Source organism: Hoeflea phototrophica DFL-43, from assembly GCF_000154705.2.
Lineage (GTDB): Bacteria > Pseudomonadota > Alphaproteobacteria > Rhizobiales > Rhizobiaceae > Hoeflea > Hoeflea phototrophica.
In genome coordinates this window covers 2,339,081-2,566,500 of the sequence record NZ_CM002917.1, presented here as the reverse complement: position 1 = coordinate 2,566,500, position 227,420 = coordinate 2,339,081, and the positions used below count along the sequence as shown (strand labels likewise).

211 protein-coding genes, 9 tRNA genes and 2 pseudogenes (2 of these 222 running past the window's edge) are annotated in these 227,420 nt (G+C 59.6%); 136 read left to right on the top strand and 86 right to left on the bottom strand.

What is annotated here, in order from left to right; all coding sequences use genetic code 11:
• The 3 genes from HPDFL43_RS12200 to HPDFL43_RS12190 all read right to left on the bottom strand — a co-directional run.
• Nucleotides 1–708, bottom strand: partial view of a M23 family metallopeptidase gene (locus HPDFL43_RS12200; protein ID WP_007197647.1) — the 5' portion only. Its footprint begins 597 nt before the window's first position; 708 of the gene's 1,305 nt are visible here — the first part of the coding sequence; the start codon lies at nt 706–708; its stop codon lies off the left edge, out of view.
• A 109-nt stretch (nt 709–817) separates the two neighbouring features.
• Nucleotides 818–1,645 (bottom strand): ferritin-like domain-containing protein, encoded by an 828-nt coding sequence (locus HPDFL43_RS12195; protein ID WP_007197646.1) that lies wholly within the window; start codon nt 1,643–1,645, stop codon nt 818–820.
• Nucleotides 1,646–1,680: 35 nt separating this feature from the next.
• Nucleotides 1,681–2,148 carry a peroxiredoxin gene (locus HPDFL43_RS12190; RefSeq protein ID WP_040450143.1) on the bottom strand — a complete coding sequence of 156 codons (468 nt, stop codon included), beginning with the start codon at nt 2,146–2,148 and terminating at the stop codon, nt 1,681–1,683.
• Between the two features lie 200 nt (nt 2,149–2,348).
• On the opposite strand from HPDFL43_RS12190, the gene HPDFL43_RS12185 reads away from it, so the two are divergent.
• A complete protein-coding gene (locus HPDFL43_RS12185; RefSeq protein WP_169743247.1) occupies nt 2,349–5,654 on the top strand; it encodes a YhdP family protein in 3,306 nt (1,101 codons plus the stop codon).
• Between the two features lie 59 nt (nt 5,655–5,713).
• Here HPDFL43_RS12185 and tyrS read toward each other — a convergent pair whose 3' ends face one another.
• Nucleotides 5,714–6,967: a tyrosine--tRNA ligase gene (tyrS, locus tag HPDFL43_RS12180; protein WP_007197643.1), complete on the bottom strand. Its 1,254-nt coding sequence runs from the start codon at nt 6,965–6,967 to the stop codon at nt 5,714–5,716.
• Between the two features lie 163 nt (nt 6,968–7,130).
• Here tyrS and HPDFL43_RS12175 point away from each other — a divergent pair, with 163 nt between their 5' ends.
• A complete protein-coding gene (locus HPDFL43_RS12175; protein WP_007197642.1) occupies nt 7,131–8,300 on the top strand; it encodes an anhydro-N-acetylmuramic acid kinase in 1,170 nt (389 codons plus the stop codon).
• Between the two features lie 67 nt (nt 8,301–8,367).
• Here the strand turns inward: HPDFL43_RS12175 and HPDFL43_RS12170 are convergent.
• Nucleotides 8,368–8,443 (bottom strand) — tRNA-Val (locus tag HPDFL43_RS12170).
• A gap of 248 nt (nt 8,444–8,691) precedes the next feature.
• Here HPDFL43_RS12170 and HPDFL43_RS12165 point away from each other — a divergent pair.
• The 25 genes from HPDFL43_RS12165 to HPDFL43_RS12045 all read left to right on the top strand — a co-directional run bounded on the left by HPDFL43_RS12165 (nt 8,692) and on the right by HPDFL43_RS12045 (nt 33,158).
• A tRNA-Asp gene (locus tag HPDFL43_RS12165) sits at nt 8,692–8,768 on the top strand.
• 485 nt (nt 8,769–9,253) lie between these two features.
• Entirely contained in the window at nt 9,254–9,619 is a 366-nt protein-coding gene (locus HPDFL43_RS12160; RefSeq protein ID WP_007197641.1) for an NADH-quinone oxidoreductase subunit A, read from the top strand.
• On the top strand, nt 9,610–10,185 hold the full coding sequence (locus tag HPDFL43_RS12155; protein ID WP_007197640.1) for a NuoB/complex I 20 kDa subunit family protein: 576 nt from the start codon (nt 9,610–9,612) through the stop codon (nt 10,183–10,185). Before HPDFL43_RS12160 ends, HPDFL43_RS12155 begins: the two co-directional genes overlap by 10 nt.
• 12 nt (nt 10,186–10,197) lie before the next feature.
• Nucleotides 10,198–10,800: an NADH-quinone oxidoreductase subunit C gene (locus HPDFL43_RS12150; protein ID WP_007197639.1), complete on the top strand. Its 603-nt coding sequence runs from the start codon at nt 10,198–10,200 to the stop codon at nt 10,798–10,800.
• A gap of 11 nt (nt 10,801–10,811) precedes the next feature.
• The gene (locus HPDFL43_RS12145) at nt 10,812–12,002 is read left to right on the top strand and encodes an NADH-quinone oxidoreductase subunit D (RefSeq protein WP_007197638.1); all 1,191 of its coding nucleotides are present in this window, start codon (nt 10,812–10,814) and stop codon (nt 12,000–12,002) included.
• Complete coding sequence (locus tag HPDFL43_RS12140; protein ID WP_007197637.1) at nt 11,999–12,241, top strand: hypothetical protein; 243 nt, start codon at nt 11,999–12,001, stop codon at nt 12,239–12,241. Before HPDFL43_RS12145 ends, HPDFL43_RS12140 begins: the two co-directional genes overlap by 4 nt.
• A gap of 27 nt (nt 12,242–12,268) precedes the next feature.
• Nucleotides 12,269–13,456, top strand: coding sequence for an NADH-quinone oxidoreductase subunit E (locus HPDFL43_RS12135; RefSeq protein WP_007197636.1), 1,188 nt, complete (start codon nt 12,269–12,271; stop codon nt 13,454–13,456).
• A 10-nt stretch (nt 13,457–13,466) separates the two neighbouring features.
• On the top strand, nt 13,467–13,700 hold the full coding sequence (locus HPDFL43_RS12130; RefSeq protein ID WP_007197635.1) for a hypothetical protein: 234 nt from the start codon (nt 13,467–13,469) through the stop codon (nt 13,698–13,700).
• A 5-nt stretch (nt 13,701–13,705) separates the two neighbouring features.
• A complete protein-coding gene (nuoF, locus tag HPDFL43_RS12125; protein WP_007197634.1) occupies nt 13,706–15,013 on the top strand; it encodes an NADH-quinone oxidoreductase subunit NuoF in 1,308 nt (435 codons plus the stop codon).
• An 80-nt stretch (nt 15,014–15,093) separates the two neighbouring features.
• The gene (locus HPDFL43_RS22170) at nt 15,094–15,969 is read left to right on the top strand and encodes an NADH-quinone oxidoreductase subunit E (RefSeq protein WP_210165591.1); all 876 of its coding nucleotides are present in this window, start codon (nt 15,094–15,096) and stop codon (nt 15,967–15,969) included.
• Nucleotides 15,970–16,082: 113 nt separating this feature from the next.
• Entirely contained in the window at nt 16,083–18,164 is a 2,082-nt protein-coding gene (nuoG, locus tag HPDFL43_RS12115) for an NADH-quinone oxidoreductase subunit NuoG (RefSeq protein ID WP_007197632.1), read from the top strand.
• Nucleotides 18,165–18,178: 14 nt separating this feature from the next.
• Nucleotides 18,179–19,225: an NADH-quinone oxidoreductase subunit NuoH gene (gene nuoH / locus HPDFL43_RS12110; protein ID WP_007197631.1), complete on the top strand. Its 1,047-nt coding sequence runs from the start codon at nt 18,179–18,181 to the stop codon at nt 19,223–19,225.
• A gap of 58 nt (nt 19,226–19,283) precedes the next feature.
• Nucleotides 19,284–19,772: an NADH-quinone oxidoreductase subunit NuoI gene (gene nuoI / locus HPDFL43_RS12105; RefSeq protein WP_007197630.1), complete on the top strand. Its 489-nt coding sequence runs from the start codon at nt 19,284–19,286 to the stop codon at nt 19,770–19,772.
• Between the two features lie 145 nt (nt 19,773–19,917).
• Nucleotides 19,918–20,532, top strand: coding sequence for an NADH-quinone oxidoreductase subunit J (locus HPDFL43_RS12100; RefSeq protein WP_007197629.1), 615 nt, complete (start codon nt 19,918–19,920; stop codon nt 20,530–20,532).
• Between the two features lie 26 nt (nt 20,533–20,558).
• Entirely contained in the window at nt 20,559–20,867 is a 309-nt protein-coding gene (nuoK, locus tag HPDFL43_RS12095; RefSeq protein WP_007197628.1) for an NADH-quinone oxidoreductase subunit NuoK, read from the top strand.
• Nucleotides 20,868–20,874: 7 nt separating this feature from the next.
• Nucleotides 20,875–22,863 carry an NADH-quinone oxidoreductase subunit L gene (nuoL, locus tag HPDFL43_RS12090; protein WP_007197627.1) on the top strand — a complete coding sequence of 663 codons (1,989 nt, stop codon included), beginning with the start codon at nt 20,875–20,877 and terminating at the stop codon, nt 22,861–22,863.
• Nucleotides 22,860–24,371: an NADH-quinone oxidoreductase subunit M gene (locus tag HPDFL43_RS12085; RefSeq protein WP_007197626.1), complete on the top strand. Its 1,512-nt coding sequence runs from the start codon at nt 22,860–22,862 to the stop codon at nt 24,369–24,371. The genes nuoL and HPDFL43_RS12085 overlap by 4 nt, the downstream gene beginning before the upstream one ends.
• Before the next feature lie 21 nt (nt 24,372–24,392).
• Nucleotides 24,393–25,835, top strand: coding sequence for an NADH-quinone oxidoreductase subunit NuoN (gene nuoN / locus HPDFL43_RS12080; protein WP_007197625.1), 1,443 nt, complete (start codon nt 24,393–24,395; stop codon nt 25,833–25,835).
• 18 nt (nt 25,836–25,853) lie between these two features.
• Entirely contained in the window at nt 25,854–26,618 is a 765-nt protein-coding gene (locus tag HPDFL43_RS12075; protein WP_007197624.1) for a biotin--[acetyl-CoA-carboxylase] ligase, read from the top strand.
• Nucleotides 26,619–26,621: 3 nt separating this feature from the next.
• Nucleotides 26,622–28,289, top strand: a complete 1,668-nt coding sequence (locus tag HPDFL43_RS12070; RefSeq protein ID WP_007197623.1) for a ribonuclease J — start codon at nt 26,622–26,624, stop codon at nt 28,287–28,289.
• Between the two features lie 26 nt (nt 28,290–28,315).
• The gene (mce, locus tag HPDFL43_RS12065; RefSeq protein WP_007197622.1) at nt 28,316–28,720 is read left to right on the top strand and encodes a methylmalonyl-CoA epimerase; all 405 of its coding nucleotides are present in this window, start codon (nt 28,316–28,318) and stop codon (nt 28,718–28,720) included.
• Between the two features lie 11 nt (nt 28,721–28,731).
• The gene (locus HPDFL43_RS12060) at nt 28,732–29,013 is read left to right on the top strand and encodes a DUF1467 family protein (protein ID WP_007197621.1); all 282 of its coding nucleotides are present in this window, start codon (nt 28,732–28,734) and stop codon (nt 29,011–29,013) included.
• 778 nt (nt 29,014–29,791) lie between these two features.
• Nucleotides 29,792–31,135: a proline--tRNA ligase gene (gene proS / locus HPDFL43_RS21980; protein WP_007197620.1), complete on the top strand. Its 1,344-nt coding sequence runs from the start codon at nt 29,792–29,794 to the stop codon at nt 31,133–31,135.
• Between the two features lie 27 nt (nt 31,136–31,162).
• Nucleotides 31,163–32,464, top strand: a complete 1,302-nt coding sequence (locus HPDFL43_RS21975; protein WP_007197619.1) for a lipoprotein-releasing ABC transporter permease subunit — start codon at nt 31,163–31,165, stop codon at nt 32,462–32,464.
• Nucleotides 32,457–33,158, top strand: coding sequence for an ABC transporter ATP-binding protein (locus tag HPDFL43_RS12045; RefSeq protein ID WP_007197618.1), 702 nt, complete (start codon nt 32,457–32,459; stop codon nt 33,156–33,158). The genes HPDFL43_RS21975 and HPDFL43_RS12045 overlap by 8 nt, the downstream gene beginning before the upstream one ends.
• A 145-nt stretch (nt 33,159–33,303) precedes the next feature.
• Here the strand turns inward: HPDFL43_RS12045 and HPDFL43_RS12040 are convergent, their stop codons facing one another.
• The 3 genes from HPDFL43_RS12040 to HPDFL43_RS12030 form a co-directional block, all read right to left on the bottom strand.
• Nucleotides 33,304–34,107 (bottom strand): hypothetical protein, encoded by an 804-nt coding sequence (locus HPDFL43_RS12040; RefSeq protein WP_007197617.1) that lies wholly within the window; start codon nt 34,105–34,107, stop codon nt 33,304–33,306.
• A gap of 35 nt (nt 34,108–34,142) precedes the next feature.
• Nucleotides 34,143–34,874: a hypothetical protein gene (locus HPDFL43_RS12035; RefSeq protein WP_007197616.1), complete on the bottom strand. Its 732-nt coding sequence runs from the start codon at nt 34,872–34,874 to the stop codon at nt 34,143–34,145.
• A 509-nt stretch (nt 34,875–35,383) separates the two neighbouring features.
• Nucleotides 35,384–36,061, bottom strand: coding sequence for an alpha/beta hydrolase (locus HPDFL43_RS12030; protein ID WP_007197615.1), 678 nt, complete (start codon nt 36,059–36,061; stop codon nt 35,384–35,386).
• 243 nt (nt 36,062–36,304) lie between these two features.
• On the opposite strand from HPDFL43_RS12030, the gene HPDFL43_RS12025 reads away from it, so the two are divergent.
• The 7 genes from HPDFL43_RS12025 to sufA all read left to right on the top strand — a co-directional run bounded on the left by HPDFL43_RS12025 (nt 36,305) and on the right by sufA (nt 43,538).
• Entirely contained in the window at nt 36,305–37,477 is a 1,173-nt protein-coding gene (locus HPDFL43_RS12025; protein ID WP_007197614.1) for a cysteine desulfurase family protein, read from the top strand.
• A 155-nt stretch (nt 37,478–37,632) separates the two neighbouring features.
• Nucleotides 37,633–39,102 (top strand): Fe-S cluster assembly protein SufB, encoded by a 1,470-nt coding sequence (gene sufB / locus HPDFL43_RS12020; RefSeq protein WP_007197613.1) that lies wholly within the window; start codon nt 37,633–37,635, stop codon nt 39,100–39,102.
• 119 nt (nt 39,103–39,221) lie between these two features.
• Entirely contained in the window at nt 39,222–39,977 is a 756-nt protein-coding gene (sufC, locus tag HPDFL43_RS12015; RefSeq protein ID WP_007197612.1) for a Fe-S cluster assembly ATPase SufC, read from the top strand.
• 50 nt (nt 39,978–40,027) lie between these two features.
• Nucleotides 40,028–41,302 (top strand): Fe-S cluster assembly protein SufD, encoded by a 1,275-nt coding sequence (gene sufD / locus HPDFL43_RS12010; RefSeq protein ID WP_007197611.1) that lies wholly within the window; start codon nt 40,028–40,030, stop codon nt 41,300–41,302.
• Nucleotides 41,295–42,533, top strand: a complete 1,239-nt coding sequence (locus HPDFL43_RS12005; RefSeq protein ID WP_007197610.1) for a cysteine desulfurase — start codon at nt 41,295–41,297, stop codon at nt 42,531–42,533. Before sufD ends, HPDFL43_RS12005 begins: the two co-directional genes overlap by 8 nt.
• 114 nt (nt 42,534–42,647) lie before the next feature.
• Nucleotides 42,648–43,043, top strand: a complete 396-nt coding sequence (locus HPDFL43_RS12000) for an SUF system Fe-S cluster assembly protein (RefSeq protein ID WP_007197609.1) — start codon at nt 42,648–42,650, stop codon at nt 43,041–43,043.
• Between the two features lie 105 nt (nt 43,044–43,148).
• Nucleotides 43,149–43,538, top strand: a complete 390-nt coding sequence (sufA, locus tag HPDFL43_RS11995; RefSeq protein ID WP_040450140.1) for a Fe-S cluster assembly scaffold SufA — start codon at nt 43,149–43,151, stop codon at nt 43,536–43,538.
• A 342-nt stretch (nt 43,539–43,880) separates the two neighbouring features.
• On the opposite strand, the gene HPDFL43_RS11990 is transcribed toward sufA, so the two are convergent.
• Nucleotides 43,881–46,436, bottom strand: a complete 2,556-nt coding sequence (locus tag HPDFL43_RS11990) for a GcvT family protein (protein ID WP_007197607.1) — start codon at nt 46,434–46,436, stop codon at nt 43,881–43,883.
• Nucleotides 46,437–46,648: 212 nt separating this feature from the next.
• Between HPDFL43_RS11990 and HPDFL43_RS11985 the strand changes: the two genes are divergently transcribed.
• From HPDFL43_RS11985 to HPDFL43_RS11965, 5 genes are all read left to right on the top strand, one after another.
• Nucleotides 46,649–48,586: an autotransporter assembly complex protein TamA gene (locus HPDFL43_RS11985; RefSeq protein ID WP_007197606.1), complete on the top strand. Its 1,938-nt coding sequence runs from the start codon at nt 46,649–46,651 to the stop codon at nt 48,584–48,586.
• A gap of 49 nt (nt 48,587–48,635) precedes the next feature.
• Nucleotides 48,636–52,781: a translocation/assembly module TamB domain-containing protein gene (locus HPDFL43_RS11980; RefSeq protein ID WP_169743246.1), complete on the top strand. Its 4,146-nt coding sequence runs from the start codon at nt 48,636–48,638 to the stop codon at nt 52,779–52,781.
• A gap of 141 nt (nt 52,782–52,922) precedes the next feature.
• Nucleotides 52,923–53,372 carry a peptide-methionine (R)-S-oxide reductase MsrB gene (msrB, locus tag HPDFL43_RS11975; RefSeq protein WP_245271047.1) on the top strand — a complete coding sequence of 150 codons (450 nt, stop codon included), beginning with the start codon at nt 52,923–52,925 and terminating at the stop codon, nt 53,370–53,372.
• Nucleotides 53,373–53,879, top strand: coding sequence for a peptide-methionine (S)-S-oxide reductase MsrA (gene msrA, locus HPDFL43_RS11970; RefSeq protein ID WP_007197603.1), 507 nt, complete (start codon nt 53,373–53,375; stop codon nt 53,877–53,879). It abuts the gene before it with no gap.
• Between the two features lie 105 nt (nt 53,880–53,984).
• The gene (locus tag HPDFL43_RS11965; protein WP_040450138.1) at nt 53,985–55,463 is read left to right on the top strand and encodes a protein adenylyltransferase SelO; all 1,479 of its coding nucleotides are present in this window, start codon (nt 53,985–53,987) and stop codon (nt 55,461–55,463) included.
• A 12-nt stretch (nt 55,464–55,475) separates the two neighbouring features.
• Here the strand turns inward: HPDFL43_RS11965 and HPDFL43_RS11960 are convergent, their stop codons facing one another.
• The gene (locus tag HPDFL43_RS11960) at nt 55,476–55,694 is read right to left on the bottom strand and encodes an alkylphosphonate utilization protein (protein ID WP_007197601.1); all 219 of its coding nucleotides are present in this window, start codon (nt 55,692–55,694) and stop codon (nt 55,476–55,478) included.
• A gap of 169 nt (nt 55,695–55,863) precedes the next feature.
• Between HPDFL43_RS11960 and HPDFL43_RS11955 the strand changes: the two genes are divergently transcribed.
• The gene (locus HPDFL43_RS11955) at nt 55,864–57,084 is read left to right on the top strand and encodes a glycerophosphodiester phosphodiesterase family protein (RefSeq protein WP_007197600.1); all 1,221 of its coding nucleotides are present in this window, start codon (nt 55,864–55,866) and stop codon (nt 57,082–57,084) included.
• 207 nt (nt 57,085–57,291) lie between these two features.
• Nucleotides 57,292–57,669 carry a DUF6481 family protein gene (locus HPDFL43_RS11950; RefSeq protein WP_040449213.1) on the top strand — a complete coding sequence of 126 codons (378 nt, stop codon included), beginning with the start codon at nt 57,292–57,294 and terminating at the stop codon, nt 57,667–57,669.
• Nucleotides 57,670–57,805: 136 nt separating this feature from the next.
• Here HPDFL43_RS11950 and HPDFL43_RS11945 read toward each other — a convergent pair.
• The 8 genes from HPDFL43_RS11945 to HPDFL43_RS11910 all read right to left on the bottom strand — a co-directional run bounded on the left by HPDFL43_RS11945 (nt 57,806) and on the right by HPDFL43_RS11910 (nt 68,265).
• A protein-coding gene (locus HPDFL43_RS11945; RefSeq protein ID WP_156970198.1) for an IS3 family transposase occupies nt 57,806–58,893 on the bottom strand; the annotation gives its coding sequence in 2 pieces (ribosomal slippage) (nt 57,806–58,638 and nt 58,638–58,893; 1,089 coding nt in all).
• A gap of 49 nt (nt 58,894–58,942) precedes the next feature.
• The gene (locus HPDFL43_RS21970; protein ID WP_156970265.1) at nt 58,943–59,359 is read right to left on the bottom strand and encodes a hypothetical protein; all 417 of its coding nucleotides are present in this window, start codon (nt 59,357–59,359) and stop codon (nt 58,943–58,945) included.
• 182 nt (nt 59,360–59,541) lie between these two features.
• Nucleotides 59,542–63,333, bottom strand: coding sequence for a vitamin B12-dependent ribonucleotide reductase (locus HPDFL43_RS11935; RefSeq protein WP_007197598.1), 3,792 nt, complete (start codon nt 63,331–63,333; stop codon nt 59,542–59,544).
• A gap of 555 nt (nt 63,334–63,888) precedes the next feature.
• Nucleotides 63,889–64,389 carry an NUDIX hydrolase gene (locus HPDFL43_RS11930; RefSeq protein ID WP_007197597.1) on the bottom strand — a complete coding sequence of 167 codons (501 nt, stop codon included), beginning with the start codon at nt 64,387–64,389 and terminating at the stop codon, nt 63,889–63,891.
• Between the two features lie 243 nt (nt 64,390–64,632).
• Nucleotides 64,633–65,820 carry an MFS transporter gene (locus HPDFL43_RS11925; protein WP_007197596.1) on the bottom strand — a complete coding sequence of 396 codons (1,188 nt, stop codon included), beginning with the start codon at nt 65,818–65,820 and terminating at the stop codon, nt 64,633–64,635.
• Between the two features lie 92 nt (nt 65,821–65,912).
• Nucleotides 65,913–66,410: a xanthine phosphoribosyltransferase gene (gpt, locus tag HPDFL43_RS11920; protein WP_007197595.1), complete on the bottom strand. Its 498-nt coding sequence runs from the start codon at nt 66,408–66,410 to the stop codon at nt 65,913–65,915.
• 167 nt (nt 66,411–66,577) lie between these two features.
• The gene (locus HPDFL43_RS11915) at nt 66,578–67,420 is read right to left on the bottom strand and encodes a universal stress protein (RefSeq protein WP_007197594.1); all 843 of its coding nucleotides are present in this window, start codon (nt 67,418–67,420) and stop codon (nt 66,578–66,580) included.
• 83 nt (nt 67,421–67,503) lie between these two features.
• Nucleotides 67,504–68,265 carry a competence/damage-inducible protein A gene (locus HPDFL43_RS11910; protein ID WP_245271144.1) on the bottom strand — a complete coding sequence of 254 codons (762 nt, stop codon included), beginning with the start codon at nt 68,263–68,265 and terminating at the stop codon, nt 67,504–67,506.
• A gap of 196 nt (nt 68,266–68,461) precedes the next feature.
• Here HPDFL43_RS11910 and wrbA point away from each other — a divergent pair, with 196 nt between their 5' ends.
• Nucleotides 68,462–69,061, top strand: coding sequence for an NAD(P)H:quinone oxidoreductase (gene wrbA / locus HPDFL43_RS11905; RefSeq protein WP_040449211.1), 600 nt, complete (start codon nt 68,462–68,464; stop codon nt 69,059–69,061).
• Between the two features lie 213 nt (nt 69,062–69,274).
• A tRNA-Leu gene (locus HPDFL43_RS11900) sits at nt 69,275–69,361 on the top strand.
• Between the two features lie 66 nt (nt 69,362–69,427).
• Here HPDFL43_RS11900 and HPDFL43_RS11895 read toward each other — a convergent pair.
• On the bottom strand, nt 69,428–70,936 hold the full coding sequence (locus HPDFL43_RS11895) for a methyl-accepting chemotaxis protein (protein WP_007197591.1): 1,509 nt from the start codon (nt 70,934–70,936) through the stop codon (nt 69,428–69,430).
• Nucleotides 70,937–71,024: 88 nt separating this feature from the next.
• Nucleotides 71,025–72,479, bottom strand: a complete 1,455-nt coding sequence (locus HPDFL43_RS11890) for a TrkH family potassium uptake protein (protein ID WP_040450136.1) — start codon at nt 72,477–72,479, stop codon at nt 71,025–71,027.
• A 75-nt stretch (nt 72,480–72,554) separates the two neighbouring features.
• Between HPDFL43_RS11890 and ilvA the strand changes: the two genes are divergently transcribed.
• Nucleotides 72,555–73,829, top strand: a complete 1,275-nt coding sequence (gene ilvA / locus HPDFL43_RS11885) for a threonine ammonia-lyase IlvA (RefSeq protein ID WP_007197589.1) — start codon at nt 72,555–72,557, stop codon at nt 73,827–73,829.
• Between the two features lie 46 nt (nt 73,830–73,875).
• Here ilvA and HPDFL43_RS11880 read toward each other — a convergent pair whose 3' ends face one another.
• The 3 genes from HPDFL43_RS11880 to HPDFL43_RS11870 all read right to left on the bottom strand — a co-directional run bounded on the left by HPDFL43_RS11880 (nt 73,876) and on the right by HPDFL43_RS11870 (nt 77,474).
• On the bottom strand, nt 73,876–74,862 hold the full coding sequence (locus HPDFL43_RS11880; protein WP_007197588.1) for an alpha/beta hydrolase: 987 nt from the start codon (nt 74,860–74,862) through the stop codon (nt 73,876–73,878).
• Between the two features lie 131 nt (nt 74,863–74,993).
• Nucleotides 74,994–75,296, bottom strand: a complete 303-nt coding sequence (locus HPDFL43_RS11875; RefSeq protein ID WP_156970263.1) for a PilZ domain-containing protein — start codon at nt 75,294–75,296, stop codon at nt 74,994–74,996.
• A gap of 186 nt (nt 75,297–75,482) precedes the next feature.
• Entirely contained in the window at nt 75,483–77,474 is a 1,992-nt protein-coding gene (locus tag HPDFL43_RS11870; protein ID WP_007197586.1) for a bifunctional 2',3'-cyclic-nucleotide 2'-phosphodiesterase/3'-nucleotidase, read from the bottom strand.
• Nucleotides 77,475–77,727: 253 nt separating this feature from the next.
• Here HPDFL43_RS11870 and HPDFL43_RS11865 point away from each other — a divergent pair, with 253 nt between their 5' ends.
• The gene (locus HPDFL43_RS11865; RefSeq protein ID WP_007197585.1) at nt 77,728–78,024 is read left to right on the top strand and encodes an HlyU family transcriptional regulator; all 297 of its coding nucleotides are present in this window, start codon (nt 77,728–77,730) and stop codon (nt 78,022–78,024) included.
• Between the two features lie 133 nt (nt 78,025–78,157).
• On the opposite strand, the gene HPDFL43_RS11860 is transcribed toward HPDFL43_RS11865, so the two are convergent.
• From HPDFL43_RS11860 to HPDFL43_RS11850, 3 genes are all read right to left on the bottom strand, one after another.
• Nucleotides 78,158–78,562, bottom strand: a complete 405-nt coding sequence (locus HPDFL43_RS11860) for a hypothetical protein (protein ID WP_245271046.1) — start codon at nt 78,560–78,562, stop codon at nt 78,158–78,160.
• A gap of 104 nt (nt 78,563–78,666) precedes the next feature.
• Complete coding sequence (locus HPDFL43_RS11855) at nt 78,667–79,413, bottom strand: siderophore-interacting protein (RefSeq protein ID WP_007197583.1); 747 nt, start codon at nt 79,411–79,413, stop codon at nt 78,667–78,669.
• 94 nt (nt 79,414–79,507) lie between these two features.
• Nucleotides 79,508–79,972 carry an Lrp/AsnC family transcriptional regulator gene (locus HPDFL43_RS11850; protein ID WP_007197582.1) on the bottom strand — a complete coding sequence of 155 codons (465 nt, stop codon included), beginning with the start codon at nt 79,970–79,972 and terminating at the stop codon, nt 79,508–79,510.
• A 166-nt stretch (nt 79,973–80,138) separates the two neighbouring features.
• On the opposite strand from HPDFL43_RS11850, the gene ald reads away from it, so the two are divergent.
• A complete protein-coding gene (gene ald, locus HPDFL43_RS11845) occupies nt 80,139–81,257 on the top strand; it encodes an alanine dehydrogenase (protein WP_007197581.1) in 1,119 nt (372 codons plus the stop codon).
• A 72-nt stretch (nt 81,258–81,329) separates the two neighbouring features.
• Here ald and HPDFL43_RS11840 read toward each other — a convergent pair whose 3' ends face one another.
• From HPDFL43_RS11840 to HPDFL43_RS11820, 5 genes are all read right to left on the bottom strand, one after another.
• The gene (locus tag HPDFL43_RS11840; protein WP_040449210.1) at nt 81,330–81,803 is read right to left on the bottom strand and encodes a DUF1203 domain-containing protein; all 474 of its coding nucleotides are present in this window, start codon (nt 81,801–81,803) and stop codon (nt 81,330–81,332) included.
• A gap of 86 nt (nt 81,804–81,889) precedes the next feature.
• On the bottom strand, nt 81,890–82,471 hold the full coding sequence (locus HPDFL43_RS11835) for a GNAT family N-acetyltransferase (protein ID WP_007197579.1): 582 nt from the start codon (nt 82,469–82,471) through the stop codon (nt 81,890–81,892).
• A 1-nt stretch (nt 82,472) separates the two neighbouring features.
• Nucleotides 82,473–83,333, bottom strand: a complete 861-nt coding sequence (gene sseA, locus HPDFL43_RS11830; RefSeq protein ID WP_007197578.1) for a 3-mercaptopyruvate sulfurtransferase — start codon at nt 83,331–83,333, stop codon at nt 82,473–82,475.
• A 77-nt stretch (nt 83,334–83,410) separates the two neighbouring features.
• Nucleotides 83,411–84,136 (bottom strand): alanyl-tRNA editing protein, encoded by a 726-nt coding sequence (locus tag HPDFL43_RS11825; RefSeq protein WP_040449209.1) that lies wholly within the window; start codon nt 84,134–84,136, stop codon nt 83,411–83,413.
• Complete coding sequence (locus HPDFL43_RS11820) at nt 84,136–85,179, bottom strand: cysteine synthase A (protein WP_040450131.1); 1,044 nt, start codon at nt 85,177–85,179, stop codon at nt 84,136–84,138. Before HPDFL43_RS11820 ends, HPDFL43_RS11825 begins: the two co-directional genes overlap by 1 nt.
• 267 nt (nt 85,180–85,446) lie before the next feature.
• Between HPDFL43_RS11820 and HPDFL43_RS11815 the strand changes: the two genes are divergently transcribed.
• Nucleotides 85,447–86,109 (top strand): ChrR family anti-sigma-E factor, encoded by a 663-nt coding sequence (locus tag HPDFL43_RS11815; protein WP_007197575.1) that lies wholly within the window; start codon nt 85,447–85,449, stop codon nt 86,107–86,109.
• 81 nt (nt 86,110–86,190) lie between these two features.
• Nucleotides 86,191–87,000, top strand: a complete 810-nt coding sequence (locus tag HPDFL43_RS11810; RefSeq protein ID WP_007197574.1) for an SDR family NAD(P)-dependent oxidoreductase — start codon at nt 86,191–86,193, stop codon at nt 86,998–87,000.
• Between the two features lie 30 nt (nt 87,001–87,030).
• On the opposite strand, the gene HPDFL43_RS11805 is transcribed toward HPDFL43_RS11810, so the two are convergent.
• From HPDFL43_RS11805 to HPDFL43_RS11780, 6 genes and pseudogenes are all read right to left on the bottom strand, one after another.
• Complete coding sequence (locus HPDFL43_RS11805; protein WP_007197573.1) at nt 87,031–88,407, bottom strand: MFS transporter; 1,377 nt, start codon at nt 88,405–88,407, stop codon at nt 87,031–87,033.
• Nucleotides 88,408–88,560: 153 nt separating this feature from the next.
• Nucleotides 88,561–89,812: pseudogene (locus tag HPDFL43_RS11800) on the bottom strand (class I SAM-dependent methyltransferase).
• Nucleotides 89,813–89,849: 37 nt separating this feature from the next.
• A complete protein-coding gene (locus tag HPDFL43_RS11795) occupies nt 89,850–90,704 on the bottom strand; it encodes a DUF1365 domain-containing protein (protein WP_007197571.1) in 855 nt (284 codons plus the stop codon).
• 2 nt (nt 90,705–90,706) lie between these two features.
• Entirely contained in the window at nt 90,707–92,047 is a 1,341-nt protein-coding gene (locus HPDFL43_RS11790; protein ID WP_052093192.1) for an NAD(P)/FAD-dependent oxidoreductase, read from the bottom strand.
• Nucleotides 92,044–93,498: a cryptochrome/photolyase family protein gene (locus HPDFL43_RS11785; RefSeq protein ID WP_007197569.1), complete on the bottom strand. Its 1,455-nt coding sequence runs from the start codon at nt 93,496–93,498 to the stop codon at nt 92,044–92,046. The genes HPDFL43_RS11790 and HPDFL43_RS11785 overlap by 4 nt, the downstream gene beginning before the upstream one ends.
• 183 nt (nt 93,499–93,681) lie before the next feature.
• Nucleotides 93,682–93,756, bottom strand: a tRNA-Asn gene (locus HPDFL43_RS11780).
• A 153-nt stretch (nt 93,757–93,909) separates the two neighbouring features.
• On the opposite strand from HPDFL43_RS11780, the gene HPDFL43_RS11775 reads away from it, so the two are divergent.
• The gene (locus HPDFL43_RS11775; protein WP_052093191.1) at nt 93,910–94,209 is read left to right on the top strand and encodes a hypothetical protein; all 300 of its coding nucleotides are present in this window, start codon (nt 93,910–93,912) and stop codon (nt 94,207–94,209) included.
• Between the two features lie 128 nt (nt 94,210–94,337).
• Here the strand turns inward: HPDFL43_RS11775 and HPDFL43_RS11770 are convergent.
• Nucleotides 94,338–94,411 (bottom strand) — tRNA-Cys (locus HPDFL43_RS11770).
• A 199-nt stretch (nt 94,412–94,610) separates the two neighbouring features.
• Between HPDFL43_RS11770 and HPDFL43_RS11765 the strand changes: the two genes are divergently transcribed.
• From HPDFL43_RS11765 to HPDFL43_RS11735, 7 genes are all read left to right on the top strand, one after another.
• Nucleotides 94,611–95,285 (top strand): protein-L-isoaspartate O-methyltransferase family protein, encoded by a 675-nt coding sequence (locus tag HPDFL43_RS11765; protein ID WP_007197567.1) that lies wholly within the window; start codon nt 94,611–94,613, stop codon nt 95,283–95,285.
• A gap of 184 nt (nt 95,286–95,469) precedes the next feature.
• The gene (locus tag HPDFL43_RS11760; RefSeq protein ID WP_040450127.1) at nt 95,470–96,822 is read left to right on the top strand and encodes a TolC family outer membrane protein; all 1,353 of its coding nucleotides are present in this window, start codon (nt 95,470–95,472) and stop codon (nt 96,820–96,822) included.
• A 170-nt stretch (nt 96,823–96,992) separates the two neighbouring features.
• Entirely contained in the window at nt 96,993–97,865 is an 873-nt protein-coding gene (locus HPDFL43_RS11755; RefSeq protein WP_007197565.1) for a PopZ family protein, read from the top strand.
• Between the two features lie 264 nt (nt 97,866–98,129).
• Nucleotides 98,130–100,973, top strand: a complete 2,844-nt coding sequence (locus HPDFL43_RS11750) for a valine--tRNA ligase (RefSeq protein ID WP_007197564.1) — start codon at nt 98,130–98,132, stop codon at nt 100,971–100,973.
• 460 nt (nt 100,974–101,433) lie between these two features.
• Nucleotides 101,434–102,702 (top strand): outer membrane protein transport protein, encoded by a 1,269-nt coding sequence (locus HPDFL43_RS11745; protein WP_007197563.1) that lies wholly within the window; start codon nt 101,434–101,436, stop codon nt 102,700–102,702.
• A gap of 294 nt (nt 102,703–102,996) precedes the next feature.
• Nucleotides 102,997–104,721, top strand: coding sequence for a dihydroxy-acid dehydratase (gene ilvD, locus HPDFL43_RS11740; RefSeq protein WP_007197562.1), 1,725 nt, complete (start codon nt 102,997–102,999; stop codon nt 104,719–104,721).
• Complete coding sequence (locus HPDFL43_RS11735; RefSeq protein ID WP_007197561.1) at nt 104,708–105,505, top strand: tetratricopeptide repeat protein; 798 nt, start codon at nt 104,708–104,710, stop codon at nt 105,503–105,505. The genes ilvD and HPDFL43_RS11735 overlap by 14 nt, the downstream gene beginning before the upstream one ends.
• A 97-nt stretch (nt 105,506–105,602) precedes the next feature.
• On the opposite strand, the gene HPDFL43_RS11730 is transcribed toward HPDFL43_RS11735, so the two are convergent.
• The 3 genes from HPDFL43_RS11730 to erpA all read right to left on the bottom strand — a co-directional run bounded on the left by HPDFL43_RS11730 (nt 105,603) and on the right by erpA (nt 107,152).
• On the bottom strand, nt 105,603–105,878 hold the full coding sequence (locus HPDFL43_RS11730) for a hypothetical protein (protein WP_052093190.1): 276 nt from the start codon (nt 105,876–105,878) through the stop codon (nt 105,603–105,605).
• A 114-nt stretch (nt 105,879–105,992) separates the two neighbouring features.
• Nucleotides 105,993–106,775 (bottom strand): exodeoxyribonuclease III, encoded by a 783-nt coding sequence (gene xth, locus HPDFL43_RS11725; RefSeq protein WP_007197558.1) that lies wholly within the window; start codon nt 106,773–106,775, stop codon nt 105,993–105,995.
• 41 nt (nt 106,776–106,816) lie between these two features.
• Nucleotides 106,817–107,152, bottom strand: a complete 336-nt coding sequence (gene erpA / locus HPDFL43_RS11720) for an iron-sulfur cluster insertion protein ErpA (protein WP_007197557.1) — start codon at nt 107,150–107,152, stop codon at nt 106,817–106,819.
• Nucleotides 107,153–107,359: 207 nt separating this feature from the next.
• Between erpA and HPDFL43_RS11715 the strand changes: the two genes are divergently transcribed.
• The 14 genes from HPDFL43_RS11715 to HPDFL43_RS11650 all read left to right on the top strand — a co-directional run bounded on the left by HPDFL43_RS11715 (nt 107,360) and on the right by HPDFL43_RS11650 (nt 124,484).
• Nucleotides 107,360–108,571, top strand: coding sequence for a deoxyguanosinetriphosphate triphosphohydrolase (locus HPDFL43_RS11715; protein WP_040450125.1), 1,212 nt, complete (start codon nt 107,360–107,362; stop codon nt 108,569–108,571).
• Between the two features lie 75 nt (nt 108,572–108,646).
• Nucleotides 108,647–110,407 carry an arginine--tRNA ligase gene (gene argS, locus HPDFL43_RS11710; RefSeq protein WP_007197555.1) on the top strand — a complete coding sequence of 587 codons (1,761 nt, stop codon included), beginning with the start codon at nt 108,647–108,649 and terminating at the stop codon, nt 110,405–110,407.
• 60 nt (nt 110,408–110,467) lie between these two features.
• Nucleotides 110,468–113,770 carry an SPOR domain-containing protein gene (locus HPDFL43_RS11705; protein WP_007197554.1) on the top strand — a complete coding sequence of 1,101 codons (3,303 nt, stop codon included), beginning with the start codon at nt 110,468–110,470 and terminating at the stop codon, nt 113,768–113,770.
• A gap of 204 nt (nt 113,771–113,974) precedes the next feature.
• Nucleotides 113,975–114,991, top strand: a complete 1,017-nt coding sequence (gene nagZ / locus HPDFL43_RS11700) for a beta-N-acetylhexosaminidase (RefSeq protein ID WP_007197553.1) — start codon at nt 113,975–113,977, stop codon at nt 114,989–114,991.
• An 82-nt stretch (nt 114,992–115,073) separates the two neighbouring features.
• Nucleotides 115,074–115,874 (top strand): segregation and condensation protein A, encoded by an 801-nt coding sequence (locus HPDFL43_RS11695; RefSeq protein ID WP_052093302.1) that lies wholly within the window; start codon nt 115,074–115,076, stop codon nt 115,872–115,874.
• Nucleotides 115,871–116,650, top strand: a complete 780-nt coding sequence (gene scpB, locus HPDFL43_RS11690; RefSeq protein ID WP_007197551.1) for an SMC-Scp complex subunit ScpB — start codon at nt 115,871–115,873, stop codon at nt 116,648–116,650. The genes HPDFL43_RS11695 and scpB overlap by 4 nt, the downstream gene beginning before the upstream one ends.
• A gap of 55 nt (nt 116,651–116,705) precedes the next feature.
• Nucleotides 116,706–117,803, top strand: a complete 1,098-nt coding sequence (locus HPDFL43_RS11685; protein ID WP_052093300.1) for an ABC transporter ATP-binding protein — start codon at nt 116,706–116,708, stop codon at nt 117,801–117,803.
• A gap of 39 nt (nt 117,804–117,842) precedes the next feature.
• The gene (locus tag HPDFL43_RS11680) at nt 117,843–118,043 is read left to right on the top strand and encodes a twin-arginine translocase TatA/TatE family subunit (RefSeq protein ID WP_007197549.1); all 201 of its coding nucleotides are present in this window, start codon (nt 117,843–117,845) and stop codon (nt 118,041–118,043) included.
• 44 nt (nt 118,044–118,087) lie between these two features.
• Complete coding sequence (tatB, locus tag HPDFL43_RS11675) at nt 118,088–118,825, top strand: Sec-independent protein translocase protein TatB (RefSeq protein WP_007197548.1); 738 nt, start codon at nt 118,088–118,090, stop codon at nt 118,823–118,825.
• On the top strand, nt 118,822–119,661 hold the full coding sequence (gene tatC, locus HPDFL43_RS11670; RefSeq protein WP_007197547.1) for a twin-arginine translocase subunit TatC: 840 nt from the start codon (nt 118,822–118,824) through the stop codon (nt 119,659–119,661). Before tatB ends, tatC begins: the two co-directional genes overlap by 4 nt.
• Before the next feature lie 82 nt (nt 119,662–119,743).
• A complete protein-coding gene (serS, locus tag HPDFL43_RS11665) occupies nt 119,744–121,027 on the top strand; it encodes a serine--tRNA ligase (protein WP_007197546.1) in 1,284 nt (427 codons plus the stop codon).
• 21 nt (nt 121,028–121,048) lie between these two features.
• Nucleotides 121,049–121,810: a 5'/3'-nucleotidase SurE gene (surE, locus tag HPDFL43_RS11660; RefSeq protein ID WP_007197545.1), complete on the top strand. Its 762-nt coding sequence runs from the start codon at nt 121,049–121,051 to the stop codon at nt 121,808–121,810.
• 3 nt (nt 121,811–121,813) lie between these two features.
• On the top strand, nt 121,814–122,470 hold the full coding sequence (locus HPDFL43_RS11655) for a protein-L-isoaspartate(D-aspartate) O-methyltransferase (protein ID WP_007197544.1): 657 nt from the start codon (nt 121,814–121,816) through the stop codon (nt 122,468–122,470).
• A gap of 202 nt (nt 122,471–122,672) precedes the next feature.
• Nucleotides 122,673–124,484 (top strand): peptidoglycan DD-metalloendopeptidase family protein, encoded by a 1,812-nt coding sequence (locus HPDFL43_RS11650; protein ID WP_156970262.1) that lies wholly within the window; start codon nt 122,673–122,675, stop codon nt 124,482–124,484.
• 123 nt (nt 124,485–124,607) lie between these two features.
• Here the strand turns inward: HPDFL43_RS11650 and HPDFL43_RS11645 are convergent, their stop codons facing one another.
• On the bottom strand, nt 124,608–125,477 hold the full coding sequence (locus HPDFL43_RS11645; RefSeq protein ID WP_040450122.1) for an ATP-binding protein: 870 nt from the start codon (nt 125,475–125,477) through the stop codon (nt 124,608–124,610).
• Nucleotides 125,478–125,681: 204 nt separating this feature from the next.
• On the opposite strand from HPDFL43_RS11645, the gene yajC reads away from it, so the two are divergent.
• The 6 genes from yajC to HPDFL43_RS11615 all read left to right on the top strand — a co-directional run bounded on the left by yajC (nt 125,682) and on the right by HPDFL43_RS11615 (nt 131,495).
• Nucleotides 125,682–126,005 (top strand): preprotein translocase subunit YajC, encoded by a 324-nt coding sequence (gene yajC / locus HPDFL43_RS11640; protein WP_007197541.1) that lies wholly within the window; start codon nt 125,682–125,684, stop codon nt 126,003–126,005.
• A gap of 91 nt (nt 126,006–126,096) precedes the next feature.
• A complete protein-coding gene (gene secDF, locus HPDFL43_RS11635; RefSeq protein WP_007197540.1) occupies nt 126,097–128,661 on the top strand; it encodes a protein translocase subunit SecDF in 2,565 nt (854 codons plus the stop codon).
• A 2-nt stretch (nt 128,662–128,663) separates the two neighbouring features.
• A complete protein-coding gene (locus HPDFL43_RS11630; protein ID WP_007197539.1) occupies nt 128,664–129,050 on the top strand; it encodes an Mth938-like domain-containing protein in 387 nt (128 codons plus the stop codon).
• A 3-nt stretch (nt 129,051–129,053) separates the two neighbouring features.
• The gene (locus HPDFL43_RS11625; protein WP_007197538.1) at nt 129,054–129,929 is read left to right on the top strand and encodes a phytoene/squalene synthase family protein; all 876 of its coding nucleotides are present in this window, start codon (nt 129,054–129,056) and stop codon (nt 129,927–129,929) included.
• Nucleotides 129,930–130,066: 137 nt separating this feature from the next.
• Nucleotides 130,067–130,528, top strand: a complete 462-nt coding sequence (locus tag HPDFL43_RS11620) for a hypothetical protein (protein ID WP_007197537.1) — start codon at nt 130,067–130,069, stop codon at nt 130,526–130,528.
• A complete protein-coding gene (locus tag HPDFL43_RS11615) occupies nt 130,521–131,495 on the top strand; it encodes a sterol desaturase family protein (protein ID WP_007197536.1) in 975 nt (324 codons plus the stop codon). Before HPDFL43_RS11620 ends, HPDFL43_RS11615 begins: the two co-directional genes overlap by 8 nt.
• Nucleotides 131,496–131,498: 3 nt before the next feature.
• Here the strand turns inward: HPDFL43_RS11615 and trmFO are convergent, their stop codons facing one another.
• From trmFO to HPDFL43_RS21675, 4 genes are all read right to left on the bottom strand, one after another.
• The gene (gene trmFO / locus HPDFL43_RS11610) at nt 131,499–132,935 is read right to left on the bottom strand and encodes a methylenetetrahydrofolate--tRNA-(uracil(54)-C(5))-methyltransferase (FADH(2)-oxidizing) TrmFO (RefSeq protein WP_007197535.1); all 1,437 of its coding nucleotides are present in this window, start codon (nt 132,933–132,935) and stop codon (nt 131,499–131,501) included.
• A gap of 162 nt (nt 132,936–133,097) precedes the next feature.
• The gene (locus HPDFL43_RS21685) at nt 133,098–133,241 is read right to left on the bottom strand and encodes a DUF1127 domain-containing protein (RefSeq protein ID WP_007197534.1); all 144 of its coding nucleotides are present in this window, start codon (nt 133,239–133,241) and stop codon (nt 133,098–133,100) included.
• A 315-nt stretch (nt 133,242–133,556) separates the two neighbouring features.
• Nucleotides 133,557–133,700: a DUF1127 domain-containing protein gene (locus HPDFL43_RS21680; RefSeq protein ID WP_007197532.1), complete on the bottom strand. Its 144-nt coding sequence runs from the start codon at nt 133,698–133,700 to the stop codon at nt 133,557–133,559.
• Between the two features lie 443 nt (nt 133,701–134,143).
• Nucleotides 134,144–134,284, bottom strand: a complete 141-nt coding sequence (locus tag HPDFL43_RS21675; RefSeq protein WP_007197531.1) for a DUF1127 domain-containing protein — start codon at nt 134,282–134,284, stop codon at nt 134,144–134,146.
• 264 nt (nt 134,285–134,548) lie between these two features.
• Here HPDFL43_RS21675 and HPDFL43_RS21390 point away from each other — a divergent pair, with 264 nt between their 5' ends.
• From HPDFL43_RS21390 to HPDFL43_RS22375, 6 genes are all read left to right on the top strand, one after another.
• Entirely contained in the window at nt 134,549–135,661 is a 1,113-nt protein-coding gene (locus HPDFL43_RS21390) for a DUF2157 domain-containing protein (RefSeq protein ID WP_007197530.1), read from the top strand.
• On the top strand, nt 135,661–136,269 hold the full coding sequence (locus HPDFL43_RS11590; protein ID WP_040449207.1) for a GDYXXLXY domain-containing protein: 609 nt from the start codon (nt 135,661–135,663) through the stop codon (nt 136,267–136,269). Before HPDFL43_RS21390 ends, HPDFL43_RS11590 begins: the two co-directional genes overlap by 1 nt.
• A 151-nt stretch (nt 136,270–136,420) precedes the next feature.
• Nucleotides 136,421–136,505, top strand: a tRNA-Leu gene (locus HPDFL43_RS11585).
• Nucleotides 136,506–137,099: 594 nt separating this feature from the next.
• Nucleotides 137,100–138,521: a trigger factor gene (gene tig / locus HPDFL43_RS11580; protein WP_007197528.1), complete on the top strand. Its 1,422-nt coding sequence runs from the start codon at nt 137,100–137,102 to the stop codon at nt 138,519–138,521.
• 200 nt (nt 138,522–138,721) lie between these two features.
• A complete protein-coding gene (locus HPDFL43_RS22380) occupies nt 138,722–139,432 on the top strand; it encodes a cryptochrome/photolyase family protein (protein ID WP_342586334.1) in 711 nt (236 codons plus the stop codon).
• Nucleotides 139,433–139,509: 77 nt separating this feature from the next.
• Nucleotides 139,510–140,280 (top strand): cryptochrome/photolyase family protein, encoded by a 771-nt coding sequence (locus HPDFL43_RS22375; protein ID WP_342586333.1) that lies wholly within the window; start codon nt 139,510–139,512, stop codon nt 140,278–140,280.
• A gap of 35 nt (nt 140,281–140,315) precedes the next feature.
• Here the strand turns inward: HPDFL43_RS22375 and radC are convergent, their stop codons facing one another.
• The 4 genes from radC to phaC form a co-directional block, all read right to left on the bottom strand.
• Nucleotides 140,316–141,113, bottom strand: a complete 798-nt coding sequence (gene radC / locus HPDFL43_RS11570; protein WP_156970412.1) for a RadC family protein — start codon at nt 141,111–141,113, stop codon at nt 140,316–140,318.
• Nucleotides 141,114–141,184: 71 nt separating this feature from the next.
• Entirely contained in the window at nt 141,185–142,012 is an 828-nt protein-coding gene (gene map, locus HPDFL43_RS11565; protein ID WP_007197525.1) for a type I methionyl aminopeptidase, read from the bottom strand.
• Nucleotides 142,013–142,058: 46 nt separating this feature from the next.
• Nucleotides 142,059–142,781, bottom strand: coding sequence for a DNA/RNA nuclease SfsA (sfsA, locus tag HPDFL43_RS11560; RefSeq protein WP_007197524.1), 723 nt, complete (start codon nt 142,779–142,781; stop codon nt 142,059–142,061).
• A gap of 98 nt (nt 142,782–142,879) precedes the next feature.
• Nucleotides 142,880–144,712, bottom strand: a complete 1,833-nt coding sequence (gene phaC / locus HPDFL43_RS11555; RefSeq protein WP_007197523.1) for a class I poly(R)-hydroxyalkanoic acid synthase — start codon at nt 144,710–144,712, stop codon at nt 142,880–142,882.
• Nucleotides 144,713–144,782: 70 nt separating this feature from the next.
• On the opposite strand from phaC, the gene HPDFL43_RS11550 reads away from it, so the two are divergent.
• From HPDFL43_RS11550 to recJ, 5 genes are all read left to right on the top strand, one after another.
• A complete protein-coding gene (locus HPDFL43_RS11550; RefSeq protein WP_156970261.1) occupies nt 144,783–145,373 on the top strand; it encodes a hypothetical protein in 591 nt (196 codons plus the stop codon).
• Between the two features lie 77 nt (nt 145,374–145,450).
• On the top strand, nt 145,451–146,665 hold the full coding sequence (locus HPDFL43_RS11545; protein ID WP_007197521.1) for an LL-diaminopimelate aminotransferase: 1,215 nt from the start codon (nt 145,451–145,453) through the stop codon (nt 146,663–146,665).
• A gap of 90 nt (nt 146,666–146,755) precedes the next feature.
• Nucleotides 146,756–148,075: a homoserine dehydrogenase gene (locus tag HPDFL43_RS11540; protein WP_007197520.1), complete on the top strand. Its 1,320-nt coding sequence runs from the start codon at nt 146,756–146,758 to the stop codon at nt 148,073–148,075.
• Nucleotides 148,076–148,271: 196 nt separating this feature from the next.
• Nucleotides 148,272–149,258 (top strand): class II fructose-bisphosphatase, encoded by a 987-nt coding sequence (gene glpX, locus HPDFL43_RS11535; protein ID WP_007197519.1) that lies wholly within the window; start codon nt 148,272–148,274, stop codon nt 149,256–149,258.
• Between the two features lie 157 nt (nt 149,259–149,415).
• Nucleotides 149,416–151,215, top strand: a complete 1,800-nt coding sequence (recJ, locus tag HPDFL43_RS11530) for a single-stranded-DNA-specific exonuclease RecJ (RefSeq protein WP_040450117.1) — start codon at nt 149,416–149,418, stop codon at nt 151,213–151,215.
• Nucleotides 151,216–151,420: 205 nt separating this feature from the next.
• Here the strand turns inward: recJ and HPDFL43_RS11525 are convergent.
• The 3 genes from HPDFL43_RS11525 to HPDFL43_RS11515 all read right to left on the bottom strand — a co-directional run bounded on the left by HPDFL43_RS11525 (nt 151,421) and on the right by HPDFL43_RS11515 (nt 153,574).
• Nucleotides 151,421–151,495 (bottom strand) — tRNA-Glu (locus HPDFL43_RS11525).
• Between the two features lie 159 nt (nt 151,496–151,654).
• Nucleotides 151,655–152,326 carry a YcbK family protein gene (locus HPDFL43_RS22275; protein WP_245271045.1) on the bottom strand — a complete coding sequence of 224 codons (672 nt, stop codon included), beginning with the start codon at nt 152,324–152,326 and terminating at the stop codon, nt 151,655–151,657.
• 807 nt (nt 152,327–153,133) lie between these two features.
• Complete coding sequence (locus HPDFL43_RS11515) at nt 153,134–153,574, bottom strand: VOC family protein (RefSeq protein WP_007197514.1); 441 nt, start codon at nt 153,572–153,574, stop codon at nt 153,134–153,136.
• Nucleotides 153,575–153,763: 189 nt separating this feature from the next.
• Between HPDFL43_RS11515 and HPDFL43_RS11510 the strand changes: the two genes are divergently transcribed.
• From HPDFL43_RS11510 to HPDFL43_RS11475, 8 genes are all read left to right on the top strand, one after another.
• Nucleotides 153,764–154,339, top strand: coding sequence for a cold-shock protein (locus tag HPDFL43_RS11510; protein WP_007197513.1), 576 nt, complete (start codon nt 153,764–153,766; stop codon nt 154,337–154,339).
• Complete coding sequence (locus HPDFL43_RS11505; RefSeq protein WP_007197512.1) at nt 154,314–154,829, top strand: DUF192 domain-containing protein; 516 nt, start codon at nt 154,314–154,316, stop codon at nt 154,827–154,829. Before HPDFL43_RS11510 ends, HPDFL43_RS11505 begins: the two co-directional genes overlap by 26 nt.
• A gap of 71 nt (nt 154,830–154,900) precedes the next feature.
• Nucleotides 154,901–154,977: transfer RNA gene (locus tag HPDFL43_RS11500), tRNA-Pro, on the top strand.
• 87 nt (nt 154,978–155,064) lie between these two features.
• Nucleotides 155,065–155,370, top strand: coding sequence for an ETC complex I subunit (locus tag HPDFL43_RS11495; protein ID WP_007197511.1), 306 nt, complete (start codon nt 155,065–155,067; stop codon nt 155,368–155,370).
• A gap of 39 nt (nt 155,371–155,409) precedes the next feature.
• A tRNA-Arg gene (locus HPDFL43_RS11490) sits at nt 155,410–155,486 on the top strand.
• Nucleotides 155,487–155,766: 280 nt separating this feature from the next.
• Nucleotides 155,767–156,453: a response regulator transcription factor gene (locus HPDFL43_RS22340; RefSeq protein WP_040449206.1), complete on the top strand. Its 687-nt coding sequence runs from the start codon at nt 155,767–155,769 to the stop codon at nt 156,451–156,453.
• 21 nt (nt 156,454–156,474) lie between these two features.
• Nucleotides 156,475–156,903 carry a response regulator gene (locus HPDFL43_RS11480; RefSeq protein WP_007197509.1) on the top strand — a complete coding sequence of 143 codons (429 nt, stop codon included), beginning with the start codon at nt 156,475–156,477 and terminating at the stop codon, nt 156,901–156,903.
• Nucleotides 156,904–157,079: 176 nt separating this feature from the next.
• A complete protein-coding gene (locus HPDFL43_RS11475; RefSeq protein WP_007197508.1) occupies nt 157,080–159,164 on the top strand; it encodes a PAS domain S-box protein in 2,085 nt (694 codons plus the stop codon).
• A 21-nt stretch (nt 159,165–159,185) separates the two neighbouring features.
• Here HPDFL43_RS11475 and HPDFL43_RS11470 read toward each other — a convergent pair whose 3' ends face one another.
• Nucleotides 159,186–160,373, bottom strand: a complete 1,188-nt coding sequence (locus HPDFL43_RS11470) for a cystathionine beta-lyase (RefSeq protein ID WP_007197507.1) — start codon at nt 160,371–160,373, stop codon at nt 159,186–159,188.
• Between the two features lie 336 nt (nt 160,374–160,709).
• On the opposite strand from HPDFL43_RS11470, the gene HPDFL43_RS11465 reads away from it, so the two are divergent.
• The 4 genes from HPDFL43_RS11465 to HPDFL43_RS11450 all read left to right on the top strand — a co-directional run bounded on the left by HPDFL43_RS11465 (nt 160,710) and on the right by HPDFL43_RS11450 (nt 165,041).
• Nucleotides 160,710–161,732, top strand: a complete 1,023-nt coding sequence (locus tag HPDFL43_RS11465) for an amino acid ABC transporter substrate-binding protein (protein ID WP_007197506.1) — start codon at nt 160,710–160,712, stop codon at nt 161,730–161,732.
• Nucleotides 161,733–161,879: 147 nt separating this feature from the next.
• On the top strand, nt 161,880–163,088 hold the full coding sequence (locus HPDFL43_RS11460) for an amino acid ABC transporter permease (RefSeq protein ID WP_007197505.1): 1,209 nt from the start codon (nt 161,880–161,882) through the stop codon (nt 163,086–163,088).
• 3 nt (nt 163,089–163,091) lie between these two features.
• Nucleotides 163,092–164,225 carry an amino acid ABC transporter permease gene (locus tag HPDFL43_RS11455; protein ID WP_007197504.1) on the top strand — a complete coding sequence of 378 codons (1,134 nt, stop codon included), beginning with the start codon at nt 163,092–163,094 and terminating at the stop codon, nt 164,223–164,225.
• A gap of 15 nt (nt 164,226–164,240) precedes the next feature.
• The gene (locus tag HPDFL43_RS11450) at nt 164,241–165,041 is read left to right on the top strand and encodes an amino acid ABC transporter ATP-binding protein (RefSeq protein ID WP_007197503.1); all 801 of its coding nucleotides are present in this window, start codon (nt 164,241–164,243) and stop codon (nt 165,039–165,041) included.
• Nucleotides 165,042–165,148: 107 nt separating this feature from the next.
• Here HPDFL43_RS11450 and HPDFL43_RS11445 read toward each other — a convergent pair whose 3' ends face one another.
• Both HPDFL43_RS11445 and HPDFL43_RS11440 read right to left on the bottom strand, forming a co-directional pair.
• A complete protein-coding gene (locus HPDFL43_RS11445) occupies nt 165,149–166,324 on the bottom strand; it encodes an FAD-dependent oxidoreductase (protein ID WP_007197502.1) in 1,176 nt (391 codons plus the stop codon).
• A 37-nt stretch (nt 166,325–166,361) separates the two neighbouring features.
• Complete coding sequence (locus HPDFL43_RS11440; protein WP_007197501.1) at nt 166,362–166,607, bottom strand: zinc-finger domain-containing protein; 246 nt, start codon at nt 166,605–166,607, stop codon at nt 166,362–166,364.
• 183 nt (nt 166,608–166,790) lie between these two features.
• Between HPDFL43_RS11440 and HPDFL43_RS11435 the strand changes: the two genes are divergently transcribed.
• Together HPDFL43_RS11435 and HPDFL43_RS11430 are read left to right on the top strand one after the other, a co-directional pair.
• Nucleotides 166,791–167,597 (top strand): alpha/beta fold hydrolase, encoded by an 807-nt coding sequence (locus tag HPDFL43_RS11435; RefSeq protein ID WP_007197500.1) that lies wholly within the window; start codon nt 166,791–166,793, stop codon nt 167,595–167,597.
• Complete coding sequence (locus HPDFL43_RS11430) at nt 167,594–168,484, top strand: alpha/beta fold hydrolase (RefSeq protein WP_007197499.1); 891 nt, start codon at nt 167,594–167,596, stop codon at nt 168,482–168,484. The genes HPDFL43_RS11435 and HPDFL43_RS11430 overlap by 4 nt, the downstream gene beginning before the upstream one ends.
• Before the next feature lie 14 nt (nt 168,485–168,498).
• Here the strand turns inward: HPDFL43_RS11430 and HPDFL43_RS11425 are convergent, their stop codons facing one another.
• Nucleotides 168,499–169,305, bottom strand: a complete 807-nt coding sequence (locus HPDFL43_RS11425) for an enoyl-CoA hydratase-related protein (protein ID WP_007197498.1) — start codon at nt 169,303–169,305, stop codon at nt 168,499–168,501.
• Between the two features lie 171 nt (nt 169,306–169,476).
• Between HPDFL43_RS11425 and cysE the strand changes: the two genes are divergently transcribed.
• Complete coding sequence (gene cysE, locus HPDFL43_RS11420) at nt 169,477–170,301, top strand: serine O-acetyltransferase (RefSeq protein WP_007197497.1); 825 nt, start codon at nt 169,477–169,479, stop codon at nt 170,299–170,301.
• Nucleotides 170,302–170,415: 114 nt separating this feature from the next.
• Complete coding sequence (locus HPDFL43_RS11415) at nt 170,416–170,625, top strand: DUF3126 family protein (protein WP_007197496.1); 210 nt, start codon at nt 170,416–170,418, stop codon at nt 170,623–170,625.
• 24 nt (nt 170,626–170,649) lie between these two features.
• Here the strand turns inward: HPDFL43_RS11415 and HPDFL43_RS11410 are convergent, their stop codons facing one another.
• Nucleotides 170,650–171,384, bottom strand: a complete 735-nt coding sequence (locus HPDFL43_RS11410; protein ID WP_007197495.1) for a hypothetical protein — start codon at nt 171,382–171,384, stop codon at nt 170,650–170,652.
• Nucleotides 171,385–171,502: 118 nt separating this feature from the next.
• Here HPDFL43_RS11410 and HPDFL43_RS11405 point away from each other — a divergent pair, with 118 nt between their 5' ends.
• Both HPDFL43_RS11405 and HPDFL43_RS11400 read left to right on the top strand, forming a co-directional pair.
• Nucleotides 171,503–171,838: a DUF6949 family protein gene (locus tag HPDFL43_RS11405; RefSeq protein ID WP_007197494.1), complete on the top strand. Its 336-nt coding sequence runs from the start codon at nt 171,503–171,505 to the stop codon at nt 171,836–171,838.
• A gap of 95 nt (nt 171,839–171,933) precedes the next feature.
• Complete coding sequence (locus tag HPDFL43_RS11400; RefSeq protein ID WP_007197493.1) at nt 171,934–172,461, top strand: gamma carbonic anhydrase family protein; 528 nt, start codon at nt 171,934–171,936, stop codon at nt 172,459–172,461.
• Between the two features lie 166 nt (nt 172,462–172,627).
• Here HPDFL43_RS11400 and HPDFL43_RS11395 read toward each other — a convergent pair whose 3' ends face one another.
• The 3 genes from HPDFL43_RS11395 to HPDFL43_RS11385 form a co-directional block, all read right to left on the bottom strand.
• Nucleotides 172,628–173,218 carry a transglutaminase-like cysteine peptidase gene (locus HPDFL43_RS11395; RefSeq protein WP_040450113.1) on the bottom strand — a complete coding sequence of 197 codons (591 nt, stop codon included), beginning with the start codon at nt 173,216–173,218 and terminating at the stop codon, nt 172,628–172,630.
• A gap of 395 nt (nt 173,219–173,613) precedes the next feature.
• On the bottom strand, nt 173,614–174,129 hold the full coding sequence (locus HPDFL43_RS11390) for a PilZ domain-containing protein (protein ID WP_007197491.1): 516 nt from the start codon (nt 174,127–174,129) through the stop codon (nt 173,614–173,616).
• A gap of 184 nt (nt 174,130–174,313) precedes the next feature.
• Nucleotides 174,314–174,943: a PAS domain-containing protein gene (locus HPDFL43_RS11385; protein WP_007197490.1), complete on the bottom strand. Its 630-nt coding sequence runs from the start codon at nt 174,941–174,943 to the stop codon at nt 174,314–174,316.
• A gap of 423 nt (nt 174,944–175,366) precedes the next feature.
• On the opposite strand from HPDFL43_RS11385, the gene HPDFL43_RS11380 reads away from it, so the two are divergent.
• Complete coding sequence (locus tag HPDFL43_RS11380) at nt 175,367–176,062, top strand: rhomboid family intramembrane serine protease (protein WP_007197489.1); 696 nt, start codon at nt 175,367–175,369, stop codon at nt 176,060–176,062.
• Nucleotides 176,063–176,266: 204 nt separating this feature from the next.
• Nucleotides 176,267–176,695, top strand: a complete 429-nt coding sequence (locus HPDFL43_RS11375) for a CBS domain-containing protein (RefSeq protein ID WP_007197488.1) — start codon at nt 176,267–176,269, stop codon at nt 176,693–176,695.
• 125 nt (nt 176,696–176,820) lie between these two features.
• Here HPDFL43_RS11375 and HPDFL43_RS11370 read toward each other — a convergent pair whose 3' ends face one another.
• From HPDFL43_RS11370 to folE, 3 genes are all read right to left on the bottom strand, one after another.
• A complete protein-coding gene (locus tag HPDFL43_RS11370) occupies nt 176,821–177,798 on the bottom strand; it encodes a patatin-like phospholipase family protein (RefSeq protein WP_007197487.1) in 978 nt (325 codons plus the stop codon).
• A 111-nt stretch (nt 177,799–177,909) separates the two neighbouring features.
• A complete protein-coding gene (gene hisI / locus HPDFL43_RS11365; protein ID WP_007197486.1) occupies nt 177,910–178,359 on the bottom strand; it encodes a phosphoribosyl-AMP cyclohydrolase in 450 nt (149 codons plus the stop codon).
• Nucleotides 178,360–178,483: 124 nt separating this feature from the next.
• Nucleotides 178,484–179,098 carry a GTP cyclohydrolase I FolE gene (gene folE, locus HPDFL43_RS11360; RefSeq protein WP_040450112.1) on the bottom strand — a complete coding sequence of 205 codons (615 nt, stop codon included), beginning with the start codon at nt 179,096–179,098 and terminating at the stop codon, nt 178,484–178,486.
• Nucleotides 179,099–179,373: 275 nt separating this feature from the next.
• Here folE and HPDFL43_RS11355 point away from each other — a divergent pair, with 275 nt between their 5' ends.
• From HPDFL43_RS11355 to HPDFL43_RS11340, 4 genes are all read left to right on the top strand, one after another.
• On the top strand, nt 179,374–179,823 hold the full coding sequence (locus HPDFL43_RS11355) for an iron-sulfur cluster assembly scaffold protein (RefSeq protein WP_007197484.1): 450 nt from the start codon (nt 179,374–179,376) through the stop codon (nt 179,821–179,823).
• Nucleotides 179,820–180,158, top strand: a complete 339-nt coding sequence (yidD, locus tag HPDFL43_RS11350; RefSeq protein WP_007197483.1) for a membrane protein insertion efficiency factor YidD — start codon at nt 179,820–179,822, stop codon at nt 180,156–180,158. The genes HPDFL43_RS11355 and yidD overlap by 4 nt, the downstream gene beginning before the upstream one ends.
• 202 nt (nt 180,159–180,360) lie before the next feature.
• Entirely contained in the window at nt 180,361–182,367 is a 2,007-nt protein-coding gene (gene thrS / locus HPDFL43_RS11345) for a threonine--tRNA ligase (protein WP_007197482.1), read from the top strand.
• A gap of 105 nt (nt 182,368–182,472) precedes the next feature.
• On the top strand, nt 182,473–183,375 hold the full coding sequence (locus HPDFL43_RS11340) for a lysophospholipid acyltransferase family protein (RefSeq protein ID WP_007197481.1): 903 nt from the start codon (nt 182,473–182,475) through the stop codon (nt 183,373–183,375).
• Here the strand turns inward: HPDFL43_RS11340 and HPDFL43_RS11335 are convergent.
• Entirely contained in the window at nt 183,315–184,244 is a 930-nt protein-coding gene (locus HPDFL43_RS11335; RefSeq protein ID WP_040449205.1) for a hypothetical protein, read from the bottom strand. The two genes, HPDFL43_RS11340 and HPDFL43_RS11335, sit on opposite strands and share 61 nt — an antisense overlap.
• A gap of 105 nt (nt 184,245–184,349) precedes the next feature.
• Here HPDFL43_RS11335 and HPDFL43_RS11330 point away from each other — a divergent pair, with 105 nt between their 5' ends.
• On the top strand, nt 184,350–184,928 hold the full coding sequence (locus tag HPDFL43_RS11330) for a nitroreductase family protein (RefSeq protein ID WP_040450109.1): 579 nt from the start codon (nt 184,350–184,352) through the stop codon (nt 184,926–184,928).
• 5 nt (nt 184,929–184,933) lie between these two features.
• Nucleotides 184,934–185,545 (top strand): flavin reductase family protein, encoded by a 612-nt coding sequence (locus HPDFL43_RS11325; RefSeq protein WP_007197478.1) that lies wholly within the window; start codon nt 184,934–184,936, stop codon nt 185,543–185,545.
• 56 nt (nt 185,546–185,601) lie between these two features.
• Here the strand turns inward: HPDFL43_RS11325 and HPDFL43_RS11320 are convergent, their stop codons facing one another.
• On the bottom strand, nt 185,602–186,507 hold the full coding sequence (locus HPDFL43_RS11320; RefSeq protein ID WP_052093298.1) for an HpcH/HpaI aldolase/citrate lyase family protein: 906 nt from the start codon (nt 186,505–186,507) through the stop codon (nt 185,602–185,604).
• A 2-nt stretch (nt 186,508–186,509) separates the two neighbouring features.
• Nucleotides 186,510–186,962 (bottom strand): MaoC family dehydratase, encoded by a 453-nt coding sequence (locus HPDFL43_RS11315; RefSeq protein WP_040449204.1) that lies wholly within the window; start codon nt 186,960–186,962, stop codon nt 186,510–186,512.
• Nucleotides 186,963–187,227: 265 nt separating this feature from the next.
• On the opposite strand from HPDFL43_RS11315, the gene HPDFL43_RS11310 reads away from it, so the two are divergent.
• Both HPDFL43_RS11310 and HPDFL43_RS11305 read left to right on the top strand, forming a co-directional pair.
• The gene (locus tag HPDFL43_RS11310; RefSeq protein WP_245271044.1) at nt 187,228–188,268 is read left to right on the top strand and encodes a DUF2336 domain-containing protein; all 1,041 of its coding nucleotides are present in this window, start codon (nt 187,228–187,230) and stop codon (nt 188,266–188,268) included.
• 136 nt (nt 188,269–188,404) lie between these two features.
• Nucleotides 188,405–188,833 carry a cupin domain-containing protein gene (locus HPDFL43_RS11305; RefSeq protein ID WP_007197474.1) on the top strand — a complete coding sequence of 143 codons (429 nt, stop codon included), beginning with the start codon at nt 188,405–188,407 and terminating at the stop codon, nt 188,831–188,833.
• A gap of 107 nt (nt 188,834–188,940) precedes the next feature.
• Here the strand turns inward: HPDFL43_RS11305 and parE are convergent.
• A pseudogene (gene parE / locus HPDFL43_RS11300) lies at nt 188,941–191,033 on the bottom strand (DNA topoisomerase IV subunit B).
• 82 nt (nt 191,034–191,115) lie between these two features.
• Between parE and HPDFL43_RS11295 the strand changes: the two are divergent.
• The 4 genes from HPDFL43_RS11295 (at nt 191,116) to HPDFL43_RS11280 (ending at nt 195,088) form a co-directional block, all read left to right on the top strand.
• Nucleotides 191,116–192,003, top strand: coding sequence for an alpha/beta hydrolase (locus HPDFL43_RS11295; protein ID WP_052093188.1), 888 nt, complete (start codon nt 191,116–191,118; stop codon nt 192,001–192,003).
• Between the two features lie 138 nt (nt 192,004–192,141).
• Nucleotides 192,142–192,576: an EamA family transporter gene (locus HPDFL43_RS11290; RefSeq protein WP_007197471.1), complete on the top strand. Its 435-nt coding sequence runs from the start codon at nt 192,142–192,144 to the stop codon at nt 192,574–192,576.
• Nucleotides 192,573–193,586, top strand: a complete 1,014-nt coding sequence (locus HPDFL43_RS11285; protein ID WP_007197470.1) for an NAD-dependent epimerase/dehydratase family protein — start codon at nt 192,573–192,575, stop codon at nt 193,584–193,586. The genes HPDFL43_RS11290 and HPDFL43_RS11285 overlap by 4 nt, the downstream gene beginning before the upstream one ends.
• Before the next feature lie 23 nt (nt 193,587–193,609).
• Nucleotides 193,610–195,088 (top strand): aspartate aminotransferase family protein, encoded by a 1,479-nt coding sequence (locus HPDFL43_RS11280; protein WP_007197469.1) that lies wholly within the window; start codon nt 193,610–193,612, stop codon nt 195,086–195,088.
• A gap of 87 nt (nt 195,089–195,175) precedes the next feature.
• Here HPDFL43_RS11280 and glnA read toward each other — a convergent pair whose 3' ends face one another.
• From glnA to HPDFL43_RS21965, 3 genes are read right to left on the bottom strand one after another with little or no spacing between them, the layout of a single operon-like run.
• On the bottom strand, nt 195,176–196,585 hold the full coding sequence (gene glnA / locus HPDFL43_RS11275; protein ID WP_007197468.1) for a type I glutamate--ammonia ligase: 1,410 nt from the start codon (nt 196,583–196,585) through the stop codon (nt 195,176–195,178).
• Nucleotides 196,586–196,643: 58 nt separating this feature from the next.
• Entirely contained in the window at nt 196,644–196,982 is a 339-nt protein-coding gene (locus tag HPDFL43_RS11270) for a P-II family nitrogen regulator (RefSeq protein ID WP_007197466.1), read from the bottom strand.
• Nucleotides 196,979–197,389, bottom strand: a complete 411-nt coding sequence (locus HPDFL43_RS21965; RefSeq protein ID WP_156970260.1) for a hypothetical protein — start codon at nt 197,387–197,389, stop codon at nt 196,979–196,981. Before HPDFL43_RS21965 ends, HPDFL43_RS11270 begins: the two co-directional genes overlap by 4 nt.
• Here HPDFL43_RS21965 and HPDFL43_RS11265 point away from each other — a divergent pair.
• Nucleotides 197,382–198,854: a bifunctional ADP-dependent NAD(P)H-hydrate dehydratase/NAD(P)H-hydrate epimerase gene (locus tag HPDFL43_RS11265; RefSeq protein WP_007197465.1), complete on the top strand. Its 1,473-nt coding sequence runs from the start codon at nt 197,382–197,384 to the stop codon at nt 198,852–198,854. The genes HPDFL43_RS21965 and HPDFL43_RS11265 overlap by 8 nt on opposite strands.
• 118 nt (nt 198,855–198,972) lie before the next feature.
• Here the strand turns inward: HPDFL43_RS11265 and HPDFL43_RS11260 are convergent, their stop codons facing one another.
• The 3 genes from HPDFL43_RS11260 to uvrA form a co-directional block, all read right to left on the bottom strand.
• Nucleotides 198,973–199,773, bottom strand: coding sequence for a DUF72 domain-containing protein (locus tag HPDFL43_RS11260; protein WP_007197464.1), 801 nt, complete (start codon nt 199,771–199,773; stop codon nt 198,973–198,975).
• 61 nt (nt 199,774–199,834) lie between these two features.
• On the bottom strand, nt 199,835–200,290 hold the full coding sequence (locus HPDFL43_RS11255; protein WP_007197463.1) for a VOC family protein: 456 nt from the start codon (nt 200,288–200,290) through the stop codon (nt 199,835–199,837).
• 25 nt (nt 200,291–200,315) lie between these two features.
• Nucleotides 200,316–203,237 carry an excinuclease ABC subunit UvrA gene (uvrA, locus tag HPDFL43_RS11250; RefSeq protein WP_007197462.1) on the bottom strand — a complete coding sequence of 974 codons (2,922 nt, stop codon included), beginning with the start codon at nt 203,235–203,237 and terminating at the stop codon, nt 200,316–200,318.
• 418 nt (nt 203,238–203,655) lie between these two features.
• Here uvrA and HPDFL43_RS11245 point away from each other — a divergent pair, with 418 nt between their 5' ends.
• The 3 genes from HPDFL43_RS11245 (at nt 203,656) to HPDFL43_RS11235 (ending at nt 205,227) form a co-directional block, all read left to right on the top strand.
• The gene (locus HPDFL43_RS11245; protein WP_007197461.1) at nt 203,656–204,174 is read left to right on the top strand and encodes a single-stranded DNA-binding protein; all 519 of its coding nucleotides are present in this window, start codon (nt 203,656–203,658) and stop codon (nt 204,172–204,174) included.
• A gap of 99 nt (nt 204,175–204,273) precedes the next feature.
• On the top strand, nt 204,274–204,687 hold the full coding sequence (locus HPDFL43_RS11240; protein ID WP_007197460.1) for a VOC family protein: 414 nt from the start codon (nt 204,274–204,276) through the stop codon (nt 204,685–204,687).
• Nucleotides 204,688–204,897: 210 nt separating this feature from the next.
• The gene (locus HPDFL43_RS11235) at nt 204,898–205,227 is read left to right on the top strand and encodes a hypothetical protein (protein WP_052093296.1); all 330 of its coding nucleotides are present in this window, start codon (nt 204,898–204,900) and stop codon (nt 205,225–205,227) included.
• On the opposite strand, the gene HPDFL43_RS11230 is transcribed toward HPDFL43_RS11235, so the two are convergent.
• Entirely contained in the window at nt 205,224–205,526 is a 303-nt protein-coding gene (locus HPDFL43_RS11230) for a DUF1905 domain-containing protein (RefSeq protein WP_007197458.1), read from the bottom strand. The two genes, HPDFL43_RS11235 and HPDFL43_RS11230, sit on opposite strands and share 4 nt — an antisense overlap.
• Before the next feature lie 25 nt (nt 205,527–205,551).
• The gene (locus HPDFL43_RS11225; RefSeq protein WP_007197457.1) at nt 205,552–206,181 is read right to left on the bottom strand and encodes a MarC family protein; all 630 of its coding nucleotides are present in this window, start codon (nt 206,179–206,181) and stop codon (nt 205,552–205,554) included.
• Between the two features lie 195 nt (nt 206,182–206,376).
• On the opposite strand from HPDFL43_RS11225, the gene gyrA reads away from it, so the two are divergent.
• Entirely contained in the window at nt 206,377–209,214 is a 2,838-nt protein-coding gene (gyrA, locus tag HPDFL43_RS11220) for a DNA gyrase subunit A (RefSeq protein WP_007197456.1), read from the top strand.
• 193 nt (nt 209,215–209,407) lie between these two features.
• Here the strand turns inward: gyrA and HPDFL43_RS11215 are convergent, their stop codons facing one another.
• Together HPDFL43_RS11215 and HPDFL43_RS11210 are read right to left on the bottom strand one after the other, a co-directional pair.
• The gene (locus tag HPDFL43_RS11215) at nt 209,408–210,202 is read right to left on the bottom strand and encodes a carbon-nitrogen hydrolase family protein (RefSeq protein ID WP_040449203.1); all 795 of its coding nucleotides are present in this window, start codon (nt 210,200–210,202) and stop codon (nt 209,408–209,410) included.
• A 2-nt stretch (nt 210,203–210,204) separates the two neighbouring features.
• Nucleotides 210,205–211,362, bottom strand: coding sequence for a M24 family metallopeptidase (locus tag HPDFL43_RS11210; protein WP_007197452.1), 1,158 nt, complete (start codon nt 211,360–211,362; stop codon nt 210,205–210,207).
• Between the two features lie 475 nt (nt 211,363–211,837).
• Here HPDFL43_RS11210 and HPDFL43_RS11205 point away from each other — a divergent pair, with 475 nt between their 5' ends.
• Together HPDFL43_RS11205 and HPDFL43_RS11200 are read left to right on the top strand one after the other, a co-directional pair.
• The gene (locus tag HPDFL43_RS11205) at nt 211,838–212,539 is read left to right on the top strand and encodes a helix-turn-helix transcriptional regulator (protein WP_040449202.1); all 702 of its coding nucleotides are present in this window, start codon (nt 211,838–211,840) and stop codon (nt 212,537–212,539) included.
• Nucleotides 212,540–212,636: 97 nt separating this feature from the next.
• On the top strand, nt 212,637–213,017 hold the full coding sequence (locus HPDFL43_RS11200; RefSeq protein ID WP_007197449.1) for a VOC family protein: 381 nt from the start codon (nt 212,637–212,639) through the stop codon (nt 213,015–213,017).
• 75 nt (nt 213,018–213,092) lie between these two features.
• Here the strand turns inward: HPDFL43_RS11200 and HPDFL43_RS11195 are convergent, their stop codons facing one another.
• Complete coding sequence (locus tag HPDFL43_RS11195) at nt 213,093–213,251, bottom strand: hypothetical protein (RefSeq protein ID WP_007197448.1); 159 nt, start codon at nt 213,249–213,251, stop codon at nt 213,093–213,095.
• A gap of 137 nt (nt 213,252–213,388) precedes the next feature.
• On the bottom strand, nt 213,389–214,300 hold the full coding sequence (locus tag HPDFL43_RS11190; protein ID WP_007197447.1) for a transglutaminase-like domain-containing protein: 912 nt from the start codon (nt 214,298–214,300) through the stop codon (nt 213,389–213,391).
• A gap of 410 nt (nt 214,301–214,710) precedes the next feature.
• On the opposite strand from HPDFL43_RS11190, the gene HPDFL43_RS11185 reads away from it, so the two are divergent.
• From HPDFL43_RS11185 to tgt, 8 genes are all read left to right on the top strand, one after another.
• Nucleotides 214,711–214,923, top strand: coding sequence for a hypothetical protein (locus HPDFL43_RS11185; protein ID WP_007197446.1), 213 nt, complete (start codon nt 214,711–214,713; stop codon nt 214,921–214,923).
• A 136-nt stretch (nt 214,924–215,059) separates the two neighbouring features.
• A complete protein-coding gene (locus tag HPDFL43_RS22120; RefSeq protein ID WP_007197445.1) occupies nt 215,060–215,200 on the top strand; it encodes a hypothetical protein in 141 nt (46 codons plus the stop codon).
• A gap of 34 nt (nt 215,201–215,234) precedes the next feature.
• A complete protein-coding gene (locus HPDFL43_RS11180) occupies nt 215,235–215,495 on the top strand; it encodes a DUF1488 family protein (RefSeq protein ID WP_007197444.1) in 261 nt (86 codons plus the stop codon).
• A 137-nt stretch (nt 215,496–215,632) separates the two neighbouring features.
• Entirely contained in the window at nt 215,633–216,130 is a 498-nt protein-coding gene (gene coaD, locus HPDFL43_RS11175) for a pantetheine-phosphate adenylyltransferase (protein ID WP_040450103.1), read from the top strand.
• Between the two features lie 178 nt (nt 216,131–216,308).
• A complete protein-coding gene (locus tag HPDFL43_RS11170; protein ID WP_007197442.1) occupies nt 216,309–216,875 on the top strand; it encodes a peptidylprolyl isomerase in 567 nt (188 codons plus the stop codon).
• 36 nt (nt 216,876–216,911) lie between these two features.
• The gene (locus HPDFL43_RS11165) at nt 216,912–217,427 is read left to right on the top strand and encodes a peptidylprolyl isomerase (protein WP_007197441.1); all 516 of its coding nucleotides are present in this window, start codon (nt 216,912–216,914) and stop codon (nt 217,425–217,427) included.
• A gap of 71 nt (nt 217,428–217,498) precedes the next feature.
• Entirely contained in the window at nt 217,499–218,578 is a 1,080-nt protein-coding gene (queA, locus tag HPDFL43_RS11160) for a tRNA preQ1(34) S-adenosylmethionine ribosyltransferase-isomerase QueA (RefSeq protein ID WP_007197440.1), read from the top strand.
• The gene (gene tgt, locus HPDFL43_RS11155) at nt 218,575–219,708 is read left to right on the top strand and encodes a tRNA guanosine(34) transglycosylase Tgt (RefSeq protein ID WP_007197439.1); all 1,134 of its coding nucleotides are present in this window, start codon (nt 218,575–218,577) and stop codon (nt 219,706–219,708) included. Before queA ends, tgt begins: the two co-directional genes overlap by 4 nt.
• Nucleotides 219,709–219,934: 226 nt before the next feature.
• Here the strand turns inward: tgt and HPDFL43_RS11150 are convergent, their stop codons facing one another.
• The 6 genes from HPDFL43_RS11150 to HPDFL43_RS11125 all read right to left on the bottom strand — a co-directional run bounded on the left by HPDFL43_RS11150 (nt 219,935) and on the right by HPDFL43_RS11125 (nt 226,190).
• A complete protein-coding gene (locus tag HPDFL43_RS11150; protein WP_040450102.1) occupies nt 219,935–220,267 on the bottom strand; it encodes a hypothetical protein in 333 nt (110 codons plus the stop codon).
• Between the two features lie 261 nt (nt 220,268–220,528).
• The gene (locus HPDFL43_RS11145) at nt 220,529–221,077 is read right to left on the bottom strand and encodes a hypothetical protein (RefSeq protein ID WP_007197437.1); all 549 of its coding nucleotides are present in this window, start codon (nt 221,075–221,077) and stop codon (nt 220,529–220,531) included.
• Nucleotides 221,078–222,313: 1,236 nt separating this feature from the next.
• Nucleotides 222,314–222,730 (bottom strand): DUF4864 domain-containing protein, encoded by a 417-nt coding sequence (locus HPDFL43_RS11140; RefSeq protein WP_052093295.1) that lies wholly within the window; start codon nt 222,728–222,730, stop codon nt 222,314–222,316.
• Between the two features lie 207 nt (nt 222,731–222,937).
• Entirely contained in the window at nt 222,938–223,978 is a 1,041-nt protein-coding gene (locus HPDFL43_RS11135) for an alcohol dehydrogenase catalytic domain-containing protein (RefSeq protein WP_007197435.1), read from the bottom strand.
• 9 nt (nt 223,979–223,987) lie between these two features.
• Nucleotides 223,988–224,956, bottom strand: a complete 969-nt coding sequence (locus HPDFL43_RS11130; RefSeq protein ID WP_007197434.1) for an NADPH:quinone oxidoreductase family protein — start codon at nt 224,954–224,956, stop codon at nt 223,988–223,990.
• A gap of 7 nt (nt 224,957–224,963) precedes the next feature.
• A complete protein-coding gene (locus HPDFL43_RS11125; RefSeq protein WP_007197433.1) occupies nt 224,964–226,190 on the bottom strand; it encodes an acyl-CoA dehydrogenase family protein in 1,227 nt (408 codons plus the stop codon).
• Between the two features lie 216 nt (nt 226,191–226,406).
• Here HPDFL43_RS11125 and HPDFL43_RS11120 point away from each other — a divergent pair, with 216 nt between their 5' ends.
• Entirely contained in the window at nt 226,407–227,225 is an 819-nt protein-coding gene (locus HPDFL43_RS11120) for an SDR family oxidoreductase (RefSeq protein ID WP_007197432.1), read from the top strand.
• Between the two features lie 39 nt (nt 227,226–227,264).
• Nucleotides 227,265–227,420 carry the start of a phosphotransferase gene (locus HPDFL43_RS11115; RefSeq protein WP_007197431.1) on the top strand. The gene runs 870 nt beyond the window's last position, so only the first 156 of its 1,026 coding nucleotides appear in the window; its start codon is at nt 227,265–227,267; its stop codon lies beyond the right edge, outside the window.

Here is a 227,420-nt window from a genome sequence, read left to right as displayed (position 1 = left end):
AGCGGTTTCATAGGCGTTGATCGCCAGACCCTGCATCTTCTCGATCTGCTCGCGCTCAATGGATTTAAGCGACAGGGTGACCGTCGAGAAGATCCGGTCCGCGCGTTCACTGACCGTTTCGCCAGAGGTTGACGCGGTTGGATTTGCTGCAAAGGCAAGCGGATTGAGACGCGCTGATTTCGGGTCGGTCAAGATTTCAGAACTGGTTGCCAGCCGGGCGAGGCGTGGCATCTTTGGGGCGACGCTTGTGGCTTCGGCCTGTTTTTTGGGTTTTGGTGCGGGAACCGGAATGGTGTCGGGTTTCGCTCCGGCCCGGTCAAGCAGCGGCCCGATTTTGACATGACGATTGCTCAATGCATCCTGACGGGCGATCAGTTCCGCGACCTTCTCCTCCATCAGTTGCTGATCGAGCAACTGACGGCTGGTCACGCGGTCAACCTGCGAACGAAGGGCTGCGATACGGTCCTCATAAGCGTGCTGCATGCGTGCCTGGCGGGCCATCGAGGCGCCGATCAGGTCGTCGCGAAGGACCAGATAGGTGGTCGCAGCAAGATATCCGATAGCGATCACCCCGATCAGCGACATGAAGAGGCCGGCCATCCAGGGGCGCACGGTAATGTGCCGAATGGTTTCGCCACTGGCGAAAATGATGGTGTGGGCCTGTTTGGGGCGCCTGCCGAAAACCTGGCTGTCCTGTCTTTGCGACACGAATTATCCTCGTCAGATTCGTTTGATGCGAAATCGTTGACGCGGATTACACCTTGTTAAGGTTAATAAACACTTGAGTTAGATAGGTCTTATATAAACCCTGGCGTTCTCAAGACATGTTCTGACTTGAAAGGGCGCGGTAGAAGGTCGGTGTAAGGCCTGCGGCAGCGCGTGCGAGGTCATTGAAGGGCGGCTTGAGTCCGCCTCGAAAATTGGCGCGCACGAGCAGCCGGAAGGTCTGGGCCGCATCCTTGCCTTCGCGAGCGCAGAGGAAGCGGAACCATTTGGCGCCGATCGCCACATGTTTCTTTTCATCCTCGTAGATAATCTCCAGAACAACGGCACTTTCGTGGTCGTCGGCCTCGCGCATCTTGGCCAGAAGAGATGGCGTAACATCCAGCCCCCGTGCTTCGAGGATGAGAGGGACCACAGCCAGTCGCGCCACCAGATCGTTGCGTGTGTCGTGCGCTGCCTGCCAGAGCCCGTCATGGGCCGGCATGTCTCCATAATCGGCCTCAAGTGCGCGAAGACGCCCACGTACCAGATTGAAATGCTTGGCTTCTTCAAAGGCGACTTGCATCCAGCCATCGAAAAAACTCTGCGGCATCGGAGCCGAGGCGAAGCGGGCAACAATGTCGAGGGCGAGATCAATCGCGTTGAGCTCGATATGGGCGATGGCGTGCAGCAGCGCGATCCGCCCGCGCCGTGAGTGCAGAGAGCGCCGGGTGACCTGGGTTGGCGGCACAAGTTCGGGCCTCTCCGGCCGCCCGGGGCGGTCTGTCGGCATCGTGTCAAGCGGCGAGCGCAGGGAGATGCGGCGCGCATGCCAACGTCTGGCCACATCCTGGGCAAGCGCGGTTTTCACATCCAGATCTGTTGCAAGGATGGCGCGCGCTGCGCCATCCCGAAGTGAATGCACCGGTATGTTTTGGGTCATGTTTGCGGGTGCGGTATCCGTTGCGAATGAGGTGCTCACAGCGCCTTGGCGGCGTCGAGCACCTCCTGCGCGTGGCCCTTGACCTTCACCTTGGGCCAGATCCTTGCAATCTTGCCATCGGAATCGATGAGGAATGTCGAACGTTCCACACCCATATAGGTGCGGCCATACATGCTCTTTTCCTTCCATGCGCCATAGGCTGCGAGGACAGATGTGTCCTCGTCCGACGCCAGAATGATGCCAAGATTGTGCTTGGCGATGAATTTGTCATGCTTTTTGACCGGGTCGGCGGACATGCCCACCACGACTGCGCCGGCGGCTGCGAAATCTTCGGATAGTGCTGTGAAATCAATAGCTTCAGTTGTGCAGCCTGGCGTATCGTCCTTGGGGTAGAAATACAGGACCACTTTCTTCCCGGCCAATCCGGCCAGCGACACGTTTCCGCCGCCATCGCGTGGCAGATCGAAACCTGGTGCCGGGCTGCCTACTTCAATATCGCTCATTGGAAAACCTTTCACTGTGTGGATCATATGAATTGCAGGTGACCCTGCCTTGAGGCGATATATAAACACAACCATCGCCGTCCAGCGGAATCAGCAAAAAACACAAGGAAGCAGTGTTCAACCCTATGCCTGAGCCTCCGGTTTCAAAGGTACGTTTCAAAAAGCGCGATATCGCTGCGCTTGAGGACATGCCCTCATCGATGGCAGACGACCGAATCGTGTTGCGGTCCCACCCGCTGCGGTCGAAGGGCCGCCGGGTTCTGGGTGGGATGCTTCTGGTTGCGGCCTTTCTCGCGGTTGCCCTCGGCGCTTTGTTTGCAGCTCTGGAAATTGGCCTTGCAGATGGTCAGATCCGGGATCGTGCCCATGCGGCGCTTGCCAAGGCCGTCGGGCCGGAGAATCGCAGCGAGCTCGCTTCCGCCGCGTTGAGGCTGACATGGCGCGGGCAGCTTGCGCTGGAGGCACGTGATGTCGTGGTCAAGCCGGTGTCCGGCAACGCGAAACCGCATCATGCTGACCGGGTGCTGATTTCGCTTGATCCGCTTGCGCTTTTGGCAGGGCGAATAGCCTTGGATTCGGCAGAGATATCGGGTCTCGGACTGACTGCCCCGCAGGGCGCGGGGTTCGATCTCGGTGATCTCGCCGATTTGCGTGTCGATGCAACGGATGACGTGATCGAAGGGCTCTTTGTCTCTCTCAATCGGATGGCGCGCAGAGTGGAGAGCGCGGAGATCAGCGTCTTCCGCGTTTCCGATGTCGCCATTTCGGGTTCAGGCTCGCCATGGTTGGTTCAGAAGGCGGTGTTCGAGCGGCTCGAAAATGGTGATTTCCGGATCACTGCGGACATGAGCCGGGATGACCAGGACATTACCTTTGAGGGCAGAGCCACTTCAGAAGGACGTGCGGCGGGCCTTTCCAAGATCAGTGGATCGATAGCGGGACTGGCGATCGACCTGAGCAACAATGCGATCATTGATCGTCGCAACGGCTTGAAGACAAGTGTCGGTGTCAAATTCGAGGCGGCACGCGCTGATGATGATGACGGGCCCGGGCTGCGTGCAACCATATCAGCCGCAGGCGGGGCCTTGATGATGGGCGGGGTCGAGGCGCAGATCGCCGATGTGCGAGTCAATCTCGTCTATATGCCATCGGAGGACAAAATCGAGATTACGCGCTCACTCATTCGCCTGGGTGAGACCGTCATGCCCTTCACAGGCGGACTGATCGATGCAGACAGGGTCGATCGCATCGAGGGAGAGGGCGTGGCTTTCGATTTCATCATCAACAACGGCCTTGCCGCCCCCGGGGATTCCAATGAGGCACCCATTGCCTTTGATGGCAAGGCTTTCGGATGGTTTGATCCGGCGCAACGCCTTCTGATCGCCGAGGAATTGACGGTCGCGTCGGCCAGTGGCGGAATGTTCGGATCTGCATCGTGGCGTTTTGTGACGGGAGTGTCGCCCGAACTCAATCTGATTGCGCAATCGCCAAGCATGTCCACCTCGACGGTCAAGCAGCTATGGCCCTATTGGATCGGCAAGGGCGCGCGGCAATGGGTCCTCAACAACCTCTATGGAGGCCGGGTGACAAATGGCCGGATCCAGATTTCCGTTCCGGCGGGACATTTTCCGCTCAACAGTCCCGCGACGTTCAACGAGGATCAGCTGCAGATTGATTTTGACATTGAACGCGCCCGCATGAATGTGGCCGGCGACATTCCGCCGCTGCGTGATACGCTTGGCCACATGCGGCTGCGCGGCTCCAGGGTTGATGTCTCGGTCAGTTCGGCCACCGGGTTTTTCCCAACCGGCCGCAGGGTTGAGGTCAGCGATGCGTCGTTCTCTATACCTGCAGTCAACGAAAGGCCGCTGATGGCAGAGCTCGCCATGTCGGTGAGCGGCGATGCCGACGCGGTGGCTGAACTGATTACATATCACCCGATCAAGGCGCTGGACCGGATCGGGCTCGAGCCGGAAGACCTCGATGGCCGTATCTCCTCGCAGGTGACAGCGCGTTTCGGGTTGATCGCCACCCAGTCACCGCCTCCGCCTGACTGGACGGTGGAGCTTGAGATGGCCGGGGTTGATATCGCCAAACCGGTGGAAGGCCGCTCACTGAAACGGATGGATGGTACTCTGTCCGTCACTCCGGTCCGGGCAGAATTGAAGACAGATGCCGATATCGACGGCACCCGCATGACGCTTGATGTGGTGCAGCCGGTGGGCAATTCCGGCGTCGAGGGCAAACGAAAGCTGTCGGGCATGCTCGACCCCGAAGTGCGTGAAGCCATTGCGCCGGGCAGCGGAGCGCTGATTTCCGGACCGGTCGGGTTTACGATGGAAACATCCGCCAAGGCAGAATCCATGGTCACGCTTGATCTCAAACCGGCCACGTTGACCGTGCCGGGCATCGGTTGGACCAAGGGGGCGGGTGTGGCGGCCGAGCTCAAATTTGCCATGACCACGGAGAACGGAACGACACGGCTGTCCGAGCTTGAGCTGAGCGGTGACGGCTTTTCAGCGAACGGAGTGGTCACACTCACAGATGGCGCCTTGAGCAGTGCCGAGTTTACCAAGGTTGCCTTGTCACCACGCGAAAACTACCGCGCGAGCATTGCCAAGACGGCTCGCGGCTACAAGATTGAGGTTGGCGGCGTGGCCTTTGACGCGCGTCCGATCATTGATCTCGCCAAATCCAACGCGTCCAGCAAGGCGAGCGACGGCTCATCGCCGCTGATTGAGGTCAGCGGCAATGTTGATGCGGTTCTTGGCTATTCGGATGAAAAATTTTCTTCGGGAAGTATCCGCTATCGCGGGCAGGGTGAGCAGATTTCCCTGCTCGATTTCAAGGCCGTCAGCCAAAGCGGGCAGGCGGTTGTGATCGCCATCAATGGCGAGGGCGAGAATGACACGGTTCAGATGACCAGCGGCGACGCGGGTGCATTCGCCCGTTTTTCCGGAATCTATTCCAGGATCCAGGGTGGTCTTCTCAACATTCGCCTCAGCCGTCAGGGTGGGCCTTTGAGGCGTGGGGCCATCGACATCCGCAATTTCACGGTGGTGGGGGAGCCGCGGCTCGATTCGCTTGTTTCAACCCGCAGCAAGCAGGACGGCCGCAGCCTGCGTGAAACCGTGAGAACCGAAATCGATGTTTCAGAGGCCCGTTTCGAGATTGCCAATGCGAAGCTCGTCACGGGCAATGGCGCGGTGGTGGTCAGTGAAGGCGTGGTGCGGGGGCCACAGATCGGCGCATCTTTCCAGGGAACGGTGCGTGACGCCGAGGGGCGCATCGACATGACCGGGACCTTCATGCCTGCCTATGGGGTAAACCGGCTGTTCAGTGAGTTGCCGCTGATTGGTGTGCTGCTCGGCAATGGCCGTGACCGTGGCTTGATCGGCATCACTTTCCGGATGACCGGAAAGACCGATTCACCGCTTCTGCAGGTCAATCCGCTGTCGGTGATTGCGCCGGGCGTGTTCCGCTCGATCTTCGAGTACCGTCCCTGAAGACAGCAAGACCGCCGGCAGACTTGCTGACGGCGGTCCGTATGTCGTGTCCGGTCGCGTTACTGCGGGCGGACGAGAACGTGCTTCTTCTTGCCCAGCGACAGCTTGATCACGCCGTCATCATTGAGATAGCCGGAATTGACCAGGGTCTTGTCGTCGCTGATCGCCACGTCGTTGAGCTTGATCGCCCCGCCCTGGACATGACGGCGGGCTTCGCCATTGGATCCGGCCAGGCCCGCGCGCACGAACAGCGCGAGCAGTCCGACGCCGGACTGCAATTCGTCCGATGGAATTGAGATCGTTGGCAGATTGTCCGAGATCGCACCTTCCTCAAAGGTCTTGCGGGCGGTTTCGGCGGCTTCCTCGGCTGCGGCGCGGCCGTGCAGGAGCGCTGTCGCCTCATTGGCCAGCACCTTCTTGGCTTCGTTGATCTCGGCGCCTTGTAGCGCTTCCAGGCGTCGGATTTCATCCATCGGCAGAATGGTGAAGCGCTTGAGGAAGCGGCCGACATCGGCGTCCTCGGCATTCCGCCAGTACTGCCAGAAATCCCAGGCGCTGAACATGTCGGCGTTGAGCCAGACTGCGCCATTGGCAGTCTTGCCCATCTTCTCGCCCGAGGCGGTGGTCAGCAATGGCGTGGTCAGCGCATAGAGCTGGTGGGTGCCCATGCGGCGGCCAAGCTCGACGCCGTTGACGATGTTGCCCCACTGGTCAGACCCGCCCATCTGCAGGTTGCAGCCATAGCGGCGCGCCAGTTCGACATAGTCATAGGACTGGCAGACCATGTAGTTGAACTCGATGAAGCTCATCTCCTGCTCCCGCTCGAGGCGCAGTCGGACCGAATCCATAGACAGCATGCGGTTGACCGAAAAATGCCGGCCGACATCGCGGAGCATGTCGATATAGCTCAGCTTGAGCAGCCAGTCGGCATTGTCGACCATGATCGCATCATGGGCGCCGTCGCCGAAATTGAGCACGCGGGAAAAGACCTGCTTGATCGAATCCTTGTTGGCACCGATTTCCTCGACCGTGCGCAGCTGACGGGTCTCGTCCTTGCCCGACGGATCTCCTACCATGGTGGTGCCGCCGCCCATCAGCGCAATCGGCTTGTTGCCGCTCTGCTGAAGCCAGTAGAGCATCATCATGGTGAGATAATTGCCGATGTGCAGCGAGGGCGCGGTGCAGTCGTAGCCGATATAGCCGACAGCCTCGCCTTTGGAAGCCAAAGTGTCGAGGCCTTCAAAGTCGGAGCACTGGTGAATGAACCCGCGCTCGTTGAGGATGTTGAGAAAGTCGGATTTGTAGGCTGACATGTCACTGTCCTTGAGGTTATCTCGGCGGGGCCGGAAAAAACACGGGCGTCGGTCTGGATCCTGCGCCCGGCGCGGCTTTAGCACTGGCACGCGGCGCATTCAACCAAAGCCACGCGCGGGCTCAGATACGCGTGTCGCTGGCGGCAAAGGGAGACGGGGCAGGATGGCGAATGAAGGCAGTGTGAAACGGGCCATCGGGCTGATGAGCGGCACATCCATGGATGGCATCGATCTGGCGCTGCTCGACACCGATGGCGATGCCGTCGTCTTGCGCGGTGCATCATCCTTCACGCCGTTTGATCCCAAGTTTCGCAAGCGGCTGGAAGTCGGCCTCGAGGCAGCGAAGGCAATCGAGGAACGTGATCAGCGGCCGGGTGACCTTGTTGCAATTGAAACGGAACTCACAGACCTGCATGCAAGGGCGGTGCAGGCGTTTCTGACCCGGGAAGGGCTGCCCGCCGGCGATATCGATGTGATCGGCTTTCACGGCCAGACCGTGTTGCACCGCCCGCGCCAGGCGCTGACCGTGCAATTGGGCGATGGTGCGGTGCTTGCAGCGGAAACCGGAATTGATGTTGTTTACGACCTGCGCGCGCGCGACATGGAGCTGGGCGGGCAGGGGGCTCCGCTGGTTCCGGCCTACCACCGGGCGCTCGCGGCAGGGCTTTCGGGCGATTGGGCCGGCAAGATGCCGGTGGCCTTTGTAAATATCGGCGGGATTTCCAACATCACCTATATTGGCGCGGACGGAACCCTGCTGGCCTTCGACAGCGGGCCGGGCAATGCGCTGATCGACCAGTGGGTCACGCGTCATGCCGGCATTCCCTACGATTCGGGCGGGGCGATCGCGTCCGAGGGGCGGGTGCTGTCGGGGCTTGCCAACCGCTATCTTTCCTCGCCGTTCTTCACGGCAAGGGAGCGGATCTCGCTTGACCGCAATGACTTTTTGCCGCCGGAAGATCACGAGGCTGGACTTGAGGATGGTGCGCGCACTCTGGCTTTCGTCACGGCTGCCGCGATCGAAAAGGCGCAGGCCCATCTGCCGGAGAAGCCTAAATTGTGGATATTGACCGGCGGCGGGCGTCACAACCGGATGATTGTCGAGGATCTCACCGTCGCCACCCGCCATTCCGGCGAGGTGATCATCGCCGAAGAGGCTGGTCTCAACGGTGATTCGATGGAAGCTGAGGCCTGGGCCTGGCTCGCGGTGCGCTCGCTTGCGGGCTTGCCGATCACCTATCCCGGAACGACGGGTGTCACCGAGCCTGCGACTGGTGGGGTGCTGGCATGCAGCAAGGGCACGCAAACCCAAGCTGTAAAGCCCGAAAACTGATTGCCCGGCATTGGTGCGGCGGTTCGACCGCAAACGCTTCCGCATCCATCAGGAATGTCAGGGAAAATGGTGGGCGATGAGAGACTCGAACTCCCGACATCTTCGGTGTAAACGAAGCGCTCTACCAACTGAGCTAATCGCCCCCAGTCAGGTGGCGCCTGCTTTAGGGCGTTCGCGCGCGTTTCGCAACAAAAATCGCGCACACGGATCGTGATAATGTTGCGCGGGCCGCAATCATGGCCGCAGGACAAAGCTTCTATGCCGCAGGTGTGGACGGCAAGTTTGACGATTGTGGTTTTTCCTTCGCATTGAGCGCTTGACACCCAAACACGAACGCCGTAATCAGCCGCTCACGGAACGGCGGCCACCGCTTGTTCCGAGTGAAAAATGCGCGGGTGTAGCTCAGTTGGTTAGAGTGCCGGCCTGTCACGCCGGAGGTCGCGGGTTCGAGCCCCGTCACTCGCGCCATTTTTCAATTCCCTTTTCTTCCGTCCCGACAGTCCAAATCCAGCTCGTTTCCAATTGGAGCGGTATGTCTTCGCTCTACTTCCGGATGTGCGGGCCTTGGTGATTGAACCTGTAATTGTTCACTCTGTTGGTGTTGTTTTCTGACTCGCCGGGACGACTCACTTGTCTCTCCACCGGCTGCGGTTGCAGCAATGCAGTCTGCGGTGCGACTCATAACCGCTGCCGTTGCCGTTTTTTGCCTTGTTTTCCGTAAGCGATTGAAAGAGCATATGAAAAAGACCAGTGATGAATATCAGCGAACTGAGACACTGGCGGGTTAAAGCTGGTACTATCTCATCATAAAGACGCGCGCGCTCTTGCGCACCCAAGCAGGCTGCGCTAACCACGCCGCGTTGCAACATGATACGCCGCGCGGGCAGGGCGTTGGCTCCAGACCTTGATGCAGGGCCGGGGCTTTTACCGCAGCGGATACAGGAACGGACATCATGACGGAACTTTTGGGCGCATATGTGCCGATTGCGATCTTCATCGGTTTGGCGCTGGTGATCGGACTGGCCCTGCTGATTGCGCCATTTGCGATTGCCTACAAAAACCCCGATCCCGAAAAGCTCTCCGCCTATGAATGCGGCTTCAACGCATTTGACGACGCACGCATGAAATTCGATGTGCGCTTTTATCTGGTGTCGATTCTTTTCATCATTTTCGACCTTGAAGTGGCATTCCTGTTTCCCTGGGCGGTCTCGTTCGGTGAGATTGGCTGGATTGGGTTCTGGTCAATGATGGTGTTTCTCGGCGTTCTGACGGTCGGCTTCATCTATGAATGGAAAAAGGGAGCGCTCGAATGGGAGTGAGCAACCAGACACTGGTGGCGCCCGCGGCCAAGGGGATCATCGATCCCAACACCGGCAAGCCGGTGGGGCAGGATGATGCGTTCTTTGGTGAGGTCAACAATGAACTCGCCGACAAGGGGTTTCTGGTCACCTCGACCGATGAGCTGATCAACTGGTCGCGCACCGGATCGCTGATGTGGATGACCTTTGGACTGGCCTGTTGCGCCGTCGAGATGATGCAGATGTCGATGCCGCGCTACGATGCCGAGCGCTTCGGTTTCGCGCCGCGCGCCAGCCCGCGCCAGTCCGACGTGATGATCGTTGCGGGCACGCTGACCAACAAGATGGCGCCTGCTCTGCGGAAGGTCTACGACCAGATGCCCGAGCCGCGTTACGTGATCTCGATGGGGTCCTGCGCCAATGGCGGCGGTTACTACCACTATTCCTATTCGGTGGTGCGCGGCTGCGACCGCGTGGTGCCCGTCGACATCTATGTACCGGGCTGCCCGCCCACAGCCGAAGCGCTGCTCTACGGTGTTCTTCTGCTGCAGAAGAAGATGCGCCGTACCGGCACGATCGAGCGCTAGGATTGATGACACATGAGTGATGCCCTCAAGGACCTTTCGGACTATCTCGGCGAGATCAGAGGCAATCTGATCGAGAGCTCCGAAATTGCCTATGGTGAACTGACGCTGATCGCGCAGCCGGCCAATCTGATTGAACTGATGACGTTCCTGCGTGATGACGCGCAGTGCCAGTTCGTCAACTTCATAGATTGTTGCGGCGTCGACTGGCCGGGCCGCGCCGAGCGGTTTGACGTGGTCTATCATCTGCTTTCGCCGCGCCAGAACATCCGGATCCGGGTCAAGGTCGCCACCGCAGAGGATGCTCCGGTGCCATCGCTTACGGCGGTCTATCCGGGGGCGGACTGGTTCGAGCGGGAAGCCTATGATCTCTATGGCATCCTGTTCACCGGTCACCCGGACCTGCGCCGGATCCTCACCGATTACGGATTTGAAGGCCATCCGCTCAGGAAGGACTTCCCGCTCACCGGCTTTGTCGAAGTGCGCTACGACGACGAGGTCAAGCGGGTGGTCTATGAGCCTGTCGAACTCAAGCAGGAATTCCGCAACTTCGACTTTCTCTCTCCCTGGGAAGGCACCGATTATGTGCTTCCGGGCGATGAAAAAGCCAAGGGTTGAGGACCGGAACCATGAACGAACATAACGTCCGCAACTTCAACATCAATTTCGGCCCCCAGCATCCGGCGGCGCACGGCGTTCTGCGCCTGGTGCTTGAGCTCGATGGTGAAATCGTCGAACGCGTCGATCCGCATATCGGGCTTTTGCACCGCGGCACCGAGAAGCTGATCGAGGCCAAGACCTATCTGCAGGCCGTTCCGTATTTCGACCGGCTCGACTATGTCGCGCCGATGAATCAGGAGCATGCCTTCGCGCTTGCTGTTGAAAAGCTTGCCGGTGTTACCGTGCCGAAGCGCGGCCAGCTGATCCGGGTGCTCTATTCGGAAATCGGCCGGATCCTGTCGCATCTGCTCAACGTGACCACCCAGGCGCTGGATGTGGGCGCGTTGACGCCGCCGCTGTGGGGCTTTGAAGAGCGCGAAAAGCTGATGGTGTTTTACGAGCGGGCCTGCGGCGCGCGGCTTCATGCCGCCTATTTCCGGCCCGGTGGCGTGCATCAGGATCTGCCCGATGATCTGGTCGAGGACATCGGCAAGTGGTGTGATCCGTTCCTTCAGACCTGCGATGACATCGAAGGGCTTTTGACCGACAACCGTATCTTCAAACAGCGCAATGTCGATATCGCCATCGTCAAGCTTGATGATGCCTGGGCCTGGGGCTTCTCGGGCGTGATGGTGCGTGGCTCCGGCGCCGCGTGGGACCTGCGCCGCTCGCAGCCCTATGAGTGCTATTCGGAAATGGATTTCGACATTCCGATCGGCAAGAACGGTGACTGCTACGACCGTTACCTGATCCGCATGCAGGAAATGCGTGAATCGGTAAAGATCATGAAGCAGTGCGTCGAGCAGCTGCTGGGCAAGGAAAAGACCGGCCCGGTGTCTGCCACCGATGGCAAGATCGTTCCGCCCAAGCGCGGCGAGATGAAGCGCTCGATGGAAGCGCTGATCCATCACTTTAAGCTCTACACCGAAGGCTACCGGGTGCCGGAAGGCGAGGTCTATACAGCCGTGGAAGCGCCCAAGGGCGAGTTCGGCGTCTATCTGGTCTCCGATGGCTCGAACAAGCCTTACCGCTGCAAGATCCGGGCGCCGGGCTACGCGCATCTCCAGGCGATGGACTTCATCTGCCGTGGTCACCAGCTGGCCGACGTTTCTGCCGCACTGGGCTCGCTCGACATCGTGTTCGGGGAGGTTGACCGGTGAAGCGACTTGCCCTGCTGATATCGGCCGTTCTGATAGGTACTGTCTCCGTGCAGGCCCAATCCAGTCCGCGGTTCGGGAATGGCGGGGATTCCGTTGGCGCTCTGGTCGCCGATGGCTTTGAAATCAAGTCCGTTGTTCTCAACAACGGCAAATACATCGTTTTCCTGCAGAAAGAGCGCAAAGCGTTCGCCTGCGAGTTTTCACGGGTCAACAAATCGCGTTGTGGCGAAATCCAGTAGGCCGGAAGAAAGACCAAAGAGCACACCATGTCCGTTCGCAGACTTGCCGAAGAGAGTGTCCAGCCCGCGGAATTCGCGTTTAACCGTGAATTTGCCGCGCAGGCCAAGACCTGGATAAAGAAGTATCCCAAGGAGCGCGCGCAATCGGCGGTGATCCCGCTGCTGATGCTTGCTCAGGAGCAGGACGGCTGGGTGACCAAGCCTGCGATCGAGACCATAGCTGACATGCTCGGCATGCCCTATATCCGGGCGCTTGAAGTGGCGACGTTCTATACCCAGTTCCAGCTCAAACCGGTGGGCACGCGCGCCCATATTCAGGTTTGCGGCACCACGCCTTGCATGCTGCGCGGCTCGGAAGAGCTGATGGAAGTCTGCCGCAGCAAGATCCATCCGGAGCCATTCCATCTCAACGAGAGCGGGACGCTTTCGTGGGAAGAAGTTGAATGCCAGGGCGCCTGCGTGAACGCGCCGATGGTGATGATCTTCAAGGATGCCTATGAGGATCTGACACCGGAGCGGCTCGCTTACATCATCGATCGTTTCGATGCCGGCCGTCCTGAGGACATCAACACCGGTCCGCAGATCAAGCGCACCTTCTCTGCACCGGCAAGCGGTCTGACGAGCCTCACCGAAGAGATCAAGCCGGGCAGCAAGCGGGCTGCTAAGTCGACCAAGGCAAAGGCAAGCACGCCTGCCGCCAAATCGCCGTCCAATCCAAAAGCGGTCAATTCGACCGCAGCTGTCGCCAACACCGCCAAGTTGGTGACGTCGGCGAAGAAACCGGCCGCCAAGACAACGGTGACCAAGGGCAATGCAACAATGGCTGTCGCTGCGACAGCATCCGGTCGTGCCAAAGCTGCCGCGGACAAGACTGCTGCGCCGAAGTCCGCAGCAGCAGCGAAACCCTCAGCTGCGAGTGCCGCGCCTTCGCTGGAGGACAAGAATCGTCCCGCTGGGATCGCCAAGCCTGCCAACCCGGAGGACCTCAAGATGATTTCCGGCGTCGGACCGAAGATCGAAGGCATTTTGCACTCGCTCGGCATCTACACGTTCGCTCAGGTTGCTTCGTGGAAAAAGGCCGAACGCGAATGGGTTGACGGATATCTGAAATTCAAGGGCCGCATCGAGCGTGAAGACTGGGTCAAGCAGGCCAAGGCGCTGGCCAAGGGTGGCGAGGCCGAGTACATCAAGGTCTTTGGCAAGAAGCCGCGCTGAGGAAGAAGCAATGGCCGATGTCACCAACGAGCTGATCTATGAGGTTTTGAAGGGGATCCAGGATCGCCTTTCCAAGATCGAGGACAGCCAGCGGGACATTCGCGAAGAGTTGATTGGGGTTCGCTTACACATGCATGCCATGCAAGGTGAGATAAACAGTATTTTTTCGCGCACCAGCGCGATTGAGAGCCGGTTGACGAAAATTGAGCGACGCCTTGATATCATTGGCGAACCCGCGGAGTGATGACCATGCTAGCTGACAAAGACCGGATCTTTACCAATATCTACGGCGTCTACGACAAGTCGCTCAAGGGCGCGATGGCGCGTGGCCATTGGGATGGCACCAAGGGGATCCTGGAAAAGGGTCGTGACTGGATCATCAACGAGATGAAGGCCTCGGGCCTGCGCGGCCGTGGCGGGGCAGGGTTCCCGACCGGGCTGAAATGGTCGTTCATGCCCAAGGAGAGCGATGGGCGTCCGCACTATCTCGTCATCAATGCCGATGAGTCCGAGCCGGGCACCTGCAAGGACCGCGACATCATGCGACACGATCCGCACACGCTGATCGAAGGCTGTGTAATCGCCGGTTTCGCCATGGGCGCGCATGCTACCTACATCTATGTCCGCGGCGAATATATGCGCGAGCGTGAAGCGCTGCAGGCGGCGATCGACGAATGCTACGAAGCAGGCCTTCTGGGCAAGAATTCCAAGCTTGGCTACGACATGGATGTCTATGTGCACCATGGCGCCGGTGCCTATATCTGCGGCGAAGAGACTGCGCTGCTTGAAAGTCTTGAGGGCAAGAAGGGCCAGCCGCGGCTGAAACCGCCTTTCCCGGCCAATGTTGGCCTTTATGGGTGCCCGACGACCGTCAACAATGTGGAATCGATCGCGGTTGCGCCGACCATTCTGCGCCGCGGTGGCGCCTGGTTTGCTGGCATCGGCCGGCCCAACAACACCGGCACCAAGCTGTTTTGCGTGTCCGGCCACGTCAACACGCCGTGCACGGTCGAAGAGGCAATGTCGATCCCGTTCCGCGAGCTGATCGACACCCATTGCGGCGGCATCCGCGGCGGCTGGGACAATCTGCTGGCGGTCATTCCCGGCGGGTCTTCTGTGCCGCTGGTGCCTGGAGCCGATATCGTCGACACGCCAATGGATTTTGACAGCCTGCGTGACCTCAAATCGGGCCTTGGCACGGCTGCAGTCATTGTCATGGACAAGTCGACCGATGTGGTCAAAGCGATCTGGCGACTGTCGGCCTTCTACAAGCACGAGAGCTGCGGCCAGTGCACGCCTTGCCGCGAGGGCACCGGCTGGATGATGCGGGTCATGGACCGCATGGTCAAAGGCAATGCGCAGAAGCGCGAAATCGACATGCTGTTTGATGTCACCAAGCAGATCGAAGGCCACACCATCTGCGCGCTTGGCGACGCGGCGGCATGGCCGATCCAGGGCTTGATCCGGCATTTCCGTCCCGAGATGGAAGCACGGATCGATCAATACACACGCAATGCCGTTCAAAGCTGCAACACGCGGCTGGAAGCGGCGGAATAAGAGGCCTGCAACGCCGGGCCCGGCATACCTAGGGAAACGTCACAGGGGATAAGAGCCAACAACCGACTAAGGAGAGACTGATGTCGATGTTTTCTTTTCCCGCAGACATGAACATGAATGAAATGATGAAATCGATGAGTGCCATGACCAACTGGACCAAAGTGGAAGAGATGCCCGTCTCGCCGCTCATGGTCTATCCGTTGGGTGCGGCGGCGGCGGCGACCGCCATCGGTTTCGGTATGGCTGGCCAGATGGCCGGAATGATGACCGGCGCAATGCAGGCGGCGATGCAGAGCCAGGGAGCCGCATTGGGCTCGAAGCCTGATCTGAGCTGGATGTTCCCGGTCTTTGCCGAGGACCTTGCCCCGGAAGAGACTGATGCCGCTCCGGTTGTGGCCAAGACCGCAGCACGGCCCCAGGCAAAAGCCAAATCGGCTGACATTGTCGAGCTGAAGCCGTCTGCGAAGGCGGCCAAGGACGTGCCGGAAGCCAAACCGGCAGCAAAGACCGTCAAGGCCAAAGCAGCTCCGGCCAGGTCCAAACCCGCAGCCCCGGCAAAGGCGAAGTCAACGCCTTCCGACGAGGGTGCGGTTGCGGTGGTCGAGAAGCTCAAGTCGGATGCAAAGATTGCTGCTGCGGCTGCCAGTGAAACCGCACCATCGGCCAACGCTGCTGCACCCGCTGCCGCGCCTGCTCTGGAGCCGGAAGATTTCCGCCGCCCGGCAGAGATCGAAAAGCCGGATGGCCCGGATGATCTCAAGCTGATTTCAGGCGTGGGACCAAAGCTCGAGCAGGTTCTCAACGGGCTTGGCATTTGGACATTTGCGCAGATCGCTGACTGGAAGGCGGAGGAAATCGCCTGGGTTGACGATTACCTGCAATTCAAGGGCCGTATTGACCGTGACGACTGGATTTCCCAGGCGCGGACATTGGGCCAGGGCGGCAAGATCGCCTGACAGGATGAATAGTTTCGGGCGGCGTGCGCCGTCGCCCGGAGAGACGACAATCAGGTCCCTTCAAGGGATGGCGCGCGGCCCCAATGGTCGCCTGCAAAGACAGGACTGCTTGCATGGCCAAGATCAAGGTTGATGGAAACGAGATCGAAGTGCCGGACCACTACACGCTGTTGCAGGCGTGTGAGGAGGCCGGTGCGGAGGTGCCGCGGTTCTGTTTTCACGAGCGGCTTTCGATTGCCGGCAATTGCCGCATGTGCCTGGTCGAGGTGAAGGGCGGACCGCCCAAGCCCGCCGCATCCTGTGCGATGGGCGTGCGCGACCTGAGGCCCGGCCCGAACGGCGAGGCGCCTGAAGTGTTCACCAACACGCCGATGGTCAAGAAGGCCCGCGAAGGCGTGATGGAGTTCCTGCTGATCAACCATCCGCTTGATTGCCCGATCTGCGACCAGGGCGGCGAGTGCGACCTGCAGGACCAGGCCATGGCGTTCGGCATGGACAACTCGCGTTATGAGGAAAACAAGCGCGCGGTTGAAGACAAATATATCGGGCCGCTGGTCAAGACGATCATGAACCGCTGCATTCACTGCACGCGCTGTGTTCGTTTCACCACCGAAGTGGCTGGCATTTCCGAGCTCGGCCTGATCGGCCGTGGTGAGGATGCGGAAATCACCACCTATCTCGAGCATGCGATGAGCTCGGAGATGCAGGGCAATGTGATTGACCTTTGCCCGGTCGGCGCGCTGACCTCGCGGCCCTATGCCTTCCAGGCGCGGCCGTGGGAGCTCAACAAGACCGAATCCATCGACGTGATGGACGCCTGCGGTTCGGCGGTCCGGGTGGATACCCGTGGCCGGGAAGTGATGCGGGTGATGCCGCGCGTCAACGAGGCGATCAACGAGGAATGGATTTCCGACAAGACCCGCTTCATCTGGGACGGTTTGCGCACCCAGCGCCTTGATCGGCCCTATGTGCGCCGCAATGGCAAGTTGGAAGTTGCTTCCTGGGGCGATGCGTTCGGCGCGATCGCCAAGGCGGTGTCCGCAGCCAAACCGGAGAAAATCGGTGCGATCGCAGGCGATCTGGCCACCGTTGAAGAGATGTTCGCGCTCAAGTCGCTGATGACATCACTGGGCTCGTCCAACATGGATTGCCGTCAGGATGGCGCGGCGCTTGACCCGTCGATGGGCCGTGCAGGCTATGTCTTCAACCCGACCATCGAAGGCATTGAAGATGCTGACGCGATTCTGATCATCGGCTCCAATCCGCGCCGCGAGGCTGCCATCCTCAATGCGCGTATCCGCAAGCGCTGGCGCATGGGCGAGTTGCCGATCGGTTTGATCGGGGAAGCCGCCGATCTGCGCTATGGGCATGAGTATCTTGGTGCAGGGCCTGACACGCTCAAGGAGCTGGTGGACGGCGGCAACAAGTTCACGGCCAAGCTCAAGCGCGCCAAGAAGCCGATGATCATCATCGGTCAGGGCGCTCTGGCACGCGGCGATGGCGCGGGCGTTCTCGCCAGTGCAGCCAAGCTCGCCGAAGCCGTTGGCGCGGTGAAGGGCGACTGGAACGGCTTTGCAGTGCTTCACACAGCGGCTGCACGGGTTGGTGGCCTCGATCTCGGCTTCGTGCCGGGCGAGGGTGGCCTCGATGCAGGCAAGATGCTGACCGACACTGATGTGCTGTTCCTGCTGGGCGCGGATGAACTGGATTTCACCAAGAAGACCGCCGGCTTCACCGTCTATATTGGCACCCATGGCGACAATGGCGCGCATCATGCCGATGTGATCCTGCCGGCTGCGACCTACACCGAGAAATCCGGCACCTATGTCAACACAGAAGGACGGGTGCAGATGGTCAACCGCGCGGCTTTCGCGCCGGGTGACGCGCGGGACGATTGGGCGGTGCTTCGGGCCCTGTCGGAGGTGCTGGGCAAGAAACTGCCCTATGATTCGCTCGCTGCTCTGCGCGCAGCGCTCTATGCCGAGTTCCCGCATTTTGCGGAAATCGACATGATTTCAACAGCCGATCCAGCCGCAATTGCCGCAATTGCGAAGAAAGCAGGCCGAATGAACAAATCGGCGTTTGCGTCGCCGGTCAAAGACTTCTATTTGACCAACCCGATCGCACGCGCTTCGGCGGTGATGGCTGAATGCTCGGCCTTGGCGAAGACCGCCAAGGCGATAGCGGCGGAATAGGGGCGGGAAACACCATGGACGGTTTCATCACAAACTATGTCTGGCCCGGGGCAATCATCCTGGCGCAATCGGTCCTGATGCTGGTCGCGCTGCTGATCTTCATTGCCTACATTCTTTATGCCGACCGCAAGATCTGGGCTGCCGTGCAGCTTCGCCGTGGTCCGAACGTCGTTGGGCCGTGGGGTCTGTTCCAGTCCTTTGCCGACCTTTTGAAATTTGTGTTCAAAGAGCCAGTGATCCCGTCGGGTGCCAACAAGGCGGTGTTTCTGCTTGCACCGTTGTTGGCTGTGACCCTTGCGCTGGCCAGCTGGGCAGTGATACCGGTCAATGCAGGCTGGGTGATCGCTGATATCAATGTCGGCATCCTGTTCGTTTTTGCCATTTCCTCGCTCGAGGTTTACGCCATCATCATGGGCGGCTGGGCGTCGAACTCGAAATATCCGTTCCTGGGTGCGCTTCGTTCGGCGGCGCAGATGGTCTCTTACGAAGTCTCCATGGGCTTTGTGATCGTCTCGGTGCTGTTGTGCGTCGGTTCGCTCAATCTGAGCGAAATCGTCATGGCGCAGGCCACGGGCCTGGGCACCTCGGTGGGCATGCCAAGTTCGCTGCTGGATTGGCACTGGTTGCCGCTGTTCCCTCTGTTCATCATCTTCTTCATCTCGGCGCTGGCCGAAACCAATCGCCCTCCCTTCGACCTTCCCGAAGCTGAATCGGAGCTGGTGGCTGGTCACATGGTGGAGTATGGCTCGACGCCGTACATGATGTTCATGCTCGGTGAATATGCGGCGATTGTCCTGATGTGCGCGCTGACAACGATCATGTTCCTGGGTGGCTGGCTGCCGCCGGTGGATGTGTGGTTCCTAAATTGGGTGCCTGGCATCATCTGGTTTGTGCTCAAGGTCTGCCTGGTGTTCTTCATGTTCTCCATGGTCAAGGCTTTCGTGCCGCGCTACCGCTACGACCAGCTGATGCGGCTTGGCTGGAAGGTGTTCCTGCCGATCTCGCTGGGCATGCTGGTGATCGTGGCCTTCGTGCTCAAGCTGACGGGGACTGCCCCATGATGCCGATCAAGATTTCAACCATCGGGCGCTGTGCGCCAGACAACCGCGGAGACTGACCATGGCCTTGGCTCAAGCCGCAAAATCGCTTTTCCTGAAGGAGTTCGTTGGCGCGTTCTTTCTCTCCATGCGCTACTTCTTCAAGCCCAAGGCGACGGTGAACTATCCTTACGAAAAAGGTCCGGTGAGCCCGCGTTTCCGCGGTGAGCATGCGCTGCGCCGCTATCCCAATGGCGAAGAGCGCTGCATTGCCTGCAAGCTCTGCGAGGCGATCTGCCCGGCGCAGGCGATCACCATCGAGGCCGGCCCGCGCCGCAATGACGGAACGCGGCGCACGGTGCGCTACGACATCGACATGGTCAAATGCATCTATTGCGGCTTCTGCCAGGAAGCCTGCCCGGTGGATGCGATTGTCGAGGGACCGAATTTCGAATTCGCGACGGAAACCCGCGAAGAGCTCTACTACGACAAGGACCGGCTGCTCGCCAATGGCGACCGCTGGGAACGGGAAATCGCGCGCAACATTGCGATCGATTCGCCCTACAGGTAATCCCGGGAGCCGGCGCATCATCGGGATGTGGCGGTTTCCATAAATTTGACGGGGCTGGACCGCGGTTGTTGCCGCACAAAGCCTGTTTCGGGGCAGGGGCAAACGCGCCGCTGTCACTCGGGGGAAAGACGAAAAGGCGCCGATCATGGGTCTGCAGGCTCTGTTTTTCTATATGTTTGCCTTCGTGGCAGTGGCATCCGCATTCATGGTGATTGCGGCGCGCAACCCGGTGCATTCGGTGTTGTTCCTCATTCTCACCTTCTTCAACGCGGCCGGTCTGTTCCTGCTCACCGGAGCCGAATTCCTGGCGATGATCCTTCTGGTGGTCTATGTCGGTGCGGTGGCGGTGCTGTTCCTGTTCGTGGTTATGATGCTCGATATCGACTTCACCGAGATGAAATCCGGAGCGCTCGAATATGCGCCGGTCGGCGCTCTGGTGGGGATCATCCTGGCTGCCGAACTGATCATCGTTCTGGGCGGCAACGCATTCAGCCCATCGGCGGCCACCAGCGGTGCCAATCCGATACCGGCGCTGAGCGAACGCTCAAACACCCAGGCACTCGGCGATGTGCTTTACACCGACTACATCTTCTTCTTCCAGATTGCCGGCCTGGTGCTGTTCGTGGCGATGATCGGCGCCATCGTGCTGACGCTGCGCCATCGCGAACACATCAAGCGGCAAGACATCAACCAACAGGTCGCCCGGACACCCGAGACTGCCGTCGAGGTGGTCAAGGTCAAGCCCGGACAAGGCATCTGAACGCGGCGACGTGAAGGAACAATTGAATGGAAATCGGACTCTCCCATTACCTGACGGTCAGCGCGATCCTCTTCACGCTCGGCATTTTCGGGATCTTCCTGAACCGCAAGAACGTGATCGTGATCCTGATGTCGGTCGAACTGATCCTGCTGGCGGTCAATCTGAACATGGTGGCCTTCTCGATGCATCTCAATGACATCGTCGGCCAGGTGTTCGCGCTGTTGATCCTGACGGTTGCTGCTGCGGAAGCGGCAATCGGGTTGGCCATTCTCGTCGTCTTCTACCGAAACCGCGGCTCCATCGCCGTGGAAGACGTCAACATGATGAAGGGCTGAGAGAGCCATGTACCAAGCTATCGTCTTCCTGCCACTGATCGGCGCGCTTATCGCGGGTTTCGGCGGACGTGCCATCGGCGCCAAGGCGTCCGAATATGTCACGACGTTGTTCCTCATCGTCGCGGCCGTTCTCTCCTGGGTGGCGTTCTTCACGGTCGCCATGGGTGAAACCGAAATGATCCGGGTGCCGGTGATGCGGTGGATCGATTCCGGCTCGTTCAGCGTTGACTGGGCGCTCAGGATCGACACGCTGACAGCGGTCATGCTGGTGGTGGTCAACACGGTGTCCTCGCTGGTCCATCTCTATTCGATCGGCTACATGCATCACGACCCGCACCGGCCGCGGTTCTTTGCCTATCTGTCACTGTTCACCTTCGCCATGCTGATGCTGGTGACGTCGGACAACCTGCTGCAGATGTTCTTCGGCTGGGAAGGCGTTGGTGTCGCCTCCTATCTGCTGATCGGTTTCTGGTACAAGAAACCATCCGCCAATGCCGCCGCGATGAAGGCCTTCATCGTCAACCGTGTGGGTGACTTCGGCTTCCTGCTCGGAATGTTCGGCGTGTTCATGCTGTTCGGCTCGATCTCCTATGACGCGATTTTCGCCGGTGCGGCGGATTTCATTCCTGTTGAGGGTGCAGAGCCGGGTGAGGCGGTCATCACGCTGTTCGGCATGCATCTCGACAAGGCGCATGCGCTGACCGCGGTCTGCCTGCTTCTGTTCATGGGTGCTATGGGCAAGTCGGCGCAGTTCCTGCTCCACACCTGGCTGCCTGACGCCATGGAAGGCCCGACACCTGTGTCGGCGCTGATCCATGCCGCGACCATGGTGACGGCCGGCGTGTTTCTCGTGGCGCGTATGTCGCCGCTGTTCGAACTCTCCGTCGACGCGCTCACCGTGGTGGTGATCACCGGCGCCATCACGGCGTTCTTCGCTGCGACCGTCGGTCTGGTGCAGAATGACATCAAGCGGGTGATTGCCTATTCGACCTGCTCGCAGCTCGGCTACATGTTCGTGGCCCTTGGCATCGGCGCCTATGGCGCTGCCGTGTTCCATCTCTTCACCCATGCCTTCTTCAAGGCACTGTTGTTTCTTGGCGCCGGATCGGTGATCCACGCGGTATCCGATGAACAGGACATGCGGCGGATGGGTGGCCTGAGGAAGAAGATCCCGATCACCTACTGGATGATGATCATCGGCACGATCGCACTGACCGGTGTCGGCATCCCGGGAACCGTGATCGGCACTGCCGGGTTCTTCTCCAAGGATGCAATCATCGAATCGGCTTATGTCGCGCACAACCCGGCTGCAGGCTTCGCCTTTGGCTTGCTGGTGATCGCGGCGCTGTTTACCAGCTTCTATTCATGGCGGCTGATCTTCATGACTTTCCATGGCAAGCCGCGGGCCTCTGCAGACGTGATGCATCACGCCCATGAATCGCCACCGGTCATGCTGGTGCCGCTGTTTGTGTTGGCTGTGGGCGCCTTGTTCGCCGGCGTGATCTTCAAGGAATATTTCTTCGGTCACCACTATACCGAATTCTGGGGCTCGGCGCTGTTTACGTTGCCTGACAACAAGATCGTGGAAGAGTTCCACCATGTCGCGTTGTGGGTGAAGCTGAGCCCGTTCGTCGCCATGCTTCTGGGGCTTGTGACCGCATGGTACTTCTACATCCGCTCGCCCGGAACACCCAAGCAGCTGGCCGAGGATCACAGCCTCCTCTACCAGTTCCTGCTCAACAAGTGGTACTTCGACGAGCTTTACGACTTCATCTTTGTCCGCCCCGCCAAATGGCTCGGAAGGTTCCTGTGGAAGCAGGGCGATGGCCGCGTCATTGACGGATATGGCCCCGATGGCATTGCCGCCCGGGTTCAGGACATCACCGGCCGGGTTGTCAAACTGCAGACCGGATATCTCTACCACTACGCCTTCGTGATGCTGATCGGAATTGCAGCGCTAGTCACATGGATGATGCTCGGGAGTGCATTTAGATGACCGATTGGCCTCTTCTGTCCGTCGTCACCTTCATACCTCTGATCTGCGTGCTGTTTTTGCTGCCGATCAAGGATGACACCGAGATCGGACGCCGCAACATTCGTCAGGTGGCGTTGCTGGGCACCACAGCGACCTTCATCATGTCGCTGCTGATCTGGGCGAATTTCGATTATGCCGATCCGGGCTTCCAGATGGTGGAGAATATCGAGCTTGCCGGCTCGGGCTTCTCCTACGCGATGGGCGTGGATGGCATTTCGATGCTGTTCGTGATCCTGACCACTTTCCTGATGCCGCTGTGCATCCTGGCAAGCTGGAACTCTGTGGAAACCCGTGTGCGCGAATATATGATCGCGTTCCTGGTGCTTGAAACCATGATGATCGGCGTGTTCTGCGCGCTCGATATTGTGCTGTTCTACATCTTCTTCGAGGCCGGCCTCATTCCGATGTTCATCATTATCGGTGTCTGGGGCGGCAAGCGCCGTGTCTATGCGAGCTTCAAGTTCTTCCTCTACACGCTTGCCGGTTCGGTGCTGATGCTGCTGGCGATCATGGCGATGTTCTGGGATGCCGGCACCACCGATATCCGCGCCCTGCTTGCGCACAACTTCCCGGCCGAAATGCAAACCTGGCTATGGTTGGCCTTCTTTGCCTCCTTCGCGGTGAAAATGCCGATGTGGCCGGTGCACACCTGGCTGCCCGATGCCCATGTGGAAGCGCCGACGGCCGGATCGGTGATCCTGGCAGGCATTCTGTTGAAGCTCGGTGGCTACGGGTTCCTCAGGTTCTCGCTGCCAATGTTTCCGCTGGCGTCCGCCGACTTTGCGCCATTCATTTTCGTGCTGTCGGTTGTTGCGATCATCTACACCTCGCTGGTGGCGCTGATGCAGGAAGACATCAAGAAGCTGATTGCCTACTCCTCGGTGGCGCATATGGGCTTCGTGACGATGGGTATCTTTGCCGCCAATCAACTGGGCGTGCAGGGGGCGATTTTCCAGATGCTCAGCCACGGGCTGATCTCGGGCGCCTTGTTCCTTTGCGTCGGCGTTGTCTATGACCGGATGCACACCCGCGAGATCTCTGCCTATGGCGGGCTCGTCAACAATATGCCGAAATATGCGGTGGTGTTCATGATCTTCACCATGGCCAATGTCGGGCTTCCCGGCACATCGGGCTTTGTCGGTGAGTTCATGACGCTGATCGGGGTGTTTCAGGCCAACACCTGGGTGGCGCTTTTCGCTGCGACCGGGGTGATCCTGTCTGCGGCCTACGCGCTGTGGCTCTACCGTCGCGTGGTGTTCGGGGCGCTGGAGAAGGAAAGCCTGAAAGCCATGCTCGACCTGTCGGGCCGGGAAAAGGCAATCATCTATCCACTGGTTGCGCTGGTCATCTTCTTCGGTTTCTACCCGGCGCCGATCCTTGATGTGACGGCGGCTTCGGTCGACGCGCTGATCAACAATTACACGGCTTCCCTGCAGGCGGCGCGCGATCTTGCGCTGTCGACCCAGTAGAGCCACGGAGACTGCGGGACCATGACGCCAGAAATTCTCTTTTCAAGCCTCCAGCTTTCCCTGCCCGAGCTCATGCTTGCGGGCGGGGCGATGCTCCTGCTGATGGTCGGGGTTTTCTCCGGCGAAAAATCGGTGACCATGGTCAATGGCCTGGCCGTTGCGCTGCTGATTGCCGCGGGCCTGGTGCTGGTGCTGGTGATCGGTGACGGTGAAGCCTACAACGGGGCGTTCCTGTCCGATCCTTTCGCCCGCTTCATGAAGGTGCTGGCGCTGATCGGTTCGATCACCGCCATGGTGATGACCGTTGGCCATGCCAAGGCGGAGCGGATCGACAAGTTCGAGTTCCCCGTGCTGATCGTGCTTGCGACGCTCGGCATGCTGTTGATGATTTCGGCCAATGATCTGATCGCGCTCTATATGGGCCTCGAGCTGCAGTCGCTGGCGCTCTATGTGGTTGCGGCGATCAACCGCGACAGCACGCGCTCCACGGAAGCGGGCCTGAAGTACTTTGTCCTGGGTGCGCTGTCCTCGGGCATGCTGCTCTATGGCGCGTCGTTGGTCTATGGCTACACCGGCCATACCGGGTTTGACGAGATTGCTGCCGCGATTGCCGGTGAGGAGCGTTCACTGGGCCTCGTCTTCGGTCTGGTGTTCCTGCTTGCCGGTATCGCCTTCAAGATTTCCGCTGTGCCGTTCCACATGTGGACGCCCGATGTCTATGAAGGCGCGCCGACGCCCGTCACCGCGTTTTTCGCGGCCGCGCCGAAGATCGCCGCCATGGCGGTGCTTGTGCGGATCGTGATCGAGGCCTTCGAGCCGGTTACGCTCGACTGGCAGCAGATCGTGGTGTTCATCTCGATCGGCTCGATGCTGCTGGGCGCCTTTGCGGCGATCGGGCAGAAGAACATCAAGCGGCTGATGGCCTATTCCTCGATTGCGCATATGGGCTTTGCACTTGTCGGTCTTGCAGCCGGAAGCCAGGCTGGTGTGCGTGGCGTGATCCTCTACATGCTGATCTACATGGTGATGACGCTCGGCACCTTCGCCTGCATTCTCGCGATGCGGCGCAAGGAAGAGGGCAATGTCGAGCAGATCGATGATCTGGCCGGCCTGTCGTCAACCAATCCGTTCATGGCGCTGATGCTGACCATCTTGATGTTCTCGCTGGCAGGCATTCCGCCGCTCGCCGGGTTTTTCGGCAAATATGTGGTCTTTGTCGCCGCCATCGAAGCCAAGCTCTACGCGCTGGCGATCATCGGCGTGCTGGCCTCGGTTGTTGGTGCCTATTACTATCTCCGGATCATCAAGATCATGTGGTTCGATCAGCCAACCGGTGATTTTGCGCCCGTGGCCGGGGAGTTGAAGCTGGTCTTCGGTGTGTCCGGTCTGTTCGTGCTGTTTTATGTGGTGGTTTCCAATCCGCTTGGACTGGCTGCAGACGTCGCCGCGAAAACCTTTTTCTAGCATGGCGCGGCGTCGCGCATGAACGTGAACGGTTTCCGGCACATCGAACTGGGAGATGTCGCATCTACCAGCATCGAGTGCATGGAGCGCGCACGGGCCGGGGATCCGGGTGGGCTTTGGGTCACTGCAAACCGGCAGACCGGCGGGCGTGGCCGGCGTGGACGGCCCTGGGTGTCGGAACTTGGCAATCTTTATGCGTCGCTGCTTTTGATCGACCCAGCGCCCTGGGCGGCGATGGCGAGCCTGCCGCTGGCGGTGACTGTTGCGGTCTATGATGCGGTGGCGGCGGTGCTGCCGGGGGATCAGGCCAATTTCAGAATCAAGTGGCCCAATGATCTTCTGATCTCAGGCGGCAAGACCGCAGGCATCCTGATTGAGTCCGAGACATTGCCTGATGGCCGCATGGCGGTGGTGATTGGGTGCGGCCTCAACATCGCCCACCGGCCCGACGCCGGTCTCTACAAGGCCACCTGCCTGCGCGAGCATGGAAGCGCCGTTACGCCGCAGGATCTGTTCGCCAAATTGGTGGTCTCCATGGATGCAAGGCTTGCACAGTGGGACCAGGGCAGGGGCCTGGGCAGCATCCGCCAGGCCTGGATCGACCGGGCTGACGGGATCGGAAATCCGGTCACGGTTAATTTGCCAGACCAGCAAATCCATGGTCTGTTTGAGGGAATTGATGGCGAAGGCAGGCTGATGCTTGCAGCCGATGACGGAACAAGACAATTGATCGCCTCGGGCGATGTGTTTTTCGCGTCCGCGAAAAATGATCAGACAGGATAGTTGATGACCAAAGACAATGATCTCGTATTCATACCGCTGGGCGGTGTCGGCGAAATCGGAATGAACCTGGCACTCTACGGCTATGGCACCCCGAAAGACCGGGACTGGATCATGGTGGACTGTGGCGTGACCTTCCCCGGGCCTGAACTGCCCGGCGTCGATCTTGTCTTGCCGGACATTGATTTCGTGAAAAAGCTGGGTGGCCGGCTCAAGGCGATCATCATCACCCATGCCCATGAAGACCATTATGGCGGGCTTGCGCAGATCTGGCCGCAGCTCAAGGTTCCGGTCTATGCCTCGGCCTTTACCGCGGGCATGCTGGAAGCCAAGCGGGCCTATGAGCGCACCCGCGCGGAAGTGCCGGTGACGCTGTTCAAGGCGGGAGAGCGCTTCACGGTCGGTCCGTTCGAGATCGAGCCGGTCGCCGTCAACCACTCCATTCCCGAGCCGTTCTCGCTGGCAATCGGGACGCCGCTGGGCAAGCTCATTCACACCGGCGACTGGAAAATCGACACCACACCGTCGCTTGGGCCGCTGACCGATGAGAACAGGTTCCGGCAACTTGGCGAGGAGGGAATCCTCGCCATGATGTGCGATTCCACCAATGCGATGCGCGACGGCATTTCGCCATCCGAGCATGAGGTGAGCGCCGGGCTCCGCGACGTCATCGAACAGGCCGAGGGCCGGGTCGCGATCACGACGTTTTCGTCCAATGTCGGCCGCATCCGCTCGATTGCCGAAGCTGCACGCGATGCTGGCCGTGAAGTCTTGTTGATGGGCAGCTCGATCAAGCGGGTGGTCAATGTCGCCACAGAGCTCGGCATGATGGAGGGATTGCCCGGATTCCTCGAGGAAGACGAATACGGCTTCATTCCGCGCAACAAGGTGGTGGTGATCCTCACCGGCAGCCAGGGCGAGCCGCGTGCGGCGCTGGCCAAACTTTCGCGTGACGAGATGCGGCATGTCGCACTCGCCTCGGGTGATACGGTGGTGTTTTCCTCGCGCACCATTCCGGGCAATGAAAAGGGCATTCTCGAAATCAAGAATGCACTGATCGACCGCGGCCTGAAGATTGTCTCCGACACCGACGCCCTTGTGCATGTGTCGGGCCACCCGCGCCGCAACGAATTGGTGCAGATGTATGAGTGGGTCAAGCCACAGATCCTGGTTCCGGTGCATGGCGAGGCTGCCCATCTGACCGCACAGGCCGAGCTGGCTCAGGCGTCGGGTATCGCCATAACTCCAAGGGTTCGAAATGGATCGATCCTCAGACTCGCGCCCGGAGTACCCGATGTCATCGGCGAGGCGCCGCATGGCCGGGTCTACAAGGATGGTCACCTGATCGGCGATTATGACGAGATGGGGATCTCAGAGCGGCGCAAGCTCTCCTTTGCCGGCCATGTCGCCGTCAATGTGGTGCTCGACCAGCGTTTCGAATTTCAGCGCGACCCGGTGGTCTCTGCCATGGGCTTGCCTGCCTTTGATGTGGAAGGCGATGACATGGAGGACATTCTCTATGATTCCGTGCTCGGTGCGGTCGAAAGCATTCCGCGTGGCCGCCGCAAGGACATCGACAATGTACGCGAGGCAATTCGCCGCTCTGTTCGCGCCGCGGCAAACGAGGTATGGGGCAAGAAGCCGGTGGTGACGGTTTTCGTCACCCGGGTCTGACAATCTCGTGCGAGAGGCAGGCAGCCATGCTTGGACGTTTGAACCATGTTGCAATTGCGGTGCCGGATCTGGCGGCGGCGCGCCAACAGTATGAGACCATGCTGGGGGCTGAGGTGACTGAACCTCAGGCGCTGCCGGAGCATGGCGTGACGGTGGTGTTCATCAAGCTGCCCAACACCAAGATCGAGTTGCTGGAGCCTTTGGGCGACGATTCTCCGATTGGCGCGTTTCTGGCCAAGAACCCCTCGGGCGGGATGCATCATGTCTGCTACGAGGTCGAGGATATCCTCGCGGCACGTGATCACCTCAAGGCTCAAGGCGCCCGGGTGCTCGGTGACGGGGAACCAAAAACAGGTGCGCATGACAAGCCCGTGCTGTTCCTTCATCCGAAGGACTTCAACGGCACGTTGATTGAACTCGAGCAGGTCTGAGGTCAGACATCATGGGTATTGGAACCGCTTTTGCGATTTACTTCATCATCTGGTGGGTGGTGCTTTTCACGGTGCTTCCGTTCTGGGCGCGCAGTCAGGCCGATGAAGGCGAGGTGATTCTCGGCACCACGCACAGCGCGCCGGCGAATTTTCGCTTTGCGCCGATCTTCTGGCGGACCACGCTGATCTCAGCGATCGTGTTTGGAGTCTATGTGCTGGTTACGGTCGTCGGCGGCTTCACGCTTGATGATTTGATCGCGATGTCGCCTGACTTCAAACCTTCTGGAAACTGAACCGGCTCCGTTCTTAAGCCCCGACGGTTTGGCAGGCGGTTTGCTCAGGCCGGGTTCGCGGCCGCTTTTTTGACAGCTCGGCGATTCCCGTCCGTGCTCGAGAGCGCCGGTGTTGCTATCTCAAAATCATTCTTGGATGAGAGATGCTGAGCTTGCGGGCTGCCAATGGCTGGCGTTTGGCGGTTCAGGTGAGTTGCAACCCGTTGCAGGTGCCCACAAATTGAGCGGCGCAAGGGCAAAAAAAAACAAGGCTGAAAGCCTTGTTGTTCAGGTGTCGCGTGATCTGTTTCCCGGTTGCCCGGGGGCTGCGAACAAAGCGCGCCTGAGATCCTATCCTCCCAAGACTTTGACCGCGAATTGGGCACTTTCCCGTAAGATGTGCCTCTTTAGTGAGCTGTATTTAGCGTAAAGATTCCGGCTTGTCACCTGTTTTGTGACACTTCAAAGGCAATGAATTTCCTGAATGACTGACAGTATGGCGGCGTAACGGCGCTGACGCGGCATGCTTCCTTTCGAAGTGGCGCAACATGTCTGGCTGTTCTGACCGGAAGCATGGCGCAACGAAGCATGCCGTGTTCAACCCGGTCCGTTTGTACGAGAACGACTTTGCTTGAAATCAGTGCACCAGAGCAGCCCTGGTTCATCATGCTGAATGTGCAACGCTGTCGCGATCAAGACGGCTTTCCATTGACCTGCGAAGCGGATAGAACCGCATCCAAGCCAACCCTCATTTTGCCTGAATCAGCCGTCAAGGCTGGAAGCCAAACCGGATTTCCCCATGCGTCTGTCGAAGTACTTTCTCCCCATCCTCAAGGAAAACCCCAAGGATGCCGAAATCGTCTCCCACCGCCTGATGGCGCGTGCGGGAATGATCAAGCAGCAATCGGCGGGCATCTACTCCTGGCTGCCGCTGGGCAAGCGGGTGCTCGACAAGGTCTGCAACATCGTCCGTGAAGAGCAGAACCGGGCAGGTGCCATCGAGATCCTGATGCCCACCATTCAGCCTGCCGACCTGTGGCGGGAAAGCGGCCGTTATGACGATTACGGTCAGGAAATGCTGCGTATCAATGACCGCAATGATCGCGAGATGCTCTTCGGGCCGACCAATGAGGAAATGGTGACGGACATCTTCCGTTCCTACGTCAAATCCTACAAGGATCTGCCGCTCAATCTCTATCATATCCAGTGGAAGTTTCGCGATGAGCGCAGGCCGCGCTTTGGCGTCATGCGCGGGCGCGAATTCCTGATGAAGGATGCCTATTCCTTCGATCTCGACTACGAGGCCTCCAAGGCTGCCTACAACCGGATGTTTGTGTCCTATCTGCGCACCTTCGAGCGCTGCGGGCTCAAGTCGATCCCGATGCGCGCCGACACCGGACCGATTGGCGGCAGTCTGAGCCATGAGTTCATCGTGCTCGCCGAAACGGGTGAGAGCCAGGTGTTTTGCCACCGCGACTTTGATGGCTTTGCCGTGCCGCCCGTCGACATGAACTATGACGACGCGGCCGCCGTTGCCGCGGTGGTCGAGCAGTGGACGACGCCTTTCGCTGCCACCGATGAGATCATGGACAAGGAAGAGTGGGCGCGCGAGGCCTGGGACGGGCTTGGCGAGGATGCCCGCGTCTCCGCCCGCGGCATCGAGGTTGGCCACATCTTTCATTTCGGCACCAAATATTCCGAACCGATGAATGCTTTCGTTCAGGGGCCGGACGGCAAGCAGCATTATGTTTCGATGGGCTCCTACGGCATCGGCCCCTCGCGCCTGCTCGGTGCGATCATCGAGGCGTCGCATGATGAAAATGGCATCATCTGGCCCAAGGGCGTGGCGCCGTTCGATGTCGGCTTGATCAACATGAAACCCGGCGATGCGGCTTGTGATGCGGCCTGTGAACGCATCGAGACCGCGCTCGAGAATGCCGGGATTGAACTGCTCTATGATGACACCGATGAACGCGCAGGTGCGAAGTTCGCAAAGGCGGATCTGATTGGATTGCCGATCCAGGTCATTGCCGGCCCGCGCGCGGTCGCCGACGGCAATGTCGAAATCAAGGTGCGGGCAACGGGCGAACGCGAAACGCTTTCAATCGATGAGGCCATCAACCGCCTCGCGCAAGCCCACTAGGCCAGAGTCCGTTCAGAGGATATCCAAATGAACGATCCGCATGCCGGGACATTGCCTTCGACTGCCGCAGCCGCGGCAAAGCCGTTTTCCGCGTTTGAACGCATGGTGGCCTGGCGTTACCTGCGTTCGCGCCGAAAGGAAGCCTTCATTTCGGTGATCGCGGGCTTCTCCTTCGTCGGCATCATGCTCGGTGTGGCGACGCTGATCATCGTCATGGCGGTGATGAACGGGTTTCGCGGTGAACTGATCACCCGCATTCTCGGCATCAATGGTCACATGGTGGTGCAGCCGATCGACCGGCCGCTCGATGACTACGCGGCACTCGCCGCTCGCTTCAAGGGCGTCGATGGCGTGATCAACGCAATCCCGCTGGTCGAGGGGCAGACGCTTGCCTCCGGGGTCGGTGGTGCAGGCACAGGCGCCCTTGTGCGCGGCGTGCGCGCGGAAGATTTCCAGTCGATGGAGCTCGTCTCCGAAAACATCCGCTCGGGCGATCTGGTTGGCTTCGTGGCGGGCGAGGGTGTCGCCATCGGATCGCGCATGGCGCAATCGCTGGGGTTGACCGCCGGAGACCTGATCACGCTGGTGGCGCCCGAGGGGGACGTCACGCCGTTCGGGGTGACGCCGCGGGTCAAGGCCTATCCGGTGTCGGCCATCTTCGAGGTCGGGATGTCGGAATATGATTCCTCGATCATCTATATGCCGCTCGAAGAAGCGCAGCTCTATTTCAATTCCGAAGGCGTGGTGCAATCCATCGAGGTGTTCGTCGAAGACCCGGACGATATCGACGCGATGCGCCCGCTGATTGAGGCGGCGGCGGATCGTCAGGTGTTCATCACCGACTGGCGGCAACGCAACCAGACCTTCTTCTCGGCGCTCCAGGTCGAGCGCAATGTGATGTTCATGATCCTGACGCTGATCATCCTGGTGGCGGCGCTCAACATCATTTCGGGGCTGATCATGCTGGTCAAGGACAAGGGGCGGGATATTGCCATCCTGCGCACAATGGGCGCCACATCGGGCTCGGTGATGCGGATCTTCTTCATGACCGGGGCGGCGATCGGGGTGACCGGCACCATCGCCGGCTTCCTGTTGGGCGTCGTGGTGTGCCTCAATGTCGAGCGGATCCGCCAGTTCTTCTCCTGGCTGTCGGGAACGACGCTGTTCAATCCGGAGCTCTATTTCCTCAGCCAGTTGCCCGCCGACATGGATTCAGGCGAAACCCTGGTGGTGCTGGTGGTCGCACTGGCGCTGTCCTTCATTGCGACGCTGATCCCGTCCTGGCGAGCCTCGAAGCTCGATCCCGTGCAGGCGCTGCGCTATGAGTGAGCGTCAAGGCACAGCGGGGCGTCCGGTGCTCGAACTGGTTGATGTTGGCCGTCACTTCATTCAGGGCGACAACCAGCTTTCCATTCTTGACGGTGCGAACTTTACGCTGAACGCCGGTGAAACCGTGGCGCTTGTGGCGCCGTCGGGCACCGGCAAGTCGACGCTTCTGCATCTTGCCGGGCTGCTCGAGCGGCCTGACGATGGTGACGTGATCATCGATGGCGAGGCTTGCGGCACGGTTTCCGATGACCGCCGCACCGCGATCCGGCGCTCCGAAATCGGCTTTGTCTACCAGTTTCACCATCTGCTTCCGGAATTCACGGCGCTTGAGAACATCATGATGCCGCAGCTGATCTCGGGTCTGTCGAAAGCCGAGGCGGCGGAGCGGGCCGAACAGCTGCTGGATTACATGCGCATAGGCCATCGCGCTGATCACCGGCCATCGGAACTCTCGGGCGGCGAACAGCAGCGCGTGGCGATTGCCCGTGCGGTGGCGAACGCGCCGCTGGTGCTGCTCGCTGACGAACCCACCGGCAATCTCGACCCGGAAACCGCGGGCTATGTGTTCGAGGCGCTTGATGCGCTTGTGCGCCAGTCCGGCCTGTCAGCCGTCATCGCCACCCACAACCACGACCTCGCCAGCCTGATGAGCCGCCGGGTGACGCTGGATGACGGCAAGGTGGTGGAGGTTTAGGGGCGTTTGGGTCGGTGGTGGCGTGGTGCAGCGGTGGCGCTTTCGGCCATGGCCGCCACTGGGTAGATTCCTAGCCAAAGGCCACTTTGCGCCCTCTATCCGGTCAAAGTGCGCCCCCTGATCATAACGCAACACCTGACACACATCATGGGATTTCTTGTCGCGCAGTCGGATAAAAAGTGGAGAGCCATTCGCGCTTGTGTTGGGCAAACGTCGCACGGCTCGGCAAACCCGGAGTCCAGTAGGTGGGGAAGAATGCGATGATCTGCTCACCAACTTGGATGGCTAAGCGCCCCATCTCAGAGATAACCGCTTCGAGGGCCGTCGCCTCCATGAATGGGCCGATGACAGCATCGCCATCCTTTTCTGGCCGCATCATCCATGCTGATTTCATATTGGGATGACCGGCAAGTTCAGAAAACAACTCGTACATCTCGGCGCGGCGTTTCGAGATGAAACCGTCGCGGGCGTCGAGTGCCTTGCGCACCTCCACCGGCGAGAATTCTTTCATGCGCGCTTTCTTGTCTGCATGGCGCCAGCGCCCTATACGGTCGCGATCGCCAGCAAAAAGGTTTAGCAGGAAGACGGTTTCCAGCACGTCGCGCAGGATCAGTGCGCTGTTCTGATGGTAGCCAGAAAGCGTCAACTTCAGGCTTGCCCCAAACGCGTTGAAAGTACGCATCCCAAGGACCTGAACGACTTTCAGGTCCTCATCGCTAGTGTCGTATTGGCGGAAGTTATCGGTGAGATCCATCGCGTCTTCAACAACAACGATGTGCAGCCGCAGTCGCTGGTCGCCGTCAATGATTCTAAGTGCTTTCTTGCGGAATTGCTCCTCACCACTGTGCAGATTTGCAAGGTTTAACGGCATTCCATTCTGGTCTTTGGTCATCTTGCGGTAGTCATAGCGTTTGCGGGAGCCTTTCAGGCTGAACGTTGCTTCACGCATTTTTAGGGGCATGCTCCAGAGCTGAAAAAGCGGCTCTACAGTTGATCTACCATCTGTTCTACTACGATTCCCGATATGATGCGTCCGCGCTCAAGAGGCTCAACCTCGACAAGGGCCTGAATGTGGTCACGGTTTAAAACGACGACATATGGCGATTGCTGGATGTCCCGCTTAGCAACGATCCTGACCGAGTTTCCGTCCGGAAAGCCCATAGCAGTTTGAACTGCTTCCGGCGCGAAATCCTCAAGCGCAGAGGCTGCCAACTCGCCGATAGTCGGCGCTATACGATTCCAGTCACTCTCAATCGTATCGGCTGTCCAAAGGTCAGTCAGCAGATGTAATTGCAGTTCCTCAGCAAGGCCCGTCTGAGCAGCTAGAGCATACCGGATATCTCTCAGTTTCCTGTTATCTAAGAATATGGCTCCTGCAAACTCATCGTCGGTGCTGTTGTTTGCCGTCAAATGTAGACCCGAGCTGGAAAACGTAAGGCTTGAGACATACCACGTACGATCATCCATGATGTCGTTGGCTGCGATACGAAGTTCTTCGCTGAAGGCCGACTCATCCTGAGTGGCTTGAACAAGGCTCACGATAAGGCGTTTGTTCAGAGTCTTTTCCTGCTCGTCATCATAATATACCCAAGCACTCGCGCCAGCTGTAAGGCCCGCTATACACATTATCGCGATTTTGATTGTGCGTGTTGTTTGTGACAGTGTTCCAACTGCGGCTGCGAGAAAACTCAAGGCAATAAGAAAATAGCCAATCATAACAACATAACTCCTCCTGTGTGCAATATTATTATTACAAATCTATATGAAATTACAGTGCAAATTCATATGAATGCCCCGAATGGTCAAATTTTCTAATTGGCCCGCCGAGAAGGCCCGATCCAATCGACGACACCGACAAACAGGGGCATTTTGCGCTCTCTGGTCGAATTCACGCGAATCCGTTGATACCCGCACCGATCAGTTCTACGAAAACAGCTGTGTATATTTTCAGCAGCTTGGTAACTCCAACTATCGCCTACCGTTGGTAAACCGCTCACAGCTTTGACGTACGTGCGTGACCGATTGCAAATGGGCTGCGGACCGTAATTGTCATTAGCCGTACGGATCTCTCAAGGGTCGGCATATCGGACCTTCGTGTCGCCCATACTGAACGTCCGCTTCCCGCTCAAATTGACCCAAGATCCAATTCCATTGTCCCGTCCTCATCCAAAAAGGCACGGCAGGTTTCCCCGCCATGCCTCTCGTATTCAGCCTTTTTGAAGCCGTCAGCGCAGCCGCTTGGCAGCCACAGCCGGGACCAGTTCGCCGGCGAGGCGGCGGTCGAGGTAGTCTTCGCACTCGGCAATCAGTTCATCGACCTGGCCGGTGAAGAAATGGTTGGCGCCGGGCATGGTCTTCTGGGTGATCAGAATGCCCTTTTGCAGCTTGAGCTTTTCGACCAGGCCGATGACATCCTTTTCGGGCGCCACCTTGTCGGCGTCGCCATGGATGATCAGGCCTGATGACGGGCAGGGGGCGAGGAACGAGAAATCATAGGTGTTGGGCTGTGGCGCGATCGAGAAGAAGCCCTCGATTTCCGGCCGGCGCATCAGCAGCTGCATGCCGATCCAGGCACCGAAAGAATAGCCTGCGACCCAGCAGCTCTTGGAATCAGGATGCAGGCTCTGCACCCAGTCGAGTGCCGCGGCGGCATCGGAGAGTTCACCGGCGCCATGGTCGAAATCCCCCTGGCTGCGCCCGATCGAGCGGAAATTGAACCTCAGCGTGGTGAAGCCGCGCTGCTGGAACATGTAGAACATCTGGTAGACGATCTGGTTGTTCATGGTTCCGCCGAATTGCGGATGCGGGTGCAGCACGATTGCGATCGGTGCGTTCTTTTCCTTGCCCGGCTGATAGCGGCCTTCGAGGCGTCCGGCGGGTCCGTTGAAAATGACTTCAGGCATTCGTACTCCATGCATCGGCTGGGTTCTGTTCGCCGTTACCCGATTGGGAGAGCCGGCGGGCGGGTGGATATCGCAACCGCACCCTTGACGGCGGCGGACCTGCTCCCTAGAACCTAGTTTAGAATCATTCGAAACTGCAGCGGGTTCGCTGAATGTGCGAGTGTCTTACGGCATCGCGTACAGAAAATTCAAGGAAAATGAACCTGCGGCCACGACGCAGGGTTTCAGCGGGTGAAGGGAACCATGGCCAGAAGCCGTCTCTATGTCGATTACAATGCCACAGCGCCGCTTTTGCCGGCTGCGCGAACGGCAATGATCGAGGCGATGGATCTGCCTGGCAACCCGTCTTCGGTGCATGGCGAGGGGCGCGCGGCGCGCACTGTCGTTTCGCGGGCGCGCGATGCTGTTGCGCGGCTTGTTGATGTGCCCGCAGCCCAGGTGAGTTTTACCTCGGGCGCCACAGAAGCCGCCAATCATGTTCTGACCCCGGATTTCCGCATGGGCCGCGCGCCGCTCAAGGTTTCGCGGCTGCTGGTCTCGGCGGTCGAGCATCCGGCGGTGCTTGCCGGCGGGCGTTTTCCTGCGGATCAGGTCACGGTGCTGGGCGTGGATGGCGATGGCCGTCTTGATCTGGCCCAGCTTGAGGCTGCGCTGGGCACGCATGATCCCGCGTCCGGTCAGCCGATGCTGGCGTTGCAGCTTGCCAACAATGAAACCGGCGTGATCCAGCCGGTCCGCGAGGCGTCTGCAATCGTGAAGGCGCATCACGGGCTCGTGGTGGTCGATGCCGTGCAAGCCGCCGGACGTATGCCACTGTCGCTCAGCGAGCTTGGTGCCGATTTTCTGATCCTGTCGGGCCACAAGATCGGTGGACCAAACGGCATTGGGGCTCTGGTGAGCGCAGGCGAGGTGCTGATGCCTGCACCGCTGATCACCGGCGGCGGTCAGGAAAAGGGCCATCGTGGCGGCACGGAAAATCTTGTCGGTGTTGCCGGCTTCGGTGCTGCCGCGGAAGCGGCACTCTTGTCGCTTGCCCAGATTGCGGATATCGCACAGTTGCGTGACCGGATGGAAGCCGGAATGCGCGAGGCGGCGCCCGACATCATCATCCATGGCGGGGGCGTGCCACGCCTGGCCAATACCAGCTTCTTTTCGCTTCCCGGCCTCAAGGCCGAAACAGCGCAGATTGCCTTTGACATGGAGGGTGTGGCCGCTTCTGCTGGCGCCGCGTGTTCATCGGGCAAGATCGGCGAGAGCCATGTGCTTAAGGCGATGGGCGCCGACGCCGCTCTGGGCGCAATCCGGATCAGTCTGGGGCACGTACACACAGGTGAAGACATCGATGCGTTCCTTGAAGCCTTCAAGCGCATCAATGCCCGGCGGATGGCCCGGCTGGGAAGTCAGGCCGCCGCATAGGGCGGCCGCATATTTCGTCGTTCGTGGAGACGGTTTTTTCGCGAAGGGCATGGCGTTGACAGCGGTCACGCCCTAAATAGTGGTCAATCCGCTCGGGATTTATCACACGACGTTAACAAGCTGCCGGCCTTGACCCGGCGAGATTGGAGAGCGCCATGCCTGCAGTGCAGGAAACGATTGATCAGGTCCGTCAGATTGACGTGGACCAGTACAAATACGGTTTTGAGACCGTTATCGAAAGCGATACCGCGCCGAAGGGTCTCAACGAAGACACCATCCGGATGATCTCGGCCAAGAAGGACGAGCCTGAATGGATGCTCGAGTGGCGGCTTGACGCCTTCAAACGCTGGCAGACCATGGAAGAGCCTTCCTGGGCGCGCGTTGATTACCCGAAGATCGATTTTCAGGACATTCACTACTACTCGGCGCCTAAGGGCACAGCCGGTCCCAAGTCGATCGACGATGTCGATCCGGAACTGCTGCGTGTCTATGAGAAGCTCGGCATTCCGCTGCGCGAGCAGGAAATCCTGGCCGGCGTTCAGCAGTCGAAGATTGCGGTGGATGCCGTGTTCGATTCGGTTTCCGTGGTTACCACCTTCAAGAAGGAACTGGCCCAGGCCGGCGTGATCTTCATGTCGATCTCGGAAGCCATGCGCGAGCATCCCGAACTGGTGCAGAAATATATCGGCACCGTTGTTCCGGTGACCGACAACTATTACGCCACGCTCAATTCCGCGGTGTTTACCGACGGTTCGTTCGTTTACGTGCCCAAGGGCGTTCGCTGCCCGATGGAGCTGTCGACCTATTTCCGAATCAACGAGAAGAACACCGGCCAGTTCGAACGCACGCTGATCATCGCCGAGGAGGGGGCTTACGTCTCCTATCTCGAGGGCTGCACCGCGCCGCAGCGGGACGAAAACCAGCTGCATGCCGCCGTGGTCGAGCTGATTGCCATGGATGATGCGGAGATCAAGTACTCGACCGTTCAAAACTGGTATCCGGGCGACAAGGACGGCAAGGGCGGGATCTACAATTTCGTCACCAAGCGCGGCGATTGCCGCGGCAAAAATTCCAAGATTTCCTGGACCCAGGTCGAAACCGGGTCGGCGATCACCTGGAAGTACCCGTCCTGCATCCTGCGCGGCGATGGTTCGCGCGGCGAGTTCTACTCGATTGCCGTGTCGAATGGCTATCAGCAGATCGATTCGGGCACCAAGATGATCCATCTGGGCAAGAACACCTCGAGCCGTATTATCTCCAAGGGAATTTCTGCCGGGCATTCCAACAACACCTATCGCGGCCAGGTTTCGGCTCACCGCAAGGCGGAGAATGCTCGCAACTTCACCCAGTGCGACAGCCTGCTGATCGGCAACCAATGCGGCGCGCACACCGTGCCTTACATTGAGGCGAAGAACTCGACCGCCCAGTTCGAGCATGAAGCCACAACCTCGAAGATCTCCGAGGACCAGCTGTTCTACTGCCTGGCCCGCGGCATTCCCGAGGAAGAGGCGATCGCGCTGATTGTCAACGGCTTCGTCAAGGAAGTGATCCAGGAACTGCCGATGGAGTTCGCCGTTGAAGCCCAGAAGCTGATCGGAATCTCGCTTGAAGGCAGTGTCGGCTAGGCAACGTATCTGAACCATCAGGCGCAGTCGGTTGAGGGCATAGTGCCGTTGGTCAACGAAGCATCAATTGTGGCCACTGGCTCAAGTGGCTGAAAATTATCTAGGTATCGGAAACAGACATGTTAGAAATCAAGAACCTTCACGCCCGTATCGCCGAAGACGGCACCGAAATCATTCGCGGTCTGAACCTGACGGTCAAGGCCGGCGAAGTGGCCGCCATCATGGGGCCGAATGGCTCGGGCAAGTCGACGCTCTCCTACATTCTCGCGGGCCGCGACGATTACGAAGTGACCGAGGGCGATATCCTCTACAATGGCGAGAGCATTCTCGAGCTCGATCCTTCCGAGCGCGCCGCCAAGGGCATCTTCCTGGCGTTCCAGTACCCGGTTGAGATCCCCGGTGTTGCCACCATGCAGTTCCTCAAGGTTGCGATGAACGAGCAGCGCAAGGCGCGCGGCCAGGAAGAGCTGAAGACGCCGGACTTCATCAAACTGGTCAAGGAGGCTGCCGCCAGCCTCCAGATCAATCCGGACATGCTCAAGCGTCCGCTCAATGTCGGATTCTCCGGTGGTGAAAAGAAGCGTGCGGAAATCCTCCAGATGAAGCTGCTTGCGCCGCAGCTTTGCGTTCTCGACGAGACCGATTCCGGCCTTGATATCGATGCGCTGAAAATCGTGTCCGACGGTGTCAATGCGCTGCGCTCACCGGACCGCGCGGTCATCGTCATCACCCACTATCAGCGCCTGCTCGAGCACATCGTGCCCGATACCGTGCACGTGCTTTACAAGGGCCAGGTGATCAAGTCCGGGACCAAGGACCTGGCGCTGGATCTGGAAGCCAACGGCTATGCAGACATCATCGAAGCGGCCGCTTGAACGCACGCCAAATGTGAATTGACGGGCCTTTACGGCCAGGAGAGACAGGCATGAACATGCAGACAAAGCCGCCCCACACTGCTGCCGAGCAGGCAATCCTGGACAATTACGCCGCAGTTCTGGGGCAGTTGCCGGGTGACGCCAAGGTGACATCGGCGCGCGATGAACTGATTTCGGCGATTTCCGATTCCGGCCTGCCGACACGGCGGGTGGAGAGCTGGCACTACACCGATCTGCGCAATTTGCTGCGCGATGTTTCCGGGAATACCGGCAGTGGAACCGCGAGTGCGGTCGATCCGCTGGTGAACGGCAGTCTGATGCTGCCGATGGTGCAGGGGCACAGCGCCGATCTTTCAGCGCTCGAGGGCATGACTCTGGCGCCCTTCATGGAGCTGCTGGCTTCTGGCGAAGCCGCAGGCATGATGGCCGAGCGCGGATCTGACGATCTGATCGGCCAGCTCAACGGGGCTTTCGTCAGTGATGGCTACACTATCGCCGTTGCAGCTGATGCCAGCATCGACAAGCTGGTCGAGCTGCAGTCTGTCCAGTCAGGCGGGCAGGCACACAACCGCTTTGTTGCGTCCTTCGGCACCGGGTCCAAGGCGACGCTGGTGGAGCGCCATCTGGGCGATGACGAACATTCGGGGTTTTCGAGTTCAGTCAGCACGCTTGATGTTGCCGATGGTGCGGACGTCACCTGGGTGATCGTGCAGCAGCGCGGAGCGTCCGATCAGCATCTGGGCCAGTTGAGCGCCCGGCTGGGAACCGGCGCCAAGCTGCGGCTCTTTGTGATCAATGCCGGTGGCAAGCTCACCCGCCAGGAAGTGCATGTCGATGTTGCCGGCGAGGACGCCCATTTCGATCTGCGCACAGTCAACCTGCTGGCAGGCGACAGCCACACCGATGTGACGCTGACGCTGGGACACAATGTGGCCAACACCACTTCGTCGGAAATCGTCCGCAACGTGGTTCTCGACCGCGCGCGCGGCGTGTTTCAGGGGCAGATCTGCGTTGCCCAGGAAGCCCAGAAGACCGACGCGCAAATGGCCTGCAACACCTTGCTGCTTTCCGATGATGGTGAGTTTTCCGCCAAGCCCGAGCTTGAGATCTTTGCCGATGACGTGATCTGCGCCCATGGCGCGACCGTGATCGACCTTGATGAGGATCACCTGTTCTACCTGATGGCGCGCGGCATCACCGAGAAGGCGGCACGTGGGCTTCTGGTCAACGGATTTGTCGATGAATTGGTTGAAGAGCTCGACAATGAAGAGCTTGTCGAAGTGCTAGAAACCGTTATCGAACAATGGCTTGCAGAACATGCCTGAGGCACTGAATCATGCCTATGATGTAGAGGCGGTCCGCAAGGATTTCCCGATCCTGTCACGGCAGGTGCATGGAAAGCCGCTGGTCTATCTCGACAATGGCGCGTCGGCTCAAAAGCCTCAGGCGGTGATTGACGCTGTCACCCACGCCTATTCGAACGAATACGCCAATGTGCACCGCGGCCTGCATTTCCTCTCAAATGCGGCAACCGATGCCTATGAGGGTGCGCGCGAGATTGTGCGGCGGTTCCTCAATGCGCCGTCGGTCGACAATGTGGTGTTCACCAAATCCACCACCGAGGCGATCAACACCGTCGCCTATGGCTATGGCATGCCGCATATCGGTGAGGGTGATGAGATCGTCATCACCATCATGGAGCATCACTCCAACATCGTGCCATGGCATTTCCTGCGCGAACGCCAGGGCGCGAAGATCGTCTGGGTTGGCGTTGATGACCAGGGCAATTTCGATCTTGATGATTTCCGCAAGGCGCTGACCGACCGCACCAAGCTGGTGGCAATCGCCCATATGTCGAATGTGCTTGGCACCGTGGTGGACGTGAAGGAAGTCTGCCGCATCGCCCATGAACGTGGCGTCAAGGTTCTGATCGATGGCAGCCAGTCGGCTGTGCATATGCCCGTCGATGTTCAGGATATTGATTGCGACTGGTATGTGATGACCGGCCACAAGCTCTATGGCCCATCCGGCATCGGGGTGCTTTACGGCAAGATGGACGCGCTCAAGGCCATGCAGCCCTTTATGGGCGGCGGCGAGATGATTGTCGATGTCAGCGAAGAGGGCGTGACCTACAATGATCCGCCGCACCGTTTCGAGGCGGGAACGCCACCAATCGTGCAGGCGATCGGTCTGGGCGCGGCGCTTGACTACATGGATTCCGTCGGCCGAGACCGCATTGCCGCCTATGAGGCTGAGCTCGGCGCCTATGCGCAGGAGCAGCTCTCGAAGGTCAATGCGCTTCGCCTGATTGGCAATGCGCCGGGCAAGGGCGCGATCTTTGCTTTCGAGATCGAGGGCATTCATGCCCATGATGTGTCGATGCTGATTGACCGCTCCGGCGTGGCTGTGCGTGCAGGCACCCATTGTGCGCAGCCGCTGCTCAAGCGCTTCAACGCAACATCGACTTGCCGGGCCTCGTTTGGAATGTACAATACGCGCTCGGAAGTCGACGCGCTGGTTGCATCGCTTGACAAGGCGCGGGCGTTTTTTGCTTAGGGCGCGGGTCGGGTCATAGGGACCGGACCTGCAGCTTGAATGTTTGACTTGGTTGTCCTGTCGGATTTGCCGGCCCCCCGGTGTTTTGAGACAGGCCCATAAGGAGTAGAGCCGATGAGTGAAGCATCCGGCACGCAAACCGAAGCCGCAGGTCAACCCGAAGCTGCGGATCAGGTGACGGAATCGGCGATCCCGCGCGAGGAACTGGCGCGGTTGAGCGACGACATCATTTCGGCGCTGAAGACCGTTTATGATCCCGAGATCCCTGCGGACATCTACGAGCTCGGCCTGATCTACAAGATCGACATCGAGGATGACCGGATGGTCAAGGTCCTGATGACGCTGACCGCACCTGGGTGCCCGGTGGCCGGCGAAATGCCGGGCTGGGTGGAGAACGCGGTCGCCACGGTCGAAGGCATTTCTGGCGTTGAAGTCGATATGACCTTCGATCCGCCATGGACGCCCGACCGGATGAGCGAAGAAGCACAGGTTGCTGTCGGCTGGTACTGATCCTGCCGACAGGCCGTATCGACGGCTTGTTAACCTGATAAATCCACACTACATTCAAACCATGAAGCAGCGGGCCTTGAACCCGTGAAGCTCAAGGAGAGTATGATGGGATTTGCCGTCATGACACTGACGCCGGCGGCTGCCGAGCGGGTCAAGACGATCGTCCGGAATGAAGAGGGCGCGGAAGGTATCCGCGTCAGCATCAAGAAGGGCGGCTGCGCCGGGATGGAGTATGCCATTGACCTGGCGACCGAAATCAATCCGAAGGACGACCGGATCGAGCGTGATGGGGCCGCGGTGTTCGTTGCGCCGGAGGCTGTGTTGTATCTGCTCGGGACCGAGATGGACTACGAAGTGACCAAGCTGCGCTCGGGCTTCGTGTTCAACAATCCGAACCAGACATCGGCCTGCGGCTGCGGCGAATCGGTCGAGCTCAAGCCCGCCGACCTGGCCAAGCTGGCCGAAGCCGGAAACCCGGTGGTACGCACGGATTGATCTGAATGACGTTGCACGCAGGTTGAGTTAGGACGTTCGAAAGTTGAGTCGTGAAATGCCCGCAAGTCGCTGACTTTGCGGGCGTTTTTATACTTATGGTGGTCTGCAATGCAAACGGCCGTAGATTTGGTTCTGCGTCACAGTTTCCGTCATGCCGGATTTGATCCGGCATCCAGCAGGCGAGCGTCTGCGAGCCGTTAGACTCTGGCTCGTTCTGACGCTGAAGGAGTCTCTCACCGCGCAGACGTGCGGTGGCTGGACCCCGGAGCAAGCACGGGGTGACGGGAGGCGAGGTTGTCCTACCTTTTCGTTACCCTGGCGGCATTGCCCACTCCGAAAAATTCACCCCCGCATCTTCGCGCCCGTTGGATCGAATGGCGGCTCCAGCGCGATCCTTGCCGGACGGCGGATGCCGAGGATTTCGATTTCGAACATTCCCTCAGTGGCGTTGGTCGCCAGCGCCGAGGGGATGTAGCCCTGGGCCATGGATGAGCCGATCGTGTGGGCATAGCCGCCCGAGGTGACCCAGCCGACCACACGCCAGTCGCCATCGCGCATGGTGCCGTCTTGGGGTTTGGCGATCTCCTGGCCATCGGCATCAAAGCGCGGTGCGCCATAACCATGGGGCGGTTCGATGGTGCCGTAATCAGTGTCGCCAACTTTCGCCCAGACCGGTTCATCGCCCATCACGTCCGCGTCCGCCGCATCGACCAGGAACGAGGTCCGCATCAGTTTCGGACCTTCTGCGTGCTCTTTCGCTGCCGCCTTGCGGCCTATGAAATCGTTCTTCGTGAGCTTGATGAAGCGCTCCATCCCGGCCTCATAGGGGCCGTAGATCGGCCGGAGCTCACGGAACCAGGTCGGGAAGTTCTTCTCGAGCCGCATCGAGAGCAGCGCGCGCATGCCGAAGTCGACAATGCCGAATTCGGCGCCGGCCTGCTTGATGCCGTCATAGATCCGGCGCTGGTAGGCCGGTTCCATCCAGATCTCGTAGCCAAGATCGCCGGTGTAGGTGATGCGGCCGACCACGCAGGGTGCCGCGTTCACGTCCATTTCCCTGATGTCCATGAAGCGGAAGGCGGTGGCCGAGACATCGTCATCGGTCAACTTTTCAAGCACCTTGCGGGCATTGGGACCGGCAATCGAGAGGCCGACCAGGTTCATGCCGATCCGGCGGATGGCGACCGGAGCATCTTTGGGCAGGTGCTGTTCGAACCAGCGCATGTGGTACTTTTGCGCGGCGATCGAGCCCCAGACCATGAAGCGGGTATCGGACAGCTTGGCGATGGTGAAGTCGCCGATCAGCTTGCCGTTGTCGTTGAGCATCGGTGTGAGCACGATGCGCCCGGTCTTGGGCATGGTGTTGGTCATCAGGTGATTGAGGAAGGCTTCCGCGCCTTCGCCGCTGACCTCGTATTTGGCGAAATTGGAGATCTCGGTGACGCCGACGCTTTCGCGCGTGCGCCGCACCTCTTCGCCGATCGGGCCGAAATCATTGGAACGGTGGAAGGAGAGCACGTCGTGCGCCTCTTCGGCGCTTGGAGCAAACCACAGAGGCGTCTCGAGCCCCCAGCTGTCGCCCATGACCGCGTGATTGTCACGAACCATGACATCGTAGAGCGGTGTGGTCTGCTGCGGCCGGGCGGCGGGCAATTCCTCATTGGGAAATCGGATGGAGAAGCGGCGTGAATAGTTCTCGCGCACCTTGGCATTGGTATAGCGCAGCGTGGCCCATTCGCCGTAGCGGGCCACATCCATGCCCCAGATGTCGGCGCCCGGATCGCCATCGACCATCCAGTTGGACAGCGCCAGACCAACGCCGCCACCCTGACTGAAACCCGCCATCACGCCGCAAGCGGTCCAGTAATTGGTCAGCCCCGGCACCGGGCCGACCAGCGGGTTGCCATCAGGCGCGAAGGTGAAGGGGCCGTTGATGATCTGCTTGATGCCGGCGTTTTCCAGTGCCGGGAAGTGGCGGAAGCCGACTTCGAGCGATGGCGCGATGCGGTCGAGATCCGGCGCCAGCAGTTCATGGCCGAAGGTCCACGGGGTTTCGACCGGCGACCATGGCTTGCAGGCCTTCTCATAGGTGCCGAGCAGGATGCCGGAGCGTTCCTGGCGGGTGTAGATCTCACCCTTGAAGTCGATCACGCCAATCAATTCGCGGCCGGTGCTGGCGTTGAACTCCAGCACTTCAGGCATTTCTTCGGTGAGCAGGTACATGTGCTCCATGGCGAGGACCGGGAGTTCCAGGCCTGCCATGCGGCCCACTTCGCGCGCCCACAGTCCGCCGGCATTGACCACGTGGTCGGCTTTCACCGTGCCTTGCTCAGTCACCACGTTCCAGCTGCCGTCCGCTTCCTGGGTGAGTTCTACTACGCGATTGCGGAGCACGATTTCCGCGCCGAGTTTTCGCGCCGCCTTGGCATAGGCGTGGGTGGTGCCGGAGGGATCGAGATGGCCCTCGACCGGATCCCAGAGGGCGCCGACGAAATTGCTTTCGTCCATCAGCGGGAACATGGCCCTGGCTTCGGACGGGGTGATCAGCTCGGTCTCCATGCCGAGATAACGGCCCTTGGCGTGGACCTGACGCAGAAAATCCATGCGTTCGGGCGTGTCGGCCATCATCACGCCGCCGGTCAGGTGCAGCCCGCAGGACTGGCCGGACAGCTCTTCGAGTTCCTCGTAAAGGCTGACGGTGTAGGCCTGCAGCTTGGCTACGTTGGGATCGCCATTGAGTGTGTGAAAGCCGCCAGCGGCATGCCAGGAGGAGCCGGATGTCAATTCCGAACGCTCGATCAGCATGACGTCGTTCCATCCGGCCTTGGCCAGATGGTAGAGCACCGAGCATCCGACCACTCCGCCGCCGATCACAACTGCCCTGACATGGGTTTTCATGGTTTGACTCCAGGCTCGAATTCGGCGGCAGATTGCGAGAACAATTGGCGGCGCACAAGAGGCAAAATGCGCCAGCGGGCCGGATTCACGTTTGTTCCGTGTTGCCTTTTGAAATCAACATAATAGTTTTCTCATAAGCTTCTTATTCTGCTCGGCTTAATAGGGTAAACAGATTCAGATCCTGTTCATGCAGGGCTGATAGATTGGATGGAATGAGAGACGCGCGGGACATAGCCTCCAAAGCGCGCGGCCATGTATGGCTGCGCCCGATTGGCTATGCCTTGTGTTTGACGGTCTCCCTGGCCTTGTTGCCACACACGACCCATGCCTTTGAAATCTTCGGGCTCAAGCTGTTTGAAGACGAGGCTTCCGAGACGCTCGAGATTGTTGATCCGCTGTCCTACACGGTCACGCTCGATGTCATCGGCAATGATCCCGACAATGCGCTTCAGGACAGGTTGAAAGCCGCTTCGCAGCTGGTTCAGGGGGCAGAGCGTCCGGTTTCGGGATCAATCGGCCTGATCCAGCGTGCCAATGGTGATTTTGAGCAACTTGTTGCGGTGCTTTATGAAAACGCCCGCTATGCCGGTGAAGTCAGCATCCTTCTGAATGGGCGAAACTTGGCCGGTTTGCCGGCTGATGCCAATCTGGAAGGCCAAGCCGCGGTTCCGGTCAGAATTGTTGTGACCCCCGGCCGGGAATTCCTGTTTGGGGATGTCAATGTCAGCACAAGTGACGGCCAGAGTTATGATGCCGGAGATACGGAGCTGGTGTCGGGGGCTGTTGCTCGCTCGACCGTCATCCTCGATGCAGAGACAGCCCTGATACAAGACCTCAGGGGAGCCGGGCATCCATCTGCGAAAGTCTCGGGCCGTGATGTGGTTGCCGATCACGCAAATGGCGTGCTCGATGTGTCCTTGACGCTTGATGACGGGCCTGTGGCAGCGTTTGGCGCGACTTCGGTCGATGGGGCGCAATCGGTGGATTCGGACTTCATCGCGATGATGGCCGGTGTGCCTGAGGGCGAGCGCTACGATCCGGAAGACCTGGCAGCGGCCGCGCGGCGGTTGCGTGCCCTTGAGGTGTTTTCAAGCGTCAATGTGCGTGAAGGCGAGAGCCTTTCGGCCGATGGTTCGGTGCCGGTCGGCATCAGCGTGTCTGAGCGCAAGCACCGGTATCTGGGGCTGGGTGCGACCTTCTCGTCGACCGATGGTGGCGGCATGGAAGCCTATTGGGGCCATCGTAACCTGTTTGGCCGCGCGGAGAAATTCAGGCTTGAAGGTTCGTTCGGCGGAGTCGGCAGCACCAGCAATCCGGAAGACCTGACCTGGCGCGGCGCAGCGCTGTTCGAAAAGCCCGGCGTTCTGGGGCCTGCGTCGAAATTCACATCGCATCTTGAGGTGAAGCAGGAAGACCCTGACGCCTACCGCCGGTTCTCGGTCGAGGGAGGCGTGGGGCTGGGTTATGAGCTGACGGCCGAGCAGTCTGTTTCAGCCGGGCTGGTGGTCGAGTATGCCAAACTGACCGACAGCTTCATTGTGGACCTGGAAACCATCACCGTTGCGGTTCCGCTGGAATATGTACGCGACACGCGCAATGACAAACTCAATCCGGTCACCGGCACACGGCTGGCGCTGCTGGTGGAGCCGGCTTACGAGGTCAATAGCGGGGCGACCTTCGTCAAGCTGAGGGCCGAAGGCTCCGCATACCAGGCTCTGGATGCTGAGAAGCGTTTCGTGCTCGCCGGCCGGGTTGCCGCGGGCTCGATTTATGGGGCGGATCTTGCTGAGGTCCCCGCCAACCGCCGCTTCTACGCAGGTGGCGGCGGCTCGGTCCGCGGCTATGGCTTCCAGGATATCGGGCCGCGTGACGGCGCCGGAACGCCCACTGGCGGACTTTCCATGCTCGAGACGTCCGCGGAATTGCGCATCCAGATCACCGACACCATCGGGATCGTGCCGTTCCTCGATGCCGGCCTGGTCAGCTCCAGCGAGAGTTTCTCGGATTCGAGCTTCAAGGCTGGTGCGGGGGTTGGTCTGCGTTATCTGACCCCGTTCGGACCCTTGCGTGTTGATGTGGCGTTGCCGCTCAACAAGGAAGCGGGTGACCCGGATTACGGGATCTATGCCGGAATCGGGCAGGCATTTTAGGATGTCTCAAGCAGACAGAAGCAAGCGGCGTCCGGGCAGGTTCTGGCGCGTGTCCCGGTGGTTTGTCATCTTGCTGCTGGTGATTGCCGGTCTTGCGGTTCTGATTTTAACAACCTCGCCGGGCGGCCGGCTGATCGCGCTCACTCTCAACCGGCTTGGGTCCGGGCCTGGGCAAAGCGTGGAAATCGACCGGATCGAAGGACTGTTGTCCGGCTCCACCCGGATCGGGCATGTGCTTGTGTCCGACGCCAGCGGCGAGCCCTGGCTGTTGATCAAGGGGATCAGCATCGACTGGTCACCATTTGCGCTTGTTTCCTCTGACCTTGCCGTTGATGATCTGCGCATCGAGCGGGTTGAGCTTGCAAGGTTGCCGGATGCGGGGGACGAGGCAGGCACAAGCGGTGGCGGCCTGCAGCTTCCGCTTGCGGTCGACATCAAGCGCTTTTCCGCCGACGACATCCTGTTGGGAGAGCCGGTCGCCGGCCGCGTGGCACGGCTCGAGGCAAGCGGCAGCTTTGGCGTCGATGCAGCCCTGTCCAAAGGGCTCGCCGATCTGACCGTGAACCGCATTGATGGCGTTGGCGGCCAATTCAGCGTCGATGCCGATTATCTCGAGAGGGAAGACCGGTTCAACATTTCGGCCAATCTCAGCGAGCCTGCCGGCGGCGTGATGGCCCATCTGCTTGATCTTGCGCCCGAAGATGCGATCAGCTTGTCCGTGACCTCGCAGGGCTCGCTGGCGGACTGGCGGCTTTCGCTCGATGGTTCGATCAATGACGAACTGGTTGCCGCTGCAAAGCTGAAAGTTGTTGCAGGGGATGCGGGCGATGCCGTGTCGCTGCAGGCAGATGGCGCATTTGACCGGTTCCTGCCGCCGGAGCTGGGGCAACTGGCGGAAGGCCGCAGCGACCTCATTCTCGAAGCCTTGATCGAGCCGGGCCAGACCGGCGCCGTGATCGACATCTTCACCTTCACGTCAGAGCGGCTCAGCGCTGAGGGCCGCGGGCGGGTGGCGCGCGAGGGCGAGGTTGATCTGACGGCCTCCGTTTCACCGCGTACGCCTTCAGCGATGTTGCAATTTGGAGCGGGAATATCAGCGGTCAGTCTGTCGGTGCCCGAGACGGAAATCCGGGTGTCAGGCAGCGCCCGGGAGGCGTCGATGCGCCTTGTGACTTCGGTGGCGAGCATCAGCAGTGCGGACTTCAGTGCTGACGATGTGGCGGCCGTGGTCGATTTTGGACGCTTCTCTGTCGCCAGTCAGAGCGGAGACGGGCAGGTCAATATCACTGTCGGGGCGATCGGCTCTGCCAATGACATGGTTGCGCGCGCCGTCGCTGGTGGCGTGACCATTGGCGGCGACATAAGGCTTCAAGAGGGGGGCGAGATCAGCAGCGAGCTGATTGCCGTGCGCTCCGGGGTTGCGGATGTCCGGCTTGAAAATCTCGTTCGCCAAGCGGCCGGCGATCTCGGCGTCAACCTCTCGGGGGACATACGAAGTGCCGTGCTGTCGGCGCAGGCTGAGGCGGTTTTGGGCGACACGATCAGTTTCTCCGCAGCACTGGCGCGCGACGCGGCGGGTGCCGCCAGCATTGAGGATATTGCAGTTTCATCGGCTGTGGCTGCGGCCTCGGGTCAGGCGAGCCTTGGCACGCAGGGGGAGATTGCGGCGGATCTGAAGGCGCAGCTCACCGATCTTGGCGGCCTTGGGGACGCGATTTCGGGCTCGCTTGAGCTGAGTGCCGTTGTGACCGGTACAATGGCGGCCCCGGATTTCGAGGCAACGCTGACCGGTAATGGGTTGCAGGTACAGGGCAGGGAGCTCTCCGAACTGAAGCTTGAGGCCAGTGGTGTGGCGGATCCCGCATCCCCCCGCGCGGATGTTGCGCTCAGCGGCAGCATTGACGGTCAGGCGATCGTGGGAACGGCCAGACTGGGACGAACCGACGGCGTGATGCGCATTTATCCGCTGCGGCTGCAGGTTGCTTCCAACCTGATTTCAGGATCGTTGACGCTGGATGATGCGTTCCGGCCCATGGGCAGTATCAATCTCGAACTGGATGATATCGCGTCGCTTTCTGCGCTGGCCCTGCAGAACATCGAGGGCAATGGCGGCGGGACGCTGACTTTTGATATCCGGGATGGCATGCCGGTCGCCGATGTCGCGCTGAAGTTCCCGCTGATCGCACATCCGAGTGCCGACATCCGGGGCATCCGGCTCGATCTCCTGGTTGAGGACCTGCTTGGCGCGCCGAGTCCCACCGGTACACTCGACGTTTCTAAACTGGCAGCCGGCGGCAATGACATGTCCGGGCTGCGGCTTGAGTTCTCGCAAGCACAGGGTTGGACGGAATTGGATGCCAGGGCTCAGGCTGCCGGCCTGCCAGTCAGCCTGAAGGGACGGGTGAGGGCCGGCGATGCCGGGACCGAGCTGGAGTTCGAAGCAGGGCGAACCGTCTACAAGGGGCTGACAGTGGATTTGCGTGGCCCCGCCCGGGCGGTGATCAGCGGTGGGACAACGCGGATCGAGCGGCTTGTGATCTCTCCGGGTGGCGGCGAGATATCGGTGACCGGTACCGCCGGCGAAAGCCTCGACATTGACGTGGTGCTGTCTGATCTGCCGTTGGCGCTGGTCAATGCGCTGGCGCCCGGTTCCGGCTTGTCGGGAGCGGTTTCCGGCCGCGTCGATGTTACAGGCACGACGGCGTCCCCCGCGATCCGCTACACGCTCAATGGCTCGAATGTGCGCGCCTTCGCGGCGTCGTCGGTGGCCGATGTGGCGCTGTCGGTGAGCGCTTCGGGTGGGCTGCAGCAGGGACGGCTTAGCTTCGACGCACGGGCCGGCGGTGGCGGGCTGGCGTTCACGGCCAATGGCGGGCTGGATACCGGCGGGGCCCAGCAACTTTCGGCGCGGGTTAACGGCAATGTTCCGTTTTCGCTTCTGTCCGCGCCACTGGCGCAGCAGGGCCTTGCGCTGTCGGGCGCGGCCAATGTGGACCTTGCGGTTTCGGGTGCAGCAGCAAATCCTGAGATATCGGGAACCATTTCGACGTCCAGCGCCCGGCTGGTGGATGGCCGCTCGGGGATCGCGATTGACAATTTGTCCGCTGTGATCGGGCTTGTTCCGGGCCAGGCTTCCATTCGATCTCTGTCAGGTGAGTTGTCATCGGGAGGACAGATCAGCGGATCGGGCAGCATCGGGCTTGCCCCTGGCTCTGGCTACCCTGCTGATCTGAACCTGAAGGTGCAGCGCGGGCGCTATGCCGACGGACAGATGGTTGCCACCCGCTTTGATGCTGATCTCAACCTTTCCGGGTCTCTCGTGGCGCGTCCGACAATAAGTGGTCTGGTCAGCCTTGATGAAACAACGATTTCAATTCCAGACAGTTTGCCGGCCTCGATCTCGCAACTGGATGTGACCCACAAGAATGCACCGGCCGCGGTCTCTGCCCAGTCGGAGCGGCTTTCACATGAGCAGAATGACGGCTCGTCCGGTGGTCTCGGGTTGAATGTGGAGGTGCGGGCCAGCCGGATCTTCGTGCGCGGGCGTGGACTGGACACCGAGCTTGGAGGCGCGGTGCGTCTTACCGGCAGCACTGGCGCGCCGATGGCTGCAGGCGGGTTCGATCTCTTGCGCGGGCGGCTGACTGTTTTGGGCAAGCGGCTTGATTTCGATCGCGGCAAGCTTGGCTTCGCGGGGTCGGTCGTGCCGATTCTCGACTTTGCCGCGTCGAGCCGGTCGGGCAGCACAACGGTCACGGTTTTGGTGACGGGTCCCGCCAACCGACCAGAATTCAGGTTTACCTCAAGTCCGCAACTGCCTGAGGACGAGGCCCTGGCGCAGTTGATCTTCGGCCGCTCGCTTGATGATCTCTCGCCGGTGCAGATCGCGCAACTGGCCGAGGCAGCAGGGCAGCTCACCGGTGTTGTCAATGGCGGCGGCCTGGTGGAACAGCTCCGCCGTGCGACCGGGGTAGATGACATTGATGTGCGCACCGATGAGGAGACCGGCGAGACTGCGATCGGCGTTGGCAAATACCTCAATGACCGGACCTATTTGGGGCTTGAAAGCGGTGCCACTGCCGGCTCGGGCAAGGCGAAAATCGATCTCGATATCGGCCGTGGGATCAAGTTGCGCGGCGAGGCGGATTCCAGTGGCGAAACCAAGGGTGGAATTTTCTTCGAGCGCGAATACTGAGCCCGTGGCACCTTGCTCACCGCAAGTTGACTGCTTTTGAGTGGGGTCTGGCGCCAAGTGACATTGCCGGTGATTGAAATTCTGCCGCAACCGCCCCATTTTCACATCTGTTGTATGATGCTTCCATTCAAGGAGCCGCCTGTGAGCAAGACTTTCGCAAAAACCGACGACGCCATTGCCAAACTGACCCCCGAACAGTTCCGCGTGACCCAGCAGAACGGCACGGAGCGCCCCTTTACCGGGGAGTACAACGACAACAAGGCGGTGGGGATCTATGTCGACATCGTTTCGGGCGAGCCGTTGTTTGCCTCGTCTGACAAATTCGACAGCGGTTGCGGCTGGCCGAGCTTCACCAAGCCGATCGAGCCGGCGAATGTCGCCGAGTTGCGCGACAGCAGTCACGGCATGATCCGCACCGAAGTGCGCTCAAAGCATGGTGACAGCCATCTGGGCCACGTGTTTCCCGACGGTCCGCAGGATCGCGGCGGGCTTCGATACTGCATCAATTCGGCCTCGCTGCGCTTCATTGCGAAGGCGGACATGGTGGCCGAGGGCTATGGCGACTACATTAATCAGGTGGAGGATATCTGAATGAGCGAACGTGCTGTACTGGCCGGTGGCTGCTTCTGGGGCATGCAGGATCTGATCCGCAAGATGCCCGGTGTCATCAAGACCCGTGTGGGCTATACTGGTGGGGATGTGAAGAACGCCACCTATCGCAATCATGGCACCCATGCTGAAGGCATCGAGATCAACTATGATCCGAACCGGATCAGCTACCGGGAGCTGCTGGAGTTTTTCTTCCAGATCCATGACCCGACCACGCCCAACCGGCAGGGCAATGACCGCGGCATGTCCTACCGTTCGGCGATCTACTATGCGGACGACCGGCAGAGGGCGATTGCGGTCGACACCATTGCCGATGTCAACGCCTCCGGTCTGTGGCCAGGCAAGGTCGTGACCGAGGTTGAGCCCGTCGGTGATTTCTGGGAGGCCGAACCGGAGCATCAGGACTATCTCGAGCGCATTCCGCACGGCTACACCTGCCATTTCGTGCGGCCGGACTGGGTGCTGCCGAAGCGGGATGCGGCCGAATAGACTGCTGGAAATACACCCATGATCGGGACTAGGGTGACCGGCGAAAGCCGGTCGCTCGCATTTTCAAAGCCGGCTTGAGCCGGGTTGATGCCGGGAAACAGCGACATGGGATCTCAGATGTTCAATTTCGACAACAGCTATGCGCGGGAGCTCGAGGGGTTTTACGTGCCCTGGAAGGGTGCGGAGGTTCCGGCTCCGAAGATGGTAAGGTTCAACGGGGCTCTTGCTAAGGAGCTGCAGCTGGATCCGGCGGCGCTCGACAGCGATGAAGGCGCTGCGATCTTTGCCGGACATACTGCGCCCGAGGGCGCGTCACCGCTGGCGATGGCCTATGCGGGGCATCAGTTCGGCGGGTTTTCGGCGCAGCTTGGCGATGGGCGCGCTCTGCTTCTCGGCGAGGTGATCGACGCTGGCGGCGTGCGCCGGGACATCCATCTCAAGGGGTCCGGACGGACGCCGTTCTCGCGCGGTGGCGACGGCAAGGCGGTGATCGGTCCGGTGCTGCGCGAATACATCATCGGCGAAGCCATGCATGCGCTTGGCGTGCCGACCACGCGAGCACTGGCAGCGGTGACAACCGGCGAAGACATCATGCGCCAGAACGGGCTTGAGCCGGGCGCGGTTCTGGCGCGGGTGGCATCGAGCCATCTGCGCGTGGGGACATTCCAATTCTTTGCCGCGCGTGGCGAGACCGAAAAGCTCAGGCAATTGGCCGACTACGCCATTGACCGGCACTATCCGGAGCTTGCCGGGCAGCCGGGGCGCTATCTCGGGCTTCTAGCGGCCGTGCGTGACCGGCAGGCGGCGCTGATTGCGCAATGGATGCTCTTCGGTTTCGTGCACGGGGTGATGAACACCGACAATATGACGATTTCCGGCGAGACCATCGATTATGGCCCGTGCGCCTTCATTGACGGATATGATCCGGCAACGGTGTTCAGCTCGATCGACCACACCGGTCGCTATGCCTATGGCAATCAGCCGCAGATCGCACAGTGGAACCTGGCGCGGCTGGCCGAAACCCTGCTTGATCTGATCAATCCCGATGACAGCGAGGATGCGGTGGCCAAGGCGGGCGAGGTGATCAACGGCTTTCCCGCAGCCTATCAGCGTGCGTGGCTCACAGGCATGCGCACAAAGCTCGGCATGGTCCGCGAAGAGGCAGAGGACCTGGAGCTTGCCACCGGGCTGCTTTCGGTGCTTGAGACCCAGAACGCCGATTTCACCCGCGTCTTCCGCAGTCTTTCAAAAACTGTGGCAGGTGACGCATCTGCAAGCCGTGCGCTGTTTGCCAATCCCGCCGGGTTCGATGTCTGGCTGCCGCTCTGGCAGTCACGGCTTGAGCGTGAGGATGCGCCCGCTGAGACCAGAATTGCCGCCATGAACAAAGCCAACCCGGTCTATATCCCGCGCAATCACATGGTCGAGGCGGCTCTGGAATCCGCCACCAGGGGTGATCTGGCGCCGTTCGAGCGGTTGGTTGATGTGCTGGCGGATCCCTTCACCGAGAGGCCGGGACTCGAGGTCTTTGCACTCGGCGCGCCTTCCGATTTGGGAGCCTACACCACCTATTGCGGCACCTGATTCGGTGTGCACTCAGGCCTTTTTCAGAAACTCGGTTCTGAGCACCAGTCCCTTGATCTTCTCGACCCGGCATTCGACCGCGTCGGGATTGCCAGTCAGGCGGATGCCCTTGACCAGCGTGCCCCGCTTGATGGTGGACGAGGTGCCCTTGACCTTGAGATCCTTGATCACGGTGACATTGTCGCCGTCGGCCAATGCGGTTCCGTTGCTGTCTCGCGTTTCGTCGCTCATATCGCTCACTTACTGGGTTGATGTGCGGGTGGTGTAGCGCTGGTGTATGCTTGGGGAAAGCGGTTCTTGCCCGCGTGTGTGCCTTTCCTGGGGCCAAGCCATCGCCTGACACATGACTGTAATGCTGATCGCCTAGCAGTTTCGCCTTGATCCATTGGAGGTATCCGTCATGTCAAACCCCGCCCGTCTTGCCCTTGCCGCGCTGTTGTGCGCCGTGCCGTTTGCCGGCGCTGCCTTAGCTTCCGATGTTCAGGTCGGGCCGCGCCCCGGATTTCTGGTGGGCAAGATGGCCGATCGCGCGCTCAAGGACAAGCTGATGGCCTGCATGGGCGAACCTGTTGACAAGACGCTGTTTTCCATCGGCCACCGCGGGGCGCCGCTGCAGTTTGCCGAGCATACCAAGGAATCCTATGAGGCGGCGGCGGCGATGGGGGCAGGGATCATCGAGTGCGATGTGACCTTCACCAGGGACAAGGAGCTGGTCTGCCGCCATGCGCAGAACGATCTGCACACCACCACCAACATTCTGGCCACGGATCTGGCGGGCAATTGCACCAAGGGCTTCACTCCCGCAACCGCTGACGGCAAGGCATCGGCGGAGTGCCGCACCTCCGACATCACGCTCGACGAGTTCCTGACGCTAAACGGCAAGATGGATGCCGCCAATTCCGCGGCGCAGACGGTGGATGAGTATATGGACGGGACCGCCAAATGGCGCACCGATCTCTATGCCGCTGCCGGGGGCACGGTGATGACCCACAAGCAGTCGATCGCGCTGATCGCCTCGCTTGGGGCCAAGTTCACGCCCGAGCTCAAATCGCCATCGGTGGAGATGCCGTTTGACGGCTTCACCCAGGCCGATTACGCGCAGAAGATGATCGACGAGTACAAGGAGGCTGGCATTCCGGCCTCCGATGTCTGGCCGCAATCCTTCAATCTCGAGGATGTTCTCTACTGGATCGAAAACGAGCCGGAATTCGGAGCCCAGGCGGTCTATCTCGATGGCCGCTACAGCGACAACGGGTTTGATCCGCTCAAGCCCGAGACCCTGAAACCGTCGATGCAGGAACTTGCGGACAAGGGCGTTCGCTACATCGCGCCGCCGATCTGGGTGCTGCTCACGGTGGAGAACGGCAAGATCGTGCCGTCTGCCTACGCTCTCGAAGCGCGCAAGGCCGGTCTCAACATCATTTCCTGGTCGTTTGAACGCTCCGGCCCGCTCAACAGCGGCGGCGGCTGGTACTACCAGTCGGTGAGCGACGTGATTTCAAGCGACGGCCAGATGTACGAGGTTCTCGATGTGCTGGCGCAGGATGTGGGCATTGCCGGCATGTTCTCCGACTGGCCTGCAACCGTGAGCTATTATGCAAGCTGCATGGGCCTCAAATAGCATCGGGGCAGCTTGCGGCGGTTTCCCGTCTTTTGCGCCGGCAGCCACGATGCCGCAGGCCTGAGTGTGGCCTGCGGCGAAATGTTTGGTCTCAAAACGGCCCTTAGGGTTGCGCAATGGCTCCCGGGGCGTCACACAGCAGGGTGATCGCCGCAATTGGCGGCCTGCCGGGTTCCCGGCATTGATCCCTACCCAGGAAAATCAGGTTTGAAAAAGCAAGTACGCACCACCTTCACCGACCGCCGTCAGGATGCCATGGAGGCCAAACAGCGGCTTCTGGACAAAATGAAGGCCGCGCCGAAGGCGGATGACCCGGAAATGATTGCCAAACGCGCCGAACGCGAGGCGATCGCCAAGGCGCGCGAAGAGCGCCGCGCCGAGCGTGAGCGGGTGAAGCTCGAAGAACAGGCTCTCAAGGCCGCCCAGGATGCCGCCGACGCCGAAGCGGCCTACGCCGCCGAACACGCCGAAGCCATCGCCCGCGAGGCCGATGAAGCCGCCCGCGCCGAACGCGCCGTCGCCGACATGGCCGCCATGAAGGAAAAGCGCGACAAGCGCTACGCGGCGCGCAAGGCGCGGCGCTAGTTTCTTGGCTTTCCGGTTTCCTCCTCTCCCCTTGTGGGAGAGGAGGCAATTTCAGCGTCTTAGCCGAAGGCTAAGTGCTAGAAATTGCAGGTGAGGGGGTAATCCCCCCGTTTTTAACGGGGCTCGGCGGTAGAATTCACGCGGCCATTTTGAGTTTCTGTGCGGGAGTTATGCCGCCGATGCCCATATTGGGCCGTTCGTTGTTATAGGTCCATAGCCATTGCGTGGCGAACTCCTGTGCCTCCTCGATGCTTTCGATGATGTATTGGTCGAGCCATTCATGCCGGACTGTGCGGTTGTAGCGCTCGACATAGGCATTTTGCTGCGGCTTGCCGGGCTGAATGTGGCTCAACGCGATGCCTTGTGTTTCGGCCCACTCCATCAGTTTACCACTGACATATTCGGGGCCGTTATCGACTCGTATCGACATCGGTTTGCCGCGCCATTCGATGATCTGGTTCAGACTGCGGATGACGCGCTCGGCGGGAAGCGAGAAATCCACTTCGATGCCGAGCCCTTCGCGGTTGAAGTCGTCAAGGACATTCAACAGCCGGAACTGCCTTCCATCCTCCAGACGGTCCGCCATGAAGTCCATGGACCAGACCAGGTTTGGCTGATCCGGGACGGCCAGTGCATCCGGTTTGTCCCGCTTCAAACGCTTACGCGGCTTGATCCGCAGGTTCAGTTCCAGTTTGCGGTAGATGCGATAGACACGCTTGTGGTTCCAACGATGTCCCTGGACGTTGCGCAGATACAGGAAGCACAGGCCAAAACCCCAGGTCTTCTTGGCCCTCGTCAGTCCGATCAGGAGATCGGCAATATGCTCATTCTCGTCGTTCAGCTTTGCACTGTAACGATAACAGGTCTCGCTGACCTCGAAGGTGCGGCAGGCAAGCGCAATACTCACCCCTCGCAACGCCACTGCTTTCCCGGCCATCTCCCGGCGTTGAGATGGCCGCGTCATTTTTTTCCAAGAGCCTCTTTCAGAAGTTCGGCCTGCATGCTCATCTCGGCATACATTTTCTTCAGCCGGCGGTTCTCGTCTTCCAGAGCCTTCATCTGGCTGATCATCGAGGCGTCCATGCCGCCGTACTTGGCCCGCCATTTGTAAAATGAGGCCGTGCTCATCCCATGCTCCCGGCACAACTCTGGCACCGGGACGCCGCCTTCTGCCTGGCGCAGGATCGCCAGGATTTGTGGTTCGCTAAATCTGCTCGTCTTCATCGAAATCTCCTCGATCATATTGCCGAGAAAATTCTACTTTTGAAGCCCGTTATTTTGAGGGGGGATTACCATCCGGCGGGGCGTCATATTGTCCATAGTCTAGCTCCATTCCGTCGCTTAATTTAGTTCTAAGCCGATAGAACTCAAAATCCTCATAAATAACTTCTGATGGATACTTTTGAACAATAATTTTAGCGGCAGATTCACGTGTCGCCGAATTGCGTAGCTGTATTAGTGGTTCGATTTCTCCGATTCGCCAAAGTGGCGGCCCATAGTGAAAAAATCCGATTGCTAGGGCTTCTTGGATTAGCCCCGCATCGTCTTTCAACCATTCAGGAAAAGTAACATCGCTAGCTTTGTATCGATATGGGTTAGAAACAATCCGGTGGGCTCCACCAAAATCAGACCGAAAAAAAACTACCATTCCAGAAAAATTCAACAATGAGATTTTCGGCTCGTGTTGCACGAATTTTCATTCCGTTACGGGTATCGCAACGTGGGCATCTAGAGTTGATCTTCGTTCCAACTTTTTCTGCCGTGATCCGGAGTCCCGGATCACGGAAACAATTGGAACAGAAGAGAAATTTATCTGCCATAAGTAAACGCCCCTTGCACTCTCACCTATGCAAAGAGCAAGTTAAGGGTCTCTCAGCTACACCCGCTCGTAGATCCACACGTGTCGCACTTCTCGCATGTCCCGTTCCTCACCATGGTGAAGTTCTGGCATTCGGAGCACATGTTGCCGGTGTAGCCCTGCATGATCGACTTGGCGCGGCGGTCGGCCTCGAGTTTCTTGGCGTCCGCCTTGGCTGTGGCTGCGTCCTCGGCGGCCTCGTCGGAGAACAGGGTTTCCTCGATCTCGATTTCGGCAGCCAGTTCCTCGGCACGCTCCTCATAGTCGCGCTTGAAGGCGGTGGCGCCTTCGATGTCGAGGGCGGCGGGTTCCGATTTGACCGCCAGGTTGCCGGCACCCTTGCCGGAGAACGAGGCGGTGATCACCGAGGCGCCGGAGGCTGGGGCAGATCCGGCCTGGCCCTTGGGTTCGGCGTTGGCAGCCGCGCCGGCGCTGGTGACGACCTTGAGCGAGGCGCCGCGGGTCAGGCCCTTGGAGAAGGGCTGTGCCTTGCCTTCGGAAATGCCCTTGCCGAGTGCGGTGTTGCCGAAGTCGGAGGTGTCGACATGGGCGAGGTCGTGACGCTGCAGGTAGGAGACGGCCAGCTCGCGGAAGATGTAATCCAGGATCGAGGTGGCGTTCTTGATGGCGTCGTTGCCCTGAACCATTCCGGCCGGCTCGAACTTGGTGAAGGTGAAGGCCTCCACATATTCTTCCAGCGGCACGCCATATTGCAGGCCGAGCGAGATGGCGATGGCGAAGTTGTTCATCATCGCCCGGAAGGCGGCACCTTCCTTGTGCATGTCGATGAAGATCTCGCCGATGCGGCCATCGTCGAATTCGCCGGTGCGCAGGTACACCTTGTGGCCGCCGATGACGGCTTTCTGGGTGTAGCCCTTGCGGCGGTTGGGCAGCTTCTCGCGGTCGCGGTAAAGCCGCTCGACCACCCGCTCGACGATCTTTTCGGTGACGGTGACGGCCTGGGCGGCGGCGGGCTGAGCCACCAGCGCCTCGATGGCGTCATCCTCGTCCTCATCATCCTCGATCAGCGAGGCGTTGAGCGGCTGGGAGAGTTTCGAGCCGTCGCGGTAAAGCGCGTTGGCCTTGAGCGCCAGCTTCCAGGAGAGCATGTAGGCGCTCTTGCAGTCATCAACGGTGGCCTCGTTGGGCATGTTGATGGTCTTGGAGATGGCGCCTGAGATGAACGGCTGGGCAGCCGCCATCATGCGGATGTGGCTGTCGACCGAGAGGTAGCGCTTGCCGACCTTGCCGCAAGGATTGGCGCAATCAAAGACCGGGTAATGTTCGGTCTTCAGGTGCGGCGCGCCTTCCAACGTCATCGCTCCGCACACATGGATGTTGGCGGCCTCGATGTCCTTGCGGGAAAAGCCGATGGCGGCCAGCAGGTCGAAGGCGAAGTCGTCCATCTGCTCGTCGGTCAGGCCAAGCACGGATTTGCAGAAATCCTCGCCAAGCGTCCACTTGTTGAAGACGAACTTGATGTCGAAGGCTGCCTTGGTGGCGGCGTTGATCGCCTCGATCTTCTCGTCGGTGAAGCCCTTGGCCTTGAGCGAGCCGGGGTTGACGCCCGGCGCCTGGTTGATGTTGCCGTGGCCAACCGCATAGGCCTCGATCTCGGCCAGCTGCGCTTCGGAGTAGCCCAGCGTGCGCAGTGCCTCGGGAACCGCGTTGTTGATGATCTTGAAGTAGCCGCCGCCGGCGAGCTTCTTGAACTTGACCAGGGCGAAATCAGGCTCGATGCCGGTGGTGTCGCAATCCATCACCAGACCGATGGTGCCGGTCGGCGCAATCACCGAGACCTGGGCATTGCGGAAGCCGTTTTTCGTGCCAAGCTCGAGTGCCTTGTCCCAGGCCGCCGTGGCATGCTTGATCAGATCCTGGTCCGGGCACTCATCATGGATCAGCGCCACCGGATTGACCGACAGGCCTTCATAGCCGCTGTCCTCGCCATGGGCTGCAAGGCGATGGTTGCGGATCACGCGGAGCATGTTGGTCTTGTTGTCCTTGTAGCCCGGGAAGGCGCCCAGCTCACCGGCGATTTCAGCCGAGGTGGCATAGGACACGCCGGTCATGATCGCGGTCAGCGCGCCGCAGATGGCGCGGCCTTCCTTGGAGTCATAAGGAATGCCGGTGGTCATCAGCAGGCCGCCGATATTGGCGTAGCCGAGGCCCAGTGTGCGGTACTTGTAGGAGAGCTCTGCGATCTGGCGCGAAGGGAACTGCGCCATCATCACCGAGACTTCAAGCACAAGCGTCCAGAGGCGGACGGCGTGCTCGTAATCGGCGATGTTGATGCGCTTGGTGTCCGCATCCTTGAAGCGAAGCAGGTTGAGCGAGGCAAGGTTGCAGGCCGTGTCATCAAGGAACATGTATTCCGAGCACGGATTGGACGCGCGGATCGGGCCGGCTGCGGGGCAGGTGTGCCAGTCGTTCATGGTGGTGTTGAAGTGCAGGCCCGGATCAGCGGATGCCCAGGCGGCATGGCCGATCTGTTCCCACAGGTCGCGGGCCTTCAAGGTCTTCATCACCTTGCCGTCCTTGCGGGCGGTCAGGTTCCAGTCGCCATCGGTTTCGACGGCGCGCAGGAAGTCATCCTTGATCGAGACCGAGTTGTTGGAGTTCTGGCCAGACACGGTGAGATAGGCTTCCGAATCCCAGTCGGTGTCGTAGGTCTTGAACTCGATGTCGGTGTAACCCTGGCGGGCGAACTGGATAACGCGCTTGACGTAGTTCTCGGGCACCTGGTTCTTCTTGGCGGCCTTGATCTCACGCTTGAGGGCAGGGTTCTGGTTGGGGTCGAAGCAGGCGTCATTGTCGGCCTCGCAGTTGAGGCACGCCTTCATGATCGCGGTGAGATGCGCAGCGACGATCTTGGAACCGGTGACCAGGGCCGCAACCTTCTGCTCTTCCTTAACCTTCCAGTTGATGTAGTCCTCGATATCGGGGTGATCGATGTCGACCACCACCATCTTGGCCGCGCGGCGGGTGGTGCCGCCGGACTTGATGGCGCCCGCGGCACGGTCACCGATCTTGAGGAAGCTCATCAGGCCCGACGACTTGCCGCCGCCCGAGAGTTTTTCGCCTTCGCCGCGCAGATGCGAGAAGTTGGAGCCGGTGCCTGAGCCATATTTGAACAGACGCGCTTCACGCACCCACAGATCCATGATGCCGTTGTCGTTGACGAGGTCGTCCTCGACCGACTGGATGAAGCAGGCATGCGGCTGGGGGTGCTCGTAGGAGGATTTCGACTTGGTCAGCTTGCCGGTGAACGGGTCGACATAGAAATGACCCTGGCCGGGGCCGTCGATGCCGTAGGCCCAGTGCAGGCCGGTGTTGAACCATTGTGGCGAGTTGGGGGCGACGCGCTGGGTGGCGAGCATGTAGGCCTGCTCATCCATGAAGGCGCGGGCATCTTCTTCCGAGGTGAAATATCCGCCCTTCCAGCCCCAGTAGGTCCAGGTGCCGGCGAGCCGGTCAAAGACCTGGCGGGCGTCGGTTTCCGAGCCGTAGCGCTCGTCTTCGGGAAGCTCTGCGAGGGCTTTCTCATCGGCGACCGAGCGCCACAGCCATGAGGGGACCGAGTTTTCCTCGACCTTCTTCAGCCGCGCGGGAACGCCGGCCTTGCGGAAATATTTCTGGGCCAGGATGTCGGCAGCGACCTGGCTGAACTGAACCGGCACATCGATATCTGCAAGGCGAAACACGATCGAACCATCCGGGTTTCTGATCTCGCTTGTGGCCTTGCGGAATTCGATATCTGCGTAGGCAGACTGACCTTCTTTGGTGAACCGTCGTTCAATGCGCATTGTGTCTCTCTTCTTTGTCCCACGCCGCCCGCATGCCTTGCGATACGGCAATAACTTTCCCGCAGGCGGCCCAGTCATTGAGCAGCCGGTTCAACTCGGTCACATGGTGTGATTCCTGTCGCCAGAAATCCTGTATCTTGTGGTAGGATGGGCTGCAAACACTAAATATAGTATTAACAGCTTCTTTACGCCAGCCCCAAACTCAGCGCTGCGGCACAATTTTCCGGCGCAAAACACGCCCCTCCGTTCACCGCACTGATGTGTGCAGAAACAGATACATCACCGAAAAACTATGATTTTGACTGGCCTCGAAACTCTCCAGCCGCGCCACCGCCGCAACGTCTGTCCTATTAGCATCGACTCGCGCGGATGCGTCAAGGGGTTGTTTGTGACGGATTCATGAACACCATATCTGGTAAGATGGCATTGTGGAAAACGAGGACAATTGACGCCTTTTTGACAAAAGGCACTGGCCCTGAACGAAACAAGCTGAAGCCCGTTTTTGATGGCCGCTAGAGTTTTTGTGAGCATCGCCGGGGAGGGCGGAAAGCCTGATCAGGCGGCTTCGCCCAGATCCATTGCGGCGCGAATCAGATCCTTCAGACCGGGCTCGTCGACCAGGCCGATGGCTTCGGCGACAGGAAACCATTGCCGGGTCCGCTCGGTTTTTTCCGGCCACTGCTTTTTTTCTTCCTTGAGATTGACCTCATAGACATCGACATCGCACAGCACATCGCCACGACGTGGACGTTGCTTGACGTAGCGATAGTGACCGATGGAACGGGGCGACACCAATTCGCCAGTCACGCCCGCCTCTTCCCAGGCCTCGCGCAGGGCTGCGGCGGGGCCATCTTCGTCATTTTCGATCCATCCCTTGGGAACGATCCAGCGACCCGTATCGCGGCTGGTGATCAGCAGCAGTTCCCGCTTCTCGGCTTCGCCACGAAACACGGCAGCCGCAGCCTGGCGCAAAGGCTTGCCACGGCCAAGGCGGCTGGTTTCGCTGGGCTGACGAAACAGGTCCAGCAGCTTGCGCAGTTTGTCGAGTGGGGTCATGTGTGGCGAATCATCTCCATGGACTATGTTCGCATTCAAATATGACGATTTTGCTTCAAATCAAAGCAAGCCGGCTAAAGTTTCTAGGTGTGGATATTCCACAAGAGCAGTTTACGACCATTTTTGATGGCGGTTTCGACTGGCTTGTTTTGCAGATTTTCGCGGCATTCTCGCTCATGGCGTACGCAGATTTGCGTCAGGTTGTTTGGTGGCCGCGAGAAGGGCGCCAGCGTTGTGTAGTGCTTAGTCCGATGTCTTGCCGGACGATACTCTGGAGCGCCTGAAAACCAGCCATGCGATCAGGAACAGCGCTGCGCCAAAGTAAAACCATGCCCCGGGCAGCGGCAGCAGTGGCGAAGGGCCTGACACATTGGAGAGCACCATATTGGCGCTCAGCGGCGCGAGTATGATGACAAGACTGTTGACCGAGCCAATGGCGCCTTGAAGCAGGCCTTGCTCATCCTTGCCGACAGCCTGGGATGAGAGCGATTTGAGTGCGGGTTCCGCCGAGGCCGCACCCAGGATGAAGAGCCCGATCAGCGGCACCGCGATCAATCCGTTGTCGGTCATGGCAAAGACCAGCAGGCTGGCCGCCGCGAGCAGGTAGCCTGCGTCGATCACCGGCCTCTCGCCAAAACGGCTGACCAGCTTTCCGACCAGAAACCCCTGCACGATGATGTACATCAGCCCGACAAAGGCCAGTGAGAAGGCGGCTTGGCGCACACCCCATTCAAAGCGGAAATCGGCATAGAGCACCCAGATGCTTTCAAGTCCGCGCTGGGCCATGAAAACCAGGAAGAAGCAGACCAGATAGGGCGTGAGATGCGGCAATCGCGTCAGCATGCGCAGTGCTGAGAATGGATTGCTCGCGCGCAACCCGGGGAAGGGGCGGCGGTTGGCCTTTGGCAGCGACTCGGGCAACACGAAAAAACCGAACACGACATTGGCGCAAACCAGCAGCCCCGAGACGAGAAATGGCAGCTGGATGTCGATCTCCCCCAGCAGGCCGCCCAGAAACGGTCCGATCACGAAGCCGATGCCGAAGGCCATGCCGATGAAGCCGAAATTCCGCGCCCTGGTCTCAGGCGTCGAGACATCGGCAACATAGGCGGTGGCGGTGGAAACGGTGGCGCCGAAGACGCCCGAGACAAACCGTGCCACCGCGATCCACCACAGCGAAGGTGCGAGCGCCATAAGGAAGTAATCCAGCGCCAGACCGGTTTGCGCGGTCAGCAGCACCGGGCGCCGGCCATAGGCGTCAGAGAGATTGCCAAGCAGGGGCGAGAAGGCAAATTGCGCCAATGCATAGAGAATGGCGATAAGGCCGTTGTAGAATGCGGCCTCGGAGAGGGTGTAGCTGCCCACGCCCTGAATGAGTTTGGGCAGAAGCGGGTAGGCCAGGCCCACCCCCATCATGTCGATGGTGACCACTAGAAAGATGAAAACAAGCGGCTTGCGGCCGGACCGCGCCGGCGCTTCGGATTCAGGCTTTGGGGCGGCCTCGAGCCCGTCTTGTTGCCGGCTCAGCCGCGTGTGTCCTTGGCAATCGGCTCGACATAGGCGAAGCCCATATCCCAGGGGAAGTAGATCCAGGTATCCTGGCTCACCTCGGTGATGAAAGTGTCGACCAGCGGGCGCCCCTTGGGTTTGGCGTAGACGGTTGCGAAATGCGCCTTTGGCAGCATTGCGCGGACAATCGCGGCGGTCTTGCCGGTGTCGGTCAGATCGTCGACGATCAGAACACCTTCGCCTTCGGTCTCGAGGATCTCGGAATTGATCTCCTTGAGCACCTTCATGTCACCCTGGCTGAGGTAGTCATGATAGGACGCCACCGACACCGTATCGATGCGGCGAATGTCGAGTTCGCGCGATATGATCGCTGCGGGAACAAGGCCGCCGCGAGTGATGCAGACGATCGCGCTCCATGTCTGACCCGAGCCACTCAGCCTCCAGGCAAGGGCGCGGGCATCGCGATGGAATTGGTCCCAGGAAACCGGAAAGGCTTTGTCGGGAAGAGACATGGTGCGAGTCCTCGAAATTGCGTGGCTTGGCCTCTGGGCTGTCAAGCATTCAAGGTGCTGTCATTAACCGGAATTCCGGTTTGAGCGCAAGTCAGGCCTTACCGGCAAAGTGTTGCCGGCCGCACGTTTGTCGGATGGCCAGCAAGCGGCTGGGAGCGGCGCAGGGATTACCGTGACATCAAAACCGCAACCGGCGCTTTTTCGATGAAGGCGCGGGTCACGCCGCCGAACAGCCATTCGCGCAGGCGTTGATGGGTATAAGCGCCCATCACCAGAAGATCGGCATTGCTGGCCTTGATCTGGGCGGCGATCGCCTCGGCGGTTGAGTGTGAACCTTTCGAGGCGGTCGTGACATTGGCATGTATGCCATGGCGCGACAGGGTGGCTGCAAGGTCGGTGCCTGCCAATGGCGCATCGATGTCGGGCAACTTGTCGGGATCGATCACGACGATCTCGACAGCGCTTGCGGCCTTGAGCAGGGGCAGGGCGTCATGGGCGGCGCGGGCAGCCTCGCGGGAACCGTCCCAGGCGATCAGAACGCGCTTGACCGGAGCGGCGAGATCTCCGCCTGGCGGCAGAAACAGCACGGGACGGCCACTTTCAAACAGCAGTGCATCAATATTGGTGGCCATGTCCTCGTTGGCGTCCCGGTCAGCCTGGCGAACGATCACCAGATCGCAGGAGCGGGCGCTCACCAGGGCCGAAATCGCGCTGTCGCCGCCGGGAGAGCGGACAGGCCGCCATTCATAGGACAGGCCTGCCGTCGTGCAGGCCTTGGCGAAGGCGTCGCCGATTTCTTGCATGCGTGCATCGGCCTGTTCGTAAAGCGCGGCTATTGTGGCGGCGTCGGGGACATCGATGGGTGCTGAAAGCACAACGAATTGCGAGGGCTCGCCATGGCAACCGATGACATGGACTTCGGCGGACGCGGCCAGCCCGGCAACGGCTTGTGTCACCGGCGCGACATCGGACACGCTGGATAAAACAGCAAGGATCGTGTGATAAGCCATTGCGACATCTCCTTGAAAAGGTTGGACTCACATCCAGATGCCGACAGCATGCGCTGCGCTTGGGACGGGCGCATTGATCCTTGTCAAACGGTGGCGGTCAGATCAGCCGGCCTGATGGTGGAGAGCATCGATTCGATGTCGATCCTGGCGGCGCCAATGGCGGATTCGTCGCGGCCCCGAATGACGATCTCGGTGGAAAATCCCTGCCCGGAAAACCGTGGATAAGATCCGATGTTTACGTCGGGATGGGCCTTGGCTATGGCCGACAGGGGGTCGCCGATATCACCTTCCCCATAGGGGCAGCTGACCTTGTCGGACAGCACCTTGGTGCCGGCATTGAGGGTGGGCAGCACGTTGTCGAGCATGGCCTGAAACACCGAAGGAACGCCTGCCATGACATGGACATTGCCAATGATGAAGCCTGGGGCGCAACTGACCGGGTTGGCGATGTGCCGGCTGCCTTCAGGCATTCGGGCCATGCGGCGGCGTGCTTCGGTGAACTCGAGCCCGCGTTCGGCATAATGCGCGCTCAGCAGTGCCAGCGCGTCGGGATCGTGCCCGCAATTGACGCCAAAGGCCTTGGCGACGGCGTCGGCGGTGATGTCATCATGGGTCGGGCCGATGCCGCCTGAGGTGAACACATAGTCATAACGCGCCCGCAATGCATTGAGTGCCTCCACGATGCGGGCCTCATCGTCCGGCACGATCCGGACTTCGAGAAGATCGATCCCGGCAGCCGTCAGCATCTCGGCGAGATGGCCGATGTTCTTGTCCTTGGTCCTGCCGGACAGCAGTTCATCGCCGATTGCAAGCGCCGACGCGGTCACGGTCACGGTAGTGGTCAGTTCCGTCATTCTGTTCCTCCCCCAGAACGGGATGATTAAACGGATTTTTTTTGGCAGTGCAAGTGAGAAGCCCTTGTCAAAGAATGATCCGATTTATGAACAAACCGTCCTTAATTGCGCGTCTTTTTGTGAACGCAGGAGGTCCCATATCCGGACTCTACCGCAAGTGTGCGGCAATCCACGAAAGGAAACTGACATGGCAAAGGTGCTGGTGCTCTACTATTCGAGTTGGGGTCATATCGAGGCAATGGCCAATGCGGCCGCAAAAGGTGCTGCCGCAGGTGGTGCGGAGGTGATTGTTAAACGGGTTCCCGAGCTGGTGCCCGAAGAGGTGGCGAAACAGTTTCACTACAAGATGGATCAGGAAGCGCCTGTGGCGGACCCGTCCGAGCTTGCGGACTATGATGGCATCATCTTCGCCACGCCGACCCGCTATGGCATGATGGCTTCGCAGATGAAGAATTTCCTCGACCAGACCGGCGGCCTTTGGGCGTCCGGGGCACTGGTCTGCAAGGTCGGCTCTGTGATGACGTCTTCTGCGACACAGCACGGCGGCCAGGAATCCACGATTTTGAGTTTCCACACGGTGCTTTTGCATCATGGCATGCTGATTGCGGGGCTTCCCTATGCCTTCCAGGGGCAGATGGGTGTGGATGAGGTCAAGGGCGGCTCGCCTTATGGCGCATCGACCATTGCTGGCGGAGATGGTTCGCGGCAACCCTCTGCTGTGGAGCTTGAAGGCGCCGAGTACCAGGGCAAGCGCGTGGCAGAAATCGCGGCCAAACTGGTCGCCTGATACTAAGCGATCCTCCCGGATCCCGCGATTATCTTACAAGCGCCCGGTGTTGAATTCGCGGGGCGCTTGTTTTCCGGCATGTCAGCGGCTGCCAGTATCGGCTTTATCTCGCAGGATTGTCTCCGGATGGTGTGGAGCGAGGGCGGAGCAGTGGTCAACCCGCATACAACCCCTTGCCTGTGTCCGGCAGGTCAGCTACCGAGGCTGAGACGTGCGGACGTGGCGAAACTGGTAGACGCAAGGGACTTAAAATCCCTCGGCCGCGAGGCTGTACGGGTTCGAGCCCCGTCGTCCGCACCAATCAGAGCAATCAAGAAACGCGTTTTCCGGCAGTGGTAACAAGGCAAGGCGCAGCGATTGCCGCTGTCAGGCATTGATCTTGAAGCCGATGCGCAAACCGCCCCAATGTTTGCCATTGATGGTGATCGGTGCGGAAAGGTCCTTCATCAGGGTGAAGTTTCCGCCGCCCATGTCACGGCGGTAGGTTTGCAGTAGGAACGGCCTGGTGTTGCGCCCGGCGGCGAGCCCGGTGCGGTCATTGAAGATGCGGCGGTTGCGGCAATTGCCTGCATTCCAGACAGGATCGGAACTCTGCGGTTGCGAGTAGATGTGGTTGTGGGTGGGCAGAAAGCCGTTGCGGTCGATTGCAGCGCAGAATGTGACCCTGGGGTCGAAATCGAGCATTGCCTCCTGAAAGGATGGCAGCAGCCGGTCCGTGTGCTGGACAAAGCGGGTCATGTGCTGGACGGGATCGGTGCCGGGGATCGGCTGGTAATCCTCGTCGAACAGGTCCGACATCGACATCTTGCCCGCACCGATCTGCTGTTCGAACAGTGCGGCGATCTCACCGGCGGTGGCGATGCAGTGCCGAATCAGCGGGGTGTCTTCCGTTTCAACGCCGCTTTCTGCCACATGGCCGATCACATCTTCCGAGAATGAGACCAGCTGGTCTATCTTGTCGCTGGCCGAGGTCAGCATCGACGCGCTGTCATGAACCTGGCGGTCGAGTTCGGAGACCTTGGCGAGCACCGTGGTGCAGGCGCGGGTGGTTTCCTCGACGGGATCGCTGATGCGCTCGATTTCGCCAATCATGCTGGCGACGCCTTCGCTGAAACCGGAAAATTTCTTCAGTTCCGCGTCGATCTCGGTTGAGCGCTGCTGGGCGGCGGTGGCGACAGCCGCATTGTCTGTGTTTTTCTTTTGCAGCTTGTCAACGATTCCATGAAGCGTTTGCAGCCGCTCGACCATGTCACGAGAGACATTGCCGGTCTTGTCTGCGAGCTGCTTGACCGCCTCGGCGACAACGGCAAAGCCGCGGCCCGCTTCCCCAGCGTGGGCGGCCATGATGCCTGCATTGACCGCCAGCATCTGGGTCTGTGTGGCAATCGACTGGATGGCCTCGGAGAAGGCGTGGACCTGCTTGATCTCCTCAGAGACCGAATTGAGCACATCCGTGAATTCGCTGGCGCTGGTGGCCATCGACTGGATGTCGGAGACTGCGTTGCCAAGAATGGTGTTGACGCTGTTGGTGGTGCTGTCCAATCCGTTCTGGGTTTCCCGTGCGGAGACGATCGCCGTGCGTGAGGCATTGGCAACGGTCTCGTTCGACCGGACGATCATCGACATGTCCTCGGCCAGCGAATGAAACTCGTCGGCCTGGCGTGACAACGATACTGAAACATCGCTGACCATTCCGCTGGTGTCGGCGATGTTGACCGACAACTGGCCGACCTGCGAGCCGATCACATTCATGGCCTGTTCGAGCGAGGCGTGATCCTTTTGTCGCGCCATCGCCGGTTCGGGCCGGGTGCTATCAGTTGGCAGTGTGCCTGAATGCTCTTCAGGGTAGTCTTCGATTGCAGCGTGCATGTTCATGCCGGTCCTCCGTATGGAGCCCAGAAGAACATAGTGTGGTTAATGCCTCACTAAAGCAGAACAAGTATTAGCAATTCAGGGTTGCTTTTCAGTCGCGCCAGAATGCGGGGGCAAGCAAGACAAGAACAGCAAGAATTTCGAGGCGGCCAAGCAGCATCAGGAAAACCATAATCATCTTGCCTGCATCACCAATGGAGCTGAAGTTTCCGGAAGGTCCTATCACCGGGCCGATACCTGGTCCTACATTCGCCAGCGCGGTAATCGATCCGGACAGTGCTGTTTCAATATCAAGCCCGGTTGCGGACAGGGCGACGGCACCAAGTGCCCAGATTCCCATATAGGCGCAAACGAACAGAAACACTGTGCGCTGCATGTCCGGTTCCACCGTCACGGCACCATAGCGGACCGGCTGGATGGCGTGCGGGTAGATCAGTTTCATCAGGCCGGAGCGCACCGAGCTTGCGATGATGACCAGCCGGTAGGCCTTGATGCCACCGGATGTGGAGCCTGAGCAGCCGCCCAGAAAGGTCGCCAGGAACAGAAGCGCGACCGGCAGCGGCCCCCACAGGGCATAATCGGCGCTGACAAAGCCGGTCGTGGTGACGATGGAGACCACGTTGAACGCGGCATGGGTGAGGGCGTGGGCGAAGTCTTCGCCATTGCCAAGACGAACACTGAGCGCGATCAGAACGGTGAGGACAAGGATCAGACCGGCATAGGCCGCGATCTGCGGATCGCGCAGCGCATCAAGGCGGCCACGAACCGCAAACAGGATCATGACGGAAAAGGGTAGGCCGGCAAGTGCCATGAAAATCGTGGCGGTCCAGAGCAGGCCGGGTGACTGGAATGCGCCAAACGAGGCGTCGCGTGTCGAGAACCCGCCCGTCGCGATCGTTGTCATGGCATGGTTGATGGCGTCGAGTTCGCCCATGCCGAACACGCCGTAGAGCAGCGCGCAGCTTGCGGTCAGACCGATATAGATGGCGAAAAAGGCCCGGATAAACATGCTGAAACGGGCGAAAGGTCTTTCTGATGTGTCTGAGGATTCCATCTTGAAGACGGTAAAGCCGCCGACCTTGAGAAACGGCAGGACGAGCAGCCCGAGGGCGACAATGCCGATCCCGCCCATCCACTGAAGCAGCGAACGCCACAAAAGCAGGCCCGGTGGCGCCTCATCCAGGCCCATGATCACGGTGGCGCCGGTGGTGGTGACGGCGGAGACCGATTCAAACAGCGCATCGGCCATGTCGAGGCCGAGGGAGGACATGTAAAGCGGGACCGCGCCGGTGACCGACAGGGTGATCCACAACAGGTTGACCACCAGGAAGCCCAGACGCCGTGAGAAGGGAGCCGGGGCGCCACGTGTGGCCATCGCGGTTCCCAGGCAAATCGAGCCGACGACGAAGGAGGAAGCCGCAAAGACCTGCCAGTCGGGATTGCCGAAGTAGAAGTCGAGGGCGGCTGGCAGCAGCATGGCAAACGACAGATAGAGTCCTGCTGTGGCTGCAATCGATATGGCAGAACGGATTGTCTGGCCGTACAACCGGCGTTCCTCAGCTTGATGCGGTATGCTGCCGGAGTGGTTGGCACCGGACGCTTGCCATGGCATAGACCGGCCATGAGTGAAACACAATCTCCCGATCAATTCCGCGCCGCGGCCGATGCCGCGCTTGAAGAGATGCGAACCCTGTTTGCGCCAACGCCGCTGCAGCTCAATGATCATTTGTCGGTGCGCTACGGAGCAAGGATCTGGCTCAAGCGGGAGGATCTCTCGCCTGTACGCTCCTACAAGATCCGCGGCGCGTTCAACTTCATTCGCAAGGCGCTCAAGCGCAATCCGGACCAGGCGCTGTTTGTGTGTGCGTCAGCGGGCAACCATGCGCAGGGTTTTGCCTTTGTCTGCCGGCATTTCGGACGCAAGGGCGTGGTCTTCATGCCGGTGACGACGCCGCAGCAGAAGATCGACAAGACACGGATGTTTGGCGGGGAGTTCATTGAAATCCGCCTGACGGGTGACTTCTTCGATGCCTGTTATGCCTCCGCGTTGGAATTTGCACAGTCCGAGGGTGCGCTGATGGCGCCGCCCTTCGATCATGATGACATCATCGAAGGTCAGGCGACCGTGGCCGCGGAAATCAAGGCGCAACTGCCCGGGAACGAAAAGCCGGACCTGATTGTGCTTCCGGTCGGCGGAGGTGGCCTGTCTGCGGGCGTGTCGCGCTATCTCGAGGGGGAGGTCGCGCCCTGCAACTATCTGTTGACCGAACCGGCGGGCGCCCCCAGCCTCAAGCAGAGCCTGAGCGAGGGGCGGCGGGTCAAGCTCGGCAAGATCGACAATTTCGTGGATGGTGCGGCGGTGGCCGAAATCGGCGCGCGGAACTTCGAGATCCTCACCCGTTTTGATTCCGATCAGGTGCTGCTGGTGCCGGAGAACGCCATTTGTTTGACGATGACGGAAATGCTCAACACAGAGGGCATCGTTCTGGAGCCGGCCGGTGCACTGTCGCTGGCGGCTCTTGAGGCACTCGGGCCTGAAGCGCTGGCGGGCAAGAGCGTTGTTGCGGTGGTGTCGGGCGGCAATTTTGATTTCGAGCGGCTGCCCGATGTTAAGGAGCGCGCCATGCGCTACGCCGGGACAAAGAAATATTTCGTCCTGCGGTTGGCGCAGCGGCCTGGTGCGCTCAAGGATTTTCTGTCTCTGCTAGGCCCCGAGGACGATATTGCGCGGTTCGAGTATCTGAAGAAATCCGCGCGCAATTTCGGTTCGATCCTGATCGGCATTGAGACCCGCTCTCCAGATAATTTTCACCGGCTGATCGGCGCCTTCGAAGACGAGGGCCTGAGCTATCAGGACATCACCGACAACGAGATCATCGCCAATCTGCTGATCTGACGGGATTTTGCGAGCAGGAAGCCGGAACTCATCGGAGACGGTGCTGCTAAAGAGCTGATATCCAGCTTGCCGCCGTTTGGGCCAGCCGCTTGGTGGTGCCCGGCGAAAGGGCATCGCCGGCAATGACGTGATTGTTGGGATCGTCGCTGTCGGTGACTTCGACGATTTCGGCTGCGCCACCCCAGTTTTCCGCCATGGCACGGACCAGCTCGGGGTCGATGACACTGTCCATCGGCGAATAGATAAAAAGCGACGGGACCGTCACCGTGGACGGGTCAACATCATTGGCGAGATTGACCAGGCTGGCCATCGGCAACAACGCAAGGCTTGGATATTCATAGGTCCAGTGCTGGGCGTGCAAGGCGCTGCTGGGCTCGAAGGAGCGCCGCGCTCCGGCAATCAGCGGCACCAGTTTTTCTGCCCAGGGTATGGTCAGCAATCCGGCACCCGCGGCCTGGACGCCGTAATTGGGCGAGATCTGGATCAGACCCGCGACATCGCGCATCAGGTCCGGGCGGTTGGCGGCAATGGTGGCAAGCGTTGCGCCCGTGGACGTTGCCATGATCACCACCCTTTCCCCCAGGCGACGGCCGATGGCGACCGCTTCGGTGACATCATCCATCCAGGCCTGCACCGAGCCCTCGAGCATGGCATCCCCACTGCGCCCGTGGCCTCTCAGACGAGCGAAATGGAGATTGGCGCCGAGGGTTTGTGCGACCATGTCCGGCATCGGCCGGATTTCGCCGGGGCCTGCGGAAAACCCATGAATGTAGACGATTGCCAGCGGAGTCCGGGCACGCGAGGCCGGGTAGGCCCAGATGATCTGGCGGTGATTGTCCGGTCTAAGGTCGGTGTGGCGGGCTTCAGTCTCGAGCAGATAGGTGTCGAGATCATCGGGCAGGGTGGCCTCATTGAACAGAATCCTGGTATCGGCTGCAGGCCGTGGTCCGAGCGCGAATGCAATTCCGCCGGCAACAATTAAAAGCCCAATCAGGTAGAGCACTTTGCGCTTCCTCGAAGCCGGTTTCGCCATCGCTTTCGCCTCCCATGCGAAGCCCTCGCCAATTGCTCGACGAGCACGGCGCGGATGACGTACCTATAGTTTAGGTAAGCTTGTGCTGCAATGGCCGCCCTGCCGGGAGCCCGCCAGACAGAGATGGCCGGTCAGCCAATTCTCCAACGGGGTGCAGGGCCGGTCAGCGCCAGTTGCTTGTTGGGTTTGAATACTTTGTAGTAGCTCTGCACCTTGGCACGGTTGTTGGCAGTCAGGGTCAGTTCTGCGCCGATGCGGGGCCAGCGCAACCAGCGAACCGTTCCGACAAGCAATCCCATTTCCTCGGTCAGCACGGTGATCTTGTCACCGACCGCGAGCGGGATTTCAATAAAAGAGTAAAGACAGATCCCGTGTTCGGTTAGATCGAGGACTGCGCCCGGGGATTTCTGTCCCAGACATTCGATCTTTGCCACCAGTCGCGTTCTGTCCCGCCTGGCTGCTCTTTCCTTCGTTTGAGGCATGCCCGTTAACTCTCCCGGCAAATGAATGGCCAGTGTGGTTGTGATCGGTGACCAAATCGCTAACGGGCTCGCCGATTGGATAGGGCGGTTAAGCGGCAGTGAATTCCATGTTACCGATCGGGGCGACCGATGACGGGGTCAGAGTGTGATCCGGTAAAGCCTGAAGCCGTCCGCAGCTTCGCCCGCAGGCTCGATTTGCACGCCCTCAACGTCATCGACAAAGGCGCTGGCCCGGGGCCCGGTCGCAAACAGCACGGTGGTGCCTTCAGCCGGTACAAAGCTCCAGTTTGCATCGGCAGACGGGTTGATGGTGCCGTTCTCGACGATGTAGCGGACGATCACATCGCGGTTTGTGTCGGGTGCCTGGAAGATCACCTTGTCGGGGCCGATGTCGGGAAAATTGCCGCCACCGCCGCCACGGTAATTGTTGGTGGCGACAACGAATTGCTGATCTGGATCAATGTCCTGTCCGTTGTATTTAAGGTTTTGAATCCGGTTGGCGTCAGGATTGATGAGTTCTCCCTTGGGCGAATATCTCGGCGGTTGCGTGAGGTCGATGCGGTAGGTGACGCCGTCGATCACATCGAAATTGTAGGATGGGAAATCGCCGTTGATCAGTTCTGCGTCCTGTGCGCCCGTCTCGATCTGATTGAAGATGCCGGCGGACATTTCCAGCCAGTTGCGGACCTGGGCGCCGTTGATCACCACTGCCTGCACGGTGTTCGGGTAGAGATAGAGATCGGCCACATTCTTGATCGCTATGTCGCCTGCGGGCACGTCAGTGTAATAGTCCGCACCGCCGCGGCCGCCGGCCTTGAAGGGCGCTGCGGCAGAGAGCACCGGCAGGTCCTTCCACTCGGTGTCAGAGAGCATTTCGGTGACGTACCAGGTTTGCGCCTGGCTGACGATCTGGACCGAGGGATCATCGGCAACCAGAGCGAAATAGGAATGCAGTGGTGCCGATGTCTTGCCCACGGCAGTCCGTACATAGGCCAGCGTGGCATCATGATCGGACTGGGCTGCGGCCAACACTTCAGGCTTGTCCGGCACCAGGGCGGTAACCTTGCGATCGACGCGTTCGAAGATCGGCCGCGCCTCAGAGCTGTGGCCCATGATCTTCCAGGAGTTGCCGTCGCGCTCAAGCATCAAGTCGATAAGCCCCAGATGCGAGCCCCAAAACCCGCCCATGACGCCTGGTTTGCCCGAGATTGTGCCGGTCGCGTTGTCCACACCGGCAAAGCCGTCGAATTTCGGTCCCGGGAAATCGAGATGGCTGTGGCCGGTGACAATCGCATCAATGCCTTCCACGGCAGCGAGCGGAATGGCGGCGTTCTCGAGATTTTCAGCCCAGGCCTGCTGGCCCATGCCGGAGTGGCAAAGCGCAACCACGAGATCGGCCCCTTGTTCACGCATTTCCGGCACCCAGGCCTCGGCTGACTTGACGATGTCCCGGGTTGCCGCCTTGCCGGTGAGATGGCGCGCGTCCCAGGTCATGATCTGCGGCGGCACGAAGCCGATCAGGCCGATCTTGATCGGATGGGTTTCTCCCGCGCCATCCTCGATGGACCGCTCGAGGATGACATAGGGCTTGAGGAACAGCTGGTCGTCGCGCGGATTGGCGGCAAGAGTGCCCCTGGTCACATTGGCGCAGACCATCGGGAAGTTTGCGCCGGCGAGAACCTTGAACATGAAATCGAGGCCGTAGTTGAACTCGTGGTTGCCGAGCGTTCCCGCGTCATAGCCAAGCACATTCATTGCCGCGATGATCGGATGCATGTCGCCATCCTTCATGCCGCGCTCATAGGCGATGTAATCGCCCATGGGGTTGCCCTGCAGGAAGTCGCCATTGTCCACGAGAATTGAATTCTGCGCTTCGGCACGGATCTGGTCGATGATCGATGCGGTGCGTGCAAGACCCATGGTGTCGTTCGGCTTGTCGCCATAATAATCATAGGCGAAGACGTGCACGTGCAGGTCGGTGGTTTCCATGATGCGCAAATGCGCCTGGTTGGCATTGGCCCTGGCGGTGAAGGGATGAACCAGCGAAAGCGCGCCCGTGGCGGCAGCACCTCGGAGCAGCGAGCGACGCGAGATCGGGTGAAGCATGGCGGAAACCCGTTGATCTTTCATGGACTTTCTCCTCATCAATGTTCTAAAAAGATGCAGATCGAAGTGTGTGCCGGCTGCCCGCCAGGAAAACCATTTGATGGTCCGGCGTTTGAACAGCGGAGCTTGCAATCTGAACTCGGGGATTGCGGCTTGCTGCGTGCCGTCACAGAGTGTGGTCCCGACTTGGCGTCTGTGCAATTGCAAAAAGTCGAGGAAAACGCGGCAGGCTTGCTGGTGACAGCAAAGGAAGCAAAGCAGAATCCAGGAGCGTTACATGACGGGATTTATGGACAGCATCCGCAATCTTTTTGGCGGCAGTGGAGCTTCAGCCAGTCTGGAAGCCGCCAATGAGCCTGAAACCTACAAAGATTTCAGGATTTTTGCCGAGCCGATGCCAGAGGGCGGTCAGTGGCGTTTGGCGGGACGGATCGTCAAGGGAGAAGGCGAGGCTGCCAAGGAGCACAAGCTGGTCCGCGCGGATGTCTTTTCCAGCCGTGAAGAGGTGATTGCCGCAACACTGCGGAAAGCGCGTCAGGTCATTGATGAGCAGGGAGACGCTTTGTTCCGCTAGAGCCGTCCAACGGTTTGGCATTCGCGTCCGGGTTGCCGCATGTGGATTTGCAGGCAAACCGTACGGTCATGGAAGACACCCCTGGAAGGTGCTGCTGAATTGCCTTTGATCAGTCCAGCATGCGCCTGTCCACTCAGTCGAAACTGATTTCGTCGTCACCCAGATAGACATTGCTGGCTTCACAAATATCGATTGTATGCGGGTCGTCAAATACCTCGCCGCCGCCTTCACCAAGCCAGCTTGCCTGGAAAACCTGGTCGCAATAGCAGGTGTCGGCGGTGAATTCAGCTATGGCCGCCTGTCCCGGTTCCAAGTCCTGGCTGAGCCAGTTTGCGCTCCAGTTCGCACCGTCGTCCGGGCTTGTATAAAAGCCGATTGCGGTGTTGCTGCTGGTATCATTGTGAATGGTGAACACACATTGCGAACCGGTTTGCGCAAATGCACCTGCAGTTGTTGTCAAAACAAACGCGGCAGCCAGTATTGCTTTTTTCATGGTCTCTTCCCGAGCTGTAAATTGTTTCAGCCAGAGATATCGCACGAATTGATCACCGAAGACAGTGCATGCCCTGGAGCAGCGCGGAGGCATGAAATGCCGTGATTTCTGATGATTGGAAGGGGGCTGATCCTGGAACAGCGACAACCTCATCCCGCCAAAGCGGCGGCATCCTCGCGCTTGGCGATCTTGTGGTTGTCTTCATTGCTTCCCAGTTTCCAGTAGCTGGAGATGTAAAGATGGCTGCTTTGCAGGCCGCGTTCGCCACGGAAATACTCGCGCAGTTTTCGCATGCTGGAAAATTCACAGGCAGCCCAGACTGAAGGCACTCCGTCGCGCCATCCAAGGCTGCGGACATGATCCAGGAGATGATCGCTTTCTGCGCCCGGGTGCGGATTGATCACCCATTCGACCGACAATCCCTTCGGTGCCTTCAGGTCCTGAATGTCGGCCTTGTCCTGTACCTCGATGACGGCGTGGCCGGTTGCAGAGTCGCGCAACAGTTCGAGATTGCCGGAGATTGCCGGCAATGCTGTCATGTCTCCGACAAGGAGATACCAGTCGGCATCGGGCTGGACGAGTTTGCGTGGCCCTGGTCCGCCCACCAAAACGGTGTCGCCATGCTGGGCGCCAAGAGCCCAGCGCGTTGCCGGCCCAGTGTCCTCGTGCAGGGCGAAGTCCACATCGATCTCGTCTTCACGCTGGCTGCGGACCGTGTAGGTGCGCACAACATCTTTGCCGCTCTTGTCATCGAACAGGCGCAGCTTGACATAAGCACTGGTCTGATCCTCCGGGAAATCCGCCAAACCGGGACCACCGAGCGTGAGCCGGAGCATGTTCGGGGTGACGTGATGTTTTCCAATCACGGTGAGGGTCCGGGGTTCAGGGCGTGCCATTGTCAGTCTCCATGAGCGCCGGGAAGTGGGGCGCTGTTCAAGAATCTCGATTTAAATATGACTATCATAGTCAAGAATCAACCGCTGACATATCTCATCCCATGCCGACATTAGGACGGTCGATAATTTCGCGCAGGGCGAAGCTCGAATTGATCTTGACCACATGGGGCAGGGCGGAGAGCCAGTCGCGGTGGATCCGCTCGTAATCCTCAAGGTCGCGGGCGGCGACCCGCAGGATGTAATCATACTCGCCGCTCATCAGATAACAGACCAGCACATTGGGGCAGCGTTTTACCGCGGCCTCGAATTCCGTGAGCGTCTTGGCAAACTGACCCGAAAGGGAAATGTGGACAATCGCGATCATCCGGTAGTTGAGCGCCTTGTGGGACAGGCGGGCATGGTAGCCCTTGATGACGCCGGATTTCTCCAGAATGTCGAGCCGTCTCGAACAGGCAGACGCCGACAGGCCGACGCGTTCGGCCAGTGCCGCATTGGAGATTCGTCCCTCGTTCTGAAGGGTCTTCAGAATGGCGATATCGATTGTGTCAGGCTCATGCATGTGTGGAAAATCCGAAGAAGAGGACGTTTGATGCAATAATATTCGAATTAAGACTCTGCGGCAAGGCTGCTTTGCAAGGACATTTCACGCTTGAACTGCTTGAATTGGACGTATTGAAACCTGATCCGGCGGACGCAACGTCGGCTTGTCTGTGGAGGACATATCAATGCGCGTTGGCTGCCCCAAGGAAATCAAAAACCATGAGTATCGCGTCGGCCTGACCCCGGGCGCGGTTCGTGAATATGTGGCCCATGGCCATGAGGTGATTGTCGAGACCAAGGCGGGCATGGGCATTGGTGCGGATGATGCAGCCTATCAGGCGGCCGGGGCGCAGATCGCCGCCACCGCCAAGGATGTGTTCGAGCGCTCCGACATGATCGTCAAGGTCAAGGAGCCGCAGCCGTCTGAATGGGTGCAGCTGCGCGAAGGCCAGCTTCTCTACACCTATCTGCATCTCGCTCCAGATCTCGAGCAGACCAAGGGCCTGCTGGCTTCAGGCTGCACCGCGGTTGCCTATGAAACCGTGACGGATGATCGTGGCGGTCTGCCGCTGTTGGCGCCGATGTCGGAAGTGGCCGGGCGCCTGGCAATCCAGGCCGGCGCGACCTCGCTGCAGAAGGCCAATGGCGGCCGCGGCATCCTGCTGGGCGGTGTGCCCGGCGTGCTGCCAGCCAAGATCGTGGTCATCGGCGGCGGTGTGGTCGGTCTCAACTCGGCCAAGATGGCGGTTGGCCTTGGCGCCGATGTGACCATTCTCGACCGCTCACTGCCGCGGCTGCGCCAGCTCGACGACATCTTCAACGGCCGGGTTCACACACGCTACTCGACCATCGAAGCGCTCGAGGAAGAGGTGTTCTCCGCTGATATGGTGGTTGGCGCCGTGCTGATCCCTGGCGCAGCAGCTCCCAAGCTGGTCACCCGCGAGATGCTTTCGGGCATGAAGCAGGGCTCGGTGATTGTCGATGTCGCGATTGACCAGGGCGGCTGCTTTGAGACCTCGCATGCCACCACGCATGCAGAGCCGACCTTCGAGGTCGATGGTGTGATCCATTATTGCGTGGCCAACATGCCGGGCGCTGTGCCGATCACATCGGCCCATGCGCTCAACAATGCCACGCTGCACTATGGCCTGATGCTGGCCGACAAGGGTCTCAAGGCCATTGCCGAGGATCGTCATCTGCGTGCGGGGCTGAATGTCCACCAGGGTCGCATCACCAACCGTCCTGTTGCCGATGCGCTGGGCTATGAACTGGCGGAGCCGGAGCAGGTGCTCAAGGTTGCTTGATAAGGCAGTTCTCATCCACTGCTGAGTCAGGAGCCCGCCGGTCAGTTCACGCCGGCGGGCATTTTTGTGGGCTCAGTCGGCCCTGACAGCCTTGCAGTGATAGCAATTGTTGCGCGATGAGCGGATGTGGACGGCTTCAACGCCGGGCTGGGACAGCAGTTCTTCCATCCGCGCCTGGATGTCCTCGAGCTTGATGACACCGCCGGTTCCGTAAACGATGCGCTCGTCCGCATCATATCCGCGCAAAATGTAATCCGGGCTTTCAAGAAACTCGGGCAGGGTGCCGGATGGAACCGGGCCGGCGGTACAGTCATGTGCGTGCAAGAACACCGGTCCGGTTTCCGCGTAGGCATGGGTTGCGCTGAATGGCCGCCAGCCGGCGACCAGATAGGGCTCGCCTTTGCCGACCATTTTCATGCAGACCCGACAGGGCACGCCGTTGCCGTCTGATATTTTCTGTTCAGGTGGATTGCCGTTTGAATCGAGCCCGCCATTGCGCAAATGTGTGGCGGTGGCCGTGTCCATGGGTTCAAATCTGATGTGCATTGAAGATCTTGCGCTCCCGGTTTGACAGAGCTTCGAGATAAGCGGTGACACAGATGTTGCGCCACCCGATTTCAGCCCTTTGCCGGTTATGCGCCGAAATCGTCCCGGGCTTTGGCCATGGCAAGGATTTCATCATCGGAGAGCGGGCGAATGATTGCCTGGTTCTGGCTGACCGGCTCAAACCCCATACGCTGGTAGAGCGGCAGTGCGGCGGGATGGTCGAGGGTGTTGGTCTGCACGCTCACCCTCGCGGGCGTTGTGGACCATGCCGTGGCCAGCGCCTGGCCCAGCATCCATTGGCCCAGTCCCCGCGTGCGGACATGGTTCATCAGACCAAAATAGACCAGTTCGACATTGGAATCGGTGGTTTCCGAAAGCTCGAAAAATCCCGCCGGAGCGCCATCGACGCTCAGCACATAGATCCGGGTGGTCTTGGCGTGGACGATGCCTGCCAGTTCCTCGTCCTTCATGCGCAGGCGGTTGCCCCAGTGCCATTCACGCCCGACCTGCCATTGCAGGTAGCGGTAGAAATGCAGCGGTATGTCAGTCGCCCTCATGAGGGTGGCGTGCAGGTTGACCGGCAATGGCGGTGTGGTGCGCGGCGGGGTCCGCATCTCGAGATGAGTGACCGTCGCCTTGAGGGATTTCGGTTTGGCTGTCTTGCCCATTTCAGGCTTCTCCGGTCGCAATGGGTGTGTCTTCGCGACCGCCCCATTCCGACCAGGAGCCGTCGTAAAGCCTGTTGTCACGGTGGCCGACAGAATAGAGTGCGAGGGTGATCACCGCGGCGGTGACGCCAGAGCCGCAAGTGGTCACCACGGGCTTTTCCAGATCCAGGCCGGATGCTTCAAGAAGCTGACGCAATTGGCTGACAGGTTTGAGTTTTCCGTTTTCGCTCAAGATGCTGAACGGCACGTTTGATGCACCTGGCATGTGGCCGGACCGCATGCCTGCCCTTGGTTCGGGTTCCACACCAGAAAACCGGCCCGGTCCGCGCGCATCGGCGATTTGGGAGGACCGGTCTTCGACTGTCGAAGTCATGGCGGCAAAGCTGGCAACGGCCGCATCGTTGAAGTCCGGCTTGAATGCCGTGGCCGCCGGCGGTGTCGCTGCACCCGTCTCCACGGGTCTGCCACCCGCCTTCCAGGCATCAAACCCGCCATCGAGCACATAGGCGTTGCCTGCGCCGAAGGTGCGCAGCACCCACCAGACCCGGGGGGCGGTGAACATGCCGGGGCCGTCATAGACGACGATCGTGTCATTCTCCGACAGGCCGAGTTCGCCGGCAGCACGTGCAAAGTGTTCCGGAGCGGGCAGGGTGTGGGGCAGGCTGGATCCGGGATCGACGATCTTGTCCTGGTCGAAAAACACAGCGCCGGGAATGCGCGCGGCTGCGTATTCTTCGGCGCCGTTGCGGTTTTGAGCCGGCAGATACCAGGAGGCATCGACGATCTTCAGATCCGGATCGCCCAACCGTTCAGTGAGCCAATCGAAGGAAACGACAAAGGGGCTTGTGTCGGTGTCAGTCATCTTGGGCTCCTGCTGTGCGGTGCTCGGCGGCTTGGATCATTCGGTCAGGCTTGCCTGTGCTGGCAACACAGGGAAAATCAGTCCGGTGCGGGGCCGAAGCGAATCCGGAACCGCCGGTTCTCTCTACCCTTTTTCTCGATCTTGCCAATGTGAATTTCGCCCACCTCGGCAGTCTCCGACACATGGGTGCCGCCGCAGGGCTGGCTGTCGATTGCGGAACCTTCCCCGATACAGACAAGACGGATCCTGTCCTGGCCGCGCGGCGGGCGGACATTCTTGGATTTGACCAGGTCCGGATTGGCGGCAAGATCGTCCTCCGAGATCCACTGGGTGAAAATCGGATGGTTGGCGTTGACCAGTTCCATCAGCTTTGCCGTGACCTCGGCCTTGTCGATGGTTTCCGACATGTCGAAATCGATGCGGCTGTCGGTCTCGCTCACCGCAGCGCCCGTGATCGGGTAGGGGCAGACCACCGAGAGTAGATGGCAGGCGGTGTGCATCCGCATCAAGTTGTACCGCCGCTCCCAGTCGATGTGCATCACCGCTCCTTCACCTGCCTCGGGGACTGGCTGGCCGGGGGCGGGGATATGGATGATCTCGGACTTGCTTTCGCCGGTCACGGTTCCGGCGATGATGATCTTCTCGCCGTTTGTGCGTTCGAGAAAGCCGGTGTCACCCGGCTGGCCGCCGGAGGTTGCATAGAAGCAGGTCTGATCCAGCATGATGCCGCCATCCTCACGCACCGTAGTCACCCGGGCCTCGGCGGTGGAAAGATAGGCGTCTTCGACAAACAGGGCTTTCATCAGGCTGATTCACTCACATAGGGGATGGAAATGTCGCTCTTTCGGGTCAGCCACTCAGGCACCGGGAGATCTTTGGAGGTTAGGAATTCCGGATTGAACAGCTTCGACTGGTAGCGGTTGCCGTAGTCGCACAGGATCGTCACGATGGTGTGGCCGGGGCCCATCTCGCGTGCCATGCGGATCGCGCCTGCGATGTTGATGCCGGAGGATCCGCCCATGCATAGGCCCTCATCCGCGAGCAGGTCAAAGACCAGTGGAATGGCCTCGCTGTCGGGGATGTTGAACGACATGTCCGGTTCAAATCCTTCGAGATTTGCAGTGATCCGGCCCTGGCCGATGCCTTCGGTGATCGAGCCGCCCGAGGATTTCATCTCTCCGGTGGTGTAGAAGCTGTGAAGGGCAGCGCCATCGGGGTCGGCAAGGCCGATCTTGATGGCTGACGACTGGCTGCGCAGGCCTTCCGCGACGCCGGCAAGGGTTCCGCCGGAGCCGACCGCACAGATGAAGCCATCGACCTTTCCGCCGGTGTCGCGCCAGATTTCCGGCGCGGTGGTCTTCACATGGGCCTGACGGTTGGCGACATTGTCGAACTGGTTGGCCCAGATCGCGCCATTGGGATTGGACTTCGCGATCTGCTCAGCCAGCCGACCTGAAAGGCGTACATAATTGTTGGGATTGCGGTACGGCGCCGCAGGCACCTCGACCAGTTCCGCACCGAGCAGACGCAACGCGTCCTTCTTTTCCTGGCTCTGGGTCTCCGGAATCACGATGACCGTATTGTAGCCGAGCGCACGGGCGACCATGGACAGGCCGATTCCGGTGTTGCCCGCCGTTCCCTCGACAATTGTCCCGCCGGGCTTGAGCACCCCCTTTGCTTCTGCGTCACGGATGATTTCCAGCGCGGCGCGGTCCTTGACGGACTGGCCAGGGTTGAGAAATTCTGCTTTGCCGAGAATGGTGCAGCCAGTTGCTTCGGACGCGGCCTTGAGTCTGATAAGGGGCGTGTTGCCGATGGCGTCGAGAACGGACTGTTGGATAGGCAAGGCGGATTGCATGGGATTTCCTGTCATTTGCTGTGGTCTCACAGGCGCGGCGAGAGTAGGCAGCCATTTGCCGCCACTCAAGTGGCGGAAACAAGAAAACCATCTCTTCTTGGGCGGTCCTTAAAGGAATGTTTGCCTCAAGCGGGTAAAAATGTGAAACCGCATTTGCCGGTGATCCGTATTGTAATGTCATGCGTAGGAAGTGACAATTGGTTTAGACAGCAGCAGACCGACTCGCGTTCGGAGTTGGTTTAGCGTGCAGAAAAGATGGAAAGCCTGATACGCATGGTGCGGGAACATATTGATACAATCGACTCGTTGCTGGCCCGTTATGTTGCCGGGACGCTGCCGACCCCAGCCCGGGTGCTCGTGGAAGCACATCTTGAACTGAAGCCGGAAAATCGCATCAAGGTGCGCAACCTCGAAGCCATGGCCGGCCAAGCCCTGAGCGAGATCGATCCGGTGGCGCTTTCTGATCATGAAGGCATGCTTGCGGCGGTGCTGGCCTCTGCTCCACCACGGGCAATGGCATCCAAAACGGTTCCCGAACCGACGGTGTTTCCGAAGGCGCTTTTCGACTTTGTGGGTTTTGATGCGGATGATGTTCCCTGGCGGACCCGTATGCCGGGCTTCAAGGAATATGATCTGGGCGATATCGATGGTTGTCATGTCAACCTCTTCTGGATCAAGCCGGGGCGTACGGTTCCCGCGCATACCCATGAGGGCAGTGAGCTGTCCCTGGTGCTCGACGGCGATTTCACCGATGCACGGGGCTACTACGCCCGCGGCGACATTTCGGTGGCCGATGATTCGGTTGATCACCGGCCGTGCGCCGGGATGGACCGCCCCTGCATCGGGCTTGCGGTGATGGATGCGCCGTTGAAGCTGACCGGTTCGTTCCGCCAGATGATCGGTGACATTATCGGATAAGCACCGGCGCGAGAGATTTGGAACCAAAAGGCCGTTCGGACCGTATCAAGGTTTGGACGGCCTTTTTCATTGGAGACAGACATGACCAGCTATACCGCCAAGCCCGCTGATGGGGCGGCATGGGTGACCGGAGCTTCAAGCGGCATCGGCCGTGCGCTGGCGCTCAATCTTGCGCGGGAGGGATTTGCCGTCTTCGCCACCGCGCGCAGTGCGGATGATCTGGAAGCGCTGTCTGCAGAGGCCAAGGGCCTGAAAGGCGAAATCATTGCGGCGCCCGGCGATGTGACCGATGCCGGGGCAATGGCTGAGATCGTGCGGCGCATTGATGGCAAAGATGCCGGTCTTGCACTCGCGGTGTTCAACGCCGGGATTTATCTTCCGGTCTATGGCGAAACGCTCAAGGTTGAGGATTTCGACAAGAGCTTTGCGGTCAATCTTTCCGGTGTGGTCAATGGCCTGGTGCCGGCACTCGAGCGGATGAAGGCGCGTGGGCGCGGCCAACTGGCAATCGTTTCTTCCGTCACCGGTTATGGCGGCATGCCAACAAGTGCGGCCTATGGCGCCACCAAGGCCGCGCTGATCAACATGGCCGAGAGTCTGAAATTCGATCTCGACAAGTTCGGCGTGAGGATTCAGGTTATCAATCCGGGATTTGTCGACACGCCGGCAACGGCTGACAATGCGTTTACGATGCCGGCCCTGATGCAGCCCGATGATGCAGCGGCGCGCATTGCAGCGGGGCTCAAGTCAACGGCGTTCGAAATCACATTCCCGCGCCGTTTTACCTATGTGCTCAAGCTGCTGCAGTTCCTGCCCTACAGCGCCTATTTCGCGCTGATGAACGCGGCGACGGGCTGGAAAAAGCGTCCGCTTGAGACCGGTGAGCAATAGCACTGGCCTGACGGCTAAAGATGATCGGCTCTAACGCGCTGTCCGCGTGCCTTCGATGTCGCTGCGCAGGGATGTCTGTGCTGCTTCATCAAGTGGGAAGTTCCACATGATTGCTATGCTTGCGAGCTTGGCTGCGATCGGCGCCCAGGCATAGGCGACGGCCAGGGCGGTCAGGCCCTGCATCTCGCCGGCATTGGCTGCGGGGTCGAACCCGAAACCGGCCAGCAGAGGGAACACGATGCCGACGCCGCCCGCCAGCGACAGTTTGGTAGCGAGACTCCAGGCGGCGAAGTAGACGCCGGAACGCTGTTCTCCGGAAGCGGCTGTATCCACATCGATGACATCGGCCTGAATGGCTGGCGGCAGCACCAGGTCAAAGCCCAGCAAGACGCCGGTGATCGCGCAGATGATGGCAAAGGCGACAAGACTGCCTTCGGGAAGCAGTGGGGCAGGGGCGAAGGCCGCGCAGGCCACCAGCATGGCATAGCACCAGGCGCGATGCTTGCCGAACCGGCGGGCGGCCCAGGTGGCAAGCGGCACGCCGGCGATGGCGCAGAGGAAGTAGAAGAACAGAAGCGGTCCGCGCGCATCGGGAAGACCCAGGCGGTCGGAAACGAAATAGAGAAACAGCGTGGCCGGGATTCCGTTGGCGAGGCCATTGAGAAAGAAGGCGGCAATCAGTCTGACGAATGGCTTGTTTCGGACAAGATGCCCAAAGCCGGCCCGAAAATCGACACGGATGCGCGAATATTCCTGCGGCTCCGGCGTGGCGAAAACGGCGATGCCGCCAAGCAGAGGCAACCCGATCAGCACCGCGACGCCAAGCGCCGCCAGACCGTGCATGCCGTCTGCCTGTTCGAAACCGATCGCGAAGGGAAGCGCGATCGCGATCAATGTGCCTGTCAGCGTCAGCGCTTCGCGCCAACCAGCAATGCGCGAGCGGCCGTTGTAATCGGTGGCCAGTTCCGCGCCCCAGGCGGAAAACGGGATCAGTGCAGCGGTGTATCCCAGCGACAGCATCAGCCCCCAGCCCATCAACCAGGCGGTGCTGACACCTTCGGGCGGCCAGAACAGCATGAAGGCGGAAACCGCGGTCAGCGGCAGGCTGATGGCGAACAGGGTCCTGCGGCGGCCGAAGCGCGGTCGGAAGCGGTCTGCGGCCCAGCCGATCAGCGGATCGTTGATCGCATCGAAGATCCTGACCACCAGAAGCGCAAAGCCGACCGAGGCGAGCGAGAGGCCGAGGGTTTCGGTGTAGAATGTGGGAACCAGAATGTAGAGCGGAAGGGTCAGTGCGGCCAGCGGAATGGCGGGAAGCGCATAGGCGATGACGCGCGGAAGCGCCAGCGGCCGGAGACCGGCGGCCGCATCGCGTTGAGTTCCTGCAAGGTCAGGGATCTGGGACACATCACCATCCGGGGCTTGGGGGCACCGGCAAGTTCCGGGCAATTCCTGTTCTGCCGGTTTACGCCCACAGGCACCATCCGGTTCACGGCCCGCCGGGATTTCTGGCAGGCTGGGGCGGTATCATCTTTGGCTCAAAGACCGGTTGCTGCGGCTTCAGCTGTAGACCACCTGGCGTACATTGATGTGACCTGAGCGGAAGCCCGCCCTCGCAGTAGTACAGGTAGAATTCCCACAGCCGCCTGAACCTGAGGTCAAAGCCCATGGGCTGTATCTCATCCCATGCCGCCCAGAAACGCTCGCGCCACTCCGCCAGCGTGCGGCCGTAGTCCGGTCCGAAGGCGCGGTGGCCCACCAGGTCAAGACCTGCGGTTTCGCCCAGTGACTTGAGATGGTTTTCCGTGGGCAGCATGCCGCCGGGAAAGACATAGCGCTGGATGAAATCCGGGTTGGAACGGTAGTCCTCATAGGCTTCCGGCTTGATGGTGATGATCTGCAGTCCCGCGCGTCCGCCCGGCTTGAGGCATTGGCGCAGTTTCGAATAGTAGGTCGGCCAGTATTTTTCGCCGACTGCTTCGAACATCTCGATGGAGACGATCGCATCATATTGTCCGGTCTCGTCACGGTAATCCTGGAACCGAAGGTCGACCTTGTCGCTGAGCCCGGCTTTCTCGATGCGGCCGCGCGCGAAGGCCAGTTGTTCGTTGGAAATCGTCAGCCCGGTGACCCGACATCCGATCTGGCTCGCCGCGAATTCGGCAAAACCGCCCCAGCCACAGCCGATCTCCAGAACATGATCACCTGGCTTGATGCCAATGGCTTCGGCCAGCGCGCGGTATTTTGCGGTCTGCGCGCCGGGCAGATCGTTGGCGCCATCGGCATACAATGCGGATGAGTAGGTCATGGTCTCGTCGAGCCACTTTGAATAGAACGCGTTGCCGAGATCATAGTGGGCCGAGATGTTTTTTCGCGCCTGGGTGCGGGTGTTGGAGCGCAGCCAATGACGGATCTGTTCGATCAGACGAACAAGACCGCGTGCGCCGCCAGCCAGGCTGTTGCCAACTTCGACATTGACCAGAAACAATTCGAGAAAGGCCGTCACGTCCGGACTTTCCCAATCGCCGGCCATGTAGGATTCCGCCACACCTATGGTGCCATTGGTCAGCGACTGGTGCGCCAGGTTCCAATTGTGCAGGATCAGCACTGCTTCGGGCCCTTCGGAGCGGCCTTCGATGAGAACCACCCGGCCGTCGGGCATCCGGATGGACAACCGGCCGTAGTGCATGTGGATCAGGCCGCGCAGCGCCATCTTCGCCTTGACCGGCAACCCGCGCAGATAGGCCGATAGATTGTCAGCCGAAAGCCGTTCGGCCTGTTCATTGTTGTCCCAGGTGGCGTCGGTTTTCATTGTGCGAGCCTCCTCAGTCCTGCTGCTCGTTCTGCCGTCACGGTTTCGCCGCCTGATGCTCGAGCGTCGCCTGATCGCGAAAACTCGCCTTGGCGGGAGGGGCTGGACGCGGCACGTATCGCATTCCCTTGAGCCACAATTTCAGTGCCTCATAGTGAATTCCCCCGACAATCTTCCACGTCAGAAGCGGTAACTGCAAGAGGCAAGCAAGAATCGAGAGCGTCGAAAGCGGTTTGCGGGCGCCGTTATAGGTTGCAGAAAGCAGTGGTCCGGTTCCGTCGGTCTCCAAAATCCGCCACTTGATCCGTTTGCCAGGCAGGTTCATGCGGAAATGGTAGCGCATTTCGAGCTCTATGAAGGGCGAGACATAGAAATTCTTGGCGCGGCTCTGGCGGATACCGGCCGGTGTCATGTCGCCATCCTCGATCTTGCAGACATAGGTATGGCATTCGCCAAAGGTGTTGCGTACTTCGTAGATCAGGGCGACAGGCCGGTCGCTGCTGTCATAGGCATAGTAGACCGACAACGGGTTGAAGACCTGGCCGAAGATCCGGGGGTAGCAAGCTAGCTCGACGCGGTGTGCGGGCTTGCTCAAACCGGCCTCGGAGAGAAGCGCGTCGATATGGGCGCGCAAAGATGGCTGATCGGCGCCGCGCAGGTGATCTGCTTCATGAAATGACACCAGATTGGCGCTGTTGACCGAAAACAAAGGCGAAAGCCGGTCCGCTTCCTCCAGCCGGTCGAGGTCGATGAGCAGTGAATAGACCTTGTAGCGGAAGCGATGGCCCACCGGCTTCATCCGCTGATGCATCACATCGCCGACATACAGTGCGACGGGAGGCCGGGATGCGGCGACTGCGTCGTCAAACCGAGTGGTTGTGTGGGCATTCATTGTCAGGCATCCGCCAATTCGGGCTGTGCTGCCTGTTCATGCCAGGGGACAGTGGCTCCAAGTGCCTGTGCCGCCGCAATGCCGGAGCTCAACCCGTCTTCATGGAAGCCGTAGCCGGTCCAGGCGCCTGCAAAATGGGTGTGATTGTCGCCCTGTATCGACTTGAGCTGCGCCTGAACCTCCATGGCATCGTTGCCAAACTGGGGATGGTCGTAGCTGAATTCGCCGAACACCAGTTCCGGCCGTGGTTCGCGGTCGGGATTGAGTGTGACGAACAGCGGCTTGGCAGGGTCGATACCCTGCAAACGGTTCATCCAATAGGAGACGGCGACACTGGAATCGCTGCGCTGATCGGAGGAGCGCAGATAGTTCCAGGAAGCCCAGATTTTCTTCCGGGTGGGCATCAGCCGGTCATCGCGATGCAGGATCACGCGGTTGGGGCTGTAGGGAATGGCAGAGAGGATTTCGCGCTCGGCGTCGGTCGGGCGGTCGAGAATCCTAAGTGCCTGATCGGTGTGGCAGGCGAGGATCACCCTGTCATAGCTTTCGACGTGACCGGTCGAATCCAGGATGTCGACACCCTTGGCGCCGCGCCTGACCGAGACCACGCCCGCATCGAGGCGGACACGTTCTCCGAGCGGTTCAAGAAGCTTGGTAAGATAGTTGCGGCTTCCGCCAGTGACCGTGCGCCAGGTCGGACGCTCCGAGTGGATCAGCCGGTGGTTTTCGAAGAAATTGACGAAATAGGTGGCTGGAAACTCCATCATCCGTTTGGCCGGTGTCGACCAGATTGCAGCGGCCATTGGCACCAGATAGTTGTTCATGAAGCCGGGCGAGAAACCGCGCCAGTTGAGATAATCGCCGATCGAGCGGGCGGCGAGATGGCCCGCAGCGCGATCCTGAAGGCAGATCCTGTTGAAGCGCAGCACTTCGCGCAACATCAACAGAAACGACGGCCGCAAAAGGTTCCGTTTCTGCGCAAACAATGTCTTGAGGTTGTCGCCGCCCCATTCGAGCTTGCCGTGGTCCAGGGAGAGCGCAAAGCTCATGTCGCTGTCATGGGTCTTCACGTCGAGATGCGCGAACAGCGCGGTCAGGTTCGGGTAATTGAGCTCGTTGTAGACAATGAAGCCGGTGTCGACGGAAAATGGGGTGCCATCGTAGTCGATGTCTACGGTCGCGGTATGCCCGCCGGGTCTTTTCTCTGCCTCATACAGTGTCACGTCATGGACGTCGCGGATAGCCCAGGCGGCGGACGCGCCGGAAATTCCCGAACCAACAACAGCAACTTTGAGACGCCCGGTTTTTTTTGCCATGGTCTGGGGCGGTAGATGGAGGTTCATGCGGCGTCCTTGATCTTTTCATATGCGGCCAGCGCACGATTGCGCGCTTGCTGGTGATCTACAATAGGCATCGGATAGGTTTCGCCAAGATGGACACCGGCTTTGGCGAGGGCATCGTCCGGGGCAGTCCAGGGCTTGTGGATGAATTTCGAAGGCAGATTTGCCAGTTCAGGCACGTAACGGCGCACATAATCGCCGTCGGGATCGAATTTCTCGCCCTGAATTATGGGATTGAAAACGCGAAAATAGGGGGCTGCGTCCGCGCCGGAGCCGGCCACCCATTGCCAGCTCGCGGCGTTGGAGGCTGGGTCGGCATCGACCAGCGTGTCCCAAAACCAGCGCTCCCCTTCGCGCCAGTCAACCATCAGGTGCTTGGTCAGAAAGGAGGCGGTGACCATGCGCACACGGTTGTGCATCCATCCGGTCCGCCAGAGCTCGCGCATGCCTGCGTCGACAATCGGATAACCGGTCACGCCCTTTTGCCAGGCAAGCAAAGCCGTTTCGTCGTCCTTCCAGGGAAAGCCATCGAACCTGGAATTGTGATTTTGCTGCGGCAGATCGGGCTCATTGACGAGCAGGTGGTAGGAAAATTCGCGCCATCCGACTTCCTTGCGGAACACGGTCCGGTCTTTCGGTGAGGCATCGGCATCGCTTGCCTTGAGGGCCTGAATGATCTGCGCCGGGGTGATTTCACCATTGGCCAGATGCGGTGACAGCCGCGAGGTTGATTCCACACCCGGTACATCGCGCAGGCTGGCGTAACCGCACACCCGTTCGGAGACGAACTCGTCAAGGCGCTCATGTGCGCCATCCTCACCGGGTTTCCAGGTTTCGCGAAGGCCGCGGGCCCAATCCGGCTTTGTGGGAAGAAGCCCCCAGTCGGATAGCGTTTCGGATTGGGGAGCATTTGCCAGCGCCGTGAGCCTATCGGGGGCAGGGGCAGGTTCCCGGTCCTCGATACCGCCTTCGATGGCGCGCCAGAATGGACTGTAAACCTTGTAGAAAGTGTCATTACCTGTGCGCACGCGCGTGGGTTCGTGCAGCAACTGACCGGCGAAGCTCTCGACGACGATATCCTGGGCCCGGAGGGCGTCTTTAAGGCTTGCGTCCGAAGACAGGAAGGCCGGATCATAACGGCGGTTCCAATAGACTGCGGCGGCATCGGTCTTTTCGACGAGACCGGCGATCAATAAGGCGGGATCGCCGCGCATGAGCATGAGTGGTGCGCCGAGATCAGCCAGTTTCTCGCCAAGCTTCGCAAGTGAATGGTGCAGCCACCATTTTCGCGCTCCGCCAATCGCCCGCGTGTTGGCGGCAGGCTCCAGGATGTAGACCGGCACCACTTGCTTGTGGCTGCTCGCTGCGAGCAACGCGGCATTGTCGTTGACCCGCAGATCATTGCGGAACCAGACGATGGCTGGGCGATCATTGATGAAATTGTCCGGCGTCATTCTGCTGCTTTGTTTCCGTGGGGCGAAGGTCGCCGATCCTTGTGTTCTTCTCTTACGACCGAAGGCATATGGCGGATCAAAACTTTCCAGAAAAAACACTGTTTTTTCACAGCATTGGCAGATTCCCCGCGAAGCGCATAAAAAAGGCCGCAAACCCGTAAGGTTTGCGGCCTTCTCTAAATCTGGCTCCCCGGGCCGGATTCGAACCAGCGACCGATCGATTAACAGTCGATTGCTCTACCACTGAGCTACCGGGGACCGCCGCTTTGAGCAGCGTGTGCGGCCTATAACAAATGCCTCTCCGATTTGCCAAGCTGTTTTTGCAGAAAATGTGCCGATCTTGCGAAACCTGCCCAAGCTGCCCATCTCTTGGGTCCGGCAATCGGCCGGTTTTGGAAGCGGATCTAGAGTGTGACAAACAGGAATCGTGGTTTTCGGTACAACGCGGCCCGTGGTGAAATTCAACTCGGCGCGCGGACTTTTCAATTGCCGCGCCGCGCACCTGCGCGCATCATTCTGGGAGTGGCGCTGGTTTGTGGAGGTATTCTCGGGTTCCTGCCGGTGCTTGGGTTCTGGATGATTCCGCTGGGTTTGCTGGTGCTTTCGCAAGATCTTCCACTGGTCCGGCGCTGGCGGCGGTCTCTGGTGGTGTGGTTTGAGCGCCGCGGAGGCAAGCGTGCGGACAGAAAGCAACGTGGAGACACCGGCTGATCGCTCCACAGCAGGCAAGTTGGCGTGATGACACCGGCCTCGACAGGAAAACAACCGGTTTAACCCGCACGGCCAGGCAATCCCCGTTTTTTTCCGGGGCTATTTTCAGCGATGGAGAAAAGACAATCTGGAGGCCTCGCCCGGAATCGAACCGGGGTGCAAGGATTTGCAGTCCTCTGCGTAACCACTCCGCCACGAGGCCTCGATCCGGCCTTTGACCGGACGGCTGGCAAATAGACGGATAATTCCAAGCGCGCAAGGGGTATGGTTGGCAAGTTGACGAGATTGCTGTGGGCACGAACCGTGAAAATGGTGAATTGAGTGGTGTCGTGCCTTGTTCAGCTTGAAACTCGGGGTGCGGCGCTTTATTGAAGCGCAATACAAAGTATCGGAGAGGCCGGATGGGCACTGACTATCAAGACGCTCGCCAGAAGATGGTGGACAACCAGATTCGCACGACTGACGTGACCTCGCATTCGGTTCTGAAGGCGTTTCTCACAGTGGCACGCGAGGATTTCGTTCCGAATTCGCTCAAGCCACTGGCCTATATCGACACGGATCTGCAGATCTCATCGGGAGATGAGGACGGTGTCGCGCGCTTTCTCATGGAGCCGTCGCCACTGGCGAAGTTGCTGCAGCTGGCCGAGATCAAGCCCGATCATGTCGTTCTCGAAATCGGGTGTGCCGAGGGGTATGCTACCGCGCTGCTTTCATTGATTGCCGGATCCGTTGTGGCCCTTGAAAGTGATGGCGCACTTGCCGAGGCTGCCAGCGAACGGCTCAGTGAAGCCGGTTTTGACAATGTCGCGGTGGTGACCGGTGATCTTGAAAAGGGCTACGCAAACGAAGCTCCCTATGATCAGATATTCTTCAATGGCGCAGTCGAGGAGGTTCCCGAAATCATCTTCGATCAGCTGCGTGAGGGCGGGCGGCTCGTGGCTGCGGTCGGTTCAGGCAATGCGGCTCAGGCCTATCTGTTCGTGAAGGATGGCGGGTTGGTGTCAGGCCGACCGGTCTTCAATCTGTCCGTCAAGCCATTGCCCGGTTTCCGCAAGGCGAAAGAGTTTGTGTTTTGAAAGCAGGCATATCGCGGGGCCGCCGTTGTCCTGCGAAATTTAGCCATGTTGCGGGAAAGCAACGTAGGGCGGTTTAGTGACCTGCGCAGGCGGTTGTGAGATTGCCTAGGGCAGACCGAGCGCTCATATGTAGACTAACATCAAGATCGTGTTTGCGCGGTTTTTCCTGGTCCTGAATGCCTGCATGCTGGAGTATGTGCTCGTGTCGTTAGTTAGAAAATCACTGGCCTGTGCCGCCCTGCTTTCAATTGTGGCGTTCGCTCCGCAGACCGCTTCTGCTGAAACAATTTATCAGGCCATGGCACGGGCCTATGAAAACAACCCCGATCTCAACGCCGCGCGCGCCGGCCTGCGAGCCACTGATGAAGGGGTTGCGATCGCCAAGTCGGGCTACAGGCCGACAATCTCCGCGGAAGCCGTGACCACATCGACCAATACCGAAGGCTTTACGACCAATTCCGCCAGCATCGGCGCAACGATCAGCCAGACCCTGTTTGACGGATTTCAGACCCGCAACAATGTGCGGGCCGCGGAAGCACAGGTGTTTGCCGGCCGCGAAAACCTGCGCGGCACCGAAATCGACACGCTGCTTGCTGCGGTTCAGGCTTATGCCAATCTCAATCGTGACAAACAGATTGTTGTCTACCGGCAACAGAACATCGCATTCCTGCAAGAGCAGTTGTCCGCAGCAAGAGCGCGTTTTGATGTGGGTGAAAGCACCCGCACCGATGTGAGCCAGGCGGAGGCGGAACTGGCCGGCGCGCGTGCAAGCCTGGCTGCGGCCGTGGCACAAGCTAAATCCAGCGCTGCAGTCTATGTGCAGATCGTCGGTTCGGCTCCTAAGAATCTCAAACCGGTGGCTTTGCCGCGCAAATTGCTGCCCGCTTCACTGGACAGTGCTGTGGTCGAGGGAACGACCGAGCACCCCACAGTGCTTGCTGCACTCTACGGTGTTGATGCGGCGGGTTTTTCCGTCAAATCGCAGGAAGGCTCCTTTCTTCCTGGTGTCCGTTTGTCGGGTACGGTTTCCGAAGGCGATGGGGGGGTGAGCACGGCCCAGGTTCAGGCGCGGGTGACCATTCCGATTTATCAAGGTGGCGCAGCCTCCGCCCGGGTGCGCCAGGCAAAGGAACAACTTGGACAGCAACGCATCCTGGTTGACAGTGCACGCCGCGCGGTAGAGCAGTCGGTTGTTTCGTCCTGGACGCAGATGGAAGCCGCGGAGGCGACCATTCAGGCCAATCGGGCGCAGTTGTCAGCGGCAAACCTGGCCCTCAACGGGGTTGTTGAAGAACGGCGCGTTGGACAGCGGACGACACTGGATGTGCTCAACGCTCAGCAATCGGTGCTCAATGCCAAGGAAGCGATTTCCAATTCCGAGCGCAATGCGATTGTGGCCAGTTTTTCGGTGCTGGCGTCCACCGGCAAGCTGACCGTTGAGCGGCTCGCCCTCGGCGTGACCAATTATCGCCCTGAGGTCCATTATGAATCGACCAAGGACCGCTGGTACGGGCTTCGCACTGTGGACGGACGATAGGCTCCCACGCCAGCCGGTGGTTGGGCGTTGACATTCGCCTGCCGGGAAATCCTGTGCATACCTGAAAGCGACTTGAGGGCTTTGATTCTCAATTGCACTCCGATGGCTTACAGTTGTTAGGTGATTCGCGGTCACTGATGTGCCCGTGACCAGAGTAACGGAGCGTAATCATGGGACAGGCCAGCGCGCAGCGCGAACCATCGATGGAAGAAATTCTGGCGTCCATTCGCCGGATTATTGAGAACAACGAGCCGGCCGATGCCGCTCCGGCGGATCAGGATCACGGCTATGAAGAGCCGTCTGCCCGCGCGGTGCCGCAAGATGATTCGCACAAGGATGTTTCCGAAGGGCAGGCGGCGACAGACGATTACTCCGACAATGAAGACGAGCCCGCGACCTACGAGGCCGAATCATCCGGCCCAGAGCACACCACCCGAGAGCACGCCTCCCAAGAGCACGCTTCTGATGATCACGAGCCGGGCGGAGCAGCGATTTCACTCGCCGATGTTGCTGCGCGGGTTCGCTCTGCTCCGGATGCCGTCCCGGCAAATCAGGCGGCTGAAAAAATCTTGACCCACAGCGCTGCACAGGATCGCGGGGCGACAATCCCAACACCGGTCAATGATGATTTGGCGGCCAAGATCGACGATGCTGTTGCGGAAGAATTGCGCCAGGCCCTGGTGTCTGATGCCCCTGTTGAGACAGCTCCCCGGGAGACTTTGGCGACCAGGTATCAGAGCCCGTCCGAAGTTTTTGCAGCGGCTTCTGAAAATGAAAAGGCTCACGCCGATGATCTGGACGACGGAGTCGCAACGGATCAGGGGGGACAACTCGTCTCGTTGCACACCGGCGAAAAAGTGGCGGCGGCTTTCGGTGAGCTCAGCGCTGCCATTGCAGCCGGCCAGACCCGCTCGTTCGACGAGATTGCCGAGGGCATGCTCAAGCCGATGCTCACGCAATGGCTTGATGACAATTTGCCGACGCTCGTGGAGCGGCTGGTGCGCGAGGAGATCGAACGTGTCTCTCGCGGCAGTCGCAGCTAGGGTACGGCGCGTCAGCTTCACACGAACGGGTTGATTGCCTCTGATCTCCGCGGTGATTTAGCGATCTGTGTGCAACCGCAGCTGCATTGCTGGCGCAGTTGTGGATTGAATCCCTGTTGAGCTGCTGGTGAAATCCGGGTGCTAAAGCCGGTGGCGACGGGATGTCGCCGCGGGGCTTGTTGTTGACTTCGCATGGCCGTTCCGGTTTATCCGAGGCACCGGGGCGAGCCCCAATATCCCGATCCTGCAAACGGTTTTCCATCCATGCTTGAAAAAACCTATGATTCGACGGCTGTTGAGCCAAAAATTGCGGCGCGTTGGGCCGAGGCGGATGCTTTTGCCGCTGGCGCAGGTGCGAAAGCCGATGCGGATTCCTATGCGATCGTCATTCCGCCACCCAATGTGACCGGTTCGCTTCATATGGGGCACGCGCTCAACAATACACTCCAGGACATCATGGTGCGCTACCAGCGCATGCGCGGCCGGGATGTGCTTTGGCAGCCCGGTATGGACCACGCTGGAATTGCAACACAGATGGTTGTCGAACGGCAGTTGGCTGAGAAGCAAATCCACCGCCGTGATATTGGCCGTGAAGCATTTGTCGAAAAAATCTGGGAGTGGAAGGATCAGTCAGGCGGGATGATCTTCAACCAGCTCAGGCGGCTCGGCGCATCGTGCGACTGGTCGCGCGAACGCTTCACCATGGATGAGGGACTGTCCAAGGCGGTGCTTGAGGTCTTTGTGACGCTCTACAAGCAGGGGCTAATCTACAAGGACAAGAGGCTGGTCAATTGGGACCCGAAGCTTCTCACGGCGATTTCGGATCTCGAAGTCGAACAGGTCGAGGTCAAGGGAAATCTGTGGCATTTCCGCTATCCGCTGGCTGACGGGGTGACCTACGAGCATCCTTATGCGCTGGATGAAGACGGCAACAGATGCGCTTGGAAACCCTCGGCTGGAGAACCTGCCGGTCATGAGACGCGCGGTTATCTCATCGTCGCGACAACGCGGCCCGAAACCATGCTTGGTGACACCGGCATTGCGGTCAATCCCGAGGATCCCCGCTATCAGTCTCTGATCGGCAAACATGTGGTTCTACCGCTTGTCGGGCGGAGGATTCCGATCGTTGCAGACGACTATCCCGACATCGAAGCGGGCACGGGCGCTGTCAAAATGACGCCCGCGCACGACTTCAACGATTTCGAGGTTGGCAAACGCCATGATCTTGCGGCGATCAACATCCTGACCACGGATGCCAGAATCACGCTCAAGGACAATGATGACTTCCTGGAAGGCCTGAGCGTTGAAGGCAAGCTGATCGAGGTTATCGAAGAGCTCGATGGCATGGACCGGATTGCCGCACGCAAGGAAATCGTCGCCAAGATGGAAGAGGTGGGCTGCCTCGACCATATCGAGCCGCACACACACATGGTGCCGCATGGTGACCGCGGTGGCGTGCCAATTGAGCCGTTCCTGACCGACCAGTGGTATGTCAACGCTGCCGAGCTAGCCAAGCCGGCGATTGCCAGCGTGCGCGAGGGCCGGACCAACTTCGTGCCGAAGAACTGGGAAAAAACCTATTTCGAGTGGATGGAAAACATCCAGCCCTGGTGCATTTCACGGCAATTGTGGTGGGGCCATCAGATCCCGGCCTGGTACGGTCCGGACGGACAGGTGTTTGTGGAGAAGGACGAGGAAACCGCGCTTGAAGCTGCGATCCAGCATTACATCGCCCATGAGGGGCCGTGGAAGGCCTGGGTCGAAGACAAGCTCGAGAATTTCAAACCCGGTGAAATCCTGATCCGCGACGAAGACGTGCTCGACACCTGGTTCTCCTCTGCGCTGTGGCCCTTCTCGACACTTGGGTGGCCTGACAAGACGCCGGAACTCAAGCGCTATTATCAGACCGATGTTCTGGTCACCGGCTTTGACATCATCTTCTTCTGGGTTGCCCGGATGATGATGATGGGGCTGCACTTCATGGACGAGGAACCGTTCCACACCGTTTATGTGCACGCCTTGGTGCGCGACAAGAACGGTGCCAAGATGTCCAAATCCAAGGGCAACGTCATCGATCCCCTGGAACTGATCGATGAGTATGGCGCCGACGCACTTCGGTTCACGCTGGCGATCATGGCTGCACAGGGCAGGGATGTGAAACTCGATCCTTCCCGGATCGCGGGTTATCGCAACTTCGGCACCAAGCTTTGGAACGCCACCCGCTTTGCAGACATGAATGGAGCTGTGCTCGATCCGGCTTTCGATCCTGCCTCCGCGAAACTGACGATCAACCGCTGGATCCTGACCGAACTCACCCGCACCGCGGCCGAGGTTCGCGAGGCGATCGAGGGCTACAAGTTCAACGAAGCCTCGGCAGCGCTCTACCGTTTTGTCTGGAACCAGCTGTGTGACTGGTATCTCGAATTGCTCAAGCCGGTGTTCAACGGCGAGGATGAGGCGGCAAAGGTCGAGGCGCGTGCCTGTGCGGCGTATGTTCTGGCAGAATCTGTCAAGCTGTTGCATCCCTTCATGCCGTTCATGACCGAGGAATTGTGGGCGCATCTGGCCGGAGAGAACGCCGGGCTTGCCTGCCATGCAGAATGGCCCGAGCTGTCATTTGCCGATGCGGCGGCGGCGGAAGAGATCAACTGGCTTGTCGATCTTGTGTCGGGTCTTCGCTCGGTGCGGGCTGAAATGAATGTTCCACCATCTGCCAAGGCCCCGCTGGTGGTGGTCGGCAACAATGCCCAGACAGCCGAACGCCTGGTCCGCCATGACCTGGCGATCAAGCAGCTTGCCCGGGTGACGGAAATTCGGCTTGAAGTGGAAGCACCGCGCGGTTCGGCGCAGATTGTTGTCGGTGAGGCCACGGCCTGCCTGCCGCTCGGTGATCTCATAGATCTTGGTGCTGAGAAAGCGCGGCTGGAAAAGACCGCCGACAAGCTCGCGGGCGAGATCGACAAGATTGAACGCAAGCTTGGTAACGAGAAATTTGTTGCCAATGCCAAGCCGGAAATCGTCGAGGCCGAGCGCGAAAAACTCGTCGATCTGCAAGGGCAGCGAGACAAGCTGCTGCAGGCGATAGAACGGCTGGTACAGGCCTCTTGAGGCTGAGGCCATGTTGTGCGGTGCTCATGCCGGGGGCAACTCGCGCACGGGTTTCATCATGCTCGACTTTGGCCGTGCTCTGATTGCACTTCAGTGCGTGTTTGTCTGATTTCAGCGCCAGATCAAGAACAGCTTCGTTTCGCACAGATTTCAGGCTTGCGCGCTGCAGCCTTGCTCTCCGTGCCCTCCTTTTGGTCACTCTGGTGAATATCTTGGCAATTGTGACGGAAATGCAACAAAATTGTGTTTGAGGCGGATTTTACGGCTGAAATTGGGCTCTTCGGCTAAGTCTGTTTCCAAAAATTAGCTATCGTTGCTACTGGATGGCTGATTCTTCAAAATTTGTTGGGGTTGAGTGCTTCCTGTGTGGGGCGGGTCTGTATCCTGAACAGTTTACAATCGCGCAAATTTGCTTACCTAATCGCCTTATTCGTAAGCTTTTACGTCCTGGAGGGGATTCATGATTCGCGGTTCTTTGAAATTTACGGTTGCTGCCATGGCGGCGAGTGTCGCAGTGGTGTCAGCAGCGCAAGCGGGCGGTTTTGACCGTGGCGGTGTTAACATCGACATGCTCTTCGATGAATCCCGGTTTGCAACCGATGCCGCGGTTACGATTGTTCTGCCACAACGTGAAATCAACAACGTTGTCAGAGGCGCAAACGTTGCCAATGCGGCGCTTCCGACAGCCAGCACAGCTTCGTTGGATGTTGATTCCGACTATGCTGTTCCCCGGCTCGGTGCGAAACTTCAGATAGTCGACAATCTGGACTGCCTGGCAACCTACACCCAGCCGGTCGGTGCCGACGCCGGTTACGGGTTGAACAACGCCTATTCGCCCACTGCGGTCGATTTCAGCCTCGACACCGATGATTACGGCCTGACCTGTTCCTACAAATTTGCAGGGGGAGAAACTTCGCTTGGCCAGGGCCAGTTCAGAATTATTGGTGGTGTATCCTATCAGGAACTGGATGGGTTTCTCTCCCGCCAGACCTTCCTCGATTTCGCAAATGTGGGCGTTACGACCGCGGGTGGTGTGACAAACACCAGTGGTCTTGGCCAGTTCAACATTGGTGGAGAATCCTGGGGCTGGCGGATCGGTGCAGCATACGAGATTCCGGAAATCGCCTTCCGTGCCTCTTTGGTTTACTCATCCAAGTACGATTATGACCTGACCGGCACCCAGAACAACACGGGTTTCGGTGCGGTTATTCCGGGAACTCAGATTGTTCCGATCTCGGCAACCACAGAAATTCCTCAGTCCCTGGAATTCAAAATCCAGTCTGGCGTTGCTGAAAACACTTTGGCGTTTTTCGGTGTCAAATGGCAGGAGTGGGGCAAGCTTGGAATTATTCCGATCGTCGGCGGACGTAGCCCGGCAACCGGTGCGTCATCAAACCTTTCATTTGATCCACTTTACCAGGATGGCTGGACTGTCACGGGTGGCATGGCCAGACGCATCAATGACAAGGTGTCCGTGCTCGGTGCTTTGACCTGGGATCGCGGAACCTCCACCACGTCCGGAACGCAGACCGACACCTGGACGTTTTCAAGTGGGGTGGCGTTCAATCCGTCTGAAAGGGTGGAGCTTCGCCTCGGAGGTGCATTGGGTGTCCTGACGTCTGGCACATCGACCCCAGCTGCAGGAGGCGATCAGGCGAACAACATCACCTATTCATTCGGAAATGATCTGGTGGCTGCGGGCTCGTTCTCCGCAAAGGTCAAATTCTGATCCGAAACAAGTTCCGAAACTCTTCAAACCCCGCCGTTTGGCGGGGTTTTTCGTTTCTTGAGGAAACTTGCCCAAATGACTGCTCCGGCATTTTTCGGAAAACACCGCATATCCAAAGCCATAAATGCGGGTGATCACGCATTGTGACGAATCCGCAACACATTTTCGGCAAAGCATCTGCTATGAAAAGGCCTGGGGCCACAATGCCTATTTCCCGCCACAAACGGGGCGCAGGGCAGGTCTCGTTTCCACCCCCGCGGCTCGGTCTATGGCCAGGTCGCGTCAGAGGTCTTCATGAGCGTCAAAGCATTCGACAAGTCCAAGCTTCCAAGCCGCTACACAACGGTCGGCCCGGCGCGGGCGCCGCACAGATCGTTCCTGTATGCTATGGGGCTTTCGAGCGAGGAGATTGCTCAGCCGCTCGTTGGCGTGGCGTCGTGCTGGAATGAGGCCGCACCCTGCAACATTTCGCTGATGCGCCAGGCGCAGGTGGTGAAGAAAGGCGTGGCTTCGGCCCACGGCACACCGCGCGAATTCTGCACCATCACAGTGACTGATGGCATTGCGATGGGTCACCAGGGCATGAAAGCTTCCCTGGCGAGCCGCGATCTGATTGCAGATTCGGTGGAATTGACCATGCGCGGTCACTGCTACGATGCGATCGTGGGTCTTGCCGGGTGCGACAAGTCATTGCCGGGCATGATGATGTCGATGGTGCGTCTGAACGTGCCCTCGATCTTCATCTATGGCGGTTCTATTTTGCCAGGCAGCTTCCGCGGCCGCCAGATTACCATTCAGGACGTGTTCGAGGCCGTGGGGCAGCATTCGGTTGGCGATATGTCGGATGAAGACCTGCTCGAAATCGAGCAGGTTGCCTGTCCGTCGGCGGGTTCCTGCGGCGCGCAGTTCACAGCCAACACGATGGCGACTGTTGCCGAGGCGATCGGACTGGCGCTGCCCTATTCATGTGGCGCGCCGGCGCCTTACGAGATCCGCGACCGGTTCGCTTACGCGGCCGGTGAAAAAGTGATGGAATTGCTGGCCAAGCAGATCCGTCCGCGCGACATCGTGACCCGCAAGGCGCTCGAAAACGCCGCGGCCGTCGTCGCGGCTTCGGGCGGTTCGACCAACGCGGCGCTGCATCTGCCAGCGATTGCGCATGAATGCGGGATCGAGTTCGATCTGTTTGACGTGGCTGAGATCTTCAAGAAGACGCCCTACATTGCCGACCTCAAGCCCGGCGGCAAATATGTGGCCAAGGACATGTTCGAGGCTGGTGGCATTCCGCTGTTGATGAAGACCATGCTTGAACATGGCTATCTGCACGGCGATTGCATGACCGTGACGGGCCGGACCATCGCCGAGAACATGGAGAAGGTCTCCTGGAACCCGGAGCAGGATGTGGTGCGCCCGGCGGATAAGCCGATCACCGCGACCGGCGGTGTGGTGGGCCTCAAGGGCAATCTTGCGACCGACGGGGCGATCGTGAAAGTTGCCGGGATGGAACGGCTGAAATTCACCGGACCCGCACGGTGTTTTGATTCCGAGGAAGAGTGCTTCAATGCGGTCACAAATCGCGACTATAACGAAGGCGACGTTCTTGTGATCCGCTACGAGGGGCCCAAGGGCGGCCCCGGTATGCGTGAGATGCTGTCGACCACTGCGGCCATTTATGGACAGGGTATGGGCGACAAGGTGGCATTGATCACGGATGGCCGGTTCTCCGGTGCAACGCGCGGCTTCTGCATTGGCCATGTCGGCCCGGAAGCGGCGGAAGGCGGGCCGATCGGGCTCCTGGAAGATGGCGACATCATCGAGATCGATGCTGTTGATGGTGTTTTGAGCGTGCAGCTTTCCGATGCGGAACTGGCTGCGCGCAGGGAAAAGTGGACGGCGCGCGAAACCGATTATGCATCGGGCGTGCTGTGGAAATATGCCCAGACGGTGGGGGCCGCGCGTTACGGCGCCGTTACCCATCCGGGCGGAGCAAAAGAAAAGCAGTGCTATGCGGATATCTGATCGCACCCGAACCAGTCTGTTTTGTGCAGTTCTCGCTGCCGCGATAGGCGTTGGCGGACCGGCCCAGGCGCTTGATCCCAACAGTGGGGTATCGCGCGAATCCGGTCCGTTTGATTTGTTCAAGTTTGGATTCTCGGCCTACAAGAAGGGCCGTAAGGACGAAGCCGTCGAGGCCTACAAATACGCTGCAGAGAAGGGCCATCCGGGTGCGCGCTGGGCACTTGCCAACATGTATGCCTATGGCGACGGCGTGATTGAGAACGACTATGAGGCCTTCAAGATATATGACGACATTGCCCGCCAGGGTGTGGAGCCGGGATCACAGGACACTGGCTATTTCGTCAACGCCCTGTTGTCGCTTGCAAATTATTATCAGGCGGGAATTCCGGGCAGCCCGGTGAAGCCCAATCTTGGCGCAGCACGGCAGCTCTATTTTCAGGCGGCTTCCGCGTTTGGCGTTCCCGAGGCGCAGTACCGCCTCGGCCGGATGATCCTTGAAGGCAAGGGTGGCGCAAATGACATCCAGCAGGCCAAGAAATGGCTCAACCGGGCCCGTGTCAGCGGCCATCCGGCTGCAGCCGCGGTGCTTGGCAATGTGGTGTTTGAGGAAGGTCAGGTCGTGCGTGGCCTGGCATTCATGACCACTGCATTGGAGCGGTCCACGCCAAACGACCGGGTTTGGATCCAGGCGTTGCAGGAGCGCGCTTTCTCGCTGGCTGGCGAAGCCGATCGGCGGACCGCAGTGGCGCTGGCGCAGGATATGCTCGCCAAGGGTCTGAACTGACCGGTTCTCGAATCAGACATGCCGGTTCCGGATGCTGACCATCGGGATCGAAACCATCCCAGCAATGACCGGGTTCAAGACTTTTGGCATTTGATTGTCAGGAGTTCGGGTTCTGACCATGCCCTGACCAGGGGCTCATCGAGGCTGTGGGACAGCCATCGGCGATCTTCTTCCAACTGGTGTTGTTGAGATTGCGTTCGCAGCGGGCAAGGTAGCGTGTTGATGAGCCGATCTGGAGGCAGACCACTCCACCTTCCTTGACCTTCTGTCCATTGCCAACGCACTCGCACTCTTCGCCGGCTGCGGCGGGTGAAGCTGCAAGGATCAGCGCGGTGAAAAGACCAATGCCGATCGCTGTGAATCGTGATTTCATTCTCATCATTTGAATATAATGCGCCCACTTTTGGCCGTTGGCAAGCTTATGCCACGAACGGTGAGAGGAACGCGTGGAGAGCGGCCAAGCCGCTGAAACACTTGTAGCGGCGGCTCAAAAGCCGAGCGAGATTGCGACCGGCACGTGGTCGGAGGGTTTTTCCCAGCCGCGGACGTGTTTTTCGACATTGGCCCATTCCAGATTGTCTGCGGCCTCTGGCGAAAGCATGAGGTGGTCGATGCGAATGCCGTTGTTTTTGGGCCAGGCACCGGCCTGGTAATCCCAGAATGTGTAGGTTTCGGCCTGGTCATTGGCCGAGCGCAGAGCATCGGTGAATCCGAGGTTCTCCAGCCGCCGGAAGGCTGTGCGCGATTCGGGACGAAACAGAGCGTCGCCCTCCCAGGCCTTGGGATTGTGGCAATCGACGGGTTCGGGGATTACATTGTAGTCTCCGGCCAGCACCAATGGTTCTTCCAGCGCCAGCCGATCCTCGGCAAACGCCTGAAGCCGTTCCATCCAGCGCAGCTTGTAGGGAAATTTTTCGGTGTCGACCGGATTGCCGTTGGGCAGGTAGAGCGACACCACCCGCAGGACACCGCTGTCCTTTGAGAAGACCGCTTCGATGAAACGGGCCTGCTCGTCGGTGTCATCACCAGGCAATCCGCGATTGACCTCTTCCGGGCTTTGCTTGGACAGGATTGCGACTCCGTTGAAACCCTTCTGGCCATGGGTTTCAACGTGGTAGCCCAGCGCCTCGAGTTCCAGCCGGGGAAATCCCTCATCCACGGACTTGATCTCCTGCAGGCAGGCGATGTCGGGATCACTCTCCCTGAGCCAGGCCTGGAGATTTTCGATCCGCGCCTTGACGCCATTGATGTTCCAGGTGGCGATTTTCAAGGCTGAGATCCTTTGAGGTTGTCGGTTGGCGAACGGCGAGTTCAGACCGAGAAACTGGTGCCGCAGCCGCAGGACGCGACGGCGTTCGGGTTCTTGATCTGGAAGGCCTGGCCCATCAGGTTGTCGACAAAATCGATTTCCGAGCCCGCCATATAGACCAAAGACACCTGGTCGATGAGCACCCGCGCATCGTCACGTTCGAGAACGATGTCATCCTCGCCGGGTTCATTGTCGAGATCGAACTTGTAGGAAAAGCCCGAGCACCCGCCGCCTTCGACGGAGACGCGCAAGGCGGATTTGCCTTGTTCGGCGGAGACGATCTCCTTGATGCGCCGCGCGGCCGATTCCGACAGCGTCACAGTAGCTGTTTCAGTCATTGAACCTCCTGGCCGGGTTCAAGGTCCGGCAGAGATGTGTTTCAAATCAGTCTTACTATAGGTATGAAGGCGCTGGCCCGGCGTCAATGCTTCGATGCAACTGCTTGCAAGGCGTTGTGTGGGGAGCGGGGTGATTTGAATGGCCCGGGCGGTGCGGGCAGGGCGGAAATGCAGAAGGTGGGAAAAGCGCCTGCCAACGGGATTGCCATGAGTTACGACGTCAAGCAGCTTGGTTTTGGAACCGGAGCGCGTGCGCCCTGGGCCGCCGATCCCTGGTCCAGCCGCGGACGGCTGATCGCAGAGCCTGTGAGCCCGACCCGGTCGGAGTTTCAGCGCGACCGGGACCGGATTGTCCACACCACGGCGTTCCGCCGGCTCAAGCACAAGACCCAGGTGTTCATCGCCCATGAGGGGGATCATTACCGTACCCGGCTGACCCATACGATCGAGGTGGCGCAGATTGCCCGGTCACTGGCCCGGGCGCTCCGGCTTGACGAGGATCTGGCCGAAGGCGTGGCGCTGGTTCATGATTTCGGTCACACGCCATTCGGCCATACCGGCGAGGACGCGCTGTCGGAACTGCTCGCGGATGCGGGCGGGTTTGATCACAATGCCCAATCGCTCAGGATCGTCACCGAGCTCGAGCAGCGCTATGCCGAATTTGATGGTCTCAACCTGACCTGGGAAATGCTTGAGGGGCTGGTCAAGCACAACGGGCCGCTTACCGGGGATGGCAGCGATGGCAAGGCCGTGCCGGAGTCGATTCTACGTTACAATGAGCGTCACGATTTGTGGCTTGGCAGCCATTCGAGTCTTGAAGCCCAGGTTGCAGCCATTGCCGATGACATCGCCTACAACACTCACGACATCGATGATGGATTGCGCTCCGGGCTTATCACAATGGACATGCTCGAAGACCTCCCGCTGATCGCGGGCTTGCTGTCTGAAGTACGTGGCCGCTATCCGGGTTTGGAAGAGCCGCGGCTGCTCCACGAAATCATGCGCCGCCAGATTACCGCGATGGTTGAGGATGTCATTGCCGTCGCCCAGGCCAGTCTCGCAGACATAAAGCCCGAATCCGCAGATGATGTCCGGCTTGCCGGACAAACGATGGCGCATTTTTCCGATGAATTCGTTGCAGCCGATCGCGACATCAAAGCGTTCCTGTACAGGCATCTCTACCGCCACCCCGATGTGATGCGGGTGCGGGCCAATGCGACCCGGATTGTGAATGACCTGTTTTCTGCCTTCATGTCCGATCCGGCAGCAATGGGTCACAAGCACGCGGGGACCGGGTTTTCCGATATGGCTGAGGCCAAGCTTGCGCATCGCGTGCGAGATTACATCGCCGGGATGACCGACACCTATGCGATCGCAGAGCACCGGCGTTTGTTTGACCGTACACCTGAATTGCGATAGGCAGCGGCAAGCTCGCCTCCAGAGCCAGAGATGGCGCCATAGCGCCACGTTCCCTGCCATATCCGGATTTCGACCATGAACGTGTTCAAAGACTTTGAAGAGAGAATCAAGACGGCTGTTCAGGCGCTTGATGCCGTGAGGGAAAAGGGCGAAGCGGTTGACTTCGCACGGCTTGCGGTGGAGCCGCCACGCGATCCGGCGCATGACGATATCTCGACCAATGCGGCCATGGTTTTGGCCAAGCCGCTGGGAGTGAACCCGCGCGCTCTTGCCGAGCAAATTGCAGCGCAGTTCTCTGGTGATGCGGATGTTGCTGAGACCTCTGTCGCAGGCCCCGGATTTCTCAATTTCCGGCTGACACCAACATTTTGGCAGCGTTTGGTGGCCGATGTCATTGGCAAGGGCGTTGATTTTGGCCGCTCAAATCTTGGTGACGGCCTCAAGGTCAATGTTGAATATGTTTCCGCCAACCCGACCGGTCCGATGCATGTTGGCCATTGCCGCGGTGCAGTTGTTGGTGATGCCCTGGCCAATTTGCTGGCATTTACCGGTTTTGATGTGACCAAGGAATACTACGTCAACGACGCCGGTTCGCAGATTGATGTCCTGGCCCGTTCGGTCTTTCTGCGGTATCGCGAAGCCCTTGGAGAGGACATCGGGGAGATTCCGCCCGGGCTTTATCCGGGCGATTACCTCGTCCCGGTGGGCCAGGCGCTCGCCGCTGATTTCGGGCCGCGCTTGCACAATATGCCCGAAGAAGAATGGCTTGGCATCCTCAAGGACCGCGCAATTGATGCGATGATGGTGATGATCCGCGATGATCTTGCCACCCTCAATGTGCACCACGATGTGTTCTTCTCGGAGCGTTCCCTGCATGCTGGCAGCGCGGCCAAAATCCGCACCGCCATCAACGACCTGACCTTCAAGGGGCACGTCTACAAGGGAACGCTGCCGCCACCGAAGGGGCAATTGCCTGAAGACTGGGAAGATCGCGAGCAGACGCTGTTCCGCTCCACCGAGGTGGGGGACGATATCGACCGTCCGTTGATGAAATCGGACGGTTCCTACACCTACTTTGCCGCCGACGTTGCTTACTTCAAGGACAAGTTCGACCGTGGCTTCTCGGAAATGATCTATGTCCTAGGCGCCGACCATGGTGGTTATGTCAAGCGCCTCGAAGCTGTGAACAGGGCCGTTTCGGAAGGCAAAACAAAACTCACGGTGCTGCTGTGTCAGCTGGTCAAGCTCTACCGGAATGGCGAGCCGGTGAAGATGTCGAAGCGTTCTGGCGACTTCGTGACCTTGCGCGACGTGGTCGAAGAGGTCGGCTGCGATTCCGTGCGCTTCATGATGCTCTACCGCAAGAGCTCGGAATCGCTGGACTTCGATTTCGCCAAGGTGACGGAGCAATCCAAGGACAATCCGGTTTTCTATGTCCAGTACGCACATGCACGCTGCGCCTCGGTGATGCGGCAGGCGCTTGAAGTGTTTCCGGACCTGGATATCTCACCCGAGGCGCTTGGCGCAGCGGACCTGTCAGAACTGAGCCATGAGAGCGAAGTGGCTCTGATCGCAAAGCTCGGCGAATACCCGCGGATGCTTGAGGCCGCGGCATCTGGCCAGGAGCCACACCGGGTTGCATTTTACCTCTATGATCTTGCCAGTATGCTGCATGCGCACTGGAATAAGGGGCGTGATGAACCAGGTTTGCGGTTTGTTAACGATAAAAACCGACACTCCACAGTTGCCAGGTTGGGTTTGGTGTACGCAGTCGCGTCGGTGTTGAAGTCCGGTCTTTCGATTACTGGGACTGATGCTCCGGAAGAGATGCGCTAAACGTCACCTTTTCCCCACATTGCTCTGGCAGTAAAATGCTCTAGAGTATGTGAGTGAAGAATGGCTGATCAATTGGAACGCAACACACGGGCTCCCAATCCCGATGTCGAAACCGACGACCCGCTGGCGGAGCTGGCGCGGATCATTGGCTATGAGCGGCCGGAGGACAAGGATGTTGCCCCAGAGGCTTCGCGCGAAGCCGAGGCGAGCGACTTCGATCTCGAATCCGAGTTGATGCGCGAACTCGATGTGCTTCCGCTGGATGGTTTTGACGAGCTTGATGAAAGCAGGGATTTGCCGCCCAGCGTGGCTGTGGAACCCGAAGCTGCCGAGCTTGATGTTGCACCGGAAAATCAGCCATTTGATGAGGGTTTCGAGCTGGATTCGTCGTGGCTAGACAACAAGCCCGAAGATTCATCCGAAGTTACACTCGAAGATCCCTTTGAAGGTCCGGACACTGACGCCGCTGCGCCGCTGGCAGCAGGCTTGGCTGAGGACGACGGGAGCAATGCCGAAGCCGGTCTTGTTGGCTGGGATGCGGTCGATGCCGATATCAGCGGAGACGCAGAAACCGGCGGACCGGACCTGGAGGCGTTTTTTGAGCCCGAACAGGATCAGACGGCCATAACCGGCATGGAGGCTGCGCAGCCTGCCGATGCGACTCCGGTTGCAGAAGATTCCCGTCAGGACGTCGCACAGCCCGCCGCGCCGTCTTCGCCGGATTTGTCGGACGATGATGTGCTGGCCGACATATTCAAATACGAACTGCCCGACCATGGTGACGGTTCGGAGAGTGCGCCCAAGGCTGCTGCGGAGTCTGCAGGCCAGGTAAGCCAGGCAGAGCCAGCGGCGATGGTGCCCCAGGCACTGGGGTCGGCTTCAGAGCCGGAATTGAATGATGGTGCAGAGTGGCCTGGCGCGGAAGCGGAAGCGGGTCCTGTCGAGACTGCAGATGCCTCTGAGTTCTCCGATGTTGCCATCCCTGATGGAACTGAGCGCGATGTCCGTCCGGCTGAAATCGATTTTGAGGATTACCTTTCCGCGGAACTCGACGTGTTCGAGCATCAGGTCAGTATGGATCCTGCCAATTATGCGCCGTTTGGTGGCAACGATGAACCTGTTGAGCAGACGGGTTCCGCAACAGCTCCTGTCGGACCGGAAGGGACCGGATATGAAGCAGATGCCGTGATCGAGGCTGGCGTGGCCGGTGATGCCGACACGCAGCTTGACGACCCTTTTGCACTTGAAGACGATTTCCTGTTTGACGAAGCCGCAGAGGATTTGCTTGCCGATTTCGCCCAGGATGATGCCATAGCCCGTGCCGCCGTTGAGAACGAGTTTGTGGAGGACAATTTCGAAGCTGGCGTCAGCGAAGAGATGAGCGATGAGCTTGAAGATCTTTTCGGAGCACCTGAGCCTGGAGCGATTTCGTCCGGCGATGATGCTGGGCGAGGCGGTGAGCTTGAATTTGATCTTGAACAGGTGCTGGCTGAGGCGGTGGTCGACCCTGAACTCGCCGCAGCCAATCCGGTGTCTGACGGTGCGCAAGCTGCCATGGCGATGGTCGAAGAGCCTGCGGTCGCCGAGACCTTGGATGATTACGGCTACGAAACCGACAAAGACGAGATGGCTGAGGCCTTCAAGGATTTGATGATGGAGGAAACCCCTGGCAACCAGGTTGTCAACAATGCTTCTCAGCCCGTCGAAAGCATGGACCAGGTTGATGGCGATTGGCTTTCGGGCATCGAAACTGAGCCAGATTCAGAAAGCGCCGCTGATGAAGGCTTCTTCTTTGATTCAGGGATGATCACGGAACCCGAAGAGACGGTCGAGGCCGTCAATTACATCGACGTTCCCGATCTTCCAGATGATGAGCCGCAGTCGGTCGATCCGGATTTCGAAAGCGAAATTGAACGTGATTTTGCGGACATCCTTGAGCCGGAAATTGCGCCTGTGGCCTCACGGTCGAACCAGGCCGCGGTGGGCGGTGTTGGCGCTGAGTCAATGGTTGAACCCGGTTGGGGGCAAAACGTTGATGCGGCAGCCCGCGCCGAGCAATCGAATGATTATGCCGCGCTCGAACGTGAGCTCGGTGACGGCGATCTCCATGTTTCCCCGCCCTATCAAACCGCTGGGGACGGCGTGGATGCCCCCAGGTCTTCGGGCAGCGGTTTTGACGGCGGTCCGCAAGAGAGCGAGGCTGCGCAACAAAGTGGTTCGCGTGGCCCTGTGGTGGCGTTGGCTGTTCTTGGTCTGGCTGTCTTGGCAGGCGTTGGCGCATTCGGCTGGTCAATCATGTCGGGCGGCGAAAGCGCTGTTGATGATGGTCCGCGGATCATCCGGGCGGATAAGGAGCCGGTGAAGGTTCTGCCGGAAAATCCGGGCGGAGTGACCGTGCCCAACCAGGACAAGGCGGTTTATGATCGCGTGGCCGGCGGTGACGGAACACAATCGGGCCAGCCTTCGCTGGTCAATACAGCCGAAGAGCCGATCGATGTGGTTCAGCGCACGCTCGATCCGGACGTGCTGCCTCTTGAAGGTCGCAACGAGGAGCCGACCGTCAAATCGGAAGAGCGTCTGACTGCTGATGGTGCTTCTGATGCTGCTGCCGGCGTGGCTGCCGGTGCTCCAGTGGTGTCGCCACGGCGGGTCCGGACCATGGTCGTAAGGCCCGATGGGTCAATCGTTGCGCGCGAGGAGGGTACGCCGGAAACTGTTGAGCCGGCCGCAGAGACTGCCGGGCAGGCAGCTGAGCCGGCCGCTGGAGCGGCCGAGACGGCGCAGGAGACGGCGGCTGCTGCTGATCCGGTTCCGACTGCCCCGGCGACCGCGGCACCTGCTGGGGAAAGCACGGAAGTGGCTCTCGCCGAGCCAACGGCCCAACCGTCGAGCGAAGGAACAGTCGCCCCTGTCCGCGTCGTGACCACGCAGCCGATCCGGGCTCCTGTGCCTCAGGGCCGTCCGGCTGAACAACCGGTCAATGTGGTCGGAACGGTTACACAAGGCGGCAATGTGGCGGCGCCGTCCGCAACGGCGCCTGCTGCACCAACGCAGCCAGTCGAGGCCGCAACGCAGCCAGTGGAAGTTGCCAGTGCGCCGGCAGCACCTGCCGCCAATCCCGGCGGCTATTATGTGCAGATTGCCTCACAGCCGACTGCGGAAGGCGCACAGGCATCCTGGCAGACCCTGTCGAGCCGCTACAGCAGCGTGCTCGGCGGGCGCAGTGTCGACATCCAGCGGGCCGATATTCCGGGTAAGGGCATTTTCCACCGGGTTCGCATCCCGGCTGGTGAGCGCAGTGAAGCCAATGCGCTGTGCAATCGCTACAAGGCTGCCGGTGGAAGCTGCTTCGTGTCCCGCTAACGGATGAAGCGCAGGCAACGCAATTTGACAAAGGCCGTGCAGCGATGTGCGGCCTTTTCACGTGTGCTGGAGACCGGGCGGCCTCGCTTCCGCAGTGGGGGTTTAGTTTTGTTCGCGACCGGATCCGGGCCGAGGTCAACCTGATGGACCAAAGGGGTTTGAAGAACGATTCCCTTTGATGATGATTGCCCGTAACATCAGCAGATGAGCGAATCAAACGCAGTCATTTTCGGTTGTTCCGGGCCCGTTCTTTCGGCGGAAGAAGCCGCTTTTTTCAAGGATACGCGGCCTTGGGGTTTTATCCTGTTTGGGCGAAACATAGAAAGCTTCGACCAGGTTCGGGCGCTGATCGACAGTCTGCGCCACAGCGTGGGCCGCGCGGACGCGCCGGTGTTGATCGATCAGGAAGGCGGCCGGGTACAGCGTTTCAAGCCGCCCATGGTTCCACAGTATCCCTCAGGCGCGGATCTTGGAGCGCTCTACAGCAAAAACCCTGATGCAGGACTGCGTGCTGCCTGGCTTTTGTCGCGGCTGCATGCCTTCGATCTCCTGCCTCTGGGGATTACCGTCAATTGCCTTCCGGTGCTCGATGTGCCGTCCCCGGGCGGTCACGAGGTCATCGGCAGCCGGGCCTATGGAATGACCCCGGAGATCGTGGCGGCGATGGGGAAGGCGGCTTGTGACGGCTTGAAGGCCGGCGGTATGCTTCCGGTGATCAAGCACATTCCAGGCCATGGCCGTGCGGGGGCGGACACGCATTTCGAGCTGCCGCGCGTCGAAGCCTCGCGTGCGGAGTTGGCAGAGCGTGATTTTGCACCGTTCAAGGCGTTGGCGGGCGAAGCGATGGCGATGACGGCTCATGTGGTCTTTGCCGACATCGATGCGGCATCTCCCGCCACGACCTCGAAAACGGTGATTGATGATGTGATACGCTCGGAGATCGGTTTTGACGGACTTTTGATGTCCGATGACGTCTCGATGAACGCGCTTTCTGGGGATTGCGGGCAGAGGGCAGGTGCAATTTTTGCCGCAGGATGCGATGTCACTCTACACTGCAATGGCGGGCGGGCGGAAATGGAGGCCGTGGCCGCTGTCACGCCGGAACTTTCGGGCGAGGCGTTGCGCCGGGCAAATGCGGTCAGCGCTGCTTTTATGACGCCCGATGACAGTGACGAGGTGGCATTGCGCATGGAATTTGAGGGGCTGATGGCGGCCTCCTGAGGGCTGAAAGGCGATCGAGGTGAACACAAGCAACCGGCAAGCCGGCAGCGACGCGAACAAGGCGAAGTCAAGCACCGCGCCGATGGACGCGATGTGGGACAATGCAGCCTCGACCCGCGCGACGGGCGATCCTTCTCTGGTCATTGATGTGGATGGCTTTGAGGGCCCGCTTGACCTTTTGCTGCATCTGGCGCGGACCCAGAAGGTCGATCTGGCCAAGATCTCGGTGCTGGCGTTGGCCGAGCAATATCTTTTGTTTGTTGAGAAGGCGCGGGCGCTTCGTCTTGAGCTTGCGGCCGACTATCTGGTGATGGCGGCCTGGCTTGCCTATCTCAAGTCCCGCCTGCTGATCCCGCAAAGCCCCAAGGGGGATGAGCCAAGCGGTGAGGAAATGGCAGCGCAACTGGCCTTCCGGCTCAAGCGCCTGGAAGCCATGCGCGAGGCTGCGACGCGCCTCGTCAACCGCAACCGTCTGGGCCGCGACGTGTTTGCGCGCGGTGCGCCGGAAGCGACCATCACCGACAAGACCTCGAGTTTTGAGGCGACACTCTATGATCTGCTGACGGCCTATGCGGCACAGAAGCAGCGGCAGATGGTGACCCAGGTGACCATCGGCAAACGCCGGGTCTGGTCGCTTGGTGACGCCCGCGTCATCCTCGTCCGCCTGATTGGCGAATTGAAGGACTGGACGGCCCTAGACCAATATCTGGTGCGCTACCTCTCCGATCCGGAAGAGCGCGTCACTGCGATTGCCAGTTCCTTTGCCGCAAGCCTGGAAATGGTCCGTGAGGGACGGCTCGAAATCCGCCAGGACGGCGCCTTTCAACCTATCTATATGCGCCGGCCGGTTGAGGCCGTAGCAAGCGCAGGGAGCAAGCCATGACGATGGATCCCGGTCATATGAGTGCGGTTGCCTATGATCATGACGCCGAGCAGGCGGAGGACGTTTCGGTGGCGCATCAGAATGGATCTGAGGCAACGGATGGCCTTGATGCGTTGAAAGAGCGTGCGCTGAACGAAGCCGAGCGGATTGCCGAGGCGCTGGTGTTTGCCTCCAGCACGCCGGTGGCGGAAAAGCTGATCGCCGGCAAATTGCCGGACAATGTGCCTGTCGATACGGTGATGGCGCGGCTTGGCGAACGCTACGCGCATCGCGGCGTCAATCTGGTCCGGGTGGGCGATGGCTGGGCGTTTCGCACGGCAGCGGATCTCGGCTTCCTGATCCGTCAGGAGGAAACCGAGGTCAAGAAGCTTTCGCGCGCCGGGCTCGAGGTGTTGTCGACCATCGCCTATCACCAGCCGGTCACGCGGGCCGAAATCGAGGATGTGCGCGGGGTCGCGACATCAAAGGGCACGCTGGATGTGCTGATGGAGACCGGTTGGGTGCGCATGCGTGGCCGCAGGCGGTCGCCGGGACGACCTGTGACCTATGGCACGACGCCCGCATTTCTCGACCATTTCGGGCTGGAAGACCTGCGCGATTTGCCTGGTATGGATGAGCTCAAGGGGGCAGGGTTGCTTTCCGGGCAGGTCCCGTCGAACTTTCAGATTCCGATGCCGCTCAATGATGATGAGTTGCGGGAGGATGAAGATCCGATCACGCAAATGGATCTTGAGGAACTTGGACTCTTGACACCGATGGGTGAAGCGGAGGACTAAGCAACCCAACCCGGTTTTTGCCGGGCTGGGCAGGCTAAGGATAAGGGTTCCCGCCATCGCAAGGCAGCAGGCAAGAGCAGCGATCGCACGCAGAACGGCAGGCGTCACCTTTGCCGCACGGCTGGCGTTTGAGAATGTGGACCACTTCTATGGTGACCAGCAGACGCTGCGCGATGTCACTCTCGCGGCTGAGCCGGGTGAGGTGCTTTGCCTGCTTGGACCTTCTGGATCGGGCAAGACGACATTGCTGCGGATCGCGGCGGGGATCGAACCGCTTGCTCGGGGTCGGCTGTTTCTCAATGATCGCGAGATTGCAGGGCCCAATACCCATCTTCCGCCAGAGCGCCGCGGTATCGGCCTCATGTTTCAGGATTTTGCGCTGTTTCCGCATCTGAGCATTCTCGACAATGTTCGCTTCGGTCTCACAGCGCTGTCATCCAGCGATTCCAAGGGTGAGGCGCTGGCGGCGCTTGAGCGTGTCGGGATGGTCGACTACGCCCAGAATTATCCGCATGCGCTGTCTGGTGGTGAGCAGCAGCGGGTGGCGCTTGCCCGGGCGCTGGCCCCAAGGCCGGCGGTGTTGCTGATGGACGAGCCGTTCTCTGGGCTTGATTCACGCCTCAAGGACAGTGTGCGCGCCGAAACGCTTGCGATCTTGCGCGAGGCACGCGCGACTGCGGTCGTGGTGACCCATGATGCGGAAGAAGCCATGCGCATGGGGGATCGAATCGCGTTGTTGCGTGACGGGGCGCTGGTGCAACTGGGCACGGCGGAAGACCTTTATCATCGGCCGGCCAATATTTTTGCCGCCGGGTTCTTTTCCGAGATCAATGTTTTTGAATGCCGGGTATCCGGTGGCGTTGCACAGACCCCGGTCGGACCGGTCAAGGCTTCGGCTTTTGCCGATGGATCCCCGGTTTGCGTGGCGGTCCGGCTTCCCGGGATAGAAATCACTGAGACGCCATGCGGGGTTCCGGCGCGCGTTGTGGCGCGTCGGTTTTTGGGTGTTGAAGAGCTGATCACGCTTGTTGTTGCGGGCGGGGAAAAGCCGATTGATGCAAGAATTCGAGCAGGGCAGTTGCGTTCTGGCGCGCGCGATGTTTCTGTCACCGTTAACGAGCGTGACATTTTGGTGTTTGAAAGAAACGGATAAACACCTTACATCACGGTGAGATCCTTAAAGGAGAGTTCCATGGGTACATTCAGTATTTGGCATTGGGTTATCGTTCTGGTCGTTGTTCTGCTGCTTTTCGGCCGCGGCAAGATTCCGGAATTGATGGGCGACGTGGCCAAGGGAATCAAGAATTTCAAGAAAGGCATGGGTGACGAAGAAGCCGCACCTGAGACCAAGACGGTCGAAAGCAAGGCCGAAGAAGCCAAGGATCGCGGCTGATCCCCCATATCCATTGCCCCTATAGAGGGTGAGGAGACGCCTGAATGTTGGATATCGGTTGGCCAGAGCTTCTGGTCGTCGCAGTTGTGCTGATCGTGGTGGTCGGTCCCAAAGACCTGCCACCCATGTTGCGTGCCTTTGGTCGCACCACCAAGAAACTCCGGGGCATGGCTTCGGAATTCAGGGGGCAGTTCGACGAGGCTTTGCGCGAAGCGGAGCTTGATGACGTCAAGAAGACCTTTGATGACGCGCGCAAGCTCAATCCGATGCAGGGCCTTCGTGATGCGGTGAACCCGCTCAAGGATACCGCCAAGGACATCAAGGCGGATCTGGAAAAAACCATGAACCCGCCGGCGACGCCAAGCGCGCCGGCCAAGGTTGCGGTGCCGGATCCGAACTGGAAACTTCCGGACAGTCCGCCGAGTGTGGATGCGGCCAAACCGGCTGCCTCTGCGGCCGGCAAGGCGAAGCCTGCCACAGGCAAAAGCCGTTCGGCCAAAACCGCCACGTCCAAACCCGCGGCAAAAGCGGCCCCTGCAACGAAGAGCACCGCCAAGGCGTCGGCGGGCAAGGCAGCGCCTGCCAAGGCACCTGCCAAAACGCCGGCTGCAAAAACCGCAGCCAAGGCGGCCCCTGCAAAGGCTGCTGCCAAAGCCGCACCTTCCGCTGCCAAGCCGGCTGCTGCGAAAGCTGCAACGAGCAAGGCTCCGGCTTCAAAGCCAACTCCATCAAAAGCTCCGGCGCGCGCGCGAAAAGCCAAACAAAGTGAGGGCTCGGCTTGAGCGACAACATCGAAGACAAGCCGCAGCCCCTGCTTGAGCACCTGCTGGAGCTTCGCAACCGCTTGATGTGGGCGTTGGGCGCGTTTTTCATTGCGTTCCTGGTTTGCTTTGCCTTTGCCAAGCCGTTGTTCAACATCCTGGTTGAACCGTTTACCTGGGCGGTTGACTGGGCCGGTATGAGCGACCGCAAGATCGAACTGATCTATACGGCGCCACAGGAGTTCTTCTTCACGCAAATCAAGATCGGCATGTTTGGCGGTCTTTTGTTGGCGTTCCCGATGATCGCTGCACAGGTCTACAAGTTCGTCGCACCTGGCCTGTACAAGAACGAGCGCTCTGCGTTTTTGCCGTTTCTTGTCGCATCGCCAATGCTGTTCATGCTTGGTGGCGCACTGGTCTATTTCTTTTTCACCCCGATGGTGATGTGGTTCTTCCTTTCGATGGAACAGACCGGCGGCGGGGGCGAAGCCTCAATCATGCTGTTGCCCAAGGTGTCGGAATATCTCGGCTTGATCATGACGCTGATCTTCGCCTTTGGACTAGTGTTCCAGCTGCCGGTTGTGACCACGTTGCTGGCCCGCGCCGGCCTCGCCACCAGCGAGGGGCTCGCGAGCAAGCGCAAATATGCAATTGTTGGCGCATTCATCGCGGCTGCGGTGCTGACGCCGCCCGACCCGGTCTCCCAGATCGGGCTTGCGCTGCCCACCATCCTTCTTTACGAAATTGCCATCTATTGCGCCCGACTCGTGGAGCGCCAGCGCGCTGCTGCACAGGCCGAAAGGGAAGCGGAAGACTCGGCTTCAACAGCGTCTTCTGCTCCTGAAAACGACGCCTGATACAAGCGGATCGGGATCTGTATTTTCTTGCTCTGCCGTCCCAACCGGGATGGCGGCGGCCATCTGATTACCGGAACCGGACATGCTCGACATCAAATGGATACGTGAAAACCCCGCAGCGCTCGATGCGGCACTGGAAAAACGTGGGGCAGAAGCGCAATCGTCCAGACTTGTTGCACTTGACGAGGCCCGCCGCAGCCATGTCGGCCTGGTTCAGGCGCTGCAGGAGCGCCGCAATGCGGCTTCCAAGGAAATCGGCAAGGCGATGGCGGCCAAGGATCAGGCCGCTGCCGACGCGCTGAAAGCCGAGGTGGCGAAGCTCAAGGATGAGCTTCAGGCCGGAGAGGCCAAAGAGCGCGAGCTTGACGAAGAACTCAAGCACGCCTTGTCGGTGTTGCCCAACATTCCGCTCGACGAGGTCCCGCTGGGTGCGGACGAGGCCGATAATGTCGAGGTGCGCAAGGTTGGCGAGAAACCCGATCTCGGATTTGAGCCGAAGGAGCATTTCGAACTCGGCGAAGCGCTTGGCATGATGGATTTTGAGCGCGCGGCCAAGATGTCGGGTGCGCGTTTCACGATCCTGTCGGGTCCGCTGGCCCGGCTCGAACGGGCGCTGGGTCAGTTCATGCTCGATCTGCACACCGGCGAACACGGGTATACCGAGGTCAATCCGCCGCTTCTGGTCAATGATGCGGCGGCCTATGGCACCGACAAGCTGCCGAAATTTGGCGATGATCTCTTCCGCACCACCGATGGTCGGTGGCTGATCCCGACTGCCGAAGTGCCGCTGACCTATATGGCCGCGGGTGAAATCCTGGCCGAAGATGAATTGCCCAAGCGTTATGCGGCGCATACGGCCTGTTTCCGGTCGGAAGCGGGGTCCGCCGGCCGCGACACCCGCGGCATGCTGCGTCAGCATCAGTTCTCGAAGGTGGAGCTGGTGTCTGTCACAACGCCCGAAACCTCGCTTGAGGAGCATGAGCGGATGACCGCCAGCGCGGAAGCCGTGCTGACCCGTCTTGGCCTGCATTTCCGCACCGTTGTGCTGTGCACGGGCGACATGGGGTTTGGCGCACAGAAGACCTATGACATCGAGGTCTGGTTGCCGGGTCAGAATGCCTATCGCGAGATTTCCTCCTGCTCGGTGTGCGGTGATTTTCAGGCGCGCCGGATGAATGCGCGCAGCCGCAAGCCTGGCGACAAGGCGACCCGCTTTGTCCATACGCTCAATGGTTCAGGCGTGGCCGTTGGCCGGGCATTGATTGCGGTGATGGAAAACTACCAGAACGCCGACGGCTCGATCACCGTGCCCGACGCGCTTCGATTCTATATGGGCGGGCTTTCAAAAATCGAGAAAACCGCCTGATTTCAGACCGGGGGCCAGAAGATGCGCATTCTCATCACCAATGATGACGGCATTCATGCCGAGGGACTCGAGGTGCTTGAGCGCGTCGCCCGGACACTGTCAGACGATGTCTGGGTGGTTGCTCCCGAGACGGACCAGAGTGGGCTCGCGCATTCTCTGACGCTGTCTGAGCCGCTGAGGCTGCGCAAGGTTCGCGACAAGACCTATGCGCTTCGCGGAACGCCGACCGACTGCGTGATCATGGCGGTCAAGAGCCTTATGGACCCAGGCCCGGACCTGGTGCTTTCGGGCGTCAATGCCGGACAGAATGTGGCCGATGACGTGACCTATTCGGGCACGGTCGCCGGGGCCATGGAAGGCACGTTGCTTGGTATCCGGTCGATCGCGCTCAGCCAGGCCTACAATTGGAGCGAGGATGGCCGGCTGCTGCCCTGGGATGTGGTGGAGACGCTGGCGCCGGAACTGCTGCGCAAGCTGATCGCGATTTCGCTGCCCGCTGGAACGCTGCTCAATGTCAATTTTCCAAATTGCCCGGTGGACGCAGTGAAGGGCGTCCTGGTGACCGAGCAGGGGCAGATGACCCACGGCTTGTCGATCGACGAGCGCAAGGATGGCCGCGGCTTTCCCTATTTCTGGCTGAAGTTTGGCCGGCGTGATTTCGCCCCTGATGCTGACAGTGACATCAAGGCGATTTCCAACGGCTATGTCTCCGTAACGCCGCTCAAACTCGATCTGACCAACCATGCGGTTCAGGATCAGATTGCCAAGGCACTGGAAGCCTGAGCGATGAATGTACGGCTCGCAGAGAAGGAAGGGTGTGCCGGCCTGTTCCTGAGGTTGCGGGCCGAGGGCATTGCCAACACGGCGTTGCTCACGGCGATCGAGCAAACGCCGCGCACGGTGTTTCATTCCGCAGCCTATGCTGATGCCGCCTATCATGACCGGTTGCTGCCGATCGATTGCGGCGGATTTGCCGAAAGCCCCGACCTCGTGGCGCGGGTTTTGGCCTGCGCTGAAATTGAGCCTGGCCACAGGGTTCTCGACATCGGCACCGGTTCGGGGTTTCTGGCTGCTGTCGCGGCACGTCTTGCCGAGCGGGTGATCACTGTCGACCGCTACAAGACATTGGTGCAACTGGCCCAGCAACGCTTTGCGCATCTCGGGCTTGGCAATGTCATTGCCCGGCAATTGGACGGTCTTAAGGGCGTAAGCGGCGAGGGGAGTTTCGACCGGATCATCGCAACCTGTTCGTTTGATGGAATGCCAAGGCAGTTCGTTGACCTGCTGGCATCAGGCGGGGTGATGCTGGCGCCCATCGCAGGCGAAGAGGGCGGGGCGACCCGCATGGCGCGGCTGACCAAGATCGGAAGCCGGTTCGAGCGTGAAGACCTTTTCGTTGTTCCCTATACGCCCTTCATACCGGGGCTTGCGGCCGCGCTCTAGCAACATCATTGACCTAAAAGCGGTCAAAAATTGCCAACCTTAACCGATGAGTAACACTAACGCGCTTTAATCATCATCAGTTGGTATTGCGTTGATGGGTAGTGTTATGCGTCTCGAAAAGACTGTTGTTCCCTGTATTTCGGTTGCTCGATTGCTCGGCGTTGCGCTGCTTGCGAGCTCGGCGGCCGCCTGCAGTTCGGACGTGAACCGTTTTTCCTACAAGGCCGCGGATCAGTTCTACACCGCATCGGTGCCGCAGCCATCCTCTTCATCTCTTGCTCCCCTGGCCGCAGTTGGCGGGAACCCGGTTCCACCCGGTGGAGTGAATGGCGCCTACCCGCAACAGCCCGGCGGGTACCCGCAGGCCGCTGCCTATCCGCAGAACAATGGTTTTCCGCAGGCTCCCGCGCAACAGGCTTATCCTGCTGCACAGGCTTATCCTGCTGCACAGGCTTATCCTGCTGCGCAGGCTTATCCTGCTGCACAGGCTTATCCTGCTGCACAGGCTGGAGTGTCCCAGGCCTTCCCAGGTGACTATCGTGCGCCGGTCACGCAGGGCTATGACCCTACGTCAACCGGGTCGGTTCCTGGTGCTCTGGCCCGGGCTTCCGCTTCGCCGGCAAGCCTGATTCCTGCACAGGTTCAGCGTGCGCCGGTCATGCAGCCCGCGCTGGCTGCGCCGACCAGAAACGTGGCAAGCCCGGCAACGGTCACTCAGATTCCGAATGTGACGGTGCCAGCGCAGCCGCGCCAGGCTGTTCTCGCGCCTGCACCTGCCGCCCAGTCTTTCCCTGAACGGCCACAGAACCTTACGGCCTCCGTTCAGCCCGCTTCGGTCTACAAGCAGAATGCCGATCAGGTGCTCGCGCCTGATCCCATTGTGACCGGCAGCGCTCCAAAAGGGGCAGGGTGGACCACAGCCGGAGCGACCCGCATCACTCTCGGTCCCGGTGAAACGATTTACAACCTGTCCAAACGCTATGGCGTGCCGGCCAGCGAGATCATGAAGGCGAACAACATTGCCGATGCCTCGAAGGTGTCTGCAGGCCGGCAATTGCTGATCCCGGTCTATGTCTATTCCCGCCAGGCGCCAGTTTCGGCTCCGGACAACAATCCGAATACAAGGGCTGCCAATTCCGGAGCAGGCCTGCGCGGCGAAGCCCGGCATGAGCGGATCCCGGTTCCTGTGCCTGCGCCGTCGCGCGATGTGGCCGTGTTGCCAAATGCGCCGTCGCTGCGCAGCCCGCAAAACAGCTCGGCTGAAACCGCAAACAGCGCAACGGTCACCACCCGTGCGGGTGATGCAAGTTCTGCTTCGAGTTCAGGCGGGGTGTATTCGGTCGCCAGCGGCGACACGCTGACCAAGATTGCACGCAATCATGGCGTCAGTGTTGATGCGCTTAAAGCGGCCAACGATCTTAAGGGCTCGAATATCCGGATCGGGCAAACGCTTTCGATTCCCGGTCGGGATGCAGGTGCCGTTGACGCCACCCGCACCGCGTCGGTAAGCAGCGAACCCGCGCCGCGCTCTTACACACCGCCTGCGCCGGCAGCTCAGGTGGGTGCCGGGACATCGCAGGATGGCGTTGCCGCCAAAACCCGTGCTGATACGGCATCCGTGGCACCGGCTGCCACCGGCATTGACAAGTTCCGCTGGCCGGCCAGGGGTCAGGTGATCACCGGCTTTGCCAAGAACGAAGATGGCAAGCGCAATGATGGCATTGATATCTCGATGCCAACCGGGACCCCGGTCAAGGCAGCGGAGAACGGTGTCGTGATCTATTCCGGAGACGGTTTGAAGGAATACGGCAAGACTGTCCTGGTCCGGCATGATGATGGGCTGGTCACTGTCTACGCCCATGCCAATGATCTGCACGTGAAGCGCGGTGACAAGGTGGCTCGTGGTCAGGTCATCGCCAGCTCAGGCATGACCGGTGTCGCCAAAACCCCACGGCTTCATTTCGAAGTGCGCAAGAATGCCTCTCCGGTCGATCCGATGGGCTATCTCGAATAACTGCCCCTCCAGGCAAAACGGAAGAAGGCCGGCGCCCTGAAGCGCGGGCCTTTTTTCGTATGCGGTCTTGGAAAGCGCTCATTGGTTCTTCACTGAGCAGGCAGTTACGACCTGATCTCTGTGTCAGGTTTTCTGGCCAAGCCGGCCGGCAAGGTCCTGAATGAATTGCCAGGCGACACGGCCGGATCTCGAACCGCGGGTTGTCGCCCATTCGAGCGATTGGGCGCGCAGGGCTTCCGGTTCAATCTCAAGCTGGTAATGCGCGGCATAGCCATTGACCATGTCGAGATAGTCATCCTGGCTGCATTTGTGAAAGCCCAGCCAAAGCCCGAAGCGGTCAGACAATGACACCTTCTCCTCGATGGCTTCGCTCGGATTGATCGCGGTGGAGCGTTCATTGTCCATCATGTCACGTGGCAACAGGTGCCTTCGGTTCGATGTGGCATAGAGCAGGGCGTTGTCGGGCCTGCCTTCAATGCCGCCGTCGAGTGCTGCCTTGAGCGACTTGTAGGCGGTGTCGTCATGGTCGAATGACAAGTCGTCGCAAAACAGGATGAAGCGCGCCGGCGCCGGTCGCAGCAGGCTCATCAACGCGGGCAGCGAATTGATGTCTTCGCGATGAATTTCGATCAGCTTGAGCGGCGCAGACAGACCAGGGTCGTTGGCCAAGGCTGCATGGACGGACTTGACCAGTGACGATTTGCCCATGCCGCGTGCGCCCCAGAGCAGGACATTGTTGGCCGGCAAGCCCATGGCGAAGCGCCTGGTGTTGTCGAATAGAATGTCGCGGACGTGGTCGACCCCCTTGATCAGATCGATCTCGATCCTGTTGGGCTTGGCTATGGGGACCAGATTTCCGCCTTCGGCGTTCCAGACAAAGCAGTCAGCCGCGTGAAAATCGCTGGGCGCGGGCTCAGGCGCGGAAAGTGATTCCACCGCCCGCGTCAGGCGCGAGAGTTCGGTGAGGATTTGTTGGGCGATATCATCTTGCATGACGGTGTCCGGTTTGGGTGAGTGCCAGTCTGCGGCAAGCATCGTGCCGGTAGCATGCCGACGGCTTATGGAAAAGCGCCCTGAAGCCGAAAAACGGGCTTGATAGGGCCATGTTTGCGTTGCAATCGGCCCGACTGCCACTATATTCCGCTCGACTGTTGGCCCCTTGTTTTGGCCTTCCTACACATCCTTGAGGAGTTTTTGATGTTTGTAACCCCGGCCTATGCCCAAACCGCTGGCGGTGGTGGCGAGATCCTGATGTCGATCCTGCCATTCGTGCTGATCTTCGTGATCATGTATTTCCTGATCATCCGGCCACAGCGCATGCAGATGAAAAAACGCGAGGAAATGCTCAAGAACGTGCGCCGTGGCGACCAGGTGGTCACCGGCGGTGGTGTGCTCGGCAAGGTCACCAAGGTGATCGATGATGCCGAGCTGGAAGTCGAGATTGCCGATGGCGTCAAGGTGCGGCTGATGCGCAGCCTGATTGCCGACGTGCGCGCCAAGAGCGAACCCGTCAAGGAATAGCCGTAAAGATTGGACAGGGATGTTCCCTGTCCATCGCCGCGCCAGGCGCAATGCCACATAAATTGGTCTTCTGGGCCAAACAGAGAGCGACATGCTGTACTTCTCCCGTTGGAAAACCACCCTGATCTGGCTTGCGGTTCTCGCCGGCGTTGTGTTCGCCGCGCCCAATCTGCTGGACCGGCAGCAAGCGGCAAACCTGCCCGAATGGCTCCCGTCAAAGCAGTTGACCCTTGGCCTGGACTTGCAGGGCGGTTCCTACATGCTGCTGCAGGTGGAACGCCAGGACATCATCAAGGACCGGCTGACGACGACCGTGGATGATGTGCGGCGCCTGCTGCGCGAGGCGGGTATCGGCTACACCGGTCTGTCCGGAACGGGACAAATCGTCCAGGTGCGCATTCGCGACGAGTCCCAGATTGAAGAGGCCAGGAACATCCTGGCCGAACTGACAGAACCTGTGGCGTCAGGTCTGCTTGGTGGAGGGTCGATTGTCGAGGCGACGATCGAGGAAACCCAGTCGGGGCAACTCCGCATCGTGCTCACCGATGACGGCATCACATACCGGGTCTCCTCGGCAGTGGCACAGTCCATCGAGGTGGTTCGCAAACGTATCGATGAACTTGGAACGACCGAGCCGGTGATTCAGCGTCAGGGTGCGGATCGCATCCTGGTTCAGGTTCCGGGTCTTGACGATCCCGAGCGGCTCAAAAGCCTGCTCAACCAGACGGCAAAGCTTGCATTCCGGATGGTCGATACATCGATGCCTGTCCAGGAAGCGATGGATGGACGTCCGCCGGCCACCTCGGAAGTGCTGTTCTCCACCGATGATCCGCCAATTCCCTACCTGATCCAGCGCAGTGTTCTGGTGTCGGGCGAAAATCTGGTGGACGCGCAGGCTGGCTATGACCAGCGCACCAACGAACCGATCGTGTCCTTCCGTTTCGATTCCAAGGGCGGACAGCGCTTCGGTCAGGCCACAACCCAGTTTGTCGGGCTGCCTTTTGCGATCGTGCTGGATGAACAGGTAATTTCAGCACCGGTGATCCGCGAGCCTATTCTTGGCGGCAGCGGACAGATTTCGGGCAATTTCACGGTTGAGAGCGCCAATGACCTGGCGATCCTGCTGCGCGCAGGCGCCTTGCCGGCGACGCTGACCGTGATTGAAGAGCGAACCGTCGGGCCCGGCCTTGGAGCGGATTCGATTGCCGCAGGTGAAATTGCAGGCCTGATCGGTGCTGTGCTGGTGCTGGCCTTCATGTTCGTGGCCTATGGCATGCTTGGTTTCATCGCCAATCTGGCGCTGATTGCCAACGTTTCGATGATCATTGCACTGCTGACCATGCTTGGCGCGACGCTGACCTTGCCGGGTATTGCCGGTATCGTGCTCACGGTCGGCATGGCCGTTGATTCCAACGTGCTGATTTATGAGCGTATCCGCGAGGAGCACCGGTCCGGACGGTCGCTGATCCAGGCGATTGACGCGGGCTTCAGCCGCGCTTTCTCGACCATCTTGGACGCCAACGTCACCACGCTGATCGCTGCAATCATCCTGTTCTATCTCGGCACCGGACCGGTGCGTGGTTTTGCGATCACTCTGGCCATCGGTATCGTGACGACTGTGTTCACCGCCTTCACCTTCACCCGCTGGATGGTGGCAGAGTGGGTGCGCCGCAAGCGCCCGAAGACCATGCCGAAGGGCATGCTCGACCGGGTCATCCGCGATTTCACCTTCCGCTTCATGACGTTCCGGCGTTTCACCTTCGTTCTGTCGGCGGTGGCGTCGGTGACGGCGATGGTGCTGTTTGCGACCGTCAACATGAACTACGGCATCGATTTCAAGGGCGGATCGATGATCGAAGTGCAGGCCAAGGACGGAAACGCCGATGTCGGTGACATTCGTGCGCGGCTGTCCGAGCTCAATCTCGGCGATATCCAGGCCCAGGAATTCGGCACGCCACGCGATGTTTTGATCCGGGTTCAGGCCCAGGGCGGTGGAGAGAATGCGGAGCAGACGGTGATTACCCTGGTCCGCGCGGAGCTTGAAGGCGATTACGATATCCGCCGTGTGGAAGTGGTGGGACCCACGGTTTCCGGTGAACTGGCACAGGCCGGTACCATCGCGGTGATCGCGTCGCTGATGGCGATCCTGGTCTATATCTGGTTCCGGTTTGAGTGGCAGTTCGCACTCGGTGCTATCATTGCAACGGTGCACGATGTGGTGCTGACAATCGGTATTTTCGTGATCTCGGGGATCGAGTTCAACCTCTCGAGTATCGCGGCGGTGCTGACGATCGTCGGCTATTCGCTCAACGATACGGTGGTTGTCTATGACCGCGTGCGCGAGAACCTCAGACGCTACAAGAAGCTGCCGCTGACCCAGTTGCTTGATCTGTCGATCAATCAGATGCTGCCGCGCACGATTCTGACATCGGTCACGACGCTGCTGGCCTTGCTGGCACTGTTCATCTTTGGTGGCGAAGTGATCCAGTCCTTCACCTTCGCGATGATCTTCGGCGTTCTTGTGGGCACATACTCCTCGATCTTCATCGCGGCGCCTGTCCTCATCCTGTTCAAGCTCAGGGCGGACAATTTCCGCGTCGGCCTTGATTCGGAGGATGCCGGTGAGCTTGAAGTCGACGGAAAGAGCACGGCCTGAACGTGGGCCAGGGTATCGAGATTCGCGAAGCTCATTTCCCGGGCCGGTCCGGCATCGATGCCTATGGCAATGGCGGGTTCCGTTTTGCCGACATGTCGCACCGCGGCTCGATCCTTTGCCTGCCTTCGGGCATCTATGGCTGGGACGCTGTGGAAGGTGACGTGCTCGATATCAAGCTTTTCGAACGGGTTCTGGCCGAAGCTGCCGACATCGAGTTTCTGCTGGTCGGGACGGGACTGTCGATCAGACCATTGCCGGCGGAGCTGAAGACAGCGCTTCGCGGTGCCAATGTGTCTTCTGATCCGATGAGCACCGGAGCGGCGGTGCGGACCTTCAATGTGATGCTGGCCGAATCGCGCGCGGTGGCCGCCGCGCTGATTGCCGTCTGAATTATGGCCGGCGCCGGTCTCTCGCAAAGTCAGTCAACCGAACTCAGGCGGTCGCGATTCGAAGCGCTTCGCGCGGTCGATATCGACCGGTATCTGGCGCTCTTGCTGGTGCCGGAGGCTGCTCAGGACGACATCGCAACGCTGCTGCTGTTCAATGCCGAGATTGCCGCAATCCGTGACCGGATCCGCGAACCGTTGCCGGGAGAAATCCGCTTGCAATGGTGGCGCGAAGTGCTGGACGGCGAACGCCTTGGGGAAGCCGAAGCGCATCCGTTGGCGTCGCAGCTGCTTGAGCTGATCGCGCGCCGCCGACTGCCGCTTTCGCCACTTGCCGGCATGTGCGAAGCGCGGGTGTTCGACCTCTATGACGATCCGATGCCCGACCGCTCCAGCTATGAGGGCTATGCCGGTGAGACCGCATCAGCCTTGTTGCAGCTTTCCGCATTCCTTCTCGATGCGGATGCCTCGGCAAAGACTGCAACGGCCAGCGGACATGCGGGGGTGGCGCAGGCCGTGGCCGGGCATTTGATGCTGTTGCCGATCAGCCAGGCACGCGGGCAGGTGTTCATCCCCGGGGATCTGCTGGCGGCGACCGGGCTTGACCGCGACAGCCTGCTCGCCGGTGAGAACAGGAAGGCCATTGACGCGGCGGTTCGCGCTTTTGCGGGTTTTGGCCGTGATCACCTTTCAAAGGCGCATGACGCCCTGCGCGATGTTGCTTCCGAAATGCGCCCGGCTTATCTGCCGATGGCGCTGGTTGAGCCTGTGCTCAAACGGGCGGAAACACTCGGATCCGGCTGTATGGAAACGTCGCCACGTCCGTCGCAATGGCGGCGGCAGTGGCGGCTGTGGCGCGCAGCCCGCAGCGGACGCATCTGACATATTTGGTGGCGCGATTGCGGCCTCGGGCAGGGAGCATGTTTGTGGTTTCCTGCTCATGGCTTGCTTGACGCGTAGGCTCGCTGCATAGTTTCTGGAAATACGCGGCTTGGGGCTGCGTTGCATGGAGGAATTGAATGAGCCTTGGTGTTCTGGTTGTCTTGGTCACCTTTGGGGTGCTTCTGGTGATCGGTGCGGTGCATTACACCAGCGCATCGCGGGAGAGTGACAACCGTGACCCAGGTGAGGCTCTCATAGAGTTTGCCCGCGCCTATCCCGGCGAACCGGTACGTTCGGTCACTATGACAAAGGATGGGGAGGCAAGCTTTCTCAGGCTTGCTGACGGCAAGACCGGCTTTCTGCAGGCGATGGGGCGCCACTATGTTGCGCGATTGATTGTTCCGGGCACGCTGAGCGTGGAGGTGCTTGAGGACAAGCCCGGGCTCAGGATCGAGTTCAATGATTCGACCCTTCGTGGCGGCGAGTATGTGTTTGCCTCGACCGAGCAGGCGGCGGAGGTGTCGCTTTGGCTGGTGGACAGCTTGGCGCTTGCAAGCCCGAAATTCGCAGATCCGGAGGAAGAGGAAGGAAATGCCTGACCTCAAGGACTTTCCGGATGTCACGCAGCTGGCGATTCCGTTCTTTGTGATCGCGATTCTGCTTGAGTTGGTGGTGATCCGATTTCTCAAGCGCCGCGGTGACTACGAAACCCGTGACACGCTGACATCATTGCTGATGGGCGTGGGAAATGTGGTCTCCGGCCTGCTGCTCGGCTTCATCGCCTTCGGCGTGCTGATGTGGGCCTGGGAGTTCCGGATCATGGATCTGGGCACCTCCTGGTGGGTGATTGCCTTGTGTTTCGTACTCGATGACCTGCGTTACTACTGGTACCACCGCATCGCGCACAGGTGCCGCTGGGTCTGGGCGGAGCACGTCAATCACCATTCCTCGCAGCACTACAATCTCTCCACCGCGCTGCGCCAGAGCTGGACGGGCACATTCACGGGAATGTTTATCCTGCGGATTCCGCTTGCGCTTCTCGGGTTTCATCCTGTGTTGCTGCTGTTCGTCGGGGGGCTGAACCTTGTCTACCAGTTCTGGATCCACACCGAGGTGATCGGAAAAATGTGGAAGCCGATTGAGGCGATCTTCAACACGCCCTCGCATCACCGGGTGCACCATGCCACCAATCCGCGCTATCTTGATTCAAACTATGCCGGCACGCTGATCATCTGGGACAGGATGTTTGGCACGTTCGTGCCCGAACTCGACGAAGACATGCCACATTACGGCATCGTCAAGAACATCGGCACGTTCAATCCCGTGAAGGTTGCGTTTCACGAATGGACAGACATGTTCAAGGATGCATTTCAGCCAGGGCTGTCGGTGACCGAAAGGCTTGCCTATCTGTTCGCCCCACCTGGCTGGAGCCATGACGGCTCACGCAAGGATTCGGAGGCGCTCAAGGCCGATTATGTCGCGCTCAACCCTGACGCTGCGGGAATGCCCGGGCTTCCGGCGCTTGAGGCTGCCACGGGCGTCCGCCGGGTTGCGCCAGCACAATAATCGCTATTCGGCTGCGTCGCGAATGCCGGGTTGATCCAACCATGTGCCAAAATCTGTGAGAGCGCGGCGAGCCAGCGCCTGCTTTTTTGCTCTTGCCTTGTCCTTGCCGCGAAAACGGCCGCCGCCTTCGGGGCGGACAATGGCGCCGGGGTCGAGTGGCGGGAAAAGGCCGAAATTGACATTCATCGGCTGGAACGAACGCTTGCCCGGTTCATCGTCGCTGAGAATGTGTCCGCCGGTGATGTGGTTGAGCAGCGCTCCGAAGGCGGTTGTCGGCGGCGGCGGGGCCAGGAGTTCGCCATTGCGCTCTGCTGCGGCGAAACGGCCGGCAAGCAGTCCCATGGCTGCACTTTCGACATAACCTTCGCAGCCTGTGATCTGTCCGGCAAAGCGAAGCCCGGGGCGGCTCCTGAGTTGCAGGCTGCCGTCAAGCAACAGCGGCGAGTTCAGGTAGGTGTTGCGGTGCAGGCCACCCAGCCGGGCGAACTCGGCGTTCTCCAGGCCTGGAATCATGCGGATGATCTCGGCCTGCGCGCCGTATTTCAGTTTCGTCTGGAAACCGACCATGTTGTAGAGCGTGCCCAGCGCATTGTCCTGGCGCAGCTGGACCACCGCATAGGGCTTGATGTCCGGCTGGTGCGCATTGGTCAGGCCCATCGGCTTCATCGGGCCGTGGCGCAGTGTTTCGCGGCCGCGCTCGGCCATGATCTCGATCGGCAGGCAGCCATCAAAATAGGGCGTGCCTTCCCATTCTTTGAAGCCGGTGACGTCGCCTGCGATCAGCGCATCGATAAAGGCGTCATATTGATCCTTGTCCATCGGACAATTGATGTAGTCCTTGCCAGTGCCGCCGGGGCCGACCTTGTCATAGCGCGACTGGAACCAGCACACCGACATGTCGATGGAATCGGTGTGGATGATCGGAGCGATCGCGTCGAAGAAGGCCAGCGCATCCTTGCCGGTTTCCGCCCGTATGGCCTCGGCGAGGTCAGGCGCCGTGAGAGGGCCGGTGGCAATGATGGTCTGGTCCCACTCAGCCGGTGGCAATCCCGAGACTTCCTCCCGGGCAATGGTGATCAAAGGCTCGGCCTCGATCGCGTCGGTGACCGCCCGGGCGAAGCCTTCACGGTCAACTGCAAGCGCGCCACCGGCCGGCACCTGGTTGGCGTCGGCACATTTCATGATCAGCGAGCCTGCCATGCGCATTTCCGCATGGATGACGCCCACCGCATTGTTCTCGGCATCATCGGAACGAAACGAGTTCGAGCAGACCAGTTCGGCAAGACTGTCGGTCTTGTGTGCATCGGTGCCGCGCACGGGCCGCATTTCGTGCAGGACAACCGGCAGTCCGCGCCGGGCAATCTGCCAGGCGGCTTCAGAGCCTGCCAGGCCACCGCCGATGACATGAATGGGGGAGTTGGACGTGTCGCTTTTGTTCATGGCGTCCGTTTAACACGAGCAACCGGGCCGCTCAAAGGTGTTTTGTGGCAGTGGGTGGGATCGGGTAACAGGTGGGTCGTCTGCGGGCGAAGGGGGGCCGGGCCCGGCAAACAAAAACGGCGCCCCGAAGGACGCCGCTTTCAAGCAGTATATCAAACTGTCTTAGCGACGGATGCCGCGTGCGACGTTGTCGATGTCGAAACGGGTCAGGCCGATGTCAGCCAGGGTTTCGTTGGACAGGTTTGCAAGCTGCTGGGCGGTCTGACGGGTCTTCATCCAGCTGCGGGCTTTGCTAATGATGTTCATTTCGGTTTCCTCGGGTTAGCCCCCATGCGGGGCTGTCAATCTGATGCATCATATATAGGCGATTGCACGTGAATTGTGCAGAGCAATAAACACAAGCCAGATATGCAATGGCAGAATGGCTCGATCCTGGTGGAGGCAGGTTCAAGCTGTGCTGAAAATTTGTGCGGTCTTGTTTGGTGGGACAATCATGATTTTGCGGCGAGGCGTGGCCCGCTGGATCAGCGGCTTGCGAAGCAGGCCCCGAAACAGAAACAGCGCCCTGTCTCCAGGGCGCCGTTTTGAGTGACCGGCAGGGCCGGGCAGTTTTCTTTGGTCTTAGTTGCCGGGACGGCGTGCAACGAAGGGAATGTCGCCGCGGGAGATGCCGAGGTCGTTGAGTTCACGCTCAGACATGCGGGAGAGTTCGTTGACGGTGTTACGGTATTCGCGCCAGTCCTGGTAAGCCTTACGGAAGTTCATTGGGTTGGTCCTTTCGGTTGTGGGCTGATCGCTCAGCTCTGTGTTTTGTTGATCCTAATATAGGGGGCTTTGATCGGATTGTGCAGTGCAAAAGATCGCATAGGGGGCATGCGTCTGATGCAAGGCACATTAACAAGAGCTTGTTCTGAAACGTAAAAATCCGGTCTTTGCGGGCTTGGCCTCAAGAGCTCATGTTGTCGGGTATGCCCGCACAAGAGGATCGCCCTTGTGGTCGGGGCCACGGCATGAATGGTCTATCGGAGTTGAACCGGAAGTCGTGGAGAGATCAGAATTTTTGGAAGCTGAAACAAATAACGCCCACCGGGGGAGGAGGATCCGGTGGGCGCCATTTTGGAAGACTGACGCTCGGGAGGAGGATGAACGTCAGTCACATCGAAGCGGCTATTGGGAGGAGGAGGAGGCCGCTCCGAATTCTTGAATTTCTATACTGCCCGGCGCGCTACGAAAGGAATGTCCTCCCGCACCATGCCGATGTCGCTCAACTCGCGCTCGGAAAGCTTGTTCAGCTCGGCGCAGGTTTCGCGGTATTTCCGCCAGCTGGCGAAGGAGTGGGTCAATTTCATGTCTGCGCTCCTTTGTTCCGGCTGTTTCCGATTTGCCCTGTGGCGTTTCGATGATTTGAAGATAGGTCGATTCAATCGATTTGTGCAGTGCAAAAAATTCATAGAAGACATACGCCCAGTGCATAGCTGAGTGTTGTTTCGTACATTTTTGCCTTTGAGCTGTGCAATTGCCTCATGGGCTCGGCGAAAATGCCTTGATTGTCGGCATTGCTTGCGTCCGGCGGTGATGTAAGCTCTCCGGAGCAAAATACGAGGGTACTCAAAGTGTTGCGCAGATATCTTGCTCGGGAGATCGAGCAATGGAGCCAAAACGGGCTGCTGGAGCCGGGTCTGGGGGAGCGTCTGCTTGCTGATCACGACCGCAGACATACCGGTTTCAGTCTCTCCGGTGTTCTGGCGGTTTTGGCTGCAGTGCTGCTTGGGGCTGCGGTGATCGCATTGGTGGCCGCCAACTGGGAGGCCATTGCACGGATCTACCGGGTGGCAATGATTGCGGCATTGATCCTGGCTGGAGTTGTTGCGGCGGTGCTGGCCAGGCAACGGGACGCGAAGTGGATCTGCGATTCCGCACTGATCTTCACGCTCCTTACCTATGGCGCCGGCATCGCCCTTATCGGTCAGATGTACCACATCAGCGGTGATGAAGCTGGCTTCATGCTGGCGTGGAGTGTCGGCGCCCTGGTTGTGGCGCTCGGTTTTTCATCTCCGCTGGCGTCTATCGGGGCCGGGCTTCTGGGACTTGGGTATCTGCTTGCAGAAGTCACCGCCTATGATTTCGGTGCCACAGATGTCCTTACGGCATCCCAGGCCGTTGCGACACTGGCTGTAAGTTTGGGCTGCGGCATTGCCGCGTGGCGTTCTCGTTCGGTGATTGCAGGCCATCTGGCCGCTATTCTGTCTGTCTTTTGGGTCCTGTGGGTTTGCTACAACCTTTTCGGTGTCCCGTCTGAGCATTTGCTGATTGGTTTGGGCGCCCTGGCATTTCTCTTGGGTGCGTTCCCGCCGTCAGGGCTTGGCGCGTTGATAGATCGGCACGGGTCCGTCGCTGCCTATGGAGCGGTGATGCTTCTTTCCGGGCTGGCGATCCTTCAGATTGATCTGAACGCTTCCAGCCTTGCCTATGAAATTGTCGTGGCGGCGGTCATTCTCGTCATCAGCATTGTGGTTCTCATGGTTTCGGGGCGCGCCAACAGGTTGATCCGGCGCTTTGCCTATTTCGCTTTTGCAGCGGAGACACTTTATGTTGTCTCCGAAACGCTCGGCTCGCTGCTCGGGAGCTCGGGCTTTCTGTTTGTTGGCGGTGTGTCCCTGGCGATCATCGCATTCCTGGTCATGAAAATCGAAAAACGCTTCCAGGCCGGGCAGGAGGGCAATTGATGGACTTCGTTGGAGTGTTACGTGCCCCGTTAAACCCGGTGATTGCCGGCGTCATCGCTTGTTGCTTTCTGATCGGGACGCTGGCGCTGATGATAGAGAGCCGCGCCGCCATCCTTCGAGACGGCAAGGAGATCCTATTGCAGGTCGAGCCGATCGATCCAAGGGATCTGATGCGCGGCGATTATGTGAGGCTGCGCTATGGCGGCGGCATATCGTCAGTCGACGAAAGCCTGGTTGAAGGTGGCTGGCCGGCCAGAGACACCGTTTCAACGGTGTGGCTGGTGCTGGCGCCGGATGACAACGGGATCTTCTCCACAAGATCGGTGCATTTTTCCGCGCCCACAGGGCTTGCAGATGAAGAGGTTGCGCTGCAGTCGAGGCCGTTGCGGATTTGGGTGCCTGAACCGTCAGGGAGGGTCAATCAAGTTCCCAATCTCAGGTTTGGCATCGAGCGGTACTATGTGCCCGAGGGTGAAGGGCTGGAAATCGAGAAGGCGCGCAATGAAGGGCGCACCACTGTCGCCGTCCGCGTTTCAGATCGGGGTGAGCCGCAAATTGCCCGCCTGATGATCGATGGTGAAACTCTTTATGAAGAGCCGCTCTACTGAAGCTGGCGAGCAAGGGTGCAGCCTTTGGTTTGTCGTGGAAGAATGCGCGCTGCCTTTGCGTGATTTTGGCTTTGACCTCCGCGATGCCGGTGATATAGACGCCTCCGCGAACAGGATGTGCTTGCTCAGATGCGGGCGTGGGCTGTTTCGTGCGGGTATGGTGAAATTGGTAGACACGCCAGATTTAGGTTCTGGTGCCGCAAGGCGTGGGAGTTCAAGTCTCTCTACCCGCACCATTTTCTTTCCATTTGGTTGTTGATTGTGCTGCCTCGCCTTCAGGGGAGGAGGGGCTGGCATATTTTGTCTTGGCGCTGTCGGCTTTTTCCACGCGGCAGGAAAGCGTTTGGTGATACAATGCTTCAGCTTTATGCGGTTTTAGCCCGGCATGGCTTTTCCGCTTGCAGCCCGGCAACACAGGGCGGGTTAGGCTTGCCATTTCAGGTGAAATCGCATAGGTGCGGGGGCTAGCTGGCGGAGCCTTGCTTCGCCGGGACGGCTGATTGTGGAAATGTGGGTATGTTTTGCGGAGCAAATCATGCCCCGGACTGCAAAAAGCTTGGTTTTCGAAGCTGCGGACAACACCGCTGATCGACCCATTGCCGCCGGATTGGCGGCGGCTGTGGATGCGATGAAGGCGAGGTGGCCGCACCCCTTTTGGTTCGTTCCGGCCGCCACGAAATGGCAGTCCGGCCCGATCCGGACAATGTGGCGTCAGCCGGCGCTGCCGGTCCGGAGCCAATCAAGAAAATGCCACAAGCGACGCCGGATAACCGGCCCAGTCGCGGGGCCAACCCGAACGGTCGCAGTCGCGAGGAAATGAAGGTTTGAACATGCAGGTTACCGAAACGCTTGCCGAAGGGCTGAAGCGCGAATTGAAGGTCATTGTCCCCGCCAAGGACATGGAAGCGCAGCTCAACGAGAAGCTCGCGGATGCCAAGGGCAAGATGCAGATCAAGGGCTTCCGTCCTGGCAAGGTGCCGATTTCGCACATCAAGAAGGTCTATGGCCGCTCGATGATGGCGCAGATGGTCAACGAGATGATCCAGGAGAAGCCCACCTCGATCCTTTCGGATCGTGGTGAGAAGGCTGCGACCCAGCCTGAAATCTCCATGACGGAAGACGAGAAGGAAGCCGAGAGCATCCTCAAATGCGAGGCCGATTTCGAATTCAAAATGGCTTACGAAGTCATTCCCGAGTTCGAAGTGGCTGATCCCTCGAGCTTCAAGGTTGTCCGCGAAGTTGTCGAAGTCTCCGATGAAGAAGTCGAGGAGCAGGTGCTCCGGGTGGCTGAGAACAGCCGTTCCTACGAGCCCAAGACCGGCAAGGCCGCCGATGGCGACAAGGTGACCATCGATTACCTCGGCAAGGTTGACGGAGAAGCCTTTGATGGCGGCGCCGATCAGGATGCCGAACTCGTGATCGGTTCCAACCGGTTCATTCCCGGCTTTGAAGAGCAATTGGTTGGCGTCAAGGTTGGCGACGAGAAGGTCATCACCGTTTCGTTCCCGGCCGATTACCAGGCCGCACATCTGGCCGGCAAGGAAGCGACCTTTGACATCAAGGTCAAGGCGATCGCCGCACCGGGCGCACTGGAAATCAATGATGAAGTTGCCAAGTCGCTTGGTCTCGATTCCGCTGAAAAGCTGCGCGAAATCGTCAAGTCGCAGATCGAGAGCCAGTATGGCCAGATGACCCGGCAGAAGGTGAAGCGGCAGATCCTTGATCAGCTCGACAGCGCGCACAAGTTCGAATCGCCTTCGAAGCTGATTGATGCCGAGTTCGAGAACATCTGGCGTCAGATCAATCAGGAGCTTGCCGACAACGGCAAGACCTTTGACGATGAAGGCACCACCGAAGAGGCAGCCCGCGAGGAATACCTCAAGCTTGCCGAACGGCGTGTCCGCCTGGGCCTGGTGCTCTCCAAGATTGGCGAAAGCGCGGAAATCCAGGTCAGCGATGAGGAACTGCAGCGTTCGCTGTTCGAACAGGTCCGCAAGTTCCCCGGCCAGGAGCAGGAAATCTACGAATATTTCCAGAAGACCCCCGGTGCAGTCGCTTCGCTGCGTGCTCCGATCTTTGAAGAAAAGACCATTGATCACCTAATGACCGTCATCGACGTGACGGACAAGACGGTGACCAAGGAAGAGCTGATGGCTGATGATGAGGCCGAGGCCGAAACGAAGCCCGCGCCGAAGAAAAAGGCGCCTGCCAAGAAGAAAGCCGCAAAGAAGGACGACGCGGCGGCCGAATAGGCCTTCTGACTTGGAACCAGACTGAACGCCGGGCCTTGAGCCCGGCGTTTTTCGTTTGGGGCCGTTTTTCGTGTCAGATCAGGGATTTAAGTTTCGTGCGCGCTTGAACCATTGTGCAGCGGACTGCGTAACCGAGGGCAGCGGCGGTTGTGACGTCGCCCAGGTGACGCAACGCCGGTGCTCAAACAGGAGTCCAGAACATGTCGGAACGTCAGGTCTTGCGCTTTGTGCTTGGGGATCAGCTGTCTCGCGGTCTCTCAAGCCTAGCGGATGCGGATCGCGGGCGCGACATCATCTTCATGGCGGAAGTCATGGACGAGGCGACATCAGTTCGCCATCATAAGAAGAAGATTGCATTCCTGTTCTCTGCAATGCGGCATTTCGCTCAGGCCTTGCGTGATGATGGTTTCACCGTCGATTACCTGGCGCTCGATGCCCCGGACAATCCGGGGAATTTCGGTGGCGCGCTTGCACAGTCCGCCAAACGCCGTGATGTGAGCCGCGTGGTGATGACAGAACCGTCGGAGTGGCGGGTGCTGGAGGCTGCGCAGAGCTGGCGTGAAGAGCTGGATGTGGATCTGGAAATTCGGCCGGATGACCGCTTTCTGTCAAGCCACGAGGACTTTGTCGCCTGGGCAACCCGGAAAGACGGCTCGCATCCCAAAACGCTGCGGATGGAGTACTTCTACCGCGATATGCGTCGGCGCACCGGCTATCTGATGGAAGGGGATGAACCGGCGGGGGGCGAATGGAATTTCGATTCTCAAAACCGCAAGGCGCTTCCTGACGGCATTTCCATCCCACATCGGCCGAGCTTTGAGCCGGATCAGGTCACCCGGGAAGTGATTGAGCTGGTTGGAAAACGCTTTTCCGGGCATTTGGCGACCTGGAGCCGTTCGATTATCCGGTGAGTGGGGAAGACGCTCAGTCTTATCTTTCATGGTTCATTTAACATGGTTTGCCGGGATTTGGCGACTGGCAGGATGCCATGAAGCAGGACGAGCCACTGCTGTTTCACAGCCATTTGTCGGCGTTGATCAATTGTGGTCTTCTCGATCCCCGCCTCTGCTGCGAGCGCGCCGAGGAGGCCTGGCGGAACGGCAACGCGCCTCTCAATGCGGTCGAGGGTTTTGTCCGTCAGATCATAGGCTGGCGCGAATTCATCCGCGGCGTGTATTGGCTCAAGATGCCTGATTACGCGCACGCCAATGCGTTGTCGGCGTCGCGGCCGCTGCCGGACTTCTTCTGGACCGGCGAGACTGGGATGAACTGTCTGGCGCAATCAATCTCCGAGACAAGGGCCAATGCCTATGCCCACCATATCCAACGGCTGATGGTGATCGGAAATTTCTGTTTGCTGGCGGGCATTGACCCGCGCGACGTACAGGAATGGTTCCTGATTGTCTATTTCGACGCCTATGAATGGGTGGAGATGCCCAATGTCGTTGGGATGGCGCTGTTTGCTGACGGCGGATTCCTTGCATCCAAGCCCTATGCGGCATCGGGTTCCTACATCAACAAGATGAGCGATTACTGCGGTTCATGCCGCTACAAGGTGAAGCAGAAGCAAGGTGAGGATGCCTGTCCATTCAACTACCTCTACTGGAATTTCCTCATTGAGAATCAGGAGGTTCTCAGCTCCAACCACCGCATGGGCCTGATCATGGGCTCGCTGGCGAAGATGCCCGAGGCAAAACGGGAGGCGATTGCTGCGGATTCGCAACGGTTTCTGGATGGACCGGAGATGAAGGCCGCCTGAGGGGCGTGCAGGCCCTCTAGACGGAATTTGAGTGCTCAGACCAGCTTCATACCCTTGAGGCTGGCGTGACCGTCCCTGCCGATGATGATGTGATCATGCACGGTGATTCCCAGCGGTCTGGCCGTTTCGATGATCAGCTTGGTCATCTCGATGTCGGCACGCGACGGGGTAGGGTCCCCCGAGGGGTGGTTGTGCACCAGGATGATTGCGGTGGCGGAGAGTTCAAGAGCGCGCTTGACCACCTCGCGCGGGTAGACGGGCGTGTGGTCGACGGTTCCGGTCTGCTGGACTTCATCGGCGATCAGGGCGTTCTTCTTGTCGAGAAACAGCACCCGGAACTGCTCGCGTGTTTCGAACGCCATCGCGGCCCGGCAATATTCAATCACCGATGACCAGGACGCCAGCACCTTCCGGCCCTTCAATTCACCCTTGAGCATGCGATGGGCAATGGAGGCGACCAGCTTGAGATCGGTGGCGACGCTGTCACCCACGCCCTTGACCTCGGTGAGAAGCTGCACCGGGGCGCCTAGCACTTCCGGCAAAGAGCCAAAACGGGCCAGAAGTGCCTTGGCGATCGGTTTGGTGTCGCGGCGGGGAATTAGCCGGAACAGCAGCAGTTCCAGCAATTCGTAATCGGCCAGCGCCCGATCGCCGCCCTCGCGGAAGCGTTGCCGGAGCCGGTCGCGATGACCATGATAGTGTTCGTCCTGGCTTTGCGATCCGTCGGATTTGAGGCCCGCTGCTTGCGGGCCGCGCTGCGTGCCCGAACCGGTCTTCGCCGGGCGGGTTTCGGCAAAGAAACTGCGCTCGTCCTGGTGCACGGGGTCGTGCATGTCGTCCGGGCCTTGATCGCTGAGGCCCTCATTGAGACCTTCATTGTTCAGACCGGGGCGACGGCGTGATATCATGCAGGCAAACCGGGGCGGTCGAGCCCGGCTGGCGAAAGGGTGAAGATTTCACAACCGGTCTCGGTCACGCCGATTGTGTGCTCATATTGTGCAGAGAGCGAGCGGTCCCGGGTCACAGCGGTCCAACCGTCAGAGAGCACTTTGACATGCGGTCGACCCAGATTGATCATCGGCTCGATGGTGAAGATCATGCCGGGGCGCATTTCCGGGCCTTCGCCGGCGCGGCCGTAATGCAGGATGTTGGGCGCGTCATGAAACAGTTGCCCCAGGCCGTGTCCGCAGAAATCACGCACCACCGAGCAGCGTTCGGATTCGGCGTAGGTCTGGATTGCCTCTCCAATGGCCCCGGTGCGCGCGCCAGGTTTCACCGCCTCGATGCCGAGCATCAGCGACCTATGGGTGATGTCGAGCAGGCGCTCTGCGGCACGCTTGATCTCGCCCACCGGGTACATCCGGCTTGAATCGCCATGCCAGCCGTCCAGCACATAGGTCACGTCAATGTTGACGACCTCGCCTTCACGCAGCGGCTTGTCGTTTGGAATGCCGTGACACACCACGTGGTTGATCGAGGTGCAGCAGGATTTGGTGTAGCCGCGATAGTTCAGTGTCGCGGGCAGGGCGCCGTGGTCCTGTCCGAATTCAAACACGAAGGCGTCGAGTTCGTTGGTTGTAACCCCGGGCTTAACGCGTGAGACCAGTTCATCGAGGCAGCGCGCTGTCAACTGGCTGGCCTTGCGCATGCCTTCGAAGCCTTCCGGGCCGTAGAGCCGGATTTGTCCGGTGTTTTTCATCGGGGCCGAATTGGCATCGATATAGGTGACCATGTCTGGCTCGCTTTGTCTTATTCCGCCGGTCCGTTCCGGCTCGGGTTCAGTTTACGCTGTTTACACCGGGTTCCTCAATGGAGACCATCGTGTCGGCAAGAATTTGATTGGGTGTGATTTTGCATCGTATTGCGCAAGCTTCAACCCCGCGTTTCATGGCACGGTCGAAAGCAGTGGCGTAGGCCGGGTCAAGATCACGGCAGATCTTGAGCCGATCGATGTCATTGCGCTGGATCAGATATACCATAATGGCGCGGTGGCCTGCCTCGGCCATGTCGCCGAGTTCTTCGAGATGCTTGGCGCCCCGGCTTGTGACGCTGTCGGGGAATTCTGCCAAACCCGGGGCGCGCCTGAAATGGACATTCTTGACCTCGACATAGGCCATCCCAAGACTTGGATCCTCAAGCAGGATGTCGATGCGTGAGTTCACACCGTATTTCTGTTCGCGCTTGAGTATTTGGTATGTGCCCAGCGATCCCAACAAGCCATTTGCAATGGCTTCTTCGACAAGCCGGTTGGGCCGGCCGGTGTTGATTCCAACCAGGGTGCCATCTGCCTCAACCAGTTCAAGCGCATGCCGGTATTTGCGGGTGCCGCCCTCATGCTCGGTGAGATGGATATTTGAACCCGGCGTCGTCAGGCCGAGCATGGATCCGGTGTTGGGGCAGGAGCCGGTGATTGCCTCTCCGCTTTCCAGATGGGCATCGAAAAGGAAGCGCTTGTAACGGCGCACCAGGGTGGCGGGGATCAACGGGCTGTCAAATTTCATCGGCGGCGGATAGCAGGCTTTGCTCCAAGCGGCAAATCCGGCGCATCGGGTGTTTGGCCCGGATGGTAACGGACGTGGGATCCCTTGCGTGTGGCCTTTCAGACCCGGGCCCTGACATAGGAGCCGGGCGCATCCTCGATCGGCTTGAGCTTTTTGCCTCCGGGTGCTCTGGCCGGCACTTCATCGGAGTTGTTGGCCCGGATCCATTTCTGCCAATGCGGCCACCAGGAGCCTGGTGTTTCGGTGGCGCCGGCAACCCAATCATCAAATTCGGCGTCTTGGGGGCCATCGCTCCAGAACTGGTACTTCCCTGCCGCGGGCGGATTGACCACGCCGGCGATATGGCCCGAACCGGACATCACATAGGTGACGTTGCCGCCAAACAGCTTGCCGCCGATATAGGCCGAGCGGGCAGGGGCGATGTGGTCTTCTTTGGCCGCGAGATTGTAGATCGGGATCTTGACGTCGCCGAGATCAAGCGTCTTGCCGGCCATTTCCATCTTGCCTTGCGAGAGATTGTTCTCGAGGTAGCAGTTCCTGAGGTAATAGGAATGATTGGCGGCGGGCATCCGGGTTGAGTCGGAATTCCAGTAAAGCAGGTCAAAGGGCATTGGATCCTTGCCCTTGAGATAGTTGTTGACGACATAGGGCCAGATCAGATCGGAGGCGCGCAGCATGTTGAAGGCGGTGGCCATCTTTGATCCGTCGAGATAGCCGTTCTTCTTCATCGCCGTTTCGATCGAGCTTATCTGGGCTTCATCGACGAAGACCTTAAGGTCTCCGGCATAGGTGAAGTCGGTCTGGGTGGTGAAGAAAGTCGCCGTGGCGATCCGCTTGTCCTTCTCCTGTGCATGCAGGGCGAGCGTTGCGGCAAGCAGCGTGCCACCGACACAATACCCGATAGCGTTGACCTGTTTTTCTCCGGTCGCCTTCTCGATGGTCTCGAGCGCAAAGGAAATGCCCTCGCGCGAGTACGATTCCCAATCCTTGCTGGCGTGGCGCTGGTCCGGATTGACCCAGGAGATCACGAACACGGAGTGGCCCTGTTCGGCGGCCCATTTGATAAAGGACTTTTTCGGGTTCAGATCCAGAATGTAGAACTTGTTGATCCATGGCGGGACAATCAGCAATGGCCGTTTCAGGACATTCTCGGTTTTTGGGGCATACTGGATGATCTGGCAGATATCATCCTGAGCGATCACCTTGCCTTCCGAAACCGCTATGTTCTCGCCAACAGCGAATTTCGACGCATCGGACTGACGCAGCTTCAACTCGCCCTTGCCGGCGGCAATATCTTCGGCCAGCATCTTCATGCCGCGGACCAGATTCTGGCCGTCCGAAGCCACCATCTCCTTGTAGAGTTCGGGATTGGTGACCAAAAAATTGGCCGGGGAGAGCGCACTGGCAATCTGGCGGACATAGAATTGTGCTTTTTGGCGCGTGTGTTCGTCCAGCCCGTCACTCTCCGACACCAGCTTGTTTGCCCAGTCAGACGTGATCAGATAGGCGTTCTTGAGAAATTCGAAGAACGGGTTTTTCTCCCAGTCCGGGTCCGAGAAGCGCTTGTCAGCCTTGGCCGAGGGCGGCTTCTCCTGAGCTGACATGTTCTGGATCGAATCGCTCCACAGCGTGAAATAGCTGGTGAGCAGCGATGTCTGCGCTTCGATCGCGCGTTTGGGGTCGGAGAGCCAATATTCGCCGACCTTGGAAAAGGTCTTGACCATATCGGCCATGGGTTCGGAAACGGTGTCTACAACCTCGCCTTTCTCGCGTGGTTCGATCCAGGCAGAGGCCGCCTTGCCCAGTTCCTCGAGCATGCGGGCGACATTTCGGGCGAAGGCTTCAGGGTCCTTGACGATGTAGGCTTCGGCAGAGGAGCCATCGTCGGCCGCCTTGTCGTCTTTCGCTTTGCTTTCGCCCCTGTCCGCCATTGCAGCGCCTCCTCTCGCAGTCTGGAGGTTGCCTCCAAACCCTCTTGTGCCTTAAACCGGCTTTCTTGATGTGTTTTATAACACCTTGAAGCTTATTGTGTTGTTGATACGGTCATTTTTTTGTCGTTGTCATGACAAACACTGGGCCAGACCGGAAAAGAACGTGAACCTTCAAAGAAAAAACAGTCCGTGGTTTGGCCTGCTTGCGGCAATCGTTTTGGCGGGTTGCCAGACAGCGTCCCTTGAAGATGCCGCACCGACCGTCGTTCCAGCCTCCGAGCCCGCGGTCATAGGGCAGGAGACGGATGCAGAAGCGGCAGCAGTTGCTTCCTCCGCGGATCAGGATTCGGTGACGCGGCGGAATCCGGGCATCGCTTCGATCATCCCGATTGAACAGACGGCCCCGGTCGAGAACAAGGAATTCGTCACCACTGGTGCCCGCCGAACGGGACAGTTTCCCACGTTCGGGCGCGTGCCGACAGCAGCCAATACGCAATTGAGTGAGGCTGAACGCATCGCTGCTGAAGCCGAGATGACAGAGCTGTTGCGAGCGCGGGCGTCCACTCCGGATGCGCGCGCTCAATACGATGCGCGGCTGCGGCAGTTGCGGGCACTTGCAGACAGCCATGCACGCGATACCCAGTCAAAAATCGAGAATTAAATCTTGCGTTCGGCCTGAATTGGCCGCAAACCGTCGGTAACACCGCGCCCAATCGCCCAGTATCAACGGGGAATTCCATGGAAGAATTTCACAAGGTCCGCAGACTGCCTCCCTATGTTTTCGAACAGGTCAACCGCCTGAAGGCATCGGCCCGGGCTGGAGGGGCGGACATCATCGATCTGGGAATGGGCAATCCCGACCTTCCGACGCCGCAGAGCATCGTCGACAAATTGTGCGAGGCGGTTCAGGATCCGCGGACCCATCGTTATTCGACATCGCGCGGCATCCCAGGCCTCAGACGTGCACAGGCGGCCTATTACCAGCGCCGCTTTGGCGTCAAACTGAACCCTGACACTGAGATCGTTGCTACGCTTGGTTCAAAGGAAGGCTTCGCCAATATGGCGCAGGCCATCACCGCCCCGGGCGATGTGATCCTGTGCCCGAATCCGACCTATCCGATTCATGCGTTTGGCTTCATCATGTCGGGCGGCGTGATCCGCTCTCTCGACGTGGTGCCCGATGACAGTTTCTTTGCACCCTTGGAAAGAGCGGTCAGGCATTCGATTCCCAAGCCGCTGGCGCTGATCCTGAATTATCCGTCCAATCCGACAAGCTTTGTGGCGTCGCTTGATTTTTACAAGGATGTCATCGCGTTCGCCAAGAAACACGACATCATCGTGCTGTCGGATCTTGCCTATTCGGAGATCTATTTTGACGGCAATCCACCCCCATCGGTGCTTGAGGTTCCCGGCGCGATGGACATTTGTGTCGAGTTCACCTCGATGTCGAAGACCTTTTCCATGCCGGGCTGGCGCATGGGGTTTGCAGTCGGCAATGAGCGGCTGATCTCGGCGCTGACACGGGTGAAGTCCTATCTCGACTATGGTGCGTTCACGCCGATCCAGGTGGCTGCAACGGCGGCACTCAATGGTGAAGGTTCGGAGATCGAGCAGGTCCGCTCGATCTATCATCGCCGCCGCGATGTGCTGGTTGACAGTTTTGGCAAGGCCGGCTGGCAGGTTCCGCCGCCGCCCGCAACAATGTTCGCCTGGACGCCGATTCCGGAGCAGTTCAAAGAACTGGGGTCGCTCGAGTTCTCCAAGCTGCTGGTGGAAAAGGCCGATGTGGCGGTGGCGCCGGGTGTGGGCTTTGGCGAACATGGCGATGAACATGTGCGCATTGCGCTGGTGGAGAATGAACACCGGATCCGCCAGGCGGCGCGCAACATCAAGAGGTTTTTGTCATCGGCCTCCGATGGCGGCAATGTGGTCTCGTTGGCAACGCGCCGTTGACCCTTTGAGCGCTCACGGTTAAACCCGCAGCGTCATTACCCTCTCTTTGCCTTTGCGGGCGGAGATCTCCCAGACAGGTGGACTATCGACATGACTGATGCCCTCAAGATCGGCATTGCAGGCCTGGGGACCGTTGGCGCGGCCCTGTTCCGGGCAATATCTACACGGCACAACAGCCTGGCCGAAATCTGTGGTCGCGAGATCATCATCACCGCAGTGAGTGCGCGTGACAGGACCCGTGATCGCGGGCTCGATCTCGATTCCGTCGCCTGGTTTGACGACCCTGCCGCAATGGCGCGCGAGGCCGATATCGACGTGTTCGTGGAACTGATTGGTGGCGATGGCGATCCGGCCCATGCAGCGGTTCTGGCAGCGCTTGGCCGCGGCCGGCATGTGGTCACTGCCAACAAGGCGATGCTGGCCAAACATGGTGTCGAGCTGGCGCGGCTGGCGGAGAGCAACGGCGTGCTGCTGAATTTCGAAGCCGCGGTCGCCGGCGGGATCCCCGTGATCAAGGCGATGCGGGAATCACTGACCGGGAACTCGATCCAGCGCATCTATGGAATTCTCAACGGCACCTGCAACTATATTCTGACCCGGATGCAGCGGGACAATATGGGTTTTGCCGAGTGCCTGTCTGAAGCGCAGCGGCTTGGTTATGCCGAGGCGGATCCTGCTTTCGACATTGAAGGTAACGACACCGCCCACAAGCTCGCAATCCTGACCAGTCTGGCTTTTGGCACTGAAATCGCCTCTGACGAAGTCTATGTCGAAGGGATCACCAATATCTCCATCGACGACATTCATGCGGCCGATGAGCTCGGCTATCGGATCAAGCTGCTGGGTGTCGCCCAGCGCACGGCGTCGGGGATTGAGCAACGCGTTCACCCCACCATGGTGCCGAAGGGCTCGATGATTGCGCAGGTGGAGGGGGTCACCAATGCGGTGACCATTGAAGCCGATATTCTGGGCGAGTTGATGCTCTCGGGTCCGGGGGCGGGTGGCGACGCCACTGCATCGGCCGTTTTGGGCGATGTTGCCGACATTGCCAAGAGCCGGCCTGGGCATCAGCATGCTCCCGCACTGGGCCGGCCTGCAACGCAGCTTGAGCCGTATCGGCGCGCCCGGATGCAAAGCCATGAAGGTGGCTATTTCATATCGCTCAAGGTCGAGGACCGCGCCGGCGTGTTCGCTTCGATTGCCACCCGGATGGCCGAAAACGCCATCTCGCTGGAATCAATCGTTCAACGGGCGCGGCCGGGCCGCGCAGCAGTTCCCCAAACAGTCATCCTGGTGACCCATGCCACGATGGAGTCGAATGTTCGCGCCGCTGTTGATGCCATTAAGGCTGAAGGCTACCTTGCTGGCGAGCCACAGGTAATCCGCATCGAGCGCACGCGCGAGAGCTGATGGCCGACGTGGTGCCGTTGCACATTCTGACCCTTCGGGTTTGTGACAATGGCTCTATGCGCGCTTTAATCGATTTAGTTTGGGAGCAGTCGATTATCGTTTGAATTCATGGGTTTTCGATGGTGTTTTGACATTGCCTTGCGGGGCTTGAACCCTGTATGAGCGAGCAATCGATAGTCCCCGGGAGCAAAGCGCCATGGCTGGCAAGCAAACTGACGCAAGCGGTCTTGACCGAATTCTTACGCTTGAGATTGCGCGTGTGACAGAACGTGCAGCGGTTGCTGCGGCGCGGTTGCGCGGCCGCGGCGATGAAATGGCTGCCGACCAGGTTGCCGTCGACGCGATGCGCCAGGAGCTCAACCGGCTACCGATCGATGGCGTGGTGGTGATCGGCGAGGGTGAGCGCGATGAAGCGCCGATGCTGTATATCGGTGAAGAGGTTGGAACCCGTGATGGTGCCAAGGTCGACATCGCGCTTGATCCGCTTGAAGGCACCACCATCTGCGCCAAGAACATGCCGAACTCGCTGGCGGTGATCGCAATTGCGGAAAAAGGCAGCCTGCTCTACGCGCCCGACGTCTACATGGAAAAGATCGCCATCGGCCCGGGCTACCCGGCCGGCACCGTTTCGCTCGATGCGTCCCCGACCGAGAACATTCAAGCCATCGCGCGCGCCAAGGGCGTGCCGGTCAGTGAAGTGACCGCCTGTATCCTCGACCGGCCACGCCACGCGCGGATGATCGAAGAAGTGCGCGCCACGGGTGCAGCGATTTACCTGATCGGCGATGGCGATGTTGCCGGCGTGATCCACACCACAGATTCAGAAGAGACAGGTATCGACATCTATCTCGGTATTGGCGGCGCGCCTGAAGGCGTGCTGGCTGCGGCCGCGTTGAGGTGCATTGGCGGCCAGATGCAAGGCCGGTTGCAGCTCAATACCGAGGAAAAGATTGCCCGAGCCAGCAAAATGGGGATCTCCGACCCCATGAAGGTCTACAGCATTGAAGACATGGCGAGCGGAGATGTCTTGTTCTCCGCGACCGGTGTCACCGATGGCAATCTGTTGAAGGGTGTGCGATTCGCACCGGATGCGATCACCACCCACACCATCGTGATGCGGTCCTCGTCGCGTACGGTTCGCGAAATCAAGGCGCGCCACCAGGATCTCGACAAGTTCAACTGATCCTGAACGTGCCGTTGCCTTTTTGGCTTGAACGTCTCAGCCTTGAGCGAGCCGGCGGATTGCGGCGGCTTTTGCCGCGTCTGCAAGTTTGCGCTATGTGCAATCGAGCGTGGGCCGCATCATTGGCTGCGCGCTGGCAGCACAGGTAGATCTTGCAATGACAGGCAGCGGCGAAACCGAACGGGCATTTCTGGGCGTCGAACAGTCGCTCTCGGGGCAGAAATGGGTCGCGCGCCTCGATCAGGCGGGTGAGAACAAGGCGATCTCGATTGCCCAGACCACAGGATTGCCGGATATCGTGGCGCGCGTGCTGGCCGGGCGTGGCGTGGCCATGGGAGACGCGGTCGCGTTTCTGGACCCGACCATCAAGGCCTTGATGCCTGATCCTTCGCGTCTTACCGATTGCGACAGGGCTGCAGAGCGTCTGGCACTTGCGATTGCGCGCAGGCAACGCGTCGCCATCTTCGGGGACTATGATGTCGACGGTGCGGCCTCTTCGGCGCTGATGCAGCGCTTTTTCAACCATTTCGGGCTTGAGAGCGAAATCTACATTCCCGACCGGATCTTTGAAGGTTACGGGCCGAATGCACCGGCAATCGCCGAGCTGATCGAGCGCGGGGCCGGGCTCATTGTCACCGTCGACTGTGGCTCCACCAGCCATGAGGCGCTCGGGGAGGCGGCGCAGCGCGGTGTCGATGTGGTGGTGATCGACCATCATCAGATGGCCGCAGAACTTCCTCCTGCCCATGCGCTGGTCAATCCCAACCGGGAGGACGATCTGTCCGGGCTCGGGCATCTGTGTGCCTGTGGCGTGGTGTTCATGGTGCTTGCCGGCACGCTCAGGCTGCTGCGTCAGCAAGGAGACGCGCGGGTTTCAGGCTTCGATCTTCTTTCCTGTCTTGATCTGGTCGCTCTGGCGACGGTCTGCGATGTGGTGCCACTCAAGGGGCTCAACAGGGCCTTCGTGGTCAAGGGGCTGCTGGCCGCCCGCGGGCTTGGCAATCCCGGCCTGGCGGCTCTGTGTCAGCGCGCCGGTGTCAATGGACCCATCTCTCCGTATCATCTGGGTTTTCTGATCGGCCCCCGCATCAATGCGGGCGGGCGGATTGGTGATGCGGCCCTTGGAAGCCGCCTGCTTGCGCTGGACGATCCGGCGGAGGCACAGGCGATCGCCGAGCGGCTTGAAGAGCTCAACCGAGAACGTCAGGCCATTGAGGCAGCCATGCTGGAGGAGGCGGATGCGGAAGCCGCAACCGAGATGCAGAGCGGCGAGGGGCCGGCGGTGATCGTGACCGCGCGCCAGGGCTGGCATCCGGGTGTGGTGGGGCTGCTCGCGTCGCGGCTCAAGGAGCGCTACAGGCGGCCAGCATTCGCCATTGCTTTTGACGGGAACGGCAAAGGGACCGGGTCAGGCCGTTCGGTGCCGGGTCTCGACATCGGTCGTCTGGTGCGAAAGGCCGTAGAGAGTGGTCTTCTCGCCAAGGGCGGTGGCCATGCGATGGCGGCAGGTCTGACAATCGAGAAAGTGCGTCTGGGGGATCTGCGCTCGTTCTTCGAGGAGGAAGCCGCCGATACAGTGGCACAGCTCGACGCGGCGCACCGGCTCAAGATTGATGGCGCGCTCGCGGCCTCGGGGGTGACGCTTGATCTGGCGGACATGATTGAGCGGGCCGGTCCGTTCGGGGCAGGGCATTCCCAGCCGGTCTTTGCGGTCCCGAACCACATTTTGAGTGATGTCCGGGTGGTGGGGCAGAATCACGTCAAGCTGACACTGTCCGGCCCCGACGGGGGAAAGCTGAACGGTATTGCATTCCGTGCTGCCGATACCGAGATGGGCGCCGTGCTGCTCGGCGGGCGTGGTCTGGCGTTCCATTTTGCGGGGTCGATTTCAGTCGATCACTGGCAGGGTGTGAGGCGGGTGCAAATCAGGGTCACGGATGCTGCCAGCGTGCGTTAAACGCGGTTTGCGAGACCTGCCGCTGGCTTGTCTTGTGCGGCAGACGGTGTCTGCAAGGCACCAGGATGCTTCGGGACGACCTTCACTCTTCGTTTGAATTCGGGCTCGTGAGCGGTGCCGGCAAAGGCATATTTGCAAGCCAAGCGGAGGCTGGCTTCAGACTTAGAAAATGGATGAGAAAAACAAGCGAAGTGCTTGAAAAAGGTGGCACGCCCTAGGGGAGTCGAACCCCTCTTTCCAGAATGAAAATCTGGCGTCCTAACCGATAGACGAAGGGCGCGTGCAATGTGGGCGTCTTATAATCAGACCAGTTTGCGACCGCAAGCGGATAATTGGGGTATGGTGCAAAAAAATGTCATCTGATTGTCACCGGTGAGAATCTGCTGCGACGCCGTGGGCGGCCGCGGCACATTTGCTGGCTGTTTGTGGCGTGTTTGACTTACTTGCGGCGGCGGCAGCGCCAGTTCCAGTCGCGGGGATTGCCGATATCGATGTGGACCGATTCGGTATGGCAATAGGTGCCCACGCCACCGCGATTGGGCATGGTGCGGAGGTACTTGGCAAGCTGCCACTTGGAAACGCCTTCAATCTGGATATCGGCAGCTTCGCATGAGGTGTGGCGAGATCCGGACGCGCCGCCGATCCGGCGGTTGCGCTTAGGGCTGCGGTAGCCGGATGTGACGACCACCGGGCGGCCGTAATGCTGTTCGACGGTTTTGAGCACACGAACGAGCTGTGGCTTGAAACAGTCGACCTCAACCCTGTCGGTCTGGATTTGCAATCCATTCGGCGCGAGTCTGGCGAGTCCGGCGGCCGATGCGAGCTGGATCTCGGCCGGAGCGCTTTGCGTCTGAGTGTTCAGCGAATCGGTTCCAAGCGCTCTCTTCAGATCGACGCCTGGCAAAGCGCTGGAGGAGGAAGCCATGGCAATGCGTGTGGGCTCGGTCGTTGCAATGCGCTTGGTCGTCCCCGATGGTGCATTGCGTTGGGCTGTTGGCTGCTGAGCAAACAGCCGAGAGAAAATGGACTGCTTTTTCGGTGGGGCCACTACAGCCAATTCCTGAATTTGCGGCACGCTGGCCTGACCTGGCTGACTCTGTGTCGCAGCCATGGCGTTTGCGACTTGCGCATCAACAACTGCCGGGGTTGGAGCCGGGATTGCTGCGGGCAATTCTGCTGTCACAGGTTGGGGCGTGGCCGCGGCATAGATGTTCGCGCCAGTCTGGTTTGGCATGCTCTGGGTAATGCCGCGGTTCAACGCATCAACCCCGGTCGAAGCCATCACAATGGTTTGTCCGGACGCGGCTTGGCCGGCGGGTAGGCGTGCAGCCGCATCCTGGGCTGTTGGTGAGGGGGTTGGCAGCGGAACGCCCGACGAGGTTTCGGTCGCTGCCGGGCCGTAGGAAAAATCGCCCGCAAGCTGTGTTGCGGCGCCGCTTTCAGCCGGACCTTGAGGACTGGAGGCGAAACCTTGAACGGATGTGAACATCGCCGGGTCGCCGCCAGACACGCAACCACTCAAGGCGAGCGCCATGCCCGCCAGAATGAAGCCACGAGTAAATCTACGGCAGTCGGCTGTTTTGTTCCCGCCCTGATGCAATCTTTGCAGCCCCCGGCCTGTTGCAATTGCAGGCCCTGAAGGCCAGCTTTGTTGCGTAGTCATTTGCACCGTTTCTGTAAACGGCCAGATTTTGGAACCTGAAGGCAAGACTGACCAGCATGATCTAAGACATGCGTTGCGGCGCGAATGCGGCGAAAGCATGACAATTGCATTTTCATAGCGCTGGATGTTTGCGCGAGCCTTGCGCTGGATAAATTGAACATCGAAACATCCGGGCCTTTGCGTGAAGCCATGATCATGTTCAAGGTTGCCTGATGTCCCGTCGGCTTGGCCCCCGGCTATCGGGTCGGCGCGATGTTACCAGGAACCCTTGTTTTCCATGGAGGCCCAGGGTTCTGCGGGCTCGAGTCTTTCACCCTTCTGGAGAAGTTCGATCGAGATTCCGTCCGGTGATTTCACAAAGGCCATGTAACCGTCGCGTGGCGGGCGGTTTATGGTGACTCCCTTGTCCATCAGGGATTGGCAGAGTTCATAGATGTCATCGACGACATAGGCGAGATGTCCGAAATTCCGGCCACCCTGATAGTCTTCGGGATCCCAGTTGTAGGTCAGTTCCACCATTGGGGCCTTGTCGGCGAGAGCCCGCTCTCTATCTTCAGATGCGGCCAGGAAAATCAGTGTGAAACGACCGGCTTCGCTTTCATGGCGGCGAATTTCCACAAGGCCCAGCTTGTTGCAATAAAAATCCAGCGAGGCGTCGATGTCGCTAACCCGGACCATTGTATGAAGATAACGCATTGGCTTTTCCCGTGATTCTTAACTGCCAAAACGATAGGCCGATTTGTCAGCGAGGCAATGGCGACATGATAAAAGTGGATGGATCAACAAGTTTTGCAGTGGGGCTTGCAGAAACTGCGCAATCCAATGTTAATGTTTTACAAGAGAATCACTTCTTTTGTTAGCGGCGCGTACCGGAGAGGCATCCTGATGGGGGACAGTTCCTCACATAAAAATGAACTGGAAGCTGAGGCACGCGCCGATGCTGTGGATCTCATTGAGATTACCGGTGTCATAAAGTGGTTCGACGTTGCAAAGGGCTTCGGCTTCATCATTCCAGACAACGGTATGGAAGATGTACTCCTTCATGTGACCTGCCTTCGCCGCGACGGATATCAGACCGTCCTCGAAGGAACCCGCATCGTCTGTGAGATCCAGAAACGCGAACGCGGATATCAGGCCTTCCGGATCATTTCAATGGATGCATCGACGGCTGTGCATCCGTCACAATTGCCTCCTGTGCGCACCCATGTTCAGGTCCAGCCTTCAAGCGGGCTTGAGCGCGCGATCGTCAAATGGTTCAACCGCACAAAGGGCTTCGGCTTCCTGACCCGCGGTGAGGGCACCGAGGATATTTTTATCCACATGGAGACGCTACGGCGTTACGGTCTGGCAGAATTGCGACCCGGGCAAGTGGTGCTGGTGCGTTTCGGTAATGGCGAAAAAGGTCTGATGGCGGCTGAAATTCATCCAGATATCGATGCACCGCTTCCAAAATCCCACTGAATCAAGAGAAATTTTCGCTCAGCGTGTTGCTGCGGCTTTCCTGGCTGCGTTGCTGTTTTGCTTTGTCCTGCCCGAGTCAGGTGTCGCCAAGACTTTGCCGACAGACGGTGACCCGATCATTGTCGAGACAGGCTCTGGGCCGGTCGAGTTCTCCGTCGAACTGGCGTTGACGCCGGCAGACCGGTCGACCGGCCTGATGAATCGCCAGAGTATGCCTGCGACGCATGGCATGCTGTTCCGGTTCGAGCGGTCCCGGCAGGTTTTGATGTGGATGAAAAACACGCCGCTCCCGCTTGATATGGTGTTCATCAACGAAGAGGGGGTGGTGGCGGGAATCGCGGCTGACACGACACCCTTCTCCGAAGCGATCATCCCATCACCGGGTCCGGTGCGTTACGTTCTCGAGTTGAATGCAGGGACTGCTGCGCGCACTGGAATTCGTGCCGGGGACAAGGTTCGTCACCGCGTTGTGGGGACACAATCAGATTGATGTTCGACTTTGGTCGATTTGCAGTTGCGGGATGTCTCGTTCCGGTGTATCCGGACCACGCCTTAGGGCATCGGAGCGTAGCGCAGCCTGGTAGCGCATCTGGTTTGGGACCAGAGGGTCGCAGGTTCGAATCCTGCCGCTCCGACCAATTTCAAGGCGTTGTCTGATATTAAGTCAGCGTCGGGGCGCTTGGGTTGGCCCTTCGGTGGGCCCCGTCCAAAAAGGGAAAAGGGCCATGACTGCGAGAATTTTCCGCCCGGCAAAGACTGCCATGCAATCAGGCAAGGCCAAGACCCAGGATTGGGTGCTCGAGTTCGAGCCGGAAACCGCGCGCAGCATTGATCCGATCATGGGCTACACGACTTCCAGCGACATGAAGAGCCAAATCCGTTTGCGGTTTGAGACGCAGGAAGCGGCTGTGGCCTATGCCACACGCAATGGCATTGCGTTCCGCGTCATTGAACCCAAGGAGAGCAAGCGGCGCAAGGTCGCGTATTCGGACAATTTCCGTTTCGATCGTCGCCAACCCTGGACCCATTGAGGCACTGCTGATCACCGGCGGTGGACGTCGAACCAGATCGGCCCCGTAGCTCAGCTGGATAGAGCGTCGGTCTTCTAAACCGAATGTCGCAGGTTCGAGCCCTGCCGGGGTCGCCATACATGGTCATGTCATGTCCGTTGAACGGCTATGCGATTTTGGTCAGTTGGCGGCTAACCGCAGCAACCGAATTGCCTTGCTAGCCAAGCATGCCGTCGTCTGGTTGCAAAACTCTCAGCTTTTGACTTGGTCATTGCGATGCACTTGAGAAGATGTGATCAATGCATATTGTGGTCTTAATAATGGCCATTGCGCATCAACTGTGAGATGGATGTTGTCATGAGGTGGCAAGGGTGGGAAGCTAAGTGGCATGCGATTGCCTGAATCGAAAGTGATATCATGCTAGAACCAGATACTTCTTTTCACTTGGGGACTGAACTCGACCGTGCCGTGAACCGGATGGATTTTTTCCGGTTGTTCAAGGCGCTTGCGGCGGTTCATGACAGCGAGCATTTTGTTCTGGTCGAACTTTCGACTGACGACAAGCCGCTGGACTTGAACCGGGGGCATTCGCTGCACAATGTCTCTGATGCGTTTCTGGATGCGGAAGCCGTCAGTGCCAAGCGTGATGATCCATTAGTTGCGTGCTTGCTGACATCAACCGCGCCAAAGTCTTTCGATGCAACGACAACGAAGACCCCGCTGATTGCCCGGTGTGGTTCCAAGTCGGCAGTCGTTGTGCCCCTGCATACCGCTGTGGGCAAACGTTTCGGTCTGATCTTGCTGAGAAATCGCGAAAGACCTCTGCACAGCGAAGTGGCGCTGATTGCCTATGACGCATCCATCGTGTTCCAGCGGTATTTTGAAGTGGTCTTGTCCCTGGATTCAATCAGCGGCTTGAGTGAGCGCGAAATACAGATTGTGAGTTGGACATCCGAGGGCAAGACTTCGTCCGAGATTGCCATAATTCTTGGGCTTTCCGAGCACACCGTAAACTCCTATATCGCTGCTATCTTGCGTAAACTGCAAGTTGTCAACCGTGCCCAAATGGTGGCTTCGGCTCTGCGTAATGGCTTGATCAACTGAGAGGATCAGGAGGCAGTTGTGATGAACATGAATTCTAACAACCTCACATCGATCTTGTTGGTCGATGACGATCCGATCGAGTATACGATCTGGAAGCGGAAGCTTGAGAGTTTCGAACGGCCCGAATTGCGTCTCGAGCATGTCGGGGACATTGACGCCGCAATCAATCGTATCACCGAGGGCGGGGTGGATCTCATCTTTTTGGATAACCGGCTTTCGCCGGCTCAGGATTTTCGTGACACTGCGCCGAGGCTTCGCAAGGCCGGATATACAGGTCCGATCGGCATAATCTCGTCGGACATCAGCGGTGCGTATTTTCGCGAGTTCCGAGAATTTGGCGTCGATTTCCGAGTGGGAAAAGACGAGATCGACGCAAATATGATCGCCTTCATCATTGCGGAATACACCCGAAGCCAGCTCTCCGAGGTCTGTGCCGAAGACCTTCGTTGAGTGTTTGTGTCTGATTGGCCTGACCGCCAGACCGCAAGAGCTCCATTGTTTGAAACCAGCCTTCGCCGACAATTCGCGCTCAATCGGGGTCGACCCCGCCTGCGATCTTGATGTTTATCTACCAGGAGTTGAAACAGCGTTTGCCAACTCAAAGCCAGAATTATAGTTATTCCTGAATGTTGCATTTCCGAAAGACACTTCGTTGGGTCCTGATTTCCGTTGGCGCAACGGTGCTGTCGCTTTTGATCATGTCGCAGTTTCCCAACATGGCTATCCCGGCACGTTATTGGATCGCTGCCGTTCTGCTTCCCGCCGTGATCTCCTATTTCGTTTCGAGAAAGCTGATTCAGCAGACTGAAGATCTGGCGGTTCTCAATGCGGCATTGATGGAGGCCAACGCGACTTTAACGAGTAAGTTGCGGGCCGAGAATCTTCTCAATATGGCTTTTTCAACAATCTCACAGGGGTGTTCCATCTACGATGAGAATGACTGCCTTGTGTTTTGCAATGACGCGTACCGCGAGATCTACTCGCTGTCGGCAACGGCCATTTTGCCTGGGCGATGCTTCGGGTCCATGTTGCGCCATGGTCTTGAGGTTGGGCAGTATCCCGAAGCCGGAACCACGCCTGAGGATCAGGAGGCATGGCTGCAAAAGCGTATGGGACGCCACAGGAACCCAACGGGGCCGTTTCTACAGAAGATCGGGCCGGACAGCTGGATTCAGGTGGAGGAGTACGTCACCAAGGAGAATTACCGGATCGGACTGCTGACCGATGTAAGCGCATTGCTCCAGGTCAAGTCTGAAGCGGAGCAACTGGGGCATATCATCGAGGCTGTTGCCCAGGAGGTCTATCTGATCAGCACAGCCGATGGAAGGATTGTCAACGCCAACAAGGCGGCACGTACCAACCTGCAATACAGTCTGGAGGAACTCCGCGGATTGACCGCGTTGGACGTCAACTCGGGACACAGTTCTCTCGAGATGGCGGAGACGATTGCGCCGATCGTCGCCGGCGAGCGCAAAGTGGTCAAGATAAATACCGAACACCGGCGTAAGGATGGAACGACTTACAAGTGTCGCGTCCGGCTTGAGCGCCTGGATGATCTGTCGGAGACGGTGGTGGTGGCGTTTGCTGAAGACGTGACTGAGCGGTTGGAATTCGAGCATGCAATTGAGCGGAAGCAGCAAGAACTCGAAACGCTTGTGCGCAACCTCCCCGATGTTATTTCCCGCGCCGAGCCAGACACGACGCTGACCTATGTCAACGCCAATTATGCCGAGTTTACCGGTGTTCCGGTTGAAGACATGATAGGTTGCAAGTTCCTTGAGTTTTCCCCGACGGAGAATCTGGACGAGCTTACCTCGCATATCGAGAGCCTGACCCCGGAGCAGCCGATACGGCTCATCGAGCAACCGATGTACAACAGTTCCGGCGAAAAGCGCTGGTACTTGTGGTCAAACCTGATGGTTTTTGACGAAGGCGAGCCGGTGGAACTGGTGTCGGTCGGCCGCGACATTACCGAAAGCCGGAAGGCGCAGGAGAGGATCGCCAAACAGACGCGCGAGTTGGCTTTGCGCAATGATGCCCTGGAACAATTCGGCGGGATCATATCGCATGATCTCAAAGCGCCATTGCGCCAGATCCGGGTTTTCTCCGAGATGATCAAAGAAGATATTGAGCTCGGGAAGACAGACGAACTGGCGAACTGGTCAAGCCATGTTGTCAATCGCGCCCGTTCAATGGAGCAGATGATCTCGAGCCTCTTCGCCTATTCCAGGCTCGCTTATCAATCTGTCCATCTGGAGAAATTCCTGCTTTCCGAAGCGATCTCTGCAGCATGGGAAAATCTGTCGGTGTCCGTTGCGGATTCGCGCGCGCAACTTGTCGACAGGTGCGATCTGATGGTCACTGCGGACATCAATCTGATGACCCAGCTTCTGCAAAACATGTTCGCCAATTCAATCAAATACACCGAGGATGGTGTCGCGCCCCAAATCCGGGTGAGCGCGGAAACTGTCGGCTGCGCCACGGTCATTGTTGTCGAAGACAATGGAATCGGCATCGCCACGGTTCATGCGGAAAGCATCTTCGGTGTGTTTGAAAGGCTGCATCCGGATGAGACCCGATATGCGGGAGCCGGTATCGGTCTGGCCCTGTGCCGCCGTGTGGTGGAGAGCCACGGCGGCACAATTGCGCTGGACAGCAGCTATGTCGACGGCGCCCGCTTTGTGATCCGGCTGCCGGCCTTGTCGCTTTAGTCTATTACGGCCATTGGGGCCTCAGGCCGCGGCCGCCGCCGCAAGGCCTCGTTCAATGTCTGCCAGCAGGTCGGGGCAGTCTTCAAGCCCAATCTGAAGCCGGATGACGGGCCCTTCCTTTGGCGGCAGGGCGATGGTGCGGTCGGAGAGATTGACCGCGACTGCCAGGCTTTCATATCCGCCCCAGGAATAGCCAAGCCCAAAGATCTCGAGCGCGTTGAGAAACGCATGAGCCTTGGCCCGGTGCTGCGATCCATCGGCGACGTCAAGAACAATTGAGAAAATCCCGGATGAACCGCAGAAGTCGCGTTTCCAAAGGGCGTGGCCCGGGAAACTTTCCAGCGCTGGATGCAGGACCCTCGCGACGCCGGGAACGGATTCCAGTGTCTTGGCGATTTCGAGCGCGCTTTTCTGATGACGTTCGAGCCGCACACCCATTGTGCGCAGGCCCCGGAGTGTCATGTAGCTGTCGTCGGGAGCAGCGCATATCCCCATCATCGTGAATGTCTTCCACAATGCCGGCCACGCGGTCTCATTTGCCGAAACCGTTCCGATGAGCACATCGGAATGGCCGGCGGGGTATTTGGTCGCGGCATGAATCGAAATGTCGACTCCGTGGTCAAGTGGCTTGAAGAACAGCGGAGTGGCCCAGGTGTTGTCCATGGAGACCAGCGCGCCGTGTGCGTGGGCAACCTCGGCGATGGCAGGTATGTCCTGCATCTCAAAAGTGTTTGAGCCCGGCGCTTCGGTGTGAACCAGCTTCGTGTTGGGCCGCATGAGCTTTTCGATGTCGGCACCGATCGCGGGATCATAATAGGTGGTCTCGATGCCAAACCGCGCCAACATGCCGTGACACAGGTTGCGTGTCGGGGTGTAGACCGAATCAACCACCAGCAAATGGTCGCCAGCGCTCAGCGCGGCCATGAAGGGCAGGGTGATCGCCGCAAGGCCTGAAGGGACAGCAACAGTGCCCGCAGAACCCTCAAGTGCATCCATCGCTTTGTTGAGGGCATCTGTGGTCGGGGTGCCATAGGTGCCGTAGGTGTATGGCTGATTGCGGCTCTCGATCGTTTCAGCGTCGGGAAACAACACGGTCGAAGCGTGCACAACCGGAGGATTAACGAAGCCATAGAAGCTCCGTGGATCATTTCCCGTATGTGCAAGCCGAGTGTTGACGCCGTGGTTCGAGCCCGTTTTGCTGTTGGTCATTTTGTGTCCGTTTGTATCTGGTCGGAAGGCAATTCGGATGTGAATTTGACTTAACCCGCGAAAACCATCTCGGCAATCACATGGTCCTAAAACCATGCTTTAAGCCTAAAAATGATGAAAATGCCATCTCCGGCTGATGCTTCAAATCTAAACCATGCGGAATTATGCTGATTTTTGGGCATCTTGTCGCAATGCCGAATTTTGCGGCTTGACCATAGTTGGATTTCAGCATGGTATAGGCTGGTGCGTAAACAATGAGGCGCAGACCTCAAGCATGAGGTCGTGCCTTTCCTGGCGCACCCTAAACAGGGCAACAGAAAAAAAAGGTTGTATCAAATGAACAAAAAGATTCTGTCGGCTGTCGTTGGCGTAGCCGCCGTTGCAGGCATGGGAGCCGCTTCGGCATCCGCCGCAACGCTGGATGACGTCAAGGCAAAGGGATTCGTCCAGTGTGGCGTGTCCACGGGCCTCGCCGGCTTCTCAGCGCCGAATGACGCAGGTGAATGGTCGGGTATCGACGTTGACCTGTGCCGTGGCGTTGCTGCTGCCGTCTTTGGTGACGCATCGGCTGTGAAATTCAGCCCGCTTTCGGCCAAGGAGCGTTTCACCGCTTTGCAGTCGGGCGAAATCGATGTGCTGTCGCGCAACACCACCTGGACTATGAGCCGCGACACGCAGCTCGGTCTCAACTTCGCTGGCGTCAACTACTATGACGGTCAGGGCTTCATGGTTCGTAAGTCGCTTGGCGTGACTTCGGCCCTGCAGCTTTCGGGCGCTTCGGTCTGCGTGCAGACCGGTACGACCACCGAGCTGAACCTGACCGACTACTTCAAGGCCAATGACATGACCTACAATCCGGTCGTGTTCGAAAAGCTTGAAGAAGTGAACGCTGCTTACGACGCCAACCGTTGCGACGTCTACACCACCGACCAGTCGGGCCTGTATTCAATCCGCCTCGGCCTGTCGGCTCCGGATGAGCACATGGTCCTTCCTGAAGTGATTTCCAAGGAGCCGCTTGGCCCCGTGGTGCGCCAGGGTGACGACCAGTGGTTCAACATCGTCAAGTGGGTCCACAACGCGATGCTCAACGCTGAAGAAATGGGCATCACATCGGCAAATGTCGATGAGATGGCTGCCTCGGCCGACCCCAACGTGATGCGTCTTCTGGGCAAGGAAGGCACTTTCGGTGAAGGCATCGGTGTCAGCAATGACTGGGCCTACCAGGTGGTCAAGCAGGTCGGTAACTATGGCGAAGTGTTTGAGCGCAATGTCGGTGCATCGACACCGCTCGCGATCGACCGCGGTGTGAACGCACTGTGGTCTAAGGGTGGTCTGCAGTACGCGCCGCCAATTCGCTAAGTCCTTTGGACGGAAGGCGGGCTCCCCTTGCGGGGCCCGCCTTCTTCAATTGTTTCGTAAAAAAAAGACCTCTCAGCCTGACGCAACGACGACAGGTTAAAAAGATCCGGTGCCACAAGGCCTGGACGAAAAGAGTTGGGGACAGACATGGCTCATCAAGAAGGCGTCTCGGCAGGCGCCGATGATTCCGGTCGCGTATCAATGATGAATGATCCCAAGGTTCGTGGCCTTGTGTTTCAGGGATTGTTGATCATTGCGGTTGGCGCGATGGTGTGGAGCGGCATAAGCAACGCCGTTGACAACCTTGCCCGGGCGGGCATTTCTTCCGGTTTCGGCTTCTTCGGCGAACGCGCCGGATTTGATATCGGCCAGGCCTTTATTCCTTACACCAATGACAGCACCTATTTGCGAGCCTTCTTTGTTGGCTTGCTCAACACAATGGTGGTTGCGATCATCGGGATCTTCCTGGCCACCATCATCGGTTTCGTTGTTGGTCTGGCACGGCTGTCGAAGAACTACCTGGTACAGAAATTTGCCACCATCTATGTCGAAGTGCTGCGCAACATACCGCTGCTTTTGCAGCTTTTGTTCTGGTACAAGGCGGTTCTGTCCATCCTTCCATCCCCACGGGCGGCGGGCCTTGAAGCCGGTGCGGAGGTTGCGTTCAATATCAACAACCGCGGTCTATACATTCCGCGTCTGGTGCCCGAGGATGGGTCGTCACTGATTTTCTACGCTTTTGCGATCGCCGTGATTGCCTGGTTCCTGATCGGCCGCTGGGCCAAGAAGCGGCAGATGGCGACTGGTCAGCAGTTTCCGGTGTTTCTCACCGGGCTTGCGATGGTGATCGGCCTGCCTCTGGTGGCCTTTCTGGTGACCGGAATGCCGGTCTCGATGGAATATGCGAGCCTGCAAGGCTTCAACATGGTTGGCGGTTGGGTTATCCAGCCTGAATTCATGGCGTTGCTGCTGGGTCTTTCGCTCTACACAGCCGCCTTCATTGCAGAAATTGTCCGCGCCGGTATTCTTGCCGTTTCCCGGGGACAGACGGAAGCAGCCTTTGCTCTCGGATTGCGGCCGAACCTGACCAGCCGTCTTGTGATCGTTCCGCAGGCCATGCGGGTGATCATTCCGCCGCTGACCAGCCAGTTTCTCAACCTGACCAAGAATTCATCTCTTGCGGTGGCAATCGGGTATCCGGATCTGGTGTCGATTTTTGGCGGAACGGTGCTCAATCAGACCGGTCAGGCCGTGGAGGTGATCTCGATCACCATGCTGGTCTATCTCACGCTGTCCCTGTTAACGTCGGCCTTTATGAACTGGTTTAACTCCAGGGTCGCATTGGTGGAGCGCTGAACCATGGATGCAAATCAAAAAACCGTTGCCTATGTCCGTTCCGAGGAAAGCCCGAGAATGGCGCCTCCGGTCACCAGTTCTGGTGTTGCAGGCTGGCTTAAGGAAAACCTCTTTGCCTCGACCCGTGACACGGTCCTGACAATTCTGACCTTCCTGCTGTTGCTGTGGATGGTTCCACCGATTGTCGACTGGGCCTTTCTCAGCGCGGTCTGGACCGGTGAAAGCCGGGAGGATTGCATTGTCCCCGGCGCTGGCGCTTGCTGGGCTTTTGTCGAGGCAAAGTTCGGCCAGTTCATCTACGGGCGCTATCCCGTGGAGGAAAGGTGGCGGGTGGATCTCACCGGGCTGCTGCTGATTGCCGGCCTGGTGCCGATCGCAATCCCGTCGCTGCCGTACAAGCGCGAAAACGCGCTGTATCTGCTGGTCGTCTTTCCAATCCTTGGTTTCATCCTGCTCACAGGGCAGCTCGGCCTTGCACCGGTCGAGACCGCGCTTTGGGGTGGCCTGCTTGTGACTCTGGTTGTGGCCATTGTCGGGATCGTGGTGTCGTTTCCGCTCGGCATTCTGCTGGCGCTGGGACGGCGGTCGGAAATGCCGATCGTCAAGATGTTCTGCATCATCTTCATCGAGTTCTGGCGCGGCGTGCCGTTGATCACGGTGCTGTTCATGTCATCGGTGATGTTGCCGCTGTTCCTTCCCGAAGGCGTCACCTTCGACAAGCTGCTCAGGGCGCTAATCGGCGTTGCGCTGTTCTCGTCCGCCTACATGGCGGAGGTGATCCGAGGTGGCCTGCAGGCCATTCCAAAGGGCCAGTATGAGGCGGCCAACGCCATGGCTTTGACATTCTGGCAGGGCACACGCCTGGTCATCATGCCGCAAGCTTTGAAACTGGTGATCCCGGGCATCGTCAACACCTTCATCGGCCTGTTCAAGGACACGAGCCTGGTGCTGATCATCGGCCTGTTCGATCTTCTGGGCATCGTTCAGCAAAACATGAATGATCCCAACTGGATTTCACCCGCAACGCCGGCGACCGGATTCGTCTTTGCCGCGTTGGTTTTCTTCATCTTCTGCTTCGGCATGTCCCGTTACTCCGCTTACATGGAGCGGCGTCTGGACACCGGTCACAAATCATAACAGGGGACTGCAACAATGGCTGACAACAACGCAGCAGCTGCAACCGAAAGCGCTTCACCCTCGAAAATGACGGTGTCGGAAACCGACGTCGCTATCGAGCTCATCGGTATGAACAAGTGGTACGGCGATTTCCACGTGCTTCGCGACATCAACCTCAAGGTGATGCGCGGCGAGCGCATAGTTATCGCCGGGCCGTCCGGTTCAGGCAAATCCACGATGATCCGCTGCATCAACCGGCTGGAAGAACACCAGAAGGGCAAGATCGTCGTTGACGGCATCGAGCTCACCAATGATCTGAAAAAGATTGACGAGGTGCGCCGCGAAGTGGGCATGGTGTTCCAGCACTTCAACCTGTTTCCGCATCTCACGATTCTGGAAAACTGCACGCTCGCGCCGATCTGGGTTCGCAAGATGCCCAAGAAGAAAGCCGAGGAAGTTGCGATGCATTACCTCGAGCGGGTGAAGATCCCCGAGCAGGCCAACAAATATCCTGGCCAGCTTTCGGGCGGTCAGCAACAGCGTGTGGCAATCGCGCGTTCGCTGTGCATGAACCCGCGCATCATGCTGTTTGACGAGCCCACCTCGGCGCTTGACCCCGAGATGATCAAGGAAGTGCTCGACACCATGGTTGGTTTGGCTGAAGAGGGCATGACCATGTTGTGCGTGACCCATGAAATGGGCTTCGCCCGCCAGGTCGCCAATCGGGTTATCTTCATGGACCAGGGCCAGATCGTCGAGCAGAACGAGCCAGGCGAGTTCTTCGACAATCCGCAGCATGAACGCACAAAGCTGTTCCTGAGCCAGATCCTGCATTAGCAACAGATCCGGTTCCCTCATCGGGCATGTCCCATTGACAAAAGGCCTCGGAACATCGGTTCCGGGGCCTTTTTCTTGTATTTCTTATGTTTTGAGCTGCCGGTCTCTCAGGTTCCGTTCGGCCGGTAGCCGTAGAGCCAATCGAGATCTGCGGCGAGGCTTTCGGGACGCCTCAGTGCCAGGACGATGTTGCGGCCCAGCCGGATCGGGCCGCGGGCGTGATAGGCAAACTGGTTGAACGCCGCGCGTTGTCGTGCCTTGCCGACACGGGCGCGGCGATCGCTTTCATAGCGTTGCAAGGCGGCGCGCTGATCGCCGTCTTCTGTCGCGAGAGCCTGAGCCAGCTCATAGCCATCCTCGATTGCCATTGCCGCGCCCTGGGCTGCAAACGGCGTCATCGCATGGGCCGCATCGCCAATCAGCATGGTGCGTTCATCATCGAACCAGCGGCCGTCCGGCATTTCGAACAGTGGCCACCAGGTCATGCGCGGGGCGTCCTTAAGGATGGTGCGCATTTTGGGATGCCAGTCCGCAAAGGAATCCAGCAGCTCGGTCCGCGCGGCAGTGTTTTCGGCCGCAGCCCAGGTTTCGCCCGGGTCCTGTCCGTAGGCAATGGCCACGATGTTGATGGATCTGCCGCCCTCAAGTGGATAGGCAACCAGATGGGTGCGCGGTGCCAGAAACACGCTGACATTGGCGGAATCAAGCAGCGTCCGGGCCGCGTCCGTATCAATTCTGAAACGCCAGGCGACCTGTCCCGAAAAACGTGGCCGGGCGGCGCCGGAAACGAGCTGACGGGTTTGGGACCAGACCCCGTCAGCGCCGATGACAAGCGGCGAGGCACGGTTGCCGTCAGGTTTTCGAAGTGCGTGGAGATCTTCGGTCGTGATGCGCTGGCCAAGCTTGAGATGGCAGTTCGGGTTGGCCTGTACAGCATCAAGCAGCATCGCTTGAAGGTCGGCGCGGTGCATCACGCCATAGGGGGCGCCCCAGCGCCTGGCGGCAAATTCGCCGCAGGGCACATGGGCAATGGGGCGCAGGGAATGGCCGGAAATCAGAGAGATTTGGGCAGGGCGGGCCATGGCCTTGTCGAGCGCAGCGCCAAGGCCGAGCGCAATCAGGATGCGGCTCGCATTGGGCGACATCTGTAGCCCGGCACCCACTTCGCTCAGCGCAGGCGCCTGATCGACGATTTCGACCTTACGGCCATCGCGCGCCAGGGCGAGCGCTGTCGTGAGCCCGGCAATGCCGGCACCGATGATATGAATGTCTTGGGCCGGCACGGCGCACTCCCGTGGTCCGCGCGGAACCTTCAGGGCCTCAGGCGGCCTCGGTGGTCAGGGTGCAGCCTGCCGGGACAGTTTCGGTTTCAGCCAGTGCCGGATTGAACTTGTAGAGTGTCGAGCAGTAGGGGCAGACCTTCTCGGTTTCCGCGCCCATGTCGAGAAATTCATGCGGATGATCGAAGGGCGGGTTGGCACCTACGCACATGAATTCCTTGACCCCGATCTCAATTGCGGAATGTCCGGCATCGTTCTGAAAATGCGGGATTTTGTGGCCAGCCATGCATCTCTCCGTCGCGGCGTATCAGATTTTCCCGGACCATATACGCTGCGGGGGCAAAAGTGTAGCGGGTATTTGGTCGCGTTTTCCCCGCCGGATGCTGCAAACGCCCCGTGGCAGGCAATCCCGGTTGCGACATATGCAAGACCGGCGGTTTGGGGTAGGGAAAGGCAAAAGGAACACCAGATGAATCTCGATCGCCTGCAAGCAAGCCGTTTCACCTCCGCAGACATGGACATCGCCTGGTATGAGGCGGGATCGCCGGACGGGTTTCCGGTGCTCCTGATTCACGGGTTTGCATCGACCGCTCACGTCAACTGGGTCTTCCCGGGTTGGACAAAGACACTCGATCAGGCCGGATACCGGGTCATCGCGCTTGACAATCGCGGGCATGGCGAATCCGACAAGCCGCATGATCCGGAGGCCTATCATCCCGAAACCATGGCCGCAGATGCCGCCGGACTGCTTGATGAGCTGGGAATCGAGGCAGCCCATGTGATGGGCTATTCGATGGGGGCGAGGATTTCGGCGTTCCTGACGCTCTCGCGGCCGGATCTGGTTCGCTCTGTGGTGTTTGGCGGACTTGGAATGGGCATGGTGGATGGCGTCGGCGATTGGGATCCGATTGCCGATACGCTGCTGGCGTCTTCGCTTGATGACGTCACGGACGAGCGCGGGCGTATGTTCCGCGCCTTCGCCGAGCAGACCAAGAGTGACCGATTCGCGCTGGCCGCCTGTATCAGGACCTCGCGCACCCTGGTGGACCGCGGGCACCTGGCGGCGATGGTCACGCCGGCACTGGTCGGCGTCGGCACACGGGATGACATTGCCGGTTCGGCTCAGGAATTGGCCGAACTGATGCCGCATGGCGAGTGGCTTGATATCCCCAACCGGGACCACATGCTGGCGGTTGGCGACAAGGTTTTCAAGGCGGCCGTGCTTGAGTTCTTTTCGAAAGTTGACGCGGGGGCTGTCTCCGAGGCGCGGCGATGAATGACATGAAAGGGCAAACCGGATTTACCGGGGCTTCGAACAATCGTCTGATCGCCGATGAACATCATCCGCGCGGAACCAGTCACGGCAATCCCGTGGTGCTTTTGCACGGAGGTGGTCAGACCCGGCACGCCTGGGGTGGCGCCGCACGGCGGATCGCCGATGCGGGACATGTGGCCTTTACCGTCGACCAGCGCGGACATGGCGAAAGCGCCTGGGTTGATGATCAGGCCTACGCCTTTGATGACTATGCCGCCGATGCGATCGCCGTGTGCCGCGAGGTGACAGATCGCCATGGCATGCCGCCAGTGCTGGTGGGCGCGTCGCTTGGCGGCATCTCGGGTCTGATGGCCGATCATCTCGGAGGGCCGGATCTGCTTGCCGGTCTGGTCCTTGTCGATATCACACCGCATATCGACCCAGATGGCGTAAGCCGCATCCAGGGCTTCATGGCGGCTGATATGCGCGAGGGTTTTGCCACGCTGGAAGATGCGGCGGCGGCGATTTCCGCCTATCTGCCGCATCGCAAGCAGCCGCGTTCGCTCGATGGCCTCGCAAAGAACCTGCGCCAGGATGAGGATGGGCGCTACCGCTGGCACTGGGACCCGGCCTTTATCGATGGGCCGCGCAACATCAACACCGGTGCAGAGACCCTTCAGCAGCGTTTGGTCGATGCGGCATGCGGGACCACCGTCCCGCTGCTGCTGGTTCGCGGGCAGCAGTCCGAACTTGTGACAGAGGAGGCGGTCGCTGCGTTTCGCGAGATGGCGCCGCATGCCGAATTCGTGGATGTGTCGGGTGCAGGGCACATGGTAGCGGGAGATCGCAACGATGCCTTCAACGATGCCGTTCTCGGGTTCCTGGAGCGGCTTGAAGGCCGCGGCTGAGCTGGCAGGTTTGCTTATTTGCCAATGAAGTGCGGCGCGCGCTTTTCCATGAAAGCTGCTCGGCCTTCCGCGTAATCCTCGCTGTCAAAGGTGGCGTCCGCATGGGTGGCTGCTGTTCTCATGTCCTCTTTCAGAGCATTGGATTGCGTGGCGATGGCAGCCTTGGACGCGCGAACCGACAAGGGGGCAGCGGCTGCGACCGCCTGCGCGAGGGCGATCCCTTGTGCGTCCAGCGAGTCCGGGGAGCACAGGCTCAGCAGACAGCCACTTTCCATTGCCTCGGCGGCTGAGAATTCGCGCGCGGAGAACAGCGCATGCCGGGCGCGTTGATCACCCAGCGCGCGAACCAGATCCTGAACCGCGTCGACCGGGTAGGCGAGCCCGAGGCGGGCGGCCGGAATGGCAAACCGGGCCGTGTCATCGGCGATCCGGATGTCGGCTGCGGCGGCAATGCCAAAACCGCCGCCGAAGCAGATGCCGCGAATCATGGCGATGACCGGAACCGGGCAGGTGCGGATCGCAGCGAAAGCGGCCGAATTGCCTGCCTCGTAAACCCGCGCCGTGGCCGCGTCACGGCGCAGCGTTTCGAACTCGCCAATGTCCGCGCCAGCGGAGAAATCACGGCCTCCGGCGCCCTCAATGGCGACAACCCGTGCCGCTTTTTCCGCAACAAGCCAGTTCAGAGCCCGAGGAATGGCGCGCCACATCTGATCGGTCAGGGCGTTGCGTTTTTCCGGTCTGTTGATGGTGAGATGGCCAATGCCCAATTCAGTCAGAGTGGCGAGGATCGCACCGTCCGCATAGGATTTGTTTACGTCCATTTGACCCGCCCATTTGTTTTTGCTGGTTTTTGGCTTATCTTTCTTTGCACATAGCTTTCAATTGTCTTGATTTGCACGTCAACACAAGACGCACTATCTAGTTCTCAGCGGTCCGGCTCGCTGGGTCGAGCATGGGCACAAGCCGAGAACTTTCAAAGCCCGGAGGCGGCAATGGCAGCGAAATCTGATGCAAGGACGGACGGTTCGCTCAAGGTGATCGATCCGATTTGGGATTCGATTCGCATGGAGGCCGAGCGCTCGATCAACCATGATCCTTTGCTTGCTGCGTTTCTCTATTCGACCGTTCTCAACCAGCCCTCTTTGGAGGAGGCCGTCATTCACCGGGTGTGCGAACGGCTCGACCACCCGGATCTGCAGGCCAATCTTTTGCGGCAGACTTTCCTGGAAATGGTCAGTGACTGGCCGGAATGGGGCCGGGTGCTGCGGGTTGATATCCAGGCCGTTTACGACCGCGATGCGGCCTGTGATCGGTTCATCCAGCCGGTTCTCTACTTCAAGGGGTTTCATGCGATCCAGACCCACAGGCTGGCGCATTGGCTGTGGAACCGTGGCCGGATCGATCTCGCGCTCTATCTGCAAAGCCGCTCGTCGGAAATCTTCCAGACCGATATTCATCCCGCCGCGAAGGTGGGCAAGGGGCTGTTCCTCGATCATGCCACCGGTCTGGTGGTCGGCATGACCGCGACAGTTGGCGAGAATGTCTCGATCATGCAGGGTGTGACGCTTGGCGGTACCGGCAAGGAGTCGGGTGACAGGCATCCCAAGATTGGCGATGGCGTGCTGATCGGGGCTGGTGCCAAGGTTCTCGGCAATATCGAGATTGGCCATTGCAGTCGTGTGGCCTCAGGTTCTGTGGTGCTCAAGGCAGTGCCGCCCAATTCCACCGTTGCCGGGGTTCCAGCACGGGTGGTCGGGACAGCCGGTTGCGAGGAGCCGTCGCGCGCCATGGATCAGATGCTCAACGGCAACGGCTGAGCGCTCCGGGAATTGGCTCCCAGCGATTGTTTTTGAAAATCGGGAGGGCGGGTTTGATTTAGCCTGCCGTCCGTGCCAAAAGCGGCTCGACGTCATCTTGCCAGGAGAGCCATCGTGAAAGCCGCCGAAATCATCAAGCTCGAAGCTTATTTCAAGCGTATTTTCAATGACAATCTGGTGATCAAGGCCCGGCCGGCCAAGGATGATTCCGCGGAAGTGTATCTCGGGGACGAGTTTATCGGGATCGTGTTCCGCGATGATGAGGACGGCGACCTGTCCTACAATTTCTCGATGGCGATCCTCGACGTCGATCTCGACGACTAACCAAAATGTGTTTCTGGCTGCGGTTTAGCGAACCAAAGCAGCCTCAAGCCGGGTGCGGACATCGCGTTCGATCTCGCGCCAGTGTGGCAGGAGATCAATCGAGAACCGGTAGGTCACTGACATATCCGCTCCCAGAGAAATGTCGCGCTGGCAGCCCGTCCTTGTGGTGAATTCTTCGGCGCTATCAGCGCTTTCGACGAGACAGCGAACCGCATAGGGCTGACCGACGGCGTTGCGCTCCACATACATCAGCTCATTGGCGTAACCGGCTCCCGGTTTCAGTCGGACGGAGTTCAACCCGTTCGGGCCGGCAACTGCCGATCCCTCGGTCAGCCGTCCATAGATCGGGCCAACACGGCCGGACATGTCGCGGGACATGGTTGATTGGGTGATGCGCGCGAAAATCAGTCCGTCTGCTGACCGGGTCTGGTTGAAGATATCGCGGTTATTCTGCGTGTAGCCGCTCATGCCCGGCCAGGCGAAATAGGTGTCGACCGCGCCCTGGACCCCGGAGACACGCTGGCTTTCGAAGCGGATCACATTGGCGGGAAGCAAGAGCACATCATTGCCGATGACGATTTCGTGCAAGGAGTCGTCTGTTGTGTTGCCTGCCAGTGCGATGGTTCCGCCAATCATCCGCCCCGTCATGGCGATTGCCAGCGTGATCAGGCAAAGCACGGCAACGACTGCTGTCAACTTCCAGACGAATCCGGGAGACAACAGTGGCGCATGCTGAAGTGTTTCATGGGAATCGGACATGGGCAACCTGATTGCTAGCCTGTTTGAAGGCATGTGCCATAATGGAACATATTGCTGCGGCATGGACCTTGCTTGGCATCCTGACATCATCCAATTGTGCGCGGGATATGGTTAACCAATGATTTACTCCTTCGATATTCTGTTTTCGGTTTTCATAGCTTCTACCGGGTTTGCGACCTCCTGGATTGCGTTGGAGCTAGTCCGGTCTCTGGGATGGCGGGATGTCCAGGCGCCGGGTGATGAGGAGGGTGTGTTGCGGCGGGGCGCTGCCCTGGCGTTGACGGCTGTGATTGGGCCACGGCTCTTGCTGGCGAATGGCTATGAGCGCTGGCGCCATGGAACCGTTTCGCTACCACTCTACGCAGTGATCGCCCTGATCGCCGTGGGCTGGTCGATGTGTTCGGGCGTCCTGGTGCTGCAGGCGGCATTTGCGAGCGGGTATTTTCTGGCCTAAAAAATCAATCTGCTTGACCGCCAGTTCTCTTGCCGGTCCCGTCTTTGCTACGTCCCGAGTCCCGGGCGTTGCATATGCCAATGAGGAGATACGGCATGGCAATTTACAGTCTTGATGGCGTGCAACCCAAATTGCCCGAGGGGTTTTGCTTCGTGGCCGAGAGTGCACAGGTCATTGGCCATGTGATCCTGGGCGAGGGGGCCGGTATCTGGTTTGGGGCTGTTCTTCGCGGCGACAACGAGCCAATAGATGTCGGGGCGGGCTCCAATATTCAGGAGAACTGTGTGCTGCACACCGATATGGGCTTTCCGCTGGTGATCGGAAGAGGCTGCACGATTGGCCATGCTGCGATCCTGCATGGCTGCACGATCGGGGACAACAGCCTTGTGGGAATGGGCGCCACGGTTCTCAATGGCGCGAAGATCGGCAGGAATTGCCTGATCGGCGCGGGCGCGCTGGTCACCGAAGGCAAGGAGATCCCCGACAATTCGCTGGTGGTCGGCTCGCCGGCCAAGGTGATCCGGCAGCTTGGCGACGATGCAGTCACCATGCTTGAGTGGTCTGCGAAGCATTATGTGGAGAACGCCAAACGCTTTGCCAACGGTCTCAAGCGGATCGATTAAAAAAATAGCCGACCCCAGGGGACATTGGGATCGGCTAAAGGCCAGGTCGTTGCGGGGAAGCATGGGGACTCGACCTAGGCCCTTCCCGGTGCCGGACGCCAAGGCGGCCGGCAGGTCTGTGACAGTTCGGACGGCCCCGCGCCGTTGGTCCGAACCGGTTGTTTCGTCAGAACTTCACAGCGCCAACATTTGTGGTGGCTCCTGGACCAAGCTTGGTCCAGCGCGCTGCATGTTCAGGCGATTGGCGTTTGACAAATGTGTAGCCGGTTTCCGACCACAGGCGGACGTCGCCGCGCATGTTGTCGAGAATGTAGTCGCCATAATTGGTTCTTACCGTGAGCACCGCATGGCCATCACCATTTGGCTGAAGCACGACGGTGATCAGCAGGTCCGAAGGCGAGAAACCTTGCTGGATGAGCATGTGGCGCTTGAGCAGCACGTAGTCTTCGCAATCACCAACGGTGCGTGGATAGGACCACAGCTCTTCGACGCCATGAATGTTGATGTCGGTATCAGGCTGGATCGCCTGATTGACCCGGGTGTTTACCTCAAGGATCTGTGCCCAAGTCTGGCGTGTCAGTGCCATCGGTCCGCTGTCGCGGCCAAGCGACGTGCATTCGCCGGGATAGCTCTTGCAGAATTCGTAGTGGCCGATAGGCGGGTTAGTGTTCCCGGCAGGAACGAGATTGGCAGGCGCTGCCATCGCGGCGGTTGAGACTGTCAATGCCAGGCCGCAAGCGGTGGCGAAATTCCCCATTTTCTTGATGTAGTGTTTCATTGCTTTGTTTCCCCGTTATGGGCAAACAATGCCATTCATGCCTTGAAATCAGCCGAATTTAATCAGTAAAAACAAGTATTAAGTTATGTCTTGTTGTATTAAACATTGAATAGAATAAGTATAAAAATTGTATCGAAGGCAAGCGTGCTGGGTAGGGATTTGGATACCATGGTTTTGCGCTGCACATGGAGGCCATTGCAGGCCGGTGTTGGTCTTGCGAGATTTTGAGCTTGCGTTTCGGTTGCGTGGTCCGGGTAAAGCCTGGTGGCCAGGCAGGAGTGACCGGCGGCGCGCAGATCCGTAAGCCTCCGCCGCTCAGCACAAAAAAGCCGGCTGTTACAGCCGGCCTACCATTTCAAGTCCATTGGATTGTGTCAGGAGAGTTGTATGATCGCGTCTTCGGGTTGGACTGTTGTGAATTCCATAGCAATTCCTTCCTGGAAATGGCGGACAACGCGGCCGCGCATATTGCCCAGGATGACCATTGTGCCAAAGGCCGGTCGGACGTCGATCTCAATCGCTGCACCTGAAACCGACAGGTCGATAATGCGGCAAGGATAGCGGCGGCCATCCTCAAGCTGGATTTCGGAAGACGGATTGCTTGGGGCCACACGTTCGTGGTTGCGGTCTTCAGGCAGACCGAGTTCATGCTTGTTGGCAAGCCAGGTCAGCTGAGCCGACAGTTTGTCCCGCTTGCGGTCTGTGGCGTTGAGCGACATCGTAAATGTGCGCATGCCGGCTTCTGTGACAGCGCCTTCGATCCGCCCGAGATAGTCGAGATACGCAACGATGCGCTCGCCAACTGCGGGTTGGGCATTGGATGAGATGACCGCATCGAAAGGAGACATGGTGTCCACAACACAATCATGCTCGGAATGATCGGCGCGCATGAATCTGCCGTGGACGGAAATCGTGACACGATTAAACTGCCGCTCGGCGACGTTGGATGTTCCGTCCTGGTGCTGTGCAGTTGAAGCGATCAACGTGGGGCCCTGTCGATTCGATATTCACAATTGCCCTGATGTTACCTCGCCCATTGTTAACATAGCGTAATCATTTCTATTCGAATTGGACTTAGTCCAGACGGCCGCCGTCGAGAACGGTGAGATGGCCAATCTTCCTCGTTGTCCCGGTGACTGGAGTGTGCGGGAAGTCGCGACTCTTGCGGGAAAGGTCGATCTCAGGCCGATTGCCAAGAAACACCGGTTCGCGCGATTGGTCGAGGAAGCGTATGCCTGTTGTCGAGAGCCCGGCAATCGGATCATGACCGATCCAGTATGGCGGGTCGAACACCGAAATAAGGCCAATCAACCGGTCATGTTCGCCGGTTGGGCCGAAAACCGGCAGCATGAGCATTTCTGCATGGAGCACACGGCCGCTCTGGCTCAAAGCGTCCAGTGACAGAACAGCGGGCGTTGCGCCGGATGCAACCGCGGTCCCGGTGCGGTTGGCATTGCGGATTCCGCTGTCGAGCCATAATTCGCCAAATTGACAGCCTTTGAGTTCACGGCCATACAAATTGCACAGTCCGGTTCCGGCGAGGCGGAAGCTCAGTTGGTTCGTGTCGCTCAACTCGCAGATGAAAACACTTGGAAGCAGCGTGCGAATGTCACCGGGCTCGATGTCGGAGCGGCTCGGGGCCGGGCGACCAGCACATTTTGATGTCCAGTATTGATAAAGTTCGAGGCTGTGTTTGTGTCTCATCCTGTTTCCGCCTTGGGGTTTGCCACGGATTCAAATCGCTCAGGCTCGCCATATGTGCCGTTTTGGCACGGTTGGAAGCCACAAATGACCATTGCTGTTTACCTTGCGAAAACCATGCCACCGCCGCCCCGTTAAGGTTAACAAGGTGTTTCGATTGCAGCAGTGCGGTGGGCCGTGGCAAAACCGTTTCATAACTTCACGAAGGGAACGTCCTTCAGCACATCTTTGGACGAGGGGACTCGACCGGCCGTTCGCACATTGCGGACGGCTTTTTTTTGTCCGTTCGACGGTTGCCTGGGTCGGATGCGCGGCCTATTCATCACACTGGCCCTTTGCATTGCGCCAGTTGGATGTCGGGACCAATGAGATTGCCAAACGCACATCAGGCACCACAAGGTAACAGCCGGGGTTTTTGAGACCACCATGCAAGAACAATCGCCACCGCGAAACCCGCCGATTTTCAATATCCCCAACGTCGTTCTGGCGATGCTGTTGATCATGGTTGCAATTCAGGTGACGCTGGATGCCGCATTGCCGCCGGATACCGTCAATGCATTGTTCATCGAGACTGCGTTCATTCCGCAGCGCTATGCCTTTGACGCAGCCGGGCAGGGCGGCGCCTATTACTGGTCGCCGATCACCTATTCGCTTCTGCACGGAGGATATGCGCATCTGGCGCTCAACGGGTTCTGGCTCGCAGCCTTCGGCACCGTTGTTGCCCGGCGGATCGGCTGGGTCCGCTTTGTCGCGTTCTGGATCTTGTCCTCAATCGCAGCTGCGGCATTGTTTCTGGCGTTTCACTGGGGTGACCGGAGCGTGATGGTCGGCGCATCGGGCGTCGTTTCAGCGCTGATGGGCGCGGCTTCACGCTTTGCCTTCTCCAGCGGTGGTTTTCAACGCGAATATGCCCATCTCAACCCGCGCATGAGCATCGCCCAATCGCTGTCGAACCGGACTGTTGTCGTGTTCCTGGCGGTCTGGTTCGGCATCAACATGCTTGCCGCATTCGGCTTTTCGTTCGATGCAGGGGAATCGGCGATTGCCTGGGAAGCCCATGTTGGCGGTTTTCTGTTCGGCTTCTTCATGTTCGCGCTGTTTGATCCGCTCAATCCACGGTGATTGCGCAAGACGGCTTCAGTTGAGGTCAAAGGCCCGTAAGTCTGCCGTCTTGCCCGCGCGCGGTGTCTCAAGCCGGTCCACCGTGGCAACCTGTTGTGGGCAATTGCGCACAGGGTTGCAAACCGAGGGCTTCAAGCGCACCATATGAGCAGTGCTACGGTATCGCGCGTTGAGGAGCGTGCGATCTTGCGGAAGGAGGACTGCATGACTGTAAAGCATATTCTGGATGAGAAGGGGCGTGAGGTGGTGACGGTCAGCCCGTCGATGGGAACCGCTGATGCCGTGCGTTTTCTCGCAGACAATAAGATTGGCGCGGTGGTTGTAACCGGGGCGGGCGGCAAGATTGCCGGAATCCTGTCCGAACGTGACATCGTGCGCGCGATCGCCTCCCGGGGCGCGGATGCGCTGTCCGCCCCGATCTATGACATCATGACGTCTAAGGTGACCACTTGCGGGGAAAGCCACACGGTCAACCAGGTCATGGAGCTGATGACCAAAGGCCGCTTTCGGCATCTGCCGGTCGAGGCAGACGGAAAGTTGATCGGCATCATTTCGATTGGCGATGTCGTCCGGCGCAGGATCGAGGATGTCGAGCGCGAGGCCGAGGAAATCAAAGCTTATATCGCGAGTTGAGCAATCAGCCCGATTGAAGCAGTGCACACAGGGCCTCCGGACCTCAAGCGGAATGTTGCACCGCTCTCAAAGCAGCCTGCCTGATTGGTATGTTGGACAACCGTGCCGCTTGTTTGCCGGTGTGTTCAGGCCATCCTCAGTGCAGCCTGCATCCGGGTGATTTCACCGAGTTTGGCCGAGGCTTCCTGATAGCCGCGGTCAATGGCTTCACTTGCGCGGTGAAACTCCGATAGACCGATGTCTGACAGCTTGGGGTGCAGCGACATGTCCGGCGGGTCACCGGCGAGCCGGGCACGGGAAATGCGGTCCTGAATGATGTTGAAGGCCTGCACCATCACCGAGGTCATGCCAATGCGGTCCCGGCGAGCCGGTTTGCGCATGGCTTCACCTTGCTGTTCCGGGACGGGTTCGCTGGCGGTGTGCTTGATCACGGCGGAACGGCCATACAGATCATAGTGCAGATTGACCGCCACAACGAGCGGCTGCTCATGGGCACGGCAGACCGATACCGGCACAGGATTGACCAGCGCTCCATCAAGCAGCAAGCGGTTGCCGCATTGGACAGGTTCGAAAATTCCCGGCAACGCATAAGACGCGCGAATGCCGGTGATCAGCGAACCGGAGCTGATCCAGACCTCATGACCAGTGTTGAGTTCGGCCGCGACGGCGACGAAGGGGCGCTCGAGATCCTCAATGTTGACGCCAACGAGATGCTCCTGCATCCGGTTGTTGAGGCGCATGCCGCCAAACAGGCCGCCGCCGCCAATGGCAAAATCCAGAAGACCGGCAATGCGGCGCATGGTCAGGCTGCGGGCGAAAGCTTCGAGTTCGTCAAGCCGGCCGGCGAGATAACAGCCCCCGACAAGCGCGCCGATGGAGGTGCCTGCAATCATCGAGACTTCGACACCAGCCTCGTCCAGCGCACGCAACACGCCGATATGGGCCCAGCCGCGCGCAGCTCCGCCGCCGAGCGCCAGGGCTATGCGAGGTTTTTGTGGAACGTCGTGATGCATGGGTCTCACTGGCGGTGCGGGCGTACCGGTCGTCTTGGCCTGGTGTGCCACCTGCGGCTCACCTGTATGGTTCGAATTCCAGTTCAGCATGCGAAGTCCTTCCCCGCTGAACACTCCCCCAAAGAGCGTGATCAATCACACCATCAATCGGTTTCAATTTGGTGAAGGCGCGGGAAATTGACCCAAAACGGAACAGAATTGTCACTTTTTTCCGTAGACCGTGCCCGGGTCAAACAGCGGCTCGGCCATGGTGAGCAGGCCGGGTTTGCCGTTTTGCAGATCCACTTTCCGGTAAAAACACGAACGCCGGCCGGTGTGGCAGGTGGCGTCTTTGCCTGCGACGCGGACCTTGAGCAGGACGGCATCCTGGTCGCAGTCGACGCGAATGTCCTCGACCATTTGCAGGTTGCCCGAGGTCTCGCCCTTTTTCCAGAGGCTGTTGCGCGAGCGGCTCCAATAGTGGGCAATGCCGGTTTCGATCGTCAGCTGCAGCGCCTGTGCATTCATATAGGCGAGCATCAGGATCTCGTTGTCGGTCGCATCTGCCACCACGGCCGTGACCAGGCCGGCGCTGTCGAAACGCGGCGAGAGCACCGTGCCCTCTTCGAGCACGGCCTTGTCGGAGGATGGAGCTTCAAAAAACGTCGTCATTTCAACCTCTGGCAACCTGTCCTTCCGTCAAAAGCGACGGCAAGACAGGCTTTAGCACCAGTTTCAGGAAACAGACAGTAGGCAAGGGCGGTTCAATGCCGAAGCCAAGCCGGCTTCCGCCCGGTCAGTCCCGGCCGCGGACCAGGGTCATGAAGCGGACCTGTTCATGCGGCTCGGTCTTGAAGGCGCCGGTGAATGTGGTGGTGATCGTGGTCGAGCCCTGCTTCTTGATGCCGCGCATCGCCATGCACATGTGCTCGGCTTCGATCATCACGGCAACGCCACGCGGATGCAGCGTGTCGTCGATGGAATGCGCCACCTGTGCCGTCATGGTTTCCTGGGTCTGAAGCCGGCGGCCGAAAATCTCGACGACGCGGGCAATCTTGGAAAGGCCAAGAACCTTGCCGTCAGGCAGATAGGCAACATGGGCCTTGCCGATAATCGGCACCATGTGGTGTTCGCAGTGCGAAAAGAAGGGAATATCCTTGACGAGCACGATGTCGTCATAGCCCGCAACTTCCTCGAAGGTGCGGCCGAGTTCCTCTTCCGCGTCCTGTTCATAGCCCGCAAAGAGCTCTTTGTAGGCCTTGGCCACGCGCTTGGGCGTGTCGATCAGGCCTTCCCTGGTCACATCATCGCCAGCCCAACGCAACAATGTGCGAACGGCTTCTTCGGCTTCGGCTTGGGTTGGACGGGCTTCACCGTCCTTGCCAGGAAAAGTTTTGACAATCGCATCCATGCTTTTGGTCTCCGTCAGGATTTTCATCCCTCTACGTTGCTCGCATTCTATCGGACCACGCGCACAGACGGTTTCGCGGTTGTTTCCGCATAATCGCTTCTGGCGGGCTCCGGGGCTTTCGGGCTTGTTCACCCTCCGGCACGGTTTCCCATCGTGCAAGGCAATCAGGTTTTGCCGAACACGTGATGCTCACTATATAATGTTCAAACCGCCAACGTCGAGGTGGTGTGTCGCCCAGATGTGTCGCAGCCTGACAAGAGCAGAGGCCGGAACCGATGATCGATGATGTTTACAATGCCCGGATTCTGGATTTTGCCGGGAATATTCCGCTGACGGGCGAGTTGGAAAATGCCGACGCGGAAGCGTCCGCGCACTCGAAATTGTGCGGCTCCAAGGTCAAGGTCTGGCTCAGCATGGATGGAGATGTGGTCTCGGCTTTCGCCCATGATGTGAAAGCCTGCGCTCTCGGGCAGGCGTCCTCCTCGATCATGGCGCGCAACATCATTGGCGCCAGTGCCGCAGAATTGCGTGCGGCAAGCGAAGCCATGCGCAAGATGCTCAAGGAAAACGGTCCTGCGCCCGAGGGCCGCTTTGCGGACATGAAATTTCTCGAGCCGGTGCGTGATTACAAGGCCCGTCATGCCTCGACGCTCCTGACCTTTGATGCGGTGATCAGCTGTCTTGACCAGATCGAAGCCCGGCGCGCCGCGGAAGACGCCGCTTGAGGGCAGCGACGGCAAAGGGCCGCAACTGGCGAGGGCCCTGGCGCAAGACCCCGGGGCGCTTGCTGGGAACCGGTCTCGTGCGGCTCTACCAGCTCACCCTGTCCGGTTTCATCGGCAATTCCTGCCGCCACCTGCCGACTTGTTCCGAATATGCCTATGAGGCGATCGCCCGGCATGGGCTCTGGAAGGGCGGCTGGCTGGCTTTCTTCCGCGTTGGCCGCTGCGGACCCGGTGGAACCCACGGAATCGACAATGTACCTGAAGCGCTCGATGCACGGCTGGTCTGGTGGGCGCCGTGGCGGTTTGTCCAGGCCACCAATGCCGGGAACGGGTAATCAGAATCCCGCGGGCGTGTATCCGGTTCATAGGTGGCATCACACGGCGTCCCGTGACAATCAACCGGCCTGACACCGAGGGTCGCCGGAATTGCGGGCAAACACTTGCCCGTCTTGCCCAAAGCGCGTAAACGCGTCCGCGCACACAAACAAACTCAACCACCCGCGTTCGTAGGCGGGACTGGACCAAGGAGAGACTGCCATGGCGTCCGCCATTTCCCTTACATTTCCCGATGGCTCCAAGCGCGAATACCCGGCCGGCACGACCGGCCGCGAGGTCGCGGAATCGATTTCCAAGTCGCTGGCCAAGAAGGCTGTCGCGATCGCGCTCGATGGTGAACTCACCGATCTGAGCGATCCGGTCCGCGATGGCGCGCTGGAAATCGTCACCCGCACCGATCCGCGCGCGCTGGAACTGATCCGGCACGATGCCGCGCATGTCATGGCGGAAGCGGTGCAGGAACTGTTTCCCGGAACCCAGGTGACCATCGGTCCGGTGATCGAGAACGGCTTCTATTACGACTTTGCCAAGAACGAGCCGTTCACGCCGGAAGATCTGCCGGTGATCGAGAAAAAGATGAAGGAGATCATCGCCCGCAACAAGCCTTTCACCAAGGAAGTATGGTCGCGTGATGAGGCCCGGCGCGTGTTTGCGGAAAAGGGCGAGGCCTACAAAGTCGAGCTGATCGAATCGATCAACTCGGACGAGGATCTGAAAATCTACCGCCAGGGCGACTGGTTCGACATGTGCCGCGGTCCGCATATGGCGTCGACCGGACAGATCGGCACCGCCTTCAAGCTGATGAAGGTGGCCGGCGCCTATTGGCGTGGCGATTCCAACAACACCATGCTGACCCGGATTTACGGCACCGCCTGGGCCGATCAGGCCGAGCTCGACGCCTATCTGCACATGCTCGAAGAGGCCGAAAAGCGCGACCACCGCCGGCTTGGCCGGGAGATGGACCTGTTCCACTTCCAGGAAGAGGGACCGGGCGTCGTGTTCTGGCATTCCAAGGGCTGGAAGATGTTCCAGAACCTGCTCGCCTATATGCGCCGACGGCTCGAGAACGACTATGAAGAGGTCAATGCGCCGCAGATCCTCGACAAGAGCCTCTGGGAGACCTCGGGGCACTGGGGCTGGTACCAGGAAAACATGTTCGCGGTGAAATCCGCCCATGCCTTTACCAATCCCGACGACGAGGAAGCCGACAACCGCATCTTCGCGCTCAAGCCGATGAACTGCCCGGGCCATGTGCAGATCTTCAAGCACGGTCTGAAATCCTACCGCGACCTGCCGGTGCGGCTGGCGGAATTCGGCAACGTGCACCGCTACGAGCCATCGGGCGCATTGCACGGGTTGATGCGGGTGCGCGCCTTCACCCAGGATGACGCGCATGTGTTCTGCACCGAAGAGCAGCTCGAGGCGGAGTGCCTGAAGATCAACGACCTTATGATGTCGGTCTACAGCGATTTCGGCTTCGAGGAAGTGGTGGTCAAGCTCGCCACCCGGCCCGAGAAGCGCGTCGGCACCGATGCCATGTGGGATCATGCCGAGGATATCTTGCGCAAGGTGCTCGACAAGATGGCCGCCGAATCGGGCGGTAGGATCAAGGTCGGTATCAATGAGGGCGAGGGGACGTTTTACGGGCCCAAGTTCGAATACACCTTGCGCGATGCCATTGGCCGCGACTGGCAGTGCGGCACCACCCAGGTTGATTTCAACCTGCCGGAGCGTTTTGGCGCTTTCTACATCGGGGCCGATTCGGAGAAGAAGCAGCCGGTGATGGTGCACCGGGCGATTTGCGGTTCGCTCGAGCGGTTCCTTGGAATCCTGATCGAAAGCCATGCCGGTCACATGCCGCTGTGGTTTGCGCCGTTGCAGGTTGTTGTGGCGACGATCACGTCTGAAGCCGATGATTACGGTGCGGCCGTCGCTCAGAGGCTGCGTGACGCCGGGCTTCAGGTGGAGACCGACTTCCGTAATGAGAAGATCAACTACAAGGTCCGTGAACACTCCGTGGCCAAGGTGCCGGTGATTCTGGTTTGCGGGATGCGCGAAGCCGAAGAGCAGACTGTCAATGTCCGCCGATTGGGCAGCCGCGACCAGGTGTCGATGTCGCTTGCTGATGCGATTGCGAAACTGGCCGAGGAAGCAACACCTCCCGACGTTCTGCGCAAGAACGCGGAGAAGGCTTCGCGGGCGGGCTGACAAACAGCAACCCGGCGCGATGGCGTTTGCTGTCGTGCCGGGTGTCACATGTCTGTCGCACCCGTGTGTCATTCGGCTTCCTGTTTCATCCGCAGGAAAACCGACATGCGCCTCGAACAGCTCAGCTACGCCAATCCGGACCATCCGCCTTTCAAGCGCTGGCTGATTCGCTCGATTGAAAGCATGTCCGGCCGCGACGACTATCTTAAGCTCTATGAGATCTGGCGCACCGATGTCGTGCCGCAGGGGCAGCGGGTGTTCTCCAGGATGCTCGATCTTGTCGACATCCGCCTCGACATCCTTTCGCAATGGCCTCCACGCAACGTCCCGGACGGTCCATTGGTGATCATCGCCAACCATCCTTTCGGCATTGGCGACGGAGTTGCGGTTCTCGCCATGGCCGAAGCGCTTGGCCGGCCGTTCCGGGTTCTGATCAACAATGATTTGATGAAGGTGCCGGAAATCGCTCCGTTTGCCTTGCCGATCTCGTTTGATGAAACCCGTGAAGCGCTCGAGATGAACATGCGCACCCGCCATGAGGCGGTGAAGCTGCTCAAGCAGGGCGTGACCATTGTGGTGTTTCCTGCCGGCGGCGTCGCGACTGCGCCCAAGGGCTTCGGCCGGGCCATCGATTTGCCGTGGAAGATGTTTCCCGCCCGTCTGGTGCAGGCGGCCGGGGCATCGGTGATCCCGATCTATTTTGGTGGCCAATGCGGGCGGTTGTTCCACCTGGCAAGCCGGGTTTCGATGACCTTGCGAACCTCGTTGCTGGTGCGCGAGTTCCGCAGGCTGTCAGGATCGGCAATTGTTGCACGGGTGGGTGATGTGCTCCCGGCAGACGAGCTTGCAATGCTCAAAGACCGCAAGCAGTTGCTTGCGCGGCTCTATGCGGCGGTGTTTGACATGGCCCCGTCGGTCGACCGGCCGCGGCGCAAGTTTCGGCAGCGTTATTTCAACAGGACTTCGATATCCGAGTTGCGCCCGGCGACAACCGTGAATTCGCGCTGATAGGTCTGGCTCTTGTTGCGCGCAATGGCGGTGTACTCGCCTTCGGCAAGCACGATGGTCGGGAATGCGCCGACGCTTTCGGAGACCACGTCGCCGCCTGATGTCAGGATTGACCAGGCCGTATCGGCGATTGCTTCGCCGCCTGCCTCGGACACAAGCTTGAGGGTGAGTTGAGCCGCGCGGTGCTGGATGACGGCTTCGGTGAGCTTGCCCGGCTCGACACGGATATCCGAGCGGATCACGGCATTGACGCCGCCGTATTCCGAGACAATGTGGTAGGTGCCGGCATTGAGCCGGACGATGATGTTGGGCTCGACATCTTCGACGACCAATTGCTGGTCCCCGTCGAGGCCTTCCTCGGCCTTGTAGATATTGAAGCGCAGCTGCTGGACCGGAATGCGCATATCAACACCGGAAACAGCGTTGAGAACGAGGCCTCCTGCTTCAAGCACGAGGCGCTGGGTATCAAGCGGTCCAGCTGCCGGAACCGACAGCTTCTTGGTCACGCCAGAGCGTCCGAAGGCAACGTGAATGAAATAGTCGCCCGGTTCGAATTCGAACTGTGCCGAGCCGCCTTCAGAGGTGGCCAGCAACGGCAATTTGCCATCTGCCCCCGGAATCGGATGGAAAACGCGCCAGGTGAGGCCGTTTTCAACCGGATCGCCATCTTCGGTCAGCACCGCCTGCATCTGGACATTGCGGCTGACAACAGCGTTTGCCCCTGCAGCCGATGCCGGTGCATATTGGCTCAGCCCTGGCAGGACGATGTTTGGATCCACGGTCTCACCGAAAGCATCTTGCGCTTTGGCGGGGGCGGCGATAGCGGCCAGCATCAAGGTGCAGAAGAAGGCGGTCGACAGTCTGTTCATGCGCTCCGGTCCGGTTGACTTCCGGGAGATGAGGGGTCACTTGAAACCGAGAGCCATGGCGATTTCATGGCTAACCCCAACCATTTGTGAATGCACGAGGAAAACATGCCGGTCAATGCTGCGCTTAAGTCCTATCTGGAAACCCGCCGCTCAACACCTGCTTTTCAGATGAGTGAACCCGGCCCATCGCGGGACGAGATCATGGAGCTGTTGGCGATCGCAAGCCGCGTTCCCGATCACGGCAAACTCGCGCCGTGGCGTTTTATTGTCTATTCCGGCGCTGAGCGCGAAAGACTGTCTTCGGAACTGGCCAAGGTGGCGATGGCGCGCAATCCGGCCATGGCGGAAGACATGATCAAGGTCGAGAAGAACCGGCTGACCCGGGCGCCGGTGGTGATTGGCGTGATTTCCTGCGCCAAGCCGCACGTCAAGATCCCTGAATGGGAGCAGGTGCTCAGCGCTGGCGCCGTGTGCCTCAACCTGTCCATGGCGGCCCACGCTCTTGGCTATGCATCGAACTGGTTGACCGAGTGGTTTGCGTTTGACGAGGGCGTCTTTCCGCTGCTGGGCGTCAAGCCGGGCGAACGTGTTGCCGGGTTCATTCATATCGGCACCCAGAAGATGCATCCCGGCGAGCGGGTGCGGCCGGAATTGGCAGATCTGGTCACCTTTTCGGGAGAGTGAGTTCCATGTTCTATGAGACTGCAACAAACGCGCATGGCCTGGCGCATGACCCGTTCAAGGCAATCGTGTCGCCACGGCCGATCGGATGGATTGGCAGCAAGGGCAAGGACGGGTCGGTCAATCTTGCGCCGTACTCCTTCTTCAACGCCATTTCGGACCATCCCAAAATGGTGATGTTTTCCTCCTCAGGCCGCAAGGACACGGTGCGCAATGTCGAGGAGACCGGTGTCTTTACAACCAGCATGGTCAGCCGCGAACTGGCCGAGAAGATGAACCAGACATCGGTAGCCGCGCCCTATGGCGAGAACGAGTTTGATCTGGCGGGACTGACCATGATGCCCGGCAGGCTTGTTGACGCGCCGTACGCCGGCGAGGCCCATGCTGCTCTTGAATGCAATGTGACTGAGATGTTCGAGGCCAAGGGCCTCGATGGAACGCCGAGCGGATCGTTTGTGGTGATCGGCCAGGTCATGGGGATCCATATCAACGAGGCAGCATTGGTTGGTGGCCGGTTGGACATGTCCGCTGTCGCGCCATTGGCACGGCTTGGCTACATGGATTATGCCGACGGCTCGCAGACCTTCGAGATGCGCAGGCCGACATGGGGCCGGGGATAATCAAAAACCGCAGTGGCGCGCCGAAGGTTTATGAGGACCTGCGCGGCGGAAACTGATCAGTTCGGCTCAGGCGCGGGCAGGGCGGCTGGATCCAGTCCCGCACGCCGCGCCACCCGCTCTGCCTGGCGCAGATGCGGCTTGTCGATCATCTTGCCATCCAGTGACAACACGCCCGCTTCCGGTCCGGCAGCTGCAAACAGGGCCAGAACCTGCACCGCATGCTCGACGTCTTCCGGCGCAGGCGTGAAGGCCGCGTTGATGACCGGGACCTGGCCGGGATGAATGGCCATCTTGCCTGAGAAGCCGTCGCGGACGGCTGCATGGCATTCGGTCTCAAGTACCGCCATGTGGCGAAAATCGGTAAAAACCGTATCGATTGCGTCGACCCCGGCGTGGGCCGCGGCCAACAGGGTCTGGCTGCGTGCCAGCCGGAACACATCTGTGTAGCTGCCCTGGTCATCCTTGTTGGATGTGGCGCCGATGTCTGCGGCCAGATCTTCAGCGCCCCAGGCAAGTGCGGCTAGCCTCTCGGATTTTGCCGCGAATGTTCCGGCATTGAGCAGTCCCTTTGCGCTTTCGGTCATCAGCGCATGAATCAGCACTGAGCCCTCAGCCAGGCCAGCGCCTGCTTCCTCGACCGCGATGCGGGCGCCAAGCGCCTGGAGATCGGCGCCCGATCCCGCCTTTGGCAGGAGCACCGCATCGGGGCGTGCCTTGATGACAGCGGCCAGATCCGCATCTGTCAGGCCGGTGTCGAGTGCGTTGACCCGTACGATCAGTTTGGGGGCCGGATACAGGCGCGAAGCATTCTCAAGATACCGCGCGACCATCTCGCGGGCTTCTGATTTGCGTGAAAGGGCAACGGAATCCTCAAGATCGAGAATCAGCGCATCCGCGCCGCAGGTTGCGGCCTTCTCCATCTTGCGTTCCGAATCGCCGGGAACAAAAAGCAGGGAACGCATCATCATTGCGGTTTCTTTCGCATCATTGCCTGGCGGACGCAGCGGGCCACCAGCTTGTCGTGTTGATTGAACGCCTGATGTTCAAACTCGACGATGCCGCGATCGGGCTTGGAGCGTGATTCGCGCACCGAAAGCACCTTTGTCTCGACCCGTACGGTGTCGCCATGGAACAGCGGATTGGGGAATGTGACGTCAGTCATGCCGAGATTGGCGATGGTGGTCCCCACAGTCGTGTCGTTGACCGAAATGCCGATCATCAATCCGAGGGTGAAAAGGGAATTCACCAGTGGCTGGCCGAATTCGGTGGACTTGCAGAATTCGAAATCGATGTGCAGCGGCTGCGGGTTGAGCGTCATGTTGGAAAACAACATGTTGTCCATTTCGGTGACAGTGCGCCTGAGCGTGTGCTCAATCAGCGTGCCCGCTTCGAATTCCTCAAGATACATTCCGCGCATTGCTCTGATTACCCTCTTTGGATTGGTGTCCCATAGTTGCCGCTTCTGATGACGGGTGCAAGGCGGGCCGCTGGCAGGTGATGCGGGTTAACAAAGATGGTGAACCGAACGTAAACCTTTGGCCGCTACACTGGCCATACAGGTATCGAGTGGGAATGCACGCACCATGATTGTGAAGTCATTTTTGAAATGGTTTGAAACCGCCACAGCAACAGACAGATGCTGCGCCACAGTGGCACTGACCAAGGCGTACGGTGAAGGGTGTATGGCCCCTGATGAACGCCATGCCGCAGAAGCAGCGCTTGCCTATCTGCTTGATGATCCTTCGCCGAAGGTGCGGCTCGCGCTTGCAGAAGGTCTCGCCCTGGTTGAGCACGCGCCGCGCAGCGTCATCCTGCGGCTGGCCGAAGACCAGTTCGAGGTCGCGGCACGGATCATCGCCTTGTCGCCGGTTCTCGGTGACAATGATCTTATCGAGATTGTCGCCAGCGGCCGGACATCGCTTCAGCAATTCGTGGCTTGCCGCCGTGACTTGTCGGTCCCGGTGAGTGCGGCTCTTGGAGAAATCGGTTCCGTTCAATCCATTGCCGATTTGCTCGACAATGCCCAAGCACCGATCGCGCGTGTTTCGTTGCGCAGGATCGCGGAACGCTTTGGCGATGAGCCCGAAATTCGTGGACGGCTGTTTGACCGCAGCGATCTGCCCGGTGAGGTGCGTCAGGGACTGGTGGAGAGACTGGGAGTGGCGCTAGCCGGATCCGATCTTGTGCGCTCGACCATTGGCGGCAGCCGCAGCCGCAAGGTGACCGAGGAGGCCTGTGTGAGTGCAACGCTGACGCTCGCCGATACGGTTTCGTCGGAGGAGATCCCCGCGCTGGTTGAGCATTTGCGCATGTCCGGCCGCCTGACACCCGCCTTCCTGATGCACACGCTGTGCGCAGGCAATGTCGATTTCTTCGCCGCTGCGGTTGTTGCGTTGTCGGGGATGAGCGACAGCAGGGTTCGCGGTATTCTCAATGACGGCCGCGAAGCCGCGATCCGGGCGCTTTATCGCTCGATCGGACTGGAGCGCGACCTGGCGCCGGTCTTCGTGACCGCCACCTTGATGTGGCGGGCCGCATCACGCCAGCGGGGCGGGATTGATATCGGGACTGTGACGCAGGAGTTGATGCAAAGGCATTCTGTGGATGCCAACCGGACGCCGGCCATTGGTGAGTTGTTGCGGCTTGTCGAGCACCTGCATCTCAATTGGCGCAGACAGGCCTCGCGCGATTATGCCCATGCACTTGCTGCGGAAGCTGCCTGAGGCAGTCTCTGTGACCTCCGGACAGGACAGACTCTGTTGGCTTGCAAGAGCACGTTAAAATTGTATAAAAATTGACAAATATTAAATTGGTTGTATTTTTGTCTCGTGATCAACTCTATGATGGAGTGAAGACGAGATGGCTTTCAATCCGAACACATCCGACCTGGCGACCTGCATTGCAGAGCTGCGAGAGATCCAAGAGAAGTATTCGATCAATCCCAAAAGGATAATCACCTCACGTGATGATACGGTGCGGGAACTTGCCTACAGTGTTCTTGCCGTGAAAAATGTGCCCGATGGCTTTACGAAGACGCGCCTTCCGGTGTTTTTCGACGGTGCGACCACGCTCTACATTTCATCTGCTGCACCAGGTGCGAAAGCGCCCAAGCATAGCCATGATGAAGGCGATGGAATTCGCTTCATGATTGGCGGATCTATCCATTTCGGCAAGGCTGAACTCACACAGGGGGACTGGATGTTCGTCCCCGCCGGTGTTCCCTACGAATTCGAAGTGGGGCCCCAGGGTGCGATAATGGCGTATTGCTATCAGTGTTGCTGTGTTTGATGTCATGGCCGCACTGCGAGAGGATACAGCCTGACTGAGCATTGATGGCAAGGCCTCTGCCACAAACCGGATCCGGCGTTGCGATGACGTTCAGTGCCGCCTCCCGGTCAGATGTCCAGATTGTCGGCGAAGGCCGCGTGTTCCTGAATGAAGCGGAAGCGGGCGTCGGCCTTGGTGCCCATCAGGTTGTCGACCGCTTCCCGGGTTGATTCCGGGTCGGTTATATCGACTGCGACCTTGAGCAGAGTGCGCTTGGCCGGATCCATGGTGGTTTCCTTGAGCTGCGCCGGCAGCATTTCGCCCAGACCCTTGAAGCGGTTGATCTCCACCTTTCCGCGTCCGGTGAATTCGGTCTCGAGAAGTTCCACACGGTGCGCGTCGTCGCGTGCATAGAGCGACTTGCCGCCCTGGGAGATCTTGTAGAGCGGCGGGACGGCCAGATAGAGGTGCCCCTGGCGGATCAGCTCCGGCATCTCCTGATAGAAGAAGGTGATCAGCAGCGACGCGATATGCGCGCCGTCGACATCGGCATCGGTCATGATGATGATGCGGTCATAGCGCAGATCTTCTTCGCGGTATTTCGATCTTGTTCCGCAGCCCAGCGCCTGAACCAGATCGCCGATCTGCTGGTTGGCACCTAGCTTTTCCCGGCCGGCGCTGGCGACATTGAGGATCTTGCCGCGCAAAGGCAGAATTGCCTGGTTCGAGCGATTGCGGGCCTGCTTGGCGGAACCGCCAGCCGAATCGCCCTCGACGATGAACAGTTCCGCACCTTCAGAGGTGGTCTGGCTGCAATCGGCGAGCTTGCCTGGAAGCCGCAGCTTGCGAACGGCGGTCTTGCGGTTGACTTCCTTTTCCTTGCGCCGGCGGACCCGTTCCTCGGCGCGGTCGATCACCCATTCGAGCAGCTTGTCGGCTTCGGCGGGAGAATCCGCCAGGAAATGGTCGAAGGGATCGCGCAAGGCGTTTTCGACAATCCGCTGAGCCTCGACGGTTGCGAGCTTGTCCTTGGTCTGGCCGACGAATTCCGGTTCGCGGATGAACACCGACAGCATGCCGATCGACGAAATCATCACGTCATCGGTGGTGATCGCGGAGGCGCGCTTGTTGCCGGTCAGCTCAGCATAGGCTTTTAGCCCCTTGGTCAGCGCAATCCTGAGTCCGGCTTCGTGGGTGCCGCCCTCAGGGGTGGGAATGGTGTTACAGTAGGAGCTGATCGCGGCATCGCCGCCGTACCAGGTGACGGCCCATTCCATTGAACCATGGCCGCCTGGCCGCTCTGTCTTACCGGCGAAGATTTCCCGCGTGACCCGATGCTCCTTGCCAAGCGAGGCTTCAAGATAATCCTTGAGCCCGCCGGGGAAGTGAAACACGGCCTTGTCCGGTGTCTCGGTGCCTTCAACCAGCGACGGGTCGCAGGACCAGCGGATCTCGACCCCGCCAAACAGATAGGCCTTGGAGCGCGCCATGCGGTAGAGCCGGCCGGGATCAAAGCGGGCCGCGGCCCCGAAAATGTCCGCGTCGGGGTGAAAGCGGATCTTTGTTCCCCGGCGGTTGTGGACTTCGCCGGCTTCTTCGAGGCCGCCCTGCGGAATACCGCGTGAGAACCGTTGCCGGTAGAGGCACCGGTTGCGGGCGATTTCAACCAGAAGATCGTCGGAGAGCGCGTTGACCACAGACACGCCCACCCCATGCAGGCCGCCCGATGTCTCATAGACCTTGCTGTCGAACTTTCCGCCGGCGTGGAGCACGGTCATGATCACTTCAAGCGTCGATTTGCCGGGAAACTTCGGATGGTTTTCCACTGGAATGCCGCGGCCATTGTCGGAACCGTGAGATAGCCTTCCGCATCAAGCTCGACTTCGATGAAATTGGCATGCCCGGCAACGGCTTCATCCATCGAGTTGTCGATGACTTCGGCAAAGAGATGATGCAGCGCGCGTTCATCGGTGCCGCCAATATACATGCCCGGGCGGCGTCGAACCGGTTCCAGTCCTTCGAGCACCTCGATGGCCGACGCGTCATACGCATCGCCGCTGGCGGGTGCACCCTTGGCGGCGGGCTTGGGCGCCTGGGGCTTGGCTGCCTTGGCTTCCGGCTGCTTGGATTGGGGTGCCGCTGCGGCCGGGATTTCCGTCTTCGGCTCAGCGCTTGCAGCCTGTGTGCCCATGGAGGAAAAAAGATCGTTGGAATCGTCCATATTGTGGTCGAGCCTAGTGTAGATTTGGGAAACGAATCACCCGGAGTGTGCCAGAATCCGAACCTTCAAGCGACTGTGTATCATGACGAATGAGGCTTTGCGCAGTGTTCTTGCACTTGCGTGCTCGGCTTTTGTGTCTTGTGTGCTGGCGCTGGCGGTGGCATCGCCCGCATCCGCGCTCGAGCTCCGAGGACACAAGGACCGGCTCTTCGCCTATCCCGGCATTCTTTCAGTGTCGGAAGATGGCGCGTTTGTGGTGGTCGATTACGACAAGAAGCGTGACATTCACCGACGCGACCAGGAGCCGGAACGGCGGGTGCGTTCGCGATATGTGTCGCTCGGGGTCAAACGTCACAGCCGCATTGCCGAACACCAGGCCAATGGCCGCGCCATCGAGACCGGCGTCGTCGGCGATTTTGCCGCAGCGCGCTTTACCGTCATCTTTGTGCATGGGCGGGGCGGGGACCAGCGTCTCGGCATGAACGACTACACCTTTGGCGGCAATTTCAACCGGCTCAAGAATCTCATGATCGCCAATGGCGGCGCCTATCTGGCGCCGACAATCACCAGTTTCGACGACACCGGGGCGCAAGACGTCAAGGCATTGGTCCTGGCAGGTCCCGCACCGGTGGTTCTGGCTTGCGCGTCGATGGGCTCGATCATCTGCGCCAAGCTTGCAAGGGATCCGGCGGTGGTGTCACGCCTGGCTGGTATGGTTGTGCTGGGGGGCGCACCGGACACGGGGATTTCACGCAGCGCGGCAGTGAAGGCAAGGGTGCCGATTGTGTTTACCCACGGCAGCGAAGACAGTGTCTATGCTTGGCAAAGCCAAAAGGCTGTTTTTGATCAGGTTCGCGCCACGTCTGCAAACTACCCGGCGCGGTTCATCCTGTTCGACACCGGTTCGCACGGCACGCCGATCCGGATGACGGACTGGAAGACGACACTGGAATTTGTGCTCAGCCGCTAGGATGAATGCGGCCTTTGCAGTCTGTCTTCCGCATCAAAACGGGATTGTTTTGGTTTTAAGTAAAAATTGACGCTGCATGTGAACCTAATGTTGGGGAAATCTGACTAGATCTTGTTCCATCCTAATTTGGAGCGGGACATGAAATACATCGTCTTTATTCTTTTCACAGTGCTTACCAATGCTGCGGCCCAGCTTATGCTTAAGCAGGGCATGCTGTCACTTGGGCCGCTTTCGTTCACCGCCGACACCATGATTGCCCGGGTCTTCCAGATCCTCTTCAATCCCTGGGTGTTTGCCGGCTTGACGACATTCGTGATCTCGATGGCGTCGCATCTTTATGTGCTGTCGAAAGTCGAGCTGTCCTTCGCTTACCCGTTCCTTAGCCTGGCCTATGTCGCAGTTGCGGTGTTTGCCTATTTCGTCTTTCGCGAGGATCTCAACAGCTGGCGCATCGCAGGCATTGCCTTGATCTGCGTCGGCACGGTTTTGATCGCGCAATCCGACCGCACTGGCTCAACCCAGGAAGTGGCCCTTAACCCAGCGTCCAAGCAAGCAAGCGAGTATACCCGATGAAGCATGTTATCTTCGGCGGCGACGGTTTCGTCGGCCGTCATCTTGCCAAGCAACTTATCGCCGATGGCGAGCAGGTCGTAATTGCGGATATCGTCAACGAGAACCTCGATTTCTACCGGGATGCGGAAATCATTCACTGCGATGTCACCCGCCCGGAAGACATCTCGAAGGTTCCGCTCACCGCTGATGACATGGTCTACAATCTGTCGGCCAAGATGCTTTCGCCGCTGCAGGTACGCGCCAAGCGCCATGAGTTCTTCTATCCTGTCAATTATGATGGGACCAAGAACATCATCGAGGCCATGGACAAGGCTGGCGCCAACCGGCTGGTTCATTTCACCACGGACATGATCTACGGCCATACGCTGACGTTCCCGATGACCGAAGAGCATCCGCAAGCTCCTCTGGGAGAGTATGGTCAGTCGAAACTCGACACGGAATTCCTGGCCGCCGAGTGGCGTGAGAAGGGGATGTCGATCTCGCTGTTCCGGCCGCGGTTGATCATCGGGCCAGGACGTCTTGGCATTCTCGAGAAACTGTTCAAGCTGGTGGATTACAATCTGCCGGTCCCCATGATCGGTTCGGGCAAAAATCCCTACCAGTTCATCTCGGTCTTTGACTGCGCCGAAGCGGCCCGGCTGGCCTGGAAGGCCGGCGTGCCAAACGAGGCCTACAATCTCGGCTCCGTGAACCCGCCATCGGTTCGCAAGCTGCTCGGTGACCTGATCAAGCATGCCGGTTCGAAATCGTTCCTGGTTCCGACGCCAGGCTGGGCGGTCAAGCGCACGCTGGATCTGTTCGATCTGATGAACATGCCGATCATGGACCCCGAGCAGTATCTCATCGCAGATGAGAATTGTGTTCTCGACGTGAGCAAGGGCGAACGCCAGCTTGGCTGGGTGCCGCAATACCGCGATGAGGACATGCTGATCGCTGCCTATGATGAATACCACGCACAGAAAGCGCAGGGCGGTTCCGTCACGTCCGGACAAGTCGCACCAGCTGAATGAAACCGCTTCGAGGGAGCAAAGAAATGCTTGATACACCCAATCGCGTTGCCGTCGAAGCCCCGCCGCTTGAAGGCGTCGAGAGCACAAAGGCGCCAGTCCGCGTTTCGCGGCCGAACCTGCTGACCGTTGCAGATGCCAAAACCATGAGCCTGGTCGACATGACCGAGCTGTTCAAGGATCACATCAATCCGGGCCAGCTGCATTTCATGAAGCTTCTGGGCTTCCACAAGGTCAAGATCGAAACTGCATCGGGGATGTATTACACCGATCAGAACGGCCGCAAGATTCTTGATTTCTTTGGCGGTTTCGGCTCACTCGCCTTCGGCCACAATCATCCGCGGATCATCGAGGCGCGCAAGCAGTTCCAGAATGAAGACCGCCACGAGATCGCCATTGCGTTCATGAGCCAATATGCCTCTGCGCTGGCCAAGAACCTGGCCGAAATCGCGCCGGGCGATCTTGATATGGTGTTCCTGGGATCGTCCGGTTCGGAAGCCATGGAAGCGGCGATCAAGGTGGCCGAACGCGCTGCCGGACCGAAGCGGCCGAAAATCGTCTATGCGCAGAATTCGTTCCACGGCAAGACCAAGGGCGTGTTGTCGCTGACCGACTCCGAGCTCTATCGCGGCGAGTTCCAGCTGACCGGCAACACGGTCAAGGTGCCTTTCGGCGATATCGACGCGATCCGTGCCGCGTTCGAAGCGGATCCGGAAATTGGCGTCATTGTCCTTGAAACAATCCAGGGCGGCGGCGGCATCATTGAAGCGCCGGTGGAATTCTGGCAGCAGCTCCGCGCGCTCTGCGACAAGCATGGCGTGTTGTGGATTGCCGACGAAGTGCAATGCGGAATGGGCCGCTCGGGTCACTTCTTTGCCTTTGAAAAGGCTGGCGTGGTGCCTGATGTCACGGCTCTCGCCAAGTCACTGGGGGCCGGCAAATGCGCCATGGCGGCGATGATTGCCACCCGTGACGTCTACATGAAGGCCTATGGTTCGCCTAAGACGGCAATGATCCATGCCCAGGCAACGTTCGGCGGCATCGGCGAAGCCTGTGTCACGGCGATCGAAGGTCTCAATGTGATGTATGACGAGGACCTGATCGGCAACGCCGAAAAGGTTGGCTCCTACCTGATCAGCCGTCTCAATGAGCTCAAGGCAAAATATCCTCAGATCATCAAGGATGTACGCGGCAGCGGCTTCATGGTCGGGCTCGAGTTCCAGGATTTCAGCCAGACACTTCCGGCGCTGCTGCGTCCGATGGTGGCGCTGCTGGACGACAAGCTCAAGGGTTCGCTGTCCGGCTTCGTCGGTGCGGAACTGCTTCGCGATCACAATGTGCTGGTCGCCTTCACCGAGTATAACCGCAATGTCATCCGTCTCGAGCCGCCGCTGGTCTGCGGGACCGAGCATGTCGATGAGTTCATCACCGCTCTCGACAAGGTCCTGGGCCGGGGCATCGTGCGCATCGTGCGCGACTTCATCGGCAGCCAGGCGAAGAAGTAAGTCTTCTCGGTTATGCCGAGAGGTTTTGCGGGCAAATAAAAACCGGGGCGATTGGATCGCCCCAGTTTTCTGTATTTAGCGGTGCTTTTAGACCGAGTAGTACATGTCGAATTCGACCGGATGCGGGGTCATTTCGAAGCGCATCACTTCTTCCATCTTCAGTTCGATGAAGGCATCGATCTGATCGTCGTCGAACACGCCGCCGGCGGTCAGGAACTTGCGATCCTTGTCGAGGGCTTCGAGCGCTTCGCGCAGCGATCCTGCAACGGTCGGGATCTTCTTGAGTTCCTTGGCAGGAAGGTCGTAGAGGTCCTTGTCCATCGCCTTGCCAGGATGGATCTTGTTCTTGATCCCGTCCATACCGGCCATCAGCATGGCTGCGAATGCCAGGTAGGGGTTGGCGGTCGGGTCGCCGAAGCGGACTTCAACGCGCTTGGCCTTCGGCGACGAGCCGAACGGAATACGGCAGGAGGCCGAACGGTTGCGGGCCGAGTAGGCCAGCAGAACCGGGGCTTCATAGCCGGGAACCAGACGCTTGTAGGAGTTGGTCGACGGGTTCGAGAAGGCGTTGATGGCCTTGGCGTGCTTGATGATTCCGCCGATGTAGTACAGGCAGGTCTCGGAAAGACCAGCGTATTCGTCGCCGGCGAAGGTTGGCTTGCCGCCCTTCCAGATCGACTGGTGAACGTGCATGCCCGAGCCGTTGTCGCCAAACACAGGCTTCGGCATGAAGGTTGCGGTCTTGCCGTAGGCATGCGCAACCTGGTGGACGCCGTACTTGTAGATCTGGGTCTTGTCAGCCATGCGGGTCAGGGTGTCGAAGACCATGCACAATTCGTGCTGGGAAGATGCCACTTCGTGGTGATGCTTCTCGACGACCAGGCCCATTTCAGCGAGGACGGTGAGCATTTCCGAGCGCATGTCCTGGCAGCTGTCGACCGGAGGCACAGGGAAGTAGCCGCCCTTGGTGCGCGGACGGTGACCCATGTTGCCGGTTTCGTAGTCGGTGTCGTCGTTGGACGGCAGTTCCGAGGAGTCGAGCTTGAAGCCGGTGTTGTAGGGATCGGCCTTGTACTTCACATCGTCAAAGACGAAGAATTCCGGCTCAGGGCCGATATAAACGGTATCGCCCAGACCGGAGGCCTGAAGATAGGCTTCAGCCTTCTTCGCTGTGGTGCGCGGGTCGCGATTGTAGGCTTCGCCCGAAATCGGATCGAGAATGTCGCAGAAAACGACCATTGTCGACTGTGCGAAGAAGGGGTCCATATGGGCCGTCGCCGTGTCTGGCATCAGCACCATGTCGGACTCGTTGATGGCTTTCCAGCCGGCAATCGAGGAGCCGTCGAACATGACGCCGTCTGCGAACATGTCTTCGTCCACGCACGACACATCCATCGTCACGTGCTGCATCTTGCCCTTGGGGTCTGTGAAGCGCAGGTCGAGGAACTTGACGTCGTTGTCCTTGATTTGCTTGAGAATTTCAGTGGCAGTCGTCATGTGTGATATTCCCTGTTAGTAATGACGATGGGTGCGCGGCGAAAGCCGGGCACAGTGGTTAGATGGCGTCGTTGCCAGTTTCACCGGTACGAATGCGGATGACTTCCTCCACATTGGAGACAAAGATCTTGCCGTCACCGATGCGGCCAGTCTGGGCGGCATTGCGAATGGCTTCGATTGCAGCATCCGCAGTCTCATCGGCCAGAACGATTTCGACCTTAACCTTGGGCAGAAAGTCCACGACATATTCGGCGCCGCGGTACAGTTCCGTATGACCCTTCTGACGGCCAAAGCCCTTGGCTTCCGTTACCGTGATGCCCTGCAGGCCAACTTCCTGAAGAGCTTCCTTCACCTCGTCGAGCTTGAACGGCTTGATGATTGCTTCGATCTTTTTCATGAGAACCATATCTCCGCATTGTCTCGTGAAAGCGGGCGGCGACGCATGCACCTGAGCCCACTCGCGATCTCTGATGCATGTGCCGTGCCAAATGGCGAAAATTTCGTAAAATGCCTGCAAATTCCTTCGGTGGGGTTGGTGCTTTGCCGGAAAACATGGAGCAAAAGCGCTTTGAAGCCGCTTGTGCGGTAGGTTTCGGAAATTTCTCGATGCGGTCTGCGCCGCCGCCGGGGCTGAATAGTGCGGGTTTGGTGAAAAATTGTGCAGCCCGAGCCGCTTAAAAAATGACCAAAAAGCGCAAATATTAGCCATTTTGGGTCCATTGGCAGTTCGGTTTTCGCCTTTGGCTCAGGCAAGACTGTCTCTTGACGCTGCTGGCCCGTGGTGCCACGAAAGCGCATGGCCATTGATCACGCCTTGCTTGTTACGCCCTCCGCCATGGGCCGAATTGACGCTGCCGCGGTCGCCAGCGGGGTAGATGGCTACGGCTTGATGCAGGCTGCCGGGGCGCATGTTGCGGCCTGCGTTCTCGCACACTACCCCGACATTCGGCGCGCCGTCGTGCTGTGCGGTCCCGGCAACAATGGTGGTGATGGCCACGTGGCTGCTCGCCTTCTTTCTCAGAGCGGTGTGCCGGTGATCCGCTGTGGAGTTCCTCCGAAAAAGGGCGGGGATGCCGCGCGGGCCGATGCCGAGTGTGATTTGCCGTTGCGGGCGCTGGATGACTGGCATCCCGAAGCTGGCGATGTGGTTGTTGATGCGCTGTTTGGCGCGGGGCTTGACCGGCCGGCCGGGCCGGAGATTGCCGCGTTGATTGACCGTGTCCGCAATGCCGATACACCGGTGGTTTCCGTCGATCTGCCTTCAGGCCTGTCAGGCCGCACGGGTGCGCCGACAGGCCCGTGTTTCCAGGCTGCGCATACAGTCACATTCGCGGCGCTCAAGCCGGGGCATGTGCTGATGCCGGGCAGGGCGCTGTGCGGTGAAATGCATCTTTGCGACATCGGCATTCCGGCGCGGTTGATCGTTTCTGACGATCCCGTGTGGCGCAATCACGAGGAGCTGTACCGGAACCAGCTGCCGACTATGTCGGCGCAACAGCACAAATACAGCCGCGGGCATCTGGTGGTGTTGTCCGGTCCGCTGATCTCGGGCGGTGCGGCGCGGCTTGCCGCCATGGCGGGCTTGCGTGCCGGGGCAGGGCTTGTCAGCCTGGCCACGCCTCCGGGAGCCGTCATGGCCCAGGCCGCGCATCTCACGGCGATCATGCAGCGCTCGATCGGGGATGAAGAGACACTTTCAGACTGGCTTGAGGACGACAGGCTTTCAGGCTTCGTGCTCGGCCCGGGTTTTGGAGATCTGGAAAAAGCCCGAGGCTTTTGCGGCCTGCTTGCGAAATCGGGCCGGCCGGTCGTGCTTGATGCTGATGGTCTGACGGCCTTTGCGGGCCGCGTGGATGACCTCGGCAAACTGTTTGACGGGGACGTCCGGTTGATGGTTACGCCGCATGAAGGTGAGTTCCGGCGGCTGTTTCCCGTTCTCGCCGGTGATGAGAGCCTGTCGAAGGTCGACAGGGCCCGGGCTGCGGCGCAGCTTCTCAATGCGGTGGTCATCTACAAGGGGCCCGATACGGTGATTGCGGGACCAGATGGACGGGCCGCCGTCAATTCCGATGCGCCCTCCTGGCTCGCGACCGCTGGATCCGGCGATGTGCTGGCCGGTATCGCAGGTGGTTTGCTGGCACAGGGTATGCCGGCCTTCGAGGCGGGATGTGCGAGCGTTGCTCTTCATGGAGACGCGGGCAGACGGGCTGGCGCCGGGATGACGGCCGAGGAGCTTGCGGCGAGTGTCAAGTCTCTGCCGTGTGATTGACTGGCGGTGCCTGCTTTTCTCGCAAAGACAACACAGTCTCGCTCTGCAGGCCGTTAGGGCTGCCGGCTAAGGACAGAAGTTGCTCGTGCTCAAGAGTGTATTTCAAGCTGCTGTTGCGTCAGAGCAGCTTTTGCAGCGCCATCGCACCGGCAGGCGCGTTGACCTTGCCGCCGGTGATAAAGAAGGCAAACACGTCGCGCGGCTGTTTTTCGGCAGTCCGGTCTGGGGCGATCAAGCTCAGATCGGAGGGCGCGGAGCCATCCGCATAGGTCCGCAGCCGGTTGGCCCAAAGATCAATGTCTTCAGCGGGATAACAGGTCGGCACATCATCGGAGCCGCGCTGCAGCCGGGCATAGACAAAATCCGAAGTCACATCGGCGACCATCGGATAGGTCTCATGATCGGCGCAGACCGCGGCGACATTGTGCTTGGCGAGCAGCCCGATGAACTCCGGTGTGCAGAAACTCTCGTGCCGGGCCTCGACAACGTGGCGCAGCGTTATGCCGTCCTGCTCGGACGGAAGCAGCGCGAGAAAGGCCGCGAAATCATCCGGCTCGAATTTCTTGGTCGGCATGAACTGCCAGAGGATCGGCCCCAACCGGTCGCCGAGCTCGGCAATGCCCTGATTGAGAAACTTTGTGATCGACGGCCCGGCCTCGGCCAGCACCTTGCGGTTGGTGCAGTAGCGGCTGGCTTTCAGCGAAAACACGAAACCGTCCGGCACATCGGCTGCCCATTTGGCGAATGTCGCCGGTTTCTGGCTGCCGTAATAGGTGCCGTTGACCTCGATGGCGCGCAGCTGGCTGCCTGCATGTTGCAACTGCCGCGTCTTGGGCAGTTTCGGCGGATAGAAACTCTCGTTCCATGGCTCGAACACCCAGCCGCCGATGCCGGTGCGGATTGTTCCAGAAGTCGTCATTCGCTCGTATCCTGTCAAACGTTCACGTCATCAAAATCAATGTGGGCCGGAAGTCCGGCTCTTATCCACCCGATACCATCGCATTGAAGCGTTTGACGATTTCGGCATCGTCACAGGGTTCGCGGTTGGTTGAAATGTGCCAGATATGGCCGAATGGATCGCGCAGCTTGCCGGAGCGGTCACCATGGAACTGGTCCTTGACCTCAAACAAAGGTTCGGCGCCGTCTTTGGTCATGGCTTCGAAGGTCGCATCGCAATCCGGAACATAGAGATTGAGTGACACCGGTGACCCTCCCAAAGACTGGGGCGAGAGGATCCCCATCGCCACAATTTCATCGGAGATCATGAAACGGCTGTCGCCGATCTGAAACTCCGCATGGGCGATCGAGCCATCGGCCATCTCCAGCCGGTACAGCTCCTGCGCGCCGAAATGCTGCGCGTACCAGGTGATCGCGCCTGACGCGTCCTGACAGACCAGGTAAGGGGTGACGGTGTGGTAGCCGGGGCGCTGAGTCATCGCTTTGCCTCTTGATTGCCGGTCCTCACTCCGCCGCTTCCACCCGTCTTCCGGGCCGGCGCTCAAGCAGTTCCTTGAGGAACTGGCCGGTGTAGCTGCGTTCGATCTTGACGATGTCTTCGGGCGTGCCCTCGGCGACGATCTCGCCGCCGCCATCGCCGCCCTCGGGGCCCAAGTCGATCACCCAGTCGGCGGTCTTGATGACCTCGAGATTGTGCTCGATCACGACCACCGAATTGCCTTGCTCGACCAGTTCGTGCAGCACTTCGAGCAGCTTGGCGACATCGTGGAAATGCAGCCCCGTCGTCGGTTCGTCGAGAATGTAGAGCGTACGCCCGGTCGAGCGCTTCGACAGCTCCTTGGCTAGCTTGACGCGCTGGGCCTCGCCGCCCGACAGCGTGGTGGCCTGCTGGCCGACCTTGATGTAGCCCAAGCCGACGCCTTCCAGCGCCTGCAGCTTGTCGCGCACGGCGGGGACGGCCGCAAAGAACGCGACGCCTTCCTCCACCGTCATGTCGAGCACGTCGGCGATCGACTTGCCCTTGAAGGTGACGTCGAGCGTTTCGCGGTTGTAGCGCTTGCCGTGGCAGACGTCGCAGGTGACGTAGACATCGGGCAGGAAGTGCATCTCGATCTTGATGACGCCGTCGCCCTGGCAGGCCTCGCAGCGGCCGCCCTTGACGTTGAACGAGAAGCGTCCCGGCTGATAACCGCGCGCCTTGGCCTCGGGCAGATTGGCGAACCAGTCGCGGATCGGGGTGAAGGCGCCGGTGTAGGTGGCCGGGTTCGAGCGCGGCGTGCGGCCGATCGGGGACTGGTCGATGTCGATCACCTTGTCGATGTGCTCGAAGCCGTCAATCCGGTCATGATCGGCGGGGTTTTCACGCGATCCCATCACCCGGCGGGCGGCGGCCTTGTAGAGCGTCTCGATCAGGAAGGTGGATTTGCCGCCACCGGACACGCCGGTGACCGCGGTGAAGACGCCGAGCGGCACCGAGGCCGTGACATTCTTCAAATTGTTGCCGCGGGCGCCGATGACCTTGAGTTCTTTCTTCTTGGCGGGCTTGCGGCGCTGGGCCGGCACCTCGACCGCGAGGTCTCCGGAAAGATACTTGCCGGTGATCGAGCGCGGATTGGCCATGATGTCACCCGGCGTGCCCTGGGCGATGATCTCACCGCCATGGATGCCGGCATGCGGCCCGATATCGACCACGTAATCGGCGGTGAGGATGGCGTCCTCGTCATGCTCGACCACGATCACCGTGTTGCCGATGTCTCTGAGATGCTTGAGCGTTTCGAGCAGCCTTGCATTGTCGCGCTGGTGCAGGCCGATGGAGGGTTCGTCGAGCACATAGAGCACGCCGGTGAGGCCCGACCCGATCTGCGACGCAAGCCGTATGCGCTGGCTTTCGCCGCCCGAGAGCGAACCGGAATTGCGGGACAGGGTGAGATAGTCGAGGCCGACATCGTTCAAGAACTTCAGCCGGTCGCGGATTTCCTTGAGGATGCGCACGGCAATCTGGTTCTGCTGGTCATTGAGCAGGGCCGGCAGTTCGTCGAACCAGTCGCCGGCATTGCGGATCGAAAGCTCGGTTACCTCGCCGATGTGGCAGCCATTGATCTTGACCGCACGGGCTTCGGGCTTGAGCCGGTAACCGCTGCAACCGGGGCACGGCGCGTTGGACATGTAGCGTTCGATTTCCTCGCGGGCCCAGGCGCTGTCGGTTTCCTTCCAGCGGCGCTCGAGATTGGGAATGATGCCCTCGAAGGTCTTCGAGGTGGTGTAGGAGCGCAGGCCGTCATCATATTTGAAGGCGACCTTGTCGGTGGTGCCGCGCAGGATCGCGTTCTGCCCCTTTTCCGGCAGGTCGGCCCAGCGGTCAGACAGCTTGAAGCCGAAATGCTTGCCCAGCGCTTCCAGTGTCTGGGTGTAGTAGGGCGAGCTGGATTTGGCCCAGGGCGCAATGGCGCCGGCGCGCAGGGTAAGATGCGGCTCGGGAATGATCAGCGCATCGTCGATCTTCTTCTGGGTGCCCAGACCATCGCAGGTCGGGCAGGCACCATGCGGGTTGTTGAAGGAAAACAGCCTTGGCTCGATTTCCGAAATGGTGAAGCCGGAGACCGGGCAGGCGAATTTCTCCGAAAACAGCATCCGCTCATGGGTTTCGTTCAAGGATTTGTTGGCCGAACCACCGGCCGAGGTTTCGGCTTCGGGCAATGGCTTGTCGGCGAATTCGGCGATGGCCAGGCCCTCGGCCAGGCGCAGGCAGGTCTCCAGGCTGTCAGCCAGGCGCGCGGCGATATCGGGCCGCACCACGATGCGGTCGACGACGATGTCGATGTCGTGCTTGTATTTCTTGTCGAGCGGCGGCACGTCGGCGATTTCGTAATACTGGCCGTCGACCTTGACCCGCTGGTAGCCCTTCTTCATGAACTCGGCGAGTTCCTTGCGGTATTCGCCTTTGCGGCCGCGCACCACCGGCGCCAGCACATACAGACGTGTGCCTTCCTCGAGCGCCAGCACCCGGTCAACCATCTGGCTGACCGTCTGGCTTTCGATCGGCAGCCCGGTGGCCGGCGAATAGGGCACGCCGACGCGGGCGAACAGCAGCCGCATGTAATCATAGATTTCGGTTACCGTGCCGACGGTCGAGCGCGGGTTGCGGCTGGTGGTCTTCTGCTCGATGGAAATGGCCGGCGACAGCCCGTCGATCTGGTCGACATCGGGCTTCTGCATCATCTCGAGAAACTGCCGCGCATAGGCCGAAAGGCTTTCGACATAGCGGCGCTGGCCCTCGGCGTAGATGGTATCGAAGGCAAGCGAGGACTTGCCCGAGCCCGACAGGCCGGTCATCACGATCAGGCTGTTGCGCGGCAGGTCGAGATCGACATTCTTGAGATTGTGTTCGCGGGCCCCGCGAATGGTGATGGATTTCAGTTCAGTCATGTCGCCGCCGATTTGTTCCCGGAGGAGGCACCGTCGCCCCGAAAGCGCCGTGCCCGTCCGTCCTCATGTCTCTTCAGTCTTGCATTGCTTTACAGTCTTGCATGTCCGATCCGGGCAAACGAGCCGGATTGCCGAGACACCGTCTCAAACGCATCCAGCCTCACACTTGTCACCACCGGCGCTCAATCCTCATACATAACCACCCGCTGCCCAATGTCGAGATGCGCCGCAAAGCCAATGTGGCCAGGCGGCGAATCTGTTGACAAAAGATGACATGAAGACTAGAACAAATAAAGAACGAAAAAGGCCTGTGGATTGTCCGCGCCCGCCTCACGGGCCGGGACGTGATCCTGTAAGGTGCGCGCAGATTTGGACAGGGTGGCGCAAGGCCGCTTTCAGTGTTGGAAGGTGAAGCATCATGGCGGGCAGCGTCAACAAGGTCATTCTTATCGGCAATCTGGGCGCTGACCCGGATATCAAGCGCACCCAGGACGGCCGGCCAATCGCCAATCTGTCGATTGCGACCTCGGAGAGCTGGCGTGACAAGAATTCCGGCGAGCGCCGCGAGAAGACCGAATGGCACCGGGTCGTAATCTTCAATGAAGGCCTGTGCAAGATTGCCGAGAGCTACCTGAAAAAGGGCTCGAAGGTCTATATCGAGGGCGCGCTTCAGACCCGCAAATGGACCGACCAGTCGGGTCAGGACAAATACTCCACGGAAGTAGTGCTGCAGGGTTTCAATGGCAATCTCACCATGCTCGACGGCCGCAGTGAAGGCGGCGGCGGTGGCGGCCGTGACTTTGGCGGCGGTGACTATGGCGGCGGCGGCTCGATCCCATCGGGCGGCGGTGGCGGGCGCGGCCCGTCCGGTGGCGGCGGTGGATTTGGTGGCGGTGGCGGCGGATCCCGCGATCTCGACGACGACATCCCGTTCTGAATGTCACGAACTGACTTCAAAGGCCCGCAAGCCGAGTGTTTGCGGGCCTTCGCATTTGAAGTTGGGGTGAAAACAGACTGACGTTAAGGGCTGAAATCAATGAAGCAATCGATCACCCATCTGGCGCTCGTGGTCCGCGACTATGACGAAGCTATCGCATTCTATTGCGGCGTCCTTGGTTTCGACCTCCTCGAAGACACCTATCAGCCCGAGCAGGACAAGCGTTGGGTCGTGGTCCGGCCAAAGGGCGGGCAGGGCACATGCATTGTGCTGGCCCGTGCCTCAAAGCCCGAGCAGGAGCCGTTTGTCGGCAACCAGACCGGCGGGCGGGTGTTCCTGTTTCTCAGCACCGATGATTTCTGGCGCGACTACAATCGTCTGATCGCTGAAGGCGTCGAGTTCGTACGTGAGCCCAAGACCGCGGATTACGGCATGGTGGCCGTGTTCCGCGATCTCTACGGAAACCTGTGGGATCTGCTGCAATTGCGCGAAGGCCATGCCGCCGCGGAATGAAGCGCCTGCCATGTCCATGACCGGGGCAGGCCGAACAGTAGGCGTGCCGGTTCAACCTGCACACTGCAATGTGATTGGCATTGCGGACCCTGTCAGGGCCATTATGTCTCCATGAAAAAAGCCTCAGATCGATCTGTCCGCGCAATGCCGCCCAAGCAGAAGTCGTTGAAAGCCCTGTGGTTGGGCATTCTTGTGTTCGGATGTGGCGCCATGTCCGTGTCCGCCGCTCTTGCCGGCGGGGCCGACGTGCTTGAGGCAACCTATGCCAGGAGCGCCGACGGAACCTACCGGTTTGACGTCACCGTGCGCCATGATGATGCCGGGTGGGAACACTATGCCGACAAATGGCAGGTGCTTGATGCAGACGGCACTGTGCTTGGCGAACGGGTGCTGTTTCATCCGCACGACACCGAGCAGCCCTTCACCCGGAGCCAGTCAGGCATCGAGATCCCCGCCGGCACTCAGTCCGTGATCATCCGCGCCCATGACAAAGAGCATGGCTGGGGCGGGGCGGAGCTGACAATCGATCTTGAGAACTAGCCGGTTCGCAGCTCGACGCTGACCGTATCGCCAGTGGTTATGCCTTCGGCCTTGCGGATCGCCGCCTTGACCGGCAGCAAGTAGCAGCCTGATTTCTTGTCCGGAAATACCGAGGTCGCCCATTGGCTGTCGCCAATCCTGACGCGCACCCGGATCGATCCGAAGCCATGTGTTGTGCCCGCGAAAAACCGCAGGCTGTGCGAGATGTCTTCCGGCACGGTGATGAAATGCCATGCCGCCTTGTCCCCGGGGTAAAGCCAGAGCTCGGCCTCGAAGCCGTGGTGCTGTTCAGGTTCCATGGTCTTGCGTCTCCGGCGTTTTGCCTCAGGTGGTGATGAACACCTGTTTGATGCCGTCGACAACGAACTGCACCGAAAGCGCTGCCAGCACCACGCCCAGCAGCCGGGTCAGGATGGTGCGGCCGGTGGAGCCCAGGAACTGATCGAGCCGTTCGGCGATCACCAGGGTCAGAAACAGCACAATTGACGCGGCGATGATCACGCCGATCAGCGCCGAGCGTTCCACCGGGGCGTAGAACGAACCGGCCAGCAGGATGACGGCGGAAATCGCGCCCGGGCCGGCGATCAGCGGGATGGCCAACGGAAACACCGCAACATTGGAAATATGATCCTTGGTGATCGCCACTTCGGCACTTTTTTCATGGCGTTCCTGGCGTTTTTCAAAAATCATTTCGAAGGCAATCCAGAACAGCAGAATGCCGCCGGCAATGCGGAAAGCCCCGATCGAGATGCCGAGTATGCCCAGAATGCTAGCTCCGGCGATGGCGAAGACCGCGAGGATGCCCGCGCCGGTTACCGTGCCGCGCAAGGCCACCTGAATACGCTGGCTGCGGGTCATGCCCTGGGTCAGCCCGAGAAAGATCGCCGCCAGTCCGGGCGGGTCGTACATCACGATGATGGTGATGAAGGCGTTGATGAGAAGATCGGCGCTCATGGCGGGCTCCAAAGCCTTGCAGAAAGGTCGTTTGTCGAGGCTTACGACACTGCTTGTGGCACCGAAACCCCTAATCCGGACCGCAACGGTGGAGAAAGTGGTTTTGTGTGGTCAAATGGGCTTGTCAAAATTGGCGGTGGCGGCGGCTTTGGGCTATAAGACCGCAATGATTCCATCCAATTGTCGTGGACCGCTTTGACAGACCAGAAAACACCTTCCGGGCCGATCACTCCGGGCATCGAGCCGGTTTCCATCATCGAGGAAATGCAGCGCTCCTATCTTGATTACGCGATGAGCGTGATCGTCAGCCGTGCGCTGCCTGATGTGCGCGACGGGTTGAAGCCTGTACACCGCCGAATCCTGCATGCCATGCATGAGGGCGGCTACCACTGGAACCGCAAATATGTGAAGTCGTCGCGCATCGTCGGTGACGTCATGGGTAAATATCACCCGCATGGCGACCAGTCGATCTATGACGCCATGGTGCGCATGGCGCAGCACTGGTCGATGGGTGCCATGCTGATTGACGGACAGGGCAATTTCGGCTCGATCGACGGCGATCCGCCGGCCGCCATGCGTTACACCGAGTCCCGGCTGGCCAAGCTAGCGCATGAGATGATCGAGGACATCGACAAGGACACTGTCGATTTCCAGGAGACCTATGATTCCTCCGGCCGCGAGCCGAAGGTGCTGCCGGCGCGCTTTCCCAACCTCTTGGTCAATGGCGCGGGTGGTATTGCGGTTGGTATGGCCACCAACATTCCGCCGCACAATCTGGTCGAGGTGGTCAATGGCTGCATGGCGATCATGGACAATCCGTCGATTGATCTCCTCGAGCTGATGCAGATCATTCCCGGCCCGGATTTTCCGACCTCGGGCATCATTCTGGGCCAGGCCGGAATCCGCCAGGCGTTCGAGACCGGCCGCGGTTCGGTGATCATGCGCGGCAAGGTTCATGTCGAGCCGATGCGCAATGACCGCGAGGCCATCATCATCACCGAGGTTCCCTATCAGGTGAACAAATCGTCGATGATCGAGAAGATGGCGGAGCTGGTGCGCGACAAGCGCATCGAGGGCATTTCCGATCTGCGTGACGAATCCGACCGCCAAGGCTACCGGGTGGTGATCGAGCTCAAGCGCGATGCCAATGCCGATGTGATCATCAACCAGCTCTACCGCTACACGCCGCTGCAGTCCTCCTTCGGGGTCAACATGGTGGCGCTCAATGGCGGCAAGCCGGAGTTGATGAACCTCATCGACATGCTCAAGGCGTTCGTGTCGTTCCGCGAGGATGTGATCACGCGGCGCACCAAGTACCTGCTGCGCAAGGCGCGCGAGCGCGCACATGTGTTGGTCGGTCTGGCGATTGCGGTTGCCAACATCGATGAAGTCATTGCGCTGATCCGCAAGGCGCCGGATCCCGCGACGGCACGCGAACAGTTGATGACAAGGCGCTGGCCGGCGATGGATGTCGAGGTGCTGATCCGGCTGATCGACGATCCGCGCCACCGCATCAATGAGGACGGGACCTACAATCTCTCCGAGGAGCAGGCCCGGGCTATTCTGGAACTGCGTCTTGCCCGCCTGACAGCACTCGGCCGCGACGAAATCGGCGATGAACTCGGCAAGATCGGCGAGGAGATCAAGGATTTCCTTGAGATCCTGGGCTCACGCATCCGTGTTCAGCAGATCGTCAAGGACGAGCTGATTGCCGTGCGTGACGAGTTCGGCGTGCCGCGGCGCACCGTGATCGCCGAGGGCGGTCCGGACATGGACGATGAAGACCTGATTGCCCGCGAAGACATGGTCGTGACCGTGAGTCATGCGGGCTACATCAAGCGGGTGCCGCTCGCCACCTACCGGGCGCAGCGCCGCGGCGGCAAGGGCCGCTCGGGCATGGCCACCAAGGACGAGGATTTCGTCACAAGGCTGTTCGTCGCCAACACCCATACGCCGGTGTTGTTCTTCTCCTCGCGCGGCATTGTCTACAAGGAAAAGGTCTGGCGCCTGCCGATCGGCACGCCGACCTCGCGCGGCAAGGCGCTGATCAACATGCTGCCGCTTGAAAAGGGCGAGCGGATCACCTCGATCATGCCGTTGCCGGAAGACGAAACCAGCTGCGGCGAACTCGATGTGATGTTCTCCACCAAGCGCGGCACTGTGCGGCGCAACAAGCTCTCGGACTTCGTGCAGGTCAACCGCAATGGCAAGATCGCCATGAAGCTCGACAGCGATGGCGACGAGATCCTCAATGTCGAGACCTGCAACGAGCTTGACGACGTGCTGCTGACCACGGCTCTGGGCCAGTGCATCCGCTTCTCGGTCGATGATGTGCGGGTGTTTGCGGGCCGCAACTCGGTCGGTGTGCGCGGCATCAATCTTGGTCAGGGCGACACGATCATCTCGATGACCATCGTCCACCACGTGGATGCCGAAGCTTCCGAGCGCGCGGCCTATCTCAAGCGCGCCATGGCCGAGCGGCGTGCCGCGATCGGTGAAGAGGGCGATGTCGAGGAGGTCGCACTGGTCGGCGAGGATGCTGTCGAAGACGGCGAGCTCTCCGATGAGCGTTACGCCGAGCTCAAGGCGCGCGAGCAGTTCATTCTGACCGTGTCGGAAAAGGGTTACGGCAAGCGTTCCTCGAGCTACGAGTTCCGCATCTCGGGCCGCGGCGGCAAGGGTATCCGCGCCACCGACACCTCCAAGACCGGTGAAATCGGTCCGTTGATCGCCGCCTTCCCGGTGGAGCCGGGCGACCAGATCATGATGGTGTCGGATGGCGGCCAGGTGATCCGCGTCCCGGTCGGCGGCATCCGCATGGCCAGCCGCGCCACCAAGGGCGTGACCATCTTCAACACCGCCAAGGACGAGCGCGTCGTCTCGGTCGACCGGATCAACGAACCGGAGTCCGACGAGGAGTTGGAAGAGGGTGTCGAGGGTGAAACAGTTGAAGGTGTGGCTGATGCCGCGCCGGATGCTAACGGAACGCCGGCGCCTGATGCCAGTTCAGCCGGCGAAGAGCCGCAGAGCTGATTGATCCGCATTTAGGGATTGAAAAAGCCGGGAAGGGATCCCCGGCTTTTCTGTGGGTGGTGGCTGGCAATGGGGCAATCGGTGGTATTGGGCTGATGTGAGTTGGGGAAAGGTGAGTTTGGTCGGGGAGTGTGAATTCGCCGCACGTGCGCATCGACGGCAGCTATGCAGACAAAGTGACCAATTTTGAAAATTAACAGATGGCTGCTTTCAGCATCTTTAGATCTGTCAAATACGGCAGGCGGCTCTGGGCTTCGGCCACCCGTCCGTGCTCAACTGCCGCGTAAATAAGCTCTGGTGAACTGCCTGCGCGGGCAAGTTCTTCCCCGTTCGGCGCGGCGATGAAGCTTTGTCCCAAAAAATGCATCCCGTTCTCGATGCCTGCGCTGTTGGCATAGGCAAGAAATACACCATTCTCATATGCGCGCGTCGGGATCATTGTATGAGAAACCCAGCCCCATTGCGCTCCAAGGGCTGTAGGAACCAATATCAGTTCCGCCCCCATAGCGGCCACGTGGCGTGTGGTTTCAGGGAATTCCGCGTCGTAGCAAATAAGAGTGGCGATCTGCAGGCCCCGATAGCTGAACAAGCTACAGCCTTCCCCATGCTTGAAATGATCTGCCTCAAATCCCGGCGGGATAGCCAGTTTTCGATGCCCGCCAAGGCGCGCACCATCGGGTCCGAAACATTGCGCTGTGTTGAATATGTCTTCCCCAACAGCTTCGGCGAAACCGTAATGGATCGCTACGCCATACGCTTTTGCCAGTGCTGCAATCGTTTGCCCCGTTTGCCCGTCCGCAGGTTCTGCCTGCGCAGCGATCTGGTCACCGATGTTATAGCCAGTCGCAAACAGCTCTGGCAGCAAAAGCAAATCTGTTTGCTTGGAAGCGACCTCAGGCAATACGTCGCGCAGCCATTCAAGACGGGCCTCGGGGGTCGCAAGCTCTGCGGGAGACTGACCTACTGCGAGGCGAAAGAGATCACCCACTTCTAGCCTTCCGTGACTAGTAATTCGCGTGGGTAGTTGGTGATGTATTCAAACCCCGTATCGGTCACGACGATCGAGTCGCCGATACGACCAGCTGTCACGCCATCAATTGAGATCCCCCCATCAACTGCGAAGGTCATGCCAGTCTGCAAAACCGTCTTATCGCCCGCCTTAAGCTCCGGCGCTTCAAGATAGGCCACACCGATAGAGCGGCCTGTGCGGTAGCCCGTCTCATATCCCCGCGCGTCATAGACAGCATTGGCAGCCGCCGCCACGTCTTGGGCCAGAACACCCGGTCTGATCGCTGCAATGGCAGCTTGCTGCGCTTCAATCGCAGCTTCTTGCACGCGGGCCGCATCGTCTTTGACCTCGCCCACATGAAACATGCGGTCAAAGCCAAGCTTGTATTGTTTGAATTGAGCCATATTGCAGAAACAGAAGTAGACGGGATCGGCCAGTTCATATTGTTTAACCGAGGCACGACGGTGAACCATCGAAGTATCCTTACCGCTTTGCAAAATCTGAAGGTTGTGGATCATAGGAGAGACAAACCGGTCCCATCCCTTGTCTGTGAGGAAGGTCGCAGCCTTGCGCGATCCGGCCTGGATCACTGCTAGCGCGCTTTCATACTCTGGCATACCGACCGCTAGACTGCCGTGTGCTGCAGCCATCATGGCCCCTGCGATCTGACCTGCTTCTTTCATCACTGCAATCTCGAAGGGTGATTTAATCATGCGCAAGGCACCCAATACGGGCGAGATGTCTTTGATCGGCACGCCGCCATATGTATCGTCGATGTAGTTACGCACGATGGCAGCAATGGTGTTCCGCTCGATCCAAATCTCGGACGGTTTGTTACCCAATGCATGCCCGAGTGCAGCCCCCCATGTGCGTTCGCCAAAGTCTTCCCAAACGCGGACATCCTCAATCCAAGTCATCTCTGCGACCATCTCGGATTCCATCAACGGCGTGATGACAATCGGCGCATCCTGCGCTTTGACCACAACCATGGATGGCCTGCCAAATTCGATTCCGAGATAGCCCCAAAACCCTGCCAAATAGGCCATCGAACTTTCATCAGTGAATACGGCACATTCGATGCCTTGATCTTTCATGCGTTGCTGCAATGCTGCTGTGCGTTTCTTGGCTTCTTCGAGCATATTGGGATCCTAATACTGGGCGGCGTTACCAAAAGTAGGGAACGCTAGACCTTGGACGGCAGGCCTGTCAATTCAATTGGGAACGAGCAGGATTTCGTGCGAATAAATCTCAACTTGGGTGCAAACGACGAATGAAACTCTGTCTGAAGGCATTGTCTCCGACCGAACTTTCGCAGGAAGGCCTCTTTGGTTCGAAATTTCGGAGACTACTGTGTCCAATTCCCGAAAGCGGACCTTAGCTGCACTACCAAAATACGGTAAAGTGGGCTCATTGCAGTCGTTCGCTGCAGGTGACACCAAGGTCCGCTCAGGGCCGAAAGCTGCCACCTGTCCGTGCACAATTGTGGTGTATGACGAATCTCTTTGCCGCCGAAGGCCGATACTGTTGCCCCTCGAAAACTTCCTCCCCATCCTGCCACATTCTGGCAGCAGCCGTGTTACACTCGCCCACCGTCACCCTGTCCCGGAGCCCGATTTGTCCCGCGCCGCCCGTCTTCTTGATCTCCTGCAAGTGTTCCGCCGCTACAAGCATCCGGTCAGCGGGGCTGCGCTCGCCGATGAGCTGGGCGTGTCGCTCCGGACCATCTACCGCGACATCGAAGCCCTGAAAGCCCAAGGCGCGGCGATTGACGGAGAGGCGGGGGTTGGCTTTGTGCTCAAGCCCGGCTTCATGTTGCCGCCGCTGATGTTCTCCGAGGACGAGATCGAGGCGCTTGTGCTCGGTTCGCGCTGGGTGGCCGAGCGCACCGACCAGCCACTGGGGGCGGCGGCGCGCAATGCGCTGACCAAGATCGCCGCGGTGCTGCCGCCGGATCTCAAGGCTGGGCTTGATGAATCCACCCTCATTGTTGGGCCGGGCGCGCCGCTAGCGGCCGGCGAGAGCGAACTGCCGGCCATTCGCGACGCCATCCGCCGCCAGCGCAAGCTGACCATCTCCTATGCCGATGTGAACGGAAACTGCACCGACCGGGTGATCTGGCCTGTCGCTCTGGCCTTTTTCGATCAGGCCCGCGTGATTGTGGCCTGGTGCGAATTGCGCAATGATTTTCGGCATTTCCGGGCAGACCGGATCCTCGGCCTTAAGGTCGAGGCCAATGGCTATCCGCAAAGACGCGCGGTGCTGATGAAACAATGGCAGGAGAAGGAGGGGGCGCATCTGAGAAAACGCCGGGAGTGAAGTGTTTTCTTATGCTGACAAATTCTGACAGCATTAAATTGTAGTCTTTCCGGGTGGCCAAAAGGTCATCGCTTTTACCAATGGACGGAGAGACAAAATGATGAATTTCGATTTCGTGCTGCTGCATGTGGCCAATCCGTTGGCCAGTGCCGACTTCTATTCCGGGTTGCTCGGCAAGCCGGTTGTGGAATCAAGCCCCGGTTTTGCCATGCTGCCGCTCAACGAGACAGTGATGCTCGGCTTGTGGCTGGCCGATGATGCGGCTCAGGGTGGGACCGGGCAGCCCGGGGCCAGCGAGGTGTCCTTTGATGTCAAGGACAAGGACAATCTCGATGGCCTGCACAGCGACTGGCGCGCCAGGGGCATACCGGTTCTGGTGGAGCCGATGGAGATGCCGTTCGGGCACACCTTCGTGGCTGCCGATCCCGATGGTCACCGGATCCGGATCGTGGCGACCGGCAAGGCCATGTCCCACTGACAAAAAAGCCCTGCCCGGGACAGGGATCCGGGCAGGGCCGCCTTGGAGGAGGAGGTCAGGCGTAACTTCAGAACGTCAGAAATGGGACCTGCGGGCAAACGGAGCGGCATCACGCCGGCCATGCAGGTCTGGTTGGCGCGAGCGGACCGGCATTGCTTCGCGCATGGCGCCCAAGACCAGGCCGCTGAAGAGAAGCGCGATGGTGAAGGCGAGAGCTGCCAGAGCAAGTGTCATGTCGGTGTCCTTTCGTCCGTTTTCGTTCGGATGATGCGATTTAAGCAAAACCAGTCTGAACGGAAGCTGAACGCGCGAAATGCCCGGTTTTTTTCCCAGCCGCCAGCCGCCAGCCGGTGGGCACCGGGCGGGCAGGCTCAGAAAAGGTGCACGGCACCGGGGACGGCAAGGCCGAAGTCCGGACCACCGGGACGGGGCGCGGGCAGGGACGCAAACATCGCATGGATATCCTGATCGCTGGTGCCGTCTTCGAGCAGAGTGGTCCAGACCCGGAAGGAGGAGAGCTGATAGGCCCCGAAAGAGGTGATCATCGCCACATCCGATGCGTCGGAGCCGCGAACCATCAGGATCCGCCCGATTCGGGGAACATTGTAGCGTGCATCCACGGTGTGCCAGCTGCCGCCAAGAAACACCTCGAACCAGGCGCAGAAATCATCGAAGCCTGAATCGGGTACGCCGATATCGCCGAGATAGCCGCTGGCATAGCGCGCGGGAATGTTCATGGCGCGGCATAGGCTGACGCTCAGATGCGCGAAGTCACGGCAGACGCCGGATTTCTCCTCCAGCACATCGCGGGCGGTCTTGTCGGGGCGGCCGAACTTGTAGCCGAAGGTGACGTGGTTGTGCACAAAATTGCAGATCGCCTGCACCCGCGGCCAGCCTTCCTGGGTGTTGCCGAAATTGGCCCAGGCGAAATTGCCCAGACTGTCGGAATCGCAATAGCGGCTTGCGGTCAGGAAGGTGAGCGTGTCGCTGGGCAGGTCCTCGATCCGGTGCTGGATTGCGAAACTCGGCACATGATCGGGCGCGCCGCTGACTTCGGCGACGCAATCGGACCAGAAGGTCGTTCTTCCGGTGTCGGCGACGGCGCGCGAGATCCTGTTGCCGTATCTGTCCACATAGGAGGAGATCGGAGTCATGCTGGTCGAGCGGACATAGTCCGAACCGATCAGCCGTCCGTTGAATTCCGTGTGGGTCGAAAGCGCCAGCAGCATCGGCACCGGCGCCGGGCAATCAACCATGATTTCGAAACCGAACCTGATGAGCATGCAGCCGCCTTGCTTTGGAGAGATTGAAAGACACTGCCCAGACCGCGGGACAACCCGTAAAAGGCCCTGAAACGATAGCTTCGCCCCAACAGCGCGATGAATGCCCGTTTCCAGTGTGGCACGTCTTTCATTATTGCACGTCTGCGGGCAGGGATGGAGGAAATCTCAAACCTCTGGATCTGATGGGAGTTTCAGCACGGCCCGGCAAATGTCTTGGCACATGATTGCGGCGCCTGCGCCTTGCATAAACCGCAATTGTGGCGCATTGATCTGTCGTTCGCACCCAAGCGTGCTGCCGCCTTGTCGATCCGCAGCTACCAGACTTTCCGCTTGTTCCTCGACCATGCATCCAGAAATGGCGTTTGACGCCAGGGCGTGGGCATCCCTACGGCAAGCAAAGGACTGACGATATGGCCAGAAGCATCTTCACCAAGGGTCAACGGGTTTCACTCCAATCCAGAGTGGGTCTGTCACCGCGTACGCCGACCGAGTTTACGGTCGAGCTGCGGTTGCCTGACAACAGCGGCAGGCCGCAGTACCGGATCCGCAATGAAGAGCAAGGCCATGAGCGCGTTGAACAGGGCAGCAATCTCGAACTGATCGCTCCCGGCATGGACGACTAGCCAGGCCGAGACTCGGGCCCAGACGGGCCGGTGAAACGGCATCCTGGCGCAAGCGGCGCCGGGGCTTGAAGCATCCAACGTAACCTGAGCTTCGATCTGTTTTGGTCGAGGCGGCATATTCTGCCGAGGAAAAGACATGGCCAAAGGTCAAATGAGATCCAACCGGGAAGTCCGCAAACCCAAGAAAGACAAGACAGCTGCTAAGGTTCAGGCTGAACCGGGTTCAGCGGTCAAGCAACTCGAAACCAACCCGTTTCAGAAGAAGGGCAAGAAATGAGTTCACTCTCTTCTGCCCGATTGCGGTCCGCACAATGATCGCATTCCCCAACGAAATGCGCAGTTTCGACGAAGACGCCGGAACCTTCCGGTTTTCGGGCTATGATGGCGTCATGGAAGTGCGTTTTGTGCTTGAAGCGCCTGCACTGGAACGTCTTGCCGGGCTGTCGCGCTCTGCGGACACCAAGTATCTTGATGCCTTCGACCAGAACCGAAAGCAGATCCAGGCCGCTGCGCTCAAGGCCTATCAGCGAACCCACAAATCGCTGATCCGGCTGACAACGGCCGATTTCTAGGAAACGGACCGCGTTTTCAGGGCTCTTACCTCCCTGTTCCTGGCCGTATTTTCCGCTCTGCAACTTCAGTTCAAAGCAATCATCCCTTGAAGCGGCCCGTCTGGCGTGACAAAACGCCAGGCAAAGGGAAGATTGCAATGCGTACAGCGTTTTATCCAGGGTCCTTCGACCCGATGACCAATGGTCACATTGATGTGCTTGAGCAGGCGCTGGCGCTTTGCGATGAGCTGGTCATTGGCATCGGGGTGCATCCGGGCAAGGCGCCGTTGTTTTCCTTCGATGAACGCGCCAGCATGATCTCGCATGTCGTTCAGTCGGAATTTCCTCTACGCTTCGAGACAGTTACGGTCATTTCCTTCGATGGACTTGTGATCGATGCTGCATCTCAGGCCGGCGCCACGGTTCTGGTTCGCGGTTTGCGGGACGGCACCGATCTCGACTATGAAATGCAGATGGCCGGGATGAACCGCGCCATGGCGCCCGACATCACCACCGTGTTCGCACCCGCTTTTCCTCAAACCCGCCATATCACCGCCACGCTTGTGCGCCAGATCGCCAAGATGGGCGGTGATGTCAGCCCGTTTGTGCCCGAACTCGTGCAAAAGGCACTCGCCGCGCGTATCGCCGAGGCCTGAATCCTTATCTGTCCGATGGACTTTGCCGCAGCAGGCACCACATAGAGGCTACAAGCACCCCAAGCCGGCAGTTGACCAGCTGGCCTCACGCCGCGGCGTTGCAAAGCGCCCGGCAGTATGTCAAACGGATGCCGCCGGACTGGCTTGGTCCGGCCGTCCAAAATCTCCCGGAGCTCTCATGCCTTCGTTTCGTTTTCTTCCCGCAGCACTTCTCGCTCTCTCTCTGGCCTTTCCGAGCCTTGCAACGGCAGCCGAGCAGCTGACCATCACGCTCAAGACCGGTGATGTGGTCATCGAGCTTGCCGATGACGTGGCACCGAACCACGCCGCTCGGCTCAAGGCGCTTGCCGATGCCGGCGAGTATGACAATGTTGCCTTTCACCGGGTGATCGAGGGCTTCATGGCCCAGACCGGCGATGTCCAGTTCGGCGACATGGAAGATGGTTTCGCGCCCCGCCGCGCAGGCATGGGCGGGTCTTCGCAACCGGATCTGGCGGCCGAATTTTCCGACAAGCCTTTCGTGCGCGGCACGGTGGGCATGGCGCGGTCGCAGAACCCCAATTCCGCCAATTCGCAGTTCTTCATCATGTTTGCTGATGGCGATTTTCTCAATGGTCAGTACACCGTTGTGGGTACCGTGGTTGAAGGCATGGAGCATGTTGACCAGATCAAGCGCGGCAACCCCAACACCAATGGCGCCGTGACTGATCCGGACCGCATGATCAAGGTCCGCTCCGGCGGCTGACGACACATTCCAATCGATAAAAACAGGAGACACCCCATGGCGGAGATCAAGGATCCCGAAAACACGCTCATCGTGGAAACCACGCAAGGCACCATCACCATCGAGATGCTGCCCGATCTCGCGCCCGGCCACGTTGCGCGGATCAAGGAACTTGCCCGCGAAGGCGCCTATGATGGTGTGGTGTTTCACCGCGTGATCGAGGGTTTCATGGCCCAGACCGGCGACGTCAAGTTCGGCAAGTCGGACGGCGCGTCCTTCGACCCGCGCCGCGCCGGCATGGGTGGCTCGGACAAGCCGGACCTGAAGGCCGAGTTCTCCAACATGAACCATGGCCGCGGCACCTGCTCGATGGCCCGCGCCCAGGATCCCAATTCTGCCAACTCGCAGTTCTTCATCTGCTTTGACGACGCCGGCTTCCTCAACCGTCAATACACGGTCTGGGGCCAGGTGATGGAAGGCATGGACAATGTTGACAAGATCAAGCGCGGCGAGCCCGTGGTCGATCCCGACAAGATTGTCTCGATGAAGGTTGCGGCTGACGCCAAGGCCTAAGTCACGGATACGCGCGGGATTCGACGGCTTCAGGCCATGTGAATTCCGCGCGTTTTTTATGAGGCGCACTTATGCGCGTTGACCTTTTCGATTTCCACCTTCCCGATGAGAGCATCGCGCTGAGGCCCGCAAGCCCGCGTGACAGTGCCAGAATGCTGTGCGTGGCCCCGGATGGTGGGCTTTCCGACGCCATTGTGCGCGATCTCGCGGCACAGCTTCAACCGGGCGACGCGCTGGTGTTCAACGACACACGCGTGATCCCGGCGCAGCTTGAAGGGTTTCGCAATCGCGGTGACAATCAGGTCCGTGTTTCCGCAACTTTGCACATGCGGTCGGGCCCGGACCGCTGGAAGGCCTTTGTGCGCCCCGGCAAGCGGATCAAGCCCGGCGACCGGCTGTCTTTTGGCGGTGATGGCTCTGCCTGCCTCCAGGGCGTGCTCGATGCCACGGCGGGGGAGCGCGGCGAGGGCGGCGAGATCGAGCTGATCTTCGATCTCTCCGGTCCCGCGCTTGACGAGGCGATCATGGCCACCGGCCACATTCCGCTGCCGCCCTACATCGCCTCCAAACGCGGCGAGGACGCGCAGGACCGCAAGGATTATCAGACCATCTATGCCCGCGAGGATGGCGCGGTTGCTGCCCCCACTGCGGGGCTGCATTTCACCGATGCGCTGTTTGCGAGCCTTGATGCGCGCGGCATCGTCCGGCATTTCGTCACGCTGCATGTGGGGGCGGGCACCTTTCTGCCGGTCAAGGCCGATGACACCGCAGAACACAGGATGCATTCGGAGATCGGCCATGTCAGCGCCGAGACCGCGGCAGCGCTCAACCAGGTGCGGGCCAGTGGCGGACGCATCGTCTCGGTCGGCACCACCTCATTGCGTTTGCTCGAAAGCGCGGCGGACGAAAACGGCACGATTCAGCCCTGGTCCGGCCCGACCGACATCTTCATCACGCCCGGCTACCGGTTTCGCGCCGTCGACGTGCTGATGACCAATTTTCACCTTCCGCGCTCGACGCTGTTCATGCTGGTTTCGGCCTTTTGCGGGCTCGAGACCATGCGCGCCGCCTATGACCACGCGATTGAGACCGGCTACCGCTTCTATTCCTATGGCGATTCCAGCCTGTTGTTCCGGAGCGACCAGCGATGACTGACACCTTCCAGTTCAAGCTCAAGGCCACCGACGGCAAGGCGCGGCGCGGCGAGATCTCAATGCCGCGCGGCACGATCCGCACACCGGCCTTCATGCCCGTGGGCACCGGCGGCACGGTCAAGGCGATGTATATGGACCAGGTGCGCGATCTGGGCGCCGACATCATTCTGGGCAACACCTATCACCTGATGCTGCGCCCCGGCGCCGAGCGTGTGGCGCGGCTTGGCGGGTTGCATCATTTTGCCCGCTGGGACGGCCCGATCCTGACCGATTCTGGCGGCTTTCAGGTGATGTCGCTGTCCGCGCTGCGCAAGATCACCGAGCACGGCGTCACCTTCCAGTCCCACATCGACGGCTCGCGCCACGAGATGAGCCCGGAGCGCTCGATCGAAATCCAGGGCCTGCTCGGCTCCGACATCCAGATGCAGCTCGATGAATGCGTGCGGCTGCCGGCGAGCGAGAGCGAGATCGAGCGCGCCATGGAAATGTCATTGCGCTGGGCCGAGCGCTGCAGGGTTGCCTTCGGCGACCAGCCCGGCAAGGCGATGTTCGGCATTGTCCAGGGCGGCGATATCCCGAAGCTGCGCGAGCGCTCGGCGGGGGGGCTCACCGCGCTTGACCTGAAAGGCTATGCGGTCGGCGGGCTGGCCGTGGGCGAGCCGCAGGAGGTGATGCTCGACATGCTCGATGTCACCTGTCCGGCGCTGCCGGTGGAGAAGCCGCGCTATTTGATGGGTGTCGGCACGCCTGACGACATCCTCAAATCGGTGGGCCGCGGCATCGACATGTTCGACTGCGTGATGCCGACCCGCGCCGGCCGCCATGGCCTTGCTTTCACCCGCCACGGCAAGATCAACCTCAAGAATGCGCGCCACGCCGAGGACCACCGCCCGCTCGACGAGGAGAGTTCCTGCCCGGCGGCGCGCGACTATTCCCGCGCCTATCTGCATCACCTGGTCCGTTCCAACGAGATCCTCGGCATGATGCTGATCACCTGGAACAATCTGAGCTACTATCAGGACCTGATGTCCGGCATCCGCGGCGCCATCGAGGCGCAGACATTCGAGGCGTTTTCAGCCGAGACGCAAGAGCGCTGGGCCAGAGGCGATATTCCGCCGCTGGGATAGGGACGCTTGAGGCAGCGCCTCCACACTCTCCGTCATCCCGGACTTGATCCGGGATCCAGCGACCCGGCGTCCGCCGGGTCAATAGACCCTTTTAGCCCAAGGACTTGGGCTGGCTGGATGCCGGGTCAGGCCCGGCATGACGGGCATTAGTGTCTCGGCCACAAGCATGCAGGAACTTGAACCAGCAGCCACCCTGTTGCGTGGACCAAATAACCCACAGACATCCTCAATCCGCGTCGAGCGTCTTCTCGCAGTGCGACGGCCCGCCATTGGTGCCGGGACGGTCGGCGAGGGCGCGGATCGTTCTGATGGTGTAATCCTTGTTGACGATCAATTCCACATAGCAGGACCGGCCGCCGGTGAAGCCGCCGCGCCAGGTGTTGACGGTGGTGCCGCCCGGCCCGCTGCGGTCCGAATTGGGCGGCCCGAAGGCTGCAAAAAACTCACCCGCCGACTTCCCGTTCCAGCGCTCCTGCAGCGGATTTGTGGGCGCCGAGGTGGTGGTGCAGGCTGAAACAACAACGGCAAAAACAGACAAGAGTGCAAGGCGGAAGCGCATGGTCGGCATAACCCCGGGACGTGCATGATTGCAAAGAGCAACGGCCACGGGCCGCCGCTGACCGGTCATAGCGGATTCGGGGCGAGGGGAAAATGGGGGTGCGCGGGATGATCCGCGATCCGCGGGTGGAATAGATGGGTGGCGTTGTGGGGTGATTTCAATGCGGGATGTCGGGATGCGGCCCAAAGCTGCCGTTCATCGCCTTGTCAAATGCTGCGCCGCGCCGCCGGCATCAACGCAGCTCGCCAAAGAGCGAAAACGCTAGAAAGCCGCCTTGAATTCACGGATCAGCATTTCGTCCCATCGGGTCATCACTTTTTCTCTGAAACGGTCCTCGTCGTAGAACCATCGAGAGAACTTGTCGATTTCGAAAATGTCGTCCTTCGCTGCGACAGCTTCCAGAAATCGAGGGGACCCAAAAGTGAAGTCATGCTGGTTAAAAGTGAACATCGCGAAGCAATAGTTGTCGAAGGTCTCAAAAGCTGAAAAGTCAGTCGCCAGGCATTCTTCCAGTGTCATCAATGGCTTAAAGCACGGCTGTCGCATAGGCGGACGCTGATCATCTTTCCTCGCGATATCAGAACCCGGCTCATCAACATGGATCATGACTCCACTATTTTCGAGGATTTCAGCGCTCCATTCCCATTTGCTTATGAAACCATGATCAAACACCCCTAGAGGGAACATAATTTCGTCGTCCCACCAGGTGTCAAAACGTGCCCTCTCCGATTCTATCAACGCGTAGGCGTCGTAGAGGAATTCGTAGATAAGAGCGGCGACGGGAGCGTTGCGGAAACTGGCTTTGGACATAGGGTAAATAAATGGGCTTCATTGCCCTACGCAATCAAGACTTGTGCCTTCGCACCATTGACAGTTAACGCTTTCCGTTGCGAATTCATCGCAGGGCAGTGGTTGCAGATTACCTTACTTGCGTGGAAGGGCAATCGGCGAACAGCCGCAGACCCATGGTGCCCAACAAAACCGGGGCTGTTCGGTCCAGTGATTTCGCGAAGATGTAGGCGGAGCTCCACGCGACTTGAAGTTGGCGCTAAAATCTCATGCAGCAAACAGCCGCTCTCCGCCCCACCACGCCATTCGCTGTCGGCCTGTTTCTCCGTTTCCCGGAGCCACGACCGAAGCATACCAAACGCGTAGGCACGGCGGTTCGGCCTCTCCCCTTGTGGGAGAGGAAGCAATTTCAGCGTCTTAGCCGAAGGCTAAGTGCTAGAAATTGCAGGTGAGGGGAAAATTCTGGAGCTTGATCCGACCCCCTCTCTTGCAAAATCTATGACTTAGCTGACGCTAAGGTCATGATTTTGCTTTCTCCCCCACCAATGGGGAGAAAGCCACGGCACTGTCATCACTGCAATATCGCGCCCATTTCTTCCCCACCCTCCAAACCCCGTGTCACACTTTGCATGCTCCCGCTGCCGGATGGATCGTGAACGCTTCGAGCCAGGCGGGAGGAAGGCCCTTGTGGTGTTGGCGTAACGTGCGGCAATGCCGGAGGGGAGGTGGAAACGACCGCGTTTCCGTTGGCAGCCTGTTGGCGCTTTGTGGCGTTTGCTGGCCAAGCCAGCCACCGGAGAAGCCCCTGTCCCCTGTGCCGGTTCGCGCCGGCCGGCAGCCGGGCCGGGGGTGGAAACGGGCCTGTGGCGGACCGGCTTTCGGATGCGGGGTTGGTGCTGATTTGAGCACCGGCGCCCCCGCATCGGCAACGAAGGCCTGTGTGCGTGCCGGAGCGTGGTTCAAGGTGAGCGTGGCGGCCTCTGTCCGGGCTGTTGCAGGATCCGGTTTCCGTCTGTCGGATGCGGACATCATCCGGCGAATTTCGGGCCGTGCGCAGGTTGCGCCACCCCCGTGCATGTTCCACCAGCATGCACACACCAAAACCCAATTTCCGAACGGCGCAGCCTGTGCGCGGCCCTCCGGAATTCATCGCACAGCACATCCCGGCGATTGCCGCGCGGGAGGGTTCGCCATGTCCGTTTCCGGGCAGTGCCCGAAGCTCCTCTGCCAGTGCCCCGGCAGGCATGGGTGACCCGTTCAGGTGACCGGCGCTGCGGCCTTGATCATCTGGACGCCGTTGATCTTGAAGCTGCCATCGGGCTGCCGCTCGAGCGAGTAGAGCGCCGTCCAGTCCTGGCCGTCCGGCCCCTGGATCAGCACCTCCTGGATCAGGCCTGAGCCATCGGGCGCCAGCTTGGAGCGGCCGAAGGCAAAATTGCCCGGGCGGTAGACCGGCTGGTAGCCGCGTTTGACCATGTCGAAGAAGCGGCTTTCATCGGGATACATGCGCTTGATGGACGGGGCGGCGAAGGAATAGGCGGTTGCCATGTCATCGGCCAGAAAGGCCTGGATCTGGCTCTCGATGATGGACTGTGCCGCGGCGGCGTCATCTGCGCGGGCCGGGGTCAGCAAGAGAAGTGTCGCCGCCACGAGGGCGGCAACAAGAGCTGCGATGCGGTGGTTGATTTTGATGCGCTTGGGATCGGTCATAGTGTGGCCTCCATGGTTTTGACATAGGACGCCCTGGCCAGATGGAAAGTTCTCCGTCTCCCTCAATGATGATCTCGCTTCATGTTTAACCTTTAGAGAAGCGGAAAGATCGAATCTAAACATAAGGTTATACGCAATAACTAAAGTAAACTATCAATGCCTGGCACGGCGCTATGGCACGAGCATCACCTTGCCGTCGCCCAGTTTCAGCGCTTCGGGAAGGTCCTGCATGGCGTCGGAGAGCTTCACGGTGGCCACCACTTCGGTTTTCCAGGCCCCTGAGATGAAACGGTTCTGCACGCCGCGCAGGGTTTTGAGCTTCTCGATCAGCGATGCGCGCTTGAACCATTTTGTCAGCCAGAAGCCCTCGATCTTCTTGTCCATGAAGATCAGCTGGCCAGTTTCGGGGATGGTTGGCGGCGCCGTGTCGAGTTTGCCATAGATCACCCAGCGGGCCCGCGCCGGCATCGCGGTGAAGATATCTGCCGCGCGCTGGCCCGCCACCGCATCAAGCAGCACACGCGGCTTCTCGCTCTTGCACAGAGCCGCAAGCCTGGCATCAAATTCCGGGTCGGACTCAATCAGCACATGGGCCGCGCCGAGGCTTTGGAGATGGGCGGCCTGGCTTGGTTTGCGGATCACCGCGATCATGCTGTAGCCATGATCGCGCGCCAGTCCCGCCATCAGCTTGCCCAGCTGCGAAAAGCCGGCGGTGAAGATGAAGCTCTTCGAGCCCGACTGGCGGACGATGTCGAACATGGTCCAGGCGGTCACCGGATTGACCACATGGCCTGCAGCATCCTCGTCGCGCATCGCCGGTTTCACCACCACGCAGGTGGCGGCTGACACCGCTATATACTCCGCCCAGGCGCCAGAACCCGCGACCCCGCCGACAAAGGCCACCCGCTTGCCCTTGAGATAGCGGGCATAGAGGCCGTTGCCGTCGACCACGTCGCCGACGCCTTCAAAGCCCGCCGCAGCGCCCTTGACGCGCGGCTGGCCGTATTCGCCCTTGATGAAATAGAGATCGGACGGGTTGACCGAAGCCATCCGCACCTTGATCAGAACTTCGCCTGGCCCGGGCCTGGGGACGGGCAGGGGACAATAGTCGAGATAGGGCTCGAGGCTGTCGATGGCAGCGCCCGTGCGCGGTGCGTCGCTGAGGCCGCCGTGTTTGAGCACAAGCGCGTTCATGGTGGTTGGCAGGGTCATGTGCGGTCCTCAGGGGATCAGGATGGTCTTTCCGACCGCGCCGCGGTCGAGAATGCGCTGCAAGGCATCGGCAGCTTCGGACAGGGGCCGGCGTACATCGATCCGCGGCTTGATCAGGCCGCTCGAATGCCAGGCGAAGAGTTCGCGGTTGTTGGCGGCATAGGCCTTGGGCTCATGGCTCACAAAGGAGCCCCAGAACACGCCAACCAGCGAATATTCCTTGAGCAGTGCCAGATTGACCGCGAGTTTTGGGATTTCGCCCGAGGCGAAGCCGACCACCAAGAGCCGTCCATTGCGGGCCATGGCGCGGGCGGCCACCTCGAAGGCGGGGCCGCCGACCGGGTCGTAGGCGACGTCCACGCCTTTTCCGCCGGTTTCCGATTTGAGCGCTTCGCGCAGGCCCTCATAGGGCAGGGCAACATCCGCGCCTGCGTCCAGGCAGGCTGAGCGTTTTTCATCGCTCGAGGCCACCGCGATCACCCGTGCGCCGATGGCCTTGCCAATCGATACGGCCGCCAGGCCGGTTGAGCCCGCGGCGCCAAGCACCAGCAAAGTCTCGGTTTTCTTGAGTTGCGCGCGCTGGCGCAGGGCGTGATGCGAGGTGCCCCAGGCGCACATCAAGGCGCAGGCGTCCTCACAGGTCATCTGATCGGGAAGGGCAAAGACGCGGTCTGCGGGTGCGAGCACCTGTTGCGCATAGGCGCCTCGGTCGATCATGGCCACGACTCGGTCACCAGGCTTGAGGCTGGTGATACCGGCGCCGACGCTTTTGATCCGGCCAGCGGCTTCCATGCCCGGAATGAACGGTGTTTCGGGCTTCATCTGGTAGAGACCCTGGACCAGAAGCCCGTCGGGATAATTGACCCCGATCGCCTCGGCGCTGATCACCACTTCGGCCTTGCCCGGGTCCGGTTCGGGCATGTCGCGGTATTCGAGATTTGAAACGGGTCCGTAGTCCGGACAGATGATGGCTTTCATGGCGGGGTCAGACCTTTTCCTGGGTGTAGCGCTTGAGTTCGGCGCGGGCGACCTGACGGCGGTGGACGGCATCGGGGCCGTCGGCGAGGCGCAGGGTGCGCAGATGGGTCCACATGCGGGCCAGCGGCGTGTCCTGGGAAATGCCCTGTCCGCCGAACATCTGCACAGCCTCGTCGGTGACCTTGAGCGCCACGCGCGGTGCCACCACCTTGATCTGGCTGATAAAGGGGGCTGCGGCACGGGCATCGCCTTGATCCATCATCCAGGCGGCCTTTAGGCACAGCAGCCGCGCCATTTCGATCTCCATCCGGCATTCGGCGATGATGTCGTAATTGGCGCCAAGCTGGGCCAGCTTCTTGCCGAAAGCCTCGCGGGCGAGCGCGCGTTTGCACATCAGTTCGAGTGCCATTTCGGCCTGGCCGATGGCGCGCATGCAATGGTGGATCCGGCCCGGCCCAAGCCGTCCTTGCGCGATTTCGAAGCCCTTGCCCTCGCCGACCAGCAGATTGCTTGCCGGCACCCGCACATCGGTGAATCTGAGATGGTAGTGGCCATGCGGCGCGTCATCATGGCCATAGACCTGCATGGGGCGCAGCTTGTCGATTCCGGCCGTGTCGGCGGGCACCAGGATCATCGAATGGCGGGCGTGTTTGGGCGTGTCGTCATCGCCGGTGCGCACCATCACGATGTAGATCGCGCAGCGCGGATCGCCGGCGCCCGAGGCCCACCATTTCTCACCGTTGAGGACGTAGGAATCGCCGTCGCGGACGCAGCGCATCGAAATGTTGGTGGCGTCGGAAGAGGCCATGTCCGGCTCGGTCATCAGATAGGCGGAACGGATCTTTCCCTCGAGCAGCGGCTCAAGCCATTGCGCCTGATGCTCGGGCGTTCCGTAGCGGCCAAGCACCTCCATGTTGCCGGTGTCGGGCGCCGAGCAGTTGAAGGTTTCCGCACCCAGATGCGCCTTGCCCATTTCTTCCGCCAGATAGGCATATTCGACCGTGGTCAGGCCGTTTCCGGCGTGGGTGCGCCAGAGGTTCCAGAGCCCGCGCTCGCGGGCCTTGGCCTTGAGGCCTTCGAGGATTTCGGTCTGCCGCGGGGTGTAGCTCCAGCGGTCGCCCCGGGAGCCGACCTCAGCCAGGAATTCGTCGTCGAGCGTGATGATTTCATTGCGCACCATGTCGCGCACTGCCTCCAGCAGTGGCTTGAGATTGCTCGAAATCCCCAGGTCCATCGCGTTTGTACCGGTCAAATTGATCTCCCCCTCCTGTTGTGCACTGCGGGCTTCGCTATTTGCCGAATCTTCCCTTTACGCACACGTCAATTGTAAGCCATGCTATCTGTCCAGGCTTCGGGCGGCAATCGTTCGCGGGCCGATTTGAGCAGTCCGTTGACATCCTTTACAGGGGTGGCGATGCAATGCCCGGCGTTACCATTGGGAGGTGGCACAATGAGCTATTTGGAAGACCTGTTTTCGGTTCGCGGCAAGGTCGCGCTGGTAACCGGAGGGGCAACAGGTATCGGGCGGATGATTGCTACCGGACTGGCGCAGGCTGGCGCGCGGGTGCTGATCGCCTCGCGCAAGGGTGAGGATTGCGCCCGCGTGGCCGAGCAGATCAACGCACTTGGTTGTACCGGCTCGGTGGAAGGATTTGCCGGCGATGTGGGGACCGAGGAAGGGATTGCAGCCCTTGTGGAAGCGGTGAAGGCGCGCACAGCGCAGCTTCACATCCTGGTCAACAATGCTGGCGTTTCCTGGGGAGCAAGCTATGAGGAATTCCCCCATGCGGCCTGGGCCAAGGTGATGGGTGTCAATGTGGCGGGACTTTTCACGCTGACCCGCGAGCTGACGCCGCTGATGGTTGAAGCGGCCAGCGCCGAGGATCCGGCGCGGGTGATCAATCTGGGTTCGGTAATGGGGACCCAGCCGGTCGCCGATGGTGCCTATTCCTACACCGCCTCCAAGGCCGCTGTGCATCATCTTACAAGGACACTTGCCGAGGAACTGGCCGGACGGCGGATTACGGTCAACGCCTTCGCCCCGGGTCCCTTCCAGAGCAAGATGACAGCCTTTGCGACCGGGCGCGATGAACAGGTCGAGCGGATCAGCACCGGGGTGCCGCTTGGCCGGATCGGGCAGCCGGACGATGTGGCTGGCGCGACCATCTATCTTTGCAGTCGGGCGGGGGCCTACATCACTGGGGCGATCCTGCCGATTGATGGCGGATTGTCTGTTCAACATGCGGTCCGGCTGTTCAAGGATGCTTGAAGGCATGCAATAAGCCGATGAGCAGGGAGGACGCTTGAGATGGATGCCGAACCGTTTGACATGGAAAACCTGGCCGATGAACTGCACGAGCTGGTTCCCGGCTTTTCTGGCCTTCATGAGATCATGAAGTTCAACACCGGGCAATCCAACCCGACCTACCGGGTTGAAGCTGACAGCGGCCGCTATGTGCTGCGC

Coding starts and splice junctions, on each gene's coding strand:
- HPDFL43_RS12195 (WP_007197646.1), bottom strand. CDS start 1,645: ATGACCCAAAACATACCGGTGCATTCACTTCGGGATGGCGCAGCGCGC.
- HPDFL43_RS12190 (WP_040450143.1), bottom strand. CDS start 2,148: ATGAGCGATATTGAAGTAGGCAGCCCGGCACCAGGTTTCGATCTGCCA.
- HPDFL43_RS12185 (WP_169743247.1), top strand. CDS start 2,349: ATGGCAGACGACCGAATCGTGTTGCGGTCCCACCCGCTGCGGTCGAAG.
- tyrS (WP_007197643.1), bottom strand. CDS start 6,967: ATGTCAGCCTACAAATCCGACTTTCTCAACATCCTCAACGAGCGCGGG.
- HPDFL43_RS12175 (WP_007197642.1), top strand. CDS start 7,131: ATGGCGAATGAAGGCAGTGTGAAACGGGCCATCGGGCTGATGAGCGGC.
- HPDFL43_RS12160 (WP_007197641.1), top strand. CDS start 9,254: ATGACGGAACTTTTGGGCGCATATGTGCCGATTGCGATCTTCATCGGT.
- HPDFL43_RS12155 (WP_007197640.1), top strand. CDS start 9,610: ATGGGAGTGAGCAACCAGACACTGGTGGCGCCCGCGGCCAAGGGGATC.
- HPDFL43_RS12150 (WP_007197639.1), top strand. CDS start 10,198: ATGAGTGATGCCCTCAAGGACCTTTCGGACTATCTCGGCGAGATCAGA.
- HPDFL43_RS12145 (WP_007197638.1), top strand. CDS start 10,812: ATGAACGAACATAACGTCCGCAACTTCAACATCAATTTCGGCCCCCAG.
- HPDFL43_RS12135 (WP_007197636.1), top strand. CDS start 12,269: ATGTCCGTTCGCAGACTTGCCGAAGAGAGTGTCCAGCCCGCGGAATTC.
- HPDFL43_RS12130 (WP_007197635.1), top strand. CDS start 13,467: ATGGCCGATGTCACCAACGAGCTGATCTATGAGGTTTTGAAGGGGATC.
- nuoF (WP_007197634.1), top strand. CDS start 13,706: ATGCTAGCTGACAAAGACCGGATCTTTACCAATATCTACGGCGTCTAC.
- HPDFL43_RS22170 (WP_210165591.1), top strand. CDS start 15,094: ATGTCGATGTTTTCTTTTCCCGCAGACATGAACATGAATGAAATGATG.
- nuoG (WP_007197632.1), top strand. CDS start 16,083: ATGGCCAAGATCAAGGTTGATGGAAACGAGATCGAAGTGCCGGACCAC.
- nuoH (WP_007197631.1), top strand. CDS start 18,179: ATGGACGGTTTCATCACAAACTATGTCTGGCCCGGGGCAATCATCCTG.
- nuoI (WP_007197630.1), top strand. CDS start 19,284: ATGGCCTTGGCTCAAGCCGCAAAATCGCTTTTCCTGAAGGAGTTCGTT.
- HPDFL43_RS12100 (WP_007197629.1), top strand. CDS start 19,918: ATGGGTCTGCAGGCTCTGTTTTTCTATATGTTTGCCTTCGTGGCAGTG.
- nuoK (WP_007197628.1), top strand. CDS start 20,559: ATGGAAATCGGACTCTCCCATTACCTGACGGTCAGCGCGATCCTCTTC.
- nuoL (WP_007197627.1), top strand. CDS start 20,875: ATGTACCAAGCTATCGTCTTCCTGCCACTGATCGGCGCGCTTATCGCG.
- HPDFL43_RS12085 (WP_007197626.1), top strand. CDS start 22,860: ATGACCGATTGGCCTCTTCTGTCCGTCGTCACCTTCATACCTCTGATC.
- nuoN (WP_007197625.1), top strand. CDS start 24,393: ATGACGCCAGAAATTCTCTTTTCAAGCCTCCAGCTTTCCCTGCCCGAG.
- HPDFL43_RS12075 (WP_007197624.1), top strand. CDS start 25,854: ATGAACGTGAACGGTTTCCGGCACATCGAACTGGGAGATGTCGCATCT.
- HPDFL43_RS12070 (WP_007197623.1), top strand. CDS start 26,622: ATGACCAAAGACAATGATCTCGTATTCATACCGCTGGGCGGTGTCGGC.
- mce (WP_007197622.1), top strand. CDS start 28,316: ATGCTTGGACGTTTGAACCATGTTGCAATTGCGGTGCCGGATCTGGCG.
- HPDFL43_RS12060 (WP_007197621.1), top strand. CDS start 28,732: ATGGGTATTGGAACCGCTTTTGCGATTTACTTCATCATCTGGTGGGTG.
- proS (WP_007197620.1), top strand. CDS start 29,792: ATGCGTCTGTCGAAGTACTTTCTCCCCATCCTCAAGGAAAACCCCAAG.
- HPDFL43_RS21975 (WP_007197619.1), top strand. CDS start 31,163: ATGAACGATCCGCATGCCGGGACATTGCCTTCGACTGCCGCAGCCGCG.
- HPDFL43_RS12045 (WP_007197618.1), top strand. CDS start 32,457: ATGAGTGAGCGTCAAGGCACAGCGGGGCGTCCGGTGCTCGAACTGGTT.
- HPDFL43_RS12040 (WP_007197617.1), bottom strand. CDS start 34,107: ATGCGTGAAGCAACGTTCAGCCTGAAAGGCTCCCGCAAACGCTATGAC.
- HPDFL43_RS12035 (WP_007197616.1), bottom strand. CDS start 34,874: ATGATTGGCTATTTTCTTATTGCCTTGAGTTTTCTCGCAGCCGCAGTT.
- HPDFL43_RS12030 (WP_007197615.1), bottom strand. CDS start 36,061: ATGCCTGAAGTCATTTTCAACGGACCCGCCGGACGCCTCGAAGGCCGC.
- HPDFL43_RS12025 (WP_007197614.1), top strand. CDS start 36,305: ATGGCCAGAAGCCGTCTCTATGTCGATTACAATGCCACAGCGCCGCTT.
- sufB (WP_007197613.1), top strand. CDS start 37,633: ATGCCTGCAGTGCAGGAAACGATTGATCAGGTCCGTCAGATTGACGTG.
- sufC (WP_007197612.1), top strand. CDS start 39,222: ATGTTAGAAATCAAGAACCTTCACGCCCGTATCGCCGAAGACGGCACC.
- sufD (WP_007197611.1), top strand. CDS start 40,028: ATGAACATGCAGACAAAGCCGCCCCACACTGCTGCCGAGCAGGCAATC.
- HPDFL43_RS12005 (WP_007197610.1), top strand. CDS start 41,295: ATGCCTGAGGCACTGAATCATGCCTATGATGTAGAGGCGGTCCGCAAG.
- HPDFL43_RS12000 (WP_007197609.1), top strand. CDS start 42,648: ATGAGTGAAGCATCCGGCACGCAAACCGAAGCCGCAGGTCAACCCGAA.
- sufA (WP_040450140.1), top strand. CDS start 43,149: ATGGGATTTGCCGTCATGACACTGACGCCGGCGGCTGCCGAGCGGGTC.
- HPDFL43_RS11990 (WP_007197607.1), bottom strand. CDS start 46,436: ATGAAAACCCATGTCAGGGCAGTTGTGATCGGCGGCGGAGTGGTCGGA.
- HPDFL43_RS11985 (WP_007197606.1), top strand. CDS start 46,649: ATGAGAGACGCGCGGGACATAGCCTCCAAAGCGCGCGGCCATGTATGG.
- msrA (WP_007197603.1), top strand. CDS start 53,373: ATGAGCGAACGTGCTGTACTGGCCGGTGGCTGCTTCTGGGGCATGCAG.
- HPDFL43_RS11965 (WP_040450138.1), top strand. CDS start 53,985: ATGGGATCTCAGATGTTCAATTTCGACAACAGCTATGCGCGGGAGCTC.
- HPDFL43_RS11960 (WP_007197601.1), bottom strand. CDS start 55,694: ATGAGCGACGAAACGCGAGACAGCAACGGAACCGCATTGGCCGACGGC.
- HPDFL43_RS11955 (WP_007197600.1), top strand. CDS start 55,864: ATGTCAAACCCCGCCCGTCTTGCCCTTGCCGCGCTGTTGTGCGCCGTG.
- HPDFL43_RS11935 (WP_007197598.1), bottom strand. CDS start 63,333: ATGCGCATTGAACGACGGTTCACCAAAGAAGGTCAGTCTGCCTACGCA.
- HPDFL43_RS11930 (WP_007197597.1), bottom strand. CDS start 64,389: ATGACCCCACTCGACAAACTGCGCAAGCTGCTGGACCTGTTTCGTCAG.
- gpt (WP_007197595.1), bottom strand. CDS start 66,410: ATGTCTCTTCCCGACAAAGCCTTTCCGGTTTCCTGGGACCAATTCCAT.
- HPDFL43_RS11915 (WP_007197594.1), bottom strand. CDS start 67,420: ATGGCTTATCACACGATCCTTGCTGTTTTATCCAGCGTGTCCGATGTC.
- wrbA (WP_040449211.1), top strand. CDS start 68,462: ATGGCAAAGGTGCTGGTGCTCTACTATTCGAGTTGGGGTCATATCGAG.
- HPDFL43_RS11895 (WP_007197591.1), bottom strand. CDS start 70,936: ATGAACATGCACGCTGCAATCGAAGACTACCCTGAAGAGCATTCAGGC.
- ilvA (WP_007197589.1), top strand. CDS start 72,555: ATGAGTGAAACACAATCTCCCGATCAATTCCGCGCCGCGGCCGATGCC.
- HPDFL43_RS11880 (WP_007197588.1), bottom strand. CDS start 74,862: ATGGCGAAACCGGCTTCGAGGAAGCGCAAAGTGCTCTACCTGATTGGG.
- HPDFL43_RS11870 (WP_007197586.1), bottom strand. CDS start 77,474: ATGAAAGATCAACGGGTTTCCGCCATGCTTCACCCGATCTCGCGTCGC.
- HPDFL43_RS11865 (WP_007197585.1), top strand. CDS start 77,728: ATGACGGGATTTATGGACAGCATCCGCAATCTTTTTGGCGGCAGTGGA.
- HPDFL43_RS11855 (WP_007197583.1), bottom strand. CDS start 79,413: ATGGCACGCCCTGAACCCCGGACCCTCACCGTGATTGGAAAACATCAC.
- HPDFL43_RS11850 (WP_007197582.1), bottom strand. CDS start 79,972: ATGCATGAGCCTGACACAATCGATATCGCCATTCTGAAGACCCTTCAG.
- ald (WP_007197581.1), top strand. CDS start 80,139: ATGCGCGTTGGCTGCCCCAAGGAAATCAAAAACCATGAGTATCGCGTC.
- HPDFL43_RS11840 (WP_040449210.1), bottom strand. CDS start 81,803: ATGCACATCAGATTTGAACCCATGGACACGGCCACCGCCACACATTTG.
- HPDFL43_RS11835 (WP_007197579.1), bottom strand. CDS start 82,471: ATGGGCAAGACAGCCAAACCGAAATCCCTCAAGGCGACGGTCACTCAT.
- sseA (WP_007197578.1), bottom strand. CDS start 83,333: ATGACTGACACCGACACAAGCCCCTTTGTCGTTTCCTTCGATTGGCTC.
- HPDFL43_RS11825 (WP_040449209.1), bottom strand. CDS start 84,136: ATGAAAGCCCTGTTTGTCGAAGACGCCTATCTTTCCACCGCCGAGGCC.
- HPDFL43_RS11815 (WP_007197575.1), top strand. CDS start 85,447: ATGGAAAGCCTGATACGCATGGTGCGGGAACATATTGATACAATCGAC.
- HPDFL43_RS11810 (WP_007197574.1), top strand. CDS start 86,191: ATGACCAGCTATACCGCCAAGCCCGCTGATGGGGCGGCATGGGTGACC.
- HPDFL43_RS11795 (WP_007197571.1), bottom strand. CDS start 90,704: ATGAATGCCCACACAACCACTCGGTTTGACGACGCAGTCGCCGCATCC.
- HPDFL43_RS11790 (WP_052093192.1), bottom strand. CDS start 92,047: ATGAACCTCCATCTACCGCCCCAGACCATGGCAAAAAAAACCGGGCGT.
- HPDFL43_RS11785 (WP_007197569.1), bottom strand. CDS start 93,498: ATGACGCCGGACAATTTCATCAATGATCGCCCAGCCATCGTCTGGTTC.
- HPDFL43_RS11765 (WP_007197567.1), top strand. CDS start 94,611: ATGGGCACTGACTATCAAGACGCTCGCCAGAAGATGGTGGACAACCAG.
- HPDFL43_RS11760 (WP_040450127.1), top strand. CDS start 95,470: ATGCTGGAGTATGTGCTCGTGTCGTTAGTTAGAAAATCACTGGCCTGT.
- HPDFL43_RS11755 (WP_007197565.1), top strand. CDS start 96,993: ATGGGACAGGCCAGCGCGCAGCGCGAACCATCGATGGAAGAAATTCTG.
- HPDFL43_RS11750 (WP_007197564.1), top strand. CDS start 98,130: ATGCTTGAAAAAACCTATGATTCGACGGCTGTTGAGCCAAAAATTGCG.
- HPDFL43_RS11745 (WP_007197563.1), top strand. CDS start 101,434: ATGATTCGCGGTTCTTTGAAATTTACGGTTGCTGCCATGGCGGCGAGT.
- ilvD (WP_007197562.1), top strand. CDS start 102,997: ATGAGCGTCAAAGCATTCGACAAGTCCAAGCTTCCAAGCCGCTACACA.
- HPDFL43_RS11735 (WP_007197561.1), top strand. CDS start 104,708: ATGCGGATATCTGATCGCACCCGAACCAGTCTGTTTTGTGCAGTTCTC.
- HPDFL43_RS11730 (WP_052093190.1), bottom strand. CDS start 105,878: ATGAAATCACGATTCACAGCGATCGGCATTGGTCTTTTCACCGCGCTG.
- erpA (WP_007197557.1), bottom strand. CDS start 107,152: ATGACTGAAACAGCTACTGTGACGCTGTCGGAATCGGCCGCGCGGCGC.
- HPDFL43_RS11715 (WP_040450125.1), top strand. CDS start 107,360: ATGAGTTACGACGTCAAGCAGCTTGGTTTTGGAACCGGAGCGCGTGCG.
- argS (WP_007197555.1), top strand. CDS start 108,647: ATGAACGTGTTCAAAGACTTTGAAGAGAGAATCAAGACGGCTGTTCAG.
- HPDFL43_RS11705 (WP_007197554.1), top strand. CDS start 110,468: ATGGCTGATCAATTGGAACGCAACACACGGGCTCCCAATCCCGATGTC.
- nagZ (WP_007197553.1), top strand. CDS start 113,975: ATGAGCGAATCAAACGCAGTCATTTTCGGTTGTTCCGGGCCCGTTCTT.
- HPDFL43_RS11695 (WP_052093302.1), top strand. CDS start 115,074: ATGGACGCGATGTGGGACAATGCAGCCTCGACCCGCGCGACGGGCGAT.
- scpB (WP_007197551.1), top strand. CDS start 115,871: ATGACGATGGATCCCGGTCATATGAGTGCGGTTGCCTATGATCATGAC.
- HPDFL43_RS11680 (WP_007197549.1), top strand. CDS start 117,843: ATGGGTACATTCAGTATTTGGCATTGGGTTATCGTTCTGGTCGTTGTT.
- tatB (WP_007197548.1), top strand. CDS start 118,088: ATGTTGGATATCGGTTGGCCAGAGCTTCTGGTCGTCGCAGTTGTGCTG.
- serS (WP_007197546.1), top strand. CDS start 119,744: ATGCTCGACATCAAATGGATACGTGAAAACCCCGCAGCGCTCGATGCG.
- surE (WP_007197545.1), top strand. CDS start 121,049: ATGCGCATTCTCATCACCAATGATGACGGCATTCATGCCGAGGGACTC.
- HPDFL43_RS11655 (WP_007197544.1), top strand. CDS start 121,814: ATGAATGTACGGCTCGCAGAGAAGGAAGGGTGTGCCGGCCTGTTCCTG.
- HPDFL43_RS11645 (WP_040450122.1), bottom strand. CDS start 125,477: ATGCAAGATGATATCGCCCAACAAATCCTCACCGAACTCTCGCGCCTG.
- yajC (WP_007197541.1), top strand. CDS start 125,682: ATGTTTGTAACCCCGGCCTATGCCCAAACCGCTGGCGGTGGTGGCGAG.
- secDF (WP_007197540.1), top strand. CDS start 126,097: ATGCTGTACTTCTCCCGTTGGAAAACCACCCTGATCTGGCTTGCGGTT.
- HPDFL43_RS11625 (WP_007197538.1), top strand. CDS start 129,054: ATGGCCGGCGCCGGTCTCTCGCAAAGTCAGTCAACCGAACTCAGGCGG.
- HPDFL43_RS11620 (WP_007197537.1), top strand. CDS start 130,067: ATGAGCCTTGGTGTTCTGGTTGTCTTGGTCACCTTTGGGGTGCTTCTG.
- HPDFL43_RS11615 (WP_007197536.1), top strand. CDS start 130,521: ATGCCTGACCTCAAGGACTTTCCGGATGTCACGCAGCTGGCGATTCCG.
- trmFO (WP_007197535.1), bottom strand. CDS start 132,935: ATGAACAAAAGCGACACGTCCAACTCCCCCATTCATGTCATCGGCGGT.
- HPDFL43_RS21685 (WP_007197534.1), bottom strand. CDS start 133,241: ATGAACATCATTAGCAAAGCCCGCAGCTGGATGAAGACCCGTCAGACC.
- HPDFL43_RS21680 (WP_007197532.1), bottom strand. CDS start 133,700: ATGAACTTCCGTAAGGCTTACCAGGACTGGCGCGAATACCGTAACACC.
- HPDFL43_RS21675 (WP_007197531.1), bottom strand. CDS start 134,284: ATGAAATTGACCCACTCCTTCGCCAGCTGGCGGAAATACCGCGAAACC.
- HPDFL43_RS11590 (WP_040449207.1), top strand. CDS start 135,661: ATGGACTTCGTTGGAGTGTTACGTGCCCCGTTAAACCCGGTGATTGCC.
- tig (WP_007197528.1), top strand. CDS start 137,100: ATGCAGGTTACCGAAACGCTTGCCGAAGGGCTGAAGCGCGAATTGAAG.
- HPDFL43_RS22380 (WP_342586334.1), top strand. CDS start 138,722: ATGTCGGAACGTCAGGTCTTGCGCTTTGTGCTTGGGGATCAGCTGTCT.
- HPDFL43_RS22375 (WP_342586333.1), top strand. CDS start 139,510: ATGAAGCAGGACGAGCCACTGCTGTTTCACAGCCATTTGTCGGCGTTG.
- radC (WP_156970412.1), bottom strand. CDS start 141,113: ATGCACGACCCCGTGCACCAGGACGAGCGCAGTTTCTTTGCCGAAACC.
- map (WP_007197525.1), bottom strand. CDS start 142,012: ATGGTCACCTATATCGATGCCAATTCGGCCCCGATGAAAAACACCGGA.
- sfsA (WP_007197524.1), bottom strand. CDS start 142,781: ATGAAATTTGACAGCCCGTTGATCCCCGCCACCCTGGTGCGCCGTTAC.
- phaC (WP_007197523.1), bottom strand. CDS start 144,712: ATGGCGGACAGGGGCGAAAGCAAAGCGAAAGACGACAAGGCGGCCGAC.
- HPDFL43_RS11545 (WP_007197521.1), top strand. CDS start 145,451: ATGGAAGAATTTCACAAGGTCCGCAGACTGCCTCCCTATGTTTTCGAA.
- HPDFL43_RS11540 (WP_007197520.1), top strand. CDS start 146,756: ATGACTGATGCCCTCAAGATCGGCATTGCAGGCCTGGGGACCGTTGGC.
- glpX (WP_007197519.1), top strand. CDS start 148,272: ATGGCTGGCAAGCAAACTGACGCAAGCGGTCTTGACCGAATTCTTACG.
- recJ (WP_040450117.1), top strand. CDS start 149,416: ATGACAGGCAGCGGCGAAACCGAACGGGCATTTCTGGGCGTCGAACAG.
- HPDFL43_RS22275 (WP_245271045.1), bottom strand. CDS start 152,326: ATGGCTGCGACACAGAGTCAGCCAGGTCAGGCCAGCGTGCCGCAAATT.
- HPDFL43_RS11515 (WP_007197514.1), bottom strand. CDS start 153,574: ATGCGTTATCTTCATACAATGGTCCGGGTTAGCGACATCGACGCCTCG.
- HPDFL43_RS11510 (WP_007197513.1), top strand. CDS start 153,764: ATGGGGGACAGTTCCTCACATAAAAATGAACTGGAAGCTGAGGCACGC.
- HPDFL43_RS11505 (WP_007197512.1), top strand. CDS start 154,314: ATGCACCGCTTCCAAAATCCCACTGAATCAAGAGAAATTTTCGCTCAG.
- HPDFL43_RS11495 (WP_007197511.1), top strand. CDS start 155,065: ATGACTGCGAGAATTTTCCGCCCGGCAAAGACTGCCATGCAATCAGGC.
- HPDFL43_RS22340 (WP_040449206.1), top strand. CDS start 155,767: ATGCTAGAACCAGATACTTCTTTTCACTTGGGGACTGAACTCGACCGT.
- HPDFL43_RS11480 (WP_007197509.1), top strand. CDS start 156,475: ATGAACATGAATTCTAACAACCTCACATCGATCTTGTTGGTCGATGAC.
- HPDFL43_RS11475 (WP_007197508.1), top strand. CDS start 157,080: ATGTTGCATTTCCGAAAGACACTTCGTTGGGTCCTGATTTCCGTTGGC.
- HPDFL43_RS11470 (WP_007197507.1), bottom strand. CDS start 160,373: ATGACCAACAGCAAAACGGGCTCGAACCACGGCGTCAACACTCGGCTT.
- HPDFL43_RS11465 (WP_007197506.1), top strand. CDS start 160,710: ATGAACAAAAAGATTCTGTCGGCTGTCGTTGGCGTAGCCGCCGTTGCA.
- HPDFL43_RS11460 (WP_007197505.1), top strand. CDS start 161,880: ATGGCTCATCAAGAAGGCGTCTCGGCAGGCGCCGATGATTCCGGTCGC.
- HPDFL43_RS11455 (WP_007197504.1), top strand. CDS start 163,092: ATGGATGCAAATCAAAAAACCGTTGCCTATGTCCGTTCCGAGGAAAGC.
- HPDFL43_RS11450 (WP_007197503.1), top strand. CDS start 164,241: ATGGCTGACAACAACGCAGCAGCTGCAACCGAAAGCGCTTCACCCTCG.
- HPDFL43_RS11440 (WP_007197501.1), bottom strand. CDS start 166,607: ATGGCTGGCCACAAAATCCCGCATTTTCAGAACGATGCCGGACATTCC.
- HPDFL43_RS11435 (WP_007197500.1), top strand. CDS start 166,791: ATGAATCTCGATCGCCTGCAAGCAAGCCGTTTCACCTCCGCAGACATG.
- HPDFL43_RS11430 (WP_007197499.1), top strand. CDS start 167,594: ATGAATGACATGAAAGGGCAAACCGGATTTACCGGGGCTTCGAACAAT.
- HPDFL43_RS11425 (WP_007197498.1), bottom strand. CDS start 169,305: ATGGACGTAAACAAATCCTATGCGGACGGTGCGATCCTCGCCACTCTG.
- cysE (WP_007197497.1), top strand. CDS start 169,477: ATGGCAGCGAAATCTGATGCAAGGACGGACGGTTCGCTCAAGGTGATC.
- HPDFL43_RS11410 (WP_007197495.1), bottom strand. CDS start 171,384: ATGTCCGATTCCCATGAAACACTTCAGCATGCGCCACTGTTGTCTCCC.
- HPDFL43_RS11405 (WP_007197494.1), top strand. CDS start 171,503: ATGATTTACTCCTTCGATATTCTGTTTTCGGTTTTCATAGCTTCTACC.
- HPDFL43_RS11400 (WP_007197493.1), top strand. CDS start 171,934: ATGGCAATTTACAGTCTTGATGGCGTGCAACCCAAATTGCCCGAGGGG.
- HPDFL43_RS11395 (WP_040450113.1), bottom strand. CDS start 173,218: ATGGGGAATTTCGCCACCGCTTGCGGCCTGGCATTGACAGTCTCAACC.
- HPDFL43_RS11390 (WP_007197491.1), bottom strand. CDS start 174,129: ATGCGCGCCGATCATTCCGAGCATGATTGTGTTGTGGACACCATGTCT.
- HPDFL43_RS11385 (WP_007197490.1), bottom strand. CDS start 174,943: ATGAGACACAAACACAGCCTCGAACTTTATCAATACTGGACATCAAAA.
- HPDFL43_RS11380 (WP_007197489.1), top strand. CDS start 175,367: ATGCAAGAACAATCGCCACCGCGAAACCCGCCGATTTTCAATATCCCC.
- HPDFL43_RS11375 (WP_007197488.1), top strand. CDS start 176,267: ATGACTGTAAAGCATATTCTGGATGAGAAGGGGCGTGAGGTGGTGACG.
- HPDFL43_RS11370 (WP_007197487.1), bottom strand. CDS start 177,798: ATGCTGAACTGGAATTCGAACCATACAGGTGAGCCGCAGGTGGCACAC.
- hisI (WP_007197486.1), bottom strand. CDS start 178,359: ATGACGACGTTTTTTGAAGCTCCATCCTCCGACAAGGCCGTGCTCGAA.
- folE (WP_040450112.1), bottom strand. CDS start 179,098: ATGGATGCGATTGTCAAAACTTTTCCTGGCAAGGACGGTGAAGCCCGT.
- HPDFL43_RS11355 (WP_007197484.1), top strand. CDS start 179,374: ATGATCGATGATGTTTACAATGCCCGGATTCTGGATTTTGCCGGGAAT.
- thrS (WP_007197482.1), top strand. CDS start 180,361: ATGGCGTCCGCCATTTCCCTTACATTTCCCGATGGCTCCAAGCGCGAA.
- HPDFL43_RS11340 (WP_007197481.1), top strand. CDS start 182,473: ATGCGCCTCGAACAGCTCAGCTACGCCAATCCGGACCATCCGCCTTTC.
- HPDFL43_RS11335 (WP_040449205.1), bottom strand. CDS start 184,244: ATGAACAGACTGTCGACCGCCTTCTTCTGCACCTTGATGCTGGCCGCT.
- HPDFL43_RS11330 (WP_040450109.1), top strand. CDS start 184,350: ATGCCGGTCAATGCTGCGCTTAAGTCCTATCTGGAAACCCGCCGCTCA.
- HPDFL43_RS11325 (WP_007197478.1), top strand. CDS start 184,934: ATGTTCTATGAGACTGCAACAAACGCGCATGGCCTGGCGCATGACCCG.
- HPDFL43_RS11320 (WP_052093298.1), bottom strand. CDS start 186,507: ATGCGTTCCCTGCTTTTTGTTCCCGGCGATTCGGAACGCAAGATGGAG.
- HPDFL43_RS11315 (WP_040449204.1), bottom strand. CDS start 186,962: ATGCGCGGAATGTATCTTGAGGAATTCGAAGCGGGCACGCTGATTGAG.
- HPDFL43_RS11310 (WP_245271044.1), top strand. CDS start 187,228: ATGGCCCCTGATGAACGCCATGCCGCAGAAGCAGCGCTTGCCTATCTG.
- HPDFL43_RS11305 (WP_007197474.1), top strand. CDS start 188,405: ATGGCTTTCAATCCGAACACATCCGACCTGGCGACCTGCATTGCAGAG.
- HPDFL43_RS11295 (WP_052093188.1), top strand. CDS start 191,116: ATGACGAATGAGGCTTTGCGCAGTGTTCTTGCACTTGCGTGCTCGGCT.
- HPDFL43_RS11290 (WP_007197471.1), top strand. CDS start 192,142: ATGAAATACATCGTCTTTATTCTTTTCACAGTGCTTACCAATGCTGCG.
- HPDFL43_RS11285 (WP_007197470.1), top strand. CDS start 192,573: ATGAAGCATGTTATCTTCGGCGGCGACGGTTTCGTCGGCCGTCATCTT.
- HPDFL43_RS11280 (WP_007197469.1), top strand. CDS start 193,610: ATGCTTGATACACCCAATCGCGTTGCCGTCGAAGCCCCGCCGCTTGAA.
- glnA (WP_007197468.1), bottom strand. CDS start 196,585: ATGACGACTGCCACTGAAATTCTCAAGCAAATCAAGGACAACGACGTC.
- HPDFL43_RS11270 (WP_007197466.1), bottom strand. CDS start 196,982: ATGAAAAAGATCGAAGCAATCATCAAGCCGTTCAAGCTCGACGAGGTG.
- HPDFL43_RS11265 (WP_007197465.1), top strand. CDS start 197,382: ATGGCCATTGATCACGCCTTGCTTGTTACGCCCTCCGCCATGGGCCGA.
- HPDFL43_RS21965 (WP_156970260.1), bottom strand. CDS start 197,389: ATGGCCATGCGCTTTCGTGGCACCACGGGCCAGCAGCGTCAAGAGACA.
- HPDFL43_RS11260 (WP_007197464.1), bottom strand. CDS start 199,773: ATGACGACTTCTGGAACAATCCGCACCGGCATCGGCGGCTGGGTGTTC.
- HPDFL43_RS11255 (WP_007197463.1), bottom strand. CDS start 200,290: ATGACTCAGCGCCCCGGCTACCACACCGTCACCCCTTACCTGGTCTGT.
- uvrA (WP_007197462.1), bottom strand. CDS start 203,237: ATGACTGAACTGAAATCCATCACCATTCGCGGGGCCCGCGAACACAAT.
- HPDFL43_RS11245 (WP_007197461.1), top strand. CDS start 203,656: ATGGCGGGCAGCGTCAACAAGGTCATTCTTATCGGCAATCTGGGCGCT.
- HPDFL43_RS11240 (WP_007197460.1), top strand. CDS start 204,274: ATGAAGCAATCGATCACCCATCTGGCGCTCGTGGTCCGCGACTATGAC.
- HPDFL43_RS11235 (WP_052093296.1), top strand. CDS start 204,898: ATGTCCGTGTCCGCCGCTCTTGCCGGCGGGGCCGACGTGCTTGAGGCA.
- HPDFL43_RS11230 (WP_007197458.1), bottom strand. CDS start 205,526: ATGGAACCTGAACAGCACCACGGCTTCGAGGCCGAGCTCTGGCTTTAC.
- HPDFL43_RS11225 (WP_007197457.1), bottom strand. CDS start 206,181: ATGAGCGCCGATCTTCTCATCAACGCCTTCATCACCATCATCGTGATG.
- HPDFL43_RS11210 (WP_007197452.1), bottom strand. CDS start 211,362: ATGCTCGAAGAAGCCAAGAAACGCACAGCAGCATTGCAGCAACGCATG.
- HPDFL43_RS11200 (WP_007197449.1), top strand. CDS start 212,637: ATGATGAATTTCGATTTCGTGCTGCTGCATGTGGCCAATCCGTTGGCC.
- HPDFL43_RS11195 (WP_007197448.1), bottom strand. CDS start 213,251: ATGACACTTGCTCTGGCAGCTCTCGCCTTCACCATCGCGCTTCTCTTC.
- HPDFL43_RS11190 (WP_007197447.1), bottom strand. CDS start 214,300: ATGCTCATCAGGTTCGGTTTCGAAATCATGGTTGATTGCCCGGCGCCG.
- HPDFL43_RS11185 (WP_007197446.1), top strand. CDS start 214,711: ATGGCCAGAAGCATCTTCACCAAGGGTCAACGGGTTTCACTCCAATCC.
- HPDFL43_RS22120 (WP_007197445.1), top strand. CDS start 215,060: ATGGCCAAAGGTCAAATGAGATCCAACCGGGAAGTCCGCAAACCCAAG.
- HPDFL43_RS11180 (WP_007197444.1), top strand. CDS start 215,235: ATGATCGCATTCCCCAACGAAATGCGCAGTTTCGACGAAGACGCCGGA.
- coaD (WP_040450103.1), top strand. CDS start 215,633: ATGCGTACAGCGTTTTATCCAGGGTCCTTCGACCCGATGACCAATGGT.
- HPDFL43_RS11170 (WP_007197442.1), top strand. CDS start 216,309: ATGCCTTCGTTTCGTTTTCTTCCCGCAGCACTTCTCGCTCTCTCTCTG.
- HPDFL43_RS11165 (WP_007197441.1), top strand. CDS start 216,912: ATGGCGGAGATCAAGGATCCCGAAAACACGCTCATCGTGGAAACCACG.
- queA (WP_007197440.1), top strand. CDS start 217,499: ATGCGCGTTGACCTTTTCGATTTCCACCTTCCCGATGAGAGCATCGCG.
- tgt (WP_007197439.1), top strand. CDS start 218,575: ATGACTGACACCTTCCAGTTCAAGCTCAAGGCCACCGACGGCAAGGCG.
- HPDFL43_RS11150 (WP_040450102.1), bottom strand. CDS start 220,267: ATGCGCTTCCGCCTTGCACTCTTGTCTGTTTTTGCCGTTGTTGTTTCA.
- HPDFL43_RS11145 (WP_007197437.1), bottom strand. CDS start 221,077: ATGTCCAAAGCCAGTTTCCGCAACGCTCCCGTCGCCGCTCTTATCTAC.
- HPDFL43_RS11135 (WP_007197435.1), bottom strand. CDS start 223,978: ATGACCCTGCCAACCACCATGAACGCGCTTGTGCTCAAACACGGCGGC.
- HPDFL43_RS11130 (WP_007197434.1), bottom strand. CDS start 224,956: ATGAAAGCCATCATCTGTCCGGACTACGGACCCGTTTCAAATCTCGAA.
- HPDFL43_RS11125 (WP_007197433.1), bottom strand. CDS start 226,190: ATGGACCTGGGGATTTCGAGCAATCTCAAGCCACTGCTGGAGGCAGTG.
- HPDFL43_RS11120 (WP_007197432.1), top strand. CDS start 226,407: ATGAGCTATTTGGAAGACCTGTTTTCGGTTCGCGGCAAGGTCGCGCTG.